The organism is Enterobacter sp. 302C9 (assembly GCF_034106085.1).
Classification (GTDB): domain Bacteria; phylum Pseudomonadota; class Gammaproteobacteria; order Enterobacterales; family Enterobacteriaceae; genus Enterobacter; species Enterobacter asburiae_B.
In genome coordinates, this window is record NZ_JAWNBW010000004.1 from 1 (window position 1) to 230,686 (window position 230,686).

Here is a 230,686-nt window from a genome sequence, read left to right on the forward strand (position 1 = left end):
TTAGCGCGGTGGTCCCACCTGACCCCATGCCGAACTCAGAAGTGAAACGCCGTAGCGCCGATGGTAGTGTGGGGTCTCCCCATGTGAGAGTAGGGAACTGCCAGGCATCAATTAAAAGAACCCCGTACCGTAAGGTGCGGGGTTTTTTGCTTTGTGCTTACCCTCTTTGGCCTTTCTCTTAATCCCTTATCCTGCTAATGGAATGTGTGATCCCTGTCGCAATGTCATTTATAACAAAATTATAACATTTCATTTACGAGGTAATTGAGTCTCCTGGCTCAATACGCCGCTGTTTATGGCAGGAGCATAATCACAATGACAGAAAGCATTACATCAAACGGGACGCTGGCTAGCAGTGATACCCGAAGAAGAGTATGGGCAATCGTCAGCGCCTCTTCAGGGAATCTGGTTGAATGGTTCGACTTTTACGTCTACTCATTTTGTTCACTCTACTTCGCACATATCTTCTTCCCATCCGGCAACACCACAACGCAGCTGCTACAAACGGCGGGGGTATTTGCCGCAGGGTTTTTAATGCGGCCCATCGGGGGCTGGCTGTTTGGCCGCATTGCGGATCGTCGCGGCCGTAAGGCTTCTATGCTGATCTCGGTGTGCATGATGTGCTTTGGTTCTCTGGTGATCGCTTGTTTACCGGGATATGAATCGATTGGCACCTGGGCACCGGCGCTACTTTTACTGGCTCGCTTATTTCAGGGATTATCGGTGGGCGGTGAATACGGTACCAGCGCGACCTACATGAGTGAGATTGCACTGGAAGGCCGTAAAGGTTTTTACGCCTCATTCCAGTACGTCACGTTGATTGGTGGTCAACTGCTGGCCATTCTTGTGGTAGTGATCCTGCAGCAGATTCTGACGGACGAACAACTTCACGCCTGGGGATGGCGAATTCCTTTCGCGATGGGCGCAGTACTGGCGGTGGTCGCACTTTGGCTACGCCGTCAGTTAGATGAAACCTCTCAGAAGGAAGTCAGAACGCTGAAGGAGGCGGGAACATTCAAAGGGTTATGGCGTAACCGCAAAGCTTTTCTCATGGTGCTGGGCTTTACTGCGGGCGGCTCTCTCAGTTTTTACACGTTCACCACCTATATGCAGAAGTACCTGGTGAACACCACCGGCATGCACGCAAACGTCGCCAGCGTAGTCATGACCGTGGCGCTGTTTGTCTTTATGCTCATACAACCCATTATCGGTGCGCTCTCGGATAAAATCGGTCGACGTACGTCGATGCTGATTTTCGGCGGCCTGTCGGCATTATGTACCGTACCTATTCTGTCGGCCCTTCAGCATGTGACTTCGCCGTATGCGGCGTTTGCGCTGGTGATGCTGGCGATGGTGATTGTCAGTTTCTATACCTCTATCAGCGGAATACTGAAAGCTGAAATGTTCCCGGCGCAGGTACGTGCTTTAGGGGTAGGGCTCTCTTATGCGGTAGCTAATGCGTTGTTTGGCGGATCGGCGGAGTACGTTGCGTTGTCGCTTAAATCATGGGGAAGTGAAACGACATTCTTCTGGTACGTAACGATAATGGGCGCACTGGCCTTTATTGTTTCGCTGATGCTGCATCGCAAAGGTAAAGGCATTCGACTTTAATAGCGCGCCATCTGCCACACGGCATAGCCGGTCGTTGCGCCGGCGACATCCCAGGCGAAATCTTTCCAGCTCCAGCCGCTCCCTGCGGGGCGGCTATCCCACAGTTCTTTTGATGCTCCAAGACTGACTGAAAACATCAACCCTATCGCCGCGCTACGATCCCGGCTGTATCCCTGATGCTGCGCATATTCATTGCCGGCTGCGGACAACATCGCGGAAGCGAGGAAATGCTGGGCTTTATCCTGTCCGGACCAGTTATCGTTGGCCATATGGCTACAGCCAGTCAGAAAGAGGACGCTAAGTAACAGAGGAATACGCATCAACGGCTCCATAAAAAAACCCTGCGGGTGGCAGGGCCTGGACATTACAGAATACGGCTGATAAGTCGGTCGATACGGATACGACGTAAGCGGCGGATAAGCTTGCGGACTTTTACCGGATAATCGGCAATGCTCTGCAGTTCGCGGTAATGATTAACCACAGTGGTATGCGTGCGAATCAGCTCCAGCTCACGTTCACGTTTTGCGGCTAACTCGTGCTGCGGGTCATGGATCAGGATAGCGTTTTCCAGATCCAGTCGCCACGCGCGTGGGTTCAGGTTATTACCGGTCAGCAGCATCCACTCATCGTCGACCCACATTCCTTTCAGATGGTAAGTGTTGTCTTCATCTTTCCAGAGACGCACAACCAACTGGTCAGTGTTTACGTAATACTGTAAACGGCTCAGGAAACGGCGCAGGTTGATCTCATAGAGATAAGGCAGCGCACCGATGATTTTGAACGGCTGATCTTCAGGAATGAAAAAGTCGTTTGCGGTTTTATCACCAACGATGATTTCCACTTTTTTACCGTCGCGCAGCAGCTGAATGATATTACGCACCAGCACGGCAGGGAGGTTGAAGTACGGCGTACAGATGGTGAGTTTCTGCTCCGCGCACGGCATCAGATGGAAGATCGTTTTGTTCAGCAGGCTTGATTTACCGAGCCCTACCAGCGGGGTAACGGATAACTCTTCGTTGTTCGCATCGCCCTGGAAATGATAGACCGCATCACGCAGCTCCTGGCGGAAGGCGCGAACATCGTTTTTGATTTCCGGGCTTTTAGGACGTTCGGGATCGTCAAGGCGATTAACACCGCGGCCATGGACCAGATTTTTATCAACCCAGTTAAACATGATATCGGCCATCTGCGGATTACGGATCAGATGGTAGCGGTCGTAGCGATATTTATCGAGCTGATGAAGGTAAACATCATTCAGACTTGCGCCGCTGTAAAGCACGCTGTCATCAATGATGAAGCCCTTGAAATGAAGTACGCCGAGCGCTTCACGGGTATTAACCGGGACGCCATAAACAGGCACATCAACGCCAGGATTTTCCTGCGCCGTGCGGCAATACCAGTCGGCATTGGTGTTTGACGCGGCAGCGCCAATACGGCCACGCTGAGCGCGATGCCAGTCGACCAGCACGCGAACATCGAGTTCCGGGCGCTGACGTTTGGCTTCATAGAGCGCGTTCAGGATCGCGCGCCCGCCTTCATCCTGTTCAAGATAGAGCGCTACAATGCAAATGCGTCGCGTGGCGCTGGCAATCTTTTCCAGAAGCGTCTCCCGAAAATGAGCGGGAGCGTAAAAGAACTCTACATCATCAACTGACTGAGAAATCTTCGGTAGTTGAGCAAGGTGTTGTTGATGTTTATTACGCTTAAATTTTGACAACATCACAGTGCGTTTCTTCTCTGTTCATTGAAGGGTTGTCTGTACCATGCAAACAACATAAGCGGACAATGATACCACCAGTCCCGTCCAAAGTGGGTAACATTTCCAGTAGCTTACTCGCGTTTGTCTGTTGATGTCAGACTGAGGGACAAGGCCACAATACCTTCGTCCAGCTGAATATCAACGTCAAACCCAAGTTTTCGCGCCAGGGTCACCATACCGCGATTGTTAGGCATAGTAATGCCATTGAGGCGTAACAATCCGTGATCTCGCGTATAACTGATGAGTTTTTCCAGCAGCCGTCTCCCCAGACCCAGGCCTTTAAGATCGGAGCGCACCAGCACCGCAAACTCCGCATCGACGTTATCCGGGTCAGAAATCGCACGCGTGACGCCGAGGATCTCATCCCCCTTATCGGAGCGACGAACGGCAACAAACGCCATTTCTCGATCGTAGTCGATCTGGGTCATATTGGCTAAATCATCATGGGTAAATTCGTTGATTTCGCTAAAATAGCGATAATAAAGATCCTCTTTCGTGACCTGAGAGATAAAGGCCCGCAGCTGGGGCTCATCTTCCGGCAGAATAGGGCGGAACAAGGCGCGTTCCCCATTCTTCATCTCAACCCACTCTTCCAGCTGCAGGGGATACGGGCGGATCGCCAGACGGCTCTCTCTGTCTCCTTCGAATGGCGCGATATCCAGGGTCACGTCCAGCGCCGTAAACTCATTGCCCGAGGCGAGCAGCGGATGAATGTCCAGCCGCTGGATTTCGGCACAATCCACAATCAGGTTAGACACCTGCACCAGGAACTGACTTAACCCGGCAATATCAAGCGGGCGCAGCGCACTCCGGCCACGGATCTTTTTACTTTTGATCGCCTGGATGATCAGATAACGCGCCAGGTTCATGTTCAGCGGCGGTAGCGCCACCACGGCCTGCTCCTCCGGACGCCACTCAACGCCACCCTCTCCCAGCATGATGAGCGGGCCGAAGACGGGATCGTGTTCGACCACCACCCGTAATTCCTGAGCCCCTGCGCGGTTTGCCATGCTTTGCACCAGCAATCCGTGGATCCTTGCCTGCGGCCAGGCCATTTTGACCCGATCAAAAATGGCATCAGCTGCCTGCTGCACCTCAGTCGCCGTACGCAGGTATAACATAACCCCTTGAACATCAGACTTATGCGGGATATCCGGGGAACGCAGCTTCAGGGCCACCGGATAGCCAATCTGTTCGGCAATATGCACGGCCTCAGCGCTGTCGCTGGCGATCCAGGTCGGCAGGGTTTGCATCCCGTAGCTGCCCAGAATGGGTTGGACCTCATGCGTATCAAGCGAGGTCGCGCCCTCTTCGATAGCCTGCTGCAACAGCCGGTGAACGTCGACGGTGTTCGCGGTCAGATTACCCGGCAAAGCCGGCGTCTCACGCAGCTGTTTCTGGTTGCGGCGATATTCCACCATATGCATAAACGCGGTGATGGTGCCTTCCGGCGTGCGGTAGGTTGGCAGCCCGGCCTCGCTGAACAAGCGCCGCGCCTCCTGAGAGGAAAACTCACCGCACCAGTTGGTGAGCAGGGTAACGTATTTGCCTCGCGGATGGTTGCGCACGGCATCAATGAGCGCGCGCGCGCTTTCACTGCCCGGCGCGACCGCGCTGGGGGAATGGATAATCATCAGCGCATCGAAATCCTGGCTATCCAGCAAAATGGATATCGCCCTGATATAGCGGTCGCTGCTGGCGTCATCGCGCAAATCAAGCGGATTGCCGGGCGTCACGCTGGTCGGAAGCGCTTCTTTCAGGCGCTGCAGCGTCTCTTCACTCAGCGTTGCCAGCTTGCCGAAGCGCCGCCACAGCTCGTCCAGCGCGAGCGCGGCAGGGGCCGCACCGTTACTGACAATCATTAGCTTCTCACCGCGCAACGGGCGCATATGGCTTAACGTCTCAACGGCGGAAAAAAGCTCGTGCGTATCCTGTACCCGCAGCAACCCCGCGCGCTGAATGGCGGCGTCCCAGGCGGGATCCATGCCGGAATGCGAATGCAGAAGACGCTGTGCCGCAGGGCTGCGTCCGCTTTTGATCACCAGGATCGGCTTATTGCGCGAAGCGCTTCGCGCAGCCGAGACAAAACGACGCGCGTCGCTGAGGTGCTCAAGATAAAGCAAGATCGCGCTGGTTTTGCCGTCACGTGCCAGAAAATCCAGCAGCTCATCAACGTCGATATCCAGGCTGTCGCCCAGGGCAATGAAGTAGGAGAATCCCATTTCACGCTGCTGCGCCCAGTCGAGGATGGTGTTCGATACCGCAGCCGACTGCGAGATAAACGCCAGTTTGCCTTTGCGGATCGGAACCGGGGAGAAACTGGCATTCAGCCCCTGCCAGGGGGCGAGCAGGCCCAGACTGTTTGGCCCAAGAATGCGCATTTGATAGCGGCTGGCGCAGGCCAGAAGCTCGGCTTTCTGTTCAGGCGGAGACGAGAGAATTATGCAGGTTTTACACCCTTTCTTGCCGAGTGATTCCAGCAGTTCCGGGTTGCGCTTCGCGTTTGTACAGAGTACGGCAAGATCCGGCACGAAAGGCAGGCTTTGTACATCAGGCCATGCAAGTACCCCCTGAACGGCCTTATAAGACGGCGTGACGGGCATGACGGGGCCATTAAATCCCCCGGCCAGCAGATTGCGCATCATCAGATAGCCAGCACGATCCAGCTTCATTGATGCGCCGATAACGGCAATGGATTTAGGACGAAGTAGCGCTTCTAACCCTCGCTGGCTCATGCAGGCCTCCTGTGAATGCAAGCGACCTGATGATTTTAAACGCTTTCTGGCTCGGGCGCTGTGACGCTGCCCTTATGAACGGTTTTTCCCGCCAGATAGCGCTCCCGGAAGCATGAGAAATGGTTGCCCAGGGCACCAGCCGCAGCGGTATCTCCCGCTAAATCCAGAAGCGCAATCGCCACTTCGGCGGTGCAGTATTGCCCGTCAGCATGCGCTTCACGCAGGCGGTAGGCGGAGACGCGGGAAAGATCGACAGAAATCACCGGCAGCGCGTCGAGATACGGGCTTTTGCGAAACATTTTTCGCGCTTCGGTCCAGGTACCGTCCAGCATGATAAACAGCGGTGGTTTACCGGATGGCGGCGCTGAAAGCACCTGGCGATCCACACCTGCATATGACGCGGGGAAGACGACCATCGGCTGGTAGTTCTGGCTGGCCACTAAATCGAGCAGGGCCTGAGGTGGCTCCGTACGGGACCACTGAAACGCGGTGGTATCCGGCAGAATATCGGCGATAAGACGCCCCGTATTGCTGGGTTTCATCGGCTCGGTATCGAACATGACCAGACAAAAACGGCTTTCCGCCGTACTCGGAGCGAGCGTCTCGCACAGACAAACCTTCAGCGGCAGCAGGCAGCGCTGACAGCGGCGAATACGGTTGCCTCGTGCGAGGAACGGTCGGGTGGCGCGCGCAAGGCGTTCGGCGCGTAATTTAAGAACGGCGTTATCAGTCATGGGCGAAATGCAGGAAAAACGCTATTTTCGCAGAGGCGGGAGCGGGGCACAAGACGTGCCCCGTGAATGTTACAGCGACTCGTTTAACCAGCTTTCAAAAGGCGCTTTTGGAACCGCGCCGTTGAGCATATCGATCACTTCGCCATTTTTGAAAATCATAATGGTCGGGATGCTGCGAATACGAAAACGTGCGCTCAGTTCGGGTTCGGCTTCGGTATTGACCTTAACGAACCGCATTTTTCCGCTGCGCTCTTCGGCCACATCTTCGAAAATCGGCGCGAAGCTACGGCATGGGCCGCACCATGGCGCCCAGAAATCGATCACGACAGGAAGATCGTCCTTGAGGAGTTTGTCCAGCGTAGCACCCGTCGCGTTAATGACATCGCCATCAAATAATTCATGGCCACAACGTCCGCATTTCGCACCATCTTCCATCCGATCGTCCGGAATGCGATTAAGAGCCTGACAGTTGGCACATACGGTATTCATAACTAACCTCTGATAGAGCCGTGGGACAGCGGCACAACGCCGATAATGTTTCTAATATGTTACATATTATCAATGAGCCTGTTTGAAACAACAATGCGTTTTATTCAATGAGAACAATAGTCACAGGCTTTTGTACGAAATTATGGCTATGCGCTGGCACATCGGGTAATCTGCGCGCTTCGCGCAGCGCTGGTGGAGAAAAGCATGAACGACGAAATGAAAAACAAAAGCGGCAAGGTCAAAGTGATGTATGTCCGCAGTGATGATGACTCTGATAAACGCACCCAAAATCCGCGTACCGGAAAAGGTGGCGGGCGTCCGGCGTCTTCTCGTGCAGACGGTGGCCGTCGCCCCGCCCGCGATGACAGAAATAACCGCGGTGATGACCGCAAACGTGACGATCGCAAACGCGATGACCGTCCGCGTTCCGACCGCCCACGCAGTGACCGTCCACGCGACGATCGTCCGCGTGATGACTTCTCACGTGATAACGCCTCCCCGTGGCGCACCGTTTCTCGCGCCCCTGGCGATGAGACGCCGGAAAAAGCCGATCACGGCGGTATCAGCGGTAAAAGCTTTATCGACCCGGAAGTGCTGCGCCGTCAGCGTGCGGAAGAGACCCGCGTGTATGGCGAGAACGCCTGCCAGGCGCTGTTCCTGAGCCGTCCTGAGTGTATCGTCCGCGCCTGGTTTATCCAGAGCGTGACCCCGCGCTTTAAAGAAGCGCTGCGCTGGATGGCCGCGAACCGTAAAGCCTACCACGTGGTTGATGATGCCGAGCTGACCAAAGCGTCCGGCACTGAACACCACGGCGGCGTCTGCTTCCTGATCAAAAAGCGTAACGGCACGACCGTGCAGCAGTGGGTCAGCCAGGCGGATGCCGATGACTGCGTGCTGGCCCTGGAAGATGTGGGCAACCCGCACAACCTGGGTGCAATGATGCGTAGCTGCGCGCACTTTGGCGTGAAAGGCGTGCTGTTGCAGGATGCCGCGCTGCTGGAATCCGGCGCCGCGATCCGTACTGCGGAAGGCGGAGCCGAGCACGTACAGCCGATCACCGGCGACAGCGTTCTGGACGCCCTCGAGCAGTTCCGTAAAGCGGGTTATTCCATCGTGACCACCTCAAGCCATGCCGGTACGCCGCTGTTTAAAGCGACGTTGCCGCGCAAAATGGTGCTGGTATTAGGTCAGGAACGTGATGGTCTGTCTGACGCGGCGCTCTCCAGTGCGGATCTGAGCGTCTCTATCGACGGAACAGGCAATGTGGAAAGTCTGAACGTATCCGTTGCGACCGGCGTACTGCTGGCCGAATGGTGGCGTCAGAACAAGGCATAAGCCATTATGCTTTTTGTATGCCCGGTGAGCCGGGCATACAAACTCAAACTACTCGCTCTCTGTCGGTAATACAGGCATCCAGTCAATCGGCTTTTCGCCACGTTTTTCCAGCCATTCATTCGCCAGAACAAAATGATTACTGCCAAAGAAACCGCGATGTGCAGACAGCGGTGACGGGTGCGGTGCTTTCAGCACGTGATGACGCTGACGGTCAATAATCGCCCCTTTCTTCTGCGCGTGAGAACCCCAGAGTAAAAACACCACCCCTTCACGATGCTCGTTGATCAGGCTGATGACTTTATCGGTAAACGTCTCCCAGCCCAGACTGGCGTGCGAGTGCGCCTGACCCGCCCGTACGGTAAGCACCGTATTCAGCAACAGCACGCCCTGGCGCGCCCAGCTTTCCAGGTAACCGTGGTTTGGCCGGGTAAAACCGGGCACGGTTGCTTCAAGCTCTTTATACATGTTGAGCAGAGAAGGGGGGATAGCCACGCCCGGACGAACGGAAAACGCCAGCCCATGCGCCTGCCCGGGGCCGTGATAGGGATCCTGGCCCAGAATGACCACTTTCACATCGCTCAGTTCGGTGTAGCGAAAGGCGTTAAACACGTCTTTCTGCGGCGGGTAAATCGTCTGTCCGGACTGACGCTCAGCGGCAACGGTGCTGAGCGTATTGATAAAATAAGGCTGCTGCTTTTCTTCTGCCAGCACGTCATGCCAGGTTAAAAGTGTCGTCATCTCGCTCTCCTGCGAATCTCAATCTGTGACTAGCTTACCTGTTTCACCCCGGTGAGCAAAATTACGCGCTGAAATACGTGCTAAGTGGCTAAATTTATTTTGAAAAGATACAGGGTAAGTTGAATTGGTAAGGTTGTTAAATTGATCTAAAACAATAAATTCAAACCACACTCTTTATGTGGTTGGTGTTTTTGTTGATTTAAATCAATAAATCGCCGGGGTGTGAATGTTATATATACACACAAGAAACAATGGTTTTACCAATTGGCCGCGAGAGGCCGACACGAGTTAATGTAGCCTAAGGGAGGCAACACATGATTACAGGTATCCAGATTACTAAAGCTGCAAATGACGATCTGCTCAATTCTTTCTGGCTGCTGGACAGCGAGAAGAACGAAGCGCGCTGCGTCGTTGCGAAAGCGGGTTTTGCTGAAGATGAAATCGTACCGGTAAACAAACTGGGCGAAATCGAATACCGTGAAGTTCCTATGGAAGTGCAGCCGGAAGTGCGCGTGGAAGGTGGTCAGCACCTGAACGTAAACGTGCTGCGCCGCGAAACGCTGATGGATGCCGTTGAGAATCCAGAAAAATACCCACAGCTGACTATCCGCGTGTCCGGCTATGCGGTTCGCTTTAACTCACTGACTCCAGAACAGCAGCGCGACGTTATCGCCCGTACCTTTACTGAAAGCCTGTAACGGCTTCAGCAGGGGGGAATAAAAAAGCCGGGAATTTCCCCGGCTTTTTTTTACTCTTCAGTTTTCGTCTCTGGTGCGGCAGAGCTTGGCTTACGGCGCTTACCAATATTTTTGGTATCGCGGTGGCGCTGCTTCACGCGCGGTTTCTCTTTTTCTTTCTCTTTTCTCTCAGCACGTTTTGCGAGCGCTTTCTTGGACGGTTTACCCGTCATCTTTTCACTCGGCGCACGCGTGGTCGGGCGGAGTTCGTCAATCACGCGCGCTTTCAGCGGCTCATCAACATAGCGGCCAATTTTCTGCAGCAGCAGGTAGTCATGCGCTTCGACCAGTGAAATCGCAATCCCTTTGCGGCCCGCGCGGCCGGTACGACCAATACGGTGCAGGTAGGTATCTCCGCTGCGCGGCATATCGAAGTTAATGACGTGGCTGACGTCCGGGATGTCGATCCCGCGAGCGGCAACGTCAGTTGCAACCAGCACGTTAACGCGACCATCGGTCAGTCGCTTAATCCCTTCGGTACGCTTGATCTGCGCCATCTCGCCTTCAAGATAGCAGTTGTTGATCCCGGCGTTACGCAGCATTTCAGCCAGCTCGTGCACGCGCTCGCGCTTGCGCACAAATACGATTGTGCGCAGAGCATCTTCCTGTTTGAGCAGGTGTTTCAGCAATTCGACTTTGTGCTCAAGGTTGTCCGCGCGGTAGTACCACTGGTGGATCTTCTTACGCTCACGGGTGGACGGCGTCGCCGAGACTTCCACCGGATCTTCCAGCAGACGCTCTGCGAAGTCTTTGATCGCTTCCCCTTCGAGGGTGGCAGAGAACAGCATCGTCTGGTTACGCCAGCGCGTTTCCCCTGCAATGTGCTCGATATCCTGTGCGAAGCCCATGTCCAGCATGCGGTCGGCTTCGTCGAGGATCAGCGTTTCAACCGCGCGGCAGTCGAAGTTCTCTTCTTTAATGTACTGCAGCAGGCGTCCCGTCGTCGCAACGACGATGTCCTGGTTTTCGCTGAACACTTCGGCGTGGTTCATGTACGCTACGCCGCCGGTGATGGTGGCAATATCCAGATGAGTATTTGCCGCGAGTTCACGCGCGTGATCGGCAACCTGCATTGCCAGTTCGCGCGTAGGCGTCAGGATCAAAATACGCGGCGGGCCAGATTTTTTACGCGGGAAGTCGAGCAGATGCTGCAACACAGGCAGCAAATAGGCTGCTGTCTTCCCCGTGCCGGTTGGCGCAGAACCGAGCACATCGCGGCCCTCAAGCGCAGGCGGAATGGCCGCTGCCTGAATGGCGGTCGGGCGTGTAAAGCCTTTGCTCTCAAGTGCATTGAGCAGGCTTTCATCGAGTTCAAGTTCGGAAAAAGTCGTTACAGTCATGTTCTACCTCTGTGTGGGGCGCTGATTATAGACGTTACGGCTGTAATCTTCATCTGTTTGTATGGATATCGCTTTTCGGCCACTTCGCTTTCCCCTATGCTACTCCAGTTTCACTTAGAAGGTTGCCCTGACATGTCTCAACTCAAAGCGCAGCTGCGCCGCGATGGTTTTACGTTTAAACAATTTTTTGTCGCTCACGATCGCTGTGCCATGAAGGTTGGTACAGACGGTATTTTACTGGGAGCGTGGGCGCCTGTCGCAGGTGTTAAGCGTATTCTTGATATCGGTACCGGCAGCGGGCTGGTGGCGCTGATGCTGGCGCAGCGTACGGAAGAACATGTCATCATTGATGCCGTCGAACTGGACGCGCAGGCCGCAGAGCAGGCGAGTGACAATATGGCCGAATCCCCCTGGGCAGTCCGAATGAAAGTGGAATGCGCAGACGTGCTCGCCTGGGCGCCTGAACAAACCGCGCGTTACGATCTGATCGTCAGCAACCCTCCCTACTACGAGCCCGGCGTTGAGTGCGGGACACCCGAGCGTGAACAGGCGCGTTATACCGGCTCCCTCGATCATAAAGCGCTGCTCACCAGCGCGGCAGAACTGATCTCCGAAGAGGGTTTTTTCTGTGTGGTCCTGCCAGAGAGTACCGGCAACACGTTCATCGGTATCGCGCAGGAGATCGGCTGGACGTTACGTCTGCGTACCGATATTTCGGATACGGAGGGTCGACTGCCGCACCGCGTACTGCTGGCTCTGTCGCCAAAAGAGGGTGAATGCTTTAATGACCGAATGGTGATCCGTGGGCCAGACCAGCGCTATTCCGAAGATTACACTGCCCTGACCCAGGCGTTTTATCTGTTTATGTAAACCTGCGGGGCGAGTATCGACGGGCCGGATTCAGCAAGCTGATCCGGGTAGTCCAGGGTATAGTGCAGCCCGCGGCTCTCTTTACGCATCATCGCGCAGCGAACAATCAGCTCGGCAACCTGCACCAGATTGCGCAGCTCCAGCAGATTATTGGATACGCGGAAATTAGCATAGTACTCATCAATTTCCTGCTGCAGCATGGTGATGCGGCGCAAGGCGCGCTCCAGGCGTTTCGTGGTGCGCACAATCCCCACGTAGTCCCACATAAACAGCCGTAGCTCATGCCAGTTGTGCTGGATCACGACCAGTTCGTCCGGATTATCCACGCGGCTTTCATCCCAGGCAGGCAGGTGCTCTGTCTCGCGGGCGTAAGGCATGCGCTTCGTGATATCTTCCGCCGCCGACCAGCCGTACACCAGACACTCAAGCAGCGAGTTAGAGGCCATACGGTTCGCGCCGTGAAGTCCGGTATAGCTGACCTCACCGATAGCATACAGACCGTCTACGTCAGTACGTCCATGATCGTCAACCATTACGCCACCGCAGGTATAGTGGGCCGCTGGCACAATGGGCACCGGGTCACGCGTTAAATCAATGCCAAGATTGAGCAGCTTTTCATAAATCATCGGGAAATGCTGGCGAATGAACTCTGCTGGCTTATGGCTGATATCGAGATACATGCAGTCTACGCCAAGGCGCTTCATTTCATGATCGATGGCGCGGGCAACGATGTCACGCGGGGCCAGTTCACCCCGGACGTCAAAGTCAGGCATAAAGCGAGATCCATCAGGGCGTTTCAGATACGCGCCTTCACCGCGCAGGGCTTCCGTCAGCAGGAAGTTGCGCGCCTGGGGATGGAACAGGGCGGTGGGGTGAAACTGATTAAACTCGAGGTTCGCCACCCGGCAGCCAGCGCGCCAGGCCATCGCGATACCGTCTCCGGAGGCAATGTCAGGGTTCGTGGTGTACTGATACACCTTGGAGGCACCGCCGGTAGCCAGCACCACTGCCTTCGCCCGGCAGGTCTCCACCTTCTCTTTATTTCGGTTCCAGACCCAGGCGCCCACCACGCGACGCGTGCCGGGCAGGCCAATCTTGTCAGAGATAATCAGGTCAACGGCATTGCTTCGCTCGAGAACCCGAATATTAGGATGGTTCAGCGCTTTGCTGACCAGCGTGGTTTCCACTTCTTTTCCGGTGGCATCCGCTGCGTGCAGGATGCGGCGGTGACTATGGCCGCCTTCGCGAGTCAGGTGGTAGCTCTCTTCACCGTTGGGTTGAACCTGCGTATCGAATAAGACGCCCTGGTCGATGAGCCACTGAACGCAGTGACGGGCATTGCTGGCGACAAACTCTGCGGCGTGTGCATCCACGATCCCTGCTCCGGCAATGAGCGTATCCTCGACGTGGGATGCAATGCTGTCTGTCTCATCAAACACGGCGGCAATGCCGCCCTGGGCATAAAACGTGGAACCTTCACTTATCGGTCCTTTACTCAGAACGATAACGTTTTGATGCTCGGCCAGGCGCAGCGCCAGAGAGAGACCGGCAGCGCCGCTGCCGATGATCAGTACATCACAATGGAGTTCAGGTGTTGTGTTCATGATTGTTGTTTAATTTACTAAACAGTGTTGGGTCAGAATAGCACCTGAATGCGATATATCGCACGTATTTTTTTAGAGGCTGTCGCAATGGCTAAACGCGTAAGCGGAGGTAAACGGAGGGTAAATGAGTGAAATTATTTTGCGAAGCAGATCGTTAGCGTCAGATTTTGTGGTGAAATAAAGCCTGTGTTGCGTTACTCTTCTGGCGGGAAAAAGATGTTTCTTGTCATAAAGTGGTGCGTATCGTGAACAGACTTATAATGAGAGAAAATAAACGGTCTGCGGCGCGATGAACAAAAACAAAGGCGTTACGGAACTTATTGAAGATCAGACACTCTAAATGGTGCTTGCTCAAAGTGCGGTATTTTTAGAGTGGCGTTTCGATAACGCGTGGAATTTAGGTTTGGGGAGACATTACCTCGGATGAGCGAGCAGTTAACGGACCAGGTCCTGGTTGAACGGGTCCAGAAGGGAGATCAGAAAGCCTTTAACCTACTGGTGGTCCGCTACCAGCATAAGGTGGCGAGCCTGGTTTCCCGCTATGTACCGTCAGGCGATGTGCCTGATGTGGTGCAAGAGTCTTTTATTAAGGCCTATCGCGCGCTGGATTCTTTCCGGGGAGATAGTGCTTTTTATACCTGGCTGTACCGTATTGCGGTCAATACGGCAAAGAATTATCTGGTCGCTCAGGGCCGTCGTCCGCCTTCAAGTGATGTGGACGCAATCGACGCCGAAAACTTCGAAAGCGGCGGCGCATTGAAAGAAATTTCGAACCCTGAGAACTTAATGTTGTCAGAAGAACTGAGACAAATCGTTTTTCGCACGATCGAGTCGCTCCCGGAAGATTTACGTATGGCAATTACGTTACGGGAGCTGGATGGTCTGAGCTATGAAGAGATAGCCGCTATCATGGATTGTCCGGTCGGCACGGTACGTTCACGAATTTTCCGTGCGCGAGAAGCTATTGATAATAAAGTTCAACCGCTTATCAGGCGTTGACGATAGCGGGATACTGGAAAAGGTATTAGGCATGCAGAAAGAAAAACTTTCCGCTTTAATGGATGGTGAAACGGTGGATAGCGAGCTGCTCAACGAGCTGTCTCATTCACCCGAAATGCAAGAGACCTGGGAGAGTTACCATCTCATCCGTGACACCCTTCGCGGTGACACCGGCGAGGTTCTCCATTTCGATATCTCAGCCCGCGTCATGGCGGCGATCGAGAATGAGCCTGTTCATCAGACCACTCCGCTGATTCCTGAAGCTCAACCCGCGCCTCACCAGTGGCAGAAAATGCCGTTCTGGCAAAAGGTGCGTCCGTGGGCCAGCCAGCTTACCCAAATGGGTGTGGCAGCATGCGTATCGCTTGCAGTTATTGTTGGCGTCCAGCACTATAATACTCAGTCTGAAACTAATCAGCAGCCAGAAGCGCCAGTGTTTAACACACTGCCGATGATGGGCAAAGCCAGCCCGGTAAGCCTGGGCGTACCGGCTGATGCATCCGCCAGCGGCGGTCAGCAACAGCAGGTTCAGGAGCAGCGCCGTCGCATTAATGCGATGTTGCAGGATTACGAGTTGCAGCGTCGTCTGCACTCTGAACAGCTTCAGTTTGAGCAGGCGCAGACACAGCAAGCTGCTGTGCAGGTGCCCGGAAACCAAACTTTAGGAACGCAATCGCAGTAATGAAGCAACTTTGGTTCGCCATGTCTCTGATGGCGGGTAGCCTGTTCTTCTCTGCCAACGCCTCGGCTGATGTTTCATCCGGGGCGTTGTTGCAGCAAATGAATCTGGCCAGCCAGTCACTCAATTATGAGTTGGCATTTATCAGCATCAATAAGCAGGGCGTCGAGTCGTTACGCTATCGTCATGCCCGTCTTGATAAGCAGCCGCTCGCCCAGCTTTTACAGATGGATGGCCCGCGTCGGGAAGTGGTCCAACGTGGTAATGAAATCAGCTATTTCGAGCCAGGCCTGGAGCCTTTCACGCTGAATGGCGACTATATCGTTGATTCCCTGCCGTCACTCATTTACACCGACTTCAAACGGCTTGCCCCTTACTACGATTTTATTTCGGTAGGGCGTACCCGCATCGCGGACAGACTGTGCGAGGTAATTCGCGTTGTTGCCCGGGACGGAACGCGCTACAGCTATATCGTCTGGATTGATGCCGAAACCAAACTCCCCATGCGTGTTGACCTGCTCGACCGTGACGGTGAAACGCTGGAACAGTTCCGGGTTATCTCCTTCAGCGTGAACAATCAGGTTGGCAACAGCATGCAGAATCTGGCTAAGGCCAGCCTGCCACCGCTGCTTTCTGTTCCTGCCGGGGATTCCGTTAATTTCAACTGGGTACCAGCCTGGATCCCGCAAGGGTTTAGCGAAGTGTCCAGCAGCCGTCGTCAGCTGCCAACGATTGAAACGCCGGTAGAATCGCGCCTCTATTCGGATGGTTTGTTCAGCTTCTCGGTGAATATCAATCGCGCAACGGCAAACAGCGCTGAACAAATGCTGCGTACCGGGCGCCGTACGGTGAGTACAGCGGTACGCGATAACGCAGAGATCACCATTGTGGGAGAACTCCCTCCGCAGACGGCGAAGCGCATCTCCGACAGCATTAAATTCAGGGCTGCACAATGATCAAAGAGTGGGCGACGGTTGTCTCCTGGCAAAACGGCATTGCGCTGGTGAGCTGCGATGTTAAAGCCTCATGTAATAGCTGCGCATCCCGCGCCGGCTGCGGCAGCCGCGTGTTGAATAAGCTTGGGCCACAAACATCGCACACGATTTCTGTGCCAAGCGAACAGCCGCTGATGGCGGGACAGAAGGTGGAACTGGGCATCGCGGAAGGCAGCCTGCTCAGCTCCGCTATGCTGGTGTATCTCTCTCCGCTGGTCGGCCTGTTTATCATGGGCGGCCTGTTTCAGATGCTGTTTGGTACCGATGTGGCCGCTATGTGCGGTGCCGCATTGGGTGGCGTGGGGGGATTCTGGCTTGCCAAAGGCCTCTCTCCGACGCTCGCCGCACGCGAGGAGTGGCAGCCTGTCATTCTCAGCGTTGGGCTGGCACCAGACCAGCTTCGTGTTGAAACGCTCTCTTCTGAGGCCCGGTGATCCATCGGGCTTTATCATTTTTTACACCCTAAAACAGAAAACGGCCTTTCTTCACGCTACACCTGCTTCTAAGTGCATTTCCAGGTAGCGAGGATGTAGTGTAGAATGCTGCGTTTTCGCACTGAAAAACGTCAGGCTAAGAACAGCGGCCTCCAGGAATTCGTAAGGCATAATTATTTAACTATATGAAGAACATACGTAACTTTTCGATCATTGCTCACATTGACCACGGTAAGTCGACGCTGTCTGACCGTATTATCCAGATTTGCGGTGGCCTGTCTGATCGTGAAATGGAAGCCCAGGTTCTGGACTCCATGGACCTGGAACGCGAACGCGGTATCACCATTAAAGCGCAGAGCGTTACGCTTGATTACAAAGCGGCTGATGGTGAAACCTATCAACTGAACTTTATCGACACCCCAGGCCACGTTGACTTCTCCTATGAGGTTTCACGCTCGCTCGCGGCCTGTGAAGGCGCGCTGCTGGTGGTGGATGCCGGGCAGGGCGTTGAAGCCCAGACCCTGGCAAACTGCTACACCGCGATGGAAATGGATCTCGAAGTTGTGCCGGTTCTGAACAAGATCGACCTGCCAGCCGCCGACCCTGAACGCGTAGCGGAAGAGATTGAAGATATTGTCGGCATTGACGCGACCGATGCCGTGCGCTGCTCCGCGAAAACCGGTGTGGGCGTGACCGACGTGCTGGAACGCCTGGTACGTGACATTCCGGCACCGGAAGGCGATCCGGATGGCCCGCTGCAGGCGCTGATTATCGACTCCTGGTTCGATAACTATCTGGGCGTTGTCTCTCTGGTGCGTATTAAAAACGGCACCATGCGTAAAGGCGACAAAATTAAGGTAATGAGTACCGGACAGGTCTACAACGCAGACCGTCTGGGCATCTTTACGCCAAAACAGGTTGACCGTACCGAGCTGAGATGCGGCGAGGTAGGCTGGCTGGTCTGCGCCATTAAAGACATCCTCGGCGCGCCGGTGGGCGATACCCTGACCGGTGCACGTAACCCGGCAGATAAAGCGCTGCCAGGCTTTAAAAAGGTGAAACCGCAGGTTTACGCGGGTCTGTTCCCGGTCAGCTCTGACGACTACGAAAACTTCCGTGACGCGCTCGGTAAACTGAGCCTGAACGATGCTTCCCTGTTCTACGAGCCAGAAAGCTCAACGGCGCTGGGCTTCGGCTTCCGCTGTGGCTTCCTCGGTCTGCTGCACATGGAGATCATTCAGGAACGTCTGGAGCGTGAATACGATCTGGATCTGATCACCACGGCGCCGACGGTAGTCTATGAAGTTGAAACCACCTCGAAAGAAGTGATCTACGTCGATAGCCCGTCCAAGCTGCCGCCGCTGAACAACATTCAGGAGCTGCGTGAGCCTATTGCAGAGTGTCACATGCTGCTGCCGCAGGAATTCCTGGGGAACGTCATTACGCTGTGTATTGAGAAGCGTGGCGTGCAGACCAACATGGTTTACCACGGTAACCAGGTGGCGCTGACCTATGAAATCCCGATGGCGGAAGTGGTACTCGACTTCTTCGACCGTCTGAAGTCGACCTCCCGTGGCTACGCGTCACTGGATTACAACTTCAAACGCTTCCAGGCCTCCAACATGGTGCGTGTGGACGTGCTGATCAACGGCGAGCGCGTGGATGCGCTGGCGCTGATCACCCACAACGACAATGCGCCGTACCGCGGTCGCGAGCTGGTTGAGAAGATGAAAGATCTGATCCCGCGTCAGCAGTTCGATATCGCGATTCAGGCGGCGATTGGCAACCACATTATCGCGCGTTCAACCGTGAAACAGCTGCGTAAAAACGTTCTGGCGAAGTGCTATGGCGGTGACGTCAGCCGTAAGAAAAAGCTGCTGCAGAAGCAGAAAGAAGGTAAGAAGCGTATGAAGCAGGTCGGTAACGTCGAGCTGCCGCAGGAAGCATTCCTTGCCATCCTTCATGTTGGTAAAGACGGCAAATAACCCTAAGGAGTTGGCATGGCGAACATGTTTGCCCTGATCCTGGTCATTGCTACCCTGGTAACAGGTCTGCTGTGGTGTCTGGATAAGTTTATCTTCGCCCCAAAACGTCGTGAACGTCAGGCTGCCGCTCAGGCAGCCACTGGAGATGGGATTGACGCGAAAACCCTGAAGAAAGTCGGCCCGAAACCGGGCTGGCTGGAAACGGGCGCCTCGGTATTTCCGGTGCTGGCGATTGTGCTGGTGGTACGTTCGTTTATTTACGAGCCGTTTCAAATCCCATCAGGTTCAATGATGCCAACGCTGCTGATTGGTGATTTTATTCTGGTAGAGAAGTTTGCCTACGGCATTAAAGATCCTATCTACCAGAAAACGCTGATCGAAACCGGTCATCCGAAACGTGGCGACATCGTGGTATTTAAATATCCGGAAGATCCGCGCCTGGACTACATCAAGCGCGCGGTAGGTCTGCCGGGTGATAAAGTCACTTACGATCCGGTTGCGAAAGAAGTCACCGTTCAGCCGGGCTGCAGCTCCGGTACCGCCTGTGAAAACGCGCTGCCAATCACTTACTCAAACGTTGAGCCAAGTGACTTTGTGCAGACCTTTGCCCGTCGTAACGGCGGCGAAGCGACCAGCGGGTTCTTCCAGGTTTCGAAAGGTGAAACCAAAGAGGACGGCATCCGTCTGGTTGAGCGCAAAGAGACGCTGGGCGATGTGACGCACCGAATCCTCACCGTGCCAATCGCGCAGGATCAGCTGGGTATGTACTATCGCCAGCCTGGCCAGCAGCTGGCGAGCTGGATTGTACCGCCAGGACATTACTTCATGATGGGTGACAACCGCGATAACTCTGCGGACAGCCGTTACTGGGGCTTTGTGCCGGAAGCGAATCTGGTCGGCAAAGCCACAGCCATCTGGATGAGTTTTGAGAAGCAGGAAGGCGAATGGCCGACCGGTGTACGCCTGAATCGTATCGGCGGAATCCATTAATTCTCAATAAATGAACGCGTAGCCGCTTTAATTAGCGGCTACGTGAATTATTTCCACGATAAATCTCTTCGAACTAACGACATCCCCTGTCGTTGTGTATAGAATATTCCCCCGAAGTTTAAGGTTGGCCCTGCAAGGGTGCCACGGCACACGAAACCGCGTTGGTTTTCTCAGGTCGGTTTCGTGTGCTGCATTTTTGACGCATTCATTTATTGGTATCGCATGAACCCCATCGTAATTAATCGGCTTCAACGGAAGCTGGGCTACACTTTTCATCATCAGGAGTTGTTGCAACAGGCATTAACCCACCGCAGTGCCAGCAGCAAACATAATGAGCGTCTCGAGTTTTTAGGCGACTCTATTTTAAGTTTCGTGATTGCGAATGCGCTTTATCATCGTTTCCCGCGTGTGGACGAGGGTGATATGAGCCGCATGCGTGCCACGCTGGTTCGGGGTAATACCCTTGCGGAAATCGCTCGCGAATTTGAGCTGGGCGAATGTCTGCGTCTTGGACCGGGTGAACTGAAAAGCGGCGGCTTCCGTCGTGAATCTATTCTTGCCGATACGGTCGAAGCATTAATTGGTGGTGTGTTCCTGGACAGCGATATCCAGACCGTAGAAAAGCTGATCCTGAACTGGTATCAGACCCGTCTGGACGAAATCAGCCCGGGCGATAAACAAAAAGATCCGAAAACGCGTCTGCAGGAATATTTGCAGGGTCGTCATCTGCCGCTGCCGTCTTATCTGGTGGTGCAGGTGCGTGGCGAAGCGCACGATCAGGAATTTACCATCCATTGCCAGGTCAGTGGCCTGAGTGAACCGGTGGTGGGCACAGGTTCAAGCCGTCGTAAGGCTGAACAGGCTGCCGCCGAACAGGCGTTAAAAATGCTGGAGCTGGAATGAGCGAAGATAAAACCTATTGCGGATTTATTGCCATCGTCGGACGTCCGAACGTTGGCAAATCCACCCTGCTGAATAATCTGCTTGGGCAGAAGATTTCAATCACCTCGCGTAAGGCGCAGACCACGCGTCACCGCATCGTCGGCATCCATACTGAAGGCGCGTATCAGGCGATCTACGTCGATACCCCCGGCCTGCACATGGAAGAGAAGCGTGCCATCAACCGCCTGATGAACAAGGCGGCGAGCAGCTCGATCGGCGACGTAGAGCTGGTGATTTTCGTTGTGGAAGGCACCCGCTGGACGCCGGACGACGAGATGGTGCTGAACAAGCTGCGTGACGGCAAAACGCCGGTCATCCTCGCGGTCAACAAAGTTGATAACGTGCAGGAAAAGGCCGACCTGCTGCCGCATCTGCAGTGGCTTGGTAGCCAGATGAACTTCCTTGATATCGTTCCGCTGTCTGCTGAGACCGGCCTGAACGTGGATACCATCGCGGGCATCGTGCGGAAGCATCTGCCGGAAGCGATTCATCACTTCCCGGAAGACTACATCACCGATCGCTCTCAGCGCTTTATGGCGTCTGAAATCATCCGTGAAAAGCTGATGCGTTTCCTGGGTGCTGAACTGCCTTACTCCGTAACGGTAGAGATCGAGCGTTTCCAGACCAACGAGCGCGGTGGCTACGATATCAACGGCCTGATCCTCGTTGAGCGCGAAGGGCAGAAGAAGATGGTGATCGGCAACAAAGGGGCCAAGATCAAAACCATCGGTATCGAAGCCCGTAAGGACATGATGGAGATGTTCGAAGCGCCGGTTCACCTCGAACTGTGGGTGAAAGTGAAATCTGGCTGGGCCGATGATGAGCGTGCTCTGCGCAGCCTCGGTTACGGCGAAGACCAGTAACTTAAGACGACGAGCATATGGATGGATGGCAGCGCGCCTTTGTCCTGCATAGTCGTCCCTGGAGCGAAACCAGCCTCATGCTGGACGTCTTCACGGAAGAGTCGGGCCGCGTGCGCCTTGTTGCGAAAGGCGCACGTTCCAAACGTTCTAATCTGAAAGGCGCCCTACAGCCTTTCACACCGTTGCTGGTACGCTTCGGTGGGCGAGGGGAAGTGAAAACCCTGCGCAGTGCCGAAGCCGTCTCCCTGGCGCTTCCTCTTTCCGGCATCACGCTCTACAGCGGTCTGTATGTCAACGAACTCATCTCCCGCGTTCTTGAACATGAGACCCGCTTCTCTGAACTTTTCTTCGATTATCTGCACTGTATCCAGTCGCTGGCTGGCGCAACCGGCACGCCCGAACCCGCCTTGCGTCGTTTTGAACTGGCGCTGCTGGGCCACCTCGGATACGGCGTAGATTTTCTGCACTGCGCGGGCAGCGGTGATGAGATAGAAGACACCATGACCTACCGCTACCGCGAAGAAAAGGGCTTCATTGCCAGTATCGTGATAGACAACAGCACCTTTACCGGGCGCCAGCTCCGGGCGCTGTATGAGCGCGAGTTTCCCGATCTGGACACCCTGCGCGCAGCAAAACGCTTTACCCGGATTGCCCTCAAGCCGTATCTTGGCGGCAAGCCCTTAAAGAGCCGCGAATTATTCAGGCAGTTTGTGCCGAAACGTTAACGTTTTACCCCTCACCCCAGCCCTCTCCCGGAGGGAGAGGGGGAAGAGAAATGAACCAAAATACCGAGGATTGTCATGGCTGAATTACTGTTAGGCGTCAACATCGACCACATCGCCACGCTGCGTAATGCGCGCGGCACGGCGTATCCCGATCCGGTTCAGGCGGCGTTTATCGCTGAACAGGCTGGCGCCGACGGCATTACCGTTCACCTGCGTGAAGACCGTCGCCATATCACTGATCGCGACGTGCGCATTCTGCGTCAGACGCTGGACACCCGAATGAATCTGGAGATGGCGGTCACCGATGAGATGCTGGCGATTGCCTGCGAGACCCAGCCGCACTTCTGCTGCCTGGTGCCGGAAAAACGCCAGGAAGTGACCACCGAAGGCGGTCTGGACGTGGCCGGTCAGCTCGACAAAATGCGCGATGCCTGCAAGCGCCTGGCGGATGCCGGTATCCTGGTTTCTCTGTTTATCGACGCCGATTTCGCCCAGATTAAAGCGGCGGCCGACGTGGGCGCACCGTATATCGAAATCCACACCGGCTGCTATGCCGATGCCAAAAACGATACCGAACAGGCCAAAGAGTTGGAGCGTATTGCCAAAGCGGCCACGTACGCCTCAAGCCTGGGACTGAAGGTTAACGCCGGTCACGGCCTGACCTACCACAACGTGAAGGCCATTGCCGCCCTGCCGGAAATGCACGAGCTGAACATCGGCCACGCCATCATTGGTCGCGCGGTGATGAGCGGCCTGAAAGAGGCGGTTTCAGAGATGAAACGCCTGATGCAGGAAGCGCGTCAGTAATGGCCATTCTGGGCTTAGGCACCGATATCGTTGAAATAGCCCGCATTGAAGCGGTGATCGCCCGTAGCGGCGATCGCCTCGCAAGACGCGTGCTGAGCGATAACGAGTGGGCCATCTGGGAAGCGCATCAGCAGCCGGTGCGTTTTCTGGCAAAGCGCTTTGCGGTAAAAGAGGCGGCGGCCAAAGCCTTCGGGACCGGCATTCGTAACGGCCTGGCGTTTAATCAGTTCGAAGTGTTTAACGATGAGCTGGGCAAACCGAGCCTGCGTCTGTGGGGAGAAGCGCAAAAGCTGGCGGAAAAGCTGGGGGTGAATCATATGCACGTGACGATCGCGGATGAACGTCACTATGCCAGCGCGACGGTGATCATCGAAAGTTAAAGTTTGTCCGCGTGGTGCATCAGGACAAACTTATCCCATAGCTGCTCTTCGCTCTCGACGTGGGCCGGATCCTTCAGGATGGTATTCGGGATCGGGCACACCTTCTGGCAGGTCGGCGTTTCATAGTGGCCGATGCATTCCGTGCAGCGGTCGCTGTTAATCTCATAGATGCTGTCGCCCATCGAAATCGCCTGGTTCGGGCATTCGGGCTCGCACATATCGCAATTAATGCATTTTTTGGTAATTAACAGCGCCATCAGGAAATTCTCAGAAACAACACAAACCGGGCGGGCATTATACGCGTCAAACCAGTTTCTTTACCAGTTCTTCGCTGTGACGAATGCGCTCGGGCGCGCGCTCCAGATCCTGCTGCACCAGCGCCATAAACAGCAGGTCCGTCAGCATCATTTGCGCGCTGGTGGAAGAGATAGCCGCGCTGCGCGTGGCCTGCTCTTCGGCAATGGTATATAAACAGCGCGTTGCCCGCTGCTGCAGGGCATTCGGCGTAAAACCGGTGATCGCCAGAATTTTACCGCCGACGCGCAGCGCTTCATCAGTTGCCATGTTGATTTCACGGCGCTCGCCGGAGTAGGAGATGGCCAGCAGCAGATCGTCAGGATCCATTGCCTGTACGGTTGCCAGCAGGGCGTGCATATCCTGCTCGACGATGGCGTTAAGCCCAATTTTCGTCAGCTTCCAGCCAAAGTTACGCGCCACAAGTCCGGATGCGCCGATACCGGTCAGAATGATCCTCCGCGCGCCGCGGAGCATCGCCACGCTCTCCAGCAGCTTCTCTTCGGTGTTTACATCGAGCGTCGCGTGCATGGCCGCCACGTTCTCTTTGATCAGCTTTTCGCCGACCAGCCGCATCGGGTCATCGCCGCGGATCTGATTATGCACCGGCATGGACTGCGGGTTGGGGTTGCTCACCAGCGCTTCGCTGATCGCCAGCTTGAGGGCGGGGAACCCCTTAAAGCCAATCTTCTGGGCAAACTTCACCACGCTGGACTGGCTCACGCCGGCTTCACTCGCCAGCTGCTGCGAGCTGAGATGGCGCGCGCGATCGGGTTGAGAAAGCAGAAAATCCGCCAGCTTCTTGTCGCTTTGGGCAAAGCCTGCGTAGCGCTGGCGAATGCGAATTAAACAGTTCATACGGTCTCCTGGCGAAAATGTGATTATCTGCGCAAATACGAATTTTGCTCGCCTGAATGAATTTTATATTCCATTATAGTGTGATTATTATGAATTAAAAATTCTTGAGGTACAAAAATGAATCTTGGCTCACTTGTTTCTGAAACGCGTAACCCGCAAACCATGGATCTGGATGCCCTCTCCACCCTGGAGCTGGTTAACCGCTTTAATCAACAGGATACGCTGGTCGCGCAGGCTGTGAAAGAGACATTACCCGAGGTGGCGAAAGCGGTCGATGCGGCGGCGGAAGCCCTCAAGGCCGGCGGTCGCATTATCTACATGGGGGCGGGCACCAGCGGGCGTCTTGGGGTCCTGGATGCGTCAGAATGTCCGCCCACCTTTGGGGTGCCGCACGGTCTGGTCGTTGGGCTGATTGCCGGTGGACCCGGCGCGCTGCTGAAAGCCGTTGAAGGAGCGGAAGACAATGCACAGCTGGGCGAGGATGACCTGAAGGAGCTGAATCTGACCGAGAAGGATCTGGTGGTCGGGCTGGCGGCATCCGGGCGCACCCCGTACGTCATTGGCGGGCTGGAATACGCCAACCGGACGGGCTGCACGACGGTGGCCATCTCCTGTAATCCGGGTTCCCCGATTGCGCAGGTGGCCGCTATTGCTATCTCTCCGGTTGTCGGGCCGGAAGCGCTCACCGGCTCCACGCGCCTGAAATCCGGGACCGCGCAAAAGCTGGTACTCAATATGATCTCCACCGGCGCGATGGTGAAGTTCGGCAAGGTTTATCAGAACCTGATGGTGGATATGCAGGCCACCAACGTCAAGCTGGTGGACAGAGCCTGCCGCATGGTGATGGAGGCGACTGGCGCAGGCCGTGAAGAGGCAGAAGCGGTACTCAAGCAGACCGATCACGATGTTAAACCGGCCATTCTGATGATCCTGAGCGGGCTGGATGCGGCGGCCGCGAGAGCCAAACTCGATGCGCATAGCGGCTTCTTACGGGCGGCATTAGAAAACTAACAGAGGCGTCTATGGACAAAACAGCAGCGCTCGCCAGCGATATCCTGCAGGGGATCGGTGGGGAAAAAAATATTCAGCGTCTCGAAAACTGCATGACGCGCGTGCGCGTCGAGGTGCATAACGACGACCAGCTCGACGTGCCGCGCCTGAAGCAACTCTCCGGCGTCAGCGGCTACGTGAAACAGGGGCAGCAGCATCAGCTGATCGTCGGGCCGGGGAAAGCGGCGCAGGTTGTTGATGCCATGCGCGCGCTGATGGGCGTTAGCGCGAGCGCGTCGATTGACGATGCGGAACGAACGAGGGCGCAGGCGAAGGCCAAATACAAAGCCCCCATGAGCGATGCGCTGCGTCAGCTGGCAAACGTCTTTATTCCGCTGATCCCGGCGTTTATTGCCTCCGGCCTGATCACCGGGATCATCAATATCCTCAAGCGACCGGATATTGTGGGGGATTTCGCCACGCACTATCCGAACCTGCTGGGGATTCTGGGGATCTTCGGCAGTGCTGTTTTCGCCATTATGAACATTCTGGTCGGGGTGAATACCGCGAAGGTGTTTGGCGGATCGTTGGCGATGGGCGGGGTCATGGCGGGCATCTTGTCCAGCCCGCAGCTGGCGCAGATCACGTTGTTTGGCGAGGCGCTCCAGCCGGGCCGCGGTGGGGTAATCGCAGTGCTGCTGGTTGTCATCCTGATGTGCTGGATCGAGAAAAGGCTGCGCGCGGTTCTGCCTGGCTCGATCGAGCTGATTCTCAACCCGCTGTTGACTACGCTGATTACCGGTAGCGTAGCGATTGTGGCCCTCCAGCCGCTAGGCGGATGGATCTCTGAAGCCATCGCTCACGGTGCGTCTCTGGCTATTGACCGCGGCGGGCTGCTGGTTGGCGCTGTGCTTTCCGGTACCTTCCTGCCGCTGGTGCTGACCGGCCTGCACCAGGGGCTGGTGCCGATCCACGTCGAGCTGGTGCAGTCGCACGGCTATAACGCGCTGCTGCCTATCCTGTCGATGGCGGGCGTGGGGCAGGTGGGCGCGGCGATTGCCGTACTGATGAAAACCCGCAACGCGCGTCTGAAAAAAATGATTAACGGCGCGCTCCCGGTCGGACTGCTCGGCATCGGTGAGCCGCTGATTTTCGGCGTTACGCTGCCGCTGGGTAAACCGTTTCTCGCCGCCTGTCTGGGCGGCGCGGTGGGCGGGGCGCTCATTAGCTACTGGAAAGTCGCTACCGTTATCACCTTTGGGCTTTCCGGTTTACCGCTGGCATTAACCATCGTGACCGGAAAAGTGATGCTCTATCTGTTAGGCTATTTAGTAGCGGTGATCGCCGGGTTCCTGTTTACCTGGCTGTTAGGTTTCAACGACCCAGAGGAGTAAGGTTTGGCAAATCACGCGCGTCGCGTTGTCTTTTTCGACCTGGATGGAACGCTGCATCAGCAGGATATGTTTGGTACGTTTATGCGTTACCTGCTGCGGCGTCAGCCTTTGAATGCGCTGCTCGTGCTGCCGCTCTTACCGGTTATCGGGATCGCGCTGCTGGTGAAAGGCCGGGCGGCGCGATGGCCGATGAGTCTGCTGCTGTGGGGATGTACCTTTGGGCACAGCGAAGCGCGGCTTAAGCAGCTCGAAAAGGATTTTGCGCACTGGTTTCGCAGCCACGTCGCCGCCTTTCCGGTGGTGCAGGCGCGCCTGACCAGCTATCTCGACGCGAATGATGCCGACATCTGGCTCATTACCGGCTCCCCGCAGACGCTGGTGGAGCAGGTCTACTTTGATACCCCCTGGCTTCCGCGCGTGAATCTTATCGCCACGCAAATTGCCCGCGGTTACGGCGGCTGGGTGCTGACCCTGCGCTGCCTGGGGCATGAAAAAGTGGTCCAGCTGGAAAAACGCATCGGTACGCCGCTGCGCCTGTACAGCGGCTACAGCGACAGCAAGCAGGACAACCCGCTGCTCTATTTTTGCCAGCACCGCTGGCGCGTCACGCCATCAGGCGAACTTCAGCAACTCGAATAGGCTTATCCATAATGGGCGTGTATAATGCCGCCCGCTTTTCGACTGGAGTATCAGCCTTTGTCCAACCCTGAACACAATCATGAATACTGGATGCGCCACGCGCTGACGCTGGCTCAACGCGCCTGGGACGAGGGCGAAGTGCCCGTGGGCGCGGTGCTGGTTTATAACAACCAGGTGATTGGCGAAGGGTGGAACCGTCCTATTGGCCGCCACGATCCTACTGCGCATGCCGAAATTATGGCGCTTCGCCAGGGCGGTCTGGTGCTGCAAAACTATCGCCTGCTTGATACCACGCTGTATGTGACGCTGGAGCCGTGCGTGATGTGCTCCGGCGCGATGGTGCACAGCCGGATCGGGACTCTGGTTTTCGGCGCGCGGGATGAAAAAACCGGTGCGGCCGGTTCGCTGATGGACGTGCTGGGTCACCCGGGTATGAACCACCAGGTGAAGACTATCGGTGGGGTGCTTGCACCAGAGTGTTCGGGGCTATTAAGCGATTTCTTTCGAATGCGCCGTCAGCAGAAAAAGCAGCAAAAGGCAGTATTGAAGCTGTCGGACGATTAAGCTCGTCCGGCGCCACGACCGGGTAGCTTTGAGCCAGCTGTTTGGCCTCCGTCGCCTCTTTCTCTTTCTCCAGCAGATACCCGACCAGGCTAATCTGATATTTACGGATATTTTCCACGTAGGCGTAGGCTTCATGTCCGCGCGCGTAGCCGTATGTCAGCTTGTTATACCATGGCTTCTGGCTCAGCAGCGGCAGGCGCTGCTTGACGTCTGACCAGCTGTCCGGATTGCCTTTCGTTTTGGCCGTCAACGCTCGCGCATCAAGCATATGCGCGTAGCCCATATTGTAGGCCGCCAGCGCAAACCAGATCCGCTCTTCTTCCGGCACCGTTTCCGGTACTTTGGCCATCATATCCTGCAGATAGCGCGCGCCGCCGCTGATGCTCTGTTCGGCATCGGTACGGTCATTGACGCCCAGGCTCAGCGCGGTATTTTTGGTTAACATCATCAAACCGCGTACGCCCGTGGGCGACGTGGCCTGGGTATCCCAGTGGGATTCCTGATACGAAATAGCCGCCAGCAGTTTCCAGTCAATCTCCTGGGCGTATTTTTCGAACAAGGGCTGCAGGTCCGGCAGGACGCTGTCTACCGCGCGCAGGAAGCTGCGGGTGTCAACGTAGTCAAAGTCATCACCGTGCCCGAGGTACTTCTCCTCCAGACGCGCCAGGGTACCGTCTTCATTGATGGTGTTGAAGAAATCAAGCATCGCGGCAGAGAAGGTCTGATCGTCATCAAGCTGGCTAAACCAGGTCACGGGCTGCTCGTCGGTGACGTCCAGCGCCACGGCGATTTCAGGATGCACCCGCTGGAACAGGCTGATCGCGACCGAATCGGCGATGGTGTAGGGCACCTTCTGATCTTTTACCTGCTCCAGCAGCTCCGTCGTGCCGAGTTTCGGATCCACCGTCCAGCTCAGGTCGGGATATTTCTTCTCCTTGAGCTCCCGCAGATCGTCAATCACCACGTGGCCGGGCGCAATCGTCAGCTGCCGATCGTTAATTGACGCCAGCGAGCGCGGGCGCAGGCTCCCGACGCGGTAAACCAGCTGCTGAGAAACGGAGTAGTAGGTCGGGCCTGGCTGGTAGTTCTTGCTGCGCTCGCTGTTATACACCAGCCCGGCGGCGAGCATATCGGCATCGTCGTTATCGAGATCGTCAAACAGCTGGTTGATATTCTGGCGGACGGTGATTTTAAGCTTCACGCCAAGATAATTGGCGAACTGTTGTGCCAGTTCATAATCCAGGCCAATGATTTTGCCGTTGACGTCGCTGTAAATCAGCGGCGAGTTGAGGGTACTGACGCGCAATTCCCCCCGCTCCTGAATGGCGGCGATACGGTTTTCGGCTTTGCCGAACCAGGGGATGGAAGGCCAGAGGGCCACTGCCAGCAGCAACGTTACAATGCCGATGAGCAGATAATTAATCTTTAATTTTTTCAATTAGTTAATTCTCTGCGACGCCGGTTGCCTCAGTCTGCTGTAGCCATGTTAATCATAAGGTTTGCCATTGAATGAGCGGCATTTTGCGTAAACTTGCGCCACTTGGCAACCAATTAGAGAGACAGGTCACATCTATTGTTAAATCTCTGTGCAAATTTTATTTCGACGCAAACGGTTTCGTCGGCGCTCAGGATTCTCTATAATGACGCCCGTTTTCCCCCCTTGCGCACACTGTAAGCGCCCCGGCGCTTCGAAGACGAGAGACTTATGATGGAAATTCTGCGTGGTTCGCCTGCACTGTCTGCCTTCCGTATCACTAAACTGCTGGCACGTTTTCAGGCGGCCGACCTTCCGGTAAGCAATATTTACGCTGAGTATGTCCATTTTGCTGACCTGAATGCCCCCCTCAATGCAGAGGAGCGCGTACAGCTGGAACGCCTGCTCAAGTATGGTCCAAGCCTGAACAGCCATACGCCAACCGGCAAACTGATCCTTGCTACGCCTCGTCCGGGCACCATCTCCCCCTGGTCTTCCAAAGCCACCGATATCGCCCACAACTGTGGCCTGAACCAGATTAACCGTCTGGAACGCGGCGTGGCGTACTACGTGGAAGCCTCTACCCTGAGCGACGCGCAGTGGCAGGCGGTTGCGGCTGAACTGCACGATCGCATGATGGAGAGCGTATTTACCTCTCTCGATGACGCGCAGAAGCTTTTCTCTCACCATCAGCCTGCGCCGGTACAGAGCGTAGACCTGCTGGGGCAGGGCCGTCAGGCGCTGATTGACGCCAACCTGCGTCTCGGCCTGGCGCTGGCAGAAGACGAAATCGACTATCTTCAGGATGCGTTTGTTAAGCTCAACCGTAACCCGAACGACATCGAACTCTACATGTTCGCGCAGGCTAACTCTGAGCACTGCCGCCACAAGATTTTCAACGCCGACTGGATTATTGACGGCGAACAGCAGCCGAAGTCGCTGTTCAAAATGATCAAAAACACCATGGAGCAAACCCCTGACCACGTGCTGTCTGCCTATAAAGACAACGCCGCGGTAATGGAAGGTTCCGAGGTGGGCCGCTTCTTCGCCGATCGCGAAGCAGGGCGCTATGACTTCCATCAGGAGCCCGCGCATATCCTGATGAAAGTGGAAACCCACAACCACCCGACGGCGATCTCCCCGTGGCCGGGCGCGGCGACCGGCTCCGGCGGTGAAATCCGTGACGAAGGCGCGACCGGTCGTGGCGCTAAACCTAAAGCGGGTCTGGTCGGTTTCTCCGTCTCCAACCTGCGTATCCCGGGCTTTGAGCAGCCGTGGGAAGAAGATTTCGGCAAGCCAGAGCGCATCGTGACCGCCCTGGATATCATGACCGAAGGCCCGCTGGGCGGCGCGGCGTTTAACAACGAATTTGGTCGTCCGGCGCTGAACGGTTACTTCCGTACCTATGAAGAGAAAGTGGACAGCCACAACGGCGAAGAGCTGCGCGGCTACCACAAGCCGATCATGCTGGCGGGCGGGATCGGCAACATCCGTGCCGATCACGTGCAGAAAGGCGAGATCGTCGTCGGCGCGAAGCTGATCGTACTGGGCGGCCCGGCGATGAACATCGGTCTGGGCGGCGGAGCGGCCTCTTCTATGGCCTCCGGCCAGTCTGATGCGGATCTCGACTTCGCCTCCGTGCAGCGCGACAACCCTGAGATGGAGCGCCGCTGCCAGGAAGTGATCGACCGCTGCTGGCAGCTGGGCGACGCCAACCCGATCCTCTTCATTCACGACGTGGGCGCGGGCGGCCTGTCCAACGCCATGCCGGAGCTGGTGAGCGACGGTGGCCGCGGCGGGCGCTTCAACCTGCGCGATATCCTGAGCGATGAGCCGGGCATGAGCCCGCTGGAAATCTGGTGTAACGAATCCCAGGAGCGCTACGTGCTGGCGGTTGCTGCCGACCAGCTGCCGCTGTTTGACGAGCTGTGCCGCCGCGAGCGCGCGCCGTATGCCGTCATCGGTGAAGCGACCGAAGAGCAGCACCTTTCCTTAAGCGACACCCACTTTGACAACCAGCCGATCGATCTGCCGCTCGACGTTCTGCTCGGTAAAACGCCGAAGATGACCCGCGACGTAACCACCCGCAAAGCGGCCGGCAAAGCGCTGGATCGCCAGGGCATCACCGTGGCAGAAGCGGTAAACCGCGTGCTGCACCTGCCTGCTGTGGCAGAGAAAACCTTCCTGGTGACCATCGGCGATCGCACCGTGACCGGTATGGTATCGCGCGATCAGATGGTCGGCCCGTGGCAAATCCCGGTCGCGAACTGCGCCGTGACCACCGCGAGCCTCGATAGCTACTACGGCGAAGCGATGGCTCTCGGCGAGCGTACCCCGGTGGCGCTGCTGGACTTCGCTGCTTCTGCCCGTCTGGCGGTTGGTGAAGCGCTGACCAACATCGCCGCAACGCAGATTGGCGATATCAAACGTATCAAGCTTTCCGCAAACTGGATGGCCGCTGCCGGCCACCCTGGCGAAGATGCTGGCCTGTATGAAGCCGTGAAAGCGGTGGGCGAGGAGCTTTGTCCTGCCCTCGGCCTGACCATTCCGGTGGGCAAAGACTCCATGTCGATGAAAACCCGCTGGCAGGAAGGCAACGAGCAGCGCGAAATGACCTCTCCGCTGTCGCTGGTGATCACCGCGTTTGCCCGCGTGGAAGACGTGCGTCACACCGTGACGCCGCAGCTTGCGACCGAAGACAATGCCCTGCTGCTGATTGACCTGGGTAAAGGCCACAACGCGCTGGGTGCTACCGCGCTGGCGCAGGTTTACCGCCAGCTCGGCGACAAGCCAGCCGACGTGCGTGACGTGGCGCAGCTGAAAGGCTTCTACGACGCGATTCAGGCGCTGGTGGCGCAGCGTAAGCTGCTGGCCTACCACGACCGTTCCGACGGCGGCCTGCTGGTGACCCTGGCAGAGATGGCCTTCACCGGCCACTGCGGCGTGGAAGCGAACATTGCAACGCTTGGCGAAGACCGTCTGGCGGCGCTGTTCAACGAAGAGCTGGGCGCCGTGATTCAGGTGCGCGCGGCGGATCGCGACGCGGTTGAAGCGATTCTGGCGAAGCACGGTCTGGCAGACTGCGTGCACTATCTGGGCAAAGCCGTTCAGGGCGACCGCTTCGTCATTGAAGCAGACGGTCACGCGGTGTTCAGCGAAAGCCGCACCACGCTGCGCATGTGGTGGGCGGAAACCACCTGGCAGATGCAGCGCCTGCGTGATAACCCGGAATGTGCCGATCAGGAGCATAACGCGAAAGCGAATGACCAGGATCCAGGCCTGAACGTGAAGCTCTCCTTCGACATCAACGAAGACATCGCCGCGCCGTACATAGCGACGGGTGCGCGTCCAAAAGTGGCCGTTCTGCGCGAGCAGGGCGTCAACTCCCACGTTGAGATGGCAGCTGCCTTCCACCGCGCGGGCTTTGACGCTATCGACGTCCACATGAGCGACCTGCTGGCCGGGCGTACCGGTCTGGAAGATTTCCAGGCGCTGGTGGCGTGCGGCGGCTTCTCCTACGGTGACGTGCTGGGCGCGGGCGAAGGCTGGGCGAAGTCCATCCTGTTCAACAGCCGCGTGCGCGACGAGTTCGAAACCTTCTTCCACCGTCCGCAGACCCTGGCGCTGGGCGTGTGTAACGGCTGCCAGATGATGTCTAACCTGCGTGAGCTGATCCCGGGCAGCGAAGCCTGGCCGCGCTTTGTGCGCAACCAGTCTGACCGCTTCGAGGCGCGCTTCAGCCTGGTGGAAGTGACCCAAAGCCCGTCTCTGCTGCTGCAGGGGATGGTCGGTTCACAGATGCCAATCGCCGTTTCCCACGGCGAAGGTCAGGTAGAAGTGCGCGACGCTGCGCATCTGGCTCAGCTGGAGAGCAAAGGCCTTGTAGCGCTGCGCTTTGTCGATAACTTCGGCAAGGTGACGGAAACCTATCCGGCTAACCCGAACGGCTCCGCCAACGGTATTACGGCAGTGACCAGCGAAAGCGGTCGCGCGACCATCATGATGCCGCACCCGGAACGCGTATTCCGTACCGTGAGCAACTCCTGGCACCCGGAAAACTGGGGCGAGGACAGCCCGTGGATGCGTATCTTCCGCAACGCGCGTAAGCAGTTGGGTTAAGTTTTAGGCAGTACCTGTAGGCCCGGTAAGCGCGAGCTCGACCGGGCTTTTTTATTTGTGTCGCAATTACGCGACAGACCCGCAATTCAACTGTCTCCAAAAGGCGACATTTAACTCGTTGATTTATATATGGCAGTAAAGGTTCCCGTTAAGGTGTTGCTTAATAGCGACACTTAGCCTGGAAATCATTCAACCGATAATTAACAGGCTAAACGAGTAAAACTCATATATTTCAAACTGTTAATATTTTGTTTTTCATTCTGGCACGGGTGTTGCATAATATTAACCAGTGGCTCATTCACCTTCTTATGTCAGCCCCTTCGGGACGCGCTACATAAACTTCGAATGACGCACAAAAAGGTGCCTGCCGTCCAACTACTGATCATAGCGATGCTTTATCAGGCCAGGGCGAAACGTCGAGTTAGGCACCGCCTCATTCCATGACAAAGCCGGGTTTTTACCCGGCTTTGTTGTATCTGAAGGGCAGACTCAGTTACGCTCTGCGTAAACCCCCATTAAGAGAGTAATGCGTTGAAACGCTGGCCCGTTTTCCCCCGCTCCCTGCGGCAGCTCGTCATGATGGCCTTCCTGCTGATCCTGCTGCCGCTGCTGATCCTTGCCTGGCAGGCGTGGCAAAGCCTGAACGCGCTGAGCGCGCAGGCGGCTTTGACCAACCGCACGACGCTCATCGACGGCAGACGCAGTGAAGCGATGACCAACGCCGCTTTGGAGATGGAGCGCAGCTATCGTCAGTATTGCGTACTTGACGATCGGACGCTGGAAAAGGTTTATCAGAGCCAGCGTAAACGCTACAGCGAAATGCTGGACGCTCACGCGGGGGTCCTACCTGATGACAAGCTCTATCAGGCGTTGCGTCAGGATTTAAACGATCTCGCGCAGCTGCAGTGCAGCAACAGCGGCCCGGATGCCGTTGCTGCCGCGCGCCTCGAAGCTTTTGCCAGCGCCAACACCGAGATGGTGCAGTCAACGCGCGCGGTGATTTTCTCTCGCGGCCAGCAGCTCCAGCAGGAGATTGCCGAGCGCGGCCAGTTCTTCGGCTGGCAGGCGCTGGTGCTGTTCCTGGTGAGCCTCGGGCTGGTACTGCTCTTTACCCGCATGATCATCGGCCCGGTAAAGGGCATTCAGCGTATGATCAACCGTCTGGGGGAGGGGAAATCGCTCGGGGATACGGTCGCCTTTAAAGGTCCCCGCGAGCTGCGATCCGTAGGCCAGCGCATTATCTGGCTGTCCGAGCGCCTGGCGTGGCTCGAATCACAGCGCCATCAGTTCCTGCGCCATATCTCTCATGAGCTTAAAACGCCGCTGGCCAGCATGCGCGAAGGGACGGAGCTGCTGGCGGACGAAGTGGCCGGGCCCCTTACGCCAGAGCAGAAAGAAATTGTCGAGATCCTGGATAACAGCAGCCGCAATCTGCAAAAGCTGATTGAGCAACTGCTGGATTACAACCGCAAGCTGGCTGACAGGGCGGTCGTACTGGAAAACGTTGAGATTGAGCCGCTGGTGGATATGGTGATCTCCGCCCACAGCTTGCCAGCAAGAGCTAAAATGATGCATACCGGCGTCGAGCTGAATGCGCCTGCGTGCCTGGCTGAACCCATGCTGCTGATGAGCGTTCTGGATAATCTTTACTCCAATGCGGTGCACTATGGTACTGAATCCGGTAACATTTATATCCGAAGTAATACGAATGGTTCACGGGTGTTTATTGACGTCGCAAACACCGGCACCCCGATCCCCGATGACGAAAAAACCATGATCTTCGAACCCTTTTTCCAGGGAAGTCATCAGCGGAAAGGCGCGGTTAAAGGAAGCGGTCTGGGCTTGAGCATCGCCCGGGACTGCATACGACGCATGCAGGGTGAGCTAAACATTGCCGCGGACGAACGTTCAGATGTTTGCTTCCGTATCGAACTGCCCGTGAGCCGGAAAAATCAATAAAATGAATCTATGTCTGGTGAGTATGTCACACGTCTTTTTCCGCGCCGTACGTGCGGTGTTTTCCAGCAAAACGCTTCGCCTGAGCCTGCCCTGTTTATTTCTGGCAGGGTGTGTTTCCCATGCGCCACAAAGTGCCATTAGCGATAAACAGGAAGATAAATGGCCCGACAGCCAGCTGGCAGACTTCCTCTCAACCCGCTGTGACGACATCTGGAACCTGTCAGGACATGACGTTGAAAGCAACCCGCTGTTCTGGCTGCGTGGGATAGATTGCGCCCAGCGTCTGGCGCCGGTAAACGCCCGCTCGAAGGCGGCGATGCTGGATGACGACACCTGGCAGGGCGCTTTCAAGCGCGGGATTTTACTCGCAGATGCGAAAATCACCCCCGTTGAACGTCGCGTCAATGTGACCCGACTGGACACGTACGTGGTCAATCTTCCCGTGCAGGTACGCCCTGTATACCAGCTCTGGCGCGATGGGCAGACATTACAGCTTCAGCTGTCTGAAGAGCGCTCCCGCTACAGCAAGCTGCAGCAGTCAACCGACAGCGAGCTTGATACGCTGCGTCAACAGCAGCAACATTTACGTACGCAGCTGGATACCACGACGCGTAAGCTGGAAAACCTGACCGATATCGAAAGGCAGCTCTCGTCGCGTAAATATCAGCCGGGGAGCTCATCCGCTGCACCGGACAGCGATACGCCGAAACAAGAGGATGTGAAGCATGACGAGCCGTAAACCTGCCCATCTTTTACTGGTGGATGACGATCCCGGGCTGTTAAAGCTGCTGGGGATGCGTCTGGTGAGTGAAGGCTACAGCGTCGTGACCGCTGAAAGCGGGCTGGAGGGGCTGAAGATCCTCAGCCGCGAGAAAATCGATCTGGTGATAAGCGACCTGCGGATGGACGAAATGGATGGCCTGCAGCTGTTCGCGGAGATCCAGAAGCAGCAGCCGGGTATGCCCGTGATTATCCTGACGGCGCACGGATCGATCCCGGATGCGGTTGCCGCGACGCAGCAGGGGGTCTTCAGCTTCCTGACCAAGCCGGTGGACAAAGACGCGCTGTATAAGGCTATCGACAGCGCGCTGGAACATGCTGCCCCGGCGGGGGATGAAGCGTGGCGGGAGTCCATCGTCACCCGCAGCCCGATTATGCTGCGTCTGCTTGAACAGGCACGGATGGTGGCGCAGTCCGACGTCAGCGTGCTCATCAACGGCCAGAGCGGAACCGGGAAAGAGATCCTGGCCCAGGCGATCCATAACGCCAGCCCGCGCAGTAAAAATGCCTTTATCGCCATTAACTGCGGTGCGCTTCCGGAACAGCTGCTCGAATCTGAACTGTTTGGACACGCCCGCGGCGCATTCACCGGCGCGGTGAGCAGCCGGGAAGGGCTGTTCCAGGCTGCGGAAGGCGGCACGCTGTTCCTGGACGAGATTGGCGACATGCCCGCACCGCTGCAGGTCAAACTGCTCCGCGTGCTGCAGGAGCGAAAAGTTCGCCCGCTGGGCAGCAACCGCGATATCGATATTAATGTGCGCATTATTTCCGCTACCCACCGCGACTTGCCAAAAGTGATGGCCCGCAACGAGTTTCGCGAAGATCTCTACTACCGTCTGAACGTGGTGAATCTGAAGATCCCGGCGCTGGCGGAGCGCGCGGAAGACATTCCGCTGCTGGCGAACCATCTTTTGCGCCAGGCGGCCGATCGCCATAAACCGTTCGTGCGCGCGTTTTCCACCGACGCGATGAAGCGGCTGATGGCCGCAGGCTGGCCGGGTAACGTGCGCCAGCTGGTGAACGTGATTGAGCAGTGCGTGGCGCTGACCTCCTCACCGGTGATCAGCGATGCGCTGGTGGAGCAGGCGCTGGAAGGGGAAAACACGGCCCTGCCGACGTTTGCGGAAGCGCGGAATCAGTTCGAGCTGAACTATCTGCGCAAGCTATTGCAGATTACCAAAGGCAATGTGACCCACGCGGCGCGCATGGCCGGACGCAACCGCACCGAGTTCTACAAGCTGCTTTCGCGCCACGAGCTGGAAGCAAACGATTTTAAAGAGTAATGCCGTATGGTACTGTGAGCAATCGATTACGAGGCAGCTTACAGGCAAGAGTTTAAGGACCCACCATGAAAAAGATTGATGCGATTATTAAACCTTTCAAACTGGATGACGTGCGTGAAGCGCTGGCGGAAGTCGGCATCACCGGGATGACCGTAACGGAAGTGAAAGGTTTTGGTCGTCAGAAGGGCCACACCGAGCTTTACCGTGGCGCAGAATACATGGTCGACTTTCTGCCGAAAGTAAAAATTGAAATCGTGGTCAGCGACGATATCGTCGATACCTGCGTGGATACCATTATCCGCACCGCGCAGACGGGCAAAATCGGCGACGGTAAAATCTTCGTCTTTGACGTGGCGCGCGTGATCCGTATCCGTACCGGCGAAGAAGACGACGCCGCGATTTAACAATGCCAACGGTTTTGTAGGCCGGGTAAGGTGCAACCACCCGGCGAAAAAAAAGCCCCTCGAACGAGGGGCTTTTTCATTACAGCACCTTATGCGGCCCGAAACATTCGTAGTGAATGTTGTCTTTGTTCACGCCCAGATCCACCAGCTGCTGGGCGGCATACTGCATAAACGCTACCGGCCCGCAGACGTAGAACTGCATGTCTGGCGCGCTAAACGCCCCTTCCATCTGGCTTAAATTCATCAGGCCTTCAGTGTCAAACCGTGCGGCCGCGCGGTCTGCATCCGTCGGCAGGCGATACCAGGCGTGCGCGGTGAAGCGCGGCAGGGACGCCCCGAGCGTTTTCACTTCATCCGCAAAGGCGTGCACGTCGCCGTTATCCGCAGCGTGGAACCAGTTGACCTGCGCACCGTGATTGGCTTTCGCCAGCGTATCGAGCATCGCCAGCATTGGCGTTTGGCCGACGCCCGCAGAGATCAGCGTAACCGGGGTATTCGCTTCTACGGCCATGAAGAAATCGCCCGCCGGCGCGGCCAGATGGATCACGTCGCCCACGTTAGCTTCGTTGTGGAGCCAGTTGGAGACCTGACCGCCGTCCTCACGCTTCACCGCAATGCGATAGCCTTTGCCGTTTGGCTTGCGGGTAAGAGAATACTGGCGGATCTCCTGATACGGGAAACCTTCAGGCTTCAGCCACACGCCCAGATACTGGCCCGGCTGGTAATCGGCAACCGGCTGTCCGTCCACCGGCTCAAATTCAAAGCTGGTAATCAGCGCGCTGCGCGGCGTTTTCTCAACGATGCGGAAGGCGCGTGTGCCTTCCCAGCCGCCGTTCTTGCTGGCGTTTTCGCTGTAGATCTGCGCTTCGCGGTTGATAAACACGTTTGCCAGCACGCCGTAGGCTTTCCCCCACGCGTCCAGCACCTCCTGGCCCGGGCTGAACATCTCGTCCAGCGTTGCCAGCAGGTGGCTACCCACAATGTTGTACTGCTCGGGCTGGATCTGGAAGCTGGTGTGTTTCTGCGCGATTTTTTCCACCGCGGGCAGCAGTGCCGCCAGGTTTTCAATATTGCTGGCGTAGGCCGCGATGGCGTTGAAAAGCGCTTCGCGCTGATCGCCGTTACGCTGGTTGCTCATGTTGAAAATTTCTTTGAGCTCCGGGTTATGCGTGAACATGCGATCGTAGAAATGGGCGGTGAGTTTAGGGCCGGTTTCCACCAGCAGGGGGATGGTGGCTTTAACGGTAGCGATGGTTTGAGCGTCGAGCATGGCAGCTTCCTTCCGATGTGACTTTAATAATGTATTTTAAATACATCTTATAAAAAATACCCCTGCGTTGTAAATGGTTCTTTGCAAGATGAAAAATATGCATCACAAACCTGAAAAGAAATCCGCTGGAAAGGGCGAGAGCTTTATTCCTCAAACCCTTGCGTGGCGCGCAGGAAAACGTTTGCGTAAAATCGTTTGTCAAGACCTGTTATCACAGAACTAATCAGTTATACTGTTGCCCGTCGTCCAACAGGACTGCCTTTTCAGGCCAAAATTTACTTGTTAGCTGAGTCAGGAGATGCGGATGTTAAAGCGTGAAATGAACATTGCCGATTATGATGCCGAACTGTGGCAGGCTATGGAGCAGGAAAAAGTACGTCAGGAAGAGCACATCGAACTGATCGCCTCCGAAAACTACACCAGCCCGCGCGTCATGCAGGCGCAGGGTTCTCAGCTGACTAACAAATATGCTGAAGGTTACCCGGGCAAACGCTACTACGGCGGTTGCGAGTACGTGGATATCGTTGAGCAGCTGGCTATCGACCGTGCGAAAGAACTCTTTGGCGCTGACTACGCGAACGTGCAGCCACACTCTGGCTCTCAGGCTAACTTCGCGGTCTATACCGCGCTGCTGCAGCCGGGCGATACCGTTCTGGGTATGAATCTGGCGCAGGGCGGCCACCTGACTCACGGCTCCCCGGTTAACTTCTCCGGCAAACTGTACAACATCATCCCTTACGGTATTGATGAGTCCGGTAAAATTGACTACGAAGACATGGCGAAGCAGGCTAAAGAGCACAAACCGAAGATGATCATCGGTGGCTTCTCTGCTTACTCCGGTATCGTTGACTGGGCAAAAATGCGTGAAATCGCAGACAGCATCGGTGCTTACCTGTTCGTCGACATGGCGCACGTTGCGGGTCTGATTGCCGCTGGCGTTTACCCGAACCCGGTTCCACACGCTCACGTTGTGACCACCACCACCCACAAAACCCTGGCGGGTCCACGCGGTGGCCTGATCCTGGCGAAAGGCGGTGACGAAGAGCTGTACAAAAAACTGAACTCCGCTGTATTCCCAAGCGCGCAGGGCGGCCCGCTGATGCACGTTATCGCGGCTAAAGCCGTTGCGCTGAAAGAAGCGATGGAGCCTGAGTTCAAGGTTTATCAGCAGCAGGTTGCTAAGAACGCTAAAGCGATGGTGGAAGTGTTCCTGAACCGTGGCTACAAAGTGGTCTCCGGCGGTACTGAAAACCACCTGTTCCTGCTGGATCTGGTTGATAAGAACCTGACCGGTAAAGAAGCTGACGCAGCCCTGGGCCGCGCCAACATCACCGTGAACAAAAACAGCGTGCCAAACGATCCGAAGAGCCCGTTCGTGACCTCCGGTATCCGTATCGGTTCTCCGGCCGTAACTCGCCGCGGCTTCAAAGAAGCGGAAGTGAAAGAGCTGGCTGGCTGGATGTGTGACGTTCTGGACAACATCAATGACGAAGCGGTTATCGAGCGCGTCAAAGGTAAAGTTCTGGATATCTGCGCACGCTTCCCGGTATACGCATAATTCCTCTGCCTGGCAGAAATAAAAAAGGCCGCGCTTGCGGCCTTTTTTTATGGCTTAACGCCGGTCGAGGGAAATGGCTCCAGGTCCGACAATCGCCAGCAAAATAAAGGCGCCAGCAATACTGACGTTCTTATAGAAGTTAATCATATTCGGCACGACCGCATCACCGGTCATATCCCAGTAATGGTGACCGATAATCGCCGTGCCCAGCGTATAGAATACAAACAGTACCGCGAGCGGGCGGGTGAAAAAGCCCAGCACGATCAGGATGGCAGCAGGGACTTCCATCACCACCGCAATAATGGCCGCCAGCATGGGCATCGGCGTACCCAGCGAGGTCATATATTGTACGGTGCCGCTAAACCCCGTCAGTTTTGGATAACCAAAGATGATAAACAGCACGACAAGTGCGATGCGGCCAATCAGCAGCAGCAGGTGACGTGACTGACCGAAATCGAAATAACGTAGTGAGTTCATGGCAGAAAAACCTCTGCAAGTGGAGTAATTTAAACGTAATACATATTTTCATTCCCTGCCATAAGCCAGACGACTGCACAAGATGTTAATTTTTCGTTAATTTATAGCAGGCTATCTACTTGCTTAATTTTTATATTCTCGCCAGACTATGGCCTCGATTTCGGGAGGGATTCATGGTCTTGCATTCCACGCGCTGGCTGGCGCTCAGTTATTTCACCTATTTCTTTAGCTACGGTATTTTTCTGCCCTTCTGGAGCGTCTGGCTCAAGGGTATCGGCCTGACTCCTGAGACTATCGGTGTCCTGCTGGGGGCCGGGCTGGTGGCGCGTTTCCTCGGCAGCCTGCTGATTGCCCCGCGCGTCAGCGATCCCTCCTTACTGATCAAGGCCGTGCGCATTCTTGCTCTGCTGACGCTGGTCTTTGTTGCCTGCTTCTGGGTCAGCCACCAGTTTGCCTGGCTGATGGTGGTGATGGTCGGCTTTAACCTGTTCTTCTCACCGCTGGTACCGCTGACGGATGCCCTGGCGAACACCTGGCAAAAGCAGATCACTATGGACTACGGCCGCGTGCGCCTGTGGGGCTCAATTGCCTTTGTGATTGGCTCCGCGCTGGTGGGCAAACTGGTCAGCCTTTACGATTACCGCGCCATTCTCGCCCTGCTGAGTATCGGTATTGCCTCGATGCTGCTGGGTATGCTGCTGCGTCCGTCGGTGATGCCGCAAGGGGAAAGCCGCCATCAGGAGAGCGCAGGATGGCCCGCCTGGCGGAGCCTGGTGGCACAAAGCTGGCGTTTTCTGGCGTGTGTCTGTCTGCTTCAGGGGGCGCATGCGGCGTACTATGGCTTCAGCGCCATCTACTGGCAGGGGGCGGGATATTCTGCTTCCGCAGTGGGCTATCTGTGGTCGCTGGGGGTAGTGGCCGAAGTCATTATCTTTGCCCTGAGCAAGAAGCTGTTCCGTCGCTTTGGCGCGCGAGACCTCCTGCTGCTTTCCGCCGTGTGCGGCGTGGCGCGCTGGGGGATTATGGGCTGGACGACCGATCTGCCGTGGCTGATCGTGGCGCAAATTCTTCACTGCGGCACCTTTACCGTGTGTCATCTGGCGGCGATGCGCTATATCGCAGCGCGCGAGGGCGGAGACGTTATTCGTCTGCAGGCCGTCTACTCGGCGGTCGCGATGGGGGGCAGTATCGCAATCATGACGGTCTTTGCGGGGTTCCTCTACCAGCACCTGGGGCATGGCGTCTTCTGGGTGATGGCGCTGGTCGCCTTACCCGCCATTGTTGTTCGCCCGAAAGTGGCCGCTCGCGCGCCGCTATGATTCCAGCATGGCGCGAATATGTTCTTGCTGCTGCGCGTTCAATGTTTCAACGGCATGAATCAGCGGCGGCGAGAACAGCGGCAGGACGGTAGGGTAGGGGGTGATAACCAGCGCGGCCTCGCGCGGTGCCCCCTCTTTCTGGAAAGCCTGCAGCGTCAGATAGCGAATATTAAGCGGCAGCAGCGTCAGCTCGCGAAGCTGCTGTTCAATCAGATCCTCGCTGGCTTTATCGTCTCCCGTCAGCAGGATCACCTGTTTTTCGTGCAGATCGGTCTCCTGCATCAGCCAGGCGCCGAAAATCACCGCGACAAGACTTATCTCTTCATCAGAAAAACGCAGCCCAAACTCCGCTTCCAGCTCAAACAGCGCTTCCTTCGTGGTGCGTAACAGCCGGGGATAGAGGCGATGGATCTCCTCCGGCAGGCTATTGTCGATGCCAATTTCAAACAGCGAGCGGTCCAGCGCCTGAGCAAGATGGATATACAGCTGATCGGTCAGCCCTTGCTCATCGCTGAAGTTCATCCCGGTCTGCGAGCGAAAACGGGCGACCATGCGCACGATGGCCCGGCGCAAGCGCTGATCCTGCTGGTGTTTATCGAGCACCGGATCGGGCGTGCGGAGCATCATAAACAGCAGCGCCAGAAACAGCTGTTCATCCCCGTGCGCTCCCTGCGGCACGCGACGTCTCCAGTGACGCACGATCTCCTGGGCCGTAAAATACTCCCCTCTCGACTGGGTCCAGCTGCGCTGAACGTGAGAAAACTGTGGCGTATTCCCGAGCTGGTGCTGAATAAGACAGTATTGCAGATAGAGCTGTAAAAACTGGACGTCGCGGCATTCAAACTGGCGCTGCAGCTTGCGTGAGCAGAAGCCGATCAGCGCCCGCAGGTTCGCATCGTCGTAAAGCGGCCGCGCAATGCCGTGTTGTTTAAGCGCGGTTTTTAATGCGGGGGTAAACTGGTGCGAGACAAACTGCGGGCAAAGCCGCAGCGCCCGGCGCAGCCAGTGCAGCAGGCATAAACGCTGATTCAGGGCTGTGCCTTCAATCCGGTAGCTGCCGTCGTGGTGCGTGACGATGTCCAGCCGGTGATAGCGCTGGATTTCATCGCGCGTCTCGGCTATATCTTGCCGTGCCATCGCGTCGTCCACCCCGTTGGCAGCAATTATGCTCTGTGCGGTGACGGCAGCATCGGGCAGGTAAAGCATCAAAAGCACCTGGCAGCGGCGCTGCGAACTGGAAAGCACAGATGGAATTTCAAGCGTCGTCATCATCTGTCAGGTATCCAGTGTGAATGTTTGATAAGAATAGCTAAAGGATGAGCGCTGAAAAGCGCGCCGGCAGGCCTTTCACTCAGGATTGCTGGGGAACATCACAGAATTTTTGACGTGAGGAATTGATGCAAACAGTTAAACAAAGTGCGATGGCGTTATTTTTGGCGGTTATCAGCTTCACCGCCAGCGCACACCCTCACAGTTTTATTGACCTCCAGACCGAGCTGGTTACCGACGGCACGCAGCTGAGCGGCCTGAAGATGCGCTGGACGATGGATGAAATCACCTCGGCCGATCTGCTCTATGATGCGGGAAACGCGAAGCCCGGCGATGAAATCTGGAAAAAGCTGGCGGCGGAAGTGATGGCCAACGTGCTCGGCCAGCACTACTTCACGGAATTCTGGCACAACGGGCAAAAGGTTAAATTTCTGAACCGGCCAACGGAATACGGGATGACGCGTGACGGGCATCAGGCGGTGCTGACGTTTGTGCTCCCGCTGGCGCATCCGCAGCCGCTGGCGGGGCAAACTTACACGTTTTCCACTTTTGATCCTACCTACTATGTCGATATGCGCTATGACAAAGACGGCGACGTACGATTGCCGGACGCTCTGCAAAAAAACTGCAAAATTGGCGTTCACACCCCGAAACCCAGCGAGGAGACGCTGAACTTTGCGGTCTCGCTTGATAAGGAAGATGCACCGCCTGAGGACATGGAGTTGGGTAAACAGTTCGCGCAGGAGGTAACGTTACAATGTCAGTGATCTCCTCTCCGGTTCGGAAACCGCGCCGCTGGCTGCACCTCTGGCCGCTGGCGCTTTTTCTCCTGCTGGCCGTTTGCGGCTCGCTCTGGCTGTGGCAGGCCTGGCCGCAGGTCATGATGAAAAGCATCGTCTGGCAGCGTGAGGTCAATCAGCAGATGAGCGGTCTGCTGAAGGCGGTGGCCGAGAACCCGACCAAAGCGGGTGGTTCCCTGCTGGCGTTCAGCTTTATCTATGGCGTTCTGCACGCGCTGGGGCCGGGGCACGGCAAAATCGTGATAACGACCTGGCTCGCCACCCATCCGTCGAAGCTGAAATCGAGTATCGGGCTGACGCTGGCCTCCTCGCTGCTTCAGGGCAGCGTGGCGATTGCGCTCGTCGTGATCGTGCTTTCGCTGTTGCAGCTTCCCGCGCGCCAGCTGCACATGAGCAGTTTCTGGCTGGAGAAGGGAAGCTACGCGCTGGTGGGCGTGCTGGGGCTGATCCTCTGCTGGCGGGCGCTGAAAAAGCTGCGCGTGCTGCTGCAAAAACCGAAATTCAAAACCTTTACGCCGCCTCACGTTCATGATGAAAACTGCGGCTGCGGGCATCAGCATTTGCCCACGCAGGAACAGTTGCAGAACGGCGACGACTGGCGCGCGCGGCTGATGATTATTCTCTCGATGGGCATGCGCCCGTGTTCGGGGGCAATAATGGTGCTGCTGTTCAGCAAGGTGATAGGCGTGTTTGGCTGGGGAATGCTTTCCGCGCTGGCGATGGCGGCAGGGACGTCTCTCACCATTTCGTCTTTAGCGCTGCTGGTTCACAGCTTCCGTCAGCTTGCGGTCAGACTCAGCGGCAATAAAACACCGGTGCTGTGGCGGCAGGTAGGGTGGACAACGCTTGCGCTGGCGGGCGGGGTGATTCTGCTGGTTGCGGCGGTGACGATGTGGATGAGCGCGATGCCGGTGGGAAGAGGATTGCGGCCGTTTTAGTTGGGATTCCCTCTCCCACGGGGAGAGGGAATGACCGGGATTAACGCTTCAGCGCATCGCTCAGTTCATCACGCATGTTGGCCAGCATGGCTTTAACAACGCGTGGGTTACCTGCAACGACGTTGCCGGTAGACATATAGTTATGGCCGCCGGTGAAATCACACACGATGGCGCCTGCTTCACGTGCGATCAGCTCGCCCGCAGCAAAGTCCCACGGCTTCAGCGACAGCTCGAAGTATCCGTCAACGCGGCCTGTTGCTACATAGGCCAGATCCAGCGCGGCAGAACCGGTGCGGCGGAAGTCCGCGCATTCGGTAAACAGTTTGCCCAGGATATTCATATAGGTGGTCGCGTGCTGTTTCGCCTTGAACGGGAAACCGGTCGCCAGAATGGTGCCGTCCAGATCGCGTGCGTTGCTGCAGCGCAGACGGTAGCCGTTCAGCTGTGCGCCCTGACCGCGGGTAGCGGTGAACAGTTCGTTACGCATTGGATCGTAAACAACGGCGACTTCAGTACGGCCTTTAATGCGTACTGCGATAGACACAGAGAAGTGTGGCAGGCGTTTGACGAAGTTGGTGGTGCCATCCAGTGGATCGATAACCCATTGAACATCCTGATCGGTACCTTCATGTTCACCGCTTTCTTCGGTGATGATGGTGTGCTGCGGGTAAGATTTGCGGATCGTTTCGATAATAATCGCTTCTGCGGCTTTATCGACGTTAGTCACGAAATCATTGCTGCCTTTCTGGCTGGTTTCTACGGAGTCTGGCGTTTCGTAGTGTTTGGCAATTACATTACCCGCCTTGCGCGCTGCGCGCACGGCGATGGTCAGCATCGGATGCATCGGTCTCTCTCACTGGATGTTAAAGAACAGGAAAATCGGCGCAGAGTATAGCAGTGGGATCGGATTATGTCTCCCGTTTATGATAATATGCCGGAATATTCTTCAGACGCTGAATTCAGACATTAAAAATTATGCTGCAAAACATTCGAATCGTGCTGGTCGAAACATCGCACACCGGCAACATGGGCTCCGTTGCCCGCGCTATGAAAACCATGGGCTTAACGAACCTGTGGCTGGTTAACCCGCTGGTGAAACCTGACTCGCAGGCTATCGCCCTGGCGGCCGGTGCCAGCGACGTGATCGGCAACGCTCAGATCGTCGATACCCTTGACGAAGCGCTGGCCGGCTGCAGCCTCGTTGTTGGCACCAGCGCGCGTTCACGCACGCTGCCGTGGCCGATGCTGGACCCGCGCGAATGCGGCCTGAAAAGCGTCTCTGAAGCGGAACAGGCTCCGGTTGCGCTGGTGTTTGGCCGCGAGCGCGTTGGCCTGACCAACGACGAGCTGCAGAAGTGCCATTATCACGTCGCCATCGCGGCTAACCCGGAATACAGCTCGCTGAACCTGGCGATGGCGGTGCAGGTTATCGCCTATGAGGTGCGTATGGCGTGGCTGGCGACGCAGGAGAAACAGGTAGAGCCTAAAGAAGAAACGGCCTACCCGCTGGTGGACGACCTTGAGCGCTTCTACGGTCACCTGGAGCAGACGCTGCTCTCAACCGGCTTTATTCGTGAAGGCCACCCGGGCCAGGTGATGAACAAGCTGCGCCGCATGTTTACCCGCGCGCGCCCGGAAAGCCAGGAGCTTAACATCCTGCGCGGGATTCTGGCGTCGATTGAGCAGAAGAATAAAGAGTAGTGTCGATTTCCCCTCTCCCCGCGGGAGAGGGCTGGGGTGAGGGCATCAGGCCGCACCTGGGTTATGAAGGCACGGAACGTTAAATACCTGACTAAAACAGTCAAGTAAATAGTTGACCATTTTAGTCAGGAATGTCAGACTTGGCCCTGCTATGCAATACCCCCATTTTACAATAAAAAACCCCGGGCAGGGGCGAGTTTGAGGTTAAGTAAGACATGAGACTGACATCTAAAGGGCGTTATGCCGTGACCGCGATGCTGGACGTTGCGCTCAACTCCGAAGCGGGCCCGGTTCCGTTGGCTGATATTTCTGAACGACAAGGGATCTCCCTCTCTTACCTGGAGCAGCTGTTCTCGAGACTGCGTAAAAATGGACTGGTTTCCAGCGTTCGTGGCCCAGGCGGCGGTTATCTGCTGGGTAAAGACGCGGGCAGTATTGCAGTTGGTGAAGTGATTAGCGCAGTTGACGAATCCGTTGACGCGACCCGTTGCCAGGGGAAAGGCGGCTGCCAGGGCGGCGATAAGTGCCTGACCCACGCGCTGTGGCGCGATCTGAGCGACCGTCTCACCGGCTTCCTGAACAACATCACCCTGGGTGAACTGGTCAATAACCAGGAAGTTCTGGATGTCTCTGGTCGTCAGCACGGTCAGGATTCCCAACGCAGCACCCGCGCGCAGGACGCTATCGACGTCAAACTGCGCGCGTAATAAAACGATAAAGATTTCAGAATCAGGCCGGGGCGGTCACGCCCCGCGTACTCGGTCGTACATCCAGCCGGTTGCCTGATTCCTTGCATTGAAGCGATGTACGGAGTTTAAAGAGCAATGAAATTACCGATTTATCTCGATTACTCCGCAACCACGCCGGTGGACCCGCGTGTTGCCGAGAAAATGATGCAGTGTCTGACCCTGGACGGAAACTTTGGTAACCCAGCTTCCCGTTCACACCGTTTTGGCTGGCATGCTGAAGAGGCGGTAGATATCGCCCGTAATCAGATTGCCGACCTGGTGGGTGCCGACCCGCGTGAGATTGTTTTCACCTCCGGTGCGACCGAATCCGACAACCTGGCGATCAAAGGTGCAGCCAACTTTTATCAGAAAAAAGGCAAGCACATCATCACCAGCAAAACCGAACACAAAGCCGTGCTGGATACCTGCCGCCAGCTGGAGCGTGAAGGTTACGAAGTGACTTACCTGGCGCCACAGAGCAACGGGATCATCGACCTGAAAGAGCTCGAAGCGGCCATGCGTGATGACACCATTCTGGTTTCCATCATGCACGTCAACAACGAAATCGGCGTCGTTCAGGACATCGCGACCATCGGCGAAATGTGCCGCGCGCGCGGTATCATCTATCACGTTGACGCGACCCAGAGCGTGGGCAAACTGCCTATCGATCTGAGCCAGCTGAAAGTGGACCTGATGTCCTTCTCCGGCCACAAAATCTATGGCCCGAAAGGGATCGGCGCGCTGTACGTTCGTCGTAAACCGCGTATCCGCATCGAAGCACAGATGCACGGCGGCGGTCACGAGCGCGGCATGCGTTCCGGCACGCTGCCTGTTCACCAGATCGTGGGCATGGGCGAAGCGTACCGCATTGCAAAAGAAGAGATGGAAACCGAGATGGCGCGCCTGCGCACGCTGCGTAACCGTCTGTGGGACGGCGTGAAAGATATGGAAGAAGTGTATCTGAACGGCGATCTCGAGCAGGGCGCACCGAACATCCTTAACGTCAGCTTCAACTATGTTGAAGGCGAATCGCTGATCATGGCGCTGAAAGATCTGGCCGTTTCTTCCGGTTCTGCCTGTACGTCTGCAAGCCTGGAGCCATCCTACGTGCTGCGCGCGCTGGGCATGACCGACGAGCTGGCGCACAGCTCTATCCGTTTCTCTTTAGGTCGTTTCACTACCGAAGAAGAGATTGACTACACCATCAAGCTGGTTCGCAACTCCATCGGCCGTCTGCGCGACCTTTCTCCACTGTGGGAAATGTTCAAGCAGGGCGTGGATCTGAACAGCATTGAATGGTCACATCACTAATCGGTACATAAGGAGAATTCAATCATGGCATACAGCGAAAAAGTCATCGATCATTACGAAAACCCGCGCAACGTTGGCTCTTTTGACAACAGCGACGAATCTGTCGGTAGCGGCATGGTTGGCGCACCGGCGTGTGGCGACGTGATGAAGTTGCAGATTAAAGTCAACAATGAAGGTATCATTGAAGACGCGCGCTTCAAGACCTACGGCTGCGGTTCTGCTATCGCGTCCAGCTCCCTGGTTACCGAATGGGTGAAGGGCAAGTCTCTGGACGAAGCACAGGCAATCAAGAACACGGATATTGCTGAAGAACTCGAACTGCCACCGGTGAAAATTCACTGTTCAATTCTGGCAGAAGACGCGATCAAAGCCGCCATTGCGGATTACAAAAGCAAACGTGAAGCAAAATAATTGAGGTTTGAGTATGTCGATTACCCTTAGCGACAGCGCTGCCGCGCGAGTAAGCTCTTTTCTGGCGAACCGTGGTAAAGGCTTTGGCCTGCGACTGGGCGTACGTACCTCCGGCTGTTCTGGTATGGCTTACGTACTGGAGTTTGTTGACGAGCCGGCGTCTGACGACACCGTGTTTGAAGACAAGGGCGTGAAGGTGGTGGTCGATGGCAAAAGCCTGCAATTCCTCAACGGCACTCAGCTGGACTTCGTTAAAGAAGGCCTGAACGAAGGGTTCAAATTCACGAACCCGAACGTCAAAGACGAGTGTGGTTGCGGCGAAAGCTTCCACGTTTAACCGCGTTCCGCTGTTATACCGATTAATTCGCGTTGCAGAAAGGCGGCAAGCGAGTGAATCCCCGGGAGCTTACTTAAGTAAGTGACTGGGGTGAACGAGCGCAGACAACGCATCTGCAGCGCGAAGTAAGAAGGTATAACCCCACCGTGGCTCTGCTGCGCGTGGGGTTTCTTCTAACAGGCTACCCCTGAGAATGTTATGGATTACTTCACTCTCTTCGGACTACCCGCTCAATACCCGATTGATCTCCAGGCGCTGACGATCCGTTTTCAGGATCTTCAGCGTCAGTATCACCCGGATAAATTCGCCAGTGGTACTCAGTCTGAGCAATTGGCTGCGGTTTCCCAATCTGCGACCATCAACCAGGCCTGGCAGACGCTGCGCCATCCGCTGGCGCGTGCAGAATATCTGCTCTCGCTCCACGGTTTCGATCTGGCGAGCGAACAGCATACCGTGCGCGACACCGCGTTTCTGATGGAACAGCTGGAGCTTCGCGAAGAGCTGGATGAGATTGAACAGGCCAAAGACGAAGCGCGTCTGGAAAGCTTCATCACGCGCGTGAAGGGCATGTTCGATACCCGCCATCAGCAGATGGTGGAGCAACTGAACAACGAGACCTGGGACGTGGCGGCAGACACTGTGCGCAAACTCCGTTTTCTCGATAAACTGCGAAGCAGTGCTGAACAACTCGAAGAAAAGCTGCTCGATTTTTAATTTCGGAAGCAATTATGGCCTTATTACAAATTAGTGAGCCTGGCTTAAGTGCCGCACCGCACCAGCGTCGTCTGGCGGTGGGTATCGATCTGGGCACCACCAATTCCCTCGTGGCGACCGTGCGCAGCGGCCAGGCGGAAACGCTGGCTGACGAGCAGGGCCGCCATCTGCTGCCTTCCGTGGTCCACTACCAGCAGCAGGGTCACGCGGTCGGCTATGACGCCCGCGCCAACGCCGCGCGCGATCCGGCCAACACCATCAGCTCCGTAAAGCGCATGATGGGCCGCTCGCTGGCCGATATTCAGACCCGCTATCCGCATCTGCCGTATCAGCTGCAGGCCAGTGAAAACGGCCTGCCGATGATTGCGACCGCGGCCGGTCTGCTGAACCCGATTCGCGTTTCCTCTGACATCCTCAAAGCGCTGGCGGCGCGCGCGACGGCAACGCTTGGCGGCGATCTGGACGGTGTAGTCATCACCGTTCCGGCCTATTTTGACGATGCACAGCGTCAGGGCACCAAAGACGCCGCGCGTCTGGCAGGCCTGCATGTGCTGCGCCTGCTGAACGAACCGACGGCGGCGGCGATTGCCTACGGCCTCGACTCCGGTCAGGAAGGGGTGATTGCGGTTTACGATCTCGGCGGCGGTACCTTTGATATCTCGATCCTGCGCTTAAGCCGCGGGGTATTTGAAGTGCTGGCGACCGGCGGGGATTCCGCGCTGGGCGGCGATGACTTCGACCATCTGCTGGCGGATTACATTCGCGAGCAGGCGGGCATCAGCGATCGCAGCGATGCGCGCGTGCAGCGTGAACTGCTGGATGCGGCTATCGACGCCAAAATCGCCCTGAGCGATGCGCAGACTGTTAGCGTAAACGTTGCGGGCTGGCAGGGTGAGATCGCCCGCGACCAGTTCAGCGATCTGATTGCCCCGCTGGTGAAACGCACCCTGCTGGCCTGCCGTCGCGCATTGAAAGATGCGGGCGTTGAGGCGAACGAGGTGCTGGAAGTGGTCATGGTGGGCGGTTCGACTCGCGTGCCGCTGGTGCGCGAGCGCGTGGGTGAATTCTTTGGCCGCACGCCGCTGACCTCCATCGACCCGGACAAAGTGGTTGCCGTGGGCGCCGCAATCCAGGCCGATATCCTGGTCGGCAACAAGCCGGACAGCGAAATGCTGCTGCTGGACGTCATCCCGCTGTCGCTCGGGTTAGAAACCATGGGCGGCCTGGTGGAGAAAGTGATCCCGCGTAACACCACTATTCCGGTGGCGCGCGCGCAGGAGTTCACCACCTTCAAAGACGGCCAGACCGCGATGTCCATCCACGTGATGCAGGGCGAGCGCGAGCTGGTGCAGGATTGCCGCTCTCTGGCGCGCTTTGCGCTGCGCGGTATCCCGGCGCTGCCTGCGGGCGGGGCGCATATTCGCGTTACCTTCCAGGTGGATGCGGACGGTCTGCTGAGCGTCACGGCGATGGAAAAATCCACCGGCGTGGAATCGTCCATTCAGGTGAAGCCGTCCTACGGCCTGACCGATGGCGAAATCGCCTCCATGATTCAGGACTCAATGAGCTACGCCGAGCAGGATGTGAAGGCGCGTATGCTGGCTGAACAAAAAGTTGAAGCCGCCCGCGTGCTGGAGAGCCTGAACGGCGCGCTCGCTGCCGATGCCGCGCTGTTAAGCGCCGCTGAGCGTCAGGTGATTGACGACGCTGCCGCGCATTTAAGCGCAGTAGCAGAAGGCAATGACGCTGACGCAATAGAAGAAGCCATTAAAAACGTTGATAAACAAACCCAGGACTTTGCTGCTCGCCGCATGGACAAATCTGTCCGCGTCGCGCTGAAAGGCCAGTCCGTGGACGAGGTTTAATATGCCAAAGATTGTTATTTTGCCTCATGCGGACCTCTGTCCGGATGGCGCTGTTCTGGAAGCGAAGACCGGTGAAACCATTCTCGATGTTGCCCTGCGTGCAGGTATCGAAGTGGAACACGCCTGTGAAAAATCCTGTGCCTGCACCACCTGCCACTGCATCGTGCGTGAAGGTTTCGACTCTCTCGCCGAGAGCACCGAAGACGAAGACGACATGCTGGATAAAGCATGGGGTCTGGAGCCTGACAGCCGCCTGAGCTGCCAGGCCGCGGTGACCGATGAAGATCTGGTCGTGGAATTCCCACGCTACACCATCAACCACGCACGCGAGCATTGATATGGGACTGAAGTGGACAGACAGCCGTGAAATCGGCGAAGCGCTCTACGACGCGAACCCGGATCTCGATCCGAAGACCGTACGATTCACCGACATGCACCAGTGGATCTGCGATTTAGAGGATTTCGACGACGATCCAAACGCATCCAATGAAAAAATTCTGGAGGCGATTCTGTTAGTCTGGTTAGATGAAGCAGAATAAATAACATAACGGGCTGCCTTCAGGCGGCCCGTTTGCTAGTTGCTAATAAGGAAAAATAAAATGACCGAAGCGATGAAGATTACGCTCTCGAATCAGCCTGCTGACGCGCGCTGGGGCGAGAAAGCCACCTACAGCATTAATAACGACGGCATTACCCTGCACCTGACGGGCAAAGATGATTTGGGCCTGATCCAGCGCGCCGCCCGCAAAATTGACGGCCTGGGCATTAAGCATGTGTCCCTGGAAGGCGAAGGCTGGGACACCGACCGCAGCTGGGCATTCTGGGCAGGCTACAAAGGGCCGAAAGGCACCCGCAAAATCGAGTGGGCTAACCTCGACGAAGCCGGTCAGAAAGAGCTGGAAAGCCGCCTGCAAATCATCGACTGGGTGCGCGACACCATCAACGCCCCGGCGGAAGAGCTCGGTCCTGAGCAGCTGGCGCAGCGCGCGGTTGACCTGCTGTGCGGCGTGGCGGGCGAGAAAATGTCCTACCGCATCACCAAAGGTGAAGACCTGCGCGAGCAGAATTACATGGGCATCCACACCGTGGGCCGTGGTTCTGAACGTCCTCCGGTCCTGCTGGCGCTGGATTATAACCCAACCGGCGATAAAGCGGCGCCGGTCTTTGCATGCCTGGTGGGTAAAGGCATCACCTTCGATACCGGCGGCTACAGCCTGAAGCAGAGCGCGTTCATGGACTCCATGAAGTCCGACATGGGCGGCGCGGCAACCATCACCGGCGCGCTGGCGTTCGCCATTACCCGCGGTCTGAACAAGCGCGTGAAGCTGTATCTGTGCTGCGCGGACAACATGGTGAGCGGTAACGCCTTCAAGCTGGGCGACATCATTCGCTATCGCAACGGCAAAAACGTCGAAGTGATGAACACCGACGCCGAAGGCCGTCTGGTGCTGGCCGATGGCCTGATCGACGCGTCTGCCCAGAAGCCAGAGCTGATTATCGACATGGCGACCCTGACCGGCGCGGCAAAAACCGCCTTGGGCAACGACTACCACGCGCTGTTCAGCTTTGACGACAAGCTGGCCGCTCGCCTGCTGGCAAGCGCCGCTGCGGAAAACGAGCCGTTCTGGCGTCTGCCGCTGGCCGAGTTCCACCGCAGCCAGCTGCCGTCCAACTTTGCCGAGCTGAACAACACCGCGAGCGCGGCGTACCCGGCGGGTGCAAGCACGGCGGCAGGCTTCCTGTCCCACTTCGTTGAGAACTACCACGAAGGCTGGCTGCACATCGACTGCTCCGCAACCTACCGTAAAGCGGCGGTTGAGCAGTGGTCCGCTGGCGCGACCGGTCTGGGCGTGCGTACCGTGGCGAACCTGCTGACGGCTGAGTAATCTTTATTGCCCTCACCCTAACCCTCTCCCTTGAGGGAGAGGGCTGGGGTGAGGGGAAATGCATCATCTGGAATTGTTATGTCCGAAACCAAAAACGAATTAGAAACTCTGCTGGAGCAGGCGGCGACCGAGCCCGCCCACCGTCCGGCATTTTTCCGCACGCTGCTGGAATCCACCGTCTGGGTGCCGGGCACCGCGGCGGAAGGTGAGCAGGTTGTCGAAGACAGCGCGCTGGATCTGCTGCACTGGGAGAAAGACGACGGTACGTCGGTGATCCCGTTCTTCACCTCGCTGGAAGCCCTGCAGGAAGCGGTAGAAGACGAACAGGCGTTCGTAGTGATGCCGGTGCGTACCCTGTTCGAAATGACGCTTGGCCAGACGCTGTTCCTTAACGCGAAGCTGCCGACCGGGAAAGAGTTTACCCCGCGTGAAATCAGCCATCTGATAGGTGAAGAGGGCAACCCGCTCAGCACCCAGGAAGTGCTGGAAGGGGGCGAAACGCTGCTGCTGTCTGAAGTGGCCGAGCCGCCCGCGCAGATGATTGATTCCCTGACGACGCTGTTCAAAACCCTGAAACCGGTTAGACGCGCGTTTCTCTGCTCCATTAAAGAGCGTGCGGACGAGCATCCGGTTCTGCTGATTGGTATTGAGGCGGACGGCGATATCGACGATATCATTCAGGCCGCGGGAAGCGTGGCGACCGACACGCTGCCGGGCGACGAGCCGATTGATATCTGCCAGGTGAAGAACGGCGAGAAGGGCATCAGCCACTTTATCACCGAGCACATCTCCCCGTTCTACGAGCGTCGCTGGGGCGGCTTCCTGCGCGATCTCAAAACCAACCGCATCATCTGATTACGGCGGGGTGAATATCACCCCGTTGCTTCCAGCAGCAGTAAATCCATCAGCAGCACCAGATTCGACTCAAACGACGTCACCCCCGCGGCTTCGGCGGCGAAGTGTACCGCTTCGTCATAGAGGGCAAAGTGCACGTCCGCCATCCCCGCCAGCGTATTGGCCGAGGCGCGGGTAAACGCGACGATCGTCATACCGACGTTTTTGGCAATTCGCGCTTTATCCAGCACCTGCTCCGTTTCGCCGCTGCGCGAGACGGCAATAAACACCTGATAGCGGGCGGCGTTGCTGAGGAAAATATTCCGGCTGTCCCCCGGCCCGGAGATAAACGCCGTTTTGCCCAGCACCTGTAGCTTCTTGGTCAGGTACTCCGCAAACAGATAGGAAAACCCGGCCCCGTAGAGAAAGAAGCTCTCTTTCTCGCGCAGCAGGTCGGCAAACTGCTGGCGCTTCTCCTGCGTGACCCACTGGAAGGTGTGCTGATAGTTGGCGATAAACTGATTAAACAGCGCCGGGAGTTCAGGAAGCGACTGCCCCTGAGCGGCAATATGCGGCGTGTCGGAGAGCAGCTGCTTGCAGTGCCAGATAAACTCGCTAAAGCCGCTAAACCCCAGCTTCTGACACAGCCGCATGATGGTGGCGGTAGAAACAAACGTCGCCTGCGCCAGCTCGCGTACCGTGATGTTGCCCACCAGCAGCGGGTGCTCCGTGAGGTGGGCGAGGACGCGATACTCCGCGCGGGTCAGCGACGCCCCGCGCGTTAACAGCGTGGCCAGGCGGTTATCCATTATTTCGCGGGTTCGACCGGCAGATCGTCCCGCGCACCCCATTCGCTCCAGGCGCCGTCGTAGAGCGTGACGTCGCTCGCTCCGAGCGTGGCGAGCGCCAGGATCGCCACGCAGGCCGTTACGCCGGAGCCGCAGCTGGCAATAATCGGACGATGTAAATCCACGCCAGCACGGTCAAAAATGGCCCGCAGCTCGTCGGTGGTTTTCAGCTCGCCCTCAAACACCAGATCGCCCCACGGAACGTTCAGCGCCCCCGGAATATGTCCGCGCTTCAGCCCCGGACGCGGTTCATCCGCTTCGGCATTGAAGCGCGAAGCAGGACGGGCATCGACGATTTGCGCCGTTTTTTCATGGCTCACGACCAGCACGTCGGTCAGGCGTTTCACCACGTGCGCGTCGAACGTGGCGTCGAACTCGCCTTCCGGCAGCGTCACGTCACCCTGCTGGAGCGGCAGCTCGTCGCGCTTCCAGCCCGCCAGCCCGCCCGCCAGAATAGAGACTTTTTCCACGCCGAAGTTCTTCAGCATCCACCACGCGCGCGGGGCGGAGAAGAGGTTACCTTCATCATAAACAACGAGGTGTTTGTCTTTGCTGACGCCCAGCTCGCGCATCGCCACAGAAAACGCTTCCGGGCGCGGCAGCATGTGCGGCAGGGGAGAGTTGCGATCGGAGAGGGCTTCGATATCAAAAAATACCGCGCCAGGCAGATGTCCGGCACGGTATTCCGCGACCATATCGCGAAGGTGTTCCTGCCCGGCCGGGGCCATACGCGCGTCAATAATCTGAACTTCCGGATCGTCACCGTGCTCAATCAGCCAGTCGGCGGCGACAAAATATGAGGTGGACATGGGTTGCCTCCATTCTTTTCCGTAAAAAAGGATTGTCGGTGTTTTTTCTGACACCGACAAGCAAACCACGTTCAACTCGCGAGCAAGCCCCTATTTTTTCACCGTTTCGCCGTCCTGCCAGGCTTTTTGCAGCGCAGGCCAGTAGTCGCGGTTGGCCTCGATCATCTCATCCAGAATCGCTTTCGCGTGTTCCATGGTCGGCACGGTGCGGTTGAGGGTAAACGCCTGCAGGGCTTTCTCATAGCTGCCCTCGATGGTGGCCTCCACCAGCAGTTGTTCAGAGGCGAGCTGCTGTTGCAAAAGGGTCTGATGGAACAGCGGCACCTGACCGACGCGAATCGGTTCCGGGCCTTCGGAGGTGATATAAGCGGGCACCTCCACCACGGCATCGTAAGGCAGGTTGGTAATCGCCCCGCGGTTTTCCACCATCACCAGATGGCGGCTCCGCAGGTTAAAGGCCAGCGAGCAGGCGACATCGACGATAAACTCGCCGTGGACGCCTACGTGGAAGGCGTCCGGCAGGATCCCGGTGCGCTTGTATTCTTCGGCAGCGGCGAACAGCTTTTTCTCGCGCCCGTCCATCACTTCATTGGCGCGGGTATAGTCCGGGTTCTGATGCTCCACGATCTGGTTCGGCATCAGGTAGTACTGCAGATACGGGTTCGGCAGATACTCCGGGAAGTTGTCCATGATCGGCTTAATGTTGCGCCAGGTTTTGACCCATGATGGATCGGAATGCTGCGGATCGGTTTTAGCCGCATCTTCCGTCAGCAGGCCAAACTTCGCGATATGTTTACGCAGTTCGGGAAGCTTGTCTTCGCCGTCCACCAGCACGCGGGTAAACCAGCCGAAGTGGTTCAGGCCGAAGTAGTCCACCTCCAGCCTGCGGCGATCGACACCCAGAATCGCCCCCATATTGCGCATCGCGGCGACAGGCATATCGCAGATGTTCAGCACCCGCGCATTTGGCCGCAGCCGCCGCACGCCCTCCGCGACGATCGCCGCCGGGTTGGAGTAGTTCACGATCCAGGCTTTTTCGTGCGCGTAGCGATCGACCAGATCGATAAGCTCCACCATCGGCAGGATCGTGCGCAGTCCGTAGGCCAGGCCACCGGGCCCGCACGTTTCCTGGCCGACCACGCCGTGGCGCAGCGGGATCTTCTCATCCTGCTCGCGCATCTTGTACTGGCCGACGCGCATCTGGGCGAAGACGAAATGCGCGCCGCTGAACGCCACTTCCGGGTCACTGGTGACGGTGAACTTGATGCTCTGGCTGTGGTCGCGAATGACCTTTTCGACGACGGGCGCAATGGTGTTCTGGCGCGCCTCGTCGATGTCATAAAGGCGGATTTCGGCCAGCGGGAAATCCTGCAGGCGCACCATCAGGCTTTTCACAATGCCCGGCGTGTAGGTGCTACCGCCGCCGGCAATCGACAGAATAAATGGGGGTGTAAACATCTTTAGCTCCTTTCAGAGAAACGTCTCAACGGCTTCTCGCATTTTTTTGACGTGCAGCCCGTAGACCACCTGAACGTTGTTACCTTGTTTGATAATCCCTTTCGCGCCGGTCGCCTTGAGCCGCGGCTCGTCGATAATGGCGACGTCCTTCACCGTGACGCGTAAGCGGGTGTAGCAGTTGTCCACAACCTCAATGTTTTCCCGGCCGCCCAGACCCGTCACGATGGATTCGCCCAGCCCGTCGTTATTGCCCTTCGCCTGGTACTCCTGCTTGCTGTAGAGGCGCGTCTCCCGATCGTCATCCTCACGGCCCGGCGTTTTCATGTTGAAGCGCAGGATCAGGAAGCGGAACACCACGAAGTAGAGGGCGAACATGATCAGCCCGACCACGATATACATCGGCCAGTTGGACTTCTCCGTGCCGAGCGGCAGGTTGTAGAGGATGAAGTCGATAATCCCGTTGGCGCCGATGGCGTGAACGCCCAGCAGCGAGAACAGCATCATGCCGATGCCGGTCAGCACCGCGTGCACCACGAAGAGCAGCGGAGCGACGAACAGGAAGGAGAACTCAATCGGCTCGGTCACGCCGACCAGCAGCGAGGTCAGCGCCGCCGGGATCAGAATGGCTTTCGCAATGGCTTTACGCTCCGGCTTTGCGGTCATATACATCGCCAGGGCTGCGGCAGGCAGGCCGAACATCTTGCTGATGCCGCGCGCGTCCCACACCACGGTACTGCTGAGCTGCTTCACGTCCGGGCAGGCCATCTCGGCGAAATAGATATTGCGTGCGCCCTGATAGGTTGCGCCGCACACCTCCTGCGTGCCGCCCAGCTCGGTATAGAGGAACGGGGTATAAACCAGATGGTGCAGGCCGGTGGGGACCAGAATACGTTCCAGGAAACCGTAGATTGCCACGCCCAACGGCCCGGAGCCTTTGATGGCCAGCGCCAGGGCGCTAATGCCGTGCTGGGCATACGGCCACAGTTCACTCATCACCACGCCGAGCAGCATGGAGACGGGAAGCATGACGATGGCGACAAAACAGTGGCCGGAGTAAATCGCCATCGCGCCGTTAAACTGTACGCTGGAGTATTTGTTGTACAGATATCCGGAGAGCGCCCCGGTCAGGATCCCGGCAAAAACGCCCATCTCCAGCACCTGCACGCCCAGTAACATGGTCTGCCCGGCCGCTTTCATCTGGGCCGCTGGCGCCAGCGCGCCCTGCAGCTGTAGCGTGACGTTCATGGCGTTGATGAACACGACGAAGGTCACCAGACCAATCAGCGCGGCATAGCCTTTATCCCGCGTCGCCAGACCAATCGGGATCCCGACGGCAAACACCAGCGCCAGGTTGACCAGCACCGACACGGCAGATTTCGCGATAAGCTGACCAAGGTGCTGAATCAGCGGATGGCCCAGAAACGGCAGGTATTCAGCGAGGTTACCGTTACCCAGCACGTTACCAAAGGCGATAAACAGACCGACGATCGGTAAGATAAGTACCGGTCCGTACAATGATTTTCCGAAATTTTGTAGGGCGTTCACGGCTCGTTTCATGGCTTTCTCTCTTTTTGAACCGCGCACTCGGGGTGCGTCATGGTCATAAAACTAGCAGCCTTCGGGCGAGCTTAGCCAGCTATCCTCTTGTTTTAAAAACAAATGACTTGAAAGGTAACATGTGACGTTATGTGCTGTGATCGCGGTTCCATCACGGCGTAGCGGCGTGATGCCGTTCTGCGAGGCGCTTTCCAGATTTTAAAATTGGCCTTTTTGAATTAATGAAACTTGCGGATAATACTTATCCGGACGACGACCAACAGGCTCCTTGGGCCAGGGACAAAGGATGAAACCGTTTCGCTTAGCCGCGCTCTCTCTTGCGCTGCTCACCACGTTTACGCTTGTCGGCTGTGATAACAGCGACGATAAAACTCAGGCTGCGGCTCCCGCGGCATCCACCGCATCCACACCGAAAGCTGCAGAAAAGCCCAATGCTGAAACGCTGGCTAAACTGGCTGCCCAGACTCAGGGAAAAGCGCTGACGTTGCTGGATACCTCAGAAGTTCAGCTCGACGGTGCCGCCACGCTGGTGCTGACCTTTTCTGTTCCGCTGAATCCCGATCAGGATTTCGCCAAAACGGTGCATGTCGTGGACAAGAAAAGCGGCAAGGTTGACGGGGCGTGGGAACTTGCGCCTAACCTGAAAGAGCTTCGCCTGCGTCATCTGGAGCCTAACCGCAACCTGGTCGTCACCGTTGAACGTGACCTGCAGGCGCTGAACAAGGCGACGTTCGGCATTGATTATGAAAAAGCCCTGACCACCCGGGACATTGAACCCACCGTTGGTTTTGCCAGCCGCGGCTCGCTGCTGCCGGGCAAGGTGGTGGAAGGTCTGCCGGTGATGGCGCTCAACGTCAACAATGTTGATGTCAACTTTTACCGCGTGAAGCCGGAATCGCTGGCCTCCCTTGTCAGCCAGTGGGAGTACCGTAACTCGCTGACCAACTGGGAATCCGATAACCTGCTGAAGATGGCGGAGCTGGTTTACACCGGTCGATTCGATCTTAATCCGGCGCGCAACACGCGCGAAAAATTGCTGTTGCCCCTGAAGGATATTAAACCGCTCCAGCAGTCTGGCGTTTATATCGCGGTCATGAACAAGGCTGGGCACTATAATTACAGCAACGCCGCAACGCTCTTTACCCTAAGCGATATTGGCCTGTCCGCTCACCGTTACCATAACCGCCTGGATATTTTCACTCAGAGTCTGGAAAACGGTGCGGCGCAGTCCGGCGTGGCCGTCACGCTGCTGAACGATAAAGGCCAGACTCTCGCCGAGGCGAAGAGCGATGCCGACGGTCATGCGAAGCTTGAAACGGACAAAGAAGCCGCGCTGATTCTGGCGAGCAAAGACGGCCAGACCACGCTGCTTGACCTCAAGCTTCCGGCGCTGGATCTGGCGGAGTTCGATATTGCCGGTAGCCCCGGCTACAGCAAGCAATTCTTCATGTTTGGCCCGCGCGATCTCTATCGTCCGGGTGAAACGGTGATCCTCAACGGCTTACTGCGCGACAGTGACGGTAAGCCGCTTCCCGATCAGCCCGTGAAGCTTGACGTGCTGCGCCCGGATGGACAGGTCGCGCGTACGATTGTCGTCAAGCCAGAGAACGGGCTCTATCGCTTTAACTATCCGCTGGACAGCGGAGCGCAGACCGGTATGTGGCATATCCGCGCCAACACGGGCGATAACCTGCAGCGCCTGTGGGACTTCCACGTCGAAGACTTCATGCCCGAGCGTATGGCGCTCAACCTGAGCGGACAAAAAACGCCGGTTTCACCGCAGGATAACGTGGACTTTAACGTGGTGGGCTATTACCTGTATGGCGCACCGGCCAACGGTAATTCTCTGCAGGGCCAGCTTTTCCTGCGTCCGCTGCGTGACGCGGTGGCTGCGCTGCCGGGCTTCCAGTTTGGCGATATCGCTGAGGAGAACCTGAGCCGCAGTCTGGATGAAGTTCAGCTTACGCTGGATGAGCAGGGGCGTGGGCAGGTAACCACCGAAAGCCAGTGGAAAGAGGTGCATTCTCCTCTGCAGCTGATTCTGCAGGCCAGCCTGCTGGAGTCCGGCGGCCGTCCGGTGACGCGTCGCGCTGAGCAGGCCATCTGGCCAGCGGCTGAGCTGCCGGGTATCCGCCCTCAGTTCGCCAGTAAAGCCGTTTACGACTACCGCACCGATACCACCGTCAACCAACCGATTGTTGACGAGAACGGCAACGCCAGCTTCGACATCGTTTATGCCGATGCCAGCGGAGCGAAAAAAGCGGTTTCCGGTTTACAGGTACGCCTGATCCGTGAACGTCGGGACTATTTCTGGAACTGGTCTGAGAGCGAAGGCTGGCAGTCTCAGTTCGATCAGAAAGATCTGGTTGAAGGCGAGCAGGAGCTGACTCTCAAGGCCGACGAGACGGGTAAAGTCACCTTCCCGGTGGAGTGGGGCTCATACCGTCTGGAAGTTAAAGCGCCTGATGAGATGGTCAGCAGCGTGCGCTTCTGGGCAGGCTACAGCTGGCAGGATAACAGCGACGGCACCGGGGCTGCACGTCCTGACCGCGTGACGCTGAAACTGGATAAGCCAGCCTATCAGCCAGGCGATACCATTAACCTGCACATTGCAGCGCCGGCAGCAGGTAAGGGCTATGCGATGATCGAGTCCAGCGAAGGGCCGCTGTGGTGGAAAGAGATCGACGTACCGGCAAACGGGCTTGATCTCGCTATCCCGGTCGACAAAGCCTGGAAACGTCACGATCTCTACCTGAGTACGCTGGTGGTTCGTCCTGGGGATAAATCGAAATCCGCCACGCCGAAACGCGCGGTTGGCCTGCTGCATCTGCCGATGGGCGATGAAAATCGTCGTCTGAACATTGCGCTCGATAACCCGCAGAAAATGCGTCCAAACCAGACGCTTTCTGTGAAGGTGAAAGCCAGCGTGAAAGAGGGTGCGGTTCCGCAGAAAGTGAACGTACTGGTCTCGGCGGTTGACAGCGGCGTGCTGAACATCACCGATTACGTTACGCCCGATCCGTGGCAGGCTTTCTTCGGTCAGAAACGCTACGGCGCGGATATCTACGATATCTACGGCCAGGTCATCGAAGGGCAGGGCCGCCTGGCCGCGCTGCGCTTTGGTGGTGACGGTGATGAGCTGAAGCGCGGCGGTAAGCCGCCGGTGAACCACGTCACCATTATTGCCCAGCAGGCACAGCCGGTTACGCTGGATGCCAACGGAGAAGGCACGATTACGCTGCCGATTGGTGATTTCAACGGCGAGCTGCGTCTGATGGCGCAGGCCTGGACGGAAGACGATTTCGGCAGCAGCGAAAGCAAGGTTGTGGTGGCTGCGCCGGTCATTACCGAGCTTAACACGCCGCGCTTCCTGGCAAGCGGGGACACCTCACGGCTGACGCTGGACCTCACCAACCTGACGGACAAGCCGCAAACGCTGAATGTCGCCCTGACCGCGACAGGAAAACTGTCGCTGGAAGGCTCGCAGCCGCAGCCGGTTCAGTTGTCTCCTGGCGCGCGCAGCACCCTGTTTATTCCGGTGCGTGCGCTGGAGGGTTATGGTGATGGTGAGGTGACGGCTCAGGTTACGGGCCTGCAGCTTCCGGGTGAGACCTTTGCGCCGCAGCAGAAGAGCTGGAAAATCGGCGTGCGTCCGGCATTCCCGGCGCAGACGGTGAATACCGGTGCCATGCTGAACCCCGGCGAGTCCTGGACCGCACCGGTGCAGCATAGTAACGGTTTCTCTCCTGCTACCCTGCAGGGGCAACTGCTGCTGAGCGGCAAACCACCGCTTAACCTGGCGCGCTATATTCGCGAGCTGCAGGCGTATCCGTATGGCTGCCTGGAACAGACCACCAGTGGCCTGTTCCCGTCGCTCTACACTAACGCGGCGCAGCTGACTGCACTTGGCATCAAGGGCGACACCGATGACAAGCGCCGTGCAGCGATTGATATTGGCATCTCCCGTCTGCTGCAGATGCAGCGTGAAGACGGTGGTTTTGCGCTATGGGATAAAAACGGTCCGGAAGAGTACTGGCTGACGGCCTACGTGACCGACTTCCTGGTGCGCGCGGGCGAGCAGGGTTACAGCGTACCTGCCGATGCGGTGAATAACGCCAATAACCGCCTGCTGCGCTACCTGCAGGATCCGGGCATGATGTCCATTCGCTACAGCGACGATACTCAGGCCAGCAAGTTTGCCGTGCAGGCCTATGCCGCGCTGGTGCTGGCACGTCAGCAAAAAGCGCCGCTGGGCGCGCTGCGTGAAATCTGGGATCGCCACGGGCAGGCGGCTTCCGGGCTGCCGCTGATGCAGCTGGGCATGGCGCTCAAACTGATGGGCGATGCGCCGCGCAGCCAGCAGGCGCTGGATCTGGCGCTCAAAACCCCGCGCAACGACAGCAAAAACTGGATGGCCGATTACGGCAGCCAGCTTCGCGATAACGCGCTGATGCTCTCTCTTCTGGAGGAGTACAAGCTGCTGCCGGATGCGCAAAATACGCTGCTGAATGCTCTGTCTGAACAGGCCTTCAGCCAGCGCTGGCTGTCAACGCAGGAGAGCAATGCGCTGTTCCTGGCCGGACGCTCACTGCAAACCCTGTCTGGTACGTGGCAGGCGAAAACTTCGCTGTCTGAGGCCGCATCAGGCGGCGATAAGTCACTGGTGCAAAACGTGAGCGGCGACCAGCTTGGCGCGCTGCAGGTGACTAACACCGGTACAGCGCCGCTGTGGGTACGCCTGGACAGCACCGGTTATCCGGAATATGCCCCTCAGCCGAGCTCGAACGTGCTGCAGGTTGAACGTCATATCCTGGCAACCGACGGCAGCAGTAAATCGCTCTCCTCGCTGAAGAGCGGTGAGCTGGTGCTGGTGTGGCTGGACGTTAAAGCCAGCCAGAACGTGCCGGATGCGCTGGTGGTGGATCTGCTCCCTGCGGGTCTGGAGCTCGAAAACCAGAACCTGGCGAGCAGCAGCGCCAGCCTGCAGGACAGCGGCAGTGAGGTTCAGAACCTGCTCAGCCAGATGCAGCAGGCGGATATTCAGCATATGGAGTTCCGCGACGACCGCTTTGTGGCTGCCGTGCCGGTAAACGAAGGTCAGCCGGTCACGCTGGTTTATCTGGCCCGCGCCGTGACGCCGGGAACCTATCAGGTGCCGGTCCCGATGGTGGAGTCTATGTACGTTCCGCAGTGGCGGGCAACGGGGGCGGCCAGCGGCCCGCTGATTGTTGTTCCGTAATATGCGAATGGCACGTCTGACACGCTCCCGCTGGCTATGGCTGGCGGGAGCGCTTCTCATTTTATGGGGGCTGATTGTCGCCGCCGACCGCCTGTGGCCGTTGCCTCTGAAAGAGGTTAATCCCGCCCGGGTGGTGGTAGATGAGAAGGGCACGCCGCTCTGGCGTTTTGCCGATAGCGACGGGATCTGGCGCTACCCGGTTACCATTGAAGAGGTCTCTCCCCGCTACCTTGAGGCGCTGATCCAGTATGAAGATCGCTGGTTCTGGGATCACCCAGGCGTAAACCCGCTCTCTGTCCTGCGCGCTGCCTGGCAGGATCTCAGTTCTGGCAAAGTCGTCTCTGGTGGAAGCACGCTCACCATGCAGGTGGCACGCCTGCTGGACCCGCATCCGCGCACCTTTGGCGGCAAAGTTCGTCAGCTCTGGCGGGCGATGCAGCTGGAGTGGCATCTTTCCAAACGCGACATTCTCACCCTTTACCTCAACCGCGCTCCGTTTGGCGGCACGCTGCAGGGCGTCGGGGCGGCAAGCTGGACCTATCTCGGCAAACAGCCGTCGCAGCTCAGCTATTCCGAAGCGGCGCTGCTGGCGGTACTGCCGCAGGCACCCAGCCGCTTGCGTCCGGACCGATGGCCTGAACGGGCGGAAGCGGCGCGCAACAAAGTGCTCGACCGCATGGTAACGCAGGGCGTCTGGTCCGCGAAGCAGGTTAAAGAATCACGGGAAGAATCGGTATGGCTGGCGCCCCGACAGATGCCGCAGCTGGCGCCGCTCTTTGCGCGCATGATGCTCGGCAAAAGCCGCAACGCAAAAATAGTCACCACGCTGGATGCCGGACTGCAGCGGCAGCTGGAAGAGCTGGCGATGAACTGGAAATCTCGCCTGCCGGCACGCAGCTCGCTGGCGATGATCGTCGTGGATCACACCGATATGAAAGTGCGCGGCTGGGTCGGCTCGGTGGATATTAACGATGACACGCGTTTTAGCCACGTGGATATGGTCAATGCGATCCGATCCCCGGGGTCGGTCTTAAAGCCCTTTATTTACGGTATGGCGCTTGACGATGGTCTGATCCATCCCGCCTCTCTTCTCCAGGACGTTCCCAGAAAAAGCGGTGATTATCGCCCCGGGAATTTTGACAGTGGGTTCCACGGACCGGTCAGCATGAGTGAAGCGCTGGTGCGCTCCCTCAACCTGCCCGCGGTACAGGTACTGGAAGCCTACGGGCCAAAACGTTTTGCCGGGATGTTGAGCAACGCAGGCTTGCCGCTGATCCTGCCTGCGGGGGCGCAGCCAAATCTGTCCCTGATCCTCGGCGGGGCAGGCGCCCGGCTGGCCGATATCGCCGCGGCCTACAGCGCGTTTGCCCGACACGGTAAGGCGGGGAGGCTGCGGTTACAGCCGGGCGATCCGCTCATTGAACGTCCGCTGCTGTCGCAAGGCTCGGCGTGGATTATTCGCCGTATTCTGGCGAACGAGGCGCAGCCGCTGCCGGATAATGCATTACCGCAGATCGCGCCGCTGGCGTGGAAAACCGGCACCAGCTACGGCTACCGTGATGCCTGGGCGATTGGTCTTAATGCCCGCTACGTAATAGGCATCTGGACAGGCCGACCGGACGGCACGCCCGTAGCGGGGCAGTTTGGTTTCGCCAGCGCAGTTCCACTCTTAAATCAGGTCAATAACCTGCTTCAGTCACGCTCAACGGTAGACGAAGCCCGCCTGCCGCGCGACCCGCGTCCGGAGAGCGTCGGGCGGGGCGTGATCTGCTGGCCGGGCGGCCAGTCGCTGCCGGAAGGGAGTGAAAACTGTCGGCGTCGCCTGTCGACCTGGCTGCTGGAAGGGAGTGAACCGCCCACGCTGCTATTGCCCGAACAGGAAGGGATACGCGGCATTCGTTTCCCGGTCTGGCTGGATAAAACGGGTAAACGCGTGGCGGCAGATTGCCCTGATGCAACTGAAAAAGTCCTGGATGTCTGGCCGCTGCCGCTGGAGCCGTGGCTGCCGGCGAGCGAGCGTCGCGCGGTACGGGTCCCTTCGTCATCAACCACCTGTCCTCCGCTGTCGCAGGACGCACCTGCGCCACTCATCCTGACAGGCGTGCGTGAAGGGGCCGTCATAAAACGTCTACCGGGAGAATCCCGCGTTTCGCTGCCGCTTCAGGCGACCGGCAATAGCGGCGAGCGCTGGTGGTTTTTGAACGGTGAACCGCTGAATGTGAAGGGAAGATTTTACACATTACAGCTTGATAAATCGGGCGATTATCAGTTACTCGTTATGGATGAGACCGGTCAGGTCGCGACGGTGAATTTTACGTTGCAGTGACCTGAAAATAGCTTTCTGATGTGAGCTGTTGCTAAAACTCGTCTTATTTTAAAAAAATGTTACCTGAATCCATAGGCAATGGCGCTATTGCTCATTATAATCCGCGCCACACCATACTCAGGTATGCAAAACAACAGAACATTGACAGAGGTTATCATGGCTATTGAACGTACTTTTTCCATCATCAAACCAAACGCGGTGGCAAAAAACGTTATTGGCAGCATCTTCGCTCGCTTTGAATCTGCAGGGTTCAAAATTGTTGGCACCAAAATGCTGCACCTGACCGTTGAGCAGGCTCGCGGTTTCTACGCTGAGCACGAAGGTCGCCCATTCTTTGACGGCCTGGTTGAGTTCATGACCTCCGGTCCAATCGTGGTATCCGTGCTGGAAGGCGAAAACGCAGTACAGCGTCACCGTGACCTGCTGGGCGCAACCAACCCGGACAACGCGCTGGCAGGTACTCTGCGCGCTGACTACGCAGACAGCTTCACCGAGAACGGTACCCACGGTTCTGACTCTGTTGAATCTGCTGCACGCGAAATCGCTTTCTTCTTCGCAGAAGGTGAAGTGTGTCCACGCACCCGTTAATTTAACGGTTTCGTTTACACATTATTTTCGTAAATGCCGCGTCCAGACGTGGCATCCCTGCGCCAGACTTTGTACAATGCAACGCCCCGGACGAGCAGACTGCTTTCCGGGGCGTTTCTATTCAACCCTCCATGGGCCATAACGTGTAACAACGAGGCCGGAAAATATTATGTCTGAATTAGTGAATACCTCCGAAGTCGCCATTCCTGCGGTTCCCAATAAAAATGGAAAAATCAACCTGCTGGATCTGAACCGTCAGCAGATGCGCGAGTTCTTTAAAGAGATGGGCGAAAAGCCGTTTCGTGCCGATCAGGTCATGAAGTGGATGTACCATTACTGCAGCGACAATTTTGATGACATGACTGACATCAACAAGGTCCTGCGCAACAAGCTCAAGGAAGTGGCTGAAATCCGCGCACCGGAAGTGGTGGAAGAACAGCGCTCCGCAGATGGCACCATCAAATGGGCGATTGCGGTAGGCGATCAGCGCGTTGAGACCGTCTACATCCCGGAAGAAGACCGCGCCACGCTGTGTGTCTCCTCTCAGGTAGGCTGTGCGCTGGAGTGCAAATTCTGCTCAACCGCGCAGCAAGGCTTTAACCGTAACCTGCGGGTGTCAGAAATTATCGGCCAGGTCTGGCGTGCCGCGAAAATCGTCGGTGCGGCAAAAGTAACCGGTACGCGTCCTATCACCAACGTGGTGATGATGGGGATGGGTGAGCCGCTGCTGAACCTGACCAACGTCGTTCCGGCGATGGAAATCATGCTGGATGACTTCGGTTTTGGTCTGTCCAAGCGTCGCGTCACGCTGTCTACCTCTGGCGTTGTGCCTGCGCTGGACAAGCTGGGCGACATGATTGACGTTGCGCTGGCGATCTCCCTGCACGCACCAAACGACGAAATTCGTGACGAAATTGTGCCGATCAACAAAAAGTACAATATCGAAACCTTCCTCGCTGCGGTGCGTCGCTATCTGGAGAAATCCAACGCCAACCAGGGCCGCGTCACAATCGAGTACGTGATGCTTGACCACGTCAACGACGGTACCGAACATGCGCATCAGCTGGCTGAACTGCTGAAAGATACGCCATGCAAAATCAACCTGATCCCATGGAACCCGTTCCCGGGCGCGCCGTATGGCCGTAGCTCGAACAGCCGTATCGACCGTTTCTCCAAGGTGCTGATGGAGTATGGTTTCACCACTATCGTGCGTAAAACCCGTGGTGATGACATTGATGCAGCATGCGGACAGCTGGCTGGTGATGTTATTGACCGTACCAAACGTACCCTGCGTAAACGCATGCAGGGCGAGTCGATCGCGGTTAAAGCTGTTTGATTATTATGCACTCACGGCGCATTATCTGCGCCGTGAAGCCTGGTCTTACTGAATAATCAGTCAGATTCGTGATGACTGAACAATAATTACGGTGCGTTTCATCCGACTTTCGGGCAGTATGTAACGACGTAACAACAGTTTAGCCGTACGGGCAGGGCTGTACTGTCATCTCCGGGCTGACAGTCTTATACTCTCTGTTCAAGGTTAACTGACCAGAAGTTTCGCGGTGCGGGTGGCATTGTGACTCACCGGCACCTGAACCCTTATTTTTCACGTACCAGTAGTTGTAGCGAATGAATACTGAAGCCACTCACGACCAACATGAAGCACTCTCCACTGGCGTTCGTCTTCGCAACGCCCGTGAACAACTCGGACTCAGCCAGCAAGCCGTTGCGGAACGCTTGTGCCTGAAGGTTTCCACGGTTCGCGATATTGAAGAAGATAAGGCGCCTGCCGATCTGGCTTCAACGTTCTTGCGCGGTTATATCCGCTCTTACGCAAAACTGGTCCATATCCCCGAAAACGAATTACTGCCAATGATGGAGAAGCAGGCGCCGGTCCGTGCAGCAAAAGTTGCGCCGATGCAGACCTTCTCCCTGGGGAAACGTCGTAAAAAACGCGATGGCTGGCTGATGAGCTTTACCTGGCTGGTACTGTTTGTGGTGATCGGTCTGACCGGCGCATGGTGGTGGCAAAACCACAAGGCGCAGCAGGAAGAGATTACCACCATGGCCGATCAATCCTCCGCTGAACTCAACCAGGCCGGAAGTGAGAATGCCCAGAACGTGCCGCTGAATACTGACGGCGCAGCTTCCTCCAGCGAGCCACAGACCGCAGCGCCAGACGCGTCGGCGACCGATACAACACAGGCTCCGGCAGCAACGGCTAACACCGCAGCGCCGCAGGCTCAGGATCAAAACGCGGTTATTGCCCCTTCTCAGGCGAATGTTGATACTGCGGCGAACGCGCCTGCGGCTACTCAGCCTGCAGACAATAGCGCAGCGTCTCTGCCAACCAACCCGGCGGGTACGGCAACAGCAGCCGATCCCAACGCGCTGGTGATGAACTTCAGCGCCGACTGCTGGCTGGAAGTGACTGACGCGACAGGTAAAAAACTGTTCAGCGGCCTGCAGCGTAAAGATGGCACGTTAAACCTAACCGGCCAGGCTCCCTATAAACTTAAAATCGGCGCTCCGGCAGCGGTACAGATCCAGTATCAAGGAAAACCTGTCGACCTGAGCCGCTTTATCAGAACTAACCAGGTTGCACGTCTTACCGTTAATGCCGAACAATCAGCAGCACAGTAACAGACGGGCAACGCGGGAGATTTTTCATGCATAACCAGGCTCCGATTCAACGTAGAAAATCGAAACGGATTTACGTTGGGAATGTGCCAATCGGCGATGGGGCACCTATCGCCGTTCAGTCGATGACCAACACGCGCACTACCGATGTAGAAGCGACGGTCAATCAAATCAAAGCATTAGAACGTGTAGGCGCGGACATTGTTCGCGTCTCCGTCCCGACCATGGATGCCGCTGAGGCGTTCAAACTGATCAAACAGCAGGTCAGCGTTCCGCTGGTGGCTGATATCCACTTCGACTATCGCATCGCACTGAAAGTGGCCGAATACGGCGTCGATTGCCTGCGCATTAACCCGGGCAACATCGGTAACGAAGAGCGTATCCGCATGGTCGTGGACTGCGCCCGCGATAAAAATATTCCTATCCGTATCGGCGTTAACGCCGGTTCCCTGGAAAAAGATCTGCAGGAAAAATACGGCGAGCCTACGCCACAGGCGCTGCTCGAATCCGCCATGCGCCACGTCGATCATCTCGATCGTCTTAACTTCGATCAGTTTAAAGTCAGCGTAAAAGCCTCCGACGTGTTCCTGGCAGTAGAATCTTATCGTCTGCTGGCAAAACAGATCGACCAGCCTCTGCACCTCGGGATCACCGAAGCGGGCGGCCTGCGCAGCGGCTCTGTAAAATCTGCGATCGGTCTGGGGCTGCTGCTCTCTGAAGGGATCGGTGACACCCTGCGCGTCTCGCTGGCGGCCGATCCGGTCGAAGAGATCAAAGTCGGTTTCGATATCCTGAAGTCGCTGCGCATTCGCGCACGTGGGATCAACTTCATTGCCTGCCCAACCTGCTCGCGTCAGGAGTTTGATGTGATCGGCACGGTGAATGCCCTGGAGCAGCGTCTGGAAGACATTATCACCCCGATGGACGTCTCCATCATCGGCTGCGTGGTAAACGGTCCGGGTGAAGCACTGGTGTCAACCCTGGGCGTGACCGGCGGTAACAAGAAAAGTGGTCTCTATGAAGATGGCGTTCGTAAAGATCGTCTGGATAATAGCGACATGATCGACCAGCTTGAAGCCCGCATCCGCGCCAAAGCCGCCATGATGGACGAAACACAGCGTATCAGCGTTCAGCAGGTTGAAAAATAACGTGATGGGAAGCGTGCCGCTTCCCATGTATGATTGAACCCATTCTTTGGGTTTTTTTTGTATATAGAAAGAGAATAAACGTGGCAAAAAACATTCAAGCCATCCGCGGCATGAACGATTATCTGCCTGGCGAAACCGCCATCTGGCAGCGCATTGAAGGCACACTGAAGCAGGTGCTCGGCAGCTACGGTTACAGCGAAATCCGTTTGCCGATTGTAGAGCAGACCCCGTTATTCAAACGCGCGATCGGTGAAGTCACCGACGTGGTTGAAAAAGAGATGTACACCTTTGAGGACCGCAACGGCGATAGCCTGACCCTGCGTCCGGAAGGTACGGCGGGCTGCGTACGCGCCGGCATCGAACATGGTCTTCTGTACAATCAGGAGCAGCGCCTGTGGTATATCGGCCCGATGTTCCGCCACGAACGTCCTCAGAAAGGTCGTTATCGTCAGTTCAATCAGCTGGGTGTGGAAGTCTTTGGCCTGCAGGGCCCGGACATTGACGCCGAACTGATTATGCTGACCGCCCGCTGGTGGCGCGCCCTCGGTATCGCCGATCACGTTTCTCTTGAGCTGAACTCTATCGGTTCTCTGGAAGCACGCGCTAACTACCGCGATGCGCTGGTGGCGTTCCTGGAACAGCATAAAGAGAAGCTGGACGAAGACTGCAAACGTCGCATGTACAGCAACCCGCTGCGCGTTCTGGATTCCAAAAACGCGGATGTTCAGGCACTGCTGAACGATGCGCCTGCGCTGGGTGACTACCTTGATGAAGAATCTCGCGAACACTTCGCGGGCCTGTGCAAGCTGCTTGAAGCGGCAGGCATCGCCTATACCGTGAATCAGCGCCTGGTGCGCGGTCTGGACTACTACAACCGCACCGTGTTTGAGTGGGTGACCACCAGCCTCGGTTCTCAGGGCACCGTATGTGCGGGCGGCCGTTATGACGGTCTGGTTGAGCAACTTGGCGGTCGCGCAGCCCCTGCTGTTGGCTTCGCGATGGGCCTTGAGCGACTTGTTTTGCTGGTTCAGGCAGTTAATCCGGAATTTAAAGCAGATTCCGTTGTCGATATATACCTGGTGGCTTCAGGCGCGGAAACGCAGTCTGCGGCGATGCAGCTTGCCGAACGCGTGCGCGATGCGCTGCCGGGCGTTAAGCTGATGACCAACCATGGCGGCGGCAACTTTAAAAAACAGTTTGCTCGTGCCGATAAGTGGGGCGCAAGTATTGCACTGGTGCTGGGCGAGTCCGAAGTGGCTAACGGCGAAGTGGTGGTGAAGGACCTGCGCTCTGGTGAGCAGACAACGGTAACGCAGGACGGCGTTGCGGCGCACTTGCGCACTCTATTGGGCTAAGGAGAAGGACTGCGTGGAAATTTACGAGAACGAACACGATCAGGTCGACGCGATTAAGCGCTTCTTTGTTGAAAACGGCAAAGCGCTGGTTGTTGGGGTTGTTTTAGGTGTCGGTGCGCTGGTGGGCTGGCGTTACTGGAACAATCATCAGGCGGATTCCGCGCGCGGCGCGTCCCTGTCCTATGAAAATACCGTTAGCGCAATTCGTGCCGATCAGCCGCAAACGCTGACGGCGGCAGAAAAATTTGCGGCTGACAACAAAAACACCTACGGTGCACTGGCTGCGCTGGAAGTGGCTCAGCAGTACGTTGATAAGAACGAACTGGATAAAGCCGCTGCACAGCTCTCGCAGAGCCTTGCTGCTGCCAGCGATGAGAACCTGAAAGCGGTGATCAATCTGCGCCTGGCACGTATTCAGGTTCAGCAGAAAAAAGCTGACGATGCGCTGAAAACGCTCGATACCATCAAAGGCGAAGGTTTTGCTGCCATCGTTGCCGATCTGCGCGGTGAAGCACTGCTGAGCAAAGGTGACAAAGCGGGCGCGCGTAAAGCGTGGCAAGCTGGCGTAGAGAGCAATGCTTCACCTGCGCTGAGCGAAATGATGCAGATGAAAATAAATAATTTGTCCGTCTGAGAGGGACCCGATGCAATTGCGTAAATTACTTCTGCCAGGACTGCTTTCTGTTACGTTATTGAGTGGTTGTTCACTGTTCAGTGGCGAAGAAGACGTTGTGAAAATGTCCCCACTGCCGACGGTTGAAAACCAGTTTACCCCATCCACCGCGTGGGATGTCTCCGTGGGCAATGGGATTGGTGATTTCTATTCCAACCTTCATCCTGCGTATGCAGACAGCGTTGTCTATGCCGCTGACCGCAAAGGTACCGTGAAAGCGGTGAACGCCGATGACGGGAAAGAAGTATGGTCCGTTAACCTGGCGGAAAAAGACGGCTGGTTCTCCCGTAAACCTGCACTGCTCTCTGGCGGTCTGACCGTTGCCGGTGGCCATGTCTACGTGGGCAGCGAAAAAGCGCAGGTTTATGCGCTGAACAGCAGCGACGGTTCTATTGCCTGGCAAACAACCGTAGCGGGTGAATCCCTGTCTCGTCCGGTGGTGAGCGACGGTCTGGTGCTGATTCATACCAGCAACGGCCAGCTGCAGGCGCTGAACGAAGCTGACGGTCTGGTGAAATGGACCGTTAACCTGGATATGCCTGCGCTCTCTCTGCGCGGCGAATCAGCACCGGCTACCGCATTTGGTGCTGCCATTGTGGGCGGTGACAACGGTCGCGTGAGCGCCGTGCTGATGCAGCAGGGTCAGATGATCTGGCAGCAGCGTATCTCTCAGGCTACTGGCTCAACGGAAATCGACCGCCTGAGCGACGTAGACACAACGCCGGTCATCGTTAACGGTGTGGTTTACGCGCTGGCCTATAACGGCAACCTGACCGCGCTGGATCTGCGCAGCGGCCAGATCATGTGGAAACGTGAGCTGGGCTCTGTGAACGATTTCATCGTTGAGGGCAACCGCATCTATATGGTCGATCAGAACGACCGTCTGCTGGCGCTGAGCACCGAAGGCGGCGTGACGCTGTGGACGCAAAGCGATCTGCTGCACCGCCTGCTGACCGCACCGGCGCTGTACAACGGTAGCCTGGTGGTTGGCGACAGCGAAGGGTATATGCACTGGATCGATCCGGATAACGGCCGCTTTGTTGCACAGCAAAAAGTCGACAGCTCTGGCTTCCTGACCGATCCGGTTGTGGCCGACGGCAAACTGCTGATTCAGGCAAAAGACGGCACGCTGTACGCGATCACGCGTTAATTACCCGGCGGTTGTAGTATACTAAACGGCTCCTGTTCACTCAGGAGCCGTTTTGACATTTTTAAAAACGCCGCGAAAGCGACGTTATTTTGAATTTTATGAGGCTTCAAACATGGTACCTGTGGTCGCGCTTGTCGGGCGCCCTAACGTTGGAAAATCCACTCTTTTTAACCGTTTAACACGCACCCGTGATGCGCTGGTTGCGGATTTCCCGGGGCTGACGCGTGACCGTAAGTACGGTCGTGCAGAGGTGGAAGGACGCGAGTTCATCTGTATTGATACCGGTGGTATTGACGGCACAGAAGACGGCGTTGAAACCCGCATGGCGGAACAGTCGCTGCTCGCGATTGAAGAAGCGGATGTGGTGCTGTTTATGGTGGATGCGCGCGCTGGCCTGATGCCGGCGGACTCCGCTATTGCCAAACACCTGCGTTCACGCGAAAAGCCGACCTTCCTGGTGGCGAACAAAACTGACGGTATCGATGCCGATCAGGCCGTCGCGGATTTCTGGTCTCTGGGCCTGGGTGAAATCTACCCGATTGCGGCATCGCATGGCCGTGGCGTCACCAGCCTGCTGGAAACCGTTCTGCTGCCGTGGGTTGACGAAGTAAACCCGCCGGAAGAAGTAGACGAAGATGCTGAATACTGGGCGCAGTTCGAAGACGGAGAAGAGGGCGAAGAAGAGCCTGAAGACGACTTCAACCCGCAGGATCTGCCGATCAAGCTGGCCATCGTGGGTCGTCCAAACGTAGGTAAGTCTACGCTTACTAACCGTATTCTGGGTGAAGAGCGCGTGGTCGTTTACGACATGCCGGGCACCACCCGTGACAGTATCTACATTCCTATGCAGCGCGACGAGCGCGAGTATGTCCTCATCGACACCGCCGGGGTGCGTAAGCGCGGGAAAATCACCGATGTGGTGGAAAAATTCTCCGTTATCAAAACCCTGCAGGCGATCGAAGATGCCAACGTAGTGCTGCTGGTCATCGACGCACGCGAAGGTATCTCCGATCAGGATCTCTCTCTGCTCGGCTTTATCCTCAATAGTGGGCGCTCACTGGTTATCGTGGTCAACAAGTGGGATGGCCTGAGCAATGAAGTGCGCGAGCAGGTGAAAGAGACCCTCGACTTCCGTCTGGGCTTTATCGACTTCGCCCGCGTGCACTTTATCTCTGCGCTGCACGGCAGCGGGGTGGGTAACCTGTTCGAATCCGTGCGTGAAGCGTACGACAGCTCCACCCGTCGTCAGAGCACCGCGATGCTGACCCGCATCATGAATATGGCTGCTGAAGACCATCAGCCGCCGCTGGTGCGCGGCCGTCGCGTGAAGCTGAAATATGCCCACGCCGGTGGTTACAACCCGCCAATCGTAGTAATTCACGGCAACCAGGTGAAAGACCTGCCGGATTCCTACAAGCGCTATCTGATGAACTACTTCCGTAAATCGCTGGACGTAATGGGCACGCCTATCCGTATCCAGTTCAAGGAAGGGGAAAACCCGTTTGCCAACAAGCGCAACACCCTGACGCCAAACCAGATGCGTAAGCGTAAGCGCTTGATTAAGCACATTAAGAAAAGCAAATAATCTTTACCTGCCTCACGAAAGCCCGCGTTTATCGCGGGCTTTTTTTTGCCAAATCATACCGCCGGTTTTCTCTGTGTGAAGTCAATCACTATTCACTTTTAACCAAGTTTAAATCTAAGAAAGTAGACAATCGTCGAATTTTCATCTTAAAGTCCAGGGTCTGGTACTAGACAAAACTAGCGCCTGGTTATCAAATGGTTAACTAACTTTTCGCCGCATGTAAAAAATCGGCCAGATACGTAACTGGCCGGCGTACCTGCTGGTGTTTACAAGCACGACGACATACCTTTCGGGAGAATTATGCAATCCACTGTTAATCAAAAAGAGAGCCGAACGTTCTTCGGCCATCCGTATCCGCTCGGTTCCCTGTTCTTCACCGAGATGTGGGAGCGCTTCTCGTTTTACGGCATTCGTCCGTTACTGATCCTGTTTATGGCCGCCACCGTCTATGACGGCGGGATGGGCCTGGCGCGTGAAAACGCCTCGGCGATTGTCGGTATCTTTGCCGGTACCATGTACCTGGCCGCGCTGCCGGGTGGGTGGCTGGCCGATAACTGGCTCGGTCAGCAGAGAGCCGTCTGGTACGGTTCAATTCTGATTGCGCTCGGACACCTGTCGATCGCGCTCTCTGCGGTGATGGGGAACAACCTGTTCTTTATCGGCCTGATGTTCATCGTGCTTGGCTCAGGGCTGTTCAAAACCTGTATCTCGGTGATGGTCGGCACCCTGTATAAAAAAGGCGATGCGCGTCGTGACGGCGGTTTCTCGCTGTTCTATATGGGCATCAACATGGGCTCGTTCATCGCGCCGCTGATTTCCGGCTGGCTGATTAAAACTCACGGCTGGCACTGGGGCTTTGGTATTGGCGGCATCGGGATGCTGGTGGCGCTGATTATCTTCCGCGTGTTTGCCGTTCCGGCAATGAAACGCTATGACGGCGAAGTCGGCCTCGACTCTACCTGGAACAGCCCGGTGGTGAAGCGTAACGGCGTGGGCGTTTGGCTGCTGGCACTGGCGGCAGGCGTGGCAACGATCGTGACGCTGATTGCGCAGGGCGTGATTGTGATTAACCCGGTCGCGGTAGCCAGCGTGCTGGTCTACGTGATTGCGGCGTCCGTTGCCCTCTACTTTATTTATCTGTTTGTCTTTGCGGGGCTGAACCGTAAAGAGCGCGCCAGGCTGTTGGTCTGCTTTATTCTGCTGATTTCAGCGGCGTTCTTCTGGTCCGCGTTTGAGCAGAAGCCAACCTCGTTCAACCTGTTTGCCAACGACTACACTAACCGCATGATTGGTGATTTTGAAATCCCGGCGGTGTGGTTCCAGTCAATCAACGCCCTGTTCATCATCCTGCTGGCACCGGTGTTTAGCTGGGCATGGCCGAAGCTCGCGAGCAAAAACATTCGCCCGAGCAGCATCACCAAGTTTGTTATTGGTATTCTGTGCGCGGCGGCAGGCTTTGGCCTGATGATGCTGGCGGCACAGAACGTGCTGAGCAGCGGTGGAGCGGGCGTGTCGCCGTTCTGGCTGGTGGGCAGCATCCTGATGCTGACGCTCGGCGAACTGTGCCTGAGTCCGATTGGCCTGGCGACCATGACGCTGCTTGCGCCGGAAAGAATGCGCGGCCAGATGATGGGGCTTTGGTTCTGCGCCAGCGCGCTGGGTAACCTGGCGGCGGGCCTGATTGGCGGCCACGTGAAGGCCGACCAGCTGGATATGCTGCCGGATCTCTTTGCTCGCTGCTCCATCGCGCTGCTGATTTGTGCCGCGGTACTGATCGTCCTTATTGTTCCTGTGCGCCGCATGCTGGAAAATGCGCAGACTAAACCGGCAGCTGAAGCCTGATAATGTTCAGCCTACCGGGGCAGTTATCCTGTCCCGGTAAAACCCAACAGGAGAGAATATGTCGATTACCTGCCCGGAATGCCAGGCACCGCTGGAGCCCCAGAACGGCGTAGCGCACTGCGACAGCTATAATAAAGATATTGCGCTTGTAGCCCGCTGCCCGGAGTGCCATCAGCCACTCCAGGTATTAAAAGCCTGCGGTGCGGTGGACTATTTCTGCCAGAACGGCCACGGTCTTATCTCTAAAAAACGCGTGGAGTTTGTTCGGGCCGAAGGTTAATCGCAGACGCAGCCTTCGCCTTTCTGCCACAGCTCGACCAGCGACTCGGGGGCTTCCTGCTCGGGCACCAGCACGATGATATCGGCGTAGTGCGCCTGATTTTGCCCGGTCCAGATAATCTGGATGCGGAAATAGCGCTGGTCGCCGCTGCCGGGTGAAGAGGCTTGCCCCGGCGGCTGACCGCGTGGAAAAGCCTGCTCCAGGATGCTCACCAGGCGCTGGCGCTGGGCCTCATTGAGCGAGGAGAGCGCGATGGTGCGCTGTCCACTCAACTTGGGAATAAAAGCGACGCCGCCTTCCCGGGCCAGCTCAACCACGGCGTCATCCGTCAGTTCCGGAACCTGCATTTACAACACTCCCACCTGTTCCCAGGCTTGTTTAATGGCCGCACCAGCGTCGGCGCCGGAGCGTTTCTCTCCGTGCGCGATCGTCAGCTTTGCGAAGGCCTCAAAATCCGCATCCTGCGCCAGTTTGCGATCGCAAACCGTGTCGTACCAGGCATAACCCGCTTTTTCCCAGGCGTAGCCGCCGATCGCCGTCGCGGCCAGATAAAATGCCCGGTTGGGGATGCCGGAGTTCAGGTGCACGCCGCCGTTATCCTCGCGCGTTTTAATGAAATCTTTCATGTGCGCAGGCTGCGGGTCTTTGCCGAGCAGGGGATCGTCATAGGCGGTGCCGGGTTCAGACATTGAGCGCAGCCCTTTGCCGTTGATCCCTTTCGCCAGCAACCCTTCACCAATGAGCCAGTCTGCTTTATCGGCGGTTTGCTTCAGATGGTACTGTTTGACCAGCGAGCCAAACACGTCCGACAGAGACTCGTTCAGCGCGCCCGACTGTTCAAAATAGATAAGCCCGGCTTCGGTCTCGGTCACGCCGTGGCTCAACTCGTGCGCTACCACGTCGATGGCGATGGTAAAGCGGTTAAATATTTCCCCGTCGCCGTCGCCAAATACCATCTGCTGACCGTTCCAGAAGGCGTTCTGATATTCCCGGCCATAGTGAACGGTGCCGGTCAAAATAAGCCCTTTATTATCGAGCGAATCGCGCTGATATTCTTTCCAGAAGAAATCATGGGTAATACCTAAATAATCGTAGGCTTCATCCACCGCCACATCGCCGTTCGATGGCTGGCCTTCGTAACGCACCTGGGTACCCGGCAGCTCCTGGGTATGCTTCGCGTCGTAAATATCGCGCTCCAGCTGTCCGGCTTTATTCACGTGCGGCGCGGCGGGTTTGCCGGGCATGTGGGCCATCAGCGTCTGGACGTGGGTTAAGGTCTGACGGGCACAGCGCTGCTGCGGCTCGGAACCGCTTTCGATAATACGACGAAGAATATAAGGTGGAATAACGCTATGAAGATGGGGCATGCTGCTCTCCTTATTAAAAAAGGGAATAGCAGCAGTATAGTAAGTAACCGGCGAGGAATTATCCGGTTTTACGCTGACGCGTTTTTTTCACCGGTTTAATTGATTTCACTTCGCTTTCTACCCAGCCGTCGGAAAGACGCGTCGTCAGCACATCGCCGGTATTCACCTGTTTGGTCTGCTTCAGCACTTTGCCGTCCGTCGCCGTCGTCACGCTATAGCCGCGCGCCAGCGTGGAGAGGGGGCTGACCGCTTCAAGATGGGTCACCGCATTGCCAAAACGTTCGCGGGTGGCGCTCAGCCGCGCCCGGATTGTCTCCGCCAGACGATACTCCAGCTGCTGGATCCGCGTTTGCGTGCGATAAATTTTCGGCTGCGGGTTCTGCTGGTTCAGGCGCTGCGTCACGCGCTGCTGGCGCGATACCGCGCGCTTAAGCTGCGCGTCCACTGCAACGTTCATGCGCTGACGCAGGCGCTCCAGCACGGTCTGCTGACGCGCCAGACGCAGCTGCGGGTGCTGCTGCTGAAGACGATGATGAAGCTGGGTAAAGCGGCGGGTACGGTTGGCAAGGAAGTAGTCCATCGCCATCTCAAGACGCTGCTGGCCGTTCTGAATCTGACGCAGCAGCTCCAGCTGGTTCCGGCTGACCACTTCCGCCGCCGCGGACGGCGTAGGCGCGCGCAGATCCGCGACAAAATCGGCTATCGTTACGTCCGTTTCGTGGCCGACGGCGCTTACCACGGGGATCAGGCTTGCAAAGATTGCCCGCGCCACGCGCTCGTCGTTAAAGCTCCACAAGTCTTCCAGCGAGCCGCCGCCGCGCCCGACGATTAATACGTCGCACTCCTGACGGGCGTTCGCCAGCTCAATGGCGCGCACAATCTGGCCCGGAGCATCGTCACCCTGAACGGCGGTCGGGTAGATGATGACGGGCAGGGAAGGATCGCGACGCTTCAGCACGTGCAAAATATCGTGCAGTGCCGCACCGGTTTTCGAGGTGATGACCCCAACGCAGTGGGCGGGGGAGGGCAGCGGTTTTTTGTACTGCTGGTCGAACAGCCCTTCGGCAGAGAGCCTGGCTTTTAGCTGTTCATACTTCTGCTGCAGCAGGCCTTCGCCCGCAGGCTGCATGCTCTCGACGATGATCTGATAGTCGCCGCGCGGCTCATACAGGGTGATATTGGCGCGAACCAGAACCTGCTGGCCGTGCTGAGGACGAAACGTCACGCGACGGTTGCTGTTGCGGAACATCGCGCAGCGCACCTGGGCGGTGTCGTCTTTTAAGGTAAAGTACCAGTGACCGGAGGACGGCTGCGTGAAGTTAGAGATCTCACCGCTGATCCAGACCTGCCCCATTTCCTGCTCAAGCAGCAAGCGCACCGTCTGATTCAGGCGGCTGACGGTATAAATTGAGGGGGATTGAGAGGATAACATGTGAGCGGGATCAAATTCTAAATCAGCAAGTTATTCAGTCGATAGTAACCTGCTGAGAGGCAATCGCAAGCTTTTTTATAAAAAAGTGTAGATGCAATCGGTTACGCTCTGTATAATGCCACGGCAATATTTAACCACCCAGGTCAGAGATATTGCCCATGCTACGTATCGCTAAAGAAGCACTGACGTTTGACGACGTCCTCCTCGTTCCCGCTCACTCCACTGTTCTGCCGAATACTGCCGATCTCAGCACGCAGTTGACGAAAACCATTCGCCTGAACATTCCTATGCTCTCTGCGGCAATGGACACCGTGACTGAAGCGCGCCTGGCTATCGCTCTGGCACAGGAAGGTGGCATTGGCTTTATTCACAAAAACATGTCTATCGAACGTCAGGCGGAAGAAGTTCGCCGCGTGAAGAAACATGAATCCGGCATCGTGTCTGACCCACAGACCGTTCTGCCAACCACCACGCTGCACGAAGTGAAAGCCCTGACCGAACGTAACGGCTTTGCCGGTTACCCGGTGGTGACCGAAGAGAACGAACTGGTCGGTATCATCACCGGTCGTGACGTGCGTTTCGTGACTGACCTGAACCAGCCTGTCAGCGTCTACATGACGCCAAAAGAGCGTCTGGTTACCGTTCGCGAAGGTGAAACCCGCGACGTGGTGCTGGCAAAAATGCACGAAAAACGCGTTGAAAAAGCGCTGGTTGTTGACAGCAGCTTCCACCTGCGCGGCATGATCACCGTTAAAGATTTCCAGAAAGCAGAACGTAAGCCTAACGCCTGTAAAGACGAGCATGGCCGTCTGCGCGTCGGCGCTGCGGTTGGCGCTGGCGCCGGTAACGAAGAGCGCGTTGACGCGCTGGTTGCTGCGGGCGTTGACGTCCTGCTGATTGACTCCTCTCACGGCCACTCCGAAGGCGTTCTGCAACGTATTCGCGACACCCGTGCCAAATACCCTGATCTGCAGATCATCGGCGGTAACGTGGCCACTGGCGCAGGCGCTCGCGCGCTGGCTGACGCTGGCTGCAGCGCGGTGAAAGTGGGTATCGGCCCTGGCTCTATCTGTACCACACGTATCGTGACCGGCGTGGGCGTTCCGCAGATCACCGCCGTGTCTGACGCGGTTGAAGCGCTGGAAGGCACAGGTATTCCGGTTATCGCTGACGGCGGTATCCGCTTCTCAGGCGACATCGCCAAAGCGATCGCCGCGGGCGCAGCTGCCGTAATGGTAGGCTCCATGCTGGCCGGTACCGAAGAATCCCCGGGTGAAATCGAACTCTACCAGGGCCGTTCTTACAAATCTTACCGCGGTATGGGCTCCCTGGGCGCGATGTCCAAAGGCTCCTCTGACCGTTACTTCCAGACCGATAACGCCGCTGACAAACTGGTACCGGAAGGTATCGAAGGTCGCGTTGCCTATAAAGGCCGTCTGAAAGAGATCATTCACCAGCAGATGGGCGGCCTGCGCTCCTGTATGGGTCTGACCGGCTGTGGTACCATTGACCTGCTGCGTACTAAAGCGGAATTCGTACGCATCAGCGGTGCGGGTATCCAGGAGAGCCACGTTCACGACGTGACGATCACCAAAGAGTCCCCGAACTACCGTCTGGGCTCCTGATAAGTTTCCGCGCCCGGCTTCTGCCGGGCGCTCTGTTTTTGTTTCACTTGCCTCGGAATTAGCGTCAATGACGGAAAACATTCATAAACATCGCATTCTCATCCTGGACTTCGGTTCTCAGTACACTCAGCTGGTGGCGCGTCGCGTACGTGAACTGGGCGTTTACTGTGAGCTGTGGGCGTGGGATGTCACGGAAGCACAGATTCGCGAATTCAATCCAAGCGGCATCATCCTGTCCGGCGGCCCGGAAAGTACCACTGAAGAGAACAGCCCGCGCGCGCCGCAGTACGTGTTCGAAGCTGGCGTGCCGGTATTCGGCGTTTGCTACGGCATGCAGACCATGGCAATGCAGCTGGGCGGCCACGTAGAAGGCTCTAACGAGCGCGAGTTTGGCTACGCACAGGTAGAAGTCGTCACCGACAGCGCGCTGGTGCGCGGTATCGAAGACTCCCTGACCGCAGACGGCAAACCGCTGCTGGACGTGTGGATGAGCCACGGCGACAAAGTCACCGCCATCCCGTCTGACTTCGTGACCGTTGCCAGCACCGAAAGCTGCCCGTTTGCCATCATGGCGAACGAAGAAAAACGCTTCTACGGCGTGCAGTTCCACCCGGAAGTGACCCACACCCGTCAGGGTATGCGCATGCTGGAGCGCTTCGTGCGTGACATCTGCCAGTGTGAAGCCCTGTGGACTCCGGCAAAAATCATCGACGACGCCGTTGAGCGTATCCGCCAGCAGGTTGGCGATGACAAAGTGATCCTCGGCCTCTCCGGCGGCGTGGACTCCTCCGTGACCGCGATGCTGCTGCACCGCGCCATCGGCAAAAACCTGACCTGCGTCTTCGTGGACAACGGTCTGCTGCGTCTGAACGAAGCCCAGCAGGTCATGGACATGTTCGGCGACCACTTCGGTCTGAACATCGTTCACGTGGAAGGCGAGCAGCGCTTCCTGGACGCGCTGAAAGGCGAGAACGATCCGGAAGCCAAACGTAAAATCATCGGCCGCGTGTTCGTGGAAGTGTTCGACGAAGAGGCGCTGAAGCTGGAAGACGTGAAGTGGCTGGCGCAGGGCACCATCTACCCTGACGTGATCGAGTCTGCGGCCTCCGCAACCGGTAAAGCACACGTCATCAAATCTCACCACAACGTGGGCGGCCTGCCGAAAGAGATGAAGATGGGCCTGGTTGAACCGCTGCGCGAGCTGTTCAAAGACGAAGTGCGTAAGATCGGTCTGGAACTGGGTCTGCCGTACGACATGCTCTACCGTCACCCGTTCCCGGGTCCGGGTCTGGGCGTGCGCGTGCTGGGCGAAGTGAAGAAAGAGTACTGCGACCTGCTGCGTCGCGCGGACGCGATCTTCATCGAAGAGCTGCACAAAGCTGACCTGTACAACAAGGTAAGCCAGGCGTTCACCGTGTTCCTGCCGGTTCGCTCCGTCGGCGTGATGGGCGATGGCCGTAAGTACGACTGGGTTGTTTCCCTGCGTGCGGTGGAAACCATCGACTTCATGACCGCGCACTGGGCGCACCTGCCGTATGACTTCTTAGGCCGCGTGTCTAACAGAATAATCAATGAAGTCAATGGGATATCGCGAGTCGTATATGACATCAGCGGTAAGCCACCGGCTACGATTGAGTGGGAATGATTTAACGACTGGCAATAGCCAGCGCGTAAAAACAGTAAAGTACTCTTAGCCCGCGTAACTGCGGGCTTTTTTGTACATATAGTTGGACATTTACATTTTGAATAATGATAGCTGACCCGAAGAGCCAGTTCGGTTTTTGTGCGCTGGCTAAAATGATCACGGTTTCGTGCCATTTCGTCTCATCATCTTTACTTATTTTACTTGCACCGTATTAGGAGGGCGTTTTATTTCTTTGCAGAAAGTTTTTTACGCAGAGTGGTTGCCCGGCGCAATACACCCACTTTAGGATTCATTGCAAGTGCCTGTTCATAGGCTTCCAAAGCGTCAGATAACTGCCCAAGCGATTCAAACGACTCCCCTCTGATCCTGTGAGCTAGCGCTCCCCAGTCATATCGTTCTCGGGCTCCCTGCGTAAGAGCTGTATCAGCGACGCTCAGAGCTTTCCTGGCGCTTTCCTCGGTGGTATCCGTCTTAAGCAACTCCTGCGCGGCCATAATCTTTGTGGTGTAATCACCTTTGTCCAACTGGGCTATTTGTAGTGATTCAGCATCAAGGAACTCACCAGCGGTGGAATAACGGAAGTATCCAAGATCACGCAGATTGACGCGTAGTTGGCATAACTCTCCGTCAGCGTTTGTATCGAATAAATAGCAATCTGCCCAGGTCCCGACGGGGCGAACTGTAAACATTTGCTGTCTTTTTTGAAGATCGAGAACCTCCAAAATATTACTGTCTTTATTATCTGCATTTGCTGTCTGGACAGCTGCGTACCGGCCACATTGGGACAAACCAATATTAAAGATATTGGCGCAGTAATGCCGACGGTAGATTTCATCACCGTTGGTGTTGATAGCGATGACATCCCCGCTAAGTGCACTACCGAAACCACAATCGTGGACTATGAAACTACCGGAATCAGAAACAGCGGCATCGACAGGGCGTGCAAAACATTTTAGCTCATACACAATCCTGTCAGAGGGGTAATCGACAAGAATGACACGGCCATTGCCCTTCATCCTGTGGCCTCCAAGGCTGCCACCATCCGAATCATCGCAGCCCACTACCCAGCGCTTATCCGGCGAAATATTTGCGTGACCGAAGAAGTAAGGGTGATCCACGGTAAGCCATTTACCCTCCAGTTCCGTGTTGCGTTCATACGTAGATGAAGGTTCTCTCTTGCCAGATTGATGTCCTAAAATACTGCGTAGTTTTCTAATTAAACCCATCGCCCTGTTTCCTGTTAGCCCTGCCTGGTAGCAATATAAGCCAGGTTTGTAATAATCGTAACGGACTAACCAGAATTTATTTGACGCGCCTCGAATTCCATCATAAAAAATTCACAAGAGATATGTTTAAAAAATAAAATATTCGTGTCATGAATATTTTACCGAAATATTTAGACCATGCTCCTATTTGCGGTTGATATCACCACAAATAAAGGAGTAGCTTGTAGTAGTGAAAAAGTTATATCCAATGGAGAATGACCATGAGCACATATGAACTTGTACGCAAAACAAAAATCGATGGTGATTTCGAAGGGTTTGATGACGAGGTTTTATTCAGGTTTGTTGACGGGACATACTGGATACAGGCGCAATACATGTACTGGTATCATTATGCCTATCGACCTGATGTCAATCTCTTACGAGCGAATGGGCGGTTTTATCTGCAGATAGATGGGAAAGACAAAGTTGTACCCGTCAGACAAATCACTGATGTCATCCAATCACGAATTGATGGCGAATTTAAAGGATGGGAAGGCGAAACCGTTTACACTCTCACTAACGGGCAGGTGTGGAAGCAATGCACCTACCACTATGAATACAAGTATTCATACAGACCGGAGGCATTAATTTACAATAGCGGAACAGGTTACAAAATGCAGGTTGAAGGTACTACAGCAGATGTGCGAAGAGTTAAGTAAAGCAATCACTGTGCACAGAGCCAGCTTATGCAAATAATAAATGTCCAGCGGCATTTAACGCCTCTGTCGCTATTCCTGGCAGAGCGAATAATCAGCCACCGTTAACAACAAGGTTAATCTAATGTTTCAGTACAAAATGGTCCAGGTTCCACCCAACATTTCAGTCAGGGCTAAAGACAACAAAATCGGTATTGCTGCGCAATACCTTGAGGACGTGGTCAACGAGTGGGCAGCGCAGGGCTGGGAATTTCAGCGAGTTGATACTATCGGTATTGAAGAACGACCGGGCTGTTTTGGCGGCAGTAAGGTCAAATTTATGCAGTACTATGTTATTACCTTCAGGAAAGAGGTGTAACTGTGCTGCGTAGTCTGAGCTTCTGGCTGATACTGCTTTACCGCAAACATGCACCAGACAGCGTCAGACGGCGCTGTCGCTATCATCCTTCATGTTCAAAATATACGTTTGTCAGCATCAAGCGCTTTGGTTTCTGCCGGGGATGGAAAATTGCATTCAAGCGTTTTCAGCGCTGCAGGCCGCCGAACGGTGGAATCGATTATCCACCACACCGTTGTCACTGAGTGAGCTAGCTTTCGGATGTCCTGCTAAGCGTCACGCTCTGGTCACAATGAATAATGCTGTACCAGAACGATTAAGAATAAAATAAGTTCTCCCGCAGCCTTATGGCGCTGGCGGTGATTACTTAGACGGATGATTTATCTACCTCATGAGTGCTGCCATTGCATTCACCGGTAATCAACAAAGCCGGGCTAAAGTGGATAGGCAATATGCAAAGTTATTTAGATACAGGAATGCATTTCCTGCGCCTCCTGCGTAAAGTAGAGCAGAGTTCCTAGATAAGAATTCAGCCAAACATTATTGTGGCCTGATGCATCTGGTTCCCCAATAACATGGAGTCTCTATGGAATATTTTGAAGCTAAATTATATTTATTAGGAAAGTGGCGAATTATTGCATTATTACTTAATGCTATGCTTTTCCTTGGTAGTTGCTACGGGTTGTACCTCACGGGGATCTTTACAAGGTCATGGTATAATGAAGGTAATGCTGCGGTGTGCTTATTGATTATGTTTACCTCGGCATTAAGCATCATGTCTATCAATCAGCCAGTCATTATGGATAAGACTGATGACGAGGCATCTTCATTGCTATCTTTATGGTGGAAACGAAAGAAGCTCGAACATTTATCAAAAATAAAAGAATATAAAAAATAACGTAAAGGCGGCGGCCCGGCGGGCGGGGCCGGAGGCGTGAACTATTTTCCGCTATTATCCCGGCGATACGCCAGCGCCACAACCAGCGACTGCACCAGGCACAGCGTTGCCGACTGGGAGCGAAACGCGTCCACCTGCGCCTCTTTCACCACAAAGCAGAGATCGCTGAACGTCGCCAGGGGGCTTATCTGGCTGTCCGTAATCACGATCTGCCGCGCGCCGACGCTGGCGGCGGTTTCGCTGACCATCACCGTCTCTTCCGCGTACGGCGAGAAGCTGATCGACACTACAATGTCGCGCGCCTTAATGCGGCTGATCTGCTCGCGCAGCATCCCGCCCATGCCGTCGAGCAGGATAGGGCGGCACTCCAGATGGCTCAGGGCGTAGGTGAGGTAGGCCGCGACGCTGAAGGAGCGGCGCAGTCCGGCGATGTAGATGGTGTCGGCGTCGGCCAATAGCTGCACCGCGCGCTCCAGCATTTCCGGCTCGGCGCGGGCGGCCAGCTGCTGCAGCGCCTGCGCGTTCGAGCGGGCGAACTCCTGCAGAATATCGAGCGGCGTTTCCGGCACTGCCTCGCTCTCCATCTCGCGGAACAGCCGGGCGCGGTCGCTGTAGCTGGCGGTCTCCTCCACCAGGTTCATGCGAAACAGCTGTTTCATTTCGTTGAAGCCGGTGAAGTCAAAGGCGTTGGCAAAGCGGATCAGCGTCGAGGGCGGCACGTCGGCGCGCTCGGCAATGACGGCAACCGTATCAAAGGCCACGCTGTTGGTGTTATCCAGCACGTAGCGGGAGACCTGCTGCAGCCTCTTGCTCAGGCTATCGTAGCGATCGCGGATTTGCTGCTGCAGTTCGTTCAGGCTGGTTGCTGTCGTCATCTTATCCCCCAAATACAGTCTTATGATTCTAAACGCAAAACCGCGTCTTTTAAATGTCGGCCATCCATCTGGCAGCAAAAATGAAACAGAAACTTCAGTCATTTCCTCGCCCGAAATCCCTTAATAGCGCACGCTGCGTCAGTGTTGTTGGCTGTTAACATAAAAATCCATCCTTGATCACAATAATCATCATTTATTTTATTTCAACTTAAAATGGAATATTTGTTTCATATATAGTGTTCAGTACACAGTGTTCAGTTAACAGTCACGTATCAACAGCGAGAGGTTAAGGATGGAGACGGTAGCGAATTTTATTCACGGCGAATGTGTCACCGGTTCAGGCCAGCGCGTTCAGGCGATCTTCAACCCAGCCACCGGCGAGCAGATCCGCCAGGTGGTGATGAGTACGGCGCAGGAAACGGAGCAGGCGATTGCCGCCGCGCAGCAGGCGTTTCCGGCGTGGGCGCGCCATGCTCCGCTTAAGCGCGCGCGCGTGATGTTCCGCTTCAAGGCGCTGCTGGAAGAGAACATGGAGCGACTGGCCCGCATCATCAGCGAAGAGCACGGCAAGGTCTTCTCCGATGCGGTGGGCGAACTGACCCGCGGCCTGGAAGTAGTAGAATTTGCCTGCGGCATCCCACATCTGCAAAAGGGTGAACACTCGGCGAACGTCGGTACCGGCGTCGACAGCCACTCGCTGATGCAGCCGCTCGGCGTCTGCGCCGGGATCACCCCGTTTAACTTCCCGGCGATGGTGCCGATGTGGATGTTCCCGATCGCGCTGGCGACCGGCAACACCTTCGTGCTGAAGCCGTCGGAAAAAGATCCTTCTCTGGCGCTGGCGCTGGCGCAGCTGCTGAAAGAGGCCGGCCTGCCGGACGGCGTGTTCAACGTGGTGCAGGGCGATAAGGAGTCCGTTGACGTGCTCCTGACAGACCCACGCGTGCAGGCGGTGAGCTTTGTCGGCTCCACGCCAATTGCGGAATACATTTACCAGACCGCGTCCGCCCACGGAAAGCGCTGCCAGGCGCTGGGCGGCGCGAAAAACCACTGCATTCTCATGCCGGATGCCGACATGGAGATGGCTACCAACGCCATCATGGGCGCGGCCTACGGCGCGGCGGGCGAACGCTGCATGGCGCTCTCGGTGGTGCTGGCGGTGGGGGATAAAACTGCCGATGACCTCTGCGCCCGGCTGGAGAAACAGATTGCCGCGCTGCGCGTGGGGCCGGGCCTGGACCAGTCGCCGGAAAACGAAATGGGGCCGCTCATCTCCTCCGCACACCGCAGCAAGGTGCTGGGCTACATCGACAGCGGGGAAGCGCAGGGAGCGAAACTTCGCGTGGACGGTCGCGGCTTCAGCGTGAAGGGCCACGAGCAGGGCTACTTCGTCGGGCCGACGCTGTTCGATAACGTCACTCCGGAGATGACCATCTATAAAGAAGAGATTTTTGGCCCGGTGCTTTCTGTGGTGCGCGTAGCAGATTACGCCAGCGCGGTGGATCTGATTAACCGCCATGAATATGGTAATGGTTCGGCGATCTTCACCCGCGACGGCGGTTGCGCGCGCCGCTTCTGCGAAGAGGTGCAGGCGGGCATGGTGGGGGTCAACGTGCCGATCCCGGTGCCGATGGCGTTCCACAGCTTCGGCGGCTGGAAGCGTTCCATCTTTGGCGCGCTCAACGTTCACGGCAGCGACGGCGTGCGCTTCTACACCCGAATGAAAACTATCACCGCGCGCTGGCCGGAAATGCAGCAGGAGACAGGCGCTGCGTTCTCAATGCCGACGCTGGGCTGACAGGAGGTTTTATGCAAACCGAACGTATGACCATGGCCCAGGCGCTGGTCCGGTTCCTTAATCAACAGTACGTCAGCGTAGACGGCAACGAAACGCCCTTCGTGGAGGGCGTGGCGACCATCTTTGGGCACGGCAACGTGCTCGGTATCGGCCAGGCGCTGGAGCAGGACCCGGGCCATCTGCAGGTGATGCAGGGCTGCAACGAGCAGGGTATCGCCCATATGGCGACGGGATTCGCCAAACAGCACCGCCGTCAGCGCATTTTTGCCGTCACCTCCTCCGTCGGGCCGGGCGCCGCCAATATGGTCACAGCGGCGGCCACCGCTACGGCGAACCGCATCCCGCTCCTGCTGTTGCCGGGCGATATCTACGCCAGCCGCCAGCCGGATCCGGTGCTGCAGCAGATCGAGCAGTATCACGATCTCAGCATCAGCACCAACGACTGCTTCCGTCCGGTCTCCCGCTACTGGGACCGCATCAACCGTCCCGAGCAGCTGATGAGCGCCATGCTAAGCGCGATGCGAACGCTTACTGACCCCGCCAATACCGGCGCGGTGACCATCTGCCTGCCGCAGGACGTGCAGGGAGAGGCCTGGGACTACCCGCTGAGCTTCTTCGCGCGTCGCGTGCACCACATTGAGCGCCGTCCGCCCGATCCGCAGCGTCTGGCGCAGGCGCGGGCGCTGATCGCCCGCAAGCGTCGTCCGCTGGTGGTGTGCGGCGGCGGCGTGCGCTATTCCGGCGCGCATGAGGCGTTTCGCGAATTTGTCGAGACGCTGCGGCTGCCGTTTGCCGAAACCCAGGCCGGAAAGGGATCGCTGGTAAGTGACCACCCACTTAACCTGGGCGGCATAGGGGTGACGGGGGGAATGGCTGCCAACCAGCTCGCGCCGCAGGCCGATTTAGTGATTGGCGTCGGCACGCGCCTGACCGACTTTACTACCGGCTCCAAGGCGCTCTTTTCCCACCCGGACGTTGAGTTTCTGCTGCTGAACGTGGCCGAGTTTGACGCCCTGAAGCTGGACGCCACCGCGCTGGTTGCCGATGCCCAAACCGGGCTCCAGGCATTGACCCACGCGCTCGGGGATTATCGCAGTGGCTGGGGAGAGGCGATCGCTCAGGCGAAGGCCGCCTGGCGCGACGAGTGCCGCCGCCTGTGGGATCGCCAGTGGCGTCCTGACGATGCGCCCGAAGTGGCGGGGCACCTGGATGCGCAGCTGGCGGAATACGGCGAGGCGCTCAACACCCGCCTGACCCAGACGCGGGTGCTGGGGCTGATCAACCAGCATGTTGAAGATAACGCCATCGTGGTGGGCGCGGCCGGTTCGCTGCCAGGGGATTTACAGCGCCTTTGGCAGGTCAAAACGCCGGACAGCTATCACCTGGAGTACGGCTACTCCTGCATGGGCTACGAGATTGCGGCGGCCATCGGCGCGAAGCTCGCCAGACCCGAACTGCCGGTGTACGCCATGGTGGGGGATGGCTCCTACATGATGCTGCACTCCGAGCTGCAAACCGCCGTTCAGGAGGGCATTAAGGTCACCGTTCTGCTGTTTGATAACGCCAGCTTCGGCTGCATTAATAACCTGCAGATGGGGCACGGCATGGGCAGCTTTGGCACCGAAAACCGCCACCGCAACCCGGAAACCGGGCGTCTCGACGGGCCGCTGGTGAAGGTCGACTTTGCGCAAAACGCGGAGAGCTACGGCTGCCGCGCGTGGCGGGTGAACGATGAGCAAAGCCTGCTGGCGGCGCTGGAGGCGTCGCGGGCGCATCCCGGCCCGACGCTGCTGGACATCAAGGTATTGCCGAAGACCATGACTCACGACTACGCCTCCTGGTGGCGAACCGGTGATGCGCAGGTGGCGGCGTCGTCTGCCGTGCGCGAAGCCGCTGAGCAAACGCAGGCGCAGTTGAAAAAAGCCCGTCAGTATTAAGTTTTCCTGCCGTAACGAAATTTTCATTTCATTTTTGTTTTCCCCTCACCCTAACCCTCTCCCACAGGGAGAGGGGACGGATCGGTGCGGTTTTTTACTCCCTCTCCCGGAGGGAGAGGGCCGGGGTGAGGGGGGTTGCCGCACGCTCACTCATGTTGTGAGATTGATAACAAAATTTATCTCATTCATCTCAAAAGTGTTAACCCGCACTCAAAAACATAATTTTCACTATTTATAAAAATGAAATAAATGTTTTATTTATAGAGTCGTTAGTTCACAGCATTCACCAACACCGGGAGCCGTTATGTTTAACATTGCTTTACTGGGCGCTGGCCGAATTGGCCAGGTACATGCAGCTAACATCGCCAGCCACGGCGCGACCACGCTCTGGTCCGTGGTTGACCCGAATCAGGAATTTGCCACCCGTCTCGCCGCGCAGTATCAGGCCCGCCAGCAGAGCCTGAACGAGGCGATGACCGACCCTAACGTTCACGCCGTGCTGATCGCCTCCGCCACCGACACCCACGCGGATCTGATTGAAATGGCCGCCCGCCACGGCAAGGCCATCTTCTGCGAAAAGCCGGTACACCTTGACCTCGCCCGCGTGCGCGACTGCCTGAAGGTGGTCAAAGAGTACGACGTGCCGCTGTTCATCGGCTTTAACCGCCGCTTTGACCCGCAGTTTCGCCGCGTGAAAACCGACGCGCAGGCCGGGCGCATCGGCAAACCGGAATCGCTGCTCATCATCTCCCGCGACCCGTCTCCGCCGCCTGCGGAGTACGTGCGCGTCTCCGGCGGCATGTTCCGCGATATGACCATTCATGACTTTGACATGGCCCGCTTCATCATGGGCGAAGAGCCGGTGTCGGTGTATGCCCAGGGCAGTAACCTGGTGGATCCGGCGATTGGCGAGGCGGGGGATATCGATACCGCGTTTATCGTTCTGAAATATGCCTCCGGCGCGATGGCGACCATCGTCAACAGCCGCCGTTCATCTTACGGCTACGACCAGCGCCTGGAGCTGCACGGCTCCGAAGGGCTGCTGTGCGCGGGCAACATTCTGGAAAACCAGGTGCAGCACTACGGCAAACAGGGCTGCACCAGCGCGCTGCCGGAACACTTCTTCCTGCAGCGCTACAAATCCGCTTACGCCGCGGAATGGGAACACTTTGTTGCGGTCCTGCGCGGCGAAGCGGTGCCTGACTGCAGCGGCGATGATGGTGAACGTGCGCTGTACCTTGCGGATAAAGCGCTGGAGTCACTGCGCAGCCAGCGCGAGATCGTCCTCTAAACACAACAACCCTACACAGAGAGACATAATAATGAAAAAACTGATCGTAGCCGCCCTCATCGCCATGACGTCCGGGGCCGCCCTCGCCGAAAACGAGCAAATCGTTTTCAGTACGCCAAACCTGGCCATGCCGTTTGAAGTTCACATGCAGCGCACGGCGGTGAAAGCCGCAAAAGAGATGGGCGTGAAGCTTCAGGTGCTGGACGGGCAGGGCAGCTCGCCGAAGCAGGTAGCTGACCTGGAAAACGCCATCACCCGCGGGGCGCAGGGATTTATCGTCTCCCCGAACGACGTCAACGCGGTCTCCAGCGCGGTGGAGGAAATTCAGGATGCGAAGCTGCCGATCGTCACCCTTGACCGCTCCGTCGACAGCCAGAAGAAAGTGCCGCACTTCGGCGCCAACAACTACAAGGGCGGCCAGGCGGTTGGCGACTTCGTTAAAACCAAATTCCCCGACGGCGCGGACATTATTCTCCTCACCGGTCAGCCGGGCTCCTCTTCCAACATTGAACGCACCAAAGGGATCCGCGACAGCCTGAAGGCGGGCGGGGATAAGTACAAGATCGTCGCCGATCAGACCGGCAACTGGATGCGTTCTGAAGGGATGCGCATTGTTGAGAGCGTTCTGCCTTCGCTGCCGAAACGTCCGCAGGTGATCCTCTCCGCCAACGACGATATGGCGCTGGGCGCGATTGAAGCGCTGCAGAGCCAGGGCGTGAAGCCGGGCGAAATCCTCGTGACCGGGTTTGATGCGGTGCCGGAAGCGCTGGCCCGCGTGCGCGACGGCTGGCTGGCGGTAACGGCGGATCAGCGCCCGGGCTTTGCGGTGCAGACGGCGATGAGCCAGCTGGTGGCCAACGTGCGCGAGAAGAAAGCCATCACCGGCGCCGACTACCCGCCGACGCTGATCACCAAAGAGAACCTGCAGCAGGCTGAGCGTATCGGTGAGGCCGGTAACTAATATGTCCCGAGCCGCCTCTGGCGGCTCATCATGAGGAGGAGCAGACTGATGTCGCAACCCTTACTGAAAGTGACCGACCTGGCAAAAAGCTTTTCCGGCGTCTGGGCGCTGAGCAGCGCTCAGCTGACCGTTGGCAGCGGCGAAATTCACGCCCTGCTGGGGGAAAACGGGGCGGGAAAATCCACGCTGCTGAAGGCGCTCGCGGGCGCGCAGCCGCAAACGCGCGGGGATATCTGGTTCAACGGCGAAACGCTGCCGGTGGACGACTCCCCGGTGGAACGCCAGAACAAGGGCATTATCACCATCTATCAGGAATTCAACCTGCTGCCCAACATGACCGTCGCGGAAAACATGTTTCTCGGACGCGAGCCGCGCAGGCGTAACCTGATCGTCGACGAAAGGGCGGTCAACCAGGAGGCGCAGGTCATTCTCGATTACCTCCAGCTGAACGTTGCGCCGACCACGCCGGTCGCCCGCCTGAGCGTCGCCCAGCAGCAGATGGTGGAGATCGCCCGGGCGCTGACCCTCAACGCCCGGTTAATCATTATGGACGAACCTTCCGCCGCGCTGAGCGACAGCGAGGTGGAAAGCCTGCACCGCGTGGTGCGGGAGCTTAAAAACCGCGGCGTGAGCATTATTTACGTTACCCACCGTCTGCACGAAGTTTTCCAGCTCTGCGATCGCTTCACCGTTTTCCAGGACGGCCGCTTTACCGGCACCGGCGCGGTGGCGGAGACCAATGTCGAACAGCTGATCCGCCTGATGGTCGGGCGCGACGTGGCCTTTAACCGCCGTCCGGCCAGCGAAACGCATCATGAAGACAAACCCGTCCGCCTGGCGGTGAAGGGGCTGAGCCGCGAAAAGCCGCCGCTGGATCCGCACGGCATCGCCTTGCACGACATCAGCTTCCACGTCCACGCCGGGGAAGTTCTGGGCATTGCCGGGCTGGTGGGCGCGGGACGTACCGAGGTGGCGCGCTGTCTGTTTGGCGCAGACGCCTTTACCTCCGGGAGCTTTGAGCTGGACGGCGTGCCGTACCAGCCGCGCGACCCGCTGTATGCCCTCGATCAGGGCGTGGCGCTGGTGCCGGAAGACCGCAAAAAAGAGGGGGCGGTGCTGGGGCTGTCGATTCGCGACAACCTGTCGCTCTCCAGCCTCTCCTCGCTGCTGCAGTGGCGCTGGTTCGTAAACACCCGAAAAGAGGACGATCTGATTGAGTCCTACCGCAAGGCGCTGCAGATCAAAATGGTCAACAGCGCGCAGGAGGTGCGCAAGCTCTCCGGCGGCAACCAGCAAAAAGTGATCCTCGCACGCTGCATGGCGCTCAACCCGCGGGTGCTGATCGTCGATGAGCCGACGCGCGGCATCGACGTGGGGACCAAATCGGAAGTGCACCAGGTGCTGTTTGACATGGCGAAAAAGGGCGTGGCGGTGATCGTGATCTCCTCCGATCTGCCTGAAGTAATGGCGGTGTCTGACCGGATCATCACCCTCAGCGAAGGCCGGGTGACCGGCGAGATCCACGGCGACGACGCTAACGAAGAACGGCTGATGACGATGATGGCCATCAACCACAACGCCCTGAACGCGGCATAACGGAGTTTCTCATGACGCAGATGATTTCTAAAACGCAGGCCCCGGTCAAACGCGCCGGACGCATCGATCCCATCGCCTTCTTCGAGCGCTTCGGGGTGCTGATTTTCATGATCCTGCTGCTGATCTTCTTCCAGTCGCAGAACAGCAACTTTTTCTCTGAACGCAATATTTTCAACATCCTGACCGAAGTGTCCATCTACGGGATCATGGCCGTGGGGATGACCTTCGTCATTCTGACCGCCGGGATCGACCTCTCCGTGGGCTCCATTCTCGCGGTGTGCGCCATGACCGCGGCGTACGTCATTAAGGGCGACAACTTCACCACCGTCGACCCGAACGCCTGGGGCGGCATGAGCTGGCTGATTGGGCTGGGGATTTGTCTGGCGATGGGCACGGCGATTGGCTTCCTGCACGGCCTGGGCGTCACCCGCCTGCGCCTGCCGCCGTTCATCGTCACCCTCGGCGGGATGACCATCTGGCGCGGCCTGACGCTGGTGATTAACGACGGCGCGCCGATCGCCGGTTTCGATCAGGGCTACCGCTGGTGGGGACGCGGGGAGCTGCTCGGCATCTCTATTCCTATCTGGATCTTCGCCATCGTCGCCGTCGGCGGCTATCTGGCGCTGCATAAAACCCGCTGGGGACGCTTCGTCTACGCCATCGGCGGCAACCCGGAGGCGGCGCGGCTGGCGGGGGTCAACGTCAAGCGCGTGCTGGTCAGCGTCTACGTGCTGATCGGCTGTCTGGCCGGGCTGGCGGGCTTCATCCTGAGCGCGCGTCTGGGGAGCGCCGAGGCGGTAGCCGGGATCTCCTTTGAGCTGCGCGTCATCGCCTCGGTGGTGATCGGCGGCACCTCGCTGATGGGCGGCTACGGGCGCATCGGCGGCACCATTATCGGCTCCATCATCATGGGCATTCTGATTAACGGCCTGGTGCTGATGAACGTCTCGGCCTACTACCAGCAGATTATCACCGGATTAATTATCGTTCTGGCGGTGGCATTCGATACCTATGCCAAAAGCCGTCGCGGCGCACTGTGAGGATCACGATGAAAGAGGTTCGTATTGGATTAATTGGCACCGGGTATATCGGCAAGGCGCACGCCATTGCCTATGCCCAGGCCCCGACGGTCTTCAACCTGCGCGGCAGGCTGGTTCGCGAGATGGTGGCGGAAGTCACGCCGGAGCTGGCGGCAGCGCGCGCGCAGGCGTTTGGCTTCAACCGCTCCACCGGGGACTGGCGGGCGCTGGTGGCCGACCCGGCCATTGACGTGGTGGATATTTGTTCCCCCAACCATCTGCATAAGGAGATGGCGCTGGAGGCGATCCGCCACGGCAAGCATGTGTACTCGGAAAAGCCGCTGGCGCTGAACGCCCACGACGCGCGTGAAATGGTTGAGGCTGCACAGCGGGCAGGAGTGAAAACGCTGGTGGGGTTCAACTACATGAAAAACCCGACGGCGCAGCTGGCGAAGGAGATTATCGCGCGAGGCGAGATTGGCGAGGTGATCCACTTCTACGGCACCCACAACGAAGACTATATGGCCGACCCGCTCTCGCCCATTCACTGGCACTGCTTCAAAGAGACCGCCGGGCTGGGGGCGCTGGGCGACCTCGCGGCGCATATCGTCAACATGGCTCAGTACCTGGTGGGGGATATCGAGCAGGTCTGCGGCGACCTGAAGATCGTGGTCCCGGCGCGACCGGCGAAGGCCGGATCGTCTGAGATGATTGCCGTTGAAAACGAGGATCAGGCCCACGCGATGGTGCGTTTCGCGGGCGGGGCGCAGGGCGTGATTGAAACCTCCCGCGTTGCCTGCGGACGCAAGATGGGGCTGTCGTACGTCATCACCGGAACGAAAGGCGCCATCAGCTTCACCCAGGAGCGCATGGCCGAGCTGAAGCTCTATCTGCATGACGATCCGGTGAACCGCCAGGGGTTCCGCACGCTGCTCGTCGGCCCGGCGCACCCGGACTACGCCGCGTTCTGCATGGGCGCGGGACACGGGATTGGCTTTAACGATCAAAAAACGGTGGAGGTGCGCGACCTGGTGGACGGGATTGCCGCCGATGCGCCGATGTGGCCGGACTTCGAAGAGGGCTGGAAGGTGTCGCGCGTGCTGGACGCGATTGCGCTCTCGCACCGGGAAGGCCGCTGGCTGAACGTGAACGACATTGTCTGATGAGGTATCAACGTGGAAAAGCAGTTTGATGTGATATGCATGGGCCGCGTGGCGGTAGACCTCTACAGCCAGCAGATTGGTGCGCGTCTGGAGGATGTATCGAGCTTCGCCAAATACCTCGGCGGGTCGTCGGGCAACGTGGCGTATGGCACCGCGCGTCAGGGTTTACGTTCGTCGATGCTGGCGCGCGTCGGCGATGAACATATGGGCCGCTTCCTGCGGGAAGAGCTCAACCAGGTGGGCTGCGATACCAGCCATCTGATTACCGATAAACAACGCCTCACGGCGCTGGTGCTCCTCGGCATTAAAGACCGGGACACCTTTCCACTGATTTTTTATCGCGATAACTGCGCGGATATGGCGATTACCGCCAGCGATGTGGACGAAAGCTACATTGCCTCCGCACGTTGTCTTGCCATCACCGGGACTCACCTTTCTCATCCGCAGACCCGCGAGGCGGTGCTGACGGCGCTGGGCTATGCCCGCCGTCACGGCGTGCGCACGGTGCTGGACATCGACTATCGTCCGGTGCTGTGGGGGCTCACCGCCTTAGGCGACGGCGAAACGCGTTTTATCGCCGCCGAGAAGGTCACCCGCGAGCTGCATGAGGTGCTGCACCTCTTCGACGTCATTGTCGGCACCGAAGAGGAGTTTCACATTGCGGGCGGCAGCACGGATACCCTCCAGGCTCTGGGGCAGGTGCGTGCGGTCAGTGACGCTGCGCTGGTCTGCAAACGCGGCGCGCACGGCTGCTCGGTCTATACCGACGCCATTCCGCCCCGGCTGGACGACGGCCTGACGGTGACCGGCGTGCGCGTGGAGGTGCTGAACGTCCTCGGGGCGGGGGATGCGTTTATGTCCGGCCTGCTGCGCGGCTACCTGAACGACGAAGGCTGGGAGCAGGCGTGCCGGTACGCCAACGCCTGCGGCGCGCTGGTGGTTTCGCGCCACGGCTGCGCCCCGGCGATGCCGAGCAAAATCGAGCTGGATGACTATCTTTCCCGCGCCGCGAACGTGCCGCGCCCGGATCTCGACCCGCGTCTTAACCATCTCCACCGGGTGACCACCCGCCGCCGCGAATGGCCGGAGCTGTGTGTGATGGCCTTCGACCACCGCAGCCAGCTTGAGGATATGGCGATGCAGTGCGGCGCGTCGCTTAAGCGCATTCCGGCGCTGAAGCAGCTGATCCTGCAGGCCAGCCGCGAGGCGGCGAGCCGCGCCGGGCTGGAGGGCAAAGCCGGTCTTCTGTGCGACGGCACCTTTGGTCAGGACGCGCTGAACGCGATCACTGGGGAAGGGTGGTGGATTGGTCGTCCCATTGAGCTGCCGGGATCCCGGCCGCTGGAGATGGAGCACGGCAACATCGGCACCCAGCTTATCAGCTGGCCGCAGGAGCACGTGGTGAAGTGCCTGGTCTTCTTCCACCCGGAAGATGCCCACGGCCTGCGCCTGGAGCAGGAGCAGAAAATCGCCGAGGTGTACCACGCCTGCTGCCGTTCCGGGCACGAGCTGCTGCTGGAGGTGATCCTGCCTGCGACCATGCCGCGCAGCGACGAGCTCTACCTGCGCGCCATCTCCCGCTTCTACAACCTCGGCATTTACCCGGACTGGTGGAAGCTGCCGCCGCTCTCCGCCGACGGCTGGACGGCGCTGAGCGAGATTATCGAACGCCGGGACCCGCACTGCCGCGGGGTGGTGATCCTCGGCCTGGACGCCCCGGCGGAACAGCTGCGCGCCGACTTCAAAGCCGCAGCGGGGCAGACGGTAGTGAAAGGCTTCGCCGTGGGGCGCACGCTGTTTGGCGATGCCTCCCGCGCGTGGCTGAAGCACGATATTGACGATGCGCAGCTGGTGGCGCGCATCCGGGACAACTACCTGCAGCTTATCGCCTGGTGGCGCGAGCGCGGACACGCATAATGGAGACGACAATGAGTGTGCAATTAGGCATTAACCCGCTGACGTGGACGAACGACGATCTGCCTTCTCTCGGCGCGGAAACCTCGCTGGAAACCTGTCTGAGCGAAGGTAAAGAGGCCGGTTTTGCCGGCTTCGAGCTGGGCAATAAATTCCCGCGCGAAGCGCGCCTGCTTGGCCCCATCCTGCAGCGTCACGACCTGCAGCTGGTCTCAGGCTGGTACTCTGGCCGCCTGCTGGAGCGCAGCGTGGAGGAGGAGATCGCCGCCGTGCAGCCGCACCTGACGCTGCTGCGCGAGCTGGGGGCGAAGGTGCTGGTGTTTGCGGAAGTGAGCGGCTGCATTCACGGCGAGCAGCAGACCCCGGTGCATCTGCGCCCGCGCTTCCCGCAGGAGCGCTGGAAGGAGTACGGCGAGAAGCTCACCGAATTTGCCCGCTATACGCAGCAGCAGGGCGTGCAGATTGCCTACCATCACCATATGGGCACGGTGATTGAGTCTTCCGAAGACTTGGACAACCTGATGACTCACACCGGGGAGGCGGTCGGACTGCTGCTGGATACCGGCCATCTCACCTTTGCCGGGGCCGATCCGCTGGCGGTGGCGCAGCGCTGGGCGTCGCGCATCAATCACGTTCACTGCAAAGACGTGCGCGCCGACGTGCTGGCGGACGTCAAAAACCGCAAAACCAGCTTCCTCGATGCGGTGCTGAGCGGCGTGTTTACCGTGCCGGGCGACGGCTGCGTCGATTACCCACCTATTATGCGGCTGCTGAAGGCGCAGGATTATCACGGCTGGCTGGTGGTCGAGGCCGAGCAGGATCCGGCGATTGCCCATCCGCTGACCTACGCCCGTCTGGGGTATAACAACCTGAGCCGCCTGGCGCGCGACGCCGGACTGATTTGAGGAGGGAACATGTCACGTCTGTTATCACGCTGGCAACAGCCGAACGCGGAGGGGCGCACCCAGTGTGTTACACCGGAAAGCGCAGGGTGGGGCTACGTCGGCTTTGAGGCGTATGAGCTGCAGGAGGGGCAGACGCTGACGCTGCCCGCCGTCAGCGAAGAGCGCTGCCTGGTGCTGGTCGCCGGGCGGGCCTCCATCAGCACGCCTTCCGCGCAGTTTAACGATATCGGCGAGCGGATGAGCCCCTTCGAGCGCATTAAGCCGTGGGCGGTGTACGTCACCCCGCAGGAGACGGTGCAGGTAAAGGCGCTGACGACGCTGGAGCTGGCGGTCTGCGCCGCGCCGGGCAAAGGCACGTATCCGACGCGGCTGATTGCGCCGCAGGATATCGACGGTGAAGCGCGCGGCAAAGGTCGCAACCAGCGCTACGTGCATAACATTTTGCCGGAAGACAGGCCCGCCGACAGCCTGCTGGTGGTGGAGGTGTGGACCAATGAAGGCTGCACCAGCTCGTACCCGAGCCACAAGCACGACACGGATAACCCGCCGCAGGAGACCTATCTGGAGGAGACCTACTACCATCGCCTCAACCCGGAGCAGGGGTTCTGCATGCAGCGCGTCTACACCGATGACAGAACGCTGGATGAGTGTATGGCGGTCTATGACCGTGACGTGGTGATGGTGCCGAAGGGCTACCACCCGGTCGCGACAATGGCCGGGTATGACAGCTACTACCTCAACGTGATGGCCGGCCCGGTGCGCAAATGGATGTTCACCTGGGAAGAGGACCACGCGTGGATTAATCGGGATTATCCCGCGGACAGCGGTGTCTAGCGCGGGTTAGCCACCAGAACACCAGCGCCAGCAGGCTGACCGAGGCGCCAAGCAGGCAGACGCCCGGCCAGCCGGCACAGGCATACGTCATCGTTGTGCCGAGCGCGCCGAGCCCGCTGCCGACGGCATAAAACAGCATGTAAAGCCCGACCAGCCGGCTGTGCGCCTCGGGACGGGTGCGGAAAATCATGCTCTGATTAGTGACGTGCAGCGCCTGACCACCCAAATCGAGCAGTATGATGCCGATAAGCAAAATCCCGATTGAACGGTCCATCAGCGACAAGGGCCACCAGGCTAACAGTAAGATACTCAGCGCCGCCGCGCTGGTGCGTTGGGCATATCCCCGATCGGCCCAGCGTCCTGCCCGGCCAGCAGCCAGCGCGCCCACCGCGCCAGCCAGTCCAAACGCGCCAATCGCTGTATGCGAAAAGTTAAACGGCGGTGCGCTCAGCGGCAGCACCAGCGCGCTCCAGAAAATGTTAAACGATGCAAACATCAGCAGCGCCAGCACGCCGCGTATCTGCAGCACTTTTTCCTGCCGCAGCAGCGTGAGCATTGAGCCAATCAGCCGCGGATAGCTCATCGTGGCAGTGACGGCTGGCAGGGCGGGGAGTCGCCACCACAGAGGTAACGCAATCATGAGCATCAGCGCGGCAGCACAAAGATAAACCCCGCGCCAGCCCGCGATATCGCTGATGCCACCGGCAAAGACGCGAGCGAGCAGCAAACCTGTGAACACGCCGCCCTGTGCCGCGCCGACAACGCGTCCCTGTTCATGGGGCGACGCGGCGCTGGCGGCGTAGGCGATCAGCCCCTGCGTCATGGCCGTGCCCAACATACCTGTCGCAAGCATACCGATAAGCAGCGCTGAAGAGGACTGTGCCATGCTGACGGAAACCAGCGCCACCACCAGAGCAATCAGCTGTACTGCCATGAGTCGTCGACGATCCACTTTGTCACCCAGAGGAACGACGAGCAAAAGAGCCAGCGCGCAGCCAATTTGTGTCGCGGTCACCACGCTCCCCACGGCCGCATGGCTGATGCCGAAATCGTTCGCCAGCGCGTCAAGCAAAGGCTGGGCGTAATAGACGTTTGCCACGCTTAGGCCGCTGGCGGTGGCGAACAGCCAGACCATGCTGCGCGGCATGTCGGCTGAAGGAAGGGCTGACGTCAGTGACATATTCAAAATCCTCGCCTGTGATAACCTGGTTTTAAAAAGAAACTGGTTGAATGCTAGGCTATGCAGTTTTAAAATGCAACTAGTTATAGGGTGGCCTTTGCGAGGAAAACAGGTGATGTCCCGAAATACGGTAAAAGAGGAATATTGTCCCGTTGCCCGCAGCGTTGACCTGCTCGGGGATCGCTGGTCGCTTCTCATTGTGCGTAATGCGTTTGACGGCATGACGCGCTTCGGGGATTTTCAGCGCAGCCTTGGGGTGGCGCGCAACATCCTTTCTGACCGGCTTCGCAAGCTGGTTGAGGCGGACATCCTGACGTTACAGGGGGCATCGGACGGCACGGCTTATCAGGAATATGTTCTGACCGACAAAGGCGAACGTCTTTTCCCCGTGATCGTGGCGCTGCGTCAGTGGGGAGAGCAAAATCTGTTTGCGCAGGGCGAGCGTCACTCGCTGCTGGTCGACAGGCGGACGGGCAGGCCGGTTCCCTTTATGGCGCCAGCAGCGCATGACGGCACTGCGCTGCTGCCGGTGGATACGGAAGTGCAGAAGATCGAATGAGTCACTCCGGTTAATTACCGCTTATCGCCTGCTCAATCGTCCGGGCAACGATTTGCGGCTGGCTGACCATCGACACGTGGCTTGCCGCCACCTCGGCGGTTTTCGCATGGATCGTCTTCGCCATCGCCCGTTCAAGATCGGGGTTGATCATTCGGTCATTCTTGCTGACCACATACCAGCTCGGTTTATTATGCCACGCCGCGTGGGCGACCTTTTCACCAAACGCCTCGGCCTTAATTGGCCCCTGCGTGGCTGCAATGGTGTTTTGAATGTCTGGCTTCACGTCAGGCGCGAAGTCCTTTCTGACGGCTCCTGTCGGCAGGTATAAATAGCCGTCCGCCGTTTTAGCAATGCCCGCGCTGCCCGGCGGGGCAGGATAGCTTCCTGCCAGATCCGCCGTCGACTGGCCGGAATCCGGCGCGAACGCCGCCACGTACACCAGCGATTTTACCCGCGCATCGTTGCCCGCCTCGCTAATCACGGTGCCGCCCCAGGAGTGGCCCACCAGCACCACGTCACCCTCGGCGCGGGCGATGGCCCGCCGCGTGGCCGCAACGTCATCCTTAAGCGACGTGAGCGGGAGCTGGACGGCAATGACCTCGGCGTGCTGCTTCTGCAACAGGGTAATCACCTTATTCCAGCTGCTGCCGTCGGCAAACGCGCCGTGCACCAGCACGACGCTGGTTTTACTCTGCGCAAAGGCGCTGGCGGAAACTGCTAGCAGGCCTGCCGTCATTACAGACAGTGCTTTCATCTTCTGACTCCTTAAAAATGGTGGACCGCCGCGTGGGGCGGGACGGTGAATTCAACGGTTTTGTGGTCGAGCGGCTTGTGCGTCGGGTCGGCCAGAATAATCGTCACCTTGTGTTTACCGGCGGGTAGCCCTACAAGGATCACCGGCTCTCCGCTGGCGTCAGCCCAGTGCCACGGCGCGTCATCCACCACCACGTGAATGTGCCCGATGCGCGGCGTGACCTTGAGCGCCTCGGGGCCGAATACCGGCTCGATGCGCAGGTTTTCGGCACGGTACTGGATAAACACCGCGCCTTTGCTCAGCGGCCCGGCAAGCGGCGGATCGACTATCAGCTTTGCGGGCGGCTGCGGCTGCGCCAGCGGCGCAACGGCGGCGGGGCCGTTAACGTCCTCGGCGCTCAGGTTTTCCAGCGGCATGGTCCGGGCATGGGCTACAGATGCCAGGACTAGCAGGGGGAAAAGTGCATAGCGACGAATCATGGGTTCTCTCCTTATCGGTTGTGAATGACGACAGGGAAAGAAAACCATTTTTATGTATCGGAGATATTTGCCGGAGGCGGCGTTTTGTACCCGTTTGTCAGCGTGGCGCTCTGGATACAGTGCGATACAGTTTGCCTGCCTGGACGACGCACAATCGCTATCGCCAGCCCGGCAATCACCAGCGTCAGCCCCGTTGATACCCACATTGCACCTGCGATCCCCAGCGTTTTATTCAGCCACGCATAGGCAAACGGTGAGGCTGCCGCCATCAGCTGGCCGGGGATAAGCAGCATGCCGGTGCGGCGGGCATAGCTTTCGGGGCTAAACAGCTCCAGCGGCAGGGTGGCTTTCACGATGGTGACCAGCCCGTTGATGGCGCCGTAGCCCAGCACGAACCCGGCCGCACACCACATAAACAGGGCGCTGCTCATCCCCAGTAGAAAGCAGAGCGGCATGGCGAGCGCGGTAAAAAGCGTCAGTTTGAAGGGGGTTAAGCGGGCACCCGCCAGCACTTCAAGCGAGCGGGCACCCGTCTGGCCGACTCCCCACAGCATCCCGATGGCGACCGGCAGGCCGAAGTGGGCAATAAACTCCGGCAGATGGGTGGACGTGCCGTTAGAGACAAAGGTGATGAGGGCAATGAAGGCGGCATAAAGCCAGCCGTTACGCCGCTCGTTGTTAAGAGGCGGCGCGGTAACCTTTGTCGTCACCGTCAGCCGCTGCCGGGGAAGCGTTCGAATCAGCATCGCGCTCAGCAGGCCGAAGAGCGCGTAGACGCGCAGCGCCTCCTGCCAGCTCATGACCTGAAGCAGAGCATCGCCCAGCGGCCAGAAAACGGCGGAGGCCAGCCCGCCCGCCAGCGTGACGCGTGAGATTGTTCTTCGCGCCTGCTGCCCGTAGAGGTTTACCAGCGCGGCGAACAGCGCGTCGTACAGCGACAGGCGCATCCCTACGCCGCCGATCAGCCAGCCGCAGTACCAGCCAAAAAGCGTCTGGGTATACGCCATCCCTGCGCAGCTTGCGGCGATCAGCAACGTGCCGCTCATCACCACTTTCTGACCGCCAAAGCGTGCCAGCAGGCGGGCGACAAACGGGGAAACCGCCGCCATCACCAGCATCGCCAGCGTCAGGCCGAGGTAAATCTGCGGTGATGACCATCCCCGGTCGGCTGAAATCGCCATTGCAAAGGTGCCGGGCATATAAAACGAGATCCCCCAGTTGATAAGCTGATTACATCCCGCCGTGAGGGCGAGGCGGCGTGGCAGGGCGGGTGTTTCCATTGTTTTTCATTCCGTTATGCAGTTGTCCTGAGCATAACTCGCGCGCTATTGTGCTGGCAGGGCAGCAACCTTATGCGCGGTATAAGAGAAACTTTGAATGACAACGCTTAATCTGGGCTATCTCGCCACCTTCCGTCTGGTGATCCAGCGCGGCAGCTTTTCAGCGGCAGCGGATGCGCTGGGTATTTCCCAGCCCGCCGTCAGCCTGCAAATACGTCAGCTGGAGCAGTTTCTGCAAACGCGGCTGGTGGAGCGTACCGGGCGAGGGATTAAGGCTACGGCTGCCGGGCAGGCGTTGCTGGCGCATGGGGAGCGTATTCAGCTGGCGGTGGATGACGCCATCCGGTCCGTGAGCGCATTCAGCCACGATGTGAGCGGCACCATTACGCTTGGCACGGGGGCAACGGCCTGCATCCATCTTCTGCCGCCGCTGCTGGAGAAGCTGCGTCGAGACTATCCGCTCCTGAGCGTGGGGGTGACGACGGGCAACACCCTCGACATCGTCAGGGCCATCGAAGAGAACCGGCTCGATATGGGGCTGGTGACGCTGCCGGTGAGCGGCAGAGCGCTGGACGTCATGCCGGTAATGGACGAAGAGTTTGTTTTTATCGCGTCGCGGGAGCAGCAGGATGCTTTCAGGGGTTTTACCCCGGAGGCGCTGCACGCTCAGCCGCTGATTGCCTTTGAATCAGGCAGCGGTACCCGGGCGCTGATCGATGGCTGGTTTGCGGCGAATGGATTAGCGATCGCACCGGTGATGCAGCTTGGCAGCATCGAGGCGATCAAACGCATGGTTCGTGCGGGTCTGGGCTACAGTATTGTGCCGCGAATGGCGGTCGAACAGGATGCCGATCGCGAAGGGCTATGTGTGATGTCGCTTACGCCCATGCTGCAGCGGCAGCTGGCGATCGTAATGCGGCAGGATAAAATCCTCAGCAAAGGGATCGCGGCCATTATTCGGCTCGTGCAACATCCTGCGGCTGTTTAGCGATCGGCGGTGTCGACGGTCAGGCTGGATTGCTGCGACTGGGTTTTGTCCTGATGGTGGTACCAGGCGCCAATTGAAGAGTAAACGAAGCGGCCAAAGAAAAACAGGAAGCTGATGAGCAGTATGATGCGGGTCATTCGGGTATTAAATTGATGTCGTTTGCGCATACGCGTGACCTGACTCACTCTGTTTTTCCTGGATAAGCCCTTTTGGGCGACAAGGATATTAAGGCACAGCGGGAAGGCGGGGTCAATTCTGCTGTGTGTAAATAACCGTCAATGTTTACATTGATTAATGTTATTGAAATTAATTAATGCATTTACCATATTGATAATATGAAGAAAATAATTTCAAAAAAACGCCGCAAAAAGTTATTTGCGTAAAGTAGCTTGATTTAAGTCAACGGCTTCCCGGCCCTGATATTTAAAATCCTTCCTCCATACAGTTCGCCCCTCACCTTGCCGGGCGGCGCGTACGTCAGGTTGGATGCCTGTCTTTATTTTCCCTCTGGAGCGAAAGGGGTTTAACCGGGCATCTATGAACATTCTGGCTTTCCTGAAAAAAAATGAAAACCGCTGGTGGGCATTACCGCTTATTTTGCCTGTGGTTTTACTTCCCGTGCTGAGCATTGCGAATACGTTCACGCAGCTGGGCGACGGCATTGCGGCACTCTATTATTTACCCCTCTCATTTTTGCTTTCGCTGATGATGTTCTTTGGTCTGGAAGCGCTGCCCGGGATCGTATTGTCGCTGTTTATCCGCTATTACCCGTCGGTCGGTATGTTTGAAACCGTCGCGGGGATCCTCCATTTTGTCGTCCCTTTAGTGCTCAGCTGGGGTGGCTACCGGGTGTTTGCGCCCAGACGGAATATGACCGCATACGGCGACGTGCGGCTGATGGCGCAGCGCATCTTCTGGCAGGCGTTCTGCCCCGCGACGCTATTGCTGGTGCTGTTCCAGTTTGCGGTGTATTTAGGCGTGTATGAGAGCCGTCAGAGCCTTGCGGGATTAAATCCCCTCAATATTCGCACGCTCATCAACTATCAGACGCTGCTGGTCAGCGGGCTAACGGGCGTGCCGCTGAGCTATCTGCTGATCCGCCTGCTTCGACATCCGCGCTATATCAAAAGCCTTCTCTCGCAGATCCGTTCCGAGATAGACAAAAAGGTGACGGTCGTTGAGTTGCTGGTGTGGGCTATCGCGCTTGGCGGGCTGCTTTCGCTGCTGCTGATTCCGATGAATGAGAACAGCTCCATTTTCACCACCAACTACACTCTTTCCCTGCTGATGCCGGTGATGCTCTGGGGCGCGATGCGTTTTGGCTATAAGCTGATTTCGCTTATCTGGACGCCGATACTGCTGGTGTCTATTCACTATTTTTACCGCTATATCCCGGTGAACCCGGGGTATGACATTCAGCTGGCGATCACCTCTTCCAGTTACCTGGTCTTCTCCTTCGTGGTGATTTATATGTCGATGCTGGCGACCCGGCAGCGCGCGGCGAACAAACGCTCCCGCAGGCTGGCGCTGCTCGACCCGGTCGTCCATATGCCTAATCTGCGGGCGCTGTCGCGCGATCTGGCGAAAAACCCGTGGTCGGCGCTCTGCCTGCTGCGCATTCCGGAGCTGGAAATTCTGGGCCGAAATTACGGCGTGTTGCTGAGGATTCAGTACAAGCAGCAGCTGGCGCAGTGGGTGAATGGCATTCTCCAGCCCAATGAGCTGGTGTATCACCTGACCGGGTATGACCTGGCGGTACGGCTCAACGCGGAATCGCACCAGCAGCGGATTGAAGCCCTGGACGAGCACATCAAGCAGTTCCGCTTTGTCTGGGACGGCATGCCGCTGCAGCCGCAGGTGGGCGTGAGCTATTGCTATGTCCGGTCCCCGGTTAACCATCTTTATCTGGTGCTGGGCGAGCTGGGCGTGGTTGCCGACCTGTCGCTCTCCTCCAACCATCCGGAAAACCTTCAGCAGCGTGGGGCCGTCCATTTGCAGCGCAACCTGAAGGATAAAGTCGCGATGATGAGCCGCCTGCAAAAGGCGCTTGATAACGACGAATTCACCCTGCTGGTTCAACCCGTTCGCGGCATGCGTGGCGATTGCTATCACGAAGTCCTGCTCCGGATGCCGGATATAAACGGGCTATTGATCTCCCCCGACCAGTTCCTGCCCGTCGCGCAGGAGTTTGGTCTCTCCTCGCGGGTAGATTTATGGGTGCTCGAGCACACCCTGCGCTTTCTCGCCGCGCATCGCGAAAGACTGCCCGGCCAGCGCTTTGCCATTAATCTTGCCCCGTCGACCGTGTGTCGGGTGCAGTTTCCGCTTGAGGTGAATCGCCTGCTGGCGAAATACGCCATTGAGCCGTGGCAGCTGATCTTTGAAGTGACGGAGTGCAGCACTTTTTGCAACGCGGAGCAGGGGCTACACATCCTCCGGCAGCTGCAGAAAATGGGGGTACGTATTGCAATTGATGATTTTGGCACCGGCTATGCGAGCTATGCGCGGCTGAAAAGCGTGGACGCGGATATTCTCAAGATTGACGGCAGCTTTATTCGCAATATCGTCAACAACAGCCTGGATTATCAGATTGTGGCGTCTATCTGCCATCTGGCGCGCATGAAAAAGATGCTGGTGGTGGCGGAGTATGTCGAAAGCGAAGAGATACGTAGCGCGGTTCACGCGCTAGGCATCGATTATGTGCAGGGTTATCTGATTGGCAGGCCGGCACCGCTTGAGTCACTGCTGGAAGCAGAGGCGTCCACCGCGGACGCCTGAGCCGTTACGCGGCGACGTCGGCGCTCTCTTCTTCAATTTTGAGCAGCCAGCCGGTGACCGCTTCCCAGTACTGCTGCTCTTTTTCCAGGTCCAGCAGGACCAGTGCGTTCTGGCTGAACCAGTCGTGCGGGAAGCTCAGCGTCCAGTGGTGGTCGTCGGTTTTAAGCTTCAGCGTGGGCGGCGTGGTGGTGGCCTGACGCTGGTTATTGAGCAGCACGCCCAGACGCAGCAGCTGAATAAGCGGCAGAAACTGTTTTTTCTTGAACAGCGTAAAGCGCGGCAGGTCGTCGAGCTTGATGGCCTTGCGGTGATAACGCACCAGGGTCGCCATCATGGTTTGCTGCTCCTGGTTGAAGCCAGGCAGATCGCTGTTTTGCAGAATGTAGGCCGAATGGCGGTGCATCCCGCTGTGGTTGATGTTCAGCCCCACCTCGTGCAGCATCGCGGCCCATTTCAACAGCGCGGCAAGCTGCGGGTGCGCAAGCTTCGGATTCTGCTCCTGCCACTGTTCGTACATCTGCACCGTGGTGTCCAGCACGCGCTTCGCCTGTTCACGGTCGATGTTGTACTGGTTGGCCAGGCTTTGCGCGGTGCGGCTGCGAATATCCTGATGGCGGAAACGGCCTTCCATCTCATACAGCACGCCTTCACGCAGCGCGCCGTCCGACAGACGCAGCTCTTTTATGGCGAGGGCATCAAACACGCCGCAGAGAATAGCCAGCCCCGGCACGAATACCGCTTTACGCTCGTCGGAAAGACCCGGCAGGCTTAAGGCGTCAAAACTTTTATGCTTCAGCACTTCTTCGGTCAGCAACGTCAGGCGTTCGGGCGTGATAAACCCGTCTTTTTCACCCATCGCCAGCAGCACTTCATGCGCCGCCTTGATGGTGCCCGACGCGCCCAGCGCCACGTTCCAGCCCTGAATACGGTACTGCCAGGCCAGGTTTTCCAGCTTCTGGACAGCCGCCATACGCGCGCGCTGGAAGTTCTCGCGGGTGATGGTGCCACCCGGGAAATACATCTGCGCGAAGCTGACGCAGCCCATACGGCGGCTTTCCACCAGGCGCGGCTCAAAGTCTTCGCCGATCACCAGCTCCGTTGAGCCACCGCCGATATCGATAACCAGCTTGCGTCCTTTTTCCGGCTGGGTGTGCTCAACGCCCATGAAAATCAGACGCGCTTCCTCGTTGCCGGAGATGATCTCAATCGGGTAGGGGATCACTTTTTCGGCCCGCTTGAGGAACTCCGGGGCGTTCAGGGCCTGGCGCAGGGTGTGGGTACCCACGATGCACACGCTGGAGGGCGAGAAGCCCTGCAGGCGTTCAGCAAACAGCGACAGGCAGTTTAACCCGCGCTCCATCGCCTCTTCGCTGAGCATGCTGCGTTCATCAAGACCATCCGCCAGGTGTACGCGCTGCTTCAGACGACCGATGATCTGCAGCGCGCCATCCACCTCACGGGCGATGACCATGTGGAAACTGTTAGAGCCAAGGTCGACCGCGGCGAATTCCTGCGGGCGTGGGGTCTTATCATTTATCGGCATAGGTTAATCGGGTTGCTCGAGTGATTTGATATAGTCGTAAATCGCCAGTTGCGACCGCACTTTGCGGCGGTTGCCGCGCGGTACATAGCGGTTACTGAGTTCTTTGTCGATATAGCGTGCTTTCACGGTATCGCTGAACAGAATCTCGATGATGTCGAGGATCTGCTGCTTCAGACGCGGATCCAGCAGCGGTGCCGCGACTTCAATACGGTAGTCAATATTGCGCGTCATCCAGTCTGCCGAAGAGAGATAGACCTGTTTATCACCCGCATTATCAAAAATATAGATCCGATCGTGTTCCAGGTAACGGTCAACGATGCTGATCACGCGAATATTGTCGCTGATGCCTTCCAGTTCCGGGATCAGCGAGCACATGCCGCGGATTAGCAGGTTAACCGGCACGCCGGAGCTGGACGCTGCATACAGCCTGTCCACCAGCCCTTTGTCGACCAGGTTGTTAAGCTTCAGCGTGATGCCGGACGACAGCCCTTTCTGGGCATTGGCGATCTCTTTGTCGATCATATCGTACAGCAGGCGGCGCGAGTTCTGCGGCGAGACCAGCAGATAGTCAAAGCTCACCGGACGATACGGGTTTTCGATAAAGTTAAAGACCCGGCGCACTTCGTTAGTGATGCGGGCATCGGCGGTTAAGAGCGAGTAGTCGGTATAAATTCGCGCCGTTTTCTCGTTAAAGTTCCCGGTACCGATGTGGGCATAACGCACTACATCGTCGCCCTCTTTACGGGAAATCAGGAACAGCTTGGCGTGAATTTTCAGCCCCGGCGCGGAGAAGATGACGTGCACACCGGCTTCCGTCAGACGGCGCGCCCAGTGGATGTTGGCCTCTTCGTCGAAGCGCGCCTGCAGCTCAACCACCACGGTGACCTTTTTGGCGTTGTGCGCCGCGTGGATCATCGCGTCGATGATGCGGGAATCTTTTGCCACGCGGTAGATGTTGATTTTGATCGCCAGCACGCTCGGATCGAACGAGGCCTGACGCAGCAGTTCGAGCACGTGCTCAAACGTGTGATACGGATAGTAGAGCAGCACATCGCGTTCGCGAATGGCGTCGAATCCGTTGCGGAATTTATCGAACCACAGATGGCGCAGGCGCGGCAGCGGCTTGTTCACAAGATTGGCTTTGCCGACGTTCGGGAAGCCAATAAAGTCTTTAAAGTTGTGGTAACGGCCACCCGGCACGATGGAGTCATAGCGCGAAATGGTCAGCTTTTCGCGCAGCATTTCCACCATGGCGTCCGGCATATCGCGCTGATAAACAAAACGTACCGGTTCGGCCGTCAGGCGCTGTTTCAGGCTGGAGGACATCAGCTCCATCAGGCTGGCTTCCATCTCGTGCACCAGGTCATATTCGGCGTCACGGGTCATTTTCATCGAGTAGGCGTTTAACGCATCGTAATCGAAGAAGCCTTTGAAGATGTCGTCCAGGCAGTAGCGCAGGATGTTATCGAGCAGGATCATCGGCTTGCGTCTGCGCGGGGTTTCCGGCGGCAGGTTCACAAAGCGCGGCACCTTGTCGGACGGGATCTCCAGCAGCGCGTAACGGATAGACTCACCGCGAATAATTTCCACCGCCAGGTAGGTGTAATCATCCTTCAGGAACTGAACCAGATCGGTTTCGCGGTTGATCAGAATCGGGGTAATGTGCTGGCGCAGATAGTGTTTGAAGTAGTGGCGCAGCCAGTTTTGTTGGTTAACGGAAAGCTGGCGTTCGTTAATCAGGAAGATTTGATTGCGCGCCATCTCCAGCAGCAGTTCGTTATACAGGCCGTCAAATTCCTGATCGGCTTTCAGTACGCGGGACTGGATTTTGCCCAGCAGATGCCGCGAGTGCGAGTTTAAGCCCTGTTCTTCGCTGATGATGATGCGTCTTTTCAGCTCGGCAAAGCGAACCTTGTAGAACTCATCCAGGTTGTTGGAATAAATGCCCAAAAAACGCATGCGCTCGATCAGCGGGTTACTTTTGTCTGCCGCTTCCTGGAGTACACGTTCGTTAAATGCTAACCAGCTTAGCTCTTTCTCGATATATAACTTTTCCTGACCCATTACAGCTCACACTCCAGTTCAATCACAGGACGTGGTAAATCCGTCTCGCCCTTATTATGGCGAGCATTTCCACGATATGTCCAACAGTGCCAGAAAAGTATGACAGTTATTTTTTTTGTTGGGGATTTTAGAAGGTTGGAGAAGGGAATATCGGGTAATGCAATGAACAGGTCGGGTAAGCGCAGCAGCGCCACCCGACGTAACAAACTACTCTTCCGCCGCATAACCCTGCGGGGGTAACTTCACGCCGTCCAGCCAGGCTGCGCCGTCGCGCATCTCGAGACGCCCGTCGACAAACCAGCTGACCACCAGCGGGTAAATGGCGTGTTCCTGGGTCTGCACGCGTTCGGTCACGTCTTCTTCGCTGTCGCCGTCAAAGACCGGAACTTTCGCCTGCAGGATCACCGGACCGCCGTCCAGCTCGTCGGTAACGAAATGCACGGAGGTACCGTGCTCCTCATCGCCGTTTTCCAGAACCTGACGATGGGTATGCAGGCCGGGATATTTTGGCAGCAGGGAAGGGTGGATATTCAGCAGACGACCGGCGAAGTGTTCGACGAAGGCCGGGCTCAGAATACGCATATAGCCCGCCAGCACGACCACGTCCGGCGCGTAGGCATCAATCTCATGCACCAGCTCGCGGTCAAAGGCTTCACGCCCGGCGAACTGGCTGGCTTCCAGCGCGTGCGCGGGAATGTTCGCATCCCGCGCGCGCTCAAGGCCGAACGCGTCGGCCTTGTTGCTGAAAACTGCCCGAATGGTGCCATTGATTTTCTTCTGCTTGCAGGCGTCTATGATGGCCTGCAAATTGCTTCCGTTGCCGGAAATGAGCACCACGATGTTTTTCATTCAATGACCACACGCTGTTCGGAATCGGAAGCTTTAATCGTACCGATTTTCCACGCGTTTTCACCTTTTTCAGTCAGCAGCTTAACCGCTTTATCCGCTTCGCTTGCCGGCAGGGCGATAACCATGCCCACGCCACAGTTAAAGGTGCGGTACATTTCGTGAGAGCTCACGTTGCCCGCGGTCTGCAGCCAGTTAAACACGGCCGGCCACTGCCATGAGGATTCGTCGATCACCGCCTGGGTGTTATCCGGCAGGACGCGCGGGATGTTTTCCCAGAAGCCGCCGCCGGTCAGGTGAGCGATAGCGTGAACGTCGACGTTCTCGATAAGCTCAAGCACGTTTTTCACGTAGATGCGGGTCGGCGCCAGCAGATGGTCGGCCAGCGGTTTACCGTCCAGCTCGGTGGTCAGCGGATCACAGCCGCTCACTTCGAGGATTTTACGCACCAGGGAGTAGCCGTTGGAGTGCGGGCCGCTGGAGGCGAGCGCGATCAGCACATCGCCATCGGCCACTTTGCTGCCGTCGATAATTTCTGATTTTTCTACTACGCCGACGCAGAAGCCCGCGACGTCATAATCTTCGCCGTGATACATGCCCGGCATTTCTGCGGTTTCACCACCGACCAGCGCACAGCCGGACTGCAGGCAGCCTTCGGCGATACCGTTAATCACGCTGGCAGCGGTATCCACGTCCAGTTTGCCGGTTGCGTAGTAATCGAGGAAGAACAGCGGCTCTGCGCCCTGTACCACCAGGTCATTCACGCACATCGCGACCAGATCGATACCGATCGTGTCGTGACGTTTTAAATCCATCGCCAGGCGCAGTTTAGTGCCTACACCGTCAGTACCCGAGACCAGAACAGGTTCACGATATTTTTGCGGCAGCGCGCACAGTGCGCCGAAGCCACCCAGACCACCCATCACTTCCGGGCGGCGGGTTTTTTTCACCACACCTTTGATTCGGTCAACCAGCGCATTACCTGCGTCAATATCAACACCGGCATCTTTGTAGCTGAGAGAAGTTTTGTTGGTCACGGCTTAAATCCCCACGCGATTGCATAGCTAGTAAGAAAAATCGGCGCAATTCTAACAGTCCAGGCAAACGTTTGCGAGCCTATTCTGGACGTGGGGATCTTTTTTTCTGTGTACCTCGTGAATGCAGCCAAACTTGACTCTGTTCACGAAAATGAAACCGGTTTCTGAGAACTGCTTGCAACGATTATTCCCTTTGCACATCATCGAACTGAAACCGGTTTCTGTAATTGTTTTTGCAGAAAATAACGCAGAATGAGGGAAAGCGAATGTCGGGATTTAAAGCAGATTTTCTGTGGGGCGGGGCCGTTGCGGCGCACCAGCTGGAAGGCGGCTGGAAAGAGGGCGGCAAGGGCGTGAGCGTCGCCGATGTGATGACCGCGGGGGCGCACGGCGTGCCGCGTGAAATCACCAACGGCGTGCTGGAGGGGAAAAATTATCCTAACCATGAAGCCATCGATTTCTACCACCGCTATAAAGAAGACATCAGACTCTTTGCCGGGATGGGGTTCAAATGCTTCCGCACCTCTATTGCCTGGACGCGGATCTTCCCGAAAGGTGACGAGCTTGAGCCTAACGAGGCTGGCCTGAAATTCTATGACGATCTGTTCGACGAATGCCTGAAGTACGGCATCGAACCGGTTATCACCCTGTCTCACTTCGAGATGCCTTTCCATCTGGTTACGGAATACGGCGGCTGGCGCAACCGTAAGCTGATCGACTTCTTCGTTCGTTTTGCAAAAGCGGTGTTCCAGCGCTACCAGCATAAGGTGAAGTACTGGATGACCTTCAACGAGATCAACAACCAGGCTAACTTCCACGAAGACTTTGCGCCGTTCACGAACTCCGGGCTGAAGTACGCGCCGGGTGAAGACCGTGAGCCGGTGATGTTCCAGGCGGCGCACTACGAGCTCGTGGCCAGCGCCCTGGCGGTGAAGGCGGGGCGCGAGATTAACCCGTCGCTGCAGATTGGCTGCATGATTGCCATGTGTCCTATCTACCCGCTGACCTGCGCGCCGGACGATATGATGATGGCGATGAACGCCATGCACCGCCGCTACTGGTTCACCGACGTACACGTGCGCGGCAGGTACCCGCAGCACCTGCTCAACTACTTCGAACGTCGCGGCTTCGCGCTGGATATCACCGAAGAAGATAAAGCCGCGCTGAAGCAGGGCTGCGTGGACTATATCGGGTTCAGCTACTATATGTCCTTTGCCACCAAAGCGACGGCGGACAACCCGCAGCTGGATTACGACGAAAGCAAGAGCCTGGTCTCTAACCCGTACGTGCAGAAATCCGACTGGGGCTGGCAGATTGACCCGGTCGGGCTGCGCTACTCCCTGAACTGGTTCTGGGATCACTACCAGCTGCCGCTGTTTATCGTTGAGAACGGCTTTGGCGCGATCGACGTGCAGGAGAGCGACGGCACGGTGAACGACCAGTACCGTATTGATTATCTGGCCGCCCATATCCGCGAGATGAAAAAAGCGGTGGTGGAAGATGGCGTGGATCTGATGGGCTACACCCCGTGGGGCTGCATCGACCTGGTGTCTGCCGGCACGGGCGAAATGAAAAAACGCTACGGCTTTATCTTTGTGGATAAAGACAATGATGGAAACGGCACGCTGAACCGCAGTAAGAAAAAATCGTTCGACTGGTATAAGCAGGTGATTGCGAGCAACGGCGAGAACCTGTAATTGTCGGGTGGCGCTAACGCTTACCCGACCTACACTACACGTAGGCCGCGTAAGCGCAGTGCCACCGGGCAGAACCCCGCACCCAAGCCGGAGTCTCGCCTCCGGTTTTTTTGTCTCTAAATCACTTTGCTTGATATACGTCAAGCAACATGGGTATGGCCTAATCCGAAAAAAGCGGTATAATCCCGCGATTTTTTTGCGGACGCCACCTCAGAGGAGAAAGAGAATGAAGATTGTGGAAGTGAAACACCCACTCGTTAAACACAAGTTGGGCCTGATGCGTGAGCATGACATCAGCACGAAGCGTTTTCGCGAACTGGCATCTGAAGTCGGCAGCCTGCTGACCTACGAAGCGACCTCTGATCTGGAAACAGAAAAAGTCACCATCGAAGGCTGGAACGGCCCGGTGCAGGTTGAGCAGATCAAAGGTAAGAAAATTACCGTGGTGCCAATTCTGCGTGCCGGTCTCGGCATGATGGAAGGCGTGCTGGAGCACGTGCCAAGCGCGCGTATCAGCGTGGTCGGGATCTACCGTAACGAAGAAACCCTTGAGCCGGTTCCTTACTTCCAGAAGCTGGTCTCTAACATCGACGAGCGCATGGCGCTGGTGGTTGACCCAATGCTCGCGACCGGTGGCTCTATGATCGCCACCATCGACCTGCTGAAAAACGCGGGCTGTAACAGCATTAAGGTGCTGGTACTGGTTGCCGCTCCGGAAGGGATCGCGGCGCTGGAAAAAGCGCACCCGGACGTTGAGCTGTATACCGCCTCTATCGACCAGGGCCTGAACGAGCACGGGTACATCATCCCGGGGCTCGGCGATGCCGGCGATAAGATCTTTGGTACGAAATAATCGAATAACGATAAATAAGCCGACTTTGATAGTCGGCTTTTTTTTGAATAAAACACCAACAATACTACACAGAGGAAAACACTATGACGCGCCGTGCTATCGGGGTGAGTGAAAGACCGCCGCTTTTACAGACTATCCCGCTTAGTTTGCAGCACCTGTTCGCCATGTTTGGCGCAACCGTGCTGGTGCCAATCCTGTTCCACATTAACCCGGCCACCGTGCTGCTGTTCAACGGCATCGGTACGCTGCTGTACCTCTTTATCTGTAAAGGCAAAATCCCGGCGTATCTCGGGTCGAGCTTCGCCTTTATCTCGCCGGTGTTGCTGCTGCTGCCGCTGGGTTATGAAGTCGCGCTGGGCGGCTTTATCATGTGTGGCGTCCTGTTCTGCGTGGTGTCCTTCATTGTGAAGAAAGCCGGTACCGGCTGGCTGGACGTGATGTTCCCCCCTGCGGCGATGGGCGCCATCGTTGCCGTCATCGGTCTTGAGCTGGCGGGCGTCGCGGCGAATATGGCCGGTCTGCTGCCTGCTGACGGCCAGTCACCGGATTCCAAAACCATTATCATCTCGCTGGTAACCCTGGGCGTGACGGTGTTTGGCTCCGTGCTGTTCCGCGGCTTCATGGCGATTATCCCGATCCTGATCGGCGTGCTGGCGGGCTATGCGCTCTCCTTCGCGATGGGCGTGGTGGACACCACCCCGATCGCACAGGCCCACTGGTTCGCCCTGCCAACCTTCTATACGCCACGCTTCGAATGGTTTGCTATTTTCACCATTCTGCCTGCGGCGCTGGTGGTGATTGCAGAGCACGTCGGCCACCTGGTGGTGACAGCGAACATCGTTAAGCGCGATTTAATCCGCGACCCGGGTCTGCACCGTTCCATGTTTGCGAACGGTTTCTCCACCATCATCTCCGGTTTCTTCGGTTCGACGCCAAACACCACCTACGGTGAGAACATCGGCGTGATGGCGATTACCCGCGTCTACAGTACCTGGGTTATCGGCGGCGCGGCGATTATCGCCATTCTGCTCTCCTGCGTCGGTAAACTTGCGGCAGCGATTCAGATCATTCCGGTGCCGGTAATGGGCGGCGTTTCTCTGCTGCTGTACGGCGTGATCGGCGCCTCCGGTATTCGCGTGCTGATTGAATCCAAAGTGGATTACAGCAAGGCGCAAAACCTGATCCTGACCTCCGTTATCCTGATCATCGGCGTGAGCGGCGCGAAGGTGCACATCGGTGCGGCCGAGCTGAAGGGCATGGCGCTGGCGACCATCGTCGGCGTGGGCCTGAGCCTGATCTTCAAGCTGATCTCGGTCATCCGCCCGGAAGAAGAAATTCTGGACGCGGACGACAGCGAAAAAGCGTCACATTGATCGTATTACCGGGCGAGGGATCGCCCGGTTCTCTCCTTGCAGGTTCCGTGTTAAACTCCATTCCGATTTTACGTAGGATCTCTGGTTGAGGTATTTCTGAACGGACCGGCACAGCTCTCTCTGCCACTCTATCTCCCTGACGACGAAACTTTCGCGAGTTTCTGGCCGGGTGATAACCCCTCTTTACTGGCTGCACTGCAAAACGTGCTGCGCCAGGATCACAGCGGATACATCTATATCTGGTCACGCGAAGGCGCGGGGCGCAGCCATCTGCTGCATGCCGCCTGCGCGGAGCTTTCGGCGCGCGGTGATGCGGTAGGCTACGTGCCGCTGGATAAACGCACCTGGTTCGTGCCTGAGGTGCTGGAGGGAATGGAACATCTCTCGCTGGTCTGCATCGATAATATCGAATGCGTGGCGGGGGACGAGCCGTGGGAAATGGCGATCTTTAACCTCTACAACCGCATTCTGGAATCGGGTAAAACCCGGCTGCTGATCACCGGCGATCGTCCGCCGAGACAGCTCAATCTGGGGCTGCCGGATCTGGCATCTCGTCTGGACTGGGGGCAAATCTACAAGCTCCAGCCGCTGTCGGATGAAGATAAGCTTCAGGCCTTACAGCTGCGCGCAAAGCAGCGCGGGTTTGAGCTGCCGGAGGACGTGGGGCGCTTCCTGCTTAAACGACTGGATCGCGAAATGCGCACGCTGTTTGACACGCTCGATCAGCTCGATCGCGCCTCTATTACCGCCCAGCGCAAGCTGACCATTCCGTTTGTGAAAGATATTCTCAAGCTTTGAGCTTTTTGCCCGGTGGCGGCTGCGCCTTACCAGGCCTACGAAAACCTGCCGCCCTTTGTAGGCCGGGTAAGGCGTAGCCGCCACCCGGCTAAAGATCTCCCATCAGGTGTTCCACCAGCATCGGGATCGGTCTTCCCGATGCCACGCTCTTTCCGCTCTCTCGCCACAGCGCCGTACCGCTAATATCCAGATGCGCCCACGGAATGGTCGGCGGGCAAAAGTGGTGCAGCAGCCACGCCGCCGACGCACTGATTGCCGCATTGTTGGTCGGCGTGTTGCACAGATCGGCAATGGCGCTGTCGGTCTGTTTTTTCAGCCGCGCATCCAGCGGCAGGGACCACACTTCATCGCCACTCTGCTTACCTGCCAGCGTCAGCGCCGCGCGCAGCGGTTCATCCTGCGTCATCAGCCCGCTCAGCTCATACCCCAGCGCTTTGACGACTGCACCGGTTAAGGTCGCCATATCAATAATATAGCGCGCCTGCGGATGGCGCTGGCTGGCCCAGGCGATGGCGTCCGCCAGCACCAGCCGGCCTTCGGCATCGGTGTTGTTGATTTCAACCGTGGTGCCGTTGCAGGCCGTCGCCACCGTCCCGGGCTGCATGGCGTCCGGGCCAATGGCGTTTTCCGCCAGCGCCAGCACGCCCATGATGCGTACGGGCAGCGCCAGCTCTGCGACGGTCAGCATCAGGCCCAGCACGTTAGCCGCACCGCACATGTCGTATTTCATGGTGTACATGCCCGCGCCTTCCTTCAGCCACAGGCCGCCGGTATCGAAGGTTATGCCTTTTCCCACATAGCAGCGCACCGGGCCGTCGTTGACGCCGTTATAATGGATCGCCAGCAGGCGCGGCGGACAGGTCGCCCCTTTGCCAACGGCGTGCAGCAGCCCCAGACCCTGCTCAGCAATAGCCTTTTCGTTCAGCACTTCGCAGCGCAGAGCGGGGAAGGCGGCACAGAGCCTTTGCGCCTCTTCCACTACAAACTGCGGCGTGCAGCGGTCGGACGGCATATCCGCCAGACGTCGCGCCGCGACCATGCCGCGGGCGATGGCCTGCTGCTGGCGGAAGACACCCTCCAGTTTTGCCTGCTGTTCCGGCAGGCAGAGGGCGGTGATGTGCGTAAGGCGCACCGCCGATTCATCCGTTTTCTTCAGCTTCAGGTCGCTCAGCCTGTGCGCCTGATTAAAGAGAAAACGCAGCACCTGCGCCTGCACCACATCGTTGATATCGGTAACGTCCAGTATCAGCTCGGGGCTGACGGGCGAGGCCAGCAGCGGGCGCAGCGCCGTCAGCAATCCTTCGGTCAGGCTATCCTGCCAGAGGGCATCCGGCAGCAGAGTGATCCGGGCAAACGGGGCGCAGCCAAAGCGGGTGTCAGCGATGCTGGCAGACTCGCGCATTTCCGCGACAAGCGCCGTTTCGGGCAAATGCGTACAGGAGGCGGACGCAATCAAATGGCTTTGCGGAGCCGCGTCAGAAAGCGCGGTGATAAACTGATACGTAATCATCATGACTCCTCAATCGGCGCGCGGATCCGCGCGGCGTAGGCCTGCATCCATTCATCGTCTACGGCGTAATAATGCGTTTTCTCCCGCAGGCGTTCGGTACGAAAAACGGTGAGGGGCTGGCGAGCCGTCGCCACCACAAACGAGAAGGTTTTGATGTTGGTGGCGGCCCCGAATTCGCCCCTGTTGTTCATGCACACCACGGAAAGATCGCCCGCGCGGCCAAAGCGCGACATCAGCTTATCTTCCAGCTCGAACACCACCGAATCCGCCGCCTGCTGGGGCGTCATACCCTGCGCCATGCGGCGGACAATTTCGTAGCTGGTGCAGCCTTTCATCAGATCTTCACCGACGCCCGTTGCGGTGGCCGCGCCGGTTTCACTGTCGCAGTAAAAGCCGGAACCAATAATGGGTGAATCCCCGAGTCGACCGCGTTTTTTCATGAACAGGCCGCTGGTGGAGGTGGCGACGCTCATTGACCCTTGTTTATCAAGGCCGATAATGCCGACGGTGTCATGCCCGTCGTAAGGGCTTAAGCCCTTATCCAGCGTTTCGCGGCAGCGTTTGCGGTAGTGCTGCATGGCGCGGTCAGTGAGCATAGTTTTGTCGGCAAAGCCCTGGCTCAGCGCCCATTCCCGCGCGCCCTGGCCGACCAGCAGGCTGTTGTAGCGCTGGCGGCTTAACGCATGCGCCACGCGCACCGGGTTGGCGATATCCACCAGGTTGCCCACGGCACCAAACGCCAGCGTATCGCCGTCCATGTAGGCGGCGTCCAGCTCCACTTCGCCATTTTCGGTGGGCAGCCCGCCGTAGCCGACGGATTTATAAAACGGAAAGTCTTCGACGGCGGCGACGGCATCCACAACCGCTGCAAAGACCGGTTTACCCGCAGCCAGCGCAGACGCAGACTCCGTAACGCCTTCAAGCGCCATTCTCCAGGTCGCGATAATTCCCCACATGCTTTACTCCTGTTTTGCAAGGGTAGTGTCGGTTTGCGTAACGGTGGACATTTCCGCCGCGCGGTACTGTTTGTCCACGATACGCATAAAAGGCAGGTACAGCATGGCGCCAATCAGCAGGTTGATAAGCTGCATCACGCTGCCGCTCAGGTGTCCGGTAACGATAAAGCCACTGATAACGGGCGGCAGCGTCCAGGGAATAAACACCCCGGTGGTGACGGCAACCGCGCCAATCTTCATCGCTACATACTGCACGGTGACCAGCACCAGCGGCACCAGGTTGAACGGGATAAGCATGATCGGGTTCATGATCACCGGCAGGCCAAACAGGATCGGTTCGTTGATGTTAAACACCGATGCCCCGGCGCCGAGGCGCGCCACTTCACGCATGTTTTTGCTGCGGGCGAAAATCAGCATCGCAATCACCAGCGACAGCGTGGCCCCCGCGCCGCCCATCCAGATCATGTCAAAAAACTGTTCGGTGATAATGTGCGGCGGCGTCGTGCCTGCCTGAATCGCGGCGATGTTGTCGGTCTGGTTCTCCATCCACAGCGGGCGAATGATGCCGTTGATCATCGAGCCGGAGTTAATGCCCACTGACCACAGAATGGTGATGCTGAACACCGTCATCAGCGCGCCAAAGTAAGAGGTGCCGTAGTGGCGCACCGGCGTGGCAACCACTTCGTAAATAAACTGGTGGATGGTGTTGTAGTGGGTGTTTTCAAACACGATGCGGATACCCAGCACCAGAATCATCACCAGCAGGGCCGGGATCAGCGCGGCGAACGACTCCTGCACCGCCGGAGGCACGCCGTCCGGCATTTTGATCACCAGTTTTTTGCGCTTGAGCCAGCAGAACAGTTCCGTCCACAGCAGGGAACCGATCATCGCCACGAACAGCCCTTTGCTGCCAATCCACTCCACCGGAATGACGGTAATACCGCCGTTTTCCGCCACTTTGATAAAGGGCGTCAGGATGAGAAAGGCGACCAGCGCCAGGATACCGCAGGAGATGCGGTCTTCACCGTAGTGTTCCGCCAGGCGGAAGGCGACCAGGAAGCTGATGAACAGCGACATGGTGGAGAACACCGCGTTGAACGGGATTTCGATAATGGCGCTCCAGCTCTCACCAAAGGCCTGAGACATAAACTGCTGATAGGCTTGATTCGGGAACGACGAGATCACCAGCAGAATAGAGCCGACGATGATAAACGGCATGAAGGAGACGTAGGCGCCGCGAATGGCCCCGAGATGACGCTGCTGGGCCGTTTTGGCCGCCAGCGGCATCAGTTTTGCTTCGAGAAATCCCAGAACATTGTTCATTGTGAACTCCGTACAAGATTGAGGGGTGTTGTTTGTGTTATGTCTGGGGATTATCAGTGAAGCGCGGCGAGCGAAAGGTGAAATCGGTCACAAAGCAATCGCTGGTGTAATATAAATCTCATAAGATTAGTTCCGAGGATTCTGCGATGGAAATTAAACTGCATGCTAATGCCACCACGACGCCGCGCATCCGTCGCTATCTACAGCAGTCAGATAAAAGCGACAGGGAGCTGGCTACCGAGCTGGGTATTTCGGTCACTACCGTCAGGCGCTGGCGCAACCGCGAGCAGGTTTCGGATAATCACACGACGCCAAAAGTGATACACAAAGCATTGAGACAGGAGCAGGTTGCGCTGGTCAATGCCCTGCGGGATATCACTGGCGCCCCGCTGGACGAACTGCTGCAGATGGTCAATAGCGAACTCGGGATCGCCGTGTCCCGCGCGACCCTGAACCGCTACCTCAAACCGGCTTCGATAAAGCAGAAGGGCGCGACGTTGCAGGGAAAAAAGGCGCTGAAGGCTGGTATCGTGCCGCAAAAACTCCTGTTACATCATCAGCCTCTGTCGCTGCATATGGACGATGGCGGGGAACAGCATCTGCTGTGGGCGCGTGAACCCGTGAGCGGCTGGTGCTACGCCCGGCTGTACGCGGGCATTTCTCCGCAGCTGCTGGCCCACTGGACGAATGACGCTCTGGAAGCCTGTCCGGCTGATATTCAATCTGTTGAGACTTTTGGTTTCGAGGTGAAGCTTGAGGAGCGTAATATCACCGTGACAGCGCATCCACAGCAATACCGCGCCGTTCAGGTTGATCTACCGCTATGTGAAATCATCCCACGTCTGAACAGTGAACCGGCAGGCGAGCTGTTGATCCAGCTGTGCGAATTTTACAACCGGGGAAAAGCGCAGAAAAAGCTGGGAGAGAGTACGCCGCAGGCCTTTCTGGAAGCGCTGCGGCATAAGGACTAGAGGATCTCGAGCACGTCTTCCGGCGGGCGTCCAATGCGCGCCTGGCCGTTCGCCACCACTATCGGGCGCTCAATCAGCTTTGGATTTTCAACCATCGCCTGGATCAGCTCAGCCTCGGTGAGACGGCTGTCATCCAGGTTAAGCGACTTATACAGATCTTCTTTCTGACGCATCAGCTCTCTTGCACTGCCCATTCCCAGCATGTGCAGCAGCTGGCGGAGGGTTTGCGCGTCAGGTGGGGTGTCGAGGTACAGCACGACTTCCGGCTCAACGCCGTTAGACTTCAGCAGGCTCAGGGTATCGCGGCTCTTGGAGCAGCGAGGGTTGTGATAAATTTTTACGGCGTCTGTCATGACGTGAATTCTCCTTTATTACATCTTCTCGTACGGCTTAAAGCGCTGCTGCAGGCCGCGCAGCTGATCGATACGCGCGTCGTAACGGGCCTGCTGGAGGCTGCCGAGTTTGACCTGCGCGCTGGCGCTGCTGAGCGTGGAAATCGCCTGATCGAGGCGGCCCACCAGGGCAAAACCTTCGGCACGCGCCGCCAGCTCCTGATCGCGGTTGCCGAGCTGGGCTTCCGCCTGAGCGAGCAGATCCCAGCCGTTTTGATCGTCTTTATTGTTAAAGGTATAGCGGTTCAGAATGGTCGCCGCTTCGCCAGGCTGACCGCCCTGTAAGTAAGCGTTCGCCAGGTTAAGCTGCAGCACCGGGTTGGTACGGACGTCTTTCGCCCCCTTCAGACGGTTGATCGCATCGGCCGTTTTCTTCTGGCCCAGATCGATATCCGTCGACAGATCGAGGTACCACGGGTTGTTCGGGTCTGCAGCCAGAAGCGGTTGCAGCGCTTTGCGCGCCTCGTCGTATTTGCTGGCTTCCATCGCCTGGAGCGCCTGACCATAGTGCGCGGCGTTTTTCTCACGCACGTTGCCTTTCGCCAGGGTATCCAGCAGATCGCTGGTGAGCTGGTTACGCCCGGAGTTGTACATCCCAAGCGTTCTCACCTTCGCCATGTAGAAATCCTGCGAAGACTGGACCACCACCGGACGCATCTGGTTGGCACGGTTACGCGCGTCCGACAGGCGACTTTCCGGCAGCGGGTGGGTCAGCAGAATTTCCGGCGGACGGGAAGAGTAACGCGCCTGATCGAGCAGTTTTTCGAGGAAGCTCGGCATGGCCTGCGGGTCAAAGCCCGAACGCTGCAGCACCTGAATCCCGATGCGGTCCGCTTCCTGTTCGTTTTGCTGGGTAAAGCTGATCATCCCCTGGCGCGTTCCCGCCAGCGTACCGGTCAGGGCCGCCATCCCGGCCTGCGGGCTGGCCATCGCCAGCAGAATGGAGCCCAGCGCGCCCACCCAGGTGAGGGGGGCGTTACGTTTCTGGTCTTCCATGGCGCGCGCCAGGTGACGCTGGGTGACGTGCGAAATTTCGTGCGCCATTACCGAGGCCAGCTGGCTTTCGTTGTCGGAATAACGGAATAACGCCGAATGCAGCACCACGTTTCCGCCAAAGAAGGCGAAGGCGTTGATTTCGTCATTATTGATTAAATAGAAATGGAAGGGCGTTTTTACCGAGTCGGCGTGCGAAACCAGACGCATCCCCAGCCCGTTAATGTACTGTACCAGCAAAGGATCGTTGATCAGCGGGGCGCTACCGCGCAGCTGGCGAACATAGTAATCCCCCATTTGCATCTCTTGCCCAATAGAGAGCGTGCTTCCTGCTGTGGTGCCCATGTCCGGCAATGAATCGGACGAGTCAGCAAAAGCGGGCAACACCTGACCGACCGTCACCGCGGCAATCAGTGTTGCAACCAGTGTTTTTCTCAACTGCCTGAACATAACCACTTTCCTGTATGTTGGATGTGCTAATTTGACCGATGAACCGGCATAACGTTCATCTCTGCTGCTCTGCGAGTGTAGCCGTGTTACAGCATGAAGAAAATCCCATTCATCAGGCTTTTGCGGATTGCGATCGGGATACAAAAAGCGAAAGTCTTTTTTGTGACAGTTAGATACAATTCACCGTCTCACTCCCGCCATTCGATTCAGGGAAGGGTTGTATGCTCGAAATGTTAATGCAGTGGTACCGGCGTCGGTTCAGCGACCCGGAAGCCATTGCTTTGTTGGTTATTCTGGTTGCCGGGTTCGGTATTCTGTTCTTCTTCAGCGGCCTGCTCGCGCCACTGCTGGTTGCGATTGTGCTGGCATACCTGCTGGAGTGGCCGACGGCGCGCCTGGAACACATCGGCTGTTCCCGCCGCTGGGCGACCAGCATCGTGCTGGTGCTGTTTGTCGGCATCCTGCTGCTAATGGCCTTTGTGGTGATGCCGGTCGCCTGGCAGCAGGGAATTAACCTGATCCGCGACATGCCCGGCATGTTGAACAAGCTGTCTGATTTTGCCGCCACGCTGCCGCGCCGTTACCCGGCCCTGATGGATGCCGGGATTATTGACGCGATGGCCGAAAATATGCGCGCACGCATCATGACGATGGGCGATTCGGTGGTGAAGTACTCTCTGGCCTCGCTGGTTGGACTGCTGACGCTGGCGGTTTACCTTGTGCTCGTGCCGCTGATGGTTTTCTTCCTGGTGAAAGATAAAGACCAGATGCTCAACGCCGTGCGCCGTATTCTGCCGCGCAACCGCGGGCTGGCAGGGCAGGTCTGGGAAGAGATGAACCAGCAGATCACAAACTACATTCGCGGCAAGGTGCTGGAGATGATTGTCGTGGGGGTAGCCACCTGGATTGGCTTTCTGATTTTCGGCCTGAACTACTCGCTGCTGCTGGCGGTGCTGGTGGGGCTGTCGGTCCTGATTCCGTATATCGGCGCGTTTGTGGTGACCATTCCGGTTGTTGGGGTCGCGCTGTTCCAGTTTGGGCTGGGGACAGAGTTCTGGAGCTGCTTTGCGGTGTACCTGATTATTCAGGGCCTGGACGGTAACCTGCTGGTACCGGTGCTGTTCTCCGAAGCGGTGAACCTGCATCCGCTGGTGATTATCTTGTCCGTGGTGATTTTCGGCGGGCTGTGGGGATTCTGGGGCGTGTTCTTTGCGATTCCGCTGGCGACGCTGATTAAGGCCGTGGTCCACGCGTGGCCGGATGTGCCGGCGGTGGAAGAGAAGTAGTTTTTGTGCGGCCTGATGCCCTCACTCCGCTCCTCTCCCACGGGGAGAAGGGGAAAACACTAAAAACGGCAACCTGGGTTGCCGTTTTGCTGTTTATCAGGCGCTTGCTTTCAGCCAGTTCAACACCACGTCGTGGTGGTTGCTGGTTTTAAAGTCGTCAAACACATGTTCAACTTTACCGTCAGCGTCAATCAGGAAGCTGATGCGGTGAATGCCGTCGTAAGTTTTACCCATAAACGTCTTCTCGCCCCAGACGCCGAACTGCTCGCACACCTGATGATCTTCATCAGAAAGCAGCGTGAAGTTCAGCAGCTCTTTTTCAGCAAATCGTGACAGCTTTTCTGGTTTATCCGTGCTGATACCCAGCACTTCCACACCGACTTTTTTCAACTCGTCCATGTTGTCGCGTAAGCCGCAGGCCTGTACGGTGCAGCCGGGGGTCATGGCTTTCGGGTAGAAATAGACCAGAACACGCTGTCCCTGGAAGTCGGTCAAATTTACTTGCTCGCCGTCTTGATCCGGTAAGCTAAATTTCGGTGCGATGTCACCGGCTTTCAGTGGGTTCATTACTCAACTCCATCCTGTTCGTGCTGCGAATAATTGACGACGCTTATACTGCCCTGCGCGTTTAATTCTGTACAGAGGGCTTTGAACGCTTGCTCGATATTTGACGCATCCTGTGAGGCAGGGCTGTGCGCGGTAATTTGAATAAACAGCACCGGAAGACCCTGGTCATCGCTTGTCTGCGTACGGGAAACCAGTTCGGCAATATTCATCTGATGATTGTCAAAAAGCGCGGTGAAACGCTCAATCAGATGGGGTGAATCAGGCACTTCAACCTGTACCCAGACGGTAGAAGGCAGTGCCGGACGCGGACGTGCAGTGGTGCGCTTCATGACAATCAGCAAATCCAGTTCGGCCCCCTTCAGCGGCAGGGTCGATTCAATCAACGTAATGGCGTTCCATGTCCCGGAAAGCAACATAATAAATGTGAACTCTTCGCCAAGCATCGCCAGACGGCTGTCTTCGATATTACAGCCGCAGCTGCTTACGTGACGGGTGATGGTGTTCACGATACCCGGCCTGTCGGCACCCAGCGCAGTGATAACCAGGTAATGTTGTGATGAGGTTGTCAAACCTGTTCTTCCTTTGCATGGTTAAGTCTTCCTAAGGAAAGCATAAAAAAAACATGCATACAACCGCCTGCGAGCCTCAGGTCGCTTGCTTTTATTACAGTTCCAAACGTAACATTGAGGCTCTTGTTCGCACAGAGGATGGCTCATGTTCACGGGAAGTATTGTCGCGCTTGTTACACCGATGGATGAAAAAGGTAATGTCTGCCGGTCAAGCATGAAGAAGCTCATTGATTACCATGTCGCCAACGGAACCTCGGCGATCGTTTCGGTAGGGACTACCGGTGAATCCGCAACGCTGAGCCACGACGAGCACGGCGATGTGGTGATGCTGACCCTGGAACTGGCGGACGGACGTATTCCGGTCATCGCGGGGACAGGGGCTAATGCAACCGCAGAAGCTATCAGCCTGACCAAACGTTTTAACGACAGCGGCATCGTGGGCTGTCTGACGGTGACCCCTTATTACAACCGTCCTACTCAGGAAGGTTTGTTCCAGCACTTCAAAGCCATCGCTGAACATACTGACTTGCCACAAATTCTGTATAATGTGCCGTCCCGTACCGGTTGCGATATGCTGCCGGAAACCGTTGGTCGTCTCTCGGAAGTAAAAAATATTATCGGTATTAAAGAGGCGACAGGGAACTTAAGCCGCGTTCATCAGATCAAAGAGCTGGTTTCAGACGACTTTATCCTGTTGAGTGGTGATGATGCGACCGCGCTGGACTTTATGCAGCTCGGTGGTCATGGCGTGATCTCCGTAACGTCAAACGTTGCGGCGCGCGATATGGCTGAAATGTGCAAACTGGCCGCAGCCGGTCACTTTGATGAAGCGCGCGTCATTAATCAGCGTCTGATGCCGCTGCACAATAAATTATTTGTCGAACCCAATCCGATCCCAGTGAAATGGGCATGTAAGGAGTTGGGGCTTGTAGCAACCGATACGCTGCGTCTGCCAATGACACCGATTACCGACCACGGTCGTGACATCGTCAGGGCGGCGCTGAAGCATGCCGGTTTGCTGTAGAGTTTAGGGAGATTTGATGGCTTATTCAGTACAGAAGTCGCGCCTGGCGAAGGTTGCGAGTGTTTCGCTTGTTATGCTGCTCGCTGCCTGTAGTTCAGATTCGCGCTACAAGCGCCAGGTGAGCGGTGATGAATCCTATCTGGATGCGACCCCGCTTGCTGAACTTCACGCACCGGCTGGTATGATCCTGCCGATTCAGAACGGCGATTATAATATTCCCGTGACCAACGGCAGCGGCCTGGTCGGTAAAGCGCTTGATATTCGTCCGCCAGCACAGCCTCTGGCGCTGGTCAGCGGGGCGCGTACCCAGTTCACCGGTGATACGGCGTCTCTGATGGTTGAGAGCGCGCGCGGTAGCACGCTGTGGCCGCAGGTTGTCAGCGTCATTCAGTCGAAGAACTACACCATCGATAAACGCGATGACGCCAGCCAGACGTTAACCACCGACTGGATCGAATGGAACCGCCTGGATGAAGACCAGCAGTACCGCGGTCGTTATCAAGTCTCCGTTAAACCACAGGGTTACCAGCAGGCGGTTAACGTTAAGTTGTTGAACCTGGAGCAGGCGGGTAAACCGGTTGCGGATGCCGCGTCCCTGCAGCGTTACAGCACCGAAATGCTGAACGTGATTGCCGCGGGTCTGGATAAGACCGCTACCGATGCCGCCAACGCCGCGCAGAGCCGCAACGGCGCGACCTTCGATGTGCAAAGCGGTGCGGATGATACCGGCCTGCCAATGCTGGTGGTGCGTGCACCGTTTAACCAGACCTGGCAGCGTCTGCCAGCGACGCTGGAAAAAGTGGGCATGAAAGTGACCGACAGCACGCGTTCAACCGGCAGCATGACGGCAACGTATAAGCCGCTCTCCGACAGCGCATGGCAGGAACTGGGCGCGAAAGATCCTCAGCTTGCCTCCGGTGACTACAAGATTCAGGTAGGCGACCTTGATAACCGCAGCAGTCTGCAGTTTATCGATCCAAAAGGTCATACGCTGACCCAGTCGCAGAACGATGCGCTGGTCGCTGTCTTCCAGGCAGCATTCAGCAAATAAATACGAGGGCTGGTGAATCCAGCCCTTTTTATTTTAGTGCTACGCAAACGTGTGCGTGGCATAATATCCCAGTTTTGAACACAAATCATCACACCAGGAGTAATGAAGATGCAGAAGCAAGCTGAGTTGTATCGTGGCAAAGCGAAGACCGTATACAGCACGGAAAACCCGGATCTGTTGGTGCTCGAGTTCCGCAATGATACGTCAGCAGGGGATGGCGCACGCATTGAGCAGTTCGATCGTAAAGGCATGGTGAACAACAAGTTCAACCACTTCATTATGACCAAACTGGCCGAAGCGGGCATCCCGACCCAGATGGAAGCGTTACTGTCCGATACGGAATGTCTGGTGAAAAAACTGGATATGGTTCCGGTTGAGTGCGTTATTCGTAACCGTGCGGCGGGCTCCCTGGTGAAGCGTCTGGGCATTGAAGAAGGTATCGAACTGAATCCACCGCTGTTCGACCTGTTCCTGAAAAACGATGCCATGCACGACCCGATGGTCAACGAATCCTACTGCGAAACCTTCGGCTGGGTTAGCAAAGAGAACCTGGCGCGTATGCAGGAGCTGACCTACAAAGCCAACGACGTGCTGAAAAAACTGTTTGATGACGCGGGCCTGATTCTCGTCGACTTCAAGCTGGAGTTTGGTCTGTTCAAAGGCGAAGTGGTGCTGGGCGATGAGTTCTCACCAGACGGTAGCCGCCTGTGGGATAAAGAAACCCTGGATAAAATGGACAAAGACCGTTTCCGTCAGAGCCTGGGTGGCCTGATTGAAGCGTACGAAGCGGTTGCTCACCGTTTAGGCGTTAAGCTCGACTAACTCCCTCACTTGCCAAAGGATGTTCCCATCCTTTGGCGTCTTACCTTTGTTTCCTATGGTAATCTTGCCGTTAACCGCCTACGATCATAGCTATTATAAATGGAATAGTTCGAGGTGGTTATGCGCTGGCAAGGGCGTCGTGAAAGTGACAATGTAGAAGACAGACGCAGTGATGGCGGCGGCGGTCCTTCAATGGGTGGGCCCGGCTTCCGGTTACCCAGCGGCAAGGGCGGTATCATCCTGCTGATTGTGGTTTTAGTCGCGGGTTACTACGGCGTTGACCTTACCGGGTTGATGACCGGTCAGCCGCTGCAGCAGCAGGAGCATTCTCAGCGCTCCATCAGCCCGAATGAAGATGAAGCGGCCAAATTTACCTCCGTTATTCTCGCCACAACAGAAGACACCTGGGGTCAGCTGTTCGAGAAGATGGGGCGTACCTACCAGCAGCCGAAGCTGGTGATGTACCGGGGGGCAACCCGCACCGGATGCGGTACCGGGCAATCTGTGATGGGGCCGTTCTACTGCCCGGCAGACGGCACCGTCTATATCGATCTCTCTTTTTACGATGACATGAAACGCAAGCTTGGCGCTGACGGTGATTTTGCCCAGGGCTACGTGATCGCGCATGAAGTCGGTCATCACGTGCAAAAGCTGCTGGGGATTGAGCCAAAAGTGCGCCAGCTTCAGCAAAATGCGTCTCAGGCTGACGTGAACCGCCTTTCCGTTAAAATGGAACTGCAGGCGGACTGCTTCGCGGGGGTCTGGGGCCACAGCATGCAGCAGCAGGGCGTGCTGGAATCCGGCGATCTTGAAGAGGCGTTAAATGCCGCTCAGGCTATCGGTGACGACCGCCTTCAGCAGCAAAGCCAGGGGCGCGTCGTGCCGGACAGCTTCACTCACGGTACTTCACAGCAGCGCTATAGCTGGTTCAAACGCGGCTTCGACAGCGGCGATCCGGCGCAGTGTAATACCTTCGGCAAAGCGATGTAATGTTGCAGTTTGAACAGCTGATAAGCGAGCTTGAGCGCACAGGCCATCGTCGGCTGGTGGTGCTCAGCGGTGAGGCGCAGTGGACGTTAACCCAGGCGCTGACCCTGCGTGACGCCTTGCCCGGAGACTGGGTAAGGCTTGACGAACACCCTTCAAAAGCCATCGGCGGCCTGCTGGGACGCGAGTACCGGCACGCCGTTTTTGACGCCAGCGCCGGGTTTGATGTCGCCGCATTTGCCGCCCTGAGCGGAACGCTGAGCGCCGGAAGCCTTCTGGTGCTGCGGGTTCCGCCGCTCGATGCGTGGCCCGGGTTGCCTGACAGCGATTCACTGCGCTGGAGCGACAGCGCCGAAGCGATAGCCACGCCGCATTTTGTCCACCATTTCTGCCGGACGATTGCCGCCGATCCCGACGCGATTGTCTGGCTTCAGGGCTGCGGGTTATCCCTTCCGCCTTTACCCGACGCGCCAGACTGGCAGCCTGCCAGCGGCGCCCCGCAGCGCGAGCAGGCTGAGATCCTGGATGTGCTGCTGGGGATGCCGGAGGGCATCGTGGCCGTCACCGCCGCGCGCGGGCGCGGAAAATCAGCCCTGGCGGGAATGCTGCTGAACCGCATTGCCGGCAGCGCCGTGGTTACCGCACCGTCGAAGGGGGCGACGGATATCATCGCCCGCTTTGCCGGAGAGCGTTTTCATTTTATGGCCCCGGACGCGCTGCTTGCCTCTTCATACCAGGCTGACTGGCTAATTGTCGATGAAGCCGCTGCGATCCCCGGACCTCTGCTGGAAAAGCTAGTTGCCCGTTTCCCTCGCGTGCTGTTGACCACCACGGTGCAGGGATATGAAGGGACGGGTCGGGGATTCTTGCTTAAATTCTGCGGTCGGTTTACCGGGCTGCAGCGCTACAGCTTATCTACACCGGTACGCTGGGCGGCGGGCTGCCCGCTTGAGCGGGTTGTTGCCAGCGCGCTGCTGTTTGACGATACGCTGATTGACCGACGCCCAGAAGGGGAGGTGCGTTTAACGTCTCTGACGCCGACGGCATGGGAAAGCCGCCCGGCGCTTGCAGCGAGCGTATACGAGCTTCTCTGCGCGGCGCATTATCGCACCTCGCCGCTCGATTTACGCCGCATGATGGACGCGCCCGGGCAGCAGTTTGCCGTTGCCGAAACGAATCCGGTTATCGCCGGGGCGCTCTGGCTGGTGGAGGAGGGCGGGCTCTCCCCTGAGCTTAGCCGCGCCGTGTGGGCAGGATACCGGCGTCCGCGCGGTAACCTGGTGGCGCAGTCTCTTGCGGCGCACGGCGGCTCTCCGCTGGCGGCGACGCTCAGAGGACGACGGGTGACCCGCATTGCCGTACATCCTCACCGTCAGCGGGAAGGGATTGGCCAGGCGCTTGTTCGCGGCGCCAGCGGCGAAGACTATCTGTCGGTGAGCTTTGGTTATACCGATGAGCTGTGGCGTTTCTGGCAGCAATGTGGGTTTGAGCTGGTGCGGATGGGCAGCCATCGTGAAGCCAGCAGCGGCTGCTTCACCGCGATGGCCTTGCTGCCGCAGAGCGAGGCCGGGCGTCAGCTGTGTGAACAGGCGCAGCGTCGTCTGAAGCGCGATGCGCGGGTGCTATCGGCCTGGAACGGTGAAAAGATCCCCGTGGAAGACGGCTGGGAAGCTACCCTTAATAATGACGACTGGCTGGAGCTGGCGGGGTTTGCTTTTGCTCATCGGGCGTTTTCAACCTCGGTTGCCGCACTGACGCGGCTGTTGTTAACCGTGGATATGCCGCTTCCGGCCCTGCGCGGGAAAATGGACGGAAAAACGGAAGACGTCGGGCGAAAAGCGTTGCTGGCAACGTTGCGAAATGAAACCGCGCAAGCGATTGAAAGTCTTGATTATCCGCGCTGCCAGCAGCTGAAAGAAGATATTTTGCAATGGCAATTTTTTCAATGACTTCTTCAGTAAAGTGGCATGGTCATTCACGTCGGGAGGCGTAGAATCCAGGTCATCTATTAAGGAGACCACCATGAAACACGACCATTTTGTTGTTCAAGGCCCTGACAAACCGGCTAAACAGTTACTGCTTCTGTTTCATGGCGTTGGCGATAATGCCGTCAATATGGGTCAGATTGGCAGCTGGTTTGCGCCCGTTTTTCCGGAGGCATTAATTGTCAGCATCGGTGGCGTAGAGCCATGTGGTCCGAACGGGCGCCAGTGGTTCTCTGTTCAGGGCGTGACGGAAGAGAATCGTCAGGCTCGCATCGACGCCATCATGCCGACCTTTATCGACATCGTCCGCTACTGGCAGCAGCAGAGCGGCGTAGGTGCTGACGCGACCGCGCTGATTGGCTTCTCGCAGGGGTCAATCATGTCGCTGGAAAGCGTAAAAGCGCAGCCGGGTCTGGCGTCACGCGTCATTGCGTTTAACGGCCGTTTTGCGACGTTACCGACAAGCGCGACCACGCAGACCACGATCCACCTGATCCACGGTGGTGAAGACCGGGTGATTGAGCTATCGCATGCGGTTGCCGCTCAGGAAGCGCTGATTCGCGAAGGTGGGGACGTGACGCTGGATATCGTTGACGAGCTGGGCCACGCGATTGACGACCGTAGCATGCAGTTCGCGCTCGATCGTTTGCGCTATACCGTACCGAAGCACTACTTTGATGAAGCGCTCAGCGGCGGCAAGCCGGATAACGATGATATTGTAGAGTTTATGTGAGGTTTCCCCTCTCCCGGGGAGAGGGGAAACTTAACGATTACTTCTTCTGGTCCTTCTTCGGCCAGTCGTCGTCATCGTCCCACTTGTCGTTAAAATCACGGTGCGGGGGAAGATCCGGTTTATTGGCGAGAAATTTTTTATGGTCAACGCGCTTAAGATCTTTAATCACGTTCAGCAGTACGCCGACCAGAAAAACTAACACCAGAATCCACCAGTACTTTGAAAGCCAATCCATTCGCTATTCCTCTCAGAGCGTTCGTCAGGCGACGAGTTGCTCCATAATACGTTGATACATACGGGCCAGCAGTTGCAAATCTGCCGCATTGACACACTCATTGATTTTATGAATGGTTGCGTTCACTGGACCCAGTTCGACAACCTGGGCACCCATACGGGCGATAAAGCGCCCGTCTGAGGTGCCACCCGTTGTCAGCAGCTGTGGCTTAATTTCATTATAGTGCTCGATGGCGTTCACCACCGCATCCACCAGCTTACCGCGCTGCGTCAGGAACGGCTGGCCGGAAAGCCACCACTCCACGGTGTAGCGCAGGTGATATTTTTCCAGCAGCGCGATAACGCGCGCCTTGATCATCTCATCGGTCAGTTCGGTGCTGAAGCGGAAGTTAAACTGGACGAAGTAATCACCCGGGATCACGTTGTTGCTGCCGGTCCCGGCCTTGACGTTCGCGATCTGCATGCTGGTTGGCGGGAAGAATTCGTTGCCTTTATCCCACTCGATGCCCACCAGCTCGCTCAGCATCGGCGCAGCGCGATGGACCGGGTTATCGGCCAGATGCGGGTAAGCCACGTGCCCCTGAACGCCGTGAATGGTCAGGTTACAGGTCAGCGAGCCGCGGCGCCCATTTTTGACAACATCACCCACCACTTCGGTACTGGACGGCTCACCGACCAGGCAGTAGTCGAGACGCTCGTTACGCGCCATCAGCGCTTCAACAACCTTCACGGTGCCGTTATGGGCGCTGGCTTCTTCGTCGGAGGTGATTAAAAACGCCAGACGGTTTTTGTGGTTTGGATGCTGAGCCACAAAGCGCTCTGCCGCCACGACCATCGCCGCCAGGGAGCCTTTCATGTCTGCCGCGCCGCGACCAAACAGCATGCCGTCGCGGATGGTCGGTTCAAACGGCGGGTTGATCCAGCGATCCGCGTCACCGGCGGGAACGACGTCAGTATGCCCGGCAAAGGCCAGCGTTTCGCCCTGTCCGCGCCACGCCCAGAAGTTCTGGGTATCGCCAAAATCCATGCGTTCAACGGTAAAACCGATGGCACGCAGGCGCTCAATCATAAGTGCCTGACAACCTGCGTCGTCCGGGCTAAGGGAAGGACGGCGAATAAGCTGCTGAGTCAGCTCAATGACCGGGCATGACATAAACTACACCTCAACGAAAAAAGTCGGAATAAAGGGTTTCACTGAAACCCAGCAGCATAGGCTGCCCTGGCGCGCAGAGCAATGGGCGTTTGATAATTGCCGGCATGTCGAGCATCAGTTTTGCCGCGCTGTCGGCGTTGTTAATGCTGGCACGCAGAGATTCATCCAGCTTACGCCAGGTGGTGCCGCGCGTGTTCAGCAGGGCTTCCCACCCCAGTTCGCCGATCGCGCTATGCAGAAATTCTGCATCAAGCCCGTCGGCTCGGTAATCGTGGAAACGGTACTCCACGCCGTTTGCTTCCAGCCAGCGGCGGGCTTTTTTGATGGTGTCGCAATTTTTAATGCCGTACATCACAACCATGGTGAATCCTTTTGACCTAATGATGATTAAATGTTCAGTAAATTCGAAGATATATCCTTAAGTAGAATATAACACATTCAGGAATCGTCTGGATTTACGCTTCTTCTTAATTCAACTCACATCTGTACGCTGAATATTCTTTCACCCTTTAAGCATAGATGTCCATAAAGTTTAAATTTCGAATAAACTCAGCGGGTAAAATAAAACTCACCCGTTCGGAGGGTTATTTCAAAATATTGCTAGCCGTCACAAAAAATTGAGGCCTCTCCGTTCATATTTATCATAAATCCCCGCAGGACGTGGGGTACAATCACAGCAATTGGTTAAATAGTCTTCACAATGATGGTCCGTTTTTGTAGAATGCGCATAATAATAAGAGAGGTTGTTATGATTGAACGTGAACTGGGGAACTGGAAAGATTTTATCGAAGGCATGCTTCGTAAATGACATTCAGTAAGAATTGCAAGAGCACTAAAATAAGTAAAATAACCATAGTGTGAATTAATCACACAATAAAAAGGCGGCCGATAAAGCCGCCTTTTTTTATTTCAATCACTTACTCAGCCCGTTCCTTTAGCGGGAAGCGACGACGCACCAGCACAAAGAACAACGGCACGAAGTAAATGGCCAGGATGGTTGCCGAAATCATGCCGCCCATCACCCCCGTCCCGACGGCATGCTGGCTGCTGGAGCCTGCACCCGTACTGGTTGCCATCGGCAGTACGCCAAAGACAAACGCCAGCGACGTCATCAGGATCGGGCGTAAGCGCTGACGGCAGGCGTGCAGCGTGGCGGCCATCAGCTCGTGGCCTTTGGCATTCATCTCGTTGGCAAATTCAACGATCAGAATGGCGTTTTTCGCCGATAGCCCAATCACGGTGAGCAGACCCACCTGGAAGTAAACATCGTTCTCGAGGCCGCGCATCCAGGTCGCCAGCAGCGCACCGATGACGCCAAGCGGCACGACCAGCATGACCGAGAACGGCACCGACCAGCTTTCATACAGTGCGGCTAGGCAGAGGAAGACCACCAGCAGAGAGAGCGCGTAAAGCGCGGGAGCCTGTGCCCCGGAGAGACGCTCCTGGTAGGACATGGCCGTCCACTCCAGACCAAAACCGGCGGGCAGCTGCTGGACCAGTTTTTCCATGGTATCCATAGCGGTACCGGTACTGACGCCCGGCGCGGCTTCCCCGACGATTTCAACCGCAGAGTAGCCGTTATAGCGCTCCAGACGCGGCGAACCGCTCTCCCAGTGCGAGGTGGCAAACGCCGAAAACGGCACCATGCCGCCAGCGTTATTCCTGACAAACCAGCGGTTTATATCATCCGGCAGCATGCGGAACGGCGCGGCGGACTGGACATACACTTTTTTCACGCGGCCGCGATCCATAAAGTCATTCACATAGCTCGAGCCCCACGCCGTCTGCAGGGTATCGTTGATATCGTTGATCGACACGCCAAGCGCCTGCGCCTTACGCTGATCGATATCCACCTGGAGCTGCGGGCTGTCGTCAAGACCGTTATGGCGAACGCGGGTCAGGCCAGGATCGTTGCCCGCCAGCGCTAACAGCTTATCGCGTGCCGCCATCAGCGCCGTGTGGCCCGCGCCGGCGTGATCCTGCAGCTCCATATCAAACCCGGCGGAACTGCCCAGACCGCTTATCGCCGGCGGGCTGCTGGCGAAGACGCGCGCCTCTTTAATGTGCGCAAAGGCTTTGGTCGCACGTTCAATAATGGCAAATGACGTTCCCGTTCGGGTATCGCGCTCGTCCCAGTCCTTCAGGCGGACGAACATGCGGGCGACGTTCTGCCCGTTTCCGCCCGGGCCAGAGCCCACGGTGGAGAAGACCGACACAACGTTATCTTTCTCTTTGGTGAAGAAGTACTGCTCCACTTTCTGGACCACTTTCAGCGTCTGCTGCTGCGTTGCGCCGCTCGGGAGCTGCACCGAGGTGGTGAACATGCCCCGGTCTTCCATAGGCAGGAACGAGGTGGGGAGATGCATAAACAGCCAGACCATGCCGCCCAGCAGCACAACGTAAATCATCATCCAGCGCAGGCTGCGATGGAGCACGCCACCGACGGCAGATTCATACCGCGCGGCATTGCGGTTGAACATCCGGTTAAACCAGCCGAAGAACCCTTTTTGCCCGTGCTGCTCCCCTTTGTGCAGCGGTTTCAGAATGGTGGCGCACAGCGCAGGGGTGAGGATCAGCGCCACCAGCACGGAGAGCACCATCGCCGAGACGATGGTTATTGAGAACTGACGGTAAATCGCCCCGGTTGTGCCGCCAAAGAAGGCCATCGGGATAAAGACGGCCGACAGCACCATCGCAATACCGACCAGCGCCCCCTGAATTTGCCCCATGGATTTTCGCGTCGCCTGGCGCGGGGAGAGTCCTTCTTCGCTCATGATGCGCTCGACGTTTTCAACCACCACGATGGCATCATCCACCAGAAGGCCAATCGCCAGCACCATCGCAAACATCGTCAGGGTATTAATGCTGTACCCGAAGGCGTAAAGCACCGCAAAGGTCCCCAGCAGCACCACGGGAACGGCAATGGTAGGGATCAGCGTCGCGCGGAAGTTTTGCAGGAACAGGTACATCACCAGGAATACCAGCGCGATGGCTTCCAGCAGGGTCTTCACCACGTCCTCGATCGACGCTTTAACGAAGGAGGTGGTTTCGTAGGCGACTTTGTACTCCAGCCCGTGCGGGAAATACTGTGAAAGCTCGTCCAGACGGTCTAACACCAGTTTTGCCGTGGCCATTTCGTTTGCGCCGGAGGCAAGCTTTATCCCCAGACCGGAGGCCTGGTTGCCGTTAAAGCGGCTCAGGTAGTCATATTTTTCCGCCCCCATTTCCACCGTGGCGACATCGCCCAGACGCACTTCCGACCCATCCTGATTCACGCGCAGGGTGATGTTGCGGAACTGGTCCGGCGTCTGCAGCAGGGATTGCGAATTGATGGTGGCGTTCAGGGCCTGCTTATCGACGGACGGCGTTCCCCCCAGCTGCCCCACCGCAATCTGGGCGTTCTGGGCCTTGATGGCATTCGTCACGTCGGTTGCCGTCATCTGGACGCTGTTCAGCTTGTTGGGGTCGAGCCAGATGCGCATAGAGTATTGTGAGCCATAGGCGTCGATATCCCCGACGCCGTTGATACGGCTGATGGGATCCTGAATATTACTGGCGACGTAGTCCGCAATGTCCTGTTTATCCATCGAGCCATCTGTCGAGACAAACGCGATGGTTAAAATGTTGGTATCACCGGTTTTACGCACGGTCACGCCCTGATTCTGCACCGCCTGGGGCAGCTTGCGCATGGCCGACTGCAGCTGGTTTTGCACCTGCTGCACCGCTTCGTCCGGGTCCGTGCCCGCCTTAAAGCTCAGGGTAACCGTCGCCTGGCCCGTGGCGCTACTTTGTGAGGACATGTACATCAGGTTATCCAGACCCGTCATGTTCTGCTCGATAATCTGCGTCACGGTGTTTTCCAGCGTTTGTGCGGAGGCGCCGGGGTAGTTTGCCGTTACGCGCACGTTAGGCGGTGCCAGATCGGGGTATTGCTCAACAGGAAGTGAAGTAATCGCCAGGACACCTGTCAGACACAACAGGATGGCAAGCACCCAGGCAAAAATGGGGCGATCGATGAAAAAATTCGCCATGAAAGAGTGACCTCGTTTTGCTGCACGTCATTATTGTTTATTGCCCGCATAACTTTAGCGGTAAGGCTCAGGTCAAACGTGGAGAAATAAAGGAGATAATGTAAATTATCATGCGCTTTTTCCTGCGCGTCCTCCTTTACCGTTATTTACCCGTTAACGGCGCGGGCGCCGGGAACGTCACGCTGACCAGCGTGCCGCCGTTTTGCGGCTGCGAGAAGTGCAGCATTCCTCCGAGCCGTTGCGCGCGTTCGCGCATAATGTTCAGGCCGTAGTGTCCCGGCGGCTCGCTGGCTTCGCCAATCCCGATGCCGTTATCGCGAATGCTGACGCTGTGCGTACCGTCCACGGCGGTCACGCAGCTGACGGTGATCTCGCTGGCCTGCGCGTGCTTAATGGCGTTCAGCACGGCCTCACGCACGATCTGCAGCAAATGCACCTGCTTTTGCGCGTCCAGCGCCAGCGAGGAGAGGCGGCAGTCTAAATGCAGCTTCGCCTGCGTCTGGCTCTGCAGGACGTCGAGGGACTCCTGCAGCGCCGCGGGTAAGTTCGCGTGGTTCAGCGTCAGGCGGAAGGTGGTAAGCAGCTCGCGAAGCTGCTGCCAGGCATTGTTCAGCTCGCGGGAGAAGTCGGTGATGATGGTCTGCGCCGGGGTATTTTCCTCGGGCACGGCGCGTTTGAGCAGCGCAAGCTGAATGCGCAGATACGACAGGACCTGCGCCAGCGAATCGTGCAGCTCGCGGGCAATGGTGGCGCGCTCTTCCATCAGCAGCAGCTGCTGGTAATGTTTTTGCGCCTGGTTAAAGTACAGCCCGCGCCCGAGCATGGTCGCCACGCTTCTCATCAGCGGAAGGGGAACGCTGTCCGTCTCGCTTTGCCAGCGCAGCTCGCCGTAAAGGGTGTCCTGCATCAGTACCGGCAGGTGCTGCAGAGGAATGCCATGTGACTCCGTCCCTTCAGACAGCCGCCAGTCGTCGCTGGTGCGCAGTTCGAGATAATTCATCTGCGTATAGTCATGGACAATCTGCAGGATATGCCGGAAGCAGTGGCTGTCTATCTGGCCGGTATTCAGCGCCTGAGAGCATTTGAACAGCATGTCGAGCTGCTGGTGGGCTTCATGCAGATGCCGAGTCTTTTCCGCGACCGAGGCTTCGAGCGAACGGTAGAGCGTAGCCAGCTCGGCGGACATGTGGTTGAAGGCGCGGGAGAGTTGGCCCAGCTCGTTCGGCAGGGCGGTATCGGGCGCCGGGGTTGCAAATTCCCCTCGCTCAACCCGTTCGCTGGCCGCCACCAGATTGTTAAGCGGCAACACCACCTGGCGACGGATGCCTCGCAGGGTAAATAGCGTCAGCAGCAGGATCCCGAGAGCGCCCGCCAGCGAGAGCAGGGTCACCGTCTGGATTTTATGTTCGGTGTAGTGCTGAAGGGCGAGCACAAAGGCATCAATACGGCCGACAAAATCCTCAATGTGGGTTTGATACCACGCGCTGTCGCCGCGGGCGATGCGCGCATCCATCTCCAGCCAGGCCACGTGCAGCTGCTGGTAGCGCGCTTTAACATTGTCCGGGACGTACCAGCGGTTCAGCTTCTGCAGGGCAGGCGCGCTCAGCGTCCGTTGCCAGCTGTCGCGATGCGCGGCAAGGGCAGGGCTGTTGCGCTGCATCTCGTAGCCCAGACGATAGCTCTGCATGCGCAGCGAACCCGCGATATTAATGGCTTCGGCGTCACGCTGGCTGCTTGCAAGCGTCAGCAGCGCGACGGTGCTGGTCAGCACGGATAAGGCAATTATCGAAAAGAAAGCCCAGGCAAGGCTTCCGGAAACGGGTCGTTTAACGGTCACAGAACGGCTCTCTGAATAAAATTGATCTGCTACAGGTTCACTGTAAATAATTCGGCATTCCGGGCATTTGAACATTGCCCGATCGCGCCGTGATGCGTAAATACCATATTCATACAAAGAATAAGGTTATTGAACCAAAAACAGGTGTGGTTATGAATCGTTTTATTATGGCTAACAGCCAGCAGTGCATCGGGTGTCGCGCCTGCGAAGTGGCCTGCGTGATGGCGCACAACGATGAGCAGCACGTCCTGAGCGAGCGCCATTTTCATCCCCGCATTACGGTCCTGAGGTCCGGCGAGAAGAGTAGCCCCGTCACCTGCCATCACTGTGAAAATGCGCCCTGCGCGCAAAGCTGTCCGAACGGCGCCATCAGCAAATGCGATGACAGCGTACAGGTGAATCAACAAAAATGCATCGGCTGTAAGGCCTGCGTGGTGGCCTGCCCGTTTGGCACGATGGAGATTATCGTCACCCCGCTCGACAGCGGCGACGTGAAGGCCTCGGCGAATAAATGCGATCTCTGTCTGACGCGGCTACACGGCCCGGCCTGTATCGAAAATTGCCCGGCAGATGTCCTCTCACTGGCGACGCCTGCTGTCCTTGATACTCTGGCAAAATCGCGCCGCCAGCGCACGGCCTGCCTGGAGGCGCAGCCCTGGCACGCGGAAGCCGTCAGAGAAGACGCTTCGCGCACCAAACTGCATCAGATGCAAACAACCCCGCCACGCGGCGAGCCCGACAAGCTGGCTGCCGCAGAACGCGTGAGCCATTTTAACGAAATTTACCTGCCGTTCCGGGACGAGCAGGCCGCCCGCGAGGCGTCGCGCTGCCTGAAATGCGGCGAGCACAGCATTTGCGAATGGACCTGCCCGCTGCATAACCATATCCCGCAGTGGATCGAGCGCCTCAACGCGGGGGATATCGCCGGCGCGGTCGAGCTTTCACATCAGACCAACTGTTTACCTGAAATTACCGGCCGCGTCTGTCCGCAGGACCGATTATGCGAAGGTGCCTGCACAATACGTGAAGAGGCGGGATCCGTGACCATCGGTAACATCGAGCGCTATATCTCCGATCGGGCGCTGGCGATGGGCTGGCGGCCGGATATGTCCGCCGTCACGCCGACAGGTAAACGTGTTGCGATCGTCGGCGCGGGCCCCGCCGGGCTGGCGTGCGCCGACGTGCTGGCGCGCAGCGGCGCGAGTGTGACGGTCTATGACCGGCATCCGGAAATTGGCGGATTGCTGACCTTTGGCATCCCGGCATTCAAGCTGGACAAATCGCTGCTCGCGCGGCGCAGAGAGATATTTACCGCGATGGGGATCCGCTTCGAGCTGAACTGCGAGGTGGGCCAGGACGTGTCGATGTCGCAGTTAAAGAACGAGTACGACGCCCTGTTTATTGGCGTGGGAACCTACCGCTCGATGAAGGCGGGTATCCCGCATGAAGACGCGCCTGGGGTCTATGACGCGCTGCCTTTCCTTGTAGGTAACACGCGCCATGTTATGGGGCTGGAGTCGACGGCCAGCGAACCGTTTATCGATACCCAGGGCTTAAACGTGGTGGTGCTTGGCGGGGGCGATACCGCGATGGACTGCGTCCGCACCGCGTTACGCCACGGCGCGGCAAAGGTGACCTGCGCCTATCGTCGGGATGAGGCCAATATGCCTGGCTCGAAGAAAGAGGTGAAGAACGCCCGAGAAGAGGGCGCGGCGTTTGAATTTAACGTCCAGCCGGTTGAGCTGACGCTGGATCCGAACGGTAAGATCAACGGTATCCGGATGCTGCGTACCGAGCTCGGTGAACCGGACGCGCAGGGACGGCGTCGACCGGTTCCCGTGGCGGGCAGCGAGTTCGTGATGGCCGCTGATGCGGTCATCATGGCGTTTGGTTTTAACCCGCACGCGATGCCGTGGCTGCAGGCGCAGGGTGTCGAAACGGATGACCGGGGGCGGATCGTTGCCTCCGTCGAGAGCCGCTACCGTTACCAGACGACTAACCCACAGATCTTCGCCGGGGGCGATGCGGTTCGCGGCGCGGATCTGGTGGTGACCGCAATGGCGGAAGGGCGTCATGCGGCGCAGGGGATACTCGACTGGCTTGGGGTTAACGCCCCAAAACATCATTAAACCGGCGGGCGACAAAGCGGGATTCACGGCGTAGTATAGGACGACTCATTGTGTTGTGGAGCCCGTATGACCCTGAAAATTGACGTTATCAAAGACAAAATTCTCTCTGAAAACTACTTTGTCCTGCGTAACATCACCTATGATCTTACGCGTAACAACGGTGAGGTGATCCGGCACAAACGCGAGGTCTACGACCGCGGCAACGGGGCAACCATTCTGCTCTATAACCGTGAAAAGCAGAGCGTGGTGCTGATCCGTCAGTTCAGGGTGGCGACATGGGTTAATGGCAACCCTGACGGACGTCTGATTGAAACCTGCGCGGGCCTGCTCGATGATGATGAGCCGGAAGTTTGTATCCGCAAAGAGGCCGTGGAAGAGACCGGCTTCGAAGTGGGCGAGGTCAAAAAGGTCTTCGAGCTGTTTATGTCGCCGGGCGGCGTAACGGAAATTGTGCATTTCTTCATTGCGGAATACAGCGACGCGCAGCGCACTCACCGGGGCGGTGGCGTGGAGGATGAAGATATCGAAGTGCTGGAGCTTCCCTTTACCCGGGCGCTGGAGATGGTGCGTTCAGGCGAAATCAGGGATGGTAAAGCGGTGATATTACTGCAGTATTTACAGACAACCGGGCTGATGAACACCACTTTCGAACGGATATAGCCTGTTTTTCGGGTATATCTGATAAATCCGATTGAGCAACCCCGGCGGGAACACGAAGATACTGCCCAGTTAAGCGTTTTCGTTCCGGGATTGTGTCATTCATGCGCTACAGCGTCTTTTTGTTTTACCTGTTTTGTGTGCTCCTCGCGCCGCAGGTGCGGGCTGCACCTGCCCAGCAAGCCTTCTCCGACTGGCAGGTAACCTGCAATAACCAGAATTTTTGCCTCGCACGCAACACGGGTGAACACCGTGGTCTGGTCATGACGCTCACCCGTAGCGCCGGGGCGAAAACGGACGCCACGCTGCGTATCGATCTCGGCGGCCTTGATACGCCCTCGGTAAAAGAGCCAGAGATTGCCCCCCGGCTGCTGCTGGATAACGTTCCCCTGAAGCTGGACAAACAGCGCTGGCAGCTCACGCCCTGGCATCTTAAAACGGACGATGCGGCTACCATCACCGCCTTTCTGAAAAACATCCAGGAAGGGAAGGCCCTGACCCTGCGCGACGGTAAGCAGGTTATTTCGCTGAGCGGTCTGAAAGCCGCGCTGCTGTTCATTGATGCGCAGCAAAAGCGCGTCGGCAGTGAAACCGCGTGGATCAAGAAAGGTGACGATCCGCCGTTAAGCGTTCCGCCTGCTCCTGCCCTTAAAAAGGTGGCGGTCGTCAACCCGACCCCGACGCCGCTCTCCCACGCCGAACTGAACGACCTGCTGGATTATGGCACCGGGCGGATGAACGCCAGCCAGTGCTCGCTGGATCCTAACCGTCGGGAAGTGCGCGTCACCGCGTTAACCGATGACAAAGCGCTGCTGATCGTCAGCTGCGAGGCGGGGGCCTATAACACGGTCGATCTGGCGTGGCTGGTATCACGTAAAAAACCGTTCACTGCGCGCAGCGTCAGGCTGCGTCTGCCGTTTACGCCGTCAGGCGACGGGAGCGAAATGGAGTTGATGAACGCCAGCTTTGATGAAAAGACGCGCGAGCTGACAACGCTCGCGCTGGGGCGCGGTTTGGGTGATTGCGGGATCCAGACGCGCTGGCGTTTTGACGGCCAGCGCTTCCGCCTGGTGCGCTACGCCGAGGAGCCCAGCTGCGACAACTGGAACGGGCCAGATGCCTGGCCCACGCTGTGGATCACGCGGTAAAACACTACAGTACGCTCAGCGCCTTCTCCACCACGTTCTCAACGGTAAAGCCGAAGTACGGGAACAGCTTATCGGCAGGGGCGGACTCGCCGTAGCCCCGCATGCCGACAATCGCCCCTTTGAGCCCGACATATTTGTACCAGTAGTCGGCAATACCGGCTTCCACCGCTACGCGAGCCGCGACGCTGGACGGCAGGACCGATTCCCGGTACGCCTCGTCCTGGGCGTCAAAAATATCCGTTGAGGGCAGGGACACCACGCGCACCGCGTGTCCTTCGGCAGTCAGTTTCTCCGCCGCTTTCACCGTGATTTCCACCTCGGACCCGGTCGCAATCAGGATCACGTCCGGCTTGCCGCCGCTGTCCTTCAGGATGTAGCCGCCGCGGGCGATGTTTTTCACCTGCTCCGGGGTTCGCTCAATCTGCGCCAGGTTCTGGCGTGACAGAATCAGTGCCGTTGGGCCATTGTGGCGTTCCACCGCCAGCTTCCAGCCCACCGCCGCTTCGACCTGATCGCACGGACGCCAGGTGCTGAAGTTGGGCGTCAGGCGCAGGCTCGCCAGCTGTTCAACCGCCTGGTGCGTAGGCCCGTCTTCCCCGAGCCCGATGGAGTCATGGGTGTAAACCATAATCTGCCGCGCCTTCATTAAGGCCGCCATGCGCGCCGCGTTACGGGCGTACTCGACGAACATCAGGAAGGTGGCGGTGTACGGCACAAACCCGCCGTGATGGGCGATGCCGTTGGCAATGGCGGTCATCCCAAACTCGCGCACGCCGTAGTGGATGTAGTTCCCGGCAATGTCCTCTTTCAGCGATTTTGAGCCCGACCAGATAGTCAGGTTACTGGGCGCCAGATCCGCCGAGCCGCCGAGCAGTTCGGGCAGAAGAGGGCCGATTGCGTTCAGGGTATTTTGCGACGCCTTGCGGGTGGCGATTTTCGCCGGGTTGGACTGCAGGTTTTCAATCAGCGCCTGGGTTCTATCGTCCCAGTCCTCCGGCAGGCCACCGCTCATGCGGCGGGAAAACTCGGCGGCGAGATCCGGGTGCGCTTTTTTGTAGGCGGCAAACTTCTCGTTCCAGGACTGCTGGGCCTTTTCACCCGTCTCACGGGCATCCCAGGCTCTGTAGATCTCTTTCGGGATCTCAAACGGTGGATGTTTCCACCCCAGCTTTTGCCGGGTCAGCGCGACTTCCTCCTCGCCCAGCGCCGCGCCGTGCGCCTCCTCTTTGCCCGCCTTATTCGGCGAGCCGAAGCCGATGACCGTACGGCAGATAATCAGGGACGGTTTATCCTTCACGCTCTGCGCTTCCTGAATCGCTTTTTTCACCGCTTCAGGGTCGTGGCCGTCGATCTCGTGCACCACGTGCCAGTGGTAGGCTTCAAAGCGTTTTGCCGTGTCGTCGGTAAACCAGCCTTCGGTCTCCCCGTCGATGGAGATGCCGTTGTGATCGTAGAAGCCAATCAGCTTGCCGAGCCCCAGCGTGCCCGCCAGGGAGCAGACCTCATGGGAAATCCCCTCCATCAGGCAGCCGTCACCCATAAACACGTAGGTGTAGTGGTCGACAATCTCGTGGTCCGGCTGGTTAAACTGTGCCGCCAGCGTGCGTTCAGCAATCGCCAGCCCGACCGCATTGGCCAGCCCCTGACCGAGTGGTCCGGTCGTCGTTTCCACCCCCGGGGTATAGCCAATTTCCGGGTGCCCCGGCGTTTTGGAGTGCAGCTGGCGGAAGTTTTTCAGCTCCTCAAGCGGCAGATCGTAGCCGGAAAGGTGCAGCAGGCTGTAGAGCAGCATTGAGGCGTGACCGTTGGAGAGAATAAAGCGGTCGCGATCGTACCAGGTCGGGTCATTGGGGTTGTGCTTCAGAAAGTCGTTCCACAGCACTTCGGCAATATCAGCCATGCCCATCGGCGCGCCGGGGTGGCCGGAATTGGCTTTTTGCACGGCATCCATGCTGAGGGCGCGAATGGCATTGGCTAGCTCTTTACGGGACATAGTTCACTCCGTGGCAAGGTTAAAGTTTGGCGGCGAGAAGATCTTCAAGTTTGCGCTGGTCGACGGCGAACTGGCGGATGCCGTCCGCCAGTTTTTCCACGGCCATGGCGTCCTGATTGTGCTCCCAGCGGAACTCCGCTTCGGTCATGGCTTTCGGTTTTGGCAGAACGGTGGAGGTCGGCACCAGCTTGCGGATCACCGTTTCTTCTTTGTCCTGTAGCTCCTGGAGCAGGTTAGGGGAGATGGTCAGACGGTCGCAGCCTGCCAGGGCGAGGATCTGCTCGGTACGGCGGAAGCTGGCCCCCATCACGATGGTTTCATAGCGGTGCTGTTTGTAGTAGTCGTAGATATTACGGACCGATTTCACGCCCGGATCCTCATCCACCACGTACGGATCCATCGGCTGTTTCGCCTGATACCAGTCGTAGATGCGCCCGACAAACGGCGAGACGAGGAACACGCCCGCTTCAGCGCAGGCGCGCGCCTGGGCAAACGAGAACAGCAGCGTCAGGTTGCAGTGGATGCCCTCTTTTTCCAGCACCTCTGCCGCGCGGATGCCTTCCCAGGTGGAGGCCAGCTTGATCAGAATGCGTGATTTATCGATCCCCTGCTCCTCGTACAGTTCCACCAGGCGACGCGCCTTATTAATGCTCTTTTCTTTATCGAACGAGAGGCGGGCGTCGACTTCGGTCGAGACGCGGCCCGGGATGCTTTTAAGAATTTCCGCACCAAAATTAACCGCCAACTTATCGCTGGCTTCGGCAACCTGCTGCTCCTGCGTTTTCCCGCGCTGTTTACCGTAGGCAATGGCGTCATCAATCAGATGGCTAAAATGGGCAAGCCCTGCAGCTTTGAGCAGTAGCGAAGGGTTAGTGGTCGCGTCCTCCGGCTGATAGTGGCGAATCGACTCGATATCGCCGCTGTCTGCAACCACGGTGGTGAATTTTTTGATGCCGTCTAGCTGGTTCATAAATAATTACTCCTTGGAAATAAAAGAGTTAGATGAGTGCGTTAGTTCACACTTCTGGAAAAATCATGATGGACTTAACAAAAAAGCATAGCAGACGGGGGAGGCATTGCTTTTGAGACGGGTAACATGGCTGTTATAAATTGATAACAATTTTTAATGTGTGATGGTGAGAGTTTGGCTGCCTTCAAAGTTTAGGAGGCGGCCTGAGGCGATACTAGGCGGCACACCAGGGTGTGCATCAGGATCGCTTACGTCACCCTTTTGACCGATACGTGAAAGGAAAAATAAGATGGATGAGCAGTTGAAACAGAGTGCCCTCGATTTTCACGAGTTCCCTGTCCCGGGCAAAATCCAGGTCTCCCCAACCAAGCCGCTGGCAACCCAGCGCGATCTGGCGCTGGCCTATTCGCCGGGCGTCGCAGCCCCGTGTCTGGAAATCGAAAAAGACCCGCTGGCGGCCTACAAATACACCGCGCGCGGCAACCTTGTCGCCGTGATCTCTAACGGCACGGCGGTGCTGGGGCTGGGCAACATCGGCGCGCTGGCCGGTAAGCCGGTGATGGAAGGGAAGGGGGTACTGTTCAAGAAATTCGCCGGTATCGACGTGTTCGATATCGAGGTGGATGAACTCGATCCTGACAAATTCATCAACGTGGTGGCCGCGCTGGAGCCGACCTTCGGCGGGATCAACCTGGAAGACATCAAAGCGCCGGAATGTTTCTATATCGAGCAGAAGCTGCGCGAGCGTATGAACATTCCCGTGTTCCATGATGACCAGCACGGAACCGCGATTATCAGCACCGCCGCAATTCTCAACGGCCTGCGCGTGGTAGAGAAAAATCTCTCCGACGTGCGCATGGTCGTCTCTGGCGCAGGCGCCGCGGCCATCGCCTGTATGAACCTGCTGGTGGCGCTGGGTATGCAGAAACACAACATTGTGGTCTGCGACTCCAAGGGCGTTATCTATAAAGACCGCGAGCCGAACATGGCGGAAACCAAAGCGGCGTACGCGGTCGACGACGACGGTAAGCGCACCCTGGACGACGTGATCGACGGCGCGGATATCTTCCTCGGCTGCTCGGGTCCGAAAGTACTGACCCAGGAGATGGTGAAGAAGATGGCGCGTGCGCCAATGATCCTGGCCCTGGCGAACCCTGAGCCGGAAATCCTGCCGCCGCTGGCGAAAGCGGTGCGCGAAGACGCCATCATCTGTACCGGCCGTTCGGACTACCCGAACCAGGTCAACAACGTGCTCTGCTTCCCGTTCATCTTCCGCGGCGCGCTGGACGTCGGCGCAACGGCGATCAACGAAGAGATGAAGCTTGCCGCCGTTCACGCCATCGCCGAGCTGGCGCACGCCGAGCAGAGCGAAGTGGTTGCGTCCGCCTACGGCGATCAGGATCTGAGCTTTGGTCCGGACTACATCATTCCAAAACCGTTCGACCCGCGTCTGATTGTTAAAATTGCCCCTGCGGTGGCCAAAGCGGCGATGGACTCCGGCGTAGCGACGCGTCCGATTCACGATTTCGACGCTTACGTCGATAAGCTCACCGAGTTTGTCTATAAAACGAACCTGTTCATGAAGCCGATCTTCTCCCAGGCGCGCGCCGACGCGAAGCGCGTGGTGCTGGCGGAAGGGGAAGAGGCGCGCGTGCTGCACGCCACCCAGGAGCTGATCACCTTAGGCCTGGCGAAGCCGATCCTGATTGGTCGTCCGAGCGTGATTGAAATGCGTATCCAGAAGCTGGGCCTGCAGATTAAGCCGGGCGTCGACTTCGAGATCGTTAACAACGAATCCGATCCGCGCTTCAAAGAGTACTGGAGCGAATACTACGCGATCATGAAGCGCCGGGGGATCACCCAGGAGCAGGCTCAGAAAGCGGTCATCAGCAACACAACGGTGATCGGCGCGATCATGGTGCATCGCGGCGAGGCGGACGCGCTGATCTGCGGCACCATCGGCGACTACCACGAGCACTTTAGCGTGGTGCAGGAGATCTTCGGCTATCGCGACGGCGTCCATACCGCCGGGGCGATGAACGCGCTGCTGCTGCCGAGCGGCAACACCTTTATTGCGGACACCTACGTTAACGACGATCCGACCCCGGACGAGCTGGCGGAAATCACGGTGATGGCCGCCGAGACCGTGCGTCGCTTTGGTATTGAGCCGAAGGTGGCGCTGCTGTCGCACTCTAACTTTGGTTCGTCTAAATCCGCGGCGGCCTGCAAAATGCGTCAGACGCTGGAGCTGGTGCGCGAGCGTGCGCCGGAGCTGATGATTGACGGGGAAATGCACGGCGATGCCGCGCTGGTGGAAAGCATCCGTAACGAACGTATGCCGGACAGCCCGCTGAAGGGATCGGCCAACATACTGATTATGCCGAACGTGGAAGCGGCGCGTATCAGCTATAACCTGCTGCGCGTCTCCAGCTCTGAAGGGGTGACCGTAGGACCGGTACTGATGGGCGTGGCGAAACCGGTGCACGTGTTAACGCCGATTGCCTCTGTGCGTCGTATCGTGAATATGGTGGCGCTGGCGGTGGTTGAGGCGCAGACGCAGCCGCTGTAATTTTTACCCTCTCCCAAAGGGAGAGGGCATAAGGGCTACACCCAGTCCCGAACCTGAATAAACTCACGCAAGGCAGCCTCCGGGCTGCCTTCTTTTGGTTCGTAGCAGTACTCCCAGCGCACCAGCGGCGGCATCGACATCAGAATCGACTCCGTGCGCCCCCCGGTCTGCAGACCGAACAGCGTCCCGCGATCCCACACCAGGTTGAACTCCACGTAGCGCCCGCGGCGGTAAAGCTGGAACTCTCGCTCGCGCACGCCGTAGTCGGTATTTTTACGGCGCTCGACGATGGGCAGATAGGCGTCGGTATAGCCTTCGCCTACCGCGCGCATAAAGCTGAACGCGGTATCAAAATCAGGCGTGTTGAGATCGTCAAAGAACAGCCCGCCGATGCCGCGCTGCTCATCGCGGTGCTTCAGGTAAAAATAGTCGTCGCACCACTTTTTAAATTTCGGGTAGACGTCTTCGCCAAACGGCAGGCAAAGATCCCGCGCGGTGGTGTGCCAGTGCACGGCATCTTCTTCGAAGCCGTAGTAGGGCGTTAAATCGAAACCGCCGCCGAACCACCAGACCGGGTCGGCGCCTGGTTTTTCCGCAATGAAAAAGCGCACGTTGGCGTGGCTGGTGGGCACGAACGGGTTGTGCGGGTGCACTACCAGCGAGACGCCCATCGCCTCGAAGCTGCGGCCCGCCAGTTCAGGACGATGCGCCGTCGCAGATGCGGGCATGGCGTCGCCGTGAACGTGGGAAAAATTCACGCCTGCCTGTTCGAAGATGCCGCCGTTTCGCAGCACGCGGCTGCGCCCGCCGCCTCCGGCCTCGCGCTGCCAGTTATCTTCCTGAAATTCACCGCCGTCTGCGGCAGCCAGTTTCTGGCAGATCTCATCCTGCAGCTGCAGCAGGAAGGTTTTGACCAGTTGAGCATCGGGTTTCATCAACGTTTCCTGGAGTGCGCTTTTTGGTTATCGAACCAGTTGAAGTAACTGATAATGCCGGAGGCGATAGCGTTGGCGATCTTCTGACGAAACGCCGTGGTGCCGAGGAGCCGCTCTTCTTCCGGGTTGGTAATAAAGGACGTTTCCACCAGCACGGACGGGATGGACGGCGACTTCAGCACCACGAATGCCGCCTGCTCGGTGCCTTTGCTGTGCAGACGATGCACCGGCTTAATTTTCTTCAGAATATGCGAGCCGAGCGTCAGGCTATTTTTAATCGTATCCGTCTGCACGAGGTCGAACAGCACCTGCTGAAGCAGGTGATCTTTGTCGGTGGCTTTTTTCCCGGCGACTTCATCCGCGCGGTTTTCGCGGTCGGAAAGGTATTTTGCCATGGCGCTACTGGCGCCACGGTTAGAGAGTGCAAACACCGAGGCGCCGGCCGCAGAAGGGTTGGTAAAGCCGTCGGCGTGAATCGACATAAAGAGATCCGCACCGTGCTGGTGGGCGATCTCAACGCGGTCATACAGCGGAATAAAGGTGTCGCCAGAGCGCGTCAGACGGGCGTCAATGCCGTTGCTGCGTAAAATTGCGCGCACATTTTTTGCAATTGCCAGCACGACGTGTTTTTCTTTCGACCCGTTTTTGCCGATGGCGCCGGTATCAATACCGCCGTGGCCCGGGTCGAGCATTACCAGACGCTTCGCGCCCGGCTTTTTGGTTTTCGGTTTGCTGTGTCCGTTACTGGTTTTGAGCGTGCTCTCGTCTTTTGCCTGAGCCTGCTTTGCGATGCCCGTTAACGTTAAGGCCGCCAGCCCCGCTTTGAGAACCTGACGACGCGATGTGAGTGCTTTTAATGGTTTGAATGTGCTCATGCGGCCTGAATACTAAAAAATGGGGTCCTGGTGTTATATCGTATCGTGTTTCCCGTTACGACAGTCCATGTTGAGAATTGTTTTACTTTTCATTTCAATACGTGACAAAGTGACATTATGCCAAATTTTGGCGAGATTTTCCCCGGTTATTGGCGAAAGGCGAGCTTCGCGCCATAATCACTGTTTTTAAACCCGAAAAGGCGGTTAATACCATGGAGATACGCGTTTTTCGCCAGGAAGATTTCGAAGAGGTGATCACCCTTTGGGAGCGCTGCGATCTGCTGCGTCCGTGGAACGATCCGGAAATGGATATCGAACGTAAGGTGAATCACGACGTCAGTCTGTTTCTGGTCGCGGAAGTCAATGGCGAGGTTGTGGGGACGGTCATGGGCGGTTACGACGGCCACCGCGGCTCGGCCTATTATCTTGGCGTCCACCCGGAATACCGTGGCCGCGGCATCGCCAATGCGCTGCTGAACCGGCTCGAGAAGAAGCTGATCGCCCGCGGCTGCCCGAAAATCCAGATCATGGTGCGGGAAGATAACGACGTGGTGCTCGGCATGTATGAGCGTCTGGGCTATGAGCATTCCGACGTGCTGAGTTTAGGAAAGCGTCTGATCGAAGATGAAGAGTACTGAGATCCATCCGGCAGACTATGACGCGCAGGGCCGCGTCAGGCTGCCCTTTTTATTCTGGTGCGTTCTGCTGCTCCAGGCCCGAACCTGGGTGCTGTTTGTGATGGCCGCCGCGTCGCGCGGGCAGGGTGACACGCTGCTGAATCTCTTTTATCCCGATCACGACGCCTTCTGGCTCGGCTTGCTGCCGGGCGTACCGGCGGTGGTCGCTTTTTTGTGCAGCGGACGACGGCATGCGATCCCACGTTTCTGGCGCGCGCTTCGCTGGCTGCTGATCCTCGCCCAGGTTGCGCTGCTCTTCTGGCAGCCGGTACTCTGGTGGTACGGTGAACCGCTGACGGGCACCGGCGTTGCGCTGGTGGTTGCCGATATTGTGGCGCTGCTGTGGCTGCTGACCAACCCGCGTCTTCGCGCCTGTTTTGCCGATCAGGATGATTAATCCGGCACTTTTTGCCGATGTCGCACTCCAACAAGCGTTGATTTAACAAGAAAGGACGTTTCAATGAAATCGCTGCGTTTACTTTTATGCGCTCTCCCGCTGGCGTTGACCGGCTGTTCGACGCTCTCCTCCATTAACTGGTCCGCCGCGTATCCGTGGAACTGGTTTGGCTCATCAACGGAAGTGACCGAGCAGGGCGTGGGGAAAATTACCGCCGCGACGTCGCTGGATCAGGACGCCATTCAGGATGCGCTCAGCGGCGATTACCGCCTGCGCAGCGGCATGAAAACGGAGAATGGCAATATTGTTCGCTATTACGAAGCGCTGAAGGGCGACAAGCTGGCGCTGGTGATTAACGGTGACAAAGGCACCGTAAACCGTATCGCTGTGATGGATGAGGATATTCCGACGGCGAGCGGTGTGAAGGTGGGGACGGCGTTCAGCGACCTTTATAAGCAGGCCTTTGGCAACTGCACCAGCCTGCCGTCTGACGACAAGGTCGCGGTGGAATGTAAGGCTGAAGGCAGCCAGCACATCAGCTATGTCTTCACCGGAACCTGGAGCGGCCCGGAAGGTCTGATGCCGTCTGACGACACGCTCAGGAGCTGGAAAGTGAGCAAAATACTCTGGAAGCAGTAATTTGCGCCTGAACAAACCGCCTCGCTGAAATCCGGGTATAATAGCCGCCATCAATGCCACGCTGACGTGGCATCTTTATTTCAGGAGGAGCGATGTCTCAGGTTCAGAGTGGCATTTTGCCAGAACATTGCCGCGCGGCGATTTGGATTGAAGCCAATGTTAAAGGGGACGTGGATGCCCTGCGTGCGGCCAGTAAAGCGTTTGTTGATAAGCTGGCCACCTTCCAGGCCAAATTCCCTGAAGCCCACCTCGGCGCGGTTGTTGCCTTTGGCAATAACGTCTGGCGTCAGCTGAGCGGTGGCGAAGGGGCGGAAGAGCTGAAAGACTTCATCCCTTACGGCAAAGGTCTGGCTCCGGCAACCCAGTACGACGTGCTGATCCACATTCTCTCCCTGCGTCACGACGTGAACTTCTCCGTTGCCCAGGCGGCAGTAGCGGCCTTTGGCGACAGCATTGAGGTGCAGGAAGAGGTTCACGGCTTCCGCTGGGTGGAAGAGCGCGATCTGAGCGGCTTCGTCGACGGGACCGAAAACCCGGCAGGCGAAGAGACGCGTCGTGAAGTCGCGGTAATCAAAGACGGCGTGGACGCAGGCGGCAGCTACGTGTTCGTGCAGCGCTGGGAGCACAACCTTAAGCAGCTTAACCGCATGAGCGTGCACGACCAGGAGATGATGATTGGCCGTACTAAAGAAGCCAACGAAGAGATCGACGGCGACGACCGTCCTGTAACATCTCACCTGACCCGCGTTGACCTCAAAGAAGACGGCAAAGGGCTGAAGATTGTTCGCCAGAGCCTGCCGTACGGCACGGCAAGCGGCACGCACGGCCTCTACTTCTGCGCGTACTGCGCGCGGCTGTATAACATTGAGCAGCAGCTGCTGAGCATGTTCGGCGATACCGACGGCAAGCGCGACGCCATGCTGCGCTTCACCAAACCGGTGACCGGCGGCTACTACTTTGCGCCGTCCGTTGAGCGTCTGCTGGCGCTGTAATGGCCTTTCTCCCTCTCCCTGTGGGAGAGGGCCGGGGTGAGGGCATCAGGCCTCACCCTTATTCCCTTTTCTGCTTCTAAATCACCAAACGGTATATAAAACCGTTACTCCTTTCATCCCCGTTATAAATATTATGACTATAAGATAGTCATCACATTTATAAGGGTGCGCAATGGCCGTTACTGTACTGAAAAAAGGAACTCTGGCGCTGGCAGGTTTACTGCTGGTGGCACAGGCGCAGGCGACTGAACTGTTGAACAGTTCGTATGACGTCTCCCGCGAGCTGTTTGCCGCCCTTAATCCACCGTTTGAACAGCAGTGGGCGAAAGATAATAACGGCGACAAGCTGACCATTAAGCAGTCCCACGCCGGGTCGTCCAAGCAGGCGCTGGCGATTTTGCAGGGCCTGAAAGCGGATGTGGTGACTTACAACCAGGTGACTGACGTGCAGATCCTGCACGACAAAGGCAAGCTGATCCCGGCAGACTGGCAGAGCCGACTGCCGAACAATAGTTCCCCGTTCTATTCCACCATGGGCTTCCTGGTGCGTAAGGGCAACCCGAAGAATATCCACGACTGGAGCGACCTGGTGCGTTCCGACGTGAAGCTGATTTTCCCGAATCCAAAAACTTCCGGTAACGCGCGTTATACCTATTTAGCCGCGTGGGGCGCGGCGGACAAGGCTGACGGTAATGATAAAGCCAAAACCGAGCAGTTCATGACCCAGTTCCTGAAAAACGTCGAAGTGTTTGATACCGGCGGCCGCGGGGCGACAACGACCTTCGCGGAACGCGGTCTCGGCGATGTTCTGATCAGCTTTGAATCGGAAGTGAATAACATCCGCAAACAGTACGAAGCGCAGGGCTTCGAGGTCGTTATCCCGAAAACCAACATCCTGGCCGAGTTCCCGGTGGCATGGGTGGATAAAAACGTGCAGGCGAACGGTACCGAGAAAGCGGCAAAAGCCTATCTCAACTACCTGTACAGCCCGCAGGCGCAGACCATCATTACCGATTACTACTACCGCGTGAATAACCCGGACGTAATGAACAAGCTGAAAGATAAGTTCCCGCAGACCGATTTGTTCCGCGTGGAAGATCATTTCGGCTCCTGGCCTGATGTGATGAAAACGCATTTTGCCAGCGGCGGTGAGTTAGACAAACTGCTGGCGGCGGGGCATAAGTAATGTTTGCAGTTTCGACAAAACGCGTGCTGCCGGGTTTTACCTTAAGCCTCGGGACCAGCCTGCTGTTCGTCTGCCTGATCCTGCTGTTGCCGCTCAGCGCGCTGGTGATGCAGCTTGCTCAGATGAGCTGGGCGCAATACTGGGACGTGGTCACCAACCCGCAGGTGGTGGCGGCCTATAAGGTGACGCTGCTGTCGGCGTTTGTCGCCTCCATTTTTAACGGTGTGTTTGGCCTGCTGATGGCGTGGATTTTAACCCGCTATCGCTTCCCGGGCCGCACGCTGCTTGACGCCCTGATGGATCTGCCGTTTGCGCTGCCGACTGCAGTGGCGGGCTTAACCCTCGCGTCGCTCTTCTCCGTGAACGGGCTGTACGGCGAGTGGCTGGCGAAATTTGACATCAAAGTGACCTACACCTGGCTCGGTATCGCGGTGGCGATGGCCTTTACCAGCATCCCGTTTGTGGTCCGTACCGTGCAGCCTGTGCTGGAAGAGTTGGGGCCGGAATACGAAGAAGCGGCGGAAACGCTGGGTGCCACGCGCTGGCAGAGCTTCCGCAAGGTGGTTCTGCCGGAGCTCTCTCCGGCGCTGATGGCGGGCGTCGCGCTGTCGTTTACCCGCAGCCTCGGTGAGTTCGGCGCGGTGATTTTTATCGCCGGGAACATCGCCTGGAAAACAGAAGTCACCTCGCTGATGATTTTCATCCGTTTGCAGGAGTTTGATTATCCGGCGGCGAGCGCGATTGCCTCGGTGATCCTGGCGGCGTCGCTGCTGCTGCTGTACTCAATTAACACTCTGCAAAGTCGCTTTGGTCGACGTGTGGTAGGTCACTGATGGCGGAAGTTACGCAATTGAAGCGATACGATGCACCCCGCATCAACTGGGGTAAATGGTTTCTGATTGGGGCGGGCGTGCTGGTTTCCGCCCTCATTCTCGTCGTGCCGACGGTTTATATCTTCGTTCAGGCGTTCAGCAAGGGGCTGATGCCCGCGCTGGAAAACCTGGCGAACCCGGATATGCTGCATGCCATCTGGCTGACCGTGCTGATTGCGCTGATCACCGTGCCGGTGAACCTCGTGTTCGGGACCCTGCTGGCCTGGCTGGTAACCCGCTTTAACTTCCCGGGACGTCAGCTGCTGCTGACCCTGCTGGACATTCCTTTCGCCGTATCGCCGGTGGTGGCGGGTCTGGTGTACCTGCTCTTTTACGGCTCCAACGGTCCGTTGGGCGGCTGGCTGGACGAGCATAACCTGCAGATCATGTTCGCCTGGCCGGGCATGGTGCTGGTCACCATCTTCGTGACCTGTCCGTTTGTGGTGCGTGAGCTGGTGCCGGTGATGTTAAGCCAGGGGAGCAACGAAGACGAAGCGGCGGTGCTGCTGGGCGCTTCCGGCTGGCAGATGTTCCGTCGCGTGACGCTGCCGAATATCCGCTGGGCGCTGCTTTACGGCGTGGTGCTGACCAACGCCCGCGCGATTGGCGAGTTCGGTGCCGTTTCCGTCGTCTCCGGCTCCATCCGGGGTGAAACCCTGTCGCTGCCGCTCCAGATTGAGCTGCTGCAGCAGGACTACAACACCATCGGCTCGTTTACTGCCGCAGCGTTGCTGACGCTGATGGCCATCTTGACCCTGTTTTTGAAGAGTGTGGTGCAGTGGCGTTTAGAAAATCAGGAAAAACGTCAGCATCAGGAGGGAAATCATGAGCATTGAGATTGCCAATATTAAGAAGTCTTTTGGTCGCACCCAGGTGCTGAATGATATCTCGCTGGATATCCCTTCCGGACAAATGGTGGCGCTGCTGGGGCCGTCCGGCTCGGGCAAAACCACGCTGCTGCGTATTATCGCCGGGCTTGAGCATCAGACCAGCGGGCACATCCGCTTTCACGGCACCGACGTGAGCCGCCTGCACGCCCGCGATCGTAAAGTAGGCTTTGTGTTCCAGCACTACGCGCTGTTCCGCCACATGACCGTGTTCGACAACATCGCGTTTGGCCTGACCGTGCTGCCGCGTCGCGAACGTCCGGATGCGGCAACTATTAAGGCGAAAGTGACCAAACTGCTGGAGATGGTGCAGCTGGCTCACCTGGCGGATCGTTTCCCGGCCCAGCTGTCCGGCGGGCAGAAACAGCGCGTGGCGCTGGCGCGCGCGCTGGCCGTTGAGCCGCAAATTCTGCTGCTGGATGAACCCTTCGGCGCGCTGGATGCGCAGGTGCGTAAAGAGCTGCGCCGCTGGCTGCGTCAGCTCCATGAAGAGCTGAAATTCACCAGCGTCTTCGTGACCCACGATCAGGAAGAGGCGATGGAAGTTGCGGATCGCGTGGTGGTCATGAGCCAGGGCAACATTGAGCAGGTTGACGAGCCGGAGCAGCTCTGGCGTGAACCGGCGACCCGCTTCGTGCTGGAGTTTATGGGCGAGGTAAACCGTCTGCAGGGCACTATTCGCGGCGGACAGTTCCACGTTGGCGCGCATCGCTGGCCGCTGGGCTATACCTCCGCGCATCAGGGGCCGGTCGATCTGTTCCTGCGTCCGTGGGAAGTGGACGTGAGCCGCCGAACCAGCCTGGATTCACCGCTGCCGGTGCAGGTGCTGGAAGCTAGCCCTAAAGGTCACTACACCCAATTAGTGGTACAGCCGCTGGGCTGGTATACCGAGCCGCTGACCGTGGTCATGCGCGACGACGTGCCGCCGCACCGGGGTGAGCGCCTGTTTGTTGGGTTGCAGCACGCCCGTATTTATCACGGGAAGGAGCGCATCGAGACGCGCGAGGATATTGCTCTGGCGGAGTCAGCCTGATAGGTTAGGATTACGTAGTTTTGCCGGGTGGCGCTGCGCTTACCCGGCCTACAATATGACGTCTGTAGGCCCGGTAAGCGAAGCGCCACCGGGCTTTTTATTGGACAGCGATCATGAATACATTAGAAAACACCATCGGCAACACTCCTTTGGTCAAGCTTCAGCGCACGGGTCCGGACAACGGCAGCGAAATCTGGGTCAAACTCGAAGGCAATAACCCGGCGGGGTCGGTGAAAGACCGCGCGGCGCTGTCGATGATTGTCCAGGCCGAAAAACGCGGAGAAATTAAGCCAGGCGACGTGCTGATTGAGGCCACCAGCGGCAACACCGGTATCGCCCTGGCGATGATCGCCGCGCTGAAAGGCTACCGCATGAAGCTGCTGATGCCGGACAACATGAGCCAGGAGCGCCGCGCCGCGATGCGTGCCTACGGGGCCGAGCTGATTCTGGTGACCAAAGAGCAGGGAATGGAAGGCGCACGCGACTTAGCGCTGGAGATGGCCGGGCGCGGTGAAGGTAAACTGCTGGATCAGTTCAACAACCCGGACAACCCGTACGCGCACTACACCACCACCGGCCCGGAAATCTGGCAGCAAACCGACGGGCGTATCACCCATTTTGTCTCCAGCATGGGCACCACAGGCACCATTACCGGGGTATCGCGTTTTCTGCGCGAGCAGGAAAAAGCCGTCACCATCGTTGGCCTCCAGCCGGAAGAGGGGAGCAGCATTCCGGGGATTCGCCGCTGGCCGGCGGAGTATATGCCCGGCATCTTTAATGCGCAGCTGGTGGATCAGGTGCTGGATCTTCACCAGCGCGAGGCGGAAAATACCATGCGTGAGCTGGCCGTGCGCGAAGGTATCTTCTGCGGCGTCAGTTCGGGCGGCGCGGTAGCGGGTGCGATTCGGGTGGCGCAGGCAAACCCGGGGGCGGTAGTAGTGGCGATTATTTGCGATCGCGGCGATCGCTATCTGTCTACCGGCGTCTTTGGTGAAGAGAGTTATTCGCAGGGGGCGGGGATTTAAGCGTCATGGAGATGATTCTATTCCGGGATAACACCCGGGCGCAGCAAACCGACATTGTCGCAGTGCAGTCGCAGGTGGTTTACGGCAGCGTGGGGAACAGCATTGCGGTACCGAATATTCGTACCCACAGGCTGAACGTCACCGCCGTGCCGACGGTTCTGTTTAGCAACACGCCGCATTACGACACGTTTTATGGTGGGGTGATCCCCGACGAGTGGTTCAGCGGCTATCTTAAGGCACTGGAAGAACGCGAGATCCTGCGCGAGCTTAAAGCGGTCACCACCGGCTATATGGGCAGCGCAAGCCAGATCGTCCTGCTGGCTCAATGGCTGAAGGCGGTCAAAGCGCAGCATCCTGACCTGCTGGTGCTGGTCGACCCGGTTATCGGAGATATCGACAGCGGTATGTACGTCAAGCCCGAGATCCCGCAGGCGTATCGGGAGCACCTGCTGCCGCTGGCGCAGGGGATTACGCCAAACGTCTATGAGCTGGAAGTGTTAAGCGGCAAACCGTGCCGTACGCCGGAAAGCGCCATCGCGGCGGCGCAGGGACTGCTCTCTGATAGCCTGAAATGGGTGGCGATCACCAGCGCGCCGGTGACCGATGACCCGGAAAACATCCACGTGGTGCTGGTGACGAATGAAGGCGTGACCGTCAGTGCGCATCCGCGCGTAGAAACCGATCTGAAAGGGACGGGCGACCTGTTCTGTTCAGAGCTGGTGAGCGGAATTGTTGAGGGGAAAACCGTTGCCGACGCCATTCGCATGGCCGGCGATCGGGTGACTGACGTGATGCTCTATACCCAGTCGAAGGGCTACGACGAGCTTATCCTACCGGCATAAACAAAAATGGCGCCCGAAGGCGCCATTTTTCTGTGCGGCAAGAATTACTTCTTGATGCGGATAACCGGAGTTTCACCTACGGTGACGCTGCCAGACAGTTTGATCAGTTCTTTGATTTCGTCCATGTTGGAGATAACAACCGGCGTCAGGGTAGACTTGGCTTTTTCTTCCAGCAGTGGCAGATCGAATTCAATTACCGGGTCGCCAACTTTAACACGCTGGCCTTCTTCCGCGATACGTTTGAAGCCTTCGCCTTTCAGTTCAACGGTGTCGATACCGAAGTGAACGAACAGTTCGATACCGCTATCAGATTCGATAGAGAACGCATGGTTGGTTTCAAAAATTTTACCGATGGTGCCGTCAACTGGAGCAACCATTTTGTTGCCAGTTGGTTTGATAGCAATGCCATCACCAACGATTTTCTCAGCAAACACTACATCCGGCACGTCTTCGATGTTGACGATCTCGCCGGAGAGCGGAGCAACAATCTCAATAGTTCCGGAGTCTTTCTTATCATCAGAAACCAGAGATTTCAGTTTATCGAACAAACCCATGATCTTCTCCTAAGCAGTAATTTGGGCCGCATCTCGTGGATTAGCAGATTGTTTTTTCTTCAATGAACTTGTTAACCAGCGTCATTAACTCGTCCGTTGTCGGTTGAGCAAGAGCCTGCTCTGCTAACACCTTCGCATCTTCGAAGTTCGTGTTACGGATAATCTTCTTAATGCGCGGGATGGAAATGGCGCTCATAGAGAATTCGTCCAGACCCATACCCAGCAACAGAAGTGTAGCACGTTCGTCGCCTGCAAGCTCACCACACATGCCAGTCCATTTACCTTCTGCATGAGAAGCATCAATAACTTGCTTGATCAAGTTCAGTACGGACGGTGACATTGGCTGGTAGAGATGTGAAATCATATCATTACCACGGTCAACTGCCAGGGTGTACTGCGTTAAATCATTGGTGCCGATACTAAAGAAATCAACTTCTTTGGCTAAATGACGCGCAATGGTCGCCGCCGCAGGTGTTTCCACCATCACGCCGATCTCGATTGACTCGTCAAACGCTTTACCTTCGTCGCGCAGTTCCTGTTTGTAGATTTCGATCTCTTTCTTCAGTGCACGCACTTCTTCAACAGAGATGATCATCGGGAACATGATGCGCAGTTTACCGAAAGCAGAGGCACGCAGGATCGCGCGAACCTGGTCACGCAGGATCTCTTTACGATCCATCGCGATACGGATTGCACGCCAGCCCAGGAACGGGTTCTCTTCTTTCGGGAAGTTCATGTACGGCAGCTCTTTGTCGCCGCCGATGTCCATGGTACGGACGATAACCGCCTGAGAACCACACGCTTCAGCCACGGCTTTATAGGCAGCAAACTGCTCTTCTTCCGTTGGCAGCGCGTCGCGGTCCATGAACAGGAATTCTGTACGATAGAGACCTACGCCTTCCGCACCGTTGCGCTCAGCGCCATCAACGTCGCGGACGGTACCGATGTTTGCGCACACTTCTACCTGATGGCCGTCCAGGGTGATGGCTGGCAGGTCTTTCAGCTTAGCGAGTTCCGCTTTTTCAGTCGCAACCTGCTCCTGAACCGCGCGCAGTTTATCGATCTCTTCATTGGTTGGGTTGACGTAAACCAGATTGTTTACGGCATCCAGAATCAGATAGTCGCCGTTTTTCACCTGAGAGGTGACGCTACCGGTACCCACGATGGCAGGCAGTTCCAGAGAGCGCGCCATGATAGAGGTGTGGGAGGTACGGCCACCCGCGTCAGTGATGAAACCGAGGACCTTTTTCAGGTTCAGCTGTGCGGTTTCAGACGGGGTGAGGTCAGCGGCAACCAGGATCACTTCATCCTGAATCGCGCTCAGGTCGATAATGGCCAGACCCAGAATGTTGCGCAGCAGGCGCTTACCGATGTCACGTACGTCAGCCGCACGCTCTTTCAGGTATTCATCATCCAGTTCTTCCAGGGCAGTTGCCTGACCTTCGATAACTTCATGCGCAGCCGCATCGGCCGTCATGCCTTTATCTTTAATCAGGGCTATGATTTCCTGCTCCAGCTCCTCATCTTCGAGCAGCATGATGTGCCCTTCGAAGATGGCTTCTTTTTCTTCACCGAAAGTTTCGCCAGCTTTAGTTTTGATTGCTTCCAGTTGCGCAGATGCCTTGGCACGACCGCTCAGAAAACGTTCAACTTCCTGATCAACCTTGTCGGCAGAAATTTTTTTCCGGTCGATGACGATCTCGTCTTCTTTCAGCAGCAGTGCTTTGCCGAAAGCGATACCCGGGGATGCTAAAATGCCTGAAATCATAACCCTACCTTACTTGTGACTGATATTTAAAAGAACCCGGAAACTTACTCGAGCTCAGCCATCAGTTTTACCAGATGCTCAACTGCTTTCTGCTCGTCTTCACCTTCTGCAGAGATGGTGACAACGGTGCCCTGAGTCAGGCCCAGAGTCTGCAGTTTGAACAGGCTTTTTGCGCTCGCGCTTTTGCCGTTGGAAGTCACAGTGATTTCAGAAGTGAAGCCTTTTGCTTCTTTAACAAACTGAGCAGCAGGGCGGGTGTGCAGACCGTTCGGAGCGGTAATGGTAACTTCTTGCTGGAACATTGTATTTCCCCAACTTATAGGTTTAGTGTTGTGGAACTAAAGTCTAGCCTGGCGACTGAACTTTAGCCTGTATTGTTAGCGCTGACGTTTCGATCGTCATTAAACATTATGCAGCGAAAGCAAGACTTGAACCAAATCATAAAATCGATTCAGCAAGGCTATTTCATTCACCGATTAATTTCACGCATCAAAATAATTGCTGGTTTAAATACCAGACCCAACGGGGTGAAGCAATGCCAGGAGGGGCAAAAGTTTGAAGCAGGCCACAAAAAAGCACCTGAAAAGGTGCTTTTTTACGCGTTATTAACATGCTGGCACTACTGTTGCAGCTCTTTTTCGGTAAACAGATCGGCAAACAGTGCGGTGCTCAAGTAACGCTCGCCCGAAGAAGGAAGGATAACCACAATATTCTTGTTGGTAAAGGCTTCATCTTCCTGAAGCTTGAGCGCTGCCGCAACGGCTGCACCGGAAGAGATACCCGCCAGAATGCCTTCTTCATCCATCAGGCGACGCGCGGTAGAAATGGCTTCTTCGTTAGTGATAGTCACCACTTTATCGATCAGCTTCAGATCCAGGTTGCCCGGAATGAAGCCTGCGCCAATACCCTGAATTTTATGCGGGCCTGGCTTAAGCTCTTCACCCGCCAGTGCCTGGGTGATAACCGGTGAGTCAGTTGGCTCAACGGCAACGGTGATCAGGTCTTTTTTACCCTTTGTGCCTTTAATATAGCGTGACACGCCGGTCAGCGTACCGCCGGTACCTACGCCGGAGATAAAGACGTCAACCTGGCCGTCGGTATCTTCCCAGATTTCCGGACCGGTGGTCTTCTCGTGAATTTCCGGGTTAGCCGGGTTGCTGAACTGCTGCAGCAGCAGATATTTCGCCGGATCGCTGGCCACAATCTCTTCAGCTTTCTGAATGGCGCCCTTCATGCCCTTCGCGCCTTCGGTCAGCACCAGGTTCGCGCCCAGCGCTTTGAGCAGCTTACGACGCTCAATGCTCATGGTTTCTGGCATGGTCAGCGTCAGCTTGTAGCCACGCGCGGCGGCCACATAGGCCAGAGCGATACCGGTGTTACCGCTGGTCGGTTCCACCAGCTCAACGCCAGGCTTCAGTACGCCACGTTTTTCAGCATCCCAAATCATGTTTGCACCGATACGGCATTTTACGCTGAAGCTCGGGTTACGTGATTCGACCTTCGCCAGAATGCGTCCATTACCGATACGGTTCAGTCGAACCAGGGGCGTATGACCGATAGTCAGCGAGTTGTCTTCATAAATCTTACTCATGGCCTGTCCTTAACTGTATGAAATTGGGATACCGACCCAGCATACCTGTTGAGCAGGTAGGGGGAAGTAAGGAATTCGCATATCTATATACTGCAAGGAAATAATGGGGATCAGTATGGAATAAGGGGCGGCATAAGCCACCCCTGCTTTACACATTTTTGCATTATTTCCATAACGCGTGCTTAGCACGGTAGCAGTCGACCCACATCGCCGTCGCGCCGCAGACGGCGACGGGCATGATGAACAGATTCAGGAAGGGAATCATGGTGAACAGGCTGGTCAGCGCGCCAAACTGCATGTTGGCGACCTTCTGGCTTCGCAGGGCAGTGCGCATCTCTTTAAACGGCACCTTGTGGTTATCGAACGGATAGTCGCAGTACTGGATGGCCAGCATCCAGGCGCTGAACAGGAACCACAGCACCGGCGCCACCGTCTGGCCAATGCCTGGCACAAAATAGAGGGTAAGCAGCACGACCGCGCGGGGCAGGTACCAGGCAAACTTCTGCCACTCGCGCTTCATGATGCGTGGCAGGTCTTTCATGATCCCCAGCACGCCCGTGTCCGGTGGCGTCGCACCGGTAAGCCGCGCTTCCAGCTGTTCCGCCAGCAGACCGTTAAACGGTGCGGCTATCCAGTTGGCAATTGTCGAAAAGAAGTACCCAAACACCAGCAGCACAGAGATCACCGCCACCGGCCAGAGCAGGTAGTTAAGCCACTGCAGCCAGTCCGGAACGTAACTCATCAGCGACGGGATCCAGCTCTCCAGCTTTGTGAATAGCCACCAGAACGCGCCGCCCATCAGAATAATGTTGATCAACAACGGCAGAATCACGAAGCGTCGAATCCCCGGCAGGGAGACCAGTTTCCAGCCCTGAGAAAAATACCAGACGCCGCTTCGCGGGGGAGAAGAAGATGTTGAAACCATAGCCAGGCTGTACTCCTTTTTACACAACCAGTGGAATTGCCCGCCTATATTATCCACTTACGGAGCAATGACCAGTTCGGAAATGTTCGAAAAACCAGCAAAAAGCACGATTTCCTTCATCTTTATGCTGTGAATGCTCTGCACACACTTGCACTTGACGTAAACGGCAAATACTCTTAGTGAGTAAATGTTTGCCGTGGTGGCAAGGTGTTAGAACAACAGAGAATATAATGATGCAGGATTTGCGTCTGATATTAATCATTGTTGGCGCGATCGCCATAATCGCTTTACTGGTACATGGTTTCTGGACCAGCCGTAAAGAGCGTTCCTCGATGTTTCGCGATCGCCCACTGAAGCGCATGAAGTCCAGTCGTGACGACGATGACAGTGAAGATGACATCGACGGCAGCGATGACGACGGCGTGGGTGAAGTTCGTGTTCATCGGGTCAATACTGCGCCCGGCGCAGGCCATGGGGAGCATGAAGCGCCTCGTCCTTCGCAGCACCAGTATCAACCGCCGTATGCTTCTGCACAGCCGCGCCAGCCAGCGCCGCAGCCTGTGGAAGAACCGGTGCGCCAGCCGCCGCAACAGCCTGTCTATCAGCAGCCTGCTGCGCCACAGCCGGTTCAACAGCAACCGTTGCAGCAGCCCGTGCAGCAACAGCCTGCTCAGCCGGTACAACAACCGCAGCAGCCTGTTCACGTACAGCCTGCGCCTCAGCCTGCTCCGGCTCCACACGTTGAGCCTGAGCCCGTTGTAGAACCAGAGCCGGTTGTTGAAAAACCGCAGCGTAAAGAAGCGGTGATCATCATGAACGTGGCCGCGCATCACGGCAGCCATCTTAACGGTGACGTGCTGCTCAACAGTATTCAACAGGCAGGATTCAAGTTTGGCGATATGAACATTTTCCATCGTCACCTGAGCCCTGACGGTAGCGGCCCGGCGCTGTTCAGCCTGGCCAATATGGTTAACCCTGGCACCTTTGATCCGGAAATGACCGGTGATTTCGTGACCCCGGGCGTCACTATCTTTATGCAGGTGCCTTCTTACGGCGACGAACTGCAAAACTTTAAGCTGATGCTGCAGTCCGCTCAGCACATCGCTGACGAAGTCGGCGGCGTGGTGCTCGACGATCAGCGTCGAATGATGACCCCGCAGAAGCTGCGCGAGTATCAGGACCGCATCCGCGAAGTTAAGGAAGCTAACGCGTAATCGTCGCGTTTACTTCAACTCCTCCTCAACCCCCGCCTGTCGGGGGTTTTTTCTCATTGATGGTGCGATATGGACTCAATCGAACAACAACTCACTGAACTGCGAACCACGCTTCGCCATCATGAATACCTCTATCATGTTATGGACGCGCCGGAAGTCCCGGATGCCGAATATGACCGCCTGATGCGCGAACTGCGCGAATTAGAGGCGCAGCATCCGGAGCTTATCACGCCGGATTCCCCCACCCAGCGCGTCGGCGCTGAGCCGCTGGGCGCTTTCAGCCAGGTGCGCCATGAGGTGCCGATGCTGTCGCTGGATAACGTATTTGATGAAGAGAGCTTCCTCGCGTTTAACAAGCGCGTGCAGGATCGCCTGAAAAGCAGCGACTCCCTCACCTGGTGCTGCGAGCTCAAGCTGGATGGCCTGGCGGTCAGTCTTCTCTATGAAAACGGTGTGCTGGTGCGTGCCGCAACGCGTGGCGACGGTACGACGGGCGAAGACATCACCACCAACGTGCGTACCATCCGCGCGATCCCGCTGAAGCTGCAGGGTGACAACATTCCCGCGCGTCTGGAAGTGCGCGGCGAGGTGTTCCTGCCCCAGGCGGGCTTCGAGAAAATTAACGATGAGGCGCGTCGCACCGGCGGGAAGGTGTTTGCTAACCCGCGTAATGCGGCGGCAGGCTCTCTGCGCCAGCTTGACCCGCGTATTACCGCGAAGCGACCGCTTACTTTCTTCTGCTACGGCGTCGGTATTCTGGAGGGCGGCGAGCTGCCGGATACGCACCTCGGACGCCTGCTGCAGTTTAAAGCGTGGGGCCTGCCGGTGAGCAACCGCGTTCAGCTCTGCGACTCGCCGGAAGCGGTGCTGGCGTTCTACCACAAGGTGGAAGAGGACCGTCCGACGCTCGGGTTTGATATTGATGGCGTTGTCATCAAGGTGAATTCACTGGCGCAGCAGGAGCAGCTGGGCTTTGTGGCGCGCGCGCCGCGCTGGGCGGTGGCGTTTAAGTTCCCTGCTCAGGAGCAGATGACCGTCGTTCGCGACGTGGAGTTCCAGGTTGGCCGTACGGGGGCGATTACCCCGGTCGCCCGTCTGGAGCCCGTTCAGGTTGCGGGCGTGCTGGTGAGTAACGCTACGCTGCATAACGCCGATGAAATCGAACGCCTCGGCCTGCGCATTGGTGACAAAGTGGTGATTCGCCGCGCGGGCGACGTTATCCCGCAGGTGGTTAACGTCGTGGAGTCAGAACGTCCTGCCGATACGCGCGAGATCGTCTTCCCGACCCACTGCCCGGTGTGCGGCTCCGACGTTGAGCGTGTGGAAGGTGAAGCGGTGGCGCGCTGTACGGGGGGGTTAATCTGTGGTGCGCAGCGTAAAGAATCGCTGAAGCACTTCGTCTCCCGTCGGGCGATGGACGTCGACGGCATGGGCGACAAGATTATCGATCAGCTGGTTGAGAAAGAGTATGTCCATACGCCAGCGGATCTCTTCAGGCTGACGGCAGGTAAACTGACCGGTCTGGATCGCATGGGGCCAAAGTCAGCCCAGAATGTGGTTAACGCGCTGGAAGCCGCCAAAGAGACGACCTTTGCCCGCTTCCTGTACGCGCTGGGCATTCGTGAAGTGGGTGAGGCGACGGCAGCGGGCCTGGCGGCGTACTTTGGTACGCTGGAGGCGCTGGAAAAGGCAAGCATCGACGAGCTGCAGAAAGTCCCTGACGTTGGCATTGTGGTCGCCACGCACGTCTTTAACTTCTTCGCCGAAGAGAGCAACCGTGAAGTTATCGGCAAGCTGCTGGAAGAGGGCATCAGGTGGCCCGCGCCGGTGGTGGTTAACGCCGAAGAGATCGACAGCCCGTTCGCCGGTAAAACGGTAGTCCTGACCGGCAGCCTGAGCCAGCTTTCACGCGACGATGCGAAAGCGCGCCTGGTGGCGCTGGGGGCCAAAGTGGCGGGCAGCGTGTCGAAGAAAACCGACCTGGTGATCGCCGGGGAAGCGGCGGGTTCGAAGCTGGCAAAAGCCCAGGAGCTCGGCATTGCGGTTATCGATGAAGCGGAAATGATGCGTCTGTTAGGAGAGTAACGTGGAGAAAGAACAGCTCGTTGAAATAGCCAATACGGAGATGCCGTTCGGTAAATACAAGGGCCGCAGGCTGATTGATTTGCCGGAGGAGTATCTGCTGTGGTTTGCCCGTAAGGATGAATTCCCGGCAGGGCGGCTGGGCGAGCTGATGGCTATCACGTTACTGATCAAAACTGAGGGGCTGACCCCGCTGGTTCAGCCCCTGAAACGTCCTTAAGCCTTCGCGGCGCGGGTATCTTCCTGCGCCAGCTTTTCGGTCTGGCGCTTGTAGCGACGCGCCAGCACCGCGCAGACCATCAGCTGGATCTGGTGGAAAATCATCAGCGGCAGCACCATCATCCCAATCACCGAGGTCGGGAACAGAATATTGGCCATCGGGATACCGTTCGCCAGGCTCTTTTTGGAACCGCAGAAGACAATGGTGATTTCATCCGCTTTGCTGAAGCCGCACCTGCGTGCCACAAAGACGTTTACCGCAATCACAATCGCCAGCAGAACGAGGCTGACCACCACGATAAACAGCAGCGAGCCTGCGCCCACCTTATGCCAGATCCCGTTCACAACCGCTTCGCTGAAGGCGGAATAGACCACCAGCAGAATCGACGACTGGTCGGTTTTTGAGATCCATTTCTTGTGCTTTGCCACGAACGCCCCGGTCCATGGACGGGATAGATGCCCCAGGACAAACGGCAGCAGCAGCTGCAGGCAGATTTTTCCAACCTGCTCGAGATTGCCTTCCGCGCCGTGCATGTTCATCAGCAGGCCCACCAGCAGCGGGGAAACGAAAATCCCTAACAGGCTGGATGCCGATGCCGAGCAAACCGCGGCCGCAACGTTTCCTCCGGCGAGAGAGGTAAAGGCAATGGCGGACTGCACGGTAGCCGGCAGAATACAGAGATACAGGAAACCGGTGTAGAGCGCCGGGTCGACGTTAACCGGCGCCCACCAGGCAAACAGCACCCCGAGGATTGGGAACAGAATGAACGTGCTGCACATCACCCAGAGGTGCAGACGCCAGTGGCTACCGCCGGCAATAATCGCTTCGCGCGAGAGCTTTGCGCCGTGCATAAAGAACAGCAGCGCGATGGCGGCCGTCGTCAGCCCTTCAAAAAACGGGACGAAGCCCCCGCGGGCGGGGAAGAACGAGGCCAGTAAAACGGTAACCACCAGGGTGAGCGTAAACGGATCAACAATACGAAATAGTTTCATAATGACTCCTGAAAACAGATGTCGCTATTGTGCTTTTTTCCATTTGAGAAATAAAATTGATTTATTGCATCCATTCATGAATGAAATAGATGAATTACTCCTTACGCCAGCTTCGTATTTTCGTCACCGTCGCTCACGCCCGCAGCTTTAGCCGGGCAGGGGAGATGATTGGCCTGAGCCAGTCGGCGGTCAGCCACAGCGTGAAAGAGCTTGAGAATCAGTCCGGGGTGAAGTTGCTTGACCGCACAACCCGTGAAGTGGTGCTGACCGAAGCAGGGCAGCAGCTCGCCCTGCGTCTTGAACGATTGCTGGATGAGCTGAACAGCACGCTCAGAGACGTGGGGAGGCTGGGGCAGCAGCTTTCGGGGACCGTGCGCGTCGCGGCCAGTCAGACAATCTCTGCACACCTTATCCCGCATTGTATTGCCGAGGGAAGTCATCGCTACCCGGACATTGATTTTGTCCTGCATGACAGGCCGCAGCAGTGGGTGCTGGAGAGCATCCGTCAGGGTGATGTGGATTTTGGTATCGTTATCGATCCTGGCCAGGCTAGCGATCTGGCGTGCGAAAGCGTACTTTCCGAGCCCTTTTTGTTGCTCTGCCGTGACGACGACCCGCTGGCCACGTTGCCGGAAATCAGCTGGCAGTCTCTGACGGGCGCGAACCTGGTTTTACAGGATTATGCCTCGGGCAGTCGTCCGCTGATTGATTCCGCGCTGGTGAATCAGGGTGTAAAGGCAACGATCGTGCAGGAGATTGGTCACCCGGCGACGCTGTTTCCCATGGTGGAAGCCGGCATTGGCATCAGCGTGTTGCCCGCCCTGGCGCTTCCCCTGCCGCAGGGAAGCCGGCTGGCCGTCAAGCGATTAACGCCCGTTGTTGAGCGAAAGCTGATGCTGGTGCGGCGAAAAAATCGCTCACTCTCAGGGGCGGCGCAGGCTATCTGGGAAGTGGTGCGTATCCAGGCACAACGATTAACCGAAGCCCGCATACGCGACCCACTGTTTAACGCATCAGAAGATTAGATGTAAATATCAATCTGATTATTGTCTGAAGGGGTATTCACACCTTCCACTTTGCCCAGCTTTTGATCCTGCTTCTTTTGGGCCTCTTCTGCCTGCTGGCGCTGCAGCGCGGCGAGCTGTGCCTGCAGCACTTTGAGCTGGGTCTGAATAAGTTCCTGCTGCTTTTTCTTCTCATCGGTGCTGACGGGACTGTTTGCCAGCTCTTTTAACTGCTGAGTCAGCTTTTTGATCTTGTCGAGAATGCGGGTGATTTGCGCAGCAATATCGTTACTGCTCGAAGTTCCACTCGCGCCGCTGGTTTGAATCTGTTGGGTTGAAGCCTGAATGGTCGTCATACTTTTTCCTCGCGTTATAAAACAGAGGTATCGGCACCAACGGGATTAGCTTGAGCAAAACTGCCATATCTGGCAGGGAGTTACATTGATACACAATCAGTATTGATGATGCGGTGAAAGTGTACTGGAAGGCGGAAGTAGACAAACTGCAGATAGCAAAAAGGCGCCTTTAGGGCGCCTTTCTACATTGGTGGGTCGTGCAGGATTCGAACCTGCGACCAATTGATTAAAAGTCAACTGCTCTACCAACTGAGCTAACGACCCGAAATGGTGGGCGATGACGGGCTCGAACCGCCGACCCCCTCCGTGTAAAGGAGATGCTCTACCAACTGAGCTAATCGCCCATTTCGGAACTGCTGCGATAAGGTGAGAATGGTGGGCGATGACGGGCTCGAACCGCCGACCCCCTCCGTGTAAAGGAGATGCTCTACCAACTGAGCTAATCGCCCAATCTCAATTCTTATCTACACTGCGGGTCTACCGAAGTAGATGGTGGGTGATGACGGGCTCGAACCGCCGACCCCCTCCGTGTAAAGGAGATGCTCTACCAACTGAGCTAATCACCCCCGCTGTGTGGAGTCGCATTATAGGGAGAGTTGAAAATGAGTCAACGCATTTTCTAAAGTTTTTATTCGTTCGTCGTAAAATTAAACAAAACGATCGCGAAACGGGCAATGACGCATGATTTCTAAACAAAAATCGCAAACTCGGTCACGATAAAGGGATCAACATTGAGGAATCCCCCCACAGTGATAGAATATTGCCCATCGTTTTTTCCCCAGGATTTGCCGATTGCCGGCATCTTTATAACGTAAGGCCATTTCATGAAAATCAAAACTCGCTTCGCGCCGAGCCCGACAGGCTATCTGCACGTCGGTGGTGCACGTACCGCTCTCTATTCCTGGCTTTTCGCACGCCACAACAAAGGTGAGTTCGTGCTGCGTATTGAAGACACCGATCTTGAGCGCTCCACGCCGGAAGCAATTGAAGCCATTATGGATGGGATGAACTGGCTGAATCTGGAATGGGATGAAGGTCCTTACTTCCAGACCAAACGCTTTGACCGCTATAACGCTGTCATTGATGAGATGCTGGTCGCGGGCACGGCGTATAAGTGCTACTGCTCTAAAGAGCGTCTGGATGAACTGCGTGAAGCGCAGATGGCGAACGGTGAAAAGCCGCGTTATGACGGCCGCTGCCGCCACGACCATAGCGAGCATGCTGCAGATGAGCCTTGCGTGGTGCGTTTTGCTAACCCGCAAGAGGGCTCGGTGATCTTTGACGACCAGATCCGTGGCCCAATTGAATTCAGCAACCAGGAGCTGGACGATCTGATCATCCGTCGTACCGACGGTTCTCCAACCTACAACTTCTGCGTTGTGGTTGACGACTGGGATATGGAAATTACCCACGTTGTCCGTGGTGAAGACCATATCAACAATACGCCACGTCAGATCAACATCCTGAAGGCGCTGAACGCCCCTGTGCCAGTTTATGCGCACGTCTCCATGATCAACGGCGATGACGGGAAAAAACTGTCTAAACGTCACGGTGCGGTAAGCGTTATGCAGTATCGCGACGACGGTTATCTGCCTGAAGCACTGCTGAACTATCTGGTGCGTCTGGGCTGGGCCCACGGTGACCAGGAGATCTTCAGTCGCGAAGAGATGATCGAACTGTTCTCTCTGAGCTCTGTAAGCAAATCAGCGAGCGCCTTTAATACCGACAAGCTCCTGTGGCTGAACCATCACTACATCAACACCATGCAGCCAGAATATGTGGCGACGTATCTGCAGTGGCATATTGAGCAGGCAAATATTGATACCCGCACTGGCCCTGAGCTGGCGGACCTGGTGAAACTCCTCGGCGAGCGCTGCAAAACGCTGAAAGAGATTGCCGAAAGCTGCCGCTACTTCTATGAAGAGTTTGAAGAGTTCGACGCGGACGCCGCGAAGAAACACCTCCGTCCGGTTGCGCGTCAGCCGCTGGAAGTGGTGCGCGACAAGCTGGTGGCCCTTACCGAGTGGACCGCTGAGAATGTGCATCACGCCATTCAGGCGACGGCAGACGAGCTGGAAGTCGGTATGGGTAAAGTCGGCATGCCATTGCGCGTTGCGGTGACCGGGGCGGGTCAGTCTCCGGCACTGGATGTGACGGTTCACGCCATCGGCAAGTCACGCAGCGTAGCGCGTATTAACAAGGCGCTGGACTTTATCGCTGAACGTGAAAATCAGCAGTAATTAGGCCTCAGATAAAAAACGGCAGGTTACCCTGCCGTTTTTTTTATGCCTTCTATTCCGTGAGACCGAGCCGCGTCAGAAAGCCGTGTATGCCTTCGCGTTTCAATAAGGCGTCCAGACGCCTCTGCTCTGGCTGAGTCATACTCTCCAGCGTCTCAATAATGCCCGGAGACAGGTTTGAAGAGGGTTCACTGTATGAAGCGGTGACCTCAGCGAGATGGTAAACCGCCTGACGGTTACGGATCGCCGGAAGGCTCATAATATGTTCCTTCACGCGCGCATCAATATGAATGAGCCGTGCGCGACCCCCCTTCACGCCGTTGAGGCCTTCGGTTTTCCATCCCTGCTGGCGTATCCAGCGATTAACCGTTTGTCTGGCAACGCCCAAACTCTCCGCCAGCTCTTCCGTGGTCATTTTGCTACGTAATTTTTTCATATCAGTTCTGATCGCGAATCCCTAAACGTTGCAACAATCCGGTAATCCCTTCCCGCATTAACAGCGATGTCATCTGCTTCTGCTCTTCCGGCGTCATTTCATTGGCCAGCGTCAGGAGCAGCGTGTGAAGCGAACTATCATGACTGATGCCTTCTGGCAGTTCGGACGTTTCAGTTGCCCGACGTGCGCTGCGGATAAAGTCACGGACTTTTTCGTTCACATGTACCAGGCGAGCTTTCCCGCCCTGGACGCCTGGTTTTGGTGATGTAATCCAACCCTCTTTGCGTACCCATTTATTGATGGTCTGGCGGCTATAGCCAGTGAGGAGGGCTAACTCTTCTGGCGTCATTCGTTCCTTGATCATGCAATTTCCTGAATATCAGTGGGGTTAATTAACGGCTCATTTTATAGCACCGTTTTACGTGAAAACGTGACAGGCTTAACTCCTGACTGCGAGCAGGCTCGCAAAGTGATTCATTTGCATGATTTTTCGGCGATTGAATGGCTGGGATTGATTTTGCCGTTGACACTCCGCGGCGGAATTCATATTATGCCGCCCGTCAACATGACAGCTTTACGATGGGGCTATAGCTCAGCTGGGAGAGCGCTTGCATGGCATGCAAGAGGTCAGCGGTTCGATCCCGCTTAGCTCCACCAAACTCTGAACCCAACAGAGTGCGGTCAGTAAAGTCACATGTGGGGCTATAGCTCAGCTGGGAGAGCGCTTGCATGGCATGCAAGAGGTCAGCGGTTCGATCCCGCTTAGCTCCACCAAAATTGTAAACCCTCGTCAAAAGACGAGGGTTTTTTTTATGTGTTTGTAACACCCGCCACCGTATTTTGTTATCAAAAAGAAGGTATTCCCGTACCTCACCTCAATCGACATCAATAAACCAGTCTAAAAATAGACTTGAACTTGATTCGCGCAATTAATAAACCTATTATCCATCCGGTCAATAATTCTCTCGGAAAATAACGCCCAGGTTAATGAATAGAAAAACTTACAATAATGTAAAGATATTTATGATTGCTCTGGCTTTATGCCTGATTGCGGTACCTGTCTCCCGTTATCTCTCTCCCCGCGCAATTGTTAATGGTCACGACGTTTATTTAGCATGGTTACCTTTAAGCGTAATGCTGGCGGTAATTCTGCTATTTGGGCGCAGGGCTATTCTTCCCATTTTGTTAGGTTTTACTGTCACTAATTTATTCTATGTAAATTTAGCACCGCTACAATATTCAGTATTACTGTTCTGTCAGACCTTTGCGTTGTTCGCGGCGTGCGGCCTTCTGCGCATCATGCTGGGTAAGCGTTGGCGCTACTCCATCCCTAACAAGCACATCGGATTGCGGATATTCTGGCTCGGTTTTATGGTGCCAATAGGGATTAAGCTGTCGATGTATTTGGCGGGCTATTTGTTTGATTTTCCGGTGACAATTTCGACCTTTTTCGGCGAAGGGACGGTAATTTATAACGTTGTGGATATACAAAGCCTGATATGTGCGGCATTGATTTTTACCATGATGTTCTATTACCCGTTAAGAATGATAATTAATCCTCGTTATGCAATAAGTTTCTGGCGACGAAGCGTGAAGCCCGTGTTTTTTCACAAGAATTCATTATATATTTTTGCCTGGCTGGTGCTATTAAGTTTCATTCTCGTCATTTTATGTGGTCCTTTTGAATCTCCCGTCATTGCGGGCTATTTGATGCCGCTGATTTTTATTCTTTTTACCTTAGCGATAAGCCGACTGACCTATGCGTTGATTTCTCTGCTGTGGGCTGTATCTGCGCTCCTGCTGTTGACCTACAACTACAACTTCCTTAACGGGGTGGAATCGGGCCATTCGCTCTCTTTTATTCTGTCCGTGCTTATCTCATTCGCGATCTGTCTGCTTTACATGTCGCGCATTTATCAGCGCAGCGAGTGGCTTAAGCGGGGCTGGCAGGGGAGGGCGCTCACCGATCCGCTGACCGGATTGCCCAATATTCGTGCGCTGGAGGATTATCTTGAGATTCACCCGGATGCAAAAGTGAGCATTCTGCGTATGGATAACCTGGAATTTTTGAGCCGCCATTATGGGATCCTGATGCGGGTCCATTGCAAACGTACGATCGCCACGTCGCTGCAGCCTCTCCTGCAAAAAGATGAGACGCTCTTCCAGCTTCCCGGAAGCGAGCTTGTGCTGGTATTACTGGGCCCGGGAACCGCTGAGCGCCTCCAGCATATGGTTGATCGACTGAACAGCCGTAAGATTTTTTGGAACAACACCGGGCTGGATATTGAATTCGGTGCGTCCTGGGGAATGGTCGAAAACGGCGAAAAACTGCACCACACGCTGGGGCAGCTGAGCTGGCTGGCCGAGCAATCCTGCGGAGCAGCAAACAACGTGCTTGCGCTCACGAATAGCCTCGAGGCGGCATCAGGGCAAACGACAGAGCGAGTCCTGATGCTGGCGCGGATTAAGCATGCTCTGGAGGCGGGCCAGTTCCATTTATACGCGCAACCGATCCAGAAGGCGGACGGGAGCGGCTACTACGAAATTCTGGCGCGTATGGAGAGCGAGGGCGAGATCTTCACTCCTGACCGCTTTATTCCGTTGATTGCCCAGTTCAACCTCAGCCACCGGTTTGATATGTGCGTCATGGAGAAATTACTGCTGTGGCTGCGCGATCACCCTTCAACGCAGGCTGGCGCTCGTTTCTCCGTTAATCTGATGCCGCTTACGCTGATGCAAAAAGAGGTGGCGTCCGAGATTTGTGCGCTCTTTGAACGCTACGGCGTTGCGCCTCAGTCCGTCGTGATTGAGATTACCGAAGAGCAGGCCTTCTCAAATTCAGGCAGCAGCATCCACAATATTCAGCAACTGCGGGATTACGGTTTCCGGATTGCTATAGATGATTTTGGTACCGGCTACGCCAACTACGAGCGCCTCAGACGCCTGCAGGCAGACATCATTAAAATTGACGGCTGCTTTATTAAAGACATTTGTACCGATGATATGGATGCGATGATCGTGCAGTCGATGTGTAATCTGGCGAAGACGAAATCGCTGTGCGTCGTAGCGGAATACGTCGAAACACCGGCGCAGCGCGAGATGCTGCTTCGCTTCGGCGTGGATTACCTGCAGGGCTACCTGATAGGCAAACCCAAACCGCTGGAAGAATTGCGGGCATAAAAAAACCGGGAGCCAGGCTCCCGGTTTTTGTTTAACGCTAAACGTTAGAGTACCAGTGCCGCGATAGAAGCAGACAGGACGCTCACCAGCGTAGAGCCGTAAACCAGCTTCAGGCCAAAGCGAGAAACCACGTTGCCCTGTTCTTCGTTCAGACCTTTAATCGCGCCCGCGATAATCCCGATGGACGAGAAGTTCGCGAAGGAGACCAGGAACACGGACAGAATGCCTTCCGCGCGCGGAGAAAGCGTGCTGGCAATTTTCTGCAGATCCATCATCGCAACGAATTCGTTAGAAACCAGTTTGGTTGCCATGATACTGCCCACCTGCAGCGCTTCGTGAGCCGGAACACCCATCACCCAGGCAACCGGGTAGAAGATGTAGCCCAGAATACCCTGGAAGGAGATACCCAGCACCGCGGCGAACAGGGCGTTCAGCGCAGAAATCAGCGCAATGAAGCCGATCAGCATGGCGGCAACGATAATCGCCACTTTGAAACCCGCCAGAATGTACTCACCCAGCATTTCGAAGAAGCTCTGGCCTTCGTGCAGGTTTGACATCTGAATGTTCTCTTCGCTTGCGTCAACGCGGTACGGGTTGATCAGCGACAGAACGATAAAGGTGCTGAACATGTTCAGAACCAGCGCCGCAACAACATACTTTGGCTCCAGCATGGTCATATACGCGCCCACAATAGACATGGAAACGGTAGACATTGCGGTTGCCGCCATGGTGTACATGCGGTTGCGGGACATTTTGCCGAGAATATCTTTATACGCGATGAAGTTCTCAGACTGACCGAGGATCAGGGAACTGACGGCGTTGAAGGATTCCAGCTTGCCCATGCCGTTCACTTTGGATAACAGGAAGCCAATTCCACGAATAACGAACGGCAGAACGCGGATGTGCTGCAGAATACCGATCAGCGCGGAGATGAAGACGATAGGGCAGAGAACCTTCAGGAAGAAGAACGCCAGACCTTCATCGTTCATTTTACCGAAGACAAAGTTGGTCCCTTCATTGGCGAATCCGAGCAGTTTTTCGAACATTTCGGAGAAGCCTTTCACGAAGCCGAGGCCTACATTGGAGTTCAGGAAGAACCACGCAAGTAAAACTTCAATGACCAGCAGCTGGACAACATAACGGATACGAATTTTTTTGCGGTCTGTGCTGACCAGCAATGCAAGTGCAGTAACGACAACAAGTGCCAGGACAAAATGAAGGACGCGGTCCATATTTGCTCCAAATATGAGGCAGGTTTAATTTTCGTGCACATTCTATGTAACAAGCGAAAAGAAAACGAGATCGAGGACACACTATAGTTACATCCTGTGACGAGTCTCAAAAATAGTGATCCACAATACATTTTTGTTATGTTAGGTAAATGAGTGAAAAGTTAAGTTTGTGTGCTAGTCTTCACAAAAGCGCGCGCGATTTTAGTTTCTGTTAGATCGCCCCACTTACCCGCCCGTCTATCGTTCAAAGCTATCAGAGAAATCACTGTAAACAGCATAAATGATCTTGATAATCATTCTCATTTTGATAGCATTAAACATAGCAAAGGCTATATTTCAGAGGCAGAAATGACAAACAGTCGCGTAGAGGGTAGCAGTGGCAGAGCCGCGCGCAAGTTGCGGTTCGCATTAATGGGACCTGCGTTCATCGCTGCCATTGGCTATATCGATCCAGGTAACTTTGCGACCAATATTCAGGCCGGGGCCAGCTTCGGCTATAAGCTGCTGTGGGTGGTCGTCTGGGCTAACCTGATGGCGATGCTGATTCAGATGCTCTCCGCAAAGCTGGGGATTGCCACGGGTAAAAACCTGGCGGAGCAAATTCGCGACCATTATCCGCGTCCGGCCGTCTGGCTCTACTGGGTTCAGGCGGAAATCATCGCCATGGCCACTGACCTCGCTGAATTTATCGGTGCAGCGATCGGCTTTAAGCTGATTCTGGGCGTGTCGCTGTTGCAGGGGGCGGTACTGACCGGGATTGCCACTTTCCTGATCCTGATGCTGCAGCGTCGGGGTCAAAAGCCGCTGGAGAAGGTTATCGGCGGTCTGCTTCTGTTTGTCGCGGCGGCCTATATCGTCGAGCTGATTTTCTCACAGCCGAATCTGGTGCAGCTCGGTAAAGGTATGGCAATACCAAGCCTGCCAACCTCGGAAGCGGTGTTCCTGGCCGCCGGGGTATTGGGGGCGACCATCATGCCGCATGTGATTTACCTGCACTCCTCGCTGACCCAGCATCTCCATGGTGGAACGCGCAAAGAGCGTTACTCCGCCACCAAATGGGACGTGGCGATTGCCATGACCATCGCGGGGTTTGTCAATCTGGCGATGATGGCTACCGCAGCCGCCGCTTTCCACTTTAACGGCCACACCGGTATTGCCGATCTCGACCAGGCCTATCTCACGCTGGAGCCCTTACTGAGCCATGCTGCCGCCACGATATTTGGTCTCAGCCTGGTGGCTGCCGGTCTCTCTTCTACGGTAGTGGGCACGCTGGCAGGCCAGGTGGTGATGCAGGGGTTTGTCCGCTTCCATATTCCGCTGTGGGTTCGTCGCTCCGTCACCATGCTCCCGTCATTTATCGTGATTCTGATGGGGCTTGATCCTACGAGAATTCTGGTCATGAGCCAGGTGCTGCTGAGCTTTGGTATCGCGCTGGCGCTGGTGCCGCTGCTGATCTTTACCAGCAACAAAACCCTGATGGGCGAACTGGTTAACTCAACGCTGGTGAAACGGACCGGGTGGGCCATCGTGGTGGTGGTGGTGGCACTAAACCTGTGGCTGCTTATTGGCACCGCATTGGGGCTCTAAAAGAAAAAGGAGCCGGGAGGCTCCTTTTTGTATTAATGGTGACCGTGGCCATGACCGTGGCCGCGTCCTTTCCCGCCGCGATCCCAGCCGCCGCGACGGTCGTCACGATCGTTCCAGCCTTCACGGTAGCCGCGCTCATACGCGTTGTCTTTATACCAGCCGCGGTGTCTGCCGTTATCATGTTTCCACCAGCGGTCTCCGCGCCACTCATAGTGACGGTTCCAGTAGTCACGGTCGCGCCAGTAGCCACCGTCCCAGTATCTGCCGTAGTCGTCACGATCGCCAATTTGTAATTTTACTGATGGCAACAGGGTGATTTCGCCCGCATTGGCGATCAGCGGGGCTGAAGCCAGTAATACCGCTGCAAGAATCAGTGACCTGAACATACTCTTTCTCCTTCACGATCGGGGCCCTTGTGGGGCCTGTTAACGCAATATTACGAGTTGGTAAAGCCTCGTTTCATCGCCTCAACTCCGAATTCCTGAGCGAGAGCACTTTTTGCTAAAAGTGATTCTATTTTGAGCTGTTCAGAATCGTGTCAATACGGACAAGTTCTTCCGCAGAGAAATGGCGGTTTTCCAGCATCCCCACGGCATCATCAATCTGGGCCGTTTTACTTGCCCCAATCAGCACTGACGTCACGTTCTCATGGCGTAATACCCAGGCCAGCGCCATCTGGGACAGCTTCTGACCGCGCTCTTCCGCAATGGCGTTCAGCTTTCTTACCTTCTCCAGCTTCTCTTCGGTGATCTGGTCAGGGTTCAGGAACTGACTGCCGCTTGCCGCGCGTGAGTCTGCCGGAATGCCGTTGAGATAGCGGTTGGTCAGTTGTCCACCGGCCAGCGGTGAGAAGGGAATGCAGCCGACCCCTTTTTCCTGCAGCACGTTTAGCAGTCCCTCTTCCGGCGCACGTTCAAAAAGGGAGTATTTCGGCTGGTGGATCAGGCAGGGCGTACCGAGATCGTCAAGGATATCAATCGCCTTGCGGGCCAGCTCCGCAGGGTAGTTGGATAACCCGACATACAGGGCTTTTCCCTGGCGCACCGCATGGTCAAGCGCTTTCATGGTTTCCAGCAGCGGCGTTTGTGGGTCAGGACGGTGATGATAGAAGATATCCACATACTCCAGCCCCATGCGCTTCAGGCTCTGATCCAGGCTTGCCAGCAGATATTTGCGTGACCCCCAGTCGCCGTAAGGGCCATCCCACATGGTATAACCTGCTTTGGTAGAGATGAGCAGCTCGTCGCGCCAGGGCAGGAAATCCTCCTGCAAAATACGGCCGAAATTACGTTCGGCCGATCCCGGCGGCGGGCCATAGTTGTTGGCAAGGTCGAAATGCGTAATGCCCAGATCGAACGCGCGCTGTAAAAGTTGACGGCTGTTTTCGATAAGCGTGGTGTCGCCAAAGTTATGCCACAGCCCAAGCGAGATGGCGGGCAACCTGAGTCCGCTTTGCCCGCAGCGACGATACTCCATTGTCCGATAACGATTTTTGTCCGGCTGATAACCCATTCTCATCACCTCTGGCGCTGAAGAAAAAATCAGTGTATGCGTTTACATTAACGCGAAAAAAAGCAGCATAGCGCAGCCTTTTTTGTAAAGCATTCTTTCCATGATCTTCTTATCGCCAATTCTGGACAGTCATCACGCTTATTTAATACTCAAGGTGAGGTCAACATTAGAAGGATACCTGTTCATGCGTACCCCATACTGCGTCGCCGATTACCTGCTGGACCGTCTTACGGATTGTGGAGCCGATCATCTGTTTGGCGTGCCGGGCGACTATAACCTGCAGTTTCTCGACCATGTGATAGACAGCCCGGATATCTGTTGGGTGGGCTGTGCCAACGAGTTAAACGCCTCCTATGCCGCGGACGGATATGCCCGATGTAAGGGCTTTGCCGCGCTGCTGACGACATTTGGCGTAGGAGAGTTAAGTGCGATGAATGGCATTGCGGGCAGCTACGCTGAGCACGTTCCGGTACTGCATATTGTGGGCGCGCCGGGTACGGCGTCACAGCAAAGAGGGGAGCTGCTGCACCATACGCTGGGCGACGGTGAGTTTCGTCATTTTTACCATATGAGCGAACCGATCACCGTTGCACAGGCGATCCTGACCGAACAAAACGCCTGTTATGAGATTGACCGGGTATTAACTACCATGCTCCGGGAGCGTCGCCCCGGCTATCTGATGCTGCCTGCGGATGTGGCAAAAAAAGCCGCCACGCCTCCTGTAAACGCTCTCACTCTCAAACACGCGCATGCCGATAGCGCCTGCCTGAAAGCGTTCCGGGATGCCGCTGAGAACAGGCTGGCCATGAGCAAGCGTACTGCGCTGCTGGCCGATTTCCTTGTCCTTCGCCACGGCCTGAAGCATGCCCTACAGAAGTGGGTCAAGGACGTGCCGATGGCACACGCCACCATGCTGATGGGTAAAGGCATATTTGACGAGCGTCACGCCGGTTTTTACGGCACCTACAGCGGTTCGGCGAGCGCCGGTGCGGTAAAAGAGGCGATTGAAGGGGCAGACACGGTGCTGTGCATCGGGACGCGATTTACCGATACCCTGACCGCCGGCTTCACGCATCAGCTAACCCCGTCACAAACAATTGAAGTTCAGCCTCATGCCTCACGCGTCGGTGACGTCTGGTTTACCGGCATCCCCATGCTTCAGGCAATCGAAACGCTGGTAGAGCTGTGTAAACAGCACGTGCACGATGCGCCGGCACCGTCGTCTCAAAGCACGATTGAATATCCGCAGCCGGATGGCTCGCTGACGCAGGAGAATTTCTGGAAAACGTTGCAGACGTTTATCCGCCCTGGAGACATCATCCTTGCGGATCAAGGCACCTCGGCCTTCGGCGCGATCGACCTTCGTCTTCCGGCTGATGTGAATTTTATCGTCCAGCCGCTGTGGGGATCGATCGGCTACACCCTGGCCGCAGCGTTTGGCGCGCAAACCGCCTGCCCAAACCGGCGCGTGATTGTGCTGACTGGGGATGGCGCAGCGCAGCTCACCATCCAGGAGCTTGGCTCTATGCTGCGGGATAAACAACACCCGATTATTCTGGTCCTTAACAACGAAGGGTACACGGTGGAAAGAGCGATCCACGGGCCGGAACAGCGATATAACGACATTGCGCTATGGAACTGGACGCAAATCCCGCAGGCCCTGAGCCTTGATCCTCAGGCCCAGTGCTGGCGGGTCAGTGAAGTGGAGCAGCTGGCGGATGTCCTTGAGAAAGTGGCGCACCACGAGCGGCTCTCGCTAATTGAGGTGATGCTGCCGAAAGCCGATATCCCGCCGCTGCTGGGGGCGATTACTAAAGCGCTGGAAGCGCGCAATAGCGCCTGATTACTTGTCGTTTCGCCAGGCCATCATCATCGGTTTGCCCGCCAGCAGGAGCCAGGCGGGCAACATCACGATACAGAGCAGGGGGAAAAGCGTCGAATCGGGTACCACTACCGCCGCCATAAACAGGCTGAGCCAGGCGTCACGCGTGACCACCAGAACCAGCCCCAGAATAGAGCAGGAGACGGTAATGGCCGCAGGCACCGCATCGACGTGTTCGTGCAGCATCAGCCCCAGCGCTACGCCGACAAAGACCACCGGGAAGATGCGTCCACCGCGAAAACCGCAGGCTGCAGCCACCACCAGCGCGGCCAGCTTAATCACGGCAAACAGCAGATAGTCGGAGACGCTAAACACCTGGCTGAAGGCCAGCTGCTGCATCTCGTCCAGACCTTTGAACAACGTCACCGTCCCGCCGATTGCCCCTAAAATACCGAGGATCAAACCACCGGCCCCCAGAACTAACACCGGATGTTTGAGTTTATGCATCAGGCGGTGCAGGCGAGGAAGACACCATACCGCTACCATTCCCAGCGCGATGGCGATCGCGACGACGATGGCGCCGCTGAAAATATCGGCTATCTGCATCTGGCCGTAGTGGGGGAGAGAGAGTGAGAAGTGGGGATGGAAAAACAGGCTGGTCGTCAGCGCGCCAGCGGCTGCTGCCATCAGCGGAGCAAAGAGTTTATCCCACAGCGGGACGTCGTTATTGCTGCTGAGCGTCTGAGAAAAGATCAGTGCGGCAGCGACAGGCGTGCCGAAAAGTGCCCCGATGGTGCCTGCGGAGGCGAGGATGGTCCAGTCCAGCGCGCCGACGCGGGGCAAAATGCGTGAACCGAGGAAAACCGCCAGGCCAATATTCACCGCCATAATCGGATGCTCCGGCCCCAGGCTGACGCCGCCGGCCAGACCGATAATCAACGCAATGAGCAGTCCGGGCAGTGCCGAAGGGGGAACCGGGGCGCCAATCAGCGGTTCCTGCGCCGGATCGGGGCCGGCATGGCCGGGACTGAAACGGATCACCAGGCCTACCGCAATACCGGTTAACGTCAGCATCACAACGATCCAGGCAGGAGAATCAGCATTGACGCCCAGTTTTGTCGGAAGCGCTGTCCATAACATGGCTTGCAGCACCGACGCGACTTTCATCACGACAATGAGCACCAGACTTGAGGCCACGCCAATAATTAGCGCCGGAATTGCCAGCAACAGCATGGTTCTGGCTCGCGGGTGGAGCATGATGATTTCCTTGTACAAAACGGTATTACGTTACTTTGCACATTAAGCTTTATGGCAATAGTGCAAAAGGTGCTGAAACGGTAAAGTTATTCTGTGACGAAGATCGATAATCCATGGGCATTCACCTTATGGCCGTTGTTGTTATCACGCCTTGAATTTACAGTGTCCCAAAGATTTATTTTGACTTTAGCGGAGCAGTAGAAGAATGACAAAGTATGCTTTGGTAGGTGATGTGGGCGGCACGAACGCGCGCCTCGCATTGTGCGATGTTAGTAGCGGTGAGATTTCCCGGGCGAAAACCTATTCCGGGCTGGATTATCCAAGCCTTGAGGCCGTTGTCCGCGTCTATCTGGAAGAGCATCAGGTGAGCGTTGAAGACGGCTGCATCGCGATTGCCTGCCCGATAACCGGCGACTGGGTCGCAATGACCAACCATACCTGGGCATTCTCCATCGCCGAGATGAAAAAAAACCTCGGTTTTTCGCATCTTGAAATCATCAACGATTTCACCGCGGTGTCCATGGCGATCCCAATGCTGAAGCCAGAGCATCTGATCCAGTTTGGCGGCGCTGAACCGGTCGAAGGCAAGCCGATTGCGGTTTACGGGGCCGGTACCGGCCTCGGCGTCTCGCATCTGGTGCATGTTGCTCAGCGCTGGGTGAGCCTGCCGGGTGAAGGCGGCCACGTAGACTTTGCGCCAAACAGCGAAGAAGAGGGCATTATCCTCGAAGAGTTACGCGCTGAGATCGGCCATGTCTCCGCCGAGCGCGTCCTTTCAGGTCCGGGGCTGGTGAATCTGTACCGCGCGATTGTGAAATCAGACGGTCGTCTGCCGGAAAACCTGCAGCCGAAAGACGTCACCGAACGCGCGCTGGCGGACAGCTGCATTGACTGTCGTCGTGCCCTGTCGCTGTTTTGCGTGATCATGGGACGTTTCGGCGGCAACCTGGCGCTGACGCTGGGCACCTTCGGTGGGGTCTACATTGCGGGCGGGATTGTACCGCGCTTCCTCGACTTCTTTAAAGCCTCGGGCTTCCGCGGCGGGTTTGAAGATAAAGGGCGTTTCAGAAGTTACGTGCAGGACATTCCGGTTTATCTGATCGTGCATGACAACCCGGGGCTGCTGGGTTCCGGGGCCCATCTGCGTCAGGTTCTCGGTCAAATCCTCTGATGCAGAGCCCTCTCCCGCGGGAGAGGGCCTTTTCTTTACAGGTGCATCAGCTGACGAAACTCTTTCACCTTGCTGCGGCTTACCGGCACCTGAAAATCCAGATCCTTCAGACGCAAAATGTAGGTGTTGTTAAACCACGGTTCGATCTCGCGGATCTTATTTAAATTCACGCAAAACGACCGGTGGCAGCGGAAAAAGTGGGCAGTCGGCAGCTTGCTGCAAAACTCGGTGATGTTCATCGCCATCACGTACGATTCCCGCCGCGTATAGACAAACGTCATCTTTTCGTGTGCTTCGGCGTAATAGATATCGTTAACCGGCGTCACGATGATGCGCTCGTCTTTGACCAGATTAATGGTGTCGTTTTCCCGTACAGTCGGGGTGGCGCTAGCGGGAGCGGTCTGCTGCTGCCATGCGGCCTCCAGCTTTTGCAGCATGCTGACAATCCGCGACTCCTGATAAGGCTTAAGAATATAGTCAAACGCCTCCAGCTCGAAGGCCTCTACGGCGTGCTCTTTCCAGGCGGTAACGAACACAATAAACGGCTTATGGGCAAACTGATTGATGTTTTGCGCCAGCAATACGCCATCCAGCGACGGGATATTGATATCCAGGAAAATCGCATCGACCCGGTTATGCTGCAAAAATTTCAGCACGTCCAGACCATCATCAAACGTGCCCACAATCTCCATCTGGCTGTGGGTTTTGATAAGCCAGGTGAGCTCCTGCTGAGCCAGGAATTCATCTTCTACGATGATAACTTTCATGGGTTACTCCACCTGGGGCAACAGTGATGTCGTTGTATGCGCGAGAGAGCGCTCATTCGGGACGTAAAAAGCAATTTCGGTGCCCGGCTCAAGACGTTGAATATGCAGCCCGTCGCCGTAAAGCAGCTTGACCCGGTGGTGCACGTTCAGCAGACCGATTTTATTCCCCGGCATCTCGTTAGACTCCACGCGCTCAATGACTTTTGGATCAATCCCGTGGCCGGTATCGCGCACGGCAATCCGCACCCGGTTGCCGCTTTCGGTGACGCTAATGGTGACGACGCCTTTGCCTTTACAGGGCTGAATACCGTGAACAATCGCGTTTTCGACCAGCGGCTGAATAAGCAGGCTCGGGATCACGCAGTTGACCTCTTCATCAATATCGTAAATGACCGTGAGCTTGTCGCCAAAGCGGGCCTGCTCAATAGCGATGTAGTCCTTGATCTGATACAGCTCTTTTTTGATGTCGATATGCTCGTCATCTTTCAGCTCGATGTTGTAGCGCAGATAGCGCGACAGGTTAAAAATCAGCTGGCGCGCGGTGTCCGGATTAAGGCGAATGGACGAGGAGATAGCGTTCAGCGCGTTAAACAGGAAATGGGGATTGATTTTACTCTGCAGCGCGCGCAGTTCTGCCTTATTTGCCATCTCGCGCAGCTGTTCCGCCCGCGAAACCTCAAGCTGGGTGGAGATTATCTGCGACAGGCCGATGGCCATCTCCTGCAGCGTCGAGGTGATCTGATGCGCGTGGCAGTAATAAATTTTCAGCGTGCCCGTCACGACGCCTTTCTCCCACAGCGGGATGACCAGCATCGAGTGAATTTCCGGCGTTCGGTGGGCTTCATCATTGTTTTTAATAATGATTTTACCGTAGTTAATCGCCTGTCTGGTGGTCGGGCTTATGGTGTCATCGTTGTCGCGATAGTTGTGCTCCCCGACGCCAACGTAGGCCAGCACGTGATCAATATTGGTGATGGCGACGGCGTCAGCGTGGATGTCATGGCGAATGATCTCGCAGACCTGACGCAACGATTCCGCGTTCACGTGGCGGAAAAGCGGCAGCGTTTTGTTGGCGATATCCAGCGCCAGCTTGGCCTGACGGGCGGCGCTGGCCTCTTTTTCCCCTTCAACGCTTTGCACCAGCAGCACGATAAAACCGATGCACACGCTGCCCAGGATCATCGGAATACCGATTTTCGAGACGATATCCAGCCCCAGCTCGGTGGTGGGAGCCCAGACGACGACCAGGATCATGGTCAGCGTTTCGCACACCATGCCTGCGACGATCCCGGCGCGCCAGCGCTGTTTTTTCGGGATTTTGCGGCTGATCCAGCCGGAAAGCACCCCGGCGATAATGCTGGTGATAAAGCACGGCACCGCCGTTACGCCACCGATATCAATCAGATAGCGGTGCGTCCCGGCAATCAGGCCGGTGATAACGCCCACCCACGGACCAAACAAAATCCCGCCGGACATGACGGCGATAATGCGCACGTTAACCAGCGAACCCTCTACCGGCACGCCGGACCAGGTGCTGAACAGGGCGAACAGCGAAAAGATGGCGGTAACGGCCAGCAGCTCTTTTGGCGAGTGGGCTGATTTGTGCAGCAGCTCGCGAAACAGGCGAATGCGAATGAGGAAGAACAGGCAAATCAGCATTAATGCCGCACGGTCAAAAACCGCCAGCAGCATAGTGAATATTTCGTGCACGAGTAGACCTGGGAAAACGGGAAAGAACCATGATAAAAAACCTGGCGCGTATTGACCAGCTATCCGTCAGGTTTATCAAATGAGGAAAAACCATAATTTTGAAAGGGGATTATCTGGCGATGACCGAGGCGTCCTGTTTTTTACTTACCGGCGCATCGTCAGGTAACTGGTTTGATATCATCCTGTTAAATAACAGCTATCAGACAGCCGTTCCCGAAACAGGGGCTTCCGCTTTTAGGCGCAGCCGAGTTCCGGTTTTCAGACGATCGCTTTTTTTTCATTTCCCTCTCGACAGCATGATTTTTTTCAGGTTATTTTCTAAACATGCCACATCGGTGGCAGCGTCGCTCGGACGGTCCGGGCGCTAACGTTAATCTGAGGAATCTATGGCTGAATTCAGTCCTGAACGCCGTTTTACGCGTATCGATCGTCTCCCCCCTTATGTTTTCAATATCACTGCTGAACTGAAAATGGCTGCGCGTCGGCGCGGCGAAGATATTATCGATTTCAGCATGGGTAACCCTGACGGCCCAACGCCACCGCATATCGTTGAAAAGCTCTGCACGGTTGCCCAGCGCCCGGATACGCACGGCTACTCGACCTCTCGCGGTATTCCCAGGTTACGTCGCGCGATCTCGCGCTGGTATCAGGAGCGCTATCAGGTTGATATCGATCCGGAAAGTGAAGCGATTGTCACCATCGGCTCGAAAGAGGGGCTGGCACACCTGATGCTGGCCACGCTGGATCATGGCGACACGGTGCTGGTGCCTAATCCAAGCTACCCGATCCATATCTACGGCGCGGTGATTGCCGGTGCGCAGGTCCGTTCTGTGCCTCTGGTGGAAGGTGTCGATTTCTTTAACGAACTGGAACGTGCGATTCGCGAAAGCTATCCGAAACCTAAGATGATGATCCTCGGTTTCCCGTCGAACCCAACGGCGCAGTGCGTGGAGCTTGATTTCTTCGAGAAAGTTGTCGCCCTGGCCAAGCGTTATGACGTGCTGGTGGTTCACGATTTAGCCTATGCAGATATCGTCTATGACGGCTGGAAAGCCCCGTCGATTATGCAGGTCCCGGGCGCGCGTGATGTGGCGGTAGAGTTCTTTACCCTGTCGAAAAGCTACAACATGGCGGGCTGGCGTATTGGCTTTATGGTGGGTAACAATACGCTGGTGAGTGCCCTGGCGCGCATTAAGAGTTATCACGACTACGGTACCTTCACGCCGCTGCAGGTCGCGGCTATCGCTGCCCTGGAAGGCGACCAGCAGTGCGTTCACGAGATTGCCGCCCAGTATAAGCGCCGCCGCGACGTGCTGGTAAAGGGGTTGCATGAAGCGGGCTGGATGGTGGAAATGCCGAAGGCGTCCATGTACGTCTGGGCGAAAATTCCGGAGCCGTATGCGGCGATGGGATCGCTGGAGTTTGCCAAAAAACTGCTGCAGGATGCGAAGGTGTGTGTGTCACCGGGCATTGGCTTTGGTGATTATGGCGACACCCATGTGCGATTTGCCCTGATTGAAAACAGCGACCGTATTCGTCAGGCGGTGAGGGGCATCAAGAGTATGTTCCGGGCCGACGGTCTTCTGACCTCAAAGAGCGTCGCTGAACATCCCGCGTCGTCATGACATAAAAAAACAGGAGCCGATGGCTCCTGTTTTTTTGACTGCATATTCTTCACTAGATCATCAGGGCAAAGGTTCCGGCCCAGACTAAAACAATCACCGAAATGCCCATAAAGAAATATTTCACGTTTCATCGCTCCGCGTATCTTGTGGTACGCATTTAAAAACAGAGTCCACCTGATTATAGAGAACTGAAATCCGGTCAAAACGGAAATGAGAATTTTCCCGTTATGCCGTTAACTCCAGCTCAGAATTCTGTGCTTTCCTGTTGCCAGACGGCGCTAATGTACGCTTAAAAATGAGGGGTGACAAGAGGGATTTTTTTAAATAATTTCCGTCACTTACGAGTGTCGTGGAACGGCGACAGTTTGATTTCACTTCGCAATAAATTCACTTTGGGCGACGCATTAAAAGACAGTTACTCAGCGGGAAGACAGGTGATTGAAAAGGTTAGTTTCTTAGCGAAACTAACCTTCATGAAGGGCTAAATATAGAGCGAGGCTTCGCCAAGAGGGCGGGTTTTGAAACGACGATGCATCCACAGATACTGCTCTGGCGCGCGCATGATTTCAGTTTCGATGACTTTATTGATAAACGCTGCCGCTTCGCACTCGTTTTCCGGATAGTTAGCCATTTCAGGGGAGATGTGCAGGCGGTAGCCTGACTTATCTGCTTTTCTCACCATCGTCACGGTCAGCATGGAGGCACCAGACAGACGCGAAATGACAAAGGTGCCGTTAGTCGTCGCAACGTCTTTCACCGCAAAGAAAGGCGCAAAGCTGCTGCCTTTACGTCCATAATCCTGATCGGGTGCAAACCAGACGGCTTCTCCTTTCTTGAGAGCACCGACCATACCGCGCAGGTTATTACGGCTGATCATCGCCTTATTGGAACGCATACGACCTCGCGTCTGCACCCATTCCATAAGCGCACTGTTGTGCGGTCTGTAGGTTGCCATCATTGGCTGGCAAAGCCCCATCACGCGGCCGCCCAGCTCCAGCGACATAAAGTGAACGCCGACGACCATCACGCCGCGTTTTTGCATCTGCGCGCGTTTAAGGTTATCCAGGCCTTCCACGTCAAACCATTTGCGGACACGTTCATCTGGCCAGAACCATGCCATGCCGGTTTCAAGCAGCGCCATACCGATAGACTTGAAGTTTTCAGCGATGAGTTTCTCACGCTCCTCTGCATTGTACTGCGGAAAACAAAGCTCAATATTTTTACGCGCGATGGATTCGCGACGTTTCAGGAAAACGCGGGAAGCGCTGCCCAGTTTTGACCCCAGCAAGCGCAGGACAGGGTACGGAAGTTGAACCAGCAACCAGAGTACGCCAAGGCCAAACCATGTAAACCAGTAACGCGGGTGTAAAAACGCACGTTGAAATTTGGATTGAGACAAAATAGTAGAACCTATGTGAAGCCTGTAAAGGTAGCGCAGAGTTTGCGATACGACGTGCCGATAAGACCGTTCTTCAAGGTGATGGTTGCAGGCTTTACCGAACTTTACGGCGGCGTTGCCTGGCCACTGCTGATTTGGGCGGGCGGCGTAATGTAGCACCGTTATACGATATGTGCTATTACTCGTTTTTGATTAAAAAGGCGGCGATCCGGGAGGTGTTTGATTTTACACTGTATAAACTCCAGAAGGGAGAGCAGTTCTCATGCCTGAGAGGAGAACTGAAGTCTTTGCGCAAGGAGGAGTGGGCCGACAAAAGAGCAGCAGTGTTTATTTTCGGACCCGCATCTACATTTTATTTTCCTTCGAATAATAAATAAGAATTTTCTTTGTGAAAATTCTTATTTATTATTCATATCATCAATCAATTCGTCACTCTTCTTCATTCATTAACCTCTGTCATTTATCTGCTTGCAATAACCTGTTGCCGTTCCTTCATTTTTTTTTAATAACATGTTGTGATGCAAATCAAAACAAGATTGTTTTATTAGCATCTCTCTGGCTGCGATCTTTCTTACGGTACAAATATTCGCTTTGTATGAAAAAAGCAGTGTCTTTCCCTGAGCTGAACGGATAATCCGTAATAATATCTTAGTGTAAAATTCTTAAGAAATTTCTCATTGCGGATAAATGATCTGTGTATTTGATTTTGCATCGATCATTATTCTAATATTGCGCATCCAGAACGATACCGTGAAGTTGGCGTAGCAAAAACAAAGAGGGATGATGAGATGGCTGACAGTTTTCAGAATGAGGTGCCTAAGGCACGTATTAACCTGAAGCTTGACCTGCATACAGGCGGGGCAAGCAAGAAAATGGAATTACCGCTGAAATTACTGGTTGCGGGTGATTTCAGTAATGGACAAGAGTCTGCTCAAATATCTGAGCGTGAGAAAGTTAACATCACGAAAAATAATTTCGACAGTGTTCTTTCTGAATACTCCCCAAAACTTAATCTAACCGTTAAAAATACGCTCTCTGATGATGGTGGTGAGGAAAATGTTCAGCTGACTTTCCAGAGCATGAAAGATTTCACGCCAGAGCAGGTGGCTGCTCAGATACCGCAGCTGAAGGCGATGCTGGCGATGCGCAACTTGCTTCGCGATCTGAAGGCCAATTTGCTGGATAACCAGACTTTCCGAAAAGAGCTGGAAAAAATCCTTCTGGACCAGTCCCTTAGTGCTGAACTGCGAAATGAACTATCCGCACTGGCATCAAGAAAATCGTAACCATCACGCTGTTTTAACGGATTAAACAAGGAATGCTCATGTCTGTACAAAATAATATTGCCGGTAGTGAAAGCGTGGTGCTGGAACGTCCTGCTGCGGGTGGGGTTTACGCCTCCCTGTTTGAGAAAATCAATCTGAATCCTGTCTCTGAGTTGAGCGCATTAGACCTCTGGCAAGATGCGCAGGCGATGTCAGATGCAACCGCTGATGAGCGTCTGACTGCAGGTATGCAAGTCTTTCTGGAATGTCTGACCAAAGCAGGCGCGAAGGTCGAAAAACTGGATAAAAGCCTTATCGATCATCACATCGCTGAGCTCGATTACCAGATCAGCCGCCAGCTGGACGCGGTTATGCACCATGACGAGTTTCAGGCGGTCGAAAGCCTGTGGCGTGGGGTGAAATCACTGATTGATAAAACAGATTTTCGCCAGAACGTGAAAATTGAGCTTCTGAGTATGTCCAAAGAAGACCTGCGGCAGGACTTTGAAGATACCCCGGAAATCATCCAGAGTGGTCTGTATAAACACACCTACATTGATGAATATGATACTCCAGGCGGCGAGCCGATTGCGGCACTGATTTCCGCTTACGAGTTTGATGCTTCAGCGCAGGATATCGCTCTGCTTCGCAACATCTCTAAGGTATCCGCTGCTGCACATATGCCGTTTATCGGCTCAGCAGGCCCGAAATTTTTCCTTAAAGAGTCCATGGAAGACGTCGCGGCGATTAAAGATATTGGTAATTATTTTGACCGCGCAGAGTACATCAAGTGGAAATCGTTCCGCGATACTGATGATGCTCGCTACATCGGCCTGGTCATGCCGCGCGTATTGGGACGTTTACCGTATGGCCCGGACACCGTTCCGGTTCGCAGCTTCAACTATGTCGAAGAAGTCAAAGGTCCCGATCACGACAAATACCTGTGGACCAATGCATCGTTTGCCTTCGCGTCCAACATGGTGCGCAGCTTTATCAATAATGGCTGGTGTGTACAAATCCGTGGCCCGCAGGCTGGTGGTGCGGTTCAGGACCTGCCTATCCATCTGTACGATCTCGGTACCGGCAATCAGGTAAAAATCCCGAGCGAAGTGATGATTCCCGAAACCCGCGAATTCGAATTCGCGAATCTGGGCTTCATTCCTTTGTCCTACTACAAAAACCGCGACTACGCGTGCTTCTTCTCAGCCAACTCCACTCAGAAACCGGCGCTGTACGACACCGCTGATGCGACGGCGAACAGCCGCATCAACGCCCGTCTTCCGTACATCTTCCTGCTGTCACGTATCGCCCACTACCTGAAGCTGATTCAGCGCGAGAACATTGGTACCACGAAGGACCGCCGACTGCTTGAACTGGAGCTGAACACGTGGGTCCGCAGTCTGGTGACCGAAATGACCGATCCGGGCGACGAGTTGCAGGCTTCTCACCCGCTGCGCGACGCGAAGGTGGTAGTGGAAGACATTGAAGACAACCCGGGCTTCTTCCGCGTGAAGCTGTACGCCGTGCCGCACTTCCAGGTGGAGGGCATGGACGTCAATCTGTCGCTGGTTTCCCAGATGCCGAAAGCGAAATCGTAAAAACAGGCAGGAAGCCGATGAAAACGGAACAACCGTTATGGGGTAGGGGCATTATGGTCTCTCCCCAGCATTTTCAGCAACAGGTCGCGTATGCGGCCTGGTCTGCCGAATGTATTGCCCGGCTGGGCCTCTCCTGTCCATGGGGGGTAATTAATGCCACCTTCGAACCGGAAGCTCTCAGGCTTGGACGTCTGCAGGCCCATCATCTGCATGTCCGTTTTCAGGACGGTACGCTGATTGATACAGATAATGCCAATACTCTGCCTCCGGTCCTGTCGCTTGAAAGCGAATCGCAGGAGGTGACGGTGGTACTGGCACTACCTCTGCTGCGGTCGAACGGCGGCAACTGTCTGAAACCCGAAGAAGTGGCCGAGCGTCCGGTGCGATATCGTCAGCGCTGGCGGGATGTGCGCAATGCCTATGGAGATGACACCCGTCAGATTGCCGTAATGCAGCCCGAACTGACCCTGCGTTTTGCGCATCAGAACAACAGCGATTACCTGATTTGTCCGGTCGCCCGACTGCAGCAAGACTCGCAGGGTACATGGCAATTAGATGAGACGTTTCTTCCTCCACTGTTGACTCTCCAGGGCAGCCGTTGGCTGGTTACCCAGCTTGAACAACTCATGACTCAACTGCGGGCCCGTCTGTGCCGTCTGATGGCGATGCGGCGTGAAAGCAATGAGCGCATGGCAGACTTCGCCGTGGCCGATGTATCACTGTTCTGGCTGCTCAACGCGCTGAACAGCGCTGAGCCCGTGCTTGGCCAGTTCCAGCGTAACCTGCAAAGCCCGCCGGAGCGTTTGTATCCGGAACTTTCTCGACTGGCAGGGAGCCTGCTGACTTTCTCTCTGGAACATCAGGTGAGCGCTATACCGATCTGGCACCACGAGCAACTCAATACGGTGTTTCCGCCGCTGTTTGATTTGCTTGGCGATCTGCTTGAAGCCAGCCTGCCATCCCGCGTGGTGGCCCTGTCACTCGACTATGACCCACGGCTGCACTTCTGGCAGGCTCGACTGCATGACCCGCGTCTGCGCGAAGGGGCTGATTACTATCTTTCTGTGCGCTCGCCGATCCCAGTAGCGCAACTGCAGGAACAGTTCCCGCGTCAGTGTAAGGTGGGCAGTCCTGACCATGTGCGGGGGATCGTCAACTCTTCCCGCGTGGGCGTGCCGTTGATGCCATTGCGCCATGTACCAGCCGCCATTCCGCTGCGCCTGGAAAATCAGTATTTCAGTCTCGATCTCTCCCATCCTCTGGCGACTGAGATGCTCCAGAGTGGGACGTGTATGTTTTACGTCCCGGGCATGCTGGGCGAGCCTGAACTTGAACTCTTTGCGGTACTGAGAACATGAGTGAACGTAAACACGGCGCTGCCGTATCTGTTGATATTGACGCACTGCTGCAGGATACCTGGCTGCAGGTCATTAGCCTTCGCCATGGACCGCAGTTTCAGGAAGGTGAAGGTCGGATTTTGTGGGAGCGCTGTATTGCTGACGTGGAGCGCGTTCAGCGCGAACTGAAAGCGAGTGAACTCGACGAAGCCAGCTGTGAGCATATCCTCACTGCACAATGTGCATTGCTTGACGAGGCGGTCAAAGGACGAGGTGTGGAGGATGACGCCTGTGTGCAGTGGTATGACATTCCCCTGCAGGGACACTTCCTCGGCACGATGGACGCGGGTGACACCCTGTGTGACAGGATGCGCGATGTGCTGCGCGAACCAGCACCAGACATTGCCGTACTGACCTGCTTCCAGCGGGTAATGATGCTCGGATTTCTGGGGGGCTATCGCGCGCTGAACGATCCTGAACGCCAGAAGCTGGTCAGCGCGCTCAGTGAACATGTCGCGCCGTTCAGCTATCCGCAGACCCACCCTGTTCTGGCAGAAAGCCGTGCCGGGTGGGGAATGGGCGGATGGCTCGCATCATGGCCTGCACGTATTGGACTAAGCGTGATTGTTCTTGCCGCGCTCTGGTGGGGACTGGATCGTTGGCTCGATCAGATGCTGCTGACCCTGCTGCCGGGAGCCATAAAATGAGTCCTGCACAACAGCGCGGGCTTGCGCTGTGGGCAGCCCTGCTGAGTGCGGTGGTCTGTCTGGCTTTTCTGCCGGTATCCCGGCTGGCTTCAGTGCTCGTTCTGCTGGCGATGCTCGGGGTTATCTTCGTGTTCTGGTATATCACCAAACCTCGTGCGGAGCATGACGTCACCCTGCTTCTGGATGACCTTCCTGAAGCCACTTACCGTCAGCCCGTGGTGCTGGTTTGTGGCGATCTGCCGCTGACCTGGCCGCAGCAGTCATCAGTACTCATCGTCACGCAGGGATGCTGGATCCGTGTTGAGGATCATCAGGATCTGGAGCAGGTTGCCCGTCAGGTACTGTGGCAGCGTCCGGACTGGGGACGTCAGCTGTCGGTGATGGTCAGTGTCTGCCCGCAGAAACACGTTGACAGTGAAGCCCTGACAAGTCGTCTGCTGACTCTGCGCTGGCAAATCAGCCAGTTGCGTAAAGAAACGGGACATTCTGTGCCATTGATTTTGAATGGTCAGATCGGCAGCGCGATGACGGATGACATGCTCTGGCAGGCCGCTATTCCGGGTGAAGGGTGGACTGTCTGGCGTGAGTCGAGTGCGCCTTGTTCAATTGCCGCGTGGGTCTCCACTGGCGGTGCGCCTGTGATGCAGCAGCAGGTGCTGATGAACAGCCTGATGAGCTGGTTCCATCAGCATGTCCAGGCGGTATTCATCGATGATAATCCTGATGTTCCGGCCATTGCACCTGCAGCGCTGCTGTGGGGAATGGGACCGATTCTTGCCGGAAGCCTTGCATCATCAGCCTGGACGTCGTGGTTATCGCGTCATACTGCCATGCAGCAGGTGACCGGCTGGCAGCCCAGGGGGACGGACAGTACGGTGATCTCACCCTTACCGGATTTCATCCTGCCGCTGCTACCGAAGAGAAGTGGACTCACTCCCGGGGCCCGCACCTGGCGCTGTGCCCTTGGCTTTTTCACACTGGCGACCATCGCCGCGCTGCTCAGCAGTGGCTGGAACAATCGCCAGCTGCTGCATCGCGTGAGCTGCGATATAGCCCGTTATGACAGCCTCTCCATGGATGACTACGGCCCGAAGGCTAGCGCCGTAGCGGCCCTTCGTGAGAATGCGGCGCTGCTGGATGACTATGCACGTAACGGCGTACCGGCCCGACTGGGTCTGGGGCTTTATCAGGGGGAACGTCTACGGATGCCCCTTCTGGAAGCGATCCGCTCGTATGTGCCGCCGCCTCCTAAACCGCAGCCAACCCCAAAACCGGTGCCGAAAATTGTGAGGCTCGACAGCATGTCACTGTTCGATTCCGGCAAGTTCGAGCTGAAGGCGGGTTCCACCAAAATGCTGGTGAATTCACTGGTTGGCATCAAAGCGAAGCCCGGCTGGCTGATTGTCGTGTCAGGGCATACCGATGACACCGGCAATCCGCGACTAAACCAGACGTTGTCTCTGAAACGTGCCGAAGCGGTGCGCAGCTGGATGCGTGACACCGGCGACGTGCCGGAAAGCTGTTTCGCGGTGCAGGGCTATGGCGAAAGCCGCCCTGTCGCAACCAACGACACCCCGGAAGGGCGTGCGCTTAACCGCCGTGTCGAAATCAGTCTGGTACCGCAGGCAAGTGCCTGTCAGATACCCGGCAAACACATGGCGCCATCGCAGGATGATGGCGTCTCAGAAAATAAAACGGAGTAATTAACATGGCAATTCCTGTTTATCTTTGGCTGAAGGACGACGGCGGCGCGGACATCAAAGGGTCTGTTGACGTTCAGGATCGTGAAGGCAGCATCGAAGTGGTTGCACAGGAGCATAACCTGTACATCCCGACCGACAACAATACCGGCAAGCTGACCGGCACCCGCATCCACACGCCGTTCCTGTTCACGAAGGAAATCGATTCCTCCAGCCCGTACCTGTACAAGGCGGTGACCACGGGTCAGACCCTAAAATCCGCTGAGTTCAAGTGGTACAAAATCAACGACGCGGGCCAGGAAGTGGAGTACTTCAACACCAAACTGGAAAACGTGAAGGTAGTGAAAGTGAATCCTGAAATGTATGACATCAAGGATCCTTCTAAAGAGAAGCACAACCACCTTGAACGCGTTGAACTGCGTTACGAAAAAATCACCTGGACCTACAAAGACGGCAACATCATTCATTCCGACTCCTGGAACGAACGCGCCACGGCGTAATCCTGATGCGGGCAGGTTTTCCTGTCCGCAGTTTTTTGCTGAATGCCTGAAATGCGGGCACTCAGCAAAGAAAAAACAATCTGCCTGCCTGACCTTATGCGCTTTGGTGAACAGCGAGGGGCGGTAGCGTGCCCAGGAACCGACAAAGAGAGAATCTCATGGAAAATCCAGCCATCCTGTTACGTCGTCTGAACCCTTACTGTGCCCGTGCGATGGAAGGCGCGGCGTCGCTCTGCCAGACCCGCGCCCATGCGGAAATTTTGCCGGAGCACTGGCTGCTAAAACTGCTGGAGCAGGGGGAAGGTGACCTGACGGTGTTGGCGCGTCGCTATGAATGGGATATGGATGGCATCTGGCAGGATTTGCTTGGCTGGCTCGACAGACAACCTCGCTCCGTGCGCCATCGCCCCCAGCTGTCTGATGCCATTCAGACGCTGATGCAGGAAGCCTGGATGATTGCCTCCCTTAACAGCGAAGAGCACATTCGCAGCGTCCATCTGCTGATGGCCCTGGTGGAAAAACCAAAACTGGCACGTTGTGACGGCCTTTGGCCGTTGTTAACGCTTGCTCAAAGCCAGCTGGAGCGCCTGCGGCCTTTGCTGGATACACAATCAGATGAACGTCTGGAGATGCAGCGCGAAGCAGAACTGGCGCAGAGCCACGGTGGTGAGGTGGAATTTGTCGGGCGTCCGGCTGGTGTGGAAATGAAAGAGGGGGAACTGAGCCCTGCGCTGCAGAACGCACTGGATAAATTCACCCTCGATGTCACTGCCAAAGCGAAGGAAGGGAAGATCGATCCTGTGTTTGGCCGCGACACAGAAATCCGCCAGATGGTGGACATCCTTTCTCGTCGCCGCAAAAACAACCCGATTATGATCGGCGAGCCGGGCGTGGGGAAAACCGCACTGGTTGAAGGCCTGGCGTTGCGTATAGCCGAGGGTAATGTGCCTGAATCCCTGAAAACGGTCACTCTCCGCACCCTTGACCTGGGCCTGCTGCAGGCTGGCGCGGGCGTGAAAGGTGAGTTCGAACAGCGACTGAAAAACGTCATCGACGCGGTGCAGCAATCGCCTGTACCTGTTCTGCTTTTTATTGATGAAGCGCATACTATCATCGGCGCGGGCAACCAGGCGGGTGGTGCAGATGCGGCCAACCTGCTGAAACCGGCGCTGGCGCGTGGCGAACTGCGTACTATTGCGGCCACCACATGGTCTGAATATAAACAATACTTCGAGCGTGACGCCGCGCTGGAGCGCCGTTTCCAGATGGTAAAAGTGGATGAGCCGGACGATGACACCGCCTGCCTGATGCTACGTGGCCTGAAATCCCGCTATGCCGAACACCATAATGTGCATATTACCGACGATGCGGTTCGCGCGGCAGTTACTCTTTCGCGTCGTTATCTGACCGGACGTCAGCTTCCTGACAAAGCGGTCGATCTGCTGGACACCGCTGCCGCTCGCGTGCGTATGAGCCTCGACACCGTACCTGAACAGCTAATCCGCCTTCGCGCGAGTATCGCTGCGCTCGACATGGAGAAGCAGGCGTTACTGGAAGATATCGCCATTGGCAATCAGTGTCATGCCGAGCGTTTGAGCGAGATTGAGCAGGAAGAGGTGCGCCAGATAGTGACACTCGACGAACTGGAAACCCAGTACGGTCAGGAGATAAAACTCACCGAGCAGCTACGCGGAAGCCGTCAGGATATATCACGCCAGCGTGAGACTCACAGGCTGCAACAGGAGCTTAACGAGATGCAGCGCAGCAACCCGCTGCTCTCCCTGGATGTGGATGTCCGCACCGTTGCCAACGTGATTGCCGACTGGACAGGCGTGCCGTTGTCATCACTGATGAAGGACGAGCAGACCGAACTGCTGACTCTGGAAAATGAAATCGGTAAACGTGTGGTTGGGCAGGATGTGGCGCTTGAGGCTATCGCCCGGCGTCTGCGTGCGGCAAAAACAGGACTTACGTCCGAGAACGGTCCGTTGGGCGTATTCCTGTTGGTAGGACCGAGCGGCGTGGGGAAAACCGAAACAGCGCTTGCGCTGGCCGATGTCATGTACGGCGGTGAGAAGTCACTCATTACGATTAACCTTTCTGAATACCAGGAAGCGCACACGGTTTCCCAGCTGAAAGGCTCGCCGCCGGGCTACGTGGGTTACGGCCAGGGCGGTATCCTCACCGAAGCTGTGCGCAAGCGTCCGTACAGCGTGGTGCTGCTGGATGAAGTGGAAAAAGCGCACCGTGACGTGATGAACCTCTTCTATCAGGTCTTCGACCGCGGATTTATGCGCGACGGCGAAGGGCGCGAAATCGACTTTCGCAATACCGTAATCCTCATGACCTCCAACCTTGGCAGCGACTACCTGATGCAGCTGCTCGATGAAAAGCCGAATGCCACCGAAGGGGACCTCCATGAACTGCTGCGCCCAATCCTGCGAGATCATTTCCAGCCCGCGTTACTCGCCCGCTTCCAGACGGTCATTTACCGTCCGCTGGCTGAAGCAGCCATGCGTACCATTGTGGAAATGAAACTGTCACAGGTCAGCAAGCGCTTGCACCGCCACTACGGGCTGACCACGCAAATTGACGAGAGTCTCTATGACGCGCTGACCACAGCCTGCTTGCTGCCGGATACGGGGGCGCGTAACGTTGACAGTCTGCTGAATCAACAAATTCTGCCGGTGCTGAGTCAGCAATTGCTCACCCACATGGTCGCAAAACAGAAACCAGCGTCGTTACGCCTTGGCTGGGATGATGAAGAAGGGATCGGCCTGGAATTTGAATGGAGTCAGGGGGTAACGTATGAGCACTAATCCTCCGATCAGATACAGCCACAACCACCACCTGCTCGTGGTGAAAGGCTGTGAAGCCGAACCCGATGTGCTGGCTTTTGTTGGCGACGAAGCCCTGAGCCGACCGTTCAGCTACCGTGTTGAGTTCACCAGCCGCGACCACGGCATCAGCAAAGAGATGATGCTGATGAAGCCCGGCTCGCTGACGCTGCAGGCCCCGGTTGACCAGGGGTACGGCATCAAAATCCAGCAGCCGCTGCGGGTGATTCAGGGGGTGGTGACCGGTTTTGAACGTCTCGGCACCTCAAAAGATGAAACGCATTACGCCCTGACGCTCCGGCCCCGTCTGGCACTGCTTGACCGTTCGCACCAGAACGCGATTTACCAGGACATGTCGGTCCCGCAAATTGTGGAGAAAATCCTGCGCGAGCGTCACGGCATGCGCGGTCAGGATTTTCTGTTCTCGCTCACAAAAGAGTATCCGCGCCGTGAGCAGGTGATGCAGTACGGCGAGGACGATCTGCACTTCATCACCCGCCTGCTGGGCGAAGTGGGCATCTGGTTTCGCTTCACCACCGACACGCGCCTGAATATTGATGTGGTGGAGTTTTACGACAGCCAGCAGGGTTACGAGAAAGGCCTGACGCTGCCGTCGGTGCCGCCGTCCGGGCAGCACTCGCAGGGTGTGGACTCGGTGTGGGGGATGGAAAGCCATCACAGCGTGGTGCAGAAGCAGGTCAGCACCCGCGACTACAACTACCGTCAGGCCACGGAGAACATGAATACTCTGGTTGACGTCACCCGGGGGGACGCGACCACGTACGGGGAAGCGTACCACTATGCCGATAATTATCTGACGCCGGGCAGCGCGTATGACCTCAATCCGGCGCCCGAGTCCGGTGCGTTTTATGCCCGCATCCGGCATGAGCGTTACCTGAATGGCCAGACGCAGACCCGGGCCTTCACCAGCAGTCCGGCGCTCTCTCCGGGGATGCTGCTGAAAGTCACCGGCGGGTATGAAGTGGCTGACGTGTTTGCGCATGGCGTGGTCATCACGGCGATGCACGCATATGCCCGCCGTGATAAGGACTTTGCGGTTGATTTTTACGGCATTCCGGACAGCACCGATTTTGGTTTCCGCCCGGAACCTGGCTCACGCCCGGTGATGGCCGGGACGCTGCCGGCACGCGTCACCAGCACCACCGAAAATGACACCTATGGCCACATCGATAAGGACGGTCGTTACCGCGTCAATATGCTGTTTGACAGGGACAGCTGGGAGACCGGGTTCGAGAGCCTGTGGGTGCGCCAGTCCCGCCCGTATGCCGGCGACACCTACGGCCTGCACCTGCCGCTGCTGGCGGGCACCGAAGTGGCGATTGGCTTTGAGGACGGTAACCCGGACAGGCCGTACATCTCCGGCGTGCTGCACGACTCGGCCCACGGCGACCACGTCACCATCCGCAACTACAAACGCAACGTCCTGCGCACCCCGGCGAACAACAAAATCCGCCTTGATGACGAGCGCGGGAAAGAGCATATCAAGGTCTCGACGGAGTATGGCGGCAAGAGCCAGCTGAATCTCGGGCACCTGGTCGACAGCGAGAAACAGCAGCGAGGCGAGGGTTTTGAGCTCCGGACAGACAGCTGGGGTGCCATCCGTGCGCAGAAAGGGCTGTTTATCAGTGCGGACGGGCAGGCCAGGGCGCAGGGGCAGGTGCTGGAGATGCAGGCAGCGATGAGCCAGCTGGAGCAGGCGCGGTCCCTGGCTGAATCGTTACGCAGCGCGGCAGAAGCGGCGAGAGCTGAACTGGCAGATGTGCAGATGCAGAAGGCGCTGCTGTCAGACGCGCTGACGGATTTAAAGAAAGCGGCGCTGCTGGTCTCGGCGCCGGAAGGGATAGCGCAGGTGACGGGGAAAAGCCTGCAGCAGTCGGCGGGAGACAACATCATCAGCACCAGCGGCGGGCACACAGACTTCAGTGCACTGAAAAGATTCACGGTGGCGGCCGGGGAGCGGGTAAGTCTGTATGCGCAAAAGCTGGGCATCAAAATGTTTGCCGGCAAAGGGAAGGTGGAGATCCAGGCGCAGGGGGATGAGATGACGCTGGATGCGCTGAAGGATATCCGCATCAGCAGCAGTGAGGGAAAACTCATCATCAGCGCGAAGCAGGAAATCATTCTCACCAGCGGAGGCGGTTATATCCGGATAGCGGACGGAACGGTGGAGTGTGCGGCGCCGGACAAAATTATCCAGCGGGCTGCGGTGTGGCAGAAGTTTGGTGGACAGAGTATAAGCCAGGCAATGCAGAGCTGGGAAAACACTGATTTTGCCATAACGCCTGAAGTCAGAAGGTTATCGGATGACTCGCCGGTGGCCGGTCTGAAGCTGGGTTTAACAGGCGGGGATGGCACGCAGCAAAGTTTAGCGACCTTCGCTTCAGGGACCACAGCGGTGCAGAATAATGTAAATGTCGATTCTCTCAACGCCTCTTTGCTGGATAAAACATAAGGCGCTCTGTTATTTCGGAATATATCTTCAGGGAAAGCACAAGGTTGATTGCCCCGAATGTCTTTCTGAAAAGTATTTTCCTGAACGGAAAAAGGACGGAATTTATGGCGAATGAAAATACCACAGGTAATAACAGCAGCCTCTCTATGACCCGTATAAAACCAGAATGGGATGACAGTGGAAAGGTCTACTGGCCCGGCATACAGAATCAAAAAAAATCAGAGAATGCTAAAGCCGTTTTGCTTCAGCCGCCTGTCAAAGCGATCCCCGTTATCTTCCTGCCTGGGGTGATGGGGACTAATTTGATGGGTACTGACGAAGGAAAGGAAAATGATATCTGGCGTGGCGATAGTTTGGGAGGAGTATTTCTTAAATGGGCACGCAAGGATGGTACTTAACGAAGATAGTTGCTTAATCCCGACACCACAAAGGTGGATGACCGTGGGGATATTAACCAGACCATCTATTCTCCGATTTCCGATGATGGGAAATTATTTACAACCCGCCGGGAGCGGGGCTGGGGGGAGGTTTTATCCTTCAGCTACGGTAAGTTTTTAAGTGTTTTACAAGGTGCGCTGTTGGATGACTGGCAGCAGGATCTTGTTAACTACGGCAAATCAGCGCCTGATAAAAAGGGGGTACTAAGCCAGCTGGTCGGCAAAGCTCTGTCTGGGGGAAAAGATGCCGAAATTACCGGTGAATCTGTCCTGACCCAGGAAGAACTGAACCATTTTCAGAACTTTTTATTCCCGGTTCACGTTTATGGCTATAACTGGCTGCAGGATAATAAAACCTCGGCGGAAGGGCTGGTCGCCTTTATCGACAGGACGATAAGGCTCTATAAAAATCACTGCGGCCACGGCATGCCTTTTCCTCCCGGGCAGGAAAAAGTTATTATCGTCACCCATTCCATGGGCGGGCTGGTGGCGCGCTACGCGTCCCAGGTCAGCGGAGCAAAAGATAAAATTTTGGGGATAGTGCATGGGGTGATCCCCGACCTTGGCTCACCGGCGGCGTACCGCCGCATGAAGGTTGGCGCGAAACAGGAAGTCATGGCCGGGGCCGTGCTGGGCAATACGGCAGAAGAGCTGATGCCGGTCCTGGCCAGGGCTCCCGCACCGCTTCAGCTCTTGCCCTCGGCGAAATACCTTGCCGGGGCTCCCTGGCTGACCGTGGAAGGGGCTGGCGAAGACGGTTGTGATGTAAAACTGCCGCAGACCCGCGATCCTTTCGGTGAAATATATCTGAATAAAACTCTCTGGTACCGTCTGTATGAATCCGACATTATCGATAAGGATGAGGCAGTTAATCAGAGTAACTGGACTAACTATGTACGTTTAGTTGATAAGCTTGTCCGCAAGTTTATTTCTCTAATGGATAGTAAAGGCTATCACCCTAATACTTACGCTTTTTACGGCCATAAAATCGACTCCGACGGTACTTTAGCGTGGCGGAAAACCTCTATCACCTATCCGAAAAATATGCATGAAAATGACAATAGGCTACCCAACAACTATCGGGACATCCCCCTGCCATTTAATCGTTCCCAGCTTTATGTGGTCACCTCGTCAAAAACGCCGGGTGATGGCACGGTGCCAGTGGAGTCGCTGAGTGCCATATGCCGCAACAGCGAAATCAAAAGTGTTATGGCAACCGGCGTTGACCATCAGGGAGCCTACGACGTCAGCAGCCTGAAGGATATTAAAGACAGGCCAGCCCTGCAGTTTACCCTAAGGGCCATTGTGAAAATGGTTCAGGAGATCCCTATCCCATGAATGCGATTCGGCAGCTTACAGCGCTATCTCTTATGGCGGGCAGTATATTTTTCATTGCCCAGGCTACGGCAACCACGCCAATGCAGAAGGACAGTCCAGTGATAAATACTTTGTTTGCGCAAACCAAACCACAGTGCATCGGGCGCTATGTGATTGACGTTCCCGAGTCGTTTAACAACCGGCTTCACGATATGATTTTTATCGATGATTTTAAAATTGAAAGTAAACCTCTCTATCCGCCTGCATTTAAACAGCGGGTGCAATTAAGAGAGCAGGAGCTGCGTGATGCTGTAAATAAGCCTGAAAATGAGTCTGTAAATGCACCGTTTATAAAAGAAAAAATTGAGTTGCCTGATGGTAAGGGGGTTATTTTTGACAGAAATATTTCAGGGGAAGATGACCTCGGAAGAGTTTTAGAGGTACATGTATTTGTAAATGCAACAGCTTTTATTATTACGACGGAAATACTTGATTTATCCAGTCCTAAATATAGTGAAAGAAAAAAACATACACTAAAGCTGGTTTTACCGAGGCTCAAATGAATGAGAAGCCAGCCAAGCTGGCGGCCATGCAGTCTTTGATATCACGGTTAAGCGGCAGAAAAGATGAGGATATTCCATCTCCTAAAGGTGTGTGTATACCGAATGGGTTTATCCGGGATGATGGCGGAAAGCATAAAGAAAGTCTCACATTTCGGTATGAAAATAATGATTTTGTTTTTGGTGTCGATATGGATAACACAATTAAGGGTTCGGGAGACACCCTGTTTAACCGTGGTGCGCAAATTAATGAGGCACTTAAAACATCAAATCAGTACACCATAAAGAAAGTGGCACTCTCACCGAACGGTATTCCGGCGGAGTCATGGCTATTTGGTGGTGCCCAAATCATCATAAATCCGGCAACGGGAAAAGATGAAAAGAACACATTCTATAATTTTATGCTTTATGCTAATGAGCGCGATGCCACACCGGATAAGCCGAATCTTAACATTGGGTTCGGCAGTGAGTATAAAAAAACGCGCTACAGCGAAGCGCAGATGATTGAAATCTGGGACAGGCTAGTGAATTCCCTTCGTTATAAGTAGCGCTGGTAAAATTAGTCATGCTTTCCGTATACATTCACAATATTTGAAAATAGAGGATGCGCAATGAGTGTCGGTTACTTTTTACGAGTCGGTGATAGCACCACCTGTGGTGGGAAGATCCTTACCGGCGATCCAACATTTCAATGGTATGGCGTTTCTGCTGCAAGAGAAGGAGATATGGTTAACTGCGGTAAGCACCCGGGAACATACAAAATCTTAGGCGGAGTTGCAGATACATTCGATGGAGGCTCGGTTCTGGCGGGGTCACTCGATAGCTTTAGTTCCTGCCCATGTCACGCGAAATTTATCCCTGGTATTCCGGATAGCTATTCTAAGGCCTAAGGAAGGTATGGGGAATTAGAAAAAAACATCGCCACTGAAAAAATTAAAACAATGCATCCCTCTAAGGTAGAAGATAAAAAGGAATGATTAATGAAGGATAAATCTCAATGTGGCTTATTGCTTGCCGGCCTGATGTCTCTGATTTTCATTACTGCTTGTCAAACGAAAGCGGTCACCGTTGAACGTAATAAAAACATTCAGATAGTTAATCCATTCTCGGGTTCAAGCCCTGATGGGCAATGCTATAAAATAACTGCTGAAAATAAAGATTATTATGGACGTCTGGATAAAGATGGTCATCCATTACGAATTTCCGAAATTGAAAATAAGGATATCAAAATTAGCCTGAAATTATTAAACGATAGAGATTGCAAAGAAAAAGGAATCTAATGTTCACTGGCAGTCAAGTAATGAGCAGGGCAGAGAACCGTACTGAGCGGCAGGCAGTCCGTTGAAGGAAAATGAGAAGTTTACAACGTGGAATATAAACTAGTTTACTTCGATTTATGTGGCGCACTATCAGGTACATTTTTAGATAACAAAGTTGATTTCAAATACATTTCCTCAATGGCGAAAAATTTCCCTGTTACTATAATTGAAGAGCTTTTATTTGAATAAGTTGCCCCATTTTCTTCACGAATCTTATGATCCCAGCACCTTCGGTATGGAGTGGGTTTGATAAAAAAGCGTTATGGATTGATATTTGCGACTATAGAAATAAAACGGTTTTGCCGAAAAGTGTAAGCATAAGGTTCTCGTGTATATTCTTAAAATAACTTACAGAAAAGAATGGCTTACTCTGAAAAATGAAACGCTACAGCGCTAGCTCTAAAATAACGTATGGTTAATATTTTATTTGATTTTTTAATGAATGGCATGACATTCAGTTAATCTGGATCGTTGTGCATGATTTTTTAATTTCTTTTTTAGTCTTTAATAAAACATACAAATATCGAGTTTTACTATGGCATGGCCTATACCTGATATTCCTGATAAAAAATCTCTTCCACCACCAAAGTTCTGGTTCTGGATAATAGTATTGGTACTGATGTTGATAGTGGGGGCTATTTCCAGCTTATGGATCTGGAATAAGGCAACTTATGCTGAAGTTCTCTTCTACGGTGCTCTCCCCGCATTGTTGATTTGGTTATGCTTATTCGGGGTGCTGTTTAATCGCTACGAGCAGTCTGTCGAAGCTAGTCGGGCCTGGGATTTCGAAAGAGAACAAACCAAAGCTGAATGGCGCAACTGGAGTCGACAGCAGCTTGCCGTGGTTGGTAATGTTTTGTTTTCTCCGGAAGAGAAAGGAATGGAGGCACTACTGGACGAGTTAGAAAAGGTTCCTGCATTTCCTAAAAAAGCTCGCCCATTATTCAACTCTCAGCATAGCTTTCAAGATTTTATGAAGGAAACAGACAGAAAGCTGGAGTTACAACATCCCGGATATCGTTATTCCCTGCACTCTGTTTATGTTTACCAGTCGCCAGATAGGATTGATGAAAAACGCATTGAGTTAATTTCTCAACAATGGGATCTCATTCCCAATTTAATCTATTCCATGAAGACTCTAGATTCTTTCTATGATGAAAAGAATTTTGATGGGCTGGTATTAATGATTTGTCTTCAGGACTGGCCTCATCGGCGCAGCGGGCAGTCAAGTGAGTTTATTTCTGCTCAGCTCCTTACGTCATCTGCTTATGCTCATCAGCATTCATTGCCTGTTATCGCTGGCATAACTCGTACGATGCCACTGGAAGAGGGTAAGCTTAATAATGAGTTAGATATGTTATTCGAATATGTTCAGCCCGATAAGCAGAGTCTGGAATACGTTTGGCTGTTGGGAGCGGCTCAAAAAGCTGCTACAGAAATAATGCAATATGCAACTCTTCATCACTGGCCGCTGCCGGAGAAAAGACCTCTGCATTCTATCGATCTCTCCTTTGGACCTCCCGGAGAGATGGCCTTGCCACTTTCCCTCGCGATGCTGGCCGAGGCCGCCAATAAAACGGGTAAGGATCAACTGCTGGTAAATCAGACGCCGCAGAAAACAGGGACACTTTGCTTGATTGCCAGGGAGCTTTACGCATGACCGAACAAAAAATAATGCCAAATGCACGCTATGGCTCATGGGGGTACTTCCTTCTGATTGTCGGTCTGGCGGGGATAATCGCATTTTTAATTTTTATCAATCAGGAGAGTTTGAACGAACTTGGGATTTCAGCTCAAAAAATCTGGACGATTTGGGGAGTTGCGTTTGCTGTTTTGCTCTTTGGCCTGATTGGTTCACCTGTTTGGTGGCGATGGAAGCAGAGAAGAAATCAGGCTGTCTATAAGCCGCAGATGTCAGGGGAAAAGCTCGCTCCTTCCTCAGTTGTGAGCGGTGACAGTGGTCAATTATTCTCCAGTCTTAAAAATTATCTTCGAATTCGTTACAGATTTTTCTGGCGCAACAAAGTCCGTCTCCTGCTCGTTACCGGCGACGAAACTGCCATCAATCAGTTAGTACCCAACCTGCAGGCCAGCCAGTGGCTGGAAGGTAACCGTACGGTCTTGATTTACGGCGGCAGCCTTGCGGCAGATATTGATGCGGAAAAATATGCCTCACTTCGCAAATTGCGTCGTTGTCGTCCTCTGGACGGTATCGTCCGGGTAATAGGCGAAGGCCAGAACCTTACCCCGCAAATGAGCGACAACGATCTTCGCGGTCTGGAGAAAATCAGCGAGGCGCTGCGCTATTCCGCACCGGTTTATCTCTGGCAACTGTGCGACAGCGCATGGTCGCAGGCGGCGCGTCAGCCTCAGGCTGTCGGCGTGATGCTGCCGCTGCGGGCGATACCGGAAGAGGTGACGGCTCAGCTCAACAGCCTGCTGCCGCAGCTGCGTGAGCAGGGGCTGTCACAAATTGCGGATAACAACCGCTACGATTTTTTACTGTGTCTGGCGCAGCAGTTTGAGCAAGGGTCCAGCACAGGGTGGGCCGCCCGGCTGACGTCGTGGCTGTTCAGTTCGCAGCAGCGGGTGCCACTGCGTGGACTAGTATTCAGCCTGGACGGGAAAGAAGATCCTTCAGCCGAAGTCCTTAAAGTAGCATCGCTTCCTTCGCACAAACATGCGCTGACGTTCCCGGCCAGCTGGCAGGGCGTTATCGACGATTGCACTTGCGTGCGTGGTCGTCGCGTGGGCATGGCGTGGGAACAGACCCTCGCCTGGACGCTGATGACCATTATCGGGATTTGGGGAGTCGGGCTGTTGCTCTCTTTTGCCCTGAACTACAGTCAGATTTCCTCTGTGGCAGATCAGGCCCACAATCTGGTGGAGCATCCCTCGGTCTCGGATTATCAGTTGGCAGCTCTGCATGCCCTGCACAATGACGCGAGTCGCCTGCAGCATCATGTTCGTGACGGTGCTCCGTGGTATCAGCGCTTCGGTCTTGACCATAATCAGCAGTTGCTCAACGCAATGCTGCCCTGGTACGGCGTGGCGAATAACCGGCTAATACGCGACCCGGCAAATGCTGCCCTGGCGCAAAAGCTCACCGCCCTGATCAACTCAGCGCCAAACAGCGACCAGCGTGCACAGCTGGCGAAACCAGGTTATGACCAGCTTAAAGCCTGGCTGATGATGGCCCGTCCGGATAAAGTCGACGGCGCGTTTTATGCACAAGCTATGAAAACCGTGCAGCCGACACGAATGGGTGTTTCCACCAGTTTGTGGCAAAGCCTGTCGCCGGATTTATGGTCCTTCTATATCTCTGAACTGCCAAAGCAGCCACAGTGGAAAATCAAGCCGGATGAACAGCTGGTCAGCCAGAGCCGCCAGGTGCTGTTACAGCAGATTGGCCGCCGGAATGCAGAAAGCACGCTGTACGAGAATATGCTCAAATCCGTGCGTCGTAACTTTGCCGATGTGTCCCTTGAAGACATGACCAGCGGGACCGATGCGCGGCGACTGTTCACCACCGAGAAAGTGGTGCCGGGCATGTTCACCCGTCAGGCATGGGAAGGTGGGATTCAGCAGGCCATCGAAAAGGCCGCAAATTCCCGACGGGATGAAATCGACTGGGTGCTGAGCGATTCCCGTAAAGCCGTATCGGCGGACATGTCGCCGGAAGCGCTCAAAGCACGCCTGACAGAGCGTTACTTCACTGACTTTGCCGGCAGCTGGCTGAACCTCCTTAACAGTCTGCGCTGGAATTCTGCGAACAATATTGCCGATGTGACCGACCAGTTGACGCTAATGAGTGATATCCGCCAGTCTCCACTGATTGCCCTGATGAACACCATCGCCTGGCAGGGGCAGACCGGCCAGCAAAGCGAAGGCCTTTCGGACTCCATTATCAAATCGGCAAAAGATCTGGTTGGTGGAAAAGACAAACCCGCAATTGACCAGTCTGCGACAGGTCCACAGGGACCACTGGATGAAACTTTCGGTCCGCTGCTTCAGCTTCTCGGCAAAAACACGGGCAGCAACGTCATGTCGGCTGACAACTCACTGAGCCTGCAGACCTATCTGACCCGTATTACCCGCGTGCGTCTTCGCTTGCAGCAGGTGGCCAGCGCTTCTGACCCGCAGGAGATGATGCAAACCCTGGCGCAGACCGTATTTCAGGGAAAAAGTGTGGATCTGACCGACACCCAGCAATATGGCAGTCTGATTTCGGCAAGCCTTGGTGAAGAGTGGAGTGGTTTTGGTAGCACGATGTTTGTGCAGCCGCTGACCCAAGCCTGGGAGACCGTACTCCAGCCGTCGGCGGCGAGCCTGAATGACAAATGGAGCCGCTCCGTGGTGGCAAACTGGCGCACCGCCTTTGACGGGCGCTTCCCGTTCGCTGCGAGCAAGAGTGACGCCTCTTTGCCGATGCTGGCAGAGTTCATCCGTAAAGACAGTGGGCGCATAGATCGATTCCTGACCACAGAACTCAATGGAGTGCTTCACAAAGAAGGCAGCCAGTGGGTACCGGATAAGGTCAACAGCCAGGGGCTGAGCTTTAACCCGGCCTTCCTGCGGGCCATTAACCAGCTGAGCGAGTTGTCAGACATTCTGTTTACCGATGGCAGTCAGGGTATCAGCTTTGATCTGCAGGCGCGTCCTGTGCCGCAGGTAGTGGAGACGCAGCTAACAATTGATGGACAAAAACTGCACTACTTCAACCAGATGGCCGACTGGCAAAGCTTCCGCTGGCCGGGAGACACTTACAAACCAGGAACGATGCTGACATGGACCTCCGTCAATGCAGGCGCGCGTCTGTTCGGGGATTACCGAGGGACCTGGGGCTTTATTCGCTGGCTGGATCAGGGCAAACGGCAGCAGCTTGACCGCAGTCAGTGGATAGTGAGTTTCACCGCCCCGGATGATAGTACGCTGCAATGGGTATTGCGTTCACAGCTGGGCAACGGGCCGCTGGCATTACTGGCACTGCGCGGCTTCACGCTGCCGGACCAGATTTTCAGCGTTGACAGCGCGGCCACGGCCCAGGCTCTGATGGCCAATACGGAAATCAGTGACATGGATGGAATCGAATAATGAGCACTCTTCAGAATCTGGTTGCCGCTTGTCAGGCGGACGAAACTGAGCTGCGGCAGCAGGCGCAGGCGCGCACGGAACGCTGGCATCTCTGGCTTTCCCCTATCAGCGATACCCGTCCTGCTGGGGACGAGCCGGGATATGACGATGATTTCCAGCGTATAAGAGAGGAGGTCAATAAACTCTCCGGCATCGATACCGGGCTGATTTGTACGCTTGCCGAAAAACTGCTGACCACCACCGCCAAAGATATTCGTATTGCGACCTATTACTGCTGGGCCCGTCTGCACCAGGACGGAGAAGCTGGCTTTGCCGAAGGGCTTGAACTGCTGGCGGGATTACTGCAACGCTACGGAGCGCAGCTTTATCCGCAGCGGGAGCGAAGCCGTAAGCCGGCGCTGGAGTGGCTTGCAGGCTCTCGTCTGCTTGATAGCCTGTCCCTGTGGCCTGAAGTGGTACGCGACGATGCTATGCGCACTACCGGTGCGCTGCTGCTCATCCACAGCAGTCTGGACGCTGAGCCAGAAGCGTCCTGTCCGGAACTGAATGCGCTTTACAGCGCGCTGGAGTCCCGCCTGATGAAGGCCGGTGGCGTGGATGCTTTGGTTCCACAGAACGCCAGTAACACCCCTCAGTCACAGACCTCTGCACACACGACAGAGCATGACGCTCCAGCCCTGAGCCGCATCACGTCCGGTCAGGATTTGTTGACTCAGGCCCGTACCCTTGCGGGGTATTTGCGTGAACAACCCGATGGATGGCTTTCCGCACACCGGCTGATGAAAAGCCTGCGTCATGACACGCTGAGAGCGATCCCCGCACCTGATGCCGAGGGGAAAACGCGCATTGAACCGCCGCGTGCTGACCAAAGGGCCATGCTCAAACGGTTGTACCTGCAGCAGAGCTGGCTGGAGATACTGGAACATGCGGACAGCACCTTCTCGCGTGGCGCCAACCACCTCTGGCTGGATTTGCAGTGGTATATCCATCAGGCTCTGGTGAAGTTGGGGCAAGATGTGCTGGCCGACATTATCATCGCCGACCTGAAAGGGCTGCTGCGACGCCTCACCGGGCTTGAAACGCTGGCCTTTAATGACGGTACGCCGTTTGCTGATGAGGTCACGCTAAACTGGATAAATCAGAGCGTGCTGGACGATATGTCCGGCTGGCGTGATGAGCAGGTCAGTGCTGTCAGTGAGACGGGCAACGACATTCTGGCCCTCGAGCCGGAAGCGCTGGAAAAAGCGGACACTGACGGTCTGGACGCCACACTCCACTGGCTGCAGACACGCCCGGGTACGGACTCCACGAAAGACAAATGGCTGCTGCGTCTGCTGATAGCCCGCGTGGCCGAGCAGAAGGGCAGGAATGAACTGGCGCTGCATCTGCTGGGTGAACTTGATGGTGCTGCGGAATCAATCACCCTTACGCAATGGACACCGGCGCTGCTGTTTGAAGTGAAATCGCGTCGCCTCAGACTGTTGCGTATAAAAGCCACCCGCAGTGAAACCGACAAAGCACGGCTTCAGCCAGAGATGGATTTGCTTCTGGCTGGTCTTATCGTACTTGATCCTGCCAGTGCTGCGGTGCTGTGTGGTTAGCGTGAACTGAATTTTGCAAGGAGGATGACAAATGGCGAAAGGTTACTATCTGGTGCAGGGGGATAAAACCACCTGTGGAGGGAAGATCCTCGAGGGCGATCCAACTAACACGATTGAGGGGATCCCAGTTACACGCGAACAGGACAGTGTGACGTGTGGGAAACATGCCGGCACTTATAAAATTATTGGCGCTATTCCACAAAACTTAGTGAATGGTCGGAAGTTTGCGGGCACGTTACACAGTAAAAGTGGATGCCCGTGCGCGGCGACGTTAATACCCTCCCATCGGGAACGCACCTACGAAGCTTAAAGCCTTCACTCTTCACCGGCACGCTTAGCCGGATGGTCACACAACACTCAGGTTCTTATGGACGATTTAACCCTGCGTTATTATGACGCTGAAATGCGCTACCTGCTCGAAGCCGGTGAAGAGTTTGCCCGTGCTCACCCCGAGCAGGCAGCAATGCTCAATCTCGATAAAGCCGGCGCGCGCGATCCTTACGTCGAGCGCCTGTTCGAAGGCTTTGCCTTCCTGATGGGGCGGCTTCGAGAGAAGCTTGATGATGACCTTCCTGAACTGACCGAAGGGCTGGTCAGTCTATTGTGGCCGCATTACCTGCGCACCATACCGTCGATGTCGGTGGTGGAGTTCACCCCTGACTGGCGAGAAATGAAAGAGCAGATGCGTATTGTCAAAGGTTTCGAGATTAACTCGCGGCCGATCGGTGAAAAGGGTACGCGCTGTCGGTACACCACAACTAAAGAGATAACTCTCCAGCCGCTGTCGCTGGAACACGCTCGCCTGTCTACTGACCCTGACGGGCGTTCGGTCATCAACCTGCGCTTTAGCTGCAGCCATCTGGCGGACTGGAGCCGTGTCGATCTCAGCCAGATCCCGTTCTACTTCAATGCTGACGCACCTCTCGCCTGCGCCATGCACGAAGCCTTCACCATGAATGTTGCTCGCCTGTGGCTGCGGATGCCGGGTGAAATGGACAGAAGACCGCTCGACGGGTACTTCGCCGCGCTGGGATTTGGCGATGACGATGACCTGTGGCCGAAGGGCAGCAGCAGCTTTAGCGGATATCAGCTGTTGCTGGAGTACTTCACCTTCCGCGAAAAATTCATGTTCACTGGCCTGCGTGGACTGGAGAGCGTCAACTTCCCGGCTGAGCTTCCCTGGTTTGAAATCGACGTGGTGCTGGCAGAACGCTGGGAGCATGACTTTAACTTTACCGAAAAACACCTGCGCCTGAACTGCGTGCCGGTGATTAACCTGTTCCCGCTGGAATCTGACCCGCTGACGCTTAACTCTCTGCAGACCGAATACATGCTGCGCCCGATGCGCGTGCAGGATGGTCACACCGAAATATATGCGGTGGATTCGGTGATGTCATCGAGCCAGCATACCTACGTACCGTTTTCAAGCTTTCGCCACAAAGGCGGAATGATGCGCCATGAAGCCCCGGAATATTACTACCACACCCGGGTGCGGCGAGGTTCGTCAGGGCTGTACAATACCTGGCTTATTCTGGGTGGCGAAGCATTTGATAATCACACCGTTCCTGAAGATGAAAGCTTGTCGTTGACGCTCACCGGTACCAACGGCCAGCTGCCGCGACGGGCGTTGCAAAGTACCGTGCTCGATACGGTGATGAAAACTACGTCGGCCAGCATCGTCGTGCGTAACCTGTGTGCGCCGACACTGCCCTGTTATCCACCTGCGCAAGACCGTTTCCACTGGCGCGTGCTGAGTCACCTCGGCAGCGGGTTCCTGTCGATGATGGATAACGCCGATGTGCTGCGCGGTACCCTCGCGCTGTACGAGTGGACCGACAGCGAGATGAACCGCCGTCGTCTGGAAGCCATCATCGACGTGAAGCACAGTGAAACTGAGCGATTTGAGCAGGGATACCTGGTGCGCGGCGTGCAGATTGAAGTGACGCTAGACAGCTACGGCTTTGCCGGGCGCGGCGACATCTGCCTGTTCGGCGAGATGCTAAGCCGCTTCTTCGCGCTCTACACCGACATCTATCTGTTTAACCGCCTGATTATTATCCTGCAACCAACCGGAGAGCGCCTGGAATGGGAAGAGAAGCACAACCGTCGCATTCCCGGCTGACACTGCGGCTGGAAGCCGACCTTCACCGCATTAACTTCTATCGATTATGTCAGCTGCTGGAGAAAAACAATCCTGGCAGGCCGCTGATGGGATCGACCAGCCACCCCGCAGATGACCCGGTACGCTTTGCACCGCACCCTGGAATGGGGTTTCCGGTCAGTGAACTGAAGGCTGTCGAATATGATGAAGAGGATGACAGCAAGCCGCCGGTTATCCGTACGACCTTTATGGGGATGTACGGGGTCGATTCCCCATTACCAACGGCGTATCTCGATGACATCACCCAGCGTCGCGAAGGGCATGAGGCGCTGCAGGGCTTTCTGGATATTTTCAGTCATCGCATCCTGACGCAGTTTTACCGCGTCTGGCGTAAATACTCCTATCCGGCCACGTTTGAGCCCGGCGGAACCGACAGCATTTCGCAGTCGTTATTGGGTCTGGTGGGGCTTGGAATACCGGGCACGGCAAATCACATTGCCACGCCAGTGTCGCGCTTTCTGGCCCTGTTGGGAGTTCTGCAACAACCGGGCAAAACTCAGGAAGGGATGCAGGCACTGGTGAGCCTGCTTGCCCCCGATACGACGGTGCAGGTGAGTCCGTATTGTCTGCGGCCTGTAGAGATCGACAGGCCGCTGGGTTTTTACGGTGACGAAGATTTTCTGCTTGATGGCAATACGCCGCTGGGTGACGAAGCGATGGATGCCGGCAGCCAGCTGCTGATTGCGCTTGCGACGGACAACGAACATGAGGCGCAAGGCTGGAAACCGGATGGCCAGTTATACATGGATTTCCTGGTGATGCTGCGGGTGTATCTGGGCTGGCGGTTTAAGGCCAGAATAACCCTGACGACGTCTGTTCGACTGCTGGCCGTACCTCCGCTGGGTGAGAACCCTTTCTGGCTGGGAATGAACGGCGTGCTGGGAGCAGAAGATGATAGCCATCCTGATGACATTCCTGAAACCTTTACGACAGAACTGGGCTATTACAGCGGGCTGGAGCCCGCGAAACCACAACAAGGAAACCGACGTGTCACGTACAAGTTTAACTAAAACCGCGCGCTGGATGATGACTCTCACGGCGCTTATTCTGACCGGTTGCGGGGTGACGCAGAGCGTTACTGACGGTACCAAATCGGCGTTTAATTCTGTGTTCTATAAAAAAATTAAAATCCTGCATCTGGATTTCACCGCGCGCGAAGCTCTGAACACCGACTCTCGCGAAAATAACTCGCTGTCTGAGCCTGTCGTGGTCAGGGTTTACCAGCTCAAAGACCGCAAAACCTTTGATAAGACGGTTTATCAGCAATTGCTTCAGGATGATGTCAGCATTCTGAAAGACGACATGCTGGCCAGTCGTAATATCGTGGTAAAACCGGGGGGGGATGCAAGCCTTGATATGCCGATGGAAGAAGAGGCGCAGTTTGTCGCGGTGGTAGGGCTGTTCCGCCATCCGGACATGACCAACGACACCTGGAAGCAGGTTATCAAGCGCAGCGATCTGGATCCCGATAAACCGCGCATTCTGGAAGCCGGCGAGAACCATCTGACGCTGCAACCGCTTAAGGACGACTGATGCCCCAGGGACATAACACGCCTTCGCTGTATGAAATGCTAACCGGAAATTTTAGCGGTGGCCTCGACCTTAAACAGGTCAGTGAAGAAAATCAGGTCATTCTTTCGGTTCTGGACAACATGCAGCGCGTTCTCAACTGTCGCGCCGGCACGCTGGCGCATCTGCCTGATTACGGGCTGCCCGACATGACGAAAATCCTGCAGGGCATGCCGGGAACGGCCCATGAGCTCATGGGCACATTGTCTGCCGTTCTGCTCAAGTATGAACCGCGCCTGAAAAAGATAGACGTTGTTCTGCTTGAGCAGAACATTCCCGGCGAGCTGCGCTATGCCATTGACGCTGAACTTAAAGGGATTGGCCTGGTGCGCTACGGGACTGAGTTTATGCCCGAAGGACGGGTCCTGTTGCGGCATCTCAGGCAGCAACAGTATCTCGACACAACACTTCGTATATAAGGTCAGTTAACACCATGTCAGTAAAATCACAGTTCCTGAAGAAGTTGCAGGCGCGACAACCTTCACCTGTTCCCGCAGCTAGCAAGAGCCAGGCCGATATTGCAGAGTTTCGCATGCGAATGGCTCAGCTTCAGGAGCAAATGGACGCCTGGCTGTCAGATACCGGACTGAATGCAGAGCCACTGACGGTATACGTTCCGGACCTGCTGGTGGAGGGCGGGGCTTTTGATATTTCCTGTATCGTCCTGCGTTATGGTAACCGGGCGGTTAAGTTTATGCCGATATTTCTGTATGGACAGGGAGTTGCAGGCTGTGTCGAGGTGACTTTTTTTTCCGGGTACAGCGCGATTTCTCAAGGACGCCTGTTCATGCGGGTGGGGAGCGTAAATGACTGGATCTTTACTCCCCCTGATAGGTCACCTCAGTCAGGAAAACTCTTTGATGAAGGTGTTTTTTTCGATCTGATTTTAGCGCTGCTGTCATAGCAATAACATTCATTCCTTTATTCGTCATTGCGTTTCTACACGCAAAACTGCCTTACACATCAACTGACGAAATTAACCGACACGGATATGCAGGCCCTGCAGAATGACCACACATATAACGTTAAAAACCGGCGGCGACCCGCGTACGCTGCCAGATTATGCCGCCCTCCGCGACGAACTCAGTAAGCTTACACATCCTGCTCGCCCTGATGTGAACTGGCAATATGTCCAAAGACTCTGTCTCTCAATGTTTGAACAGAACGGTGTGGAGTTGCAGACAGCAGCCTGGTACACCCTTGCTCGTACTCACCTGTCTGGATTAGCTGGCCTGAATGAAGGGCTGGCGATTCTGGAGGCCCTGATTAGCCACCAGTGGGACATCTTATGGCCGAAGACGCAACACGCTCGTATGGAAATCCTTAGCGGCCTTAGCCAGCGCCTGCAGCAGCGCATGCGTATGCTGCCATTCAACAGCAGCCATCTTAGTGAGCTTTATCGTGCTGAAGCGTTACTTACCAGCCTGAGCGCGGTGCTCCAGCGCCTTGAGCTTAAACACCTTAGCCAGTTCGATACGTTACGAACGTTGATACGTTCAAGTGCTGAACGGCTGGAAAGCAGTAATGACACGTCCGATTTGAATGTGAACATGAAGCCCGATAGCGAATCGACTCTGGAGAAAGCCGAACCGATCGAAGAAGTGAAATGGGTATATGTTGTGCATCAGGAAAATCAGCCGAATGGGGAGGATCGTACGACAGCCCCCGTGCCTGTCAGACAGTGGAAGCCCTTTATTACCGGGATGTGTTCCACGCTGGTGGTTTGTATCGCTGTGGCGTGGGGATGGGTTTCTTTGTCCAGACCCGACCCCCTGGCGACTCAGGCTTTTGCCTCTCTTGCTCCGTTACCTGAAGTGCTCACGCCTGTGCAGCAAGACGCGTTAACACTGCGAGGTACTTTACCGTCCACGTTTATCACAGACACGCAGCAGCAGCTTGCCCGCCTGGATAAACTGCCTCCTGACTGGAATCTTTCCTACAGCCTTCAGCTGTTGAAGCAGCTCCAGACATTATGGCCGGAGGAGGCGAAACCGCTCACAATGCAGTGGCAGCAAAAATTTAACGCGGCAGCGTTACCTGTCGACGCAATGAACAGCTGGTATCAGGGAATGATGACGCTTCAGCAACTGAGTCATCGGCTGAGTAGTTTGGATGAGCAAAAAGGAAAATACATCACGGTAAGCGAGCTTAAATCGGTAGTTTTTTCGACTATACAGTCATTTAACCAGACGATACCGGCTGAAGAACAACTCAGGCGCCTGTCACAGCATCCAGCAGGAGATGCGCTTCCTGTAGCAGAAAAGACTCAACTGGAGTTGCGTCTTAAACAGCTGGCAACGCGTTACGCTCAAATAAAACAGGATTCTTCTGCTCAGTGAATTCTGGCGGTAGACAGACGAATGTGCTGGAAAAAGCGGGAGGGTAAAGTGTCCCCTGCAGGAATCGAACCTGCAACTAGCCCTTAGGAGGGGCTCGTTATATCCATTTAACTAAGGGGACGAGGCGGCACGAGTATAGCCTTATTTACACTTTGCGTTAAGCGCATCGCCGCCTGACTGCTCAAAGAGTCACCATTCAGGTCGATTTTTTTGTCGATTTATCATCCTTTTCCCGTGCCTTAAGCTCAGCTTTGCGTTTGTTCGACATGTCGTTACGAATTTGGGCATGGCTTAACAGCGCGAAGATAAACGTTCCGCCGCAAATGTTTCCCGCCAGCGTCGGAAGGGCAAACGGCCAGAAGAAATCGCTCCAGTGAAGCGTACCGTTAAAGACCAGATACAGGATTTCAACGGTACCGACCACAATATGCGTGGTGTCCGCCAGCGCAATCAGCCAGGTCATCAATATGATCACCACAATTTTGGCGCTTCCCGCTGAAGGAAACATCCAGACCATCGTGGCGATAATCCAGCCAGAGATGATGGCGTTTGAGAACATCTCGACCGGCGTGTTTTTCATTACGTCCATGCCGATTTTCACAAACGCATCCCGGGTGGGTTCATCAAAGATCGGCATATATTCAAACGCCCATGCCGCGATGCCCGTGCCGATGATATTACCCAGCAGAACCACGCTCCAGAGCCGCATCAATAAACCGAAATTACCGAGTGTGGGGTTTTGCATCACCGGCAGAACGGCGGTCACCGTGTTCTCGGTAAACAGCTGCTGGCGGGCCATGATGACAATAATAAAGCCGAAGGTATAGCCGAGGTTTTCCAGTAAAAATCCACCGGGTACGCCTTCCAGCTGCACATGAAATATCCCTTTTGCAAGCAGAGATGCGCCCATTGAGAGTCCGGCAGCAATGGCTGACCAGAAGAGGGCCATCGCGTCGCGCTCCATCTCTTTTTCACCATCCTGGCGTATATGCTCGTGGATGGCCATTGCGCGGGAGGGGAGGCGATCTTCATCAATTTCTATCTTCTCGCCGCGCGCTTTCTCCTCGCTTTCAATTTCAAGCTCCTCAGTGCTCTCGCCAATTTTTTCTTCGCCTACATCTTTCATATCTGCTCCCGGAGGTTGATCTTTCTGTTAAGCGTAGCGGCTTTTATCGGGATGCCTGTGGGGATGCTCTTAAATTGGCGGCAATGACAACAAAGGTGATACATCTCTTTCAAAGTCATTATAAAATTGCCAGCGAAACGAATTCCAAAAGACAGGCTATGCTGAGATCAGAGTCACGGTGGTTACTGCCCGTAATTGTGCTCATAGACATCGGTAAACGTGCTGTTACAATCGCTTGCACGTTTACAGACGGAGCGTCAACGGCTCCGTTACGGATGGCAATCAACGATAGCCATACTGAACAGGGAGATATTTATGAAACTTCGGCTGTCGGCGCTTGCGCTTGGCGCGACGATGCTTGTGGGCTGCGCCAGCTCCGGTGAGCAAACGGGACGCTCCGATCCTCTCGAAGGATTTAACCGCTCAATGTATAGCTTCAACTACAACGTACTGGACCCGTATGTGGTTCGTCCGGTGGCAGTAGCATGGCGCGATTATGTTCCACAACCTGCGCGTAACGGGTTAAGTAACTTTACCAGCAACCTCGAAGAGCCTGCGGTAATGGTGAACTACTTCCTGCAGGGCGACCCGTATCAGGGGATGGTCCACTTTACCCGCTTCTTCCTGAACTCCATTCTGGGTATGGGTGGCTTTATTGATGTTGCAGGTATGGCTAACCAGAAACTGCAGCGTGAACAGCCACACCGTTTCGGCAGCACGATGGGACACTATGGAGTCGGGTATGGTCCGTACGTGCATTTACCGTTCTACGGTAGTTTCACCCTCCGTGATGATGGCGGAGATATGGTGGATACGCTGTATCCGGTCCTGTCGTGGCTGACCTGGCCGCTGTCGGTGGGTAAATGGACGGTGGAAGGGATTGAAACCCGCGCGCAACTGCTCGACTCCGATGGTCTATTGCGCCAGTCTTCTGACCCGTACATTATGGTGCGTGAAGCGTACTTCCAGAATCATGACTTTATTGCCAACGGCGGCAAGCTGAAGCCGGAAGAGAATCCAAACGCGAAGGCGATCGAAAACGAACTAAAAGATATCGATTCGGAGTAAATAAAAAAGGTGAGCAATGCTCACCTTTTTTGATTCCAGCGCGATTAGAACGCGTAGTTGAAGTTCGTACCGAACAGCCAGGCTTTACCTTCAGAGGTAAACTCGTACGGACCTTCCTTGAACGTCACTTTCTGACCGTGCATATAAGATACGCCCGCATCGATGGATGCATTCTCGTTCAACGCATAGGTCGCGCCAGCACTTAACCAGAAGCGGTCCTGATCCGGAATGGAAATGGAACGTTTATCTGCCGGAACCGGGCTGTCGTCAAATGCGATACCGGAGCGGAAAGTCCAGTTCTTATCGTAGTAGTAGGTGGTACCCAACGCTATACGATAGGCGTCGTGGAAGCTTTCGTCCTTATAGAACAGCGTTTGACCATTGGTACCGGTCGCTTTCAGCTCCTGGAACTGGCTCCAGCTGGTATAGGCCAGGCTATAGTGAATAGCCCACTGTGGCGCAACGCGGTTGTAACCGGAGACTTCCCACATTTCTGGCAAATGCAGTGACAGTGAACCTGGAACGGTCTGGTTGGACGTTCCCCAAGGAATGGTGGTGCCCGCACCTGGAACCAGATTGTTCACAGGCGTCAGGATGCCGCTCTTGTAATCGCCGTCGAAGTCAATTTTCACTTCGGAACGATAGGTCAGGCCCCAACGGTTGTTTTTGTCCAGCTCGTACAGGATACCGGCGTTCCAGCCATAGCCCCACTCATCACCTTCAAGACTGGCAATTTTATTGCTGTTTTTAGGCAGGCGAGCAGTCTGTTCCCCGGAATAACGTTCAATCTTGGCGTCGGCGTAGACGGCATCAAAGCCCAGGCCAAAACTCCAGTTATCGTTCAGGCGATACGCACCGCTCAGGTTGAGGTTCAGCGTAGTAAGGTCTGTTTTACCGCCGTATTCACCAGCCGGGTAGTTGTTATTGAACTCGGTAGCCAGGCCGTAGTTAGACGTTACGGATGCACCCCAGCCAAACTGTTCGTTGATAGGCGCAACGAAGTGCAGGTTTGGGATCCATGCTGTTGGGGCAATATTGTCCGCTTTAAGGCTCGCACCCGTGTAAGGCGACTTACCCGAAACGTTGACATCAGGATCGATATAAACCGCACCGGCAGAGAAAGTCGGACGATCGAACATCATGATCAACGCGGGGTTACGACTCGCGTTACCCGCATCATCAGCGATAGCGCCTTCCCCGGAATACGCACGGCCAAGGCCAGAGGAAGAAAATTCGTTTAACTGAAAGCCCGCTGACCAGGCGGAAGTGGAGACGAGTGCCACTGCGACTGCCAGCGCAGTCTTGTTGAACAGGGTTTTCTGGCTCATGACCATAACCTCATTGAGTTATTTTTATTCAATAATTGTTACATACCGTAACAGGAGCGCGAAGTGTAGGGTCTGAGGTATGACAGACAAATCAGACCAGTGGCCAGAGTATAGGTCTGACCAGCCGAAATGTTGCAAGTTTGTTTATTAATATTTTCAAACATGTTTCGTGAAACGAGATCTGGTTGGCAAAATTGTGACCATCGCGACTCACCCAAAAGGGTGGTTTTTGTTTTAGATCATTTTTTAGTGTGATATTGGTCACTTATCCGCTTTTGCGCCATTAACGGCTGGAGAGCGCCCGCGCCGGGGCGTAAAATAGCAGCATCGTGTTTATCTCGCGCGCTGCGCGAATACAGAGGAAATTGAGCTATGAGTAAATGCAGTGCTGATGAAACCCCGGTTTGCTGCTGTATGGATGTTGGGACCATCATGGACAACACCGATTGCACCGCCTCTTACAGCCGTGTATTCACCAACCGTGCCGAAGCGGAAGAGACCCTGACCGCGCTGAGCAAGCGTGCGCGTGACGTTGAATCCGATCCGTGTGAAATCAAGTCTACCTTTACCGAAGTGGAAGGCGGCGTGAAGCTGGACATCGACTTTGTCTTTGCCTGTGAAGCAGAAACGCTGATTTTCCAGCTGGGCCTGCGTTAATCTCTGCGGCCTGATGCCCTTCCCCCCAGCCCTCTCCCACGGGAGAGGGTGCAAACACTAAAAACGGTAACCTATGGGTTACCGTTTTGCTTTTTCCTTAGGGGTATTTTCTTTTTCTTCTCTGTGTTTTAGCTCGCACTTTTTCGTTTCCCCGATTGGCTGAATGTAAAAAAATGGTTAAGACTATTATCAGGTCAGACCACTTTATGTTTGCGAAAATTTTTTACAGGGGAGTGTTATGAGTCAGGCATTACCGCTTATTACCCGTCAGGGCGATCGCATTGCCATAGTCAGTGGATTGCGCACGCCATTTGCGCGTCAGGCAACGGCGTTTCATGGCATACCGGCCGTCGACCTGGGGAAAATGGTAGTGGGGGAGATGCTGGCTCGCAGCGAAATTCCGCCTGAGGTCATCGAGCAGCTGGTATTTGGTCAGGTCGTGCAGATGCCTGAAGCCCCCAATATTGCGCGTGAAATCGTCCTCGGTACCGGGATGAACGTGCATACCGATGCCTACAGCGTCAGCCGCGCCTGCGCAACCAGCTTCCAGGCCGTGGCTAACGTCGCCGAAAGCCTGATGGCGGGCACGATTCGCGCCGGGATTGCGGGTGGAGCGGACTCCTCTTCGGTGCTGCCAATTGGGGTCAGTAAAAAGCTGGCGCGCATCCTGGTGGATGCCAATAAAGCCCGCACGACGGGTCAGAAACTCAAACTCTTCTCGCGTTTACGCCTGCGCGACCTCATGCCTGTACCACCTGCCGTCGCGGAATACTCCACCGGCCTGCGCATGGGCGATACCGCCGAGCAGATGGCAAAAACGTACGGCATTACGCGTGAACAACAGGATGCTCTGGCGCATCGCTCGCATCAGCTTGCGGCAAAAGCCTGGTCGGAAGGCAAGCTGACCGACGAGGTCATGACCGCCTATATTCCCCCCTACCGTGAACCGCTTGTGGAAGATAACAATATTCGCGGCACCTCAACGCTGGCGGATTACGCCAAACTGCGCCCGGTGTTTGACCGCAAACACGGCTCGGTGACGGCGGCGAACAGTACGCCGCTGACGGATGGCGCCGCCGCCGTGATCCTGATGACCGAATCCCGCGCGAAGGAGCTGGGCATCACTCCCCTGGGCTATTTACGCAGCTATGCCTTCACCGCCATTGATGTCTGGCAGGACATGCTGTTAGGTCCGGCGTGGTCCACGCCGCTGGCGCTGGAGCGCGCGGGGCTGACGCTGGCTGATTTAACCCTGATTGATATGCATGAAGCGTTTGCCGCGCAAACCCTGGCAAACGTACAGCTGCTGGCAAGCGAGCGTTTCGCGCGCGATGTGCTGGGCCGCGCCCATGCCACAGGCGAAGTGGATCAAAGTAAATTCAACGTGCTGGGCGGCTCTATCGCCTACGGTCATCCATTTGCCGCCACAGGGGCGAGGATGATCACGCAAACTTTACATGAACTCCGTCGCCGTGGCGGCGGGTTTGGCCTCGTTACCGCCTGTGCGGCGGGTGGCCTTGGCGCAGCAATGGTTGTGGAGGCTGAATAATGGATATGCCATCTGCATTTAATCTGACGGTTCGCCTCGATAACGTGGCCGTTATCACTATTGATGTGCCTGATGAAAAGATGAATACCCTGAAGGCCGAATTTGGTGTTCAGGTGCGCGCGATGCTAAAGCAGATCCGCGACAACAAAGCGATTCGTGGTCTGGTCTTTATCTCTGCCAAGCCGGATAACTTTATCGCCGGCGCGGATATCAACATGATCGCCCGGGCGCAAAGCGCTCTGGAAGCCGAAGAGCTGGCGCGTCAGGGCCAGCAGGTGATGGCGGAGATCAACGGTCTGCCGATCCCGGTCATTGCCGCGATCCACGGTGCCTGTCTGGGCGGCGGGCTTGAGCTGGCGCTGGCCTGTCACAGCCGGATTTGCACCGACGATGCGAAAACGATTCTGGGTCTGCCGGAAGTGCAGCTGGGCCTGCTGCCTGGCTCCGGCGGAACGCAACGGCTGCCGCGCCTGGTCGGCGTCAGCACGGCGCTGGAGATGATATTAACCGGTAAACAGCTGCGCGCCCGTCAGGCGCTGAAAGCCGGTCTGGTCGATGACGTCGTGCCGCAGTCCATTTTGCTGGAGGCCGCCGTTGAGCTTGCGCTGAAAGGGCGTCAGGCAAAACGTCCTCTGCCGGTACGTGAGCGCGTGCTGGCCGGCCCGCTGGGAAGAACGCTCCTGTTCAACATGGTGGGCAAAAAGACCGAACAAAAAACCAAAGGCAATTACCCGGCGGCAAAGCGGATCCTCGAAGTGATCGAGACCGGGCTGTCGCAGGGAAGCAGCAGCGGCTATGCCGCGGAGGCCAAAGCCTTTGGCGAACTGGCGATGACGCCGCAGTCGCAGGCGCTGCGCAGCATCTTCTTCGCCAGCACGGACGTGAAAAAAGATCCGGGCAGCGAGGCGCAGCCTGCGCCGCTGCGTGCGATTGGCGTACTGGGTGGGGGGCTCATGGGTGGCGGAATCTCTTTTGTTACCGCCAGCAAAGGCAAATTGCCTGTACGAATCAAAGACATTAATCCTAAGGGGATCAACCACGCGCTGCAGTACAGCTGGCAGAACCTTGATCAAAAGGTCAAGCGCCGCCATATCAAGGCAAGCGAGCGCGATAAAACCCTGGCGATGATATCCGGTACGACGGATTACAGCGGTTTTGCGCACCGCGATCTGGTGATTGAAGCCGTGTTTGAAGATCTGGCGCTTAAGCAGCAGATGGTGGCAGACGTTGAGCAACATTGTGCCCCGCATACCATTTTTGCCTCCAATACGTCGTCATTACCGATTGGCGATATCGCGGCGAAAGCCGCGCGCCCGGAGCAGGTGATTGGGCTGCACTTCTTTAGCCCGGTTGAAAAAATGCCGCTGGTGGAAGTTATTCCGCACGCGACTACCAGTCCGCAAACTGTTGCCACCGTGGTGAAGCTGGCGAAAAAACAGGGCAAAACCCCGATTGTGGTAGCGGACAAAGCTGGCTTCTACGTCAACCGCATTCTGGCTCCCTACATTAATGAAGCAATGCGGTTGCTGACGGAAGGGGAGAAGATTGAGCACGTCGACGAGGCGCTGGTAAAGTTTGGTTTCCCCGTTGGCCCAATCCAACTTTTGGATGAGGTGGGAATAGACACC

Annotated in this window: 202 protein-coding genes, 7 tRNA genes, 1 rRNA gene and 2 pseudogenes (1 of these 212 cut by a window edge); 139 read left to right on the top strand and 73 right to left on the bottom strand. The window is 56.4% G+C overall.

Annotated elements, in window-relative coordinates:
- Both rrf and UR289_RS09865 read left to right on the top strand, forming a co-directional pair.
- Positions 1 to 106: ribosomal RNA gene (gene rrf / locus UR289_RS09860) — 5S ribosomal RNA — on the top strand; the annotation flags it as partial.
- 209 nt (positions 107 to 315) lie between these two features.
- Complete coding sequence (locus tag UR289_RS09865) at positions 316 to 1,611, top strand: MFS transporter (RefSeq protein ID WP_087823121.1); 1,296 nt, start codon at positions 316 to 318, stop codon at positions 1,609 to 1,611.
- Here the strand turns inward: UR289_RS09865 and UR289_RS09870 are convergent.
- The 5 genes from UR289_RS09870 to trxC all read right to left on the bottom strand — a co-directional run bounded on the left by UR289_RS09870 (position 1,608) and on the right by trxC (position 7,328).
- The gene (locus UR289_RS09870; RefSeq protein ID WP_033146245.1) at positions 1,608 to 1,931 is read right to left on the bottom strand and encodes a YfiM family lipoprotein; all 324 of its coding nucleotides are present in this window, start codon (positions 1,929 to 1,931) and stop codon (positions 1,608 to 1,610) included. The genes UR289_RS09865 and UR289_RS09870 overlap by 4 nt on opposite strands.
- A 44-nt stretch (positions 1,932 to 1,975) precedes the next feature.
- Positions 1,976 to 3,331, bottom strand: a complete 1,356-nt coding sequence (pssA, locus tag UR289_RS09875; RefSeq protein ID WP_023333068.1) for a CDP-diacylglycerol--serine O-phosphatidyltransferase — start codon at positions 3,329 to 3,331, stop codon at positions 1,976 to 1,978.
- Positions 3,332 to 3,441: 110 nt separating this feature from the next.
- Entirely contained in the window at positions 3,442 to 6,105 is a 2,664-nt protein-coding gene (locus tag UR289_RS09885) for a GNAT family N-acetyltransferase (RefSeq protein WP_320709932.1), read from the bottom strand.
- Between the two features lie 35 nt (positions 6,106 to 6,140).
- Positions 6,141 to 6,839 carry a tRNA-uridine aminocarboxypropyltransferase gene (locus UR289_RS09890; protein WP_096150465.1) on the bottom strand — a complete coding sequence of 233 codons (699 nt, stop codon included), beginning with the start codon at positions 6,837 to 6,839 and terminating at the stop codon, positions 6,141 to 6,143.
- A gap of 69 nt (positions 6,840 to 6,908) precedes the next feature.
- Positions 6,909 to 7,328 (bottom strand): thioredoxin TrxC, encoded by a 420-nt coding sequence (gene trxC, locus UR289_RS09895; RefSeq protein WP_023308858.1) that lies wholly within the window; start codon positions 7,326 to 7,328, stop codon positions 6,909 to 6,911.
- Between the two features lie 204 nt (positions 7,329 to 7,532).
- On the opposite strand from trxC, the gene UR289_RS09900 reads away from it, so the two are divergent.
- On the top strand, positions 7,533 to 8,663 hold the full coding sequence (locus UR289_RS09900; RefSeq protein WP_029741125.1) for a tRNA/rRNA methyltransferase: 1,131 nt from the start codon (positions 7,533 to 7,535) through the stop codon (positions 8,661 to 8,663).
- 48 nt (positions 8,664 to 8,711) lie between these two features.
- Here the strand turns inward: UR289_RS09900 and ung are convergent, their stop codons facing one another.
- Positions 8,712 to 9,401, bottom strand: a complete 690-nt coding sequence (gene ung, locus UR289_RS09905) for a uracil-DNA glycosylase (protein WP_320709934.1) — start codon at positions 9,399 to 9,401, stop codon at positions 8,712 to 8,714.
- Positions 9,402 to 9,715: 314 nt separating this feature from the next.
- Between ung and grcA the strand changes: the two genes are divergently transcribed.
- A complete protein-coding gene (grcA, locus tag UR289_RS09910) occupies positions 9,716 to 10,099 on the top strand; it encodes an autonomous glycyl radical cofactor GrcA (RefSeq protein ID WP_320709936.1) in 384 nt (127 codons plus the stop codon).
- A gap of 50 nt (positions 10,100 to 10,149) precedes the next feature.
- Here grcA and srmB read toward each other — a convergent pair whose 3' ends face one another.
- The gene (gene srmB / locus UR289_RS09915; RefSeq protein ID WP_023308854.1) at positions 10,150 to 11,478 is read right to left on the bottom strand and encodes an ATP-dependent RNA helicase SrmB; all 1,329 of its coding nucleotides are present in this window, start codon (positions 11,476 to 11,478) and stop codon (positions 10,150 to 10,152) included.
- 132 nt (positions 11,479 to 11,610) lie between these two features.
- Between srmB and trmN the strand changes: the two genes are divergently transcribed.
- Positions 11,611 to 12,348: a tRNA(1)(Val) (adenine(37)-N(6))-methyltransferase TrmN gene (trmN, locus tag UR289_RS09920; RefSeq protein ID WP_033146241.1), complete on the top strand. Its 738-nt coding sequence runs from the start codon at positions 11,611 to 11,613 to the stop codon at positions 12,346 to 12,348.
- On the opposite strand, the gene nadB is transcribed toward trmN, so the two are convergent.
- Positions 12,333 to 13,952: an L-aspartate oxidase gene (nadB, locus tag UR289_RS09925; protein ID WP_320709939.1), complete on the bottom strand. Its 1,620-nt coding sequence runs from the start codon at positions 13,950 to 13,952 to the stop codon at positions 12,333 to 12,335. The genes trmN and nadB overlap by 16 nt on opposite strands.
- Positions 13,953 to 14,292: 340 nt before the next feature.
- Here nadB and rseD point away from each other — a divergent pair, with 340 nt between their 5' ends.
- From rseD to acpS, 12 genes are all read left to right on the top strand, one after another.
- Complete coding sequence (rseD, locus tag UR289_RS09930) at positions 14,293 to 14,379, top strand: rpoE leader peptide RseD (protein ID WP_223862639.1); 87 nt, start codon at positions 14,293 to 14,295, stop codon at positions 14,377 to 14,379.
- Positions 14,376 to 14,951, top strand: a complete 576-nt coding sequence (gene rpoE, locus UR289_RS09935; RefSeq protein ID WP_006176728.1) for an RNA polymerase sigma factor RpoE — start codon at positions 14,376 to 14,378, stop codon at positions 14,949 to 14,951. The genes rseD and rpoE overlap by 4 nt, the downstream gene beginning before the upstream one ends.
- A gap of 31 nt (positions 14,952 to 14,982) precedes the next feature.
- Positions 14,983 to 15,633, top strand: coding sequence for an anti-sigma-E factor RseA (gene rseA / locus UR289_RS09940; RefSeq protein WP_008502186.1), 651 nt, complete (start codon positions 14,983 to 14,985; stop codon positions 15,631 to 15,633).
- The gene (gene rseB, locus UR289_RS09945) at positions 15,633 to 16,586 is read left to right on the top strand and encodes a sigma-E factor regulatory protein RseB (RefSeq protein WP_320709941.1); all 954 of its coding nucleotides are present in this window, start codon (positions 15,633 to 15,635) and stop codon (positions 16,584 to 16,586) included. Before rseA ends, rseB begins: the two co-directional genes overlap by 1 nt.
- Entirely contained in the window at positions 16,583 to 17,059 is a 477-nt protein-coding gene (gene rseC / locus UR289_RS09950; protein ID WP_023308850.1) for a SoxR-reducing system protein RseC, read from the top strand. The genes rseB and rseC overlap by 4 nt, the downstream gene beginning before the upstream one ends.
- Before the next feature lie 185 nt (positions 17,060 to 17,244).
- Complete coding sequence (lepA, locus tag UR289_RS09955) at positions 17,245 to 19,044, top strand: translation elongation factor 4 (RefSeq protein WP_032659499.1); 1,800 nt, start codon at positions 17,245 to 17,247, stop codon at positions 19,042 to 19,044.
- Between the two features lie 15 nt (positions 19,045 to 19,059).
- A complete protein-coding gene (gene lepB / locus UR289_RS09960) occupies positions 19,060 to 20,034 on the top strand; it encodes a signal peptidase I (RefSeq protein WP_069303186.1) in 975 nt (324 codons plus the stop codon).
- A 222-nt stretch (positions 20,035 to 20,256) separates the two neighbouring features.
- Positions 20,257 to 20,937 (top strand): ribonuclease III, encoded by a 681-nt coding sequence (rnc, locus tag UR289_RS09965; protein ID WP_003860711.1) that lies wholly within the window; start codon positions 20,257 to 20,259, stop codon positions 20,935 to 20,937.
- On the top strand, positions 20,934 to 21,839 hold the full coding sequence (gene era / locus UR289_RS09970) for a GTPase Era (RefSeq protein WP_023308847.1): 906 nt from the start codon (positions 20,934 to 20,936) through the stop codon (positions 21,837 to 21,839). The genes rnc and era overlap by 4 nt, the downstream gene beginning before the upstream one ends.
- A 17-nt stretch (positions 21,840 to 21,856) precedes the next feature.
- Positions 21,857 to 22,564 carry a DNA repair protein RecO gene (gene recO / locus UR289_RS09975; RefSeq protein WP_039263761.1) on the top strand — a complete coding sequence of 236 codons (708 nt, stop codon included), beginning with the start codon at positions 21,857 to 21,859 and terminating at the stop codon, positions 22,562 to 22,564.
- A gap of 75 nt (positions 22,565 to 22,639) precedes the next feature.
- Positions 22,640 to 23,371 (top strand): pyridoxine 5'-phosphate synthase, encoded by a 732-nt coding sequence (gene pdxJ / locus UR289_RS09980; RefSeq protein ID WP_320709945.1) that lies wholly within the window; start codon positions 22,640 to 22,642, stop codon positions 23,369 to 23,371.
- A complete protein-coding gene (gene acpS, locus UR289_RS09985) occupies positions 23,371 to 23,751 on the top strand; it encodes a holo-ACP synthase (protein WP_023294331.1) in 381 nt (126 codons plus the stop codon). Before pdxJ ends, acpS begins: the two co-directional genes overlap by 1 nt.
- Here acpS and UR289_RS09990 read toward each other — a convergent pair.
- Both UR289_RS09990 and UR289_RS09995 read right to left on the bottom strand, forming a co-directional pair.
- Positions 23,748 to 24,008: a YfhL family 4Fe-4S dicluster ferredoxin gene (locus UR289_RS09990; protein ID WP_008502177.1), complete on the bottom strand. Its 261-nt coding sequence runs from the start codon at positions 24,006 to 24,008 to the stop codon at positions 23,748 to 23,750. The two genes, acpS and UR289_RS09990, sit on opposite strands and share 4 nt — an antisense overlap.
- Before the next feature lie 46 nt (positions 24,009 to 24,054).
- On the bottom strand, positions 24,055 to 24,903 hold the full coding sequence (locus tag UR289_RS09995) for a MurR/RpiR family transcriptional regulator (RefSeq protein WP_023333056.1): 849 nt from the start codon (positions 24,901 to 24,903) through the stop codon (positions 24,055 to 24,057).
- Between the two features lie 117 nt (positions 24,904 to 25,020).
- On the opposite strand from UR289_RS09995, the gene murQ reads away from it, so the two are divergent.
- From murQ to tadA, 4 genes are read left to right on the top strand one after another with little or no spacing between them, the layout of a single operon-like run.
- Positions 25,021 to 25,914, top strand: coding sequence for an N-acetylmuramic acid 6-phosphate etherase (gene murQ, locus UR289_RS10000; RefSeq protein ID WP_045888305.1), 894 nt, complete (start codon positions 25,021 to 25,023; stop codon positions 25,912 to 25,914).
- Between the two features lie 11 nt (positions 25,915 to 25,925).
- Entirely contained in the window at positions 25,926 to 27,287 is a 1,362-nt protein-coding gene (locus tag UR289_RS10005; RefSeq protein ID WP_320709950.1) for a PTS transporter subunit EIIC, read from the top strand.
- Between the two features lie 3 nt (positions 27,288 to 27,290).
- Positions 27,291 to 27,926, top strand: a complete 636-nt coding sequence (yfhb, locus tag UR289_RS10010) for a phosphatidylglycerophosphatase C (RefSeq protein ID WP_033146235.1) — start codon at positions 27,291 to 27,293, stop codon at positions 27,924 to 27,926.
- Between the two features lie 24 nt (positions 27,927 to 27,950).
- Positions 27,951 to 28,490, top strand: coding sequence for a tRNA adenosine(34) deaminase TadA (gene tadA / locus UR289_RS10015; protein WP_320709951.1), 540 nt, complete (start codon positions 27,951 to 27,953; stop codon positions 28,488 to 28,490).
- On the opposite strand, the gene mltF is transcribed toward tadA, so the two are convergent.
- Positions 28,378 to 29,928, bottom strand: coding sequence for a membrane-bound lytic murein transglycosylase MltF (gene mltF, locus UR289_RS10020; RefSeq protein ID WP_320709952.1), 1,551 nt, complete (start codon positions 29,926 to 29,928; stop codon positions 28,378 to 28,380). The genes tadA and mltF overlap by 113 nt on opposite strands.
- Before the next feature lie 267 nt (positions 29,929 to 30,195).
- Between mltF and purL the strand changes: the two genes are divergently transcribed.
- The 5 genes from purL to glnB all read left to right on the top strand — a co-directional run bounded on the left by purL (position 30,196) and on the right by glnB (position 38,509).
- Positions 30,196 to 34,083 carry a phosphoribosylformylglycinamidine synthase gene (gene purL / locus UR289_RS10025; RefSeq protein WP_320709953.1) on the top strand — a complete coding sequence of 1,296 codons (3,888 nt, stop codon included), beginning with the start codon at positions 30,196 to 30,198 and terminating at the stop codon, positions 34,081 to 34,083.
- Between the two features lie 531 nt (positions 34,084 to 34,614).
- Positions 34,615 to 36,042: a two component system sensor histidine kinase QseE/GlrK gene (gene qseE, locus UR289_RS10030; RefSeq protein WP_320709954.1), complete on the top strand. Its 1,428-nt coding sequence runs from the start codon at positions 34,615 to 34,617 to the stop codon at positions 36,040 to 36,042.
- 1 nt (position 36,043) lies between these two features.
- Positions 36,044 to 36,781, top strand: coding sequence for a two-component system QseEF-associated lipoprotein QseG (qseG, locus tag UR289_RS10035; protein WP_320709955.1), 738 nt, complete (start codon positions 36,044 to 36,046; stop codon positions 36,779 to 36,781).
- A complete protein-coding gene (gene glrR, locus UR289_RS10040; protein ID WP_023308835.1) occupies positions 36,768 to 38,105 on the top strand; it encodes a two-component system response regulator GlrR in 1,338 nt (445 codons plus the stop codon). The genes qseG and glrR overlap by 14 nt, the downstream gene beginning before the upstream one ends.
- 65 nt (positions 38,106 to 38,170) lie before the next feature.
- Complete coding sequence (glnB, locus tag UR289_RS10045) at positions 38,171 to 38,509, top strand: nitrogen regulatory protein P-II (RefSeq protein WP_003860685.1); 339 nt, start codon at positions 38,171 to 38,173, stop codon at positions 38,507 to 38,509.
- Positions 38,510 to 38,588: 79 nt separating this feature from the next.
- On the opposite strand, the gene hmpA is transcribed toward glnB, so the two are convergent.
- Positions 38,589 to 39,779 carry an NO-inducible flavohemoprotein gene (hmpA, locus tag UR289_RS10050; RefSeq protein ID WP_320709957.1) on the bottom strand — a complete coding sequence of 397 codons (1,191 nt, stop codon included), beginning with the start codon at positions 39,777 to 39,779 and terminating at the stop codon, positions 38,589 to 38,591.
- A gap of 304 nt (positions 39,780 to 40,083) precedes the next feature.
- Between hmpA and glyA the strand changes: the two genes are divergently transcribed.
- Positions 40,084 to 41,337: a serine hydroxymethyltransferase gene (glyA, locus tag UR289_RS10055; RefSeq protein ID WP_008502165.1), complete on the top strand. Its 1,254-nt coding sequence runs from the start codon at positions 40,084 to 40,086 to the stop codon at positions 41,335 to 41,337.
- 54 nt (positions 41,338 to 41,391) lie between these two features.
- Here glyA and UR289_RS10060 read toward each other — a convergent pair whose 3' ends face one another.
- Positions 41,392 to 41,814 carry a DoxX family protein gene (locus UR289_RS10060; RefSeq protein WP_029741147.1) on the bottom strand — a complete coding sequence of 141 codons (423 nt, stop codon included), beginning with the start codon at positions 41,812 to 41,814 and terminating at the stop codon, positions 41,392 to 41,394.
- A 173-nt stretch (positions 41,815 to 41,987) separates the two neighbouring features.
- Here UR289_RS10060 and UR289_RS10065 point away from each other — a divergent pair, with 173 nt between their 5' ends.
- Positions 41,988 to 43,133 (top strand): 3-phenylpropionate MFS transporter, encoded by a 1,146-nt coding sequence (locus UR289_RS10065; protein ID WP_039263750.1) that lies wholly within the window; start codon positions 41,988 to 41,990, stop codon positions 43,131 to 43,133.
- Here UR289_RS10065 and csiE read toward each other — a convergent pair.
- On the bottom strand, positions 43,128 to 44,405 hold the full coding sequence (csiE, locus tag UR289_RS10070) for a stationary phase inducible protein CsiE (RefSeq protein ID WP_320709959.1): 1,278 nt from the start codon (positions 44,403 to 44,405) through the stop codon (positions 43,128 to 43,130). The two genes, UR289_RS10065 and csiE, sit on opposite strands and share 6 nt — an antisense overlap.
- A gap of 125 nt (positions 44,406 to 44,530) precedes the next feature.
- On the opposite strand from csiE, the gene UR289_RS10075 reads away from it, so the two are divergent.
- A complete protein-coding gene (locus UR289_RS10075; protein WP_033146226.1) occupies positions 44,531 to 45,169 on the top strand; it encodes a DUF1007 family protein in 639 nt (212 codons plus the stop codon).
- Positions 45,160 to 46,140: a nickel/cobalt transporter gene (locus UR289_RS10080; protein WP_320709961.1), complete on the top strand. Its 981-nt coding sequence runs from the start codon at positions 45,160 to 45,162 to the stop codon at positions 46,138 to 46,140. The genes UR289_RS10075 and UR289_RS10080 overlap by 10 nt, the downstream gene beginning before the upstream one ends.
- 40 nt (positions 46,141 to 46,180) lie before the next feature.
- Here the strand turns inward: UR289_RS10080 and suhB are convergent, their stop codons facing one another.
- The gene (suhB, locus tag UR289_RS10085; protein ID WP_023308828.1) at positions 46,181 to 46,984 is read right to left on the bottom strand and encodes an inositol-1-monophosphatase; all 804 of its coding nucleotides are present in this window, start codon (positions 46,982 to 46,984) and stop codon (positions 46,181 to 46,183) included.
- 131 nt (positions 46,985 to 47,115) lie between these two features.
- Between suhB and trmJ the strand changes: the two genes are divergently transcribed.
- From trmJ to sseB, 11 genes are all read left to right on the top strand, one after another.
- Positions 47,116 to 47,841, top strand: coding sequence for a tRNA (cytosine(32)/uridine(32)-2'-O)-methyltransferase TrmJ (trmJ, locus tag UR289_RS10090; RefSeq protein WP_033146224.1), 726 nt, complete (start codon positions 47,116 to 47,118; stop codon positions 47,839 to 47,841).
- Positions 47,842 to 48,056: 215 nt separating this feature from the next.
- Positions 48,057 to 48,548, top strand: coding sequence for a Fe-S cluster assembly transcriptional regulator IscR (gene iscR, locus UR289_RS10095; RefSeq protein ID WP_023308826.1), 492 nt, complete (start codon positions 48,057 to 48,059; stop codon positions 48,546 to 48,548).
- A gap of 117 nt (positions 48,549 to 48,665) precedes the next feature.
- Positions 48,666 to 49,880, top strand: a complete 1,215-nt coding sequence (iscS, locus tag UR289_RS10100) for a cysteine desulfurase (RefSeq protein ID WP_008502157.1) — start codon at positions 48,666 to 48,668, stop codon at positions 49,878 to 49,880.
- A 24-nt stretch (positions 49,881 to 49,904) separates the two neighbouring features.
- Entirely contained in the window at positions 49,905 to 50,291 is a 387-nt protein-coding gene (gene iscU, locus UR289_RS10105; protein ID WP_003860661.1) for a Fe-S cluster assembly scaffold IscU, read from the top strand.
- A 13-nt stretch (positions 50,292 to 50,304) separates the two neighbouring features.
- Positions 50,305 to 50,628, top strand: coding sequence for an iron-sulfur cluster assembly protein IscA (iscA, locus tag UR289_RS10110; protein ID WP_003860659.1), 324 nt, complete (start codon positions 50,305 to 50,307; stop codon positions 50,626 to 50,628).
- A 198-nt stretch (positions 50,629 to 50,826) separates the two neighbouring features.
- Positions 50,827 to 51,342 (top strand): co-chaperone HscB, encoded by a 516-nt coding sequence (gene hscB, locus UR289_RS10115; RefSeq protein WP_039263745.1) that lies wholly within the window; start codon positions 50,827 to 50,829, stop codon positions 51,340 to 51,342.
- A gap of 14 nt (positions 51,343 to 51,356) precedes the next feature.
- A complete protein-coding gene (gene hscA, locus UR289_RS10120) occupies positions 51,357 to 53,207 on the top strand; it encodes a Fe-S protein assembly chaperone HscA (protein WP_048978841.1) in 1,851 nt (616 codons plus the stop codon).
- Between the two features lies 1 nt (position 53,208).
- Complete coding sequence (fdx, locus tag UR289_RS10125; RefSeq protein WP_003860652.1) at positions 53,209 to 53,544, top strand: ISC system 2Fe-2S type ferredoxin; 336 nt, start codon at positions 53,209 to 53,211, stop codon at positions 53,542 to 53,544.
- A 1-nt stretch (position 53,545) separates the two neighbouring features.
- Complete coding sequence (gene iscX, locus UR289_RS10130; protein WP_003860650.1) at positions 53,546 to 53,746, top strand: Fe-S cluster assembly protein IscX; 201 nt, start codon at positions 53,546 to 53,548, stop codon at positions 53,744 to 53,746.
- Positions 53,747 to 53,806: 60 nt separating this feature from the next.
- Positions 53,807 to 55,093, top strand: coding sequence for an aminopeptidase PepB (gene pepB, locus UR289_RS10135; protein WP_033146220.1), 1,287 nt, complete (start codon positions 53,807 to 53,809; stop codon positions 55,091 to 55,093).
- A gap of 78 nt (positions 55,094 to 55,171) precedes the next feature.
- Complete coding sequence (sseB, locus tag UR289_RS10140; protein ID WP_221701962.1) at positions 55,172 to 55,948, top strand: enhanced serine sensitivity protein SseB; 777 nt, start codon at positions 55,172 to 55,174, stop codon at positions 55,946 to 55,948.
- 17 nt (positions 55,949 to 55,965) lie between these two features.
- On the opposite strand, the gene UR289_RS10145 is transcribed toward sseB, so the two are convergent.
- The 4 genes from UR289_RS10145 to UR289_RS10160 form a co-directional block, all read right to left on the bottom strand.
- Positions 55,966 to 56,736 (bottom strand): MurR/RpiR family transcriptional regulator, encoded by a 771-nt coding sequence (locus UR289_RS10145; RefSeq protein WP_045888294.1) that lies wholly within the window; start codon positions 56,734 to 56,736, stop codon positions 55,966 to 55,968.
- Positions 56,736 to 57,584 carry a 3-mercaptopyruvate sulfurtransferase gene (gene sseA, locus UR289_RS10150; protein ID WP_069303177.1) on the bottom strand — a complete coding sequence of 283 codons (849 nt, stop codon included), beginning with the start codon at positions 57,582 to 57,584 and terminating at the stop codon, positions 56,736 to 56,738. Before sseA ends, UR289_RS10145 begins: the two co-directional genes overlap by 1 nt.
- Before the next feature lie 90 nt (positions 57,585 to 57,674).
- Entirely contained in the window at positions 57,675 to 59,042 is a 1,368-nt protein-coding gene (locus tag UR289_RS10155; protein ID WP_045888293.1) for a 6-phospho-alpha-glucosidase, read from the bottom strand.
- Between the two features lie 12 nt (positions 59,043 to 59,054).
- A complete protein-coding gene (locus UR289_RS10160) occupies positions 59,055 to 60,599 on the bottom strand; it encodes a PTS transporter subunit EIIC (RefSeq protein ID WP_320709965.1) in 1,545 nt (514 codons plus the stop codon).
- A gap of 286 nt (positions 60,600 to 60,885) precedes the next feature.
- Between UR289_RS10160 and UR289_RS10165 the strand changes: the two genes are divergently transcribed.
- The 12 genes from UR289_RS10165 to UR289_RS10220 all read left to right on the top strand — a co-directional run bounded on the left by UR289_RS10165 (position 60,886) and on the right by UR289_RS10220 (position 79,425).
- Positions 60,886 to 65,838, top strand: a complete 4,953-nt coding sequence (locus tag UR289_RS10165; RefSeq protein ID WP_320709967.1) for an alpha-2-macroglobulin — start codon at positions 60,886 to 60,888, stop codon at positions 65,836 to 65,838.
- Between the two features lies 1 nt (position 65,839).
- Positions 65,840 to 68,164, top strand: a complete 2,325-nt coding sequence (gene pbpC, locus UR289_RS10170; RefSeq protein ID WP_320709968.1) for a peptidoglycan glycosyltransferase PbpC — start codon at positions 65,840 to 65,842, stop codon at positions 68,162 to 68,164.
- 156 nt (positions 68,165 to 68,320) lie between these two features.
- Complete coding sequence (gene ndk, locus UR289_RS10175; RefSeq protein ID WP_003860625.1) at positions 68,321 to 68,752, top strand: nucleoside-diphosphate kinase; 432 nt, start codon at positions 68,321 to 68,323, stop codon at positions 68,750 to 68,752.
- Positions 68,753 to 68,921: 169 nt separating this feature from the next.
- Entirely contained in the window at positions 68,922 to 70,088 is a 1,167-nt protein-coding gene (locus UR289_RS10180; RefSeq protein ID WP_320709970.1) for a bifunctional tRNA (adenosine(37)-C2)-methyltransferase TrmG/ribosomal RNA large subunit methyltransferase RlmN, read from the top strand.
- Between the two features lie 293 nt (positions 70,089 to 70,381).
- Positions 70,382 to 71,395, top strand: a complete 1,014-nt coding sequence (gene rodZ, locus UR289_RS10185; RefSeq protein ID WP_167819321.1) for a cytoskeleton protein RodZ — start codon at positions 70,382 to 70,384, stop codon at positions 71,393 to 71,395.
- A 26-nt stretch (positions 71,396 to 71,421) separates the two neighbouring features.
- A complete protein-coding gene (ispG, locus tag UR289_RS10190) occupies positions 71,422 to 72,540 on the top strand; it encodes a flavodoxin-dependent (E)-4-hydroxy-3-methylbut-2-enyl-diphosphate synthase (RefSeq protein WP_023308814.1) in 1,119 nt (372 codons plus the stop codon).
- Between the two features lie 80 nt (positions 72,541 to 72,620).
- Entirely contained in the window at positions 72,621 to 73,895 is a 1,275-nt protein-coding gene (gene hisS, locus UR289_RS10195) for a histidine--tRNA ligase (protein ID WP_032622984.1), read from the top strand.
- 13 nt (positions 73,896 to 73,908) lie between these two features.
- Entirely contained in the window at positions 73,909 to 74,529 is a 621-nt protein-coding gene (locus tag UR289_RS10200; protein WP_320709973.1) for a YfgM family protein, read from the top strand.
- Positions 74,530 to 74,539: 10 nt separating this feature from the next.
- Complete coding sequence (gene bamB / locus UR289_RS10205) at positions 74,540 to 75,718, top strand: outer membrane protein assembly factor BamB (protein ID WP_008502135.1); 1,179 nt, start codon at positions 74,540 to 74,542, stop codon at positions 75,716 to 75,718.
- A 112-nt stretch (positions 75,719 to 75,830) separates the two neighbouring features.
- Positions 75,831 to 77,303 carry a ribosome biogenesis GTPase Der gene (der, locus tag UR289_RS10210; RefSeq protein ID WP_023308811.1) on the top strand — a complete coding sequence of 491 codons (1,473 nt, stop codon included), beginning with the start codon at positions 75,831 to 75,833 and terminating at the stop codon, positions 77,301 to 77,303.
- A gap of 300 nt (positions 77,304 to 77,603) precedes the next feature.
- Positions 77,604 to 79,145 (top strand): peptide MFS transporter, encoded by a 1,542-nt coding sequence (locus UR289_RS10215; RefSeq protein WP_023308797.1) that lies wholly within the window; start codon positions 77,604 to 77,606, stop codon positions 79,143 to 79,145.
- A 58-nt stretch (positions 79,146 to 79,203) separates the two neighbouring features.
- The gene (locus tag UR289_RS10220) at positions 79,204 to 79,425 is read left to right on the top strand and encodes a zinc ribbon domain-containing protein (protein ID WP_320709975.1); all 222 of its coding nucleotides are present in this window, start codon (positions 79,204 to 79,206) and stop codon (positions 79,423 to 79,425) included.
- Here the strand turns inward: UR289_RS10220 and UR289_RS10225 are convergent.
- The 3 genes from UR289_RS10225 to xseA are packed head-to-tail and all read right to left on the bottom strand — an operon-like array spanning position 79,422 to position 82,224.
- Positions 79,422 to 79,772, bottom strand: coding sequence for a protealysin inhibitor emfourin (locus UR289_RS10225; protein WP_006811517.1), 351 nt, complete (start codon positions 79,770 to 79,772; stop codon positions 79,422 to 79,424). The two genes, UR289_RS10220 and UR289_RS10225, sit on opposite strands and share 4 nt — an antisense overlap.
- Positions 79,773 to 80,792, bottom strand: coding sequence for a M4 family metallopeptidase (locus UR289_RS10230; protein ID WP_211438366.1), 1,020 nt, complete (start codon positions 80,790 to 80,792; stop codon positions 79,773 to 79,775).
- Positions 80,793 to 80,850: 58 nt separating this feature from the next.
- Positions 80,851 to 82,224 (bottom strand): exodeoxyribonuclease VII large subunit, encoded by a 1,374-nt coding sequence (gene xseA, locus UR289_RS10235; protein WP_064673758.1) that lies wholly within the window; start codon positions 82,222 to 82,224, stop codon positions 80,851 to 80,853.
- 158 nt (positions 82,225 to 82,382) lie between these two features.
- On the opposite strand from xseA, the gene guaB reads away from it, so the two are divergent.
- A complete protein-coding gene (gene guaB, locus UR289_RS10240; protein ID WP_023333022.1) occupies positions 82,383 to 83,849 on the top strand; it encodes an IMP dehydrogenase in 1,467 nt (488 codons plus the stop codon).
- A gap of 67 nt (positions 83,850 to 83,916) precedes the next feature.
- Entirely contained in the window at positions 83,917 to 85,494 is a 1,578-nt protein-coding gene (gene guaA, locus UR289_RS10245) for a glutamine-hydrolyzing GMP synthase (RefSeq protein ID WP_006811514.1), read from the top strand.
- 224 nt (positions 85,495 to 85,718) lie between these two features.
- Here guaA and UR289_RS10250 read toward each other — a convergent pair whose 3' ends face one another.
- Positions 85,719 to 86,720, bottom strand: coding sequence for a hypothetical protein (locus UR289_RS10250; protein WP_320709981.1), 1,002 nt, complete (start codon positions 86,718 to 86,720; stop codon positions 85,719 to 85,721).
- A gap of 260 nt (positions 86,721 to 86,980) precedes the next feature.
- On the opposite strand from UR289_RS10250, the gene UR289_RS10255 reads away from it, so the two are divergent.
- The 4 genes from UR289_RS10255 (at position 86,981) to UR289_RS10265 (ending at position 88,650) form a co-directional block, all read left to right on the top strand.
- Entirely contained in the window at positions 86,981 to 87,418 is a 438-nt protein-coding gene (locus UR289_RS10255) for a hypothetical protein (RefSeq protein ID WP_080328432.1), read from the top strand.
- A gap of 121 nt (positions 87,419 to 87,539) precedes the next feature.
- The gene (locus UR289_RS10260) at positions 87,540 to 87,773 is read left to right on the top strand and encodes a hypothetical protein (protein WP_045260197.1); all 234 of its coding nucleotides are present in this window, start codon (positions 87,540 to 87,542) and stop codon (positions 87,771 to 87,773) included.
- A gap of 2 nt (positions 87,774 to 87,775) precedes the next feature.
- On the top strand, positions 87,776 to 87,997 hold the full coding sequence (gene yidD / locus UR289_RS21870; protein ID WP_072051685.1) for a membrane protein insertion efficiency factor YidD: 222 nt from the start codon (positions 87,776 to 87,778) through the stop codon (positions 87,995 to 87,997).
- A gap of 341 nt (positions 87,998 to 88,338) precedes the next feature.
- Positions 88,339 to 88,650, top strand: a complete 312-nt coding sequence (locus tag UR289_RS10265) for a hypothetical protein (RefSeq protein ID WP_045281143.1) — start codon at positions 88,339 to 88,341, stop codon at positions 88,648 to 88,650.
- Positions 88,651 to 88,691: 41 nt separating this feature from the next.
- Here the strand turns inward: UR289_RS10265 and UR289_RS10270 are convergent, their stop codons facing one another.
- Positions 88,692 to 89,525 carry a MurR/RpiR family transcriptional regulator gene (locus UR289_RS10270; protein ID WP_023333015.1) on the bottom strand — a complete coding sequence of 278 codons (834 nt, stop codon included), beginning with the start codon at positions 89,523 to 89,525 and terminating at the stop codon, positions 88,692 to 88,694.
- A gap of 292 nt (positions 89,526 to 89,817) precedes the next feature.
- On the opposite strand from UR289_RS10270, the gene UR289_RS10275 reads away from it, so the two are divergent.
- The 10 genes from UR289_RS10275 to iolB all read left to right on the top strand — a co-directional run bounded on the left by UR289_RS10275 (position 89,818) and on the right by iolB (position 102,943).
- Positions 89,818 to 91,323, top strand: coding sequence for a CoA-acylating methylmalonate-semialdehyde dehydrogenase (locus tag UR289_RS10275; protein ID WP_023308791.1), 1,506 nt, complete (start codon positions 89,818 to 89,820; stop codon positions 91,321 to 91,323).
- An 11-nt stretch (positions 91,324 to 91,334) separates the two neighbouring features.
- Positions 91,335 to 93,260: a 3D-(3,5/4)-trihydroxycyclohexane-1,2-dione acylhydrolase (decyclizing) gene (gene iolD, locus UR289_RS10280; protein ID WP_320709984.1), complete on the top strand. Its 1,926-nt coding sequence runs from the start codon at positions 91,335 to 91,337 to the stop codon at positions 93,258 to 93,260.
- Positions 93,261 to 93,564: 304 nt separating this feature from the next.
- Positions 93,565 to 94,551, top strand: a complete 987-nt coding sequence (gene iolG, locus UR289_RS10285) for an inositol 2-dehydrogenase (RefSeq protein ID WP_038417345.1) — start codon at positions 93,565 to 93,567, stop codon at positions 94,549 to 94,551.
- Positions 94,552 to 94,582: 31 nt separating this feature from the next.
- Positions 94,583 to 95,512 carry a substrate-binding domain-containing protein gene (locus UR289_RS10290; RefSeq protein ID WP_320709985.1) on the top strand — a complete coding sequence of 310 codons (930 nt, stop codon included), beginning with the start codon at positions 94,583 to 94,585 and terminating at the stop codon, positions 95,510 to 95,512.
- A 48-nt stretch (positions 95,513 to 95,560) separates the two neighbouring features.
- Positions 95,561 to 97,108, top strand: coding sequence for a sugar ABC transporter ATP-binding protein (locus tag UR289_RS10295; protein WP_182931052.1), 1,548 nt, complete (start codon positions 95,561 to 95,563; stop codon positions 97,106 to 97,108).
- A gap of 11 nt (positions 97,109 to 97,119) precedes the next feature.
- Entirely contained in the window at positions 97,120 to 98,148 is a 1,029-nt protein-coding gene (locus UR289_RS10300; RefSeq protein WP_013098254.1) for an ABC transporter permease, read from the top strand.
- Positions 98,149 to 98,156: 8 nt separating this feature from the next.
- The gene (locus UR289_RS10305; RefSeq protein ID WP_047060731.1) at positions 98,157 to 99,290 is read left to right on the top strand and encodes a Gfo/Idh/MocA family protein; all 1,134 of its coding nucleotides are present in this window, start codon (positions 98,157 to 98,159) and stop codon (positions 99,288 to 99,290) included.
- A gap of 12 nt (positions 99,291 to 99,302) precedes the next feature.
- Positions 99,303 to 101,207, top strand: coding sequence for a bifunctional 5-dehydro-2-deoxygluconokinase/5-dehydro-2-deoxyphosphogluconate aldolase (locus UR289_RS10310; RefSeq protein ID WP_320709987.1), 1,905 nt, complete (start codon positions 99,303 to 99,305; stop codon positions 101,205 to 101,207).
- Positions 101,208 to 101,218: 11 nt separating this feature from the next.
- Positions 101,219 to 102,109: a myo-inosose-2 dehydratase gene (gene iolE / locus UR289_RS10315; RefSeq protein ID WP_320709989.1), complete on the top strand. Its 891-nt coding sequence runs from the start codon at positions 101,219 to 101,221 to the stop codon at positions 102,107 to 102,109.
- Positions 102,110 to 102,118: 9 nt separating this feature from the next.
- Entirely contained in the window at positions 102,119 to 102,943 is an 825-nt protein-coding gene (gene iolB / locus UR289_RS10320) for a 5-deoxy-glucuronate isomerase (RefSeq protein ID WP_214538603.1), read from the top strand.
- Here the strand turns inward: iolB and UR289_RS10325 are convergent.
- A complete protein-coding gene (locus UR289_RS10325) occupies positions 102,909 to 104,123 on the bottom strand; it encodes an MFS transporter (RefSeq protein WP_320709992.1) in 1,215 nt (404 codons plus the stop codon). The two genes, iolB and UR289_RS10325, sit on opposite strands and share 35 nt — an antisense overlap.
- 115 nt (positions 104,124 to 104,238) lie before the next feature.
- On the opposite strand from UR289_RS10325, the gene UR289_RS10330 reads away from it, so the two are divergent.
- Complete coding sequence (locus tag UR289_RS10330) at positions 104,239 to 104,682, top strand: winged helix-turn-helix transcriptional regulator (RefSeq protein WP_240608628.1); 444 nt, start codon at positions 104,239 to 104,241, stop codon at positions 104,680 to 104,682.
- 10 nt (positions 104,683 to 104,692) lie between these two features.
- Here the strand turns inward: UR289_RS10330 and UR289_RS10335 are convergent, their stop codons facing one another.
- From UR289_RS10335 to UR289_RS10345, 3 genes are read right to left on the bottom strand one after another with little or no spacing between them, the layout of a single operon-like run.
- Complete coding sequence (locus UR289_RS10335) at positions 104,693 to 105,436, bottom strand: alpha/beta hydrolase (protein WP_320709996.1); 744 nt, start codon at positions 105,434 to 105,436, stop codon at positions 104,693 to 104,695.
- An 11-nt stretch (positions 105,437 to 105,447) separates the two neighbouring features.
- The gene (locus tag UR289_RS10340) at positions 105,448 to 105,915 is read right to left on the bottom strand and encodes a DUF6130 family protein (protein WP_087823092.1); all 468 of its coding nucleotides are present in this window, start codon (positions 105,913 to 105,915) and stop codon (positions 105,448 to 105,450) included.
- A 50-nt stretch (positions 105,916 to 105,965) separates the two neighbouring features.
- Entirely contained in the window at positions 105,966 to 107,195 is a 1,230-nt protein-coding gene (locus tag UR289_RS10345; RefSeq protein ID WP_320709999.1) for an MFS transporter, read from the bottom strand.
- A gap of 97 nt (positions 107,196 to 107,292) precedes the next feature.
- Here UR289_RS10345 and UR289_RS10350 point away from each other — a divergent pair, with 97 nt between their 5' ends.
- Positions 107,293 to 108,183 carry a LysR family transcriptional regulator gene (locus UR289_RS10350; protein ID WP_320710000.1) on the top strand — a complete coding sequence of 297 codons (891 nt, stop codon included), beginning with the start codon at positions 107,293 to 107,295 and terminating at the stop codon, positions 108,181 to 108,183.
- Here UR289_RS10350 and UR289_RS10355 read toward each other — a convergent pair.
- Positions 108,180 to 108,368, bottom strand: coding sequence for a YfgG family protein (locus UR289_RS10355; RefSeq protein ID WP_029739958.1), 189 nt, complete (start codon positions 108,366 to 108,368; stop codon positions 108,180 to 108,182). The genes UR289_RS10350 and UR289_RS10355 overlap by 4 nt on opposite strands.
- A gap of 352 nt (positions 108,369 to 108,720) precedes the next feature.
- On the opposite strand from UR289_RS10355, the gene UR289_RS10360 reads away from it, so the two are divergent.
- Positions 108,721 to 110,961, top strand: a complete 2,241-nt coding sequence (locus UR289_RS10360) for an EAL domain-containing protein (protein ID WP_320710002.1) — start codon at positions 108,721 to 108,723, stop codon at positions 110,959 to 110,961.
- Positions 110,962 to 110,965: 4 nt separating this feature from the next.
- Here the strand turns inward: UR289_RS10360 and ppx are convergent, their stop codons facing one another.
- The 4 genes from ppx to purM all read right to left on the bottom strand — a co-directional run bounded on the left by ppx (position 110,966) and on the right by purM (position 116,451).
- Positions 110,966 to 112,504 carry an exopolyphosphatase gene (gene ppx / locus UR289_RS10365; RefSeq protein ID WP_023308773.1) on the bottom strand — a complete coding sequence of 513 codons (1,539 nt, stop codon included), beginning with the start codon at positions 112,502 to 112,504 and terminating at the stop codon, positions 110,966 to 110,968.
- Positions 112,505 to 112,507: 3 nt separating this feature from the next.
- The gene (ppk1, locus tag UR289_RS10370; protein ID WP_033146179.1) at positions 112,508 to 114,568 is read right to left on the bottom strand and encodes a polyphosphate kinase 1; all 2,061 of its coding nucleotides are present in this window, start codon (positions 114,566 to 114,568) and stop codon (positions 112,508 to 112,510) included.
- Between the two features lie 207 nt (positions 114,569 to 114,775).
- A complete protein-coding gene (gene purN / locus UR289_RS10375) occupies positions 114,776 to 115,417 on the bottom strand; it encodes a phosphoribosylglycinamide formyltransferase (protein ID WP_196354959.1) in 642 nt (213 codons plus the stop codon).
- The gene (gene purM, locus UR289_RS10380; RefSeq protein ID WP_008501643.1) at positions 115,414 to 116,451 is read right to left on the bottom strand and encodes a phosphoribosylformylglycinamidine cyclo-ligase; all 1,038 of its coding nucleotides are present in this window, start codon (positions 116,449 to 116,451) and stop codon (positions 115,414 to 115,416) included. Before purM ends, purN begins: the two co-directional genes overlap by 4 nt.
- Before the next feature lie 266 nt (positions 116,452 to 116,717).
- Between purM and UR289_RS10385 the strand changes: the two genes are divergently transcribed.
- The 4 genes from UR289_RS10385 (at position 116,718) to UR289_RS10400 (ending at position 121,172) form a co-directional block, all read left to right on the top strand.
- Positions 116,718 to 118,148, top strand: coding sequence for a 6-phospho-beta-glucosidase (locus UR289_RS10385; RefSeq protein WP_320710005.1), 1,431 nt, complete (start codon positions 116,718 to 116,720; stop codon positions 118,146 to 118,148).
- A 226-nt stretch (positions 118,149 to 118,374) separates the two neighbouring features.
- Complete coding sequence (upp, locus tag UR289_RS10390) at positions 118,375 to 119,001, top strand: uracil phosphoribosyltransferase (RefSeq protein WP_023308769.1); 627 nt, start codon at positions 118,375 to 118,377, stop codon at positions 118,999 to 119,001.
- 83 nt (positions 119,002 to 119,084) lie between these two features.
- Positions 119,085 to 120,374 carry a uracil permease gene (gene uraA / locus UR289_RS10395; RefSeq protein ID WP_023308768.1) on the top strand — a complete coding sequence of 430 codons (1,290 nt, stop codon included), beginning with the start codon at positions 119,085 to 119,087 and terminating at the stop codon, positions 120,372 to 120,374.
- 96 nt (positions 120,375 to 120,470) lie between these two features.
- Positions 120,471 to 121,172, top strand: coding sequence for a DnaA inactivator Hda (locus tag UR289_RS10400; protein WP_211438414.1), 702 nt, complete (start codon positions 120,471 to 120,473; stop codon positions 121,170 to 121,172).
- A gap of 88 nt (positions 121,173 to 121,260) precedes the next feature.
- Here UR289_RS10400 and UR289_RS10405 read toward each other — a convergent pair whose 3' ends face one another.
- From UR289_RS10405 to celB, 3 genes are read right to left on the bottom strand one after another with little or no spacing between them, the layout of a single operon-like run.
- Complete coding sequence (locus UR289_RS10405; RefSeq protein ID WP_320710147.1) at positions 121,261 to 122,682, bottom strand: leucyl aminopeptidase family protein; 1,422 nt, start codon at positions 122,680 to 122,682, stop codon at positions 121,261 to 121,263.
- Positions 122,682 to 123,638: a N(4)-(beta-N-acetylglucosaminyl)-L-asparaginase gene (locus UR289_RS10410; protein WP_064673738.1), complete on the bottom strand. Its 957-nt coding sequence runs from the start codon at positions 123,636 to 123,638 to the stop codon at positions 122,682 to 122,684. Before UR289_RS10410 ends, UR289_RS10405 begins: the two co-directional genes overlap by 1 nt.
- Before the next feature lie 3 nt (positions 123,639 to 123,641).
- Positions 123,642 to 124,961, bottom strand: coding sequence for a PTS cellobiose transporter subunit IIC (gene celB / locus UR289_RS10415; protein ID WP_320710009.1), 1,320 nt, complete (start codon positions 124,959 to 124,961; stop codon positions 123,642 to 123,644).
- A 146-nt stretch (positions 124,962 to 125,107) separates the two neighbouring features.
- Between celB and UR289_RS10420 the strand changes: the two genes are divergently transcribed.
- Positions 125,108 to 125,932 (top strand): helix-turn-helix domain-containing protein, encoded by an 825-nt coding sequence (locus tag UR289_RS10420; protein WP_087823086.1) that lies wholly within the window; start codon positions 125,108 to 125,110, stop codon positions 125,930 to 125,932.
- Here UR289_RS10420 and arsC read toward each other — a convergent pair.
- Entirely contained in the window at positions 125,929 to 126,285 is a 357-nt protein-coding gene (arsC, locus tag UR289_RS10425; RefSeq protein ID WP_023308762.1) for an arsenate reductase (glutaredoxin), read from the bottom strand. The genes UR289_RS10420 and arsC overlap by 4 nt on opposite strands.
- An 18-nt stretch (positions 126,286 to 126,303) precedes the next feature.
- Positions 126,304 to 127,767 carry a beta-barrel assembly-enhancing protease gene (gene bepA, locus UR289_RS10430; RefSeq protein WP_320710011.1) on the bottom strand — a complete coding sequence of 488 codons (1,464 nt, stop codon included), beginning with the start codon at positions 127,765 to 127,767 and terminating at the stop codon, positions 126,304 to 126,306.
- Between the two features lie 221 nt (positions 127,768 to 127,988).
- Here bepA and UR289_RS10435 point away from each other — a divergent pair, with 221 nt between their 5' ends.
- Positions 127,989 to 129,053 (top strand): AI-2E family transporter, encoded by a 1,065-nt coding sequence (locus UR289_RS10435; RefSeq protein ID WP_033146172.1) that lies wholly within the window; start codon positions 127,989 to 127,991, stop codon positions 129,051 to 129,053.
- Positions 129,054 to 129,149: 96 nt separating this feature from the next.
- On the opposite strand, the gene bcp is transcribed toward UR289_RS10435, so the two are convergent.
- Both bcp and UR289_RS10445 read right to left on the bottom strand, forming a co-directional pair.
- Positions 129,150 to 129,620 carry a thioredoxin-dependent thiol peroxidase gene (gene bcp / locus UR289_RS10440; protein WP_032659360.1) on the bottom strand — a complete coding sequence of 157 codons (471 nt, stop codon included), beginning with the start codon at positions 129,618 to 129,620 and terminating at the stop codon, positions 129,150 to 129,152.
- Positions 129,620 to 130,189 carry a glycine cleavage system transcriptional repressor gene (locus UR289_RS10445; RefSeq protein WP_045888584.1) on the bottom strand — a complete coding sequence of 190 codons (570 nt, stop codon included), beginning with the start codon at positions 130,187 to 130,189 and terminating at the stop codon, positions 129,620 to 129,622. The genes bcp and UR289_RS10445 overlap by 1 nt, the downstream gene beginning before the upstream one ends.
- 145 nt (positions 130,190 to 130,334) lie before the next feature.
- Here UR289_RS10445 and dapA point away from each other — a divergent pair, with 145 nt between their 5' ends.
- The 6 genes from dapA to ypfH all read left to right on the top strand — a co-directional run bounded on the left by dapA (position 130,335) and on the right by ypfH (position 136,791).
- On the top strand, positions 130,335 to 131,213 hold the full coding sequence (gene dapA / locus UR289_RS10450; RefSeq protein WP_033146170.1) for a 4-hydroxy-tetrahydrodipicolinate synthase: 879 nt from the start codon (positions 130,335 to 130,337) through the stop codon (positions 131,211 to 131,213).
- Positions 131,214 to 131,229: 16 nt separating this feature from the next.
- Positions 131,230 to 132,264 (top strand): outer membrane protein assembly factor BamC, encoded by a 1,035-nt coding sequence (gene bamC, locus UR289_RS10455; protein WP_033146169.1) that lies wholly within the window; start codon positions 131,230 to 131,232, stop codon positions 132,262 to 132,264.
- Between the two features lie 108 nt (positions 132,265 to 132,372).
- Positions 132,373 to 133,086 carry a phosphoribosylaminoimidazolesuccinocarboxamide synthase gene (gene purC, locus UR289_RS10460; RefSeq protein ID WP_023332985.1) on the top strand — a complete coding sequence of 238 codons (714 nt, stop codon included), beginning with the start codon at positions 132,373 to 132,375 and terminating at the stop codon, positions 133,084 to 133,086.
- Between the two features lie 120 nt (positions 133,087 to 133,206).
- Entirely contained in the window at positions 133,207 to 134,076 is an 870-nt protein-coding gene (locus tag UR289_RS10465; RefSeq protein WP_033146168.1) for a neutral zinc metallopeptidase, read from the top strand.
- Positions 134,076 to 136,022 (top strand): tRNA(Met) cytidine acetyltransferase TmcA, encoded by a 1,947-nt coding sequence (locus UR289_RS10470; protein WP_320710015.1) that lies wholly within the window; start codon positions 134,076 to 134,078, stop codon positions 136,020 to 136,022. The genes UR289_RS10465 and UR289_RS10470 overlap by 1 nt, the downstream gene beginning before the upstream one ends.
- Before the next feature lie 73 nt (positions 136,023 to 136,095).
- On the top strand, positions 136,096 to 136,791 hold the full coding sequence (ypfH, locus tag UR289_RS10475; protein WP_320710017.1) for an esterase: 696 nt from the start codon (positions 136,096 to 136,098) through the stop codon (positions 136,789 to 136,791).
- A 37-nt stretch (positions 136,792 to 136,828) separates the two neighbouring features.
- Here ypfH and UR289_RS10480 read toward each other — a convergent pair whose 3' ends face one another.
- The 3 genes from UR289_RS10480 to UR289_RS10490 are packed head-to-tail and all read right to left on the bottom strand — an operon-like array spanning position 136,829 to position 138,539.
- Entirely contained in the window at positions 136,829 to 137,026 is a 198-nt protein-coding gene (locus UR289_RS10480; protein ID WP_014171111.1) for a YpfN family protein, read from the bottom strand.
- 24 nt (positions 137,027 to 137,050) lie between these two features.
- Positions 137,051 to 138,178, bottom strand: a complete 1,128-nt coding sequence (gene dapE, locus UR289_RS10485) for a succinyl-diaminopimelate desuccinylase (protein WP_039263709.1) — start codon at positions 138,176 to 138,178, stop codon at positions 137,051 to 137,053.
- Between the two features lie 10 nt (positions 138,179 to 138,188).
- Positions 138,189 to 138,539, bottom strand: coding sequence for an ArsC family reductase (locus UR289_RS10490; RefSeq protein WP_033146164.1), 351 nt, complete (start codon positions 138,537 to 138,539; stop codon positions 138,189 to 138,191).
- 387 nt (positions 138,540 to 138,926) lie between these two features.
- Here UR289_RS10490 and ypfM point away from each other — a divergent pair, with 387 nt between their 5' ends.
- Positions 138,927 to 138,986 (top strand): protein YpfM, encoded by a 60-nt coding sequence (ypfM, locus tag UR289_RS10495; protein ID WP_015572204.1) that lies wholly within the window; start codon positions 138,927 to 138,929, stop codon positions 138,984 to 138,986.
- A gap of 109 nt (positions 138,987 to 139,095) precedes the next feature.
- Here ypfM and acrD read toward each other — a convergent pair whose 3' ends face one another.
- Both acrD and narQ read right to left on the bottom strand, forming a co-directional pair.
- Positions 139,096 to 142,209 carry a multidrug efflux RND transporter permease AcrD gene (gene acrD / locus UR289_RS10500; RefSeq protein WP_213787779.1) on the bottom strand — a complete coding sequence of 1,038 codons (3,114 nt, stop codon included), beginning with the start codon at positions 142,207 to 142,209 and terminating at the stop codon, positions 139,096 to 139,098.
- Between the two features lie 142 nt (positions 142,210 to 142,351).
- Positions 142,352 to 144,046, bottom strand: coding sequence for a nitrate/nitrite two-component system sensor histidine kinase NarQ (narQ, locus tag UR289_RS10505; protein ID WP_047060708.1), 1,695 nt, complete (start codon positions 144,044 to 144,046; stop codon positions 142,352 to 142,354).
- A gap of 152 nt (positions 144,047 to 144,198) precedes the next feature.
- On the opposite strand from narQ, the gene aegA reads away from it, so the two are divergent.
- The 3 genes from aegA to UR289_RS10520 all read left to right on the top strand — a co-directional run bounded on the left by aegA (position 144,199) and on the right by UR289_RS10520 (position 147,980).
- Positions 144,199 to 146,175, top strand: coding sequence for a formate-dependent uric acid utilization protein AegA (gene aegA / locus UR289_RS10510; RefSeq protein ID WP_320710021.1), 1,977 nt, complete (start codon positions 144,199 to 144,201; stop codon positions 146,173 to 146,175).
- A gap of 66 nt (positions 146,176 to 146,241) precedes the next feature.
- Entirely contained in the window at positions 146,242 to 146,835 is a 594-nt protein-coding gene (gene nudK, locus UR289_RS10515; protein ID WP_224979231.1) for a GDP-mannose pyrophosphatase NudK, read from the top strand.
- A 101-nt stretch (positions 146,836 to 146,936) separates the two neighbouring features.
- The gene (locus UR289_RS10520) at positions 146,937 to 147,980 is read left to right on the top strand and encodes a DUF1176 domain-containing protein (RefSeq protein WP_087823079.1); all 1,044 of its coding nucleotides are present in this window, start codon (positions 146,937 to 146,939) and stop codon (positions 147,978 to 147,980) included.
- Positions 147,981 to 147,984: 4 nt separating this feature from the next.
- Here UR289_RS10520 and tkt read toward each other — a convergent pair whose 3' ends face one another.
- Together tkt and tal are read right to left on the bottom strand one after the other, a co-directional pair.
- A complete protein-coding gene (gene tkt / locus UR289_RS10525; RefSeq protein WP_320710024.1) occupies positions 147,985 to 149,973 on the bottom strand; it encodes a transketolase in 1,989 nt (662 codons plus the stop codon).
- A 19-nt stretch (positions 149,974 to 149,992) separates the two neighbouring features.
- Entirely contained in the window at positions 149,993 to 150,943 is a 951-nt protein-coding gene (tal, locus tag UR289_RS10530; RefSeq protein WP_033146157.1) for a transaldolase, read from the bottom strand.
- 289 nt (positions 150,944 to 151,232) lie between these two features.
- Here tal and maeB point away from each other — a divergent pair, with 289 nt between their 5' ends.
- Entirely contained in the window at positions 151,233 to 153,512 is a 2,280-nt protein-coding gene (maeB, locus tag UR289_RS10535) for an NADP-dependent oxaloacetate-decarboxylating malate dehydrogenase (protein WP_023308741.1), read from the top strand.
- Between the two features lie 35 nt (positions 153,513 to 153,547).
- Here maeB and hemF read toward each other — a convergent pair whose 3' ends face one another.
- Both hemF and amiA read right to left on the bottom strand, forming a co-directional pair.
- Positions 153,548 to 154,447, bottom strand: coding sequence for an oxygen-dependent coproporphyrinogen oxidase (gene hemF, locus UR289_RS10540; RefSeq protein ID WP_029739984.1), 900 nt, complete (start codon positions 154,445 to 154,447; stop codon positions 153,548 to 153,550).
- The gene (gene amiA, locus UR289_RS10545; protein WP_023308739.1) at positions 154,447 to 155,322 is read right to left on the bottom strand and encodes an N-acetylmuramoyl-L-alanine amidase AmiA; all 876 of its coding nucleotides are present in this window, start codon (positions 155,320 to 155,322) and stop codon (positions 154,447 to 154,449) included. Before amiA ends, hemF begins: the two co-directional genes overlap by 1 nt.
- Before the next feature lie 212 nt (positions 155,323 to 155,534).
- On the opposite strand from amiA, the gene UR289_RS10550 reads away from it, so the two are divergent.
- The 10 genes from UR289_RS10550 to pdxK all read left to right on the top strand — a co-directional run bounded on the left by UR289_RS10550 (position 155,535) and on the right by pdxK (position 163,872).
- A complete protein-coding gene (locus UR289_RS10550) occupies positions 155,535 to 155,960 on the top strand; it encodes a GNAT family acetyltransferase (RefSeq protein ID WP_023308738.1) in 426 nt (141 codons plus the stop codon).
- Complete coding sequence (locus UR289_RS10555; RefSeq protein ID WP_167818369.1) at positions 155,947 to 156,396, top strand: DUF2919 domain-containing protein; 450 nt, start codon at positions 155,947 to 155,949, stop codon at positions 156,394 to 156,396. Before UR289_RS10550 ends, UR289_RS10555 begins: the two co-directional genes overlap by 14 nt.
- 63 nt (positions 156,397 to 156,459) lie before the next feature.
- Complete coding sequence (locus UR289_RS10560) at positions 156,460 to 157,035, top strand: RpoE-regulated lipoprotein (RefSeq protein ID WP_211438343.1); 576 nt, start codon at positions 156,460 to 156,462, stop codon at positions 157,033 to 157,035.
- A gap of 92 nt (positions 157,036 to 157,127) precedes the next feature.
- Positions 157,128 to 158,027, top strand: a complete 900-nt coding sequence (locus UR289_RS10565) for a Dyp-type peroxidase (protein WP_039263701.1) — start codon at positions 157,128 to 157,130, stop codon at positions 158,025 to 158,027.
- Positions 158,028 to 158,199: 172 nt separating this feature from the next.
- Entirely contained in the window at positions 158,200 to 159,213 is a 1,014-nt protein-coding gene (locus UR289_RS10570) for a sulfate ABC transporter substrate-binding protein (protein ID WP_023308734.1), read from the top strand.
- Positions 159,213 to 160,046: a sulfate/thiosulfate ABC transporter permease CysT gene (gene cysT / locus UR289_RS10575; RefSeq protein WP_004123378.1), complete on the top strand. Its 834-nt coding sequence runs from the start codon at positions 159,213 to 159,215 to the stop codon at positions 160,044 to 160,046. Before UR289_RS10570 ends, cysT begins: the two co-directional genes overlap by 1 nt.
- Positions 160,046 to 160,921 (top strand): sulfate/thiosulfate ABC transporter permease CysW, encoded by an 876-nt coding sequence (cysW, locus tag UR289_RS10580; protein ID WP_023308733.1) that lies wholly within the window; start codon positions 160,046 to 160,048, stop codon positions 160,919 to 160,921. The genes cysT and cysW overlap by 1 nt, the downstream gene beginning before the upstream one ends.
- Positions 160,911 to 162,005, top strand: coding sequence for a sulfate/thiosulfate ABC transporter ATP-binding protein CysA (gene cysA, locus UR289_RS10585; RefSeq protein ID WP_008501607.1), 1,095 nt, complete (start codon positions 160,911 to 160,913; stop codon positions 162,003 to 162,005). Before cysW ends, cysA begins: the two co-directional genes overlap by 11 nt.
- 113 nt (positions 162,006 to 162,118) lie before the next feature.
- Complete coding sequence (gene cysM / locus UR289_RS10590; protein ID WP_320710030.1) at positions 162,119 to 163,030, top strand: cysteine synthase CysM; 912 nt, start codon at positions 162,119 to 162,121, stop codon at positions 163,028 to 163,030.
- 5 nt (positions 163,031 to 163,035) lie between these two features.
- A complete protein-coding gene (gene pdxK, locus UR289_RS10595; RefSeq protein WP_033146151.1) occupies positions 163,036 to 163,872 on the top strand; it encodes a pyridoxine/pyridoxal/pyridoxamine kinase in 837 nt (278 codons plus the stop codon).
- A gap of 44 nt (positions 163,873 to 163,916) precedes the next feature.
- Here pdxK and crr read toward each other — a convergent pair whose 3' ends face one another.
- The 5 genes from crr to cysZ all read right to left on the bottom strand — a co-directional run bounded on the left by crr (position 163,917) and on the right by cysZ (position 168,710).
- The gene (gene crr, locus UR289_RS10600) at positions 163,917 to 164,426 is read right to left on the bottom strand and encodes a PTS glucose transporter subunit IIA (protein ID WP_003861316.1); all 510 of its coding nucleotides are present in this window, start codon (positions 164,424 to 164,426) and stop codon (positions 163,917 to 163,919) included.
- Between the two features lie 40 nt (positions 164,427 to 164,466).
- On the bottom strand, positions 164,467 to 166,194 hold the full coding sequence (gene ptsI / locus UR289_RS10605; RefSeq protein WP_023332954.1) for a phosphoenolpyruvate-protein phosphotransferase PtsI: 1,728 nt from the start codon (positions 166,192 to 166,194) through the stop codon (positions 164,467 to 164,469).
- A gap of 44 nt (positions 166,195 to 166,238) precedes the next feature.
- On the bottom strand, positions 166,239 to 166,496 hold the full coding sequence (gene ptsH, locus UR289_RS10610; RefSeq protein WP_000487600.1) for a phosphocarrier protein Hpr: 258 nt from the start codon (positions 166,494 to 166,496) through the stop codon (positions 166,239 to 166,241).
- A 317-nt stretch (positions 166,497 to 166,813) separates the two neighbouring features.
- Positions 166,814 to 167,785 carry a cysteine synthase A gene (gene cysK, locus UR289_RS10615; protein WP_014884739.1) on the bottom strand — a complete coding sequence of 324 codons (972 nt, stop codon included), beginning with the start codon at positions 167,783 to 167,785 and terminating at the stop codon, positions 166,814 to 166,816.
- Positions 167,786 to 167,948: 163 nt separating this feature from the next.
- The gene (cysZ, locus tag UR289_RS10620) at positions 167,949 to 168,710 is read right to left on the bottom strand and encodes a sulfate transporter CysZ (protein WP_320710039.1); all 762 of its coding nucleotides are present in this window, start codon (positions 168,708 to 168,710) and stop codon (positions 167,949 to 167,951) included.
- A 230-nt stretch (positions 168,711 to 168,940) separates the two neighbouring features.
- Here cysZ and zipA point away from each other — a divergent pair, with 230 nt between their 5' ends.
- From zipA to UR289_RS10635, 3 genes are all read left to right on the top strand, one after another.
- A complete protein-coding gene (gene zipA, locus UR289_RS10625) occupies positions 168,941 to 169,924 on the top strand; it encodes a cell division protein ZipA (RefSeq protein ID WP_224979225.1) in 984 nt (327 codons plus the stop codon).
- Positions 169,925 to 169,993: 69 nt separating this feature from the next.
- Positions 169,994 to 172,009 (top strand): NAD-dependent DNA ligase LigA, encoded by a 2,016-nt coding sequence (gene ligA / locus UR289_RS10630; protein ID WP_320710041.1) that lies wholly within the window; start codon positions 169,994 to 169,996, stop codon positions 172,007 to 172,009.
- Position 172,010: 1 nt separating this feature from the next.
- Complete coding sequence (locus UR289_RS10635) at positions 172,011 to 172,226, top strand: DUF3820 family protein (RefSeq protein ID WP_224979224.1); 216 nt, start codon at positions 172,011 to 172,013, stop codon at positions 172,224 to 172,226.
- On the opposite strand, the gene UR289_RS10640 is transcribed toward UR289_RS10635, so the two are convergent.
- On the bottom strand, positions 172,223 to 173,218 hold the full coding sequence (locus UR289_RS10640) for a bile acid:sodium symporter family protein (RefSeq protein WP_320710043.1): 996 nt from the start codon (positions 173,216 to 173,218) through the stop codon (positions 172,223 to 172,225). The two genes, UR289_RS10635 and UR289_RS10640, sit on opposite strands and share 4 nt — an antisense overlap.
- An 89-nt stretch (positions 173,219 to 173,307) precedes the next feature.
- Here UR289_RS10640 and UR289_RS10645 point away from each other — a divergent pair, with 89 nt between their 5' ends.
- Positions 173,308 to 174,243, top strand: coding sequence for a LysR family transcriptional regulator (locus UR289_RS10645; RefSeq protein WP_320710044.1), 936 nt, complete (start codon positions 173,308 to 173,310; stop codon positions 174,241 to 174,243).
- On the opposite strand, the gene UR289_RS10650 is transcribed toward UR289_RS10645, so the two are convergent.
- The 5 genes from UR289_RS10650 to UR289_RS10670 all read right to left on the bottom strand — a co-directional run bounded on the left by UR289_RS10650 (position 174,240) and on the right by UR289_RS10670 (position 175,144).
- Positions 174,240 to 174,578 (bottom strand): FlxA-like family protein, encoded by a 339-nt coding sequence (locus UR289_RS10650; protein ID WP_047060695.1) that lies wholly within the window; start codon positions 174,576 to 174,578, stop codon positions 174,240 to 174,242. The two genes, UR289_RS10645 and UR289_RS10650, sit on opposite strands and share 4 nt — an antisense overlap.
- A 188-nt stretch (positions 174,579 to 174,766) precedes the next feature.
- Positions 174,767 to 174,842, bottom strand: a tRNA-Lys gene (locus tag UR289_RS10655).
- A gap of 4 nt (positions 174,843 to 174,846) precedes the next feature.
- Positions 174,847 to 174,922 (bottom strand) — tRNA-Val (locus UR289_RS10660).
- 29 nt (positions 174,923 to 174,951) lie between these two features.
- A tRNA-Val gene (locus UR289_RS10665) sits at positions 174,952 to 175,027 on the bottom strand.
- A 41-nt stretch (positions 175,028 to 175,068) separates the two neighbouring features.
- A tRNA-Val gene (locus UR289_RS10670) sits at positions 175,069 to 175,144 on the bottom strand.
- A 258-nt stretch (positions 175,145 to 175,402) separates the two neighbouring features.
- Here UR289_RS10670 and gltX point away from each other — a divergent pair.
- Positions 175,403 to 176,818, top strand: a complete 1,416-nt coding sequence (gltX, locus tag UR289_RS10675) for a glutamate--tRNA ligase (protein ID WP_320710046.1) — start codon at positions 175,403 to 175,405, stop codon at positions 176,816 to 176,818.
- A 52-nt stretch (positions 176,819 to 176,870) separates the two neighbouring features.
- On the opposite strand, the gene UR289_RS10680 is transcribed toward gltX, so the two are convergent.
- Together UR289_RS10680 and UR289_RS10685 are read right to left on the bottom strand one after the other, a co-directional pair.
- Positions 176,871 to 177,254, bottom strand: a complete 384-nt coding sequence (locus tag UR289_RS10680; protein WP_033146144.1) for a YfeC-like transcriptional regulator — start codon at positions 177,252 to 177,254, stop codon at positions 176,871 to 176,873.
- A 1-nt stretch (position 177,255) separates the two neighbouring features.
- The gene (locus tag UR289_RS10685) at positions 177,256 to 177,618 is read right to left on the bottom strand and encodes a YfeC-like transcriptional regulator (RefSeq protein WP_094934563.1); all 363 of its coding nucleotides are present in this window, start codon (positions 177,616 to 177,618) and stop codon (positions 177,256 to 177,258) included.
- A gap of 217 nt (positions 177,619 to 177,835) precedes the next feature.
- Between UR289_RS10685 and UR289_RS10690 the strand changes: the two genes are divergently transcribed.
- The 3 genes from UR289_RS10690 to UR289_RS10700 all read left to right on the top strand — a co-directional run bounded on the left by UR289_RS10690 (position 177,836) and on the right by UR289_RS10700 (position 180,434).
- Positions 177,836 to 177,911: transfer RNA gene (locus UR289_RS10690), tRNA-Ala, on the top strand.
- 41 nt (positions 177,912 to 177,952) lie between these two features.
- Positions 177,953 to 178,028 (top strand) — tRNA-Ala (locus UR289_RS10695).
- 213 nt (positions 178,029 to 178,241) lie between these two features.
- On the top strand, positions 178,242 to 180,434 hold the full coding sequence (locus UR289_RS10700; protein WP_064672928.1) for an EAL domain-containing protein: 2,193 nt from the start codon (positions 178,242 to 178,244) through the stop codon (positions 180,432 to 180,434).
- A gap of 44 nt (positions 180,435 to 180,478) precedes the next feature.
- On the opposite strand, the gene UR289_RS10705 is transcribed toward UR289_RS10700, so the two are convergent.
- The gene (locus tag UR289_RS10705) at positions 180,479 to 181,666 is read right to left on the bottom strand and encodes a NupC/NupG family nucleoside CNT transporter (protein WP_008501591.1); all 1,188 of its coding nucleotides are present in this window, start codon (positions 181,664 to 181,666) and stop codon (positions 180,479 to 180,481) included.
- Positions 181,667 to 182,014: 348 nt separating this feature from the next.
- Here UR289_RS10705 and UR289_RS10710 point away from each other — a divergent pair, with 348 nt between their 5' ends.
- Complete coding sequence (locus UR289_RS10710) at positions 182,015 to 183,253, top strand: Nramp family divalent metal transporter (protein ID WP_033146141.1); 1,239 nt, start codon at positions 182,015 to 182,017, stop codon at positions 183,251 to 183,253.
- A 32-nt stretch (positions 183,254 to 183,285) separates the two neighbouring features.
- Here UR289_RS10710 and UR289_RS10715 read toward each other — a convergent pair whose 3' ends face one another.
- Positions 183,286 to 183,639, bottom strand: a complete 354-nt coding sequence (locus tag UR289_RS10715; protein ID WP_023308717.1) for a DUF2502 domain-containing protein — start codon at positions 183,637 to 183,639, stop codon at positions 183,286 to 183,288.
- A gap of 127 nt (positions 183,640 to 183,766) precedes the next feature.
- Positions 183,767 to 184,765 carry an L-glyceraldehyde 3-phosphate reductase gene (gene mgrA, locus UR289_RS10720; protein WP_094935819.1) on the bottom strand — a complete coding sequence of 333 codons (999 nt, stop codon included), beginning with the start codon at positions 184,763 to 184,765 and terminating at the stop codon, positions 183,767 to 183,769.
- A 184-nt stretch (positions 184,766 to 184,949) separates the two neighbouring features.
- Between mgrA and ipdC the strand changes: the two genes are divergently transcribed.
- On the top strand, positions 184,950 to 186,608 hold the full coding sequence (gene ipdC, locus UR289_RS10725; protein ID WP_320710049.1) for an indolepyruvate decarboxylase: 1,659 nt from the start codon (positions 184,950 to 184,952) through the stop codon (positions 186,606 to 186,608).
- Here ipdC and UR289_RS10730 read toward each other — a convergent pair whose 3' ends face one another.
- Positions 186,609 to 187,844 carry an ion channel protein gene (locus UR289_RS10730; protein ID WP_047060687.1) on the bottom strand — a complete coding sequence of 412 codons (1,236 nt, stop codon included), beginning with the start codon at positions 187,842 to 187,844 and terminating at the stop codon, positions 186,609 to 186,611. It lies immediately after the preceding gene.
- Between the two features lie 205 nt (positions 187,845 to 188,049).
- Between UR289_RS10730 and glk the strand changes: the two genes are divergently transcribed.
- Entirely contained in the window at positions 188,050 to 189,015 is a 966-nt protein-coding gene (glk, locus tag UR289_RS10735) for a glucokinase (protein WP_023308713.1), read from the top strand.
- Between the two features lie 35 nt (positions 189,016 to 189,050).
- Here glk and UR289_RS10740 read toward each other — a convergent pair whose 3' ends face one another.
- Together UR289_RS10740 and UR289_RS10745 are read right to left on the bottom strand one after the other, a co-directional pair.
- A complete protein-coding gene (locus UR289_RS10740; protein WP_048977832.1) occupies positions 189,051 to 189,782 on the bottom strand; it encodes a LytR/AlgR family response regulator transcription factor in 732 nt (243 codons plus the stop codon).
- A gap of 3 nt (positions 189,783 to 189,785) precedes the next feature.
- The gene (locus tag UR289_RS10745) at positions 189,786 to 191,492 is read right to left on the bottom strand and encodes a sensor histidine kinase (RefSeq protein WP_320710052.1); all 1,707 of its coding nucleotides are present in this window, start codon (positions 191,490 to 191,492) and stop codon (positions 189,786 to 189,788) included.
- A 386-nt stretch (positions 191,493 to 191,878) separates the two neighbouring features.
- Here UR289_RS10745 and alaC point away from each other — a divergent pair, with 386 nt between their 5' ends.
- The gene (gene alaC / locus UR289_RS10750; protein WP_320710054.1) at positions 191,879 to 193,117 is read left to right on the top strand and encodes an alanine transaminase; all 1,239 of its coding nucleotides are present in this window, start codon (positions 191,879 to 191,881) and stop codon (positions 193,115 to 193,117) included.
- Between the two features lie 52 nt (positions 193,118 to 193,169).
- On the opposite strand, the gene ypdK is transcribed toward alaC, so the two are convergent.
- Both ypdK and lpxP read right to left on the bottom strand, forming a co-directional pair.
- A complete protein-coding gene (gene ypdK, locus UR289_RS10755) occupies positions 193,170 to 193,241 on the bottom strand; it encodes a membrane protein YpdK (RefSeq protein WP_099458937.1) in 72 nt (23 codons plus the stop codon).
- A 357-nt stretch (positions 193,242 to 193,598) separates the two neighbouring features.
- Complete coding sequence (lpxP, locus tag UR289_RS10760) at positions 193,599 to 194,519, bottom strand: kdo(2)-lipid IV(A) palmitoleoyltransferase (protein WP_024907634.1); 921 nt, start codon at positions 194,517 to 194,519, stop codon at positions 193,599 to 193,601.
- 12 nt (positions 194,520 to 194,531) lie between these two features.
- Here lpxP and UR289_RS10765 point away from each other — a divergent pair, with 12 nt between their 5' ends.
- The 24 genes and pseudogenes from UR289_RS10765 to UR289_RS10885 all read left to right on the top strand — a co-directional run bounded on the left by UR289_RS10765 (position 194,532) and on the right by UR289_RS10885 (position 223,330).
- Positions 194,532 to 194,672: a hypothetical protein gene (locus tag UR289_RS10765; RefSeq protein ID WP_162531704.1), complete on the top strand. Its 141-nt coding sequence runs from the start codon at positions 194,532 to 194,534 to the stop codon at positions 194,670 to 194,672.
- 632 nt (positions 194,673 to 195,304) lie between these two features.
- Positions 195,305 to 195,802, top strand: coding sequence for a type VI secretion system contractile sheath small subunit (tssB, locus tag UR289_RS10770; RefSeq protein ID WP_033146135.1), 498 nt, complete (start codon positions 195,305 to 195,307; stop codon positions 195,800 to 195,802).
- Between the two features lie 32 nt (positions 195,803 to 195,834).
- Positions 195,835 to 197,379, top strand: a complete 1,545-nt coding sequence (gene tssC / locus UR289_RS10775; RefSeq protein WP_134211255.1) for a type VI secretion system contractile sheath large subunit — start codon at positions 195,835 to 195,837, stop codon at positions 197,377 to 197,379.
- Between the two features lie 17 nt (positions 197,380 to 197,396).
- Entirely contained in the window at positions 197,397 to 198,737 is a 1,341-nt protein-coding gene (tssK, locus tag UR289_RS10780) for a type VI secretion system baseplate subunit TssK (protein ID WP_320710056.1), read from the top strand.
- Positions 198,734 to 199,423, top strand: a complete 690-nt coding sequence (tssL, locus tag UR289_RS10785) for a type VI secretion system protein TssL, short form (protein WP_096150714.1) — start codon at positions 198,734 to 198,736, stop codon at positions 199,421 to 199,423. The genes tssK and tssL overlap by 4 nt, the downstream gene beginning before the upstream one ends.
- The gene (locus UR289_RS10790) at positions 199,420 to 201,126 is read left to right on the top strand and encodes an OmpA family protein (protein ID WP_320710058.1); all 1,707 of its coding nucleotides are present in this window, start codon (positions 199,420 to 199,422) and stop codon (positions 201,124 to 201,126) included. The genes tssL and UR289_RS10790 overlap by 4 nt, the downstream gene beginning before the upstream one ends.
- A 5-nt stretch (positions 201,127 to 201,131) precedes the next feature.
- Positions 201,132 to 201,623 carry a type VI secretion system effector Hcp gene (gene hcp / locus UR289_RS10795; protein ID WP_023325816.1) on the top strand — a complete coding sequence of 164 codons (492 nt, stop codon included), beginning with the start codon at positions 201,132 to 201,134 and terminating at the stop codon, positions 201,621 to 201,623.
- 158 nt (positions 201,624 to 201,781) lie between these two features.
- Positions 201,782 to 204,442, top strand: a complete 2,661-nt coding sequence (gene tssH, locus UR289_RS10800) for a type VI secretion system ATPase TssH (protein ID WP_320710060.1) — start codon at positions 201,782 to 201,784, stop codon at positions 204,440 to 204,442.
- Complete coding sequence (locus tag UR289_RS10805) at positions 204,432 to 206,933, top strand: type VI secretion system tip protein VgrG (protein WP_320710061.1); 2,502 nt, start codon at positions 204,432 to 204,434, stop codon at positions 206,931 to 206,933. Before tssH ends, UR289_RS10805 begins: the two co-directional genes overlap by 11 nt.
- A 104-nt stretch (positions 206,934 to 207,037) precedes the next feature.
- Entirely contained in the window at positions 207,038 to 207,331 is a 294-nt protein-coding gene (locus tag UR289_RS10810; protein ID WP_320710063.1) for a hypothetical protein, read from the top strand.
- A gap of 9 nt (positions 207,332 to 207,340) precedes the next feature.
- Entirely contained in the window at positions 207,341 to 208,708 is a 1,368-nt protein-coding gene (locus tag UR289_RS10815; protein ID WP_320710064.1) for an acetyltransferase, read from the top strand.
- Positions 208,705 to 209,795, top strand: a pseudogene (locus UR289_RS21875) (T6SS immunity protein Tli4 family protein). The gene UR289_RS10815 and the pseudogene UR289_RS21875 overlap by 4 nt, the downstream one beginning before the upstream one ends.
- Before the next feature lie 63 nt (positions 209,796 to 209,858).
- The gene (locus tag UR289_RS10830) at positions 209,859 to 210,137 is read left to right on the top strand and encodes a PAAR domain-containing protein (protein ID WP_072015550.1); all 279 of its coding nucleotides are present in this window, start codon (positions 209,859 to 209,861) and stop codon (positions 210,135 to 210,137) included.
- 90 nt (positions 210,138 to 210,227) lie between these two features.
- Complete coding sequence (locus UR289_RS10835) at positions 210,228 to 210,527, top strand: hypothetical protein (RefSeq protein ID WP_320710069.1); 300 nt, start codon at positions 210,228 to 210,230, stop codon at positions 210,525 to 210,527.
- A gap of 574 nt (positions 210,528 to 211,101) precedes the next feature.
- Positions 211,102 to 212,226, top strand: a complete 1,125-nt coding sequence (locus UR289_RS10840) for a hypothetical protein (protein ID WP_320710071.1) — start codon at positions 211,102 to 211,104, stop codon at positions 212,224 to 212,226.
- The gene (locus UR289_RS10845; protein ID WP_320710072.1) at positions 212,223 to 215,660 is read left to right on the top strand and encodes an ImcF-related family protein; all 3,438 of its coding nucleotides are present in this window, start codon (positions 212,223 to 212,225) and stop codon (positions 215,658 to 215,660) included. The genes UR289_RS10840 and UR289_RS10845 overlap by 4 nt, the downstream gene beginning before the upstream one ends.
- A complete protein-coding gene (tssA, locus tag UR289_RS10850; RefSeq protein ID WP_320710074.1) occupies positions 215,660 to 217,261 on the top strand; it encodes a type VI secretion system protein TssA in 1,602 nt (533 codons plus the stop codon). The genes UR289_RS10845 and tssA overlap by 1 nt, the downstream gene beginning before the upstream one ends.
- 31 nt (positions 217,262 to 217,292) lie before the next feature.
- A pseudogene (locus tag UR289_RS10855) lies at positions 217,293 to 217,565 on the top strand (PAAR domain-containing protein); the annotation flags it as partial.
- Positions 217,566 to 217,628: 63 nt separating this feature from the next.
- Positions 217,629 to 219,383 (top strand): type VI secretion system baseplate subunit TssF, encoded by a 1,755-nt coding sequence (tssF, locus tag UR289_RS10860; RefSeq protein WP_320710075.1) that lies wholly within the window; start codon positions 217,629 to 217,631, stop codon positions 219,381 to 219,383.
- Positions 219,347 to 220,432 carry a type VI secretion system baseplate subunit TssG gene (tssG, locus tag UR289_RS10865; protein WP_320710077.1) on the top strand — a complete coding sequence of 362 codons (1,086 nt, stop codon included), beginning with the start codon at positions 219,347 to 219,349 and terminating at the stop codon, positions 220,430 to 220,432. The genes tssF and tssG overlap by 37 nt, the downstream gene beginning before the upstream one ends.
- Positions 220,410 to 220,955 (top strand): type VI secretion system lipoprotein TssJ, encoded by a 546-nt coding sequence (gene tssJ / locus UR289_RS10870; protein ID WP_320710079.1) that lies wholly within the window; start codon positions 220,410 to 220,412, stop codon positions 220,953 to 220,955. Before tssG ends, tssJ begins: the two co-directional genes overlap by 23 nt.
- Positions 220,955 to 221,410: a type VI secretion system baseplate subunit TssE gene (gene tssE, locus UR289_RS10875; protein WP_126329846.1), complete on the top strand. Its 456-nt coding sequence runs from the start codon at positions 220,955 to 220,957 to the stop codon at positions 221,408 to 221,410. Before tssJ ends, tssE begins: the two co-directional genes overlap by 1 nt.
- 14 nt (positions 221,411 to 221,424) lie before the next feature.
- Positions 221,425 to 221,895: a hypothetical protein gene (locus UR289_RS10880; protein WP_320710081.1), complete on the top strand. Its 471-nt coding sequence runs from the start codon at positions 221,425 to 221,427 to the stop codon at positions 221,893 to 221,895.
- Positions 221,896 to 221,998: 103 nt separating this feature from the next.
- Entirely contained in the window at positions 221,999 to 223,330 is a 1,332-nt protein-coding gene (locus UR289_RS10885; protein WP_320710082.1) for a VasL domain-containing protein, read from the top strand.
- Positions 223,331 to 223,379: 49 nt separating this feature from the next.
- On the opposite strand, the gene UR289_RS10890 is transcribed toward UR289_RS10885, so the two are convergent.
- Both UR289_RS10890 and UR289_RS10895 read right to left on the bottom strand, forming a co-directional pair.
- Positions 223,380 to 223,451: transfer RNA gene (locus UR289_RS10890), tRNA-Arg, on the bottom strand.
- A 75-nt stretch (positions 223,452 to 223,526) separates the two neighbouring features.
- On the bottom strand, positions 223,527 to 224,456 hold the full coding sequence (locus tag UR289_RS10895) for a formate/nitrite transporter family protein (RefSeq protein WP_246946502.1): 930 nt from the start codon (positions 224,454 to 224,456) through the stop codon (positions 223,527 to 223,529).
- 315 nt (positions 224,457 to 224,771) lie between these two features.
- On the opposite strand from UR289_RS10895, the gene mlaA reads away from it, so the two are divergent.
- Positions 224,772 to 225,524, top strand: a complete 753-nt coding sequence (gene mlaA, locus UR289_RS10900) for a phospholipid-binding lipoprotein MlaA (RefSeq protein WP_023312585.1) — start codon at positions 224,772 to 224,774, stop codon at positions 225,522 to 225,524.
- 44 nt (positions 225,525 to 225,568) lie between these two features.
- Here the strand turns inward: mlaA and fadL are convergent, their stop codons facing one another.
- On the bottom strand, positions 225,569 to 226,852 hold the full coding sequence (gene fadL, locus UR289_RS10905; protein WP_064672903.1) for a long-chain fatty acid transporter FadL: 1,284 nt from the start codon (positions 226,850 to 226,852) through the stop codon (positions 225,569 to 225,571).
- Positions 226,853 to 227,224: 372 nt separating this feature from the next.
- Here fadL and UR289_RS10910 point away from each other — a divergent pair, with 372 nt between their 5' ends.
- From UR289_RS10910 to fadJ, 3 genes are all read left to right on the top strand, one after another.
- A complete protein-coding gene (locus UR289_RS10910) occupies positions 227,225 to 227,509 on the top strand; it encodes a YfcZ/YiiS family protein (protein WP_024907659.1) in 285 nt (94 codons plus the stop codon).
- Positions 227,510 to 227,747: 238 nt separating this feature from the next.
- The gene (fadI, locus tag UR289_RS10915; protein ID WP_320710084.1) at positions 227,748 to 229,058 is read left to right on the top strand and encodes an acetyl-CoA C-acyltransferase FadI; all 1,311 of its coding nucleotides are present in this window, start codon (positions 227,748 to 227,750) and stop codon (positions 229,056 to 229,058) included.
- A protein-coding gene (fadJ, locus tag UR289_RS10920; RefSeq protein WP_320710086.1) for a fatty acid oxidation complex subunit alpha FadJ crosses the window boundary here: on the top strand, positions 229,058 to 230,686 show its 5' portion. It continues 519 nt past the right edge of the window; the window shows 1,629 of its 2,148 coding nt (coding positions 1-1,629); its start codon is at positions 229,058 to 229,060; its stop codon lies off the right edge, out of view. The genes fadI and fadJ overlap by 1 nt, the downstream gene beginning before the upstream one ends.

What these genes read in the sequence shown, in the direction of transcription:
- UR289_RS09865 (WP_087823121.1), top strand. Translation starts at nt 316, where the DNA reads ATGACAGAAAGCATTACATCAAACGGGACGCTGGCTAGCAGTGATACC.
- UR289_RS09870 (WP_033146245.1), bottom strand. Translation starts at nt 1,931, where the DNA reads ATGCGTATTCCTCTGTTACTTAGCGTCCTCTTTCTGACTGGCTGTAGC.
- pssA (WP_023333068.1), bottom strand. Translation starts at nt 3,331, where the DNA reads ATGTTGTCAAAATTTAAGCGTAATAAACATCAACAACACCTTGCTCAA.
- UR289_RS09885 (WP_320709932.1), bottom strand. Translation starts at nt 6,105, where the DNA reads ATGAGCCAGCGAGGGTTAGAAGCGCTACTTCGTCCTAAATCCATTGCC.
- UR289_RS09890 (WP_096150465.1), bottom strand. Translation starts at nt 6,839, where the DNA reads ATGACTGATAACGCCGTTCTTAAATTACGCGCCGAACGCCTTGCGCGC.
- trxC (WP_023308858.1), bottom strand. Translation starts at nt 7,328, where the DNA reads ATGAATACCGTATGTGCCAACTGTCAGGCTCTTAATCGCATTCCGGAC.
- UR289_RS09900 (WP_029741125.1), top strand. Translation starts at nt 7,533, where the DNA reads ATGAACGACGAAATGAAAAACAAAAGCGGCAAGGTCAAAGTGATGTAT.
- ung (WP_320709934.1), bottom strand. Translation starts at nt 9,401, where the DNA reads ATGACGACACTTTTAACCTGGCATGACGTGCTGGCAGAAGAAAAGCAG.
- grcA (WP_320709936.1), top strand. Translation starts at nt 9,716, where the DNA reads ATGATTACAGGTATCCAGATTACTAAAGCTGCAAATGACGATCTGCTC.
- srmB (WP_023308854.1), bottom strand. Translation starts at nt 11,478, where the DNA reads ATGACTGTAACGACTTTTTCCGAACTTGAACTCGATGAAAGCCTGCTC.
- trmN (WP_033146241.1), top strand. Translation starts at nt 11,611, where the DNA reads ATGTCTCAACTCAAAGCGCAGCTGCGCCGCGATGGTTTTACGTTTAAA.
- nadB (WP_320709939.1), bottom strand. Translation starts at nt 13,952, where the DNA reads ATGAACACAACACCTGAACTCCATTGTGATGTACTGATCATCGGCAGC.
- rseD (WP_223862639.1), top strand. Translation starts at nt 14,293, where the DNA reads ATGGTGCTTGCTCAAAGTGCGGTATTTTTAGAGTGGCGTTTCGATAAC.
- rpoE (WP_006176728.1), top strand. Translation starts at nt 14,376, where the DNA reads ATGAGCGAGCAGTTAACGGACCAGGTCCTGGTTGAACGGGTCCAGAAG.
- rseA (WP_008502186.1), top strand. Translation starts at nt 14,983, where the DNA reads ATGCAGAAAGAAAAACTTTCCGCTTTAATGGATGGTGAAACGGTGGAT.
- rseB (WP_320709941.1), top strand. Translation starts at nt 15,633, where the DNA reads ATGAAGCAACTTTGGTTCGCCATGTCTCTGATGGCGGGTAGCCTGTTC.
- rseC (WP_023308850.1), top strand. Translation starts at nt 16,583, where the DNA reads ATGATCAAAGAGTGGGCGACGGTTGTCTCCTGGCAAAACGGCATTGCG.
- lepA (WP_032659499.1), top strand. Translation starts at nt 17,245, where the DNA reads ATGAAGAACATACGTAACTTTTCGATCATTGCTCACATTGACCACGGT.
- lepB (WP_069303186.1), top strand. Translation starts at nt 19,060, where the DNA reads ATGGCGAACATGTTTGCCCTGATCCTGGTCATTGCTACCCTGGTAACA.
- rnc (WP_003860711.1), top strand. Translation starts at nt 20,257, where the DNA reads ATGAACCCCATCGTAATTAATCGGCTTCAACGGAAGCTGGGCTACACT.
- era (WP_023308847.1), top strand. Translation starts at nt 20,934, where the DNA reads ATGAGCGAAGATAAAACCTATTGCGGATTTATTGCCATCGTCGGACGT.
- recO (WP_039263761.1), top strand. Translation starts at nt 21,857, where the DNA reads ATGGATGGATGGCAGCGCGCCTTTGTCCTGCATAGTCGTCCCTGGAGC.
- pdxJ (WP_320709945.1), top strand. Translation starts at nt 22,640, where the DNA reads ATGGCTGAATTACTGTTAGGCGTCAACATCGACCACATCGCCACGCTG.
- acpS (WP_023294331.1), top strand. Translation starts at nt 23,371, where the DNA reads ATGGCCATTCTGGGCTTAGGCACCGATATCGTTGAAATAGCCCGCATT.
- UR289_RS09990 (WP_008502177.1), bottom strand. Translation starts at nt 24,008, where the DNA reads ATGGCGCTGTTAATTACCAAAAAATGCATTAATTGCGATATGTGCGAG.
- UR289_RS09995 (WP_023333056.1), bottom strand. Translation starts at nt 24,903, where the DNA reads ATGAACTGTTTAATTCGCATTCGCCAGCGCTACGCAGGCTTTGCCCAA.
- murQ (WP_045888305.1), top strand. Translation starts at nt 25,021, where the DNA reads ATGAATCTTGGCTCACTTGTTTCTGAAACGCGTAACCCGCAAACCATG.
- UR289_RS10005 (WP_320709950.1), top strand. Translation starts at nt 25,926, where the DNA reads ATGGACAAAACAGCAGCGCTCGCCAGCGATATCCTGCAGGGGATCGGT.
- tadA (WP_320709951.1), top strand. Translation starts at nt 27,951, where the DNA reads ATGCCGCCCGCTTTTCGACTGGAGTATCAGCCTTTGTCCAACCCTGAA.
- purL (WP_320709953.1), top strand. Translation starts at nt 30,196, where the DNA reads ATGATGGAAATTCTGCGTGGTTCGCCTGCACTGTCTGCCTTCCGTATC.
- qseG (WP_320709955.1), top strand. Translation starts at nt 36,044, where the DNA reads ATGAATCTATGTCTGGTGAGTATGTCACACGTCTTTTTCCGCGCCGTA.
- glrR (WP_023308835.1), top strand. Translation starts at nt 36,768, where the DNA reads ATGACGAGCCGTAAACCTGCCCATCTTTTACTGGTGGATGACGATCCC.
- glnB (WP_003860685.1), top strand. Translation starts at nt 38,171, where the DNA reads ATGAAAAAGATTGATGCGATTATTAAACCTTTCAAACTGGATGACGTG.
- hmpA (WP_320709957.1), bottom strand. Translation starts at nt 39,779, where the DNA reads ATGCTCGACGCTCAAACCATCGCTACCGTTAAAGCCACCATCCCCCTG.
- glyA (WP_008502165.1), top strand. Translation starts at nt 40,084, where the DNA reads ATGTTAAAGCGTGAAATGAACATTGCCGATTATGATGCCGAACTGTGG.
- UR289_RS10060 (WP_029741147.1), bottom strand. Translation starts at nt 41,814, where the DNA reads ATGAACTCACTACGTTATTTCGATTTCGGTCAGTCACGTCACCTGCTG.
- UR289_RS10065 (WP_039263750.1), top strand. Translation starts at nt 41,988, where the DNA reads ATGGTCTTGCATTCCACGCGCTGGCTGGCGCTCAGTTATTTCACCTAT.
- csiE (WP_320709959.1), bottom strand. Translation starts at nt 44,405, where the DNA reads ATGATGACGACGCTTGAAATTCCATCTGTGCTTTCCAGTTCGCAGCGC.
- UR289_RS10075 (WP_033146226.1), top strand. Translation starts at nt 44,531, where the DNA reads ATGCAAACAGTTAAACAAAGTGCGATGGCGTTATTTTTGGCGGTTATC.
- UR289_RS10080 (WP_320709961.1), top strand. Translation starts at nt 45,160, where the DNA reads ATGTCAGTGATCTCCTCTCCGGTTCGGAAACCGCGCCGCTGGCTGCAC.
- suhB (WP_023308828.1), bottom strand. Translation starts at nt 46,984, where the DNA reads ATGCATCCGATGCTGACCATCGCCGTGCGCGCAGCGCGCAAGGCGGGT.
- trmJ (WP_033146224.1), top strand. Translation starts at nt 47,116, where the DNA reads ATGCTGCAAAACATTCGAATCGTGCTGGTCGAAACATCGCACACCGGC.
- iscR (WP_023308826.1), top strand. Translation starts at nt 48,057, where the DNA reads ATGAGACTGACATCTAAAGGGCGTTATGCCGTGACCGCGATGCTGGAC.
- iscS (WP_008502157.1), top strand. Translation starts at nt 48,666, where the DNA reads ATGAAATTACCGATTTATCTCGATTACTCCGCAACCACGCCGGTGGAC.
- iscU (WP_003860661.1), top strand. Translation starts at nt 49,905, where the DNA reads ATGGCATACAGCGAAAAAGTCATCGATCATTACGAAAACCCGCGCAAC.
- iscA (WP_003860659.1), top strand. Translation starts at nt 50,305, where the DNA reads ATGTCGATTACCCTTAGCGACAGCGCTGCCGCGCGAGTAAGCTCTTTT.
- hscB (WP_039263745.1), top strand. Translation starts at nt 50,827, where the DNA reads ATGGATTACTTCACTCTCTTCGGACTACCCGCTCAATACCCGATTGAT.
- hscA (WP_048978841.1), top strand. Translation starts at nt 51,357, where the DNA reads ATGGCCTTATTACAAATTAGTGAGCCTGGCTTAAGTGCCGCACCGCAC.
- fdx (WP_003860652.1), top strand. Translation starts at nt 53,209, where the DNA reads ATGCCAAAGATTGTTATTTTGCCTCATGCGGACCTCTGTCCGGATGGC.
- iscX (WP_003860650.1), top strand. Translation starts at nt 53,546, where the DNA reads ATGGGACTGAAGTGGACAGACAGCCGTGAAATCGGCGAAGCGCTCTAC.
- pepB (WP_033146220.1), top strand. Translation starts at nt 53,807, where the DNA reads ATGACCGAAGCGATGAAGATTACGCTCTCGAATCAGCCTGCTGACGCG.
- sseB (WP_221701962.1), top strand. Translation starts at nt 55,172, where the DNA reads ATGTCCGAAACCAAAAACGAATTAGAAACTCTGCTGGAGCAGGCGGCG.
- UR289_RS10145 (WP_045888294.1), bottom strand. Translation starts at nt 56,736, where the DNA reads ATGGATAACCGCCTGGCCACGCTGTTAACGCGCGGGGCGTCGCTGACC.
- sseA (WP_069303177.1), bottom strand. Translation starts at nt 57,584, where the DNA reads ATGTCCACCTCATATTTTGTCGCCGCCGACTGGCTGATTGAGCACGGT.
- UR289_RS10155 (WP_045888293.1), bottom strand. Translation starts at nt 59,042, where the DNA reads ATGTTTACACCCCCATTTATTCTGTCGATTGCCGGCGGCGGTAGCACC.
- UR289_RS10160 (WP_320709965.1), bottom strand. Translation starts at nt 60,599, where the DNA reads ATGAAACGAGCCGTGAACGCCCTACAAAATTTCGGAAAATCATTGTAC.
- UR289_RS10165 (WP_320709967.1), top strand. Translation starts at nt 60,886, where the DNA reads ATGAAACCGTTTCGCTTAGCCGCGCTCTCTCTTGCGCTGCTCACCACG.
- pbpC (WP_320709968.1), top strand. Translation starts at nt 65,840, where the DNA reads ATGCGAATGGCACGTCTGACACGCTCCCGCTGGCTATGGCTGGCGGGA.
- ndk (WP_003860625.1), top strand. Translation starts at nt 68,321, where the DNA reads ATGGCTATTGAACGTACTTTTTCCATCATCAAACCAAACGCGGTGGCA.
- UR289_RS10180 (WP_320709970.1), top strand. Translation starts at nt 68,922, where the DNA reads ATGTCTGAATTAGTGAATACCTCCGAAGTCGCCATTCCTGCGGTTCCC.
- rodZ (WP_167819321.1), top strand. Translation starts at nt 70,382, where the DNA reads ATGAATACTGAAGCCACTCACGACCAACATGAAGCACTCTCCACTGGC.
- ispG (WP_023308814.1), top strand. Translation starts at nt 71,422, where the DNA reads ATGCATAACCAGGCTCCGATTCAACGTAGAAAATCGAAACGGATTTAC.
- bamB (WP_008502135.1), top strand. Translation starts at nt 74,540, where the DNA reads ATGCAATTGCGTAAATTACTTCTGCCAGGACTGCTTTCTGTTACGTTA.
- der (WP_023308811.1), top strand. Translation starts at nt 75,831, where the DNA reads ATGGTACCTGTGGTCGCGCTTGTCGGGCGCCCTAACGTTGGAAAATCC.
- UR289_RS10215 (WP_023308797.1), top strand. Translation starts at nt 77,604, where the DNA reads ATGCAATCCACTGTTAATCAAAAAGAGAGCCGAACGTTCTTCGGCCAT.
- UR289_RS10220 (WP_320709975.1), top strand. Translation starts at nt 79,204, where the DNA reads ATGTCGATTACCTGCCCGGAATGCCAGGCACCGCTGGAGCCCCAGAAC.
- UR289_RS10225 (WP_006811517.1), bottom strand. Translation starts at nt 79,772, where the DNA reads ATGCAGGTTCCGGAACTGACGGATGACGCCGTGGTTGAGCTGGCCCGG.
- UR289_RS10230 (WP_211438366.1), bottom strand. Translation starts at nt 80,792, where the DNA reads ATGCCCCATCTTCATAGCGTTATTCCACCTTATATTCTTCGTCGTATT.
- xseA (WP_064673758.1), bottom strand. Translation starts at nt 82,224, where the DNA reads ATGTTATCCTCTCAATCCCCCTCAATTTATACCGTCAGCCGCCTGAAT.
- guaB (WP_023333022.1), top strand. Translation starts at nt 82,383, where the DNA reads ATGCTACGTATCGCTAAAGAAGCACTGACGTTTGACGACGTCCTCCTC.
- guaA (WP_006811514.1), top strand. Translation starts at nt 83,917, where the DNA reads ATGACGGAAAACATTCATAAACATCGCATTCTCATCCTGGACTTCGGT.
- UR289_RS10250 (WP_320709981.1), bottom strand. Translation starts at nt 86,720, where the DNA reads ATGGGTTTAATTAGAAAACTACGCAGTATTTTAGGACATCAATCTGGC.
- UR289_RS10255 (WP_080328432.1), top strand. Translation starts at nt 86,981, where the DNA reads ATGAGCACATATGAACTTGTACGCAAAACAAAAATCGATGGTGATTTC.
- UR289_RS10260 (WP_045260197.1), top strand. Translation starts at nt 87,540, where the DNA reads ATGTTTCAGTACAAAATGGTCCAGGTTCCACCCAACATTTCAGTCAGG.
- UR289_RS10265 (WP_045281143.1), top strand. Translation starts at nt 88,339, where the DNA reads ATGGAATATTTTGAAGCTAAATTATATTTATTAGGAAAGTGGCGAATT.
- UR289_RS10270 (WP_023333015.1), bottom strand. Translation starts at nt 89,525, where the DNA reads ATGACGACAGCAACCAGCCTGAACGAACTGCAGCAGCAAATCCGCGAT.
- UR289_RS10275 (WP_023308791.1), top strand. Translation starts at nt 89,818, where the DNA reads ATGGAGACGGTAGCGAATTTTATTCACGGCGAATGTGTCACCGGTTCA.
- iolD (WP_320709984.1), top strand. Translation starts at nt 91,335, where the DNA reads ATGCAAACCGAACGTATGACCATGGCCCAGGCGCTGGTCCGGTTCCTT.
- iolG (WP_038417345.1), top strand. Translation starts at nt 93,565, where the DNA reads ATGTTTAACATTGCTTTACTGGGCGCTGGCCGAATTGGCCAGGTACAT.
- UR289_RS10290 (WP_320709985.1), top strand. Translation starts at nt 94,583, where the DNA reads ATGAAAAAACTGATCGTAGCCGCCCTCATCGCCATGACGTCCGGGGCC.
- UR289_RS10295 (WP_182931052.1), top strand. Translation starts at nt 95,561, where the DNA reads ATGTCGCAACCCTTACTGAAAGTGACCGACCTGGCAAAAAGCTTTTCC.
- UR289_RS10300 (WP_013098254.1), top strand. Translation starts at nt 97,120, where the DNA reads ATGACGCAGATGATTTCTAAAACGCAGGCCCCGGTCAAACGCGCCGGA.
- UR289_RS10305 (WP_047060731.1), top strand. Translation starts at nt 98,157, where the DNA reads ATGAAAGAGGTTCGTATTGGATTAATTGGCACCGGGTATATCGGCAAG.
- iolE (WP_320709989.1), top strand. Translation starts at nt 101,219, where the DNA reads ATGAGTGTGCAATTAGGCATTAACCCGCTGACGTGGACGAACGACGAT.
- iolB (WP_214538603.1), top strand. Translation starts at nt 102,119, where the DNA reads ATGTCACGTCTGTTATCACGCTGGCAACAGCCGAACGCGGAGGGGCGC.
- UR289_RS10325 (WP_320709992.1), bottom strand. Translation starts at nt 104,123, where the DNA reads ATGTCACTGACGTCAGCCCTTCCTTCAGCCGACATGCCGCGCAGCATG.
- UR289_RS10330 (WP_240608628.1), top strand. Translation starts at nt 104,239, where the DNA reads ATGTCCCGAAATACGGTAAAAGAGGAATATTGTCCCGTTGCCCGCAGC.
- UR289_RS10335 (WP_320709996.1), bottom strand. Translation starts at nt 105,436, where the DNA reads ATGAAAGCACTGTCTGTAATGACGGCAGGCCTGCTAGCAGTTTCCGCC.
- UR289_RS10340 (WP_087823092.1), bottom strand. Translation starts at nt 105,915, where the DNA reads ATGATTCGTCGCTATGCACTTTTCCCCCTGCTAGTCCTGGCATCTGTA.
- UR289_RS10345 (WP_320709999.1), bottom strand. Translation starts at nt 107,195, where the DNA reads ATGGAAACACCCGCCCTGCCACGCCGCCTCGCCCTCACGGCGGGATGT.
- UR289_RS10350 (WP_320710000.1), top strand. Translation starts at nt 107,293, where the DNA reads ATGACAACGCTTAATCTGGGCTATCTCGCCACCTTCCGTCTGGTGATC.
- UR289_RS10360 (WP_320710002.1), top strand. Translation starts at nt 108,721, where the DNA reads ATGAACATTCTGGCTTTCCTGAAAAAAAATGAAAACCGCTGGTGGGCA.
- ppx (WP_023308773.1), bottom strand. Translation starts at nt 112,504, where the DNA reads ATGCCGATAAATGATAAGACCCCACGCCCGCAGGAATTCGCCGCGGTC.
- ppk1 (WP_033146179.1), bottom strand. Translation starts at nt 114,568, where the DNA reads ATGGGTCAGGAAAAGTTATATATCGAGAAAGAGCTAAGCTGGTTAGCA.
- purN (WP_196354959.1), bottom strand. Translation starts at nt 115,417, where the DNA reads ATGAAAAACATCGTGGTGCTCATTTCCGGCAACGGAAGCAATTTGCAG.
- UR289_RS10385 (WP_320710005.1), top strand. Translation starts at nt 116,718, where the DNA reads ATGTCGGGATTTAAAGCAGATTTTCTGTGGGGCGGGGCCGTTGCGGCG.
- upp (WP_023308769.1), top strand. Translation starts at nt 118,375, where the DNA reads ATGAAGATTGTGGAAGTGAAACACCCACTCGTTAAACACAAGTTGGGC.
- uraA (WP_023308768.1), top strand. Translation starts at nt 119,085, where the DNA reads ATGACGCGCCGTGCTATCGGGGTGAGTGAAAGACCGCCGCTTTTACAG.
- UR289_RS10405 (WP_320710147.1), bottom strand. Translation starts at nt 122,682, where the DNA reads ATGATTACGTATCAGTTTATCACCGCGCTTTCTGACGCGGCTCCGCAA.
- UR289_RS10410 (WP_064673738.1), bottom strand. Translation starts at nt 123,638, where the DNA reads ATGTGGGGAATTATCGCGACCTGGAGAATGGCGCTTGAAGGCGTTACG.
- celB (WP_320710009.1), bottom strand. Translation starts at nt 124,961, where the DNA reads ATGAACAATGTTCTGGGATTTCTCGAAGCAAAACTGATGCCGCTGGCG.
- UR289_RS10420 (WP_087823086.1), top strand. Translation starts at nt 125,108, where the DNA reads ATGGAAATTAAACTGCATGCTAATGCCACCACGACGCCGCGCATCCGT.
- arsC (WP_023308762.1), bottom strand. Translation starts at nt 126,285, where the DNA reads ATGACAGACGCCGTAAAAATTTATCACAACCCTCGCTGCTCCAAGAGC.
- bepA (WP_320710011.1), bottom strand. Translation starts at nt 127,767, where the DNA reads ATGTTCAGGCAGTTGAGAAAAACACTGGTTGCAACACTGATTGCCGCG.
- UR289_RS10435 (WP_033146172.1), top strand. Translation starts at nt 127,989, where the DNA reads ATGCTCGAAATGTTAATGCAGTGGTACCGGCGTCGGTTCAGCGACCCG.
- bcp (WP_032659360.1), bottom strand. Translation starts at nt 129,620, where the DNA reads ATGAACCCACTGAAAGCCGGTGACATCGCACCGAAATTTAGCTTACCG.
- dapA (WP_033146170.1), top strand. Translation starts at nt 130,335, where the DNA reads ATGTTCACGGGAAGTATTGTCGCGCTTGTTACACCGATGGATGAAAAA.
- bamC (WP_033146169.1), top strand. Translation starts at nt 131,230, where the DNA reads ATGGCTTATTCAGTACAGAAGTCGCGCCTGGCGAAGGTTGCGAGTGTT.
- purC (WP_023332985.1), top strand. Translation starts at nt 132,373, where the DNA reads ATGCAGAAGCAAGCTGAGTTGTATCGTGGCAAAGCGAAGACCGTATAC.
- UR289_RS10465 (WP_033146168.1), top strand. Translation starts at nt 133,207, where the DNA reads ATGCGCTGGCAAGGGCGTCGTGAAAGTGACAATGTAGAAGACAGACGC.
- UR289_RS10470 (WP_320710015.1), top strand. Translation starts at nt 134,076, where the DNA reads ATGTTGCAGTTTGAACAGCTGATAAGCGAGCTTGAGCGCACAGGCCAT.
- ypfH (WP_320710017.1), top strand. Translation starts at nt 136,096, where the DNA reads ATGAAACACGACCATTTTGTTGTTCAAGGCCCTGACAAACCGGCTAAA.
- UR289_RS10480 (WP_014171111.1), bottom strand. Translation starts at nt 137,026, where the DNA reads ATGGATTGGCTTTCAAAGTACTGGTGGATTCTGGTGTTAGTTTTTCTG.
- dapE (WP_039263709.1), bottom strand. Translation starts at nt 138,178, where the DNA reads ATGTCATGCCCGGTCATTGAGCTGACTCAGCAGCTTATTCGCCGTCCT.
- UR289_RS10490 (WP_033146164.1), bottom strand. Translation starts at nt 138,539, where the DNA reads ATGGTTGTGATGTACGGCATTAAAAATTGCGACACCATCAAAAAAGCC.
- acrD (WP_213787779.1), bottom strand. Translation starts at nt 142,209, where the DNA reads ATGGCGAATTTTTTCATCGATCGCCCCATTTTTGCCTGGGTGCTTGCC.
- aegA (WP_320710021.1), top strand. Translation starts at nt 144,199, where the DNA reads ATGAATCGTTTTATTATGGCTAACAGCCAGCAGTGCATCGGGTGTCGC.
- nudK (WP_224979231.1), top strand. Translation starts at nt 146,242, where the DNA reads ATGACCCTGAAAATTGACGTTATCAAAGACAAAATTCTCTCTGAAAAC.
- UR289_RS10520 (WP_087823079.1), top strand. Translation starts at nt 146,937, where the DNA reads ATGCGCTACAGCGTCTTTTTGTTTTACCTGTTTTGTGTGCTCCTCGCG.
- tkt (WP_320710024.1), bottom strand. Translation starts at nt 149,973, where the DNA reads ATGTCCCGTAAAGAGCTAGCCAATGCCATTCGCGCCCTCAGCATGGAT.
- tal (WP_033146157.1), bottom strand. Translation starts at nt 150,943, where the DNA reads ATGAACCAGCTAGACGGCATCAAAAAATTCACCACCGTGGTTGCAGAC.
- maeB (WP_023308741.1), top strand. Translation starts at nt 151,233, where the DNA reads ATGGATGAGCAGTTGAAACAGAGTGCCCTCGATTTTCACGAGTTCCCT.
- hemF (WP_029739984.1), bottom strand. Translation starts at nt 154,447, where the DNA reads ATGAAACCCGATGCTCAACTGGTCAAAACCTTCCTGCTGCAGCTGCAG.
- amiA (WP_023308739.1), bottom strand. Translation starts at nt 155,322, where the DNA reads ATGAGCACATTCAAACCATTAAAAGCACTCACATCGCGTCGTCAGGTT.
- UR289_RS10550 (WP_023308738.1), top strand. Translation starts at nt 155,535, where the DNA reads ATGGAGATACGCGTTTTTCGCCAGGAAGATTTCGAAGAGGTGATCACC.
- UR289_RS10555 (WP_167818369.1), top strand. Translation starts at nt 155,947, where the DNA reads ATGAAGAGTACTGAGATCCATCCGGCAGACTATGACGCGCAGGGCCGC.
- UR289_RS10560 (WP_211438343.1), top strand. Translation starts at nt 156,460, where the DNA reads ATGAAATCGCTGCGTTTACTTTTATGCGCTCTCCCGCTGGCGTTGACC.
- UR289_RS10565 (WP_039263701.1), top strand. Translation starts at nt 157,128, where the DNA reads ATGTCTCAGGTTCAGAGTGGCATTTTGCCAGAACATTGCCGCGCGGCG.
- UR289_RS10570 (WP_023308734.1), top strand. Translation starts at nt 158,200, where the DNA reads ATGGCCGTTACTGTACTGAAAAAAGGAACTCTGGCGCTGGCAGGTTTA.
- cysT (WP_004123378.1), top strand. Translation starts at nt 159,213, where the DNA reads ATGTTTGCAGTTTCGACAAAACGCGTGCTGCCGGGTTTTACCTTAAGC.
- cysW (WP_023308733.1), top strand. Translation starts at nt 160,046, where the DNA reads ATGGCGGAAGTTACGCAATTGAAGCGATACGATGCACCCCGCATCAAC.
- cysA (WP_008501607.1), top strand. Translation starts at nt 160,911, where the DNA reads ATGAGCATTGAGATTGCCAATATTAAGAAGTCTTTTGGTCGCACCCAG.
- cysM (WP_320710030.1), top strand. Translation starts at nt 162,119, where the DNA reads ATGAATACATTAGAAAACACCATCGGCAACACTCCTTTGGTCAAGCTT.
- pdxK (WP_033146151.1), top strand. Translation starts at nt 163,036, where the DNA reads ATGGAGATGATTCTATTCCGGGATAACACCCGGGCGCAGCAAACCGAC.
- crr (WP_003861316.1), bottom strand. Translation starts at nt 164,426, where the DNA reads ATGGGTTTGTTCGATAAACTGAAATCTCTGGTTTCTGATGATAAGAAA.
- ptsI (WP_023332954.1), bottom strand. Translation starts at nt 166,194, where the DNA reads ATGATTTCAGGCATTTTAGCATCCCCGGGTATCGCTTTCGGCAAAGCA.
- ptsH (WP_000487600.1), bottom strand. Translation starts at nt 166,496, where the DNA reads ATGTTCCAGCAAGAAGTTACCATTACCGCTCCGAACGGTCTGCACACC.
- cysK (WP_014884739.1), bottom strand. Translation starts at nt 167,785, where the DNA reads ATGAGTAAGATTTATGAAGACAACTCGCTGACTATCGGTCATACGCCC.
- cysZ (WP_320710039.1), bottom strand. Translation starts at nt 168,710, where the DNA reads ATGGTTTCAACATCTTCTTCTCCCCCGCGAAGCGGCGTCTGGTATTTT.
- zipA (WP_224979225.1), top strand. Translation starts at nt 168,941, where the DNA reads ATGATGCAGGATTTGCGTCTGATATTAATCATTGTTGGCGCGATCGCC.
- ligA (WP_320710041.1), top strand. Translation starts at nt 169,994, where the DNA reads ATGGACTCAATCGAACAACAACTCACTGAACTGCGAACCACGCTTCGC.
- UR289_RS10640 (WP_320710043.1), bottom strand. Translation starts at nt 173,218, where the DNA reads ATGAAACTATTTCGTATTGTTGATCCGTTTACGCTCACCCTGGTGGTT.
- UR289_RS10645 (WP_320710044.1), top strand. Translation starts at nt 173,308, where the DNA reads ATGAATTACTCCTTACGCCAGCTTCGTATTTTCGTCACCGTCGCTCAC.
- UR289_RS10650 (WP_047060695.1), bottom strand. Translation starts at nt 174,578, where the DNA reads ATGACGACCATTCAGGCTTCAACCCAACAGATTCAAACCAGCGGCGCG.
- gltX (WP_320710046.1), top strand. Translation starts at nt 175,403, where the DNA reads ATGAAAATCAAAACTCGCTTCGCGCCGAGCCCGACAGGCTATCTGCAC.
- UR289_RS10680 (WP_033146144.1), bottom strand. Translation starts at nt 177,254, where the DNA reads ATGAAAAAATTACGTAGCAAAATGACCACGGAAGAGCTGGCGGAGAGT.
- UR289_RS10685 (WP_094934563.1), bottom strand. Translation starts at nt 177,618, where the DNA reads ATGATCAAGGAACGAATGACGCCAGAAGAGTTAGCCCTCCTCACTGGC.
- UR289_RS10700 (WP_064672928.1), top strand. Translation starts at nt 178,242, where the DNA reads ATGAATAGAAAAACTTACAATAATGTAAAGATATTTATGATTGCTCTG.
- UR289_RS10705 (WP_008501591.1), bottom strand. Translation starts at nt 181,666, where the DNA reads ATGGACCGCGTCCTTCATTTTGTCCTGGCACTTGTTGTCGTTACTGCA.
- UR289_RS10710 (WP_033146141.1), top strand. Translation starts at nt 182,015, where the DNA reads ATGACAAACAGTCGCGTAGAGGGTAGCAGTGGCAGAGCCGCGCGCAAG.
- UR289_RS10715 (WP_023308717.1), bottom strand. Translation starts at nt 183,639, where the DNA reads ATGTTCAGGTCACTGATTCTTGCAGCGGTATTACTGGCTTCAGCCCCG.
- mgrA (WP_094935819.1), bottom strand. Translation starts at nt 184,765, where the DNA reads ATGGGTTATCAGCCGGACAAAAATCGTTATCGGACAATGGAGTATCGT.
- ipdC (WP_320710049.1), top strand. Translation starts at nt 184,950, where the DNA reads ATGCGTACCCCATACTGCGTCGCCGATTACCTGCTGGACCGTCTTACG.
- UR289_RS10730 (WP_047060687.1), bottom strand. Translation starts at nt 187,844, where the DNA reads ATGCTCCACCCGCGAGCCAGAACCATGCTGTTGCTGGCAATTCCGGCG.
- glk (WP_023308713.1), top strand. Translation starts at nt 188,050, where the DNA reads ATGACAAAGTATGCTTTGGTAGGTGATGTGGGCGGCACGAACGCGCGC.
- UR289_RS10740 (WP_048977832.1), bottom strand. Translation starts at nt 189,782, where the DNA reads ATGAAAGTTATCATCGTAGAAGATGAATTCCTGGCTCAGCAGGAGCTC.
- alaC (WP_320710054.1), top strand. Translation starts at nt 191,879, where the DNA reads ATGGCTGAATTCAGTCCTGAACGCCGTTTTACGCGTATCGATCGTCTC.
- tssB (WP_033146135.1), top strand. Translation starts at nt 195,305, where the DNA reads ATGGCTGACAGTTTTCAGAATGAGGTGCCTAAGGCACGTATTAACCTG.
- tssC (WP_134211255.1), top strand. Translation starts at nt 195,835, where the DNA reads ATGCTCATGTCTGTACAAAATAATATTGCCGGTAGTGAAAGCGTGGTG.
- tssK (WP_320710056.1), top strand. Translation starts at nt 197,397, where the DNA reads ATGAAAACGGAACAACCGTTATGGGGTAGGGGCATTATGGTCTCTCCC.
- tssL (WP_096150714.1), top strand. Translation starts at nt 198,734, where the DNA reads ATGAGTGAACGTAAACACGGCGCTGCCGTATCTGTTGATATTGACGCA.
- UR289_RS10790 (WP_320710058.1), top strand. Translation starts at nt 199,420, where the DNA reads ATGAGTCCTGCACAACAGCGCGGGCTTGCGCTGTGGGCAGCCCTGCTG.
- hcp (WP_023325816.1), top strand. Translation starts at nt 201,132, where the DNA reads ATGGCAATTCCTGTTTATCTTTGGCTGAAGGACGACGGCGGCGCGGAC.
- tssH (WP_320710060.1), top strand. Translation starts at nt 201,782, where the DNA reads ATGGAAAATCCAGCCATCCTGTTACGTCGTCTGAACCCTTACTGTGCC.
- UR289_RS10805 (WP_320710061.1), top strand. Translation starts at nt 204,432, where the DNA reads ATGAGCACTAATCCTCCGATCAGATACAGCCACAACCACCACCTGCTC.
- UR289_RS10810 (WP_320710063.1), top strand. Translation starts at nt 207,038, where the DNA reads ATGGCGAATGAAAATACCACAGGTAATAACAGCAGCCTCTCTATGACC.
- UR289_RS10830 (WP_072015550.1), top strand. Translation starts at nt 209,859, where the DNA reads ATGAGTGTCGGTTACTTTTTACGAGTCGGTGATAGCACCACCTGTGGT.
- UR289_RS10835 (WP_320710069.1), top strand. Translation starts at nt 210,228, where the DNA reads ATGAAGGATAAATCTCAATGTGGCTTATTGCTTGCCGGCCTGATGTCT.
- UR289_RS10840 (WP_320710071.1), top strand. Translation starts at nt 211,102, where the DNA reads ATGGCATGGCCTATACCTGATATTCCTGATAAAAAATCTCTTCCACCA.
- UR289_RS10845 (WP_320710072.1), top strand. Translation starts at nt 212,223, where the DNA reads ATGACCGAACAAAAAATAATGCCAAATGCACGCTATGGCTCATGGGGG.
- tssA (WP_320710074.1), top strand. Translation starts at nt 215,660, where the DNA reads ATGAGCACTCTTCAGAATCTGGTTGCCGCTTGTCAGGCGGACGAAACT.
- tssF (WP_320710075.1), top strand. Translation starts at nt 217,629, where the DNA reads ATGGACGATTTAACCCTGCGTTATTATGACGCTGAAATGCGCTACCTG.
- tssG (WP_320710077.1), top strand. Translation starts at nt 219,347, where the DNA reads ATGGGAAGAGAAGCACAACCGTCGCATTCCCGGCTGACACTGCGGCTG.
- tssE (WP_126329846.1), top strand. Translation starts at nt 220,955, where the DNA reads ATGCCCCAGGGACATAACACGCCTTCGCTGTATGAAATGCTAACCGGA.
- UR289_RS10880 (WP_320710081.1), top strand. Translation starts at nt 221,425, where the DNA reads ATGTCAGTAAAATCACAGTTCCTGAAGAAGTTGCAGGCGCGACAACCT.
- UR289_RS10885 (WP_320710082.1), top strand. Translation starts at nt 221,999, where the DNA reads ATGACCACACATATAACGTTAAAAACCGGCGGCGACCCGCGTACGCTG.
- UR289_RS10895 (WP_246946502.1), bottom strand. Translation starts at nt 224,456, where the DNA reads ATGAAAGATGTAGGCGAAGAAAAAATTGGCGAGAGCACTGAGGAGCTT.
- mlaA (WP_023312585.1), top strand. Translation starts at nt 224,772, where the DNA reads ATGAAACTTCGGCTGTCGGCGCTTGCGCTTGGCGCGACGATGCTTGTG.
- fadL (WP_064672903.1), bottom strand. Translation starts at nt 226,852, where the DNA reads ATGAGCCAGAAAACCCTGTTCAACAAGACTGCGCTGGCAGTCGCAGTG.
- UR289_RS10910 (WP_024907659.1), top strand. Translation starts at nt 227,225, where the DNA reads ATGAGTAAATGCAGTGCTGATGAAACCCCGGTTTGCTGCTGTATGGAT.
- fadI (WP_320710084.1), top strand. Translation starts at nt 227,748, where the DNA reads ATGAGTCAGGCATTACCGCTTATTACCCGTCAGGGCGATCGCATTGCC.